At 66.7% G+C, this 224,822-nt stretch carries 216 protein-coding genes and 4 tRNA genes (1 of these 220 running past the window's edge); 148 read left to right on the top strand and 72 right to left on the bottom strand.

The genetic code is table 11. The features are described 5' to 3' along the window. Both WDC82_RS10175 and WDC82_RS10170 read right to left on the bottom strand, forming a co-directional pair. Positions 1–177, bottom strand: partial view of a fused MFS/spermidine synthase gene (locus WDC82_RS10175; RefSeq protein ID WP_340117190.1) — the 5' portion only. Its footprint begins 1,374 nt before the window's first position; only the first 177 of its 1,551 coding nucleotides appear in the window; its start codon is at positions 175–177; the stop codon falls past the left edge of the window. A gap of 94 nt (positions 178–271) precedes the next feature. After that, on the bottom strand, positions 272–1,978 hold the full coding sequence (locus WDC82_RS10170; protein ID WP_340117189.1) for a DUF427 domain-containing protein: 1,707 nt from the start codon (positions 1,976–1,978) through the stop codon (positions 272–274). Positions 1,979–2,307: 329 nt separating this feature from the next. On the opposite strand from WDC82_RS10170, the gene WDC82_RS10165 reads away from it, so the two are divergent. The 8 genes from WDC82_RS10165 (at position 2,308) to WDC82_RS10130 (ending at position 10,927) form a co-directional block, all read left to right on the top strand. Next, a complete protein-coding gene (locus tag WDC82_RS10165) occupies positions 2,308–3,132 on the top strand; it encodes a DeoR/GlpR family transcriptional regulator (protein WP_340117188.1) in 825 nt (274 codons plus the stop codon). Positions 3,133–3,438: 306 nt separating this feature from the next. Further along, positions 3,439–4,962, top strand: coding sequence for a glycerol-3-phosphate dehydrogenase (gene glpD / locus WDC82_RS10160; RefSeq protein ID WP_340117187.1), 1,524 nt, complete (start codon positions 3,439–3,441; stop codon positions 4,960–4,962). Next, positions 4,962–6,062: an ABC transporter ATP-binding protein gene (locus WDC82_RS10155; protein WP_340117186.1), complete on the top strand. Its 1,101-nt coding sequence runs from the start codon at positions 4,962–4,964 to the stop codon at positions 6,060–6,062. The genes glpD and WDC82_RS10155 overlap by 1 nt, the downstream gene beginning before the upstream one ends. Positions 6,063–6,064: 2 nt before the next feature. Beyond that, entirely contained in the window at positions 6,065–7,150 is a 1,086-nt protein-coding gene (locus WDC82_RS10150) for an ABC transporter ATP-binding protein (protein WP_340117185.1), read from the top strand. Positions 7,151–7,153: 3 nt separating this feature from the next. After that, positions 7,154–8,017 carry a sugar ABC transporter permease gene (locus WDC82_RS10145; RefSeq protein WP_340117184.1) on the top strand — a complete coding sequence of 288 codons (864 nt, stop codon included), beginning with the start codon at positions 7,154–7,156 and terminating at the stop codon, positions 8,015–8,017. Continuing rightward, entirely contained in the window at positions 8,014–8,814 is an 801-nt protein-coding gene (locus WDC82_RS10140; protein WP_340117183.1) for a carbohydrate ABC transporter permease, read from the top strand. Before WDC82_RS10145 ends, WDC82_RS10140 begins: the two co-directional genes overlap by 4 nt. 3 nt (positions 8,815–8,817) lie before the next feature. Continuing rightward, positions 8,818–9,099: a DUF2160 domain-containing protein gene (locus WDC82_RS10135; protein ID WP_340117182.1), complete on the top strand. Its 282-nt coding sequence runs from the start codon at positions 8,818–8,820 to the stop codon at positions 9,097–9,099. Positions 9,100–9,193: 94 nt separating this feature from the next. Beyond that, positions 9,194–10,927 (top strand): ABC transporter substrate-binding protein, encoded by a 1,734-nt coding sequence (locus WDC82_RS10130; RefSeq protein ID WP_340117181.1) that lies wholly within the window; start codon positions 9,194–9,196, stop codon positions 10,925–10,927. A 193-nt stretch (positions 10,928–11,120) separates the two neighbouring features. Here the strand turns inward: WDC82_RS10130 and WDC82_RS10125 are convergent, their stop codons facing one another. Continuing rightward, entirely contained in the window at positions 11,121–12,134 is a 1,014-nt protein-coding gene (locus tag WDC82_RS10125) for a trypsin-like serine protease (protein ID WP_340117180.1), read from the bottom strand. A 221-nt stretch (positions 12,135–12,355) separates the two neighbouring features. Here WDC82_RS10125 and WDC82_RS10120 point away from each other — a divergent pair, with 221 nt between their 5' ends. From WDC82_RS10120 to WDC82_RS10110, 3 genes are all read left to right on the top strand, one after another. Further along, the gene (locus tag WDC82_RS10120) at positions 12,356–12,886 is read left to right on the top strand and encodes a hypothetical protein (protein WP_340117179.1); all 531 of its coding nucleotides are present in this window, start codon (positions 12,356–12,358) and stop codon (positions 12,884–12,886) included. A gap of 299 nt (positions 12,887–13,185) precedes the next feature. Continuing rightward, positions 13,186–14,082: an LOG family protein gene (locus tag WDC82_RS10115; RefSeq protein ID WP_340117178.1), complete on the top strand. Its 897-nt coding sequence runs from the start codon at positions 13,186–13,188 to the stop codon at positions 14,080–14,082. A gap of 10 nt (positions 14,083–14,092) precedes the next feature. Further along, entirely contained in the window at positions 14,093–14,665 is a 573-nt protein-coding gene (locus WDC82_RS10110; protein ID WP_340117177.1) for a DinB family protein, read from the top strand. A gap of 4 nt (positions 14,666–14,669) precedes the next feature. Here the strand turns inward: WDC82_RS10110 and WDC82_RS10105 are convergent, their stop codons facing one another. Further along, positions 14,670–16,112, bottom strand: a complete 1,443-nt coding sequence (locus tag WDC82_RS10105; RefSeq protein WP_340117176.1) for a deoxyribodipyrimidine photo-lyase — start codon at positions 16,110–16,112, stop codon at positions 14,670–14,672. A gap of 241 nt (positions 16,113–16,353) precedes the next feature. Between WDC82_RS10105 and WDC82_RS10100 the strand changes: the two genes are divergently transcribed. After that, positions 16,354–16,842, top strand: coding sequence for a fasciclin domain-containing protein (locus WDC82_RS10100; protein ID WP_340117175.1), 489 nt, complete (start codon positions 16,354–16,356; stop codon positions 16,840–16,842). A 361-nt stretch (positions 16,843–17,203) separates the two neighbouring features. Next, positions 17,204–17,674, top strand: coding sequence for a fasciclin domain-containing protein (locus WDC82_RS10095; RefSeq protein ID WP_367576130.1), 471 nt, complete (start codon positions 17,204–17,206; stop codon positions 17,672–17,674). Positions 17,675–17,746: 72 nt separating this feature from the next. Here the strand turns inward: WDC82_RS10095 and pdeM are convergent, their stop codons facing one another. Further along, positions 17,747–18,436, bottom strand: coding sequence for a ligase-associated DNA damage response endonuclease PdeM (gene pdeM, locus WDC82_RS10090; protein ID WP_340117173.1), 690 nt, complete (start codon positions 18,434–18,436; stop codon positions 17,747–17,749). Next, complete coding sequence (locus WDC82_RS10085) at positions 18,433–20,802, bottom strand: ligase-associated DNA damage response DEXH box helicase (protein ID WP_340117768.1); 2,370 nt, start codon at positions 20,800–20,802, stop codon at positions 18,433–18,435. Before WDC82_RS10085 ends, pdeM begins: the two co-directional genes overlap by 4 nt. A gap of 385 nt (positions 20,803–21,187) precedes the next feature. On the opposite strand from WDC82_RS10085, the gene WDC82_RS10080 reads away from it, so the two are divergent. The 3 genes from WDC82_RS10080 (at position 21,188) to WDC82_RS10070 (ending at position 24,838) form a co-directional block, all read left to right on the top strand. Continuing rightward, positions 21,188–22,564: a pilus assembly protein gene (locus WDC82_RS10080; protein ID WP_340117172.1), complete on the top strand. Its 1,377-nt coding sequence runs from the start codon at positions 21,188–21,190 to the stop codon at positions 22,562–22,564. 84 nt (positions 22,565–22,648) lie between these two features. Next, the gene (locus WDC82_RS10075) at positions 22,649–24,271 is read left to right on the top strand and encodes a thiamine pyrophosphate-binding protein (RefSeq protein WP_340117171.1); all 1,623 of its coding nucleotides are present in this window, start codon (positions 22,649–22,651) and stop codon (positions 24,269–24,271) included. Positions 24,272–24,403: 132 nt separating this feature from the next. Further along, on the top strand, positions 24,404–24,838 hold the full coding sequence (locus WDC82_RS10070) for a CBS domain-containing protein (RefSeq protein WP_340117170.1): 435 nt from the start codon (positions 24,404–24,406) through the stop codon (positions 24,836–24,838). A 157-nt stretch (positions 24,839–24,995) separates the two neighbouring features. On the opposite strand, the gene WDC82_RS10065 is transcribed toward WDC82_RS10070, so the two are convergent. Then, complete coding sequence (locus tag WDC82_RS10065) at positions 24,996–25,700, bottom strand: DUF1194 domain-containing protein (RefSeq protein ID WP_340117169.1); 705 nt, start codon at positions 25,698–25,700, stop codon at positions 24,996–24,998. A gap of 124 nt (positions 25,701–25,824) precedes the next feature. On the opposite strand from WDC82_RS10065, the gene WDC82_RS10060 reads away from it, so the two are divergent. After that, positions 25,825–26,703: a PfkB family carbohydrate kinase gene (locus WDC82_RS10060; protein ID WP_340117767.1), complete on the top strand. Its 879-nt coding sequence runs from the start codon at positions 25,825–25,827 to the stop codon at positions 26,701–26,703. A 175-nt stretch (positions 26,704–26,878) separates the two neighbouring features. Here WDC82_RS10060 and WDC82_RS10055 read toward each other — a convergent pair whose 3' ends face one another. The 3 genes from WDC82_RS10055 to WDC82_RS10045 form a co-directional block, all read right to left on the bottom strand. Continuing rightward, the gene (locus tag WDC82_RS10055; protein ID WP_340117766.1) at positions 26,879–27,202 is read right to left on the bottom strand and encodes an antibiotic biosynthesis monooxygenase; all 324 of its coding nucleotides are present in this window, start codon (positions 27,200–27,202) and stop codon (positions 26,879–26,881) included. A gap of 102 nt (positions 27,203–27,304) precedes the next feature. Then, positions 27,305–27,751: a hypothetical protein gene (locus tag WDC82_RS10050; protein WP_340117168.1), complete on the bottom strand. Its 447-nt coding sequence runs from the start codon at positions 27,749–27,751 to the stop codon at positions 27,305–27,307. Beyond that, positions 27,751–28,161: an HIT family protein gene (locus WDC82_RS10045; protein WP_340117167.1), complete on the bottom strand. Its 411-nt coding sequence runs from the start codon at positions 28,159–28,161 to the stop codon at positions 27,751–27,753. Before WDC82_RS10045 ends, WDC82_RS10050 begins: the two co-directional genes overlap by 1 nt. A 4-nt stretch (positions 28,162–28,165) precedes the next feature. On the opposite strand from WDC82_RS10045, the gene WDC82_RS10040 reads away from it, so the two are divergent. The 4 genes from WDC82_RS10040 (at position 28,166) to WDC82_RS10025 (ending at position 32,999) form a co-directional block, all read left to right on the top strand. Further along, positions 28,166–29,266, top strand: a complete 1,101-nt coding sequence (locus WDC82_RS10040; protein WP_340117166.1) for a dienelactone hydrolase family protein — start codon at positions 28,166–28,168, stop codon at positions 29,264–29,266. 4 nt (positions 29,267–29,270) lie between these two features. After that, positions 29,271–30,323, top strand: a complete 1,053-nt coding sequence (locus WDC82_RS10035; protein WP_340117165.1) for a ligase-associated DNA damage response exonuclease — start codon at positions 29,271–29,273, stop codon at positions 30,321–30,323. After that, on the top strand, positions 30,320–31,912 hold the full coding sequence (locus tag WDC82_RS10030; RefSeq protein WP_340117164.1) for a cisplatin damage response ATP-dependent DNA ligase: 1,593 nt from the start codon (positions 30,320–30,322) through the stop codon (positions 31,910–31,912). Before WDC82_RS10035 ends, WDC82_RS10030 begins: the two co-directional genes overlap by 4 nt. Positions 31,913–32,204: 292 nt before the next feature. After that, complete coding sequence (locus WDC82_RS10025) at positions 32,205–32,999, top strand: ferredoxin--NADP reductase (RefSeq protein WP_340117163.1); 795 nt, start codon at positions 32,205–32,207, stop codon at positions 32,997–32,999. Between the two features lie 225 nt (positions 33,000–33,224). Here WDC82_RS10025 and betA read toward each other — a convergent pair whose 3' ends face one another. From betA to betI, 3 genes are read right to left on the bottom strand one after another with little or no spacing between them, the layout of a single operon-like run. Beyond that, positions 33,225–34,883, bottom strand: a complete 1,659-nt coding sequence (gene betA, locus WDC82_RS10020) for a choline dehydrogenase (protein ID WP_340117162.1) — start codon at positions 34,881–34,883, stop codon at positions 33,225–33,227. A 29-nt stretch (positions 34,884–34,912) separates the two neighbouring features. Continuing rightward, positions 34,913–36,391: a betaine-aldehyde dehydrogenase gene (gene betB, locus WDC82_RS10015; protein WP_340117161.1), complete on the bottom strand. Its 1,479-nt coding sequence runs from the start codon at positions 36,389–36,391 to the stop codon at positions 34,913–34,915. 9 nt (positions 36,392–36,400) lie between these two features. After that, positions 36,401–36,982, bottom strand: coding sequence for a transcriptional regulator BetI (gene betI, locus WDC82_RS10010; protein WP_340117160.1), 582 nt, complete (start codon positions 36,980–36,982; stop codon positions 36,401–36,403). Positions 36,983–37,257: 275 nt separating this feature from the next. On the opposite strand from betI, the gene WDC82_RS10005 reads away from it, so the two are divergent. The 4 genes from WDC82_RS10005 (at position 37,258) to WDC82_RS09990 (ending at position 41,144) form a co-directional block, all read left to right on the top strand. Continuing rightward, positions 37,258–38,217: a choline ABC transporter substrate-binding protein gene (locus WDC82_RS10005; protein WP_340117159.1), complete on the top strand. Its 960-nt coding sequence runs from the start codon at positions 37,258–37,260 to the stop codon at positions 38,215–38,217. Positions 38,218–38,307: 90 nt separating this feature from the next. Next, positions 38,308–39,156 carry a choline ABC transporter permease subunit gene (gene choW, locus WDC82_RS10000; RefSeq protein WP_340117158.1) on the top strand — a complete coding sequence of 283 codons (849 nt, stop codon included), beginning with the start codon at positions 38,308–38,310 and terminating at the stop codon, positions 39,154–39,156. Between the two features lie 3 nt (positions 39,157–39,159). Then, positions 39,160–40,416, top strand: a complete 1,257-nt coding sequence (gene choV, locus WDC82_RS09995; RefSeq protein WP_340117157.1) for a choline ABC transporter ATP-binding protein — start codon at positions 39,160–39,162, stop codon at positions 40,414–40,416. Further along, complete coding sequence (locus tag WDC82_RS09990) at positions 40,413–41,144, top strand: HAD family hydrolase (protein ID WP_340117156.1); 732 nt, start codon at positions 40,413–40,415, stop codon at positions 41,142–41,144. The genes choV and WDC82_RS09990 overlap by 4 nt, the downstream gene beginning before the upstream one ends. Before the next feature lie 191 nt (positions 41,145–41,335). On the opposite strand, the gene WDC82_RS09985 is transcribed toward WDC82_RS09990, so the two are convergent. The 3 genes from WDC82_RS09985 to WDC82_RS09975 all read right to left on the bottom strand — a co-directional run bounded on the left by WDC82_RS09985 (position 41,336) and on the right by WDC82_RS09975 (position 46,218). Continuing rightward, positions 41,336–42,346, bottom strand: coding sequence for a 2-oxoglutarate and iron-dependent oxygenase domain-containing protein (locus WDC82_RS09985; RefSeq protein ID WP_340117155.1), 1,011 nt, complete (start codon positions 42,344–42,346; stop codon positions 41,336–41,338). Positions 42,347–42,351: 5 nt separating this feature from the next. Further along, on the bottom strand, positions 42,352–43,401 hold the full coding sequence (bmt, locus tag WDC82_RS09980; protein WP_340117154.1) for a betaine--homocysteine S-methyltransferase: 1,050 nt from the start codon (positions 43,399–43,401) through the stop codon (positions 42,352–42,354). Between the two features lie 249 nt (positions 43,402–43,650). After that, positions 43,651–46,218, bottom strand: coding sequence for an FAD-dependent oxidoreductase (locus WDC82_RS09975; protein ID WP_340117153.1), 2,568 nt, complete (start codon positions 46,216–46,218; stop codon positions 43,651–43,653). Positions 46,219–46,642: 424 nt separating this feature from the next. On the opposite strand from WDC82_RS09975, the gene WDC82_RS09970 reads away from it, so the two are divergent. Further along, positions 46,643–48,256: a trimethylamine methyltransferase family protein gene (locus tag WDC82_RS09970; protein WP_340117152.1), complete on the top strand. Its 1,614-nt coding sequence runs from the start codon at positions 46,643–46,645 to the stop codon at positions 48,254–48,256. A gap of 72 nt (positions 48,257–48,328) precedes the next feature. Here WDC82_RS09970 and WDC82_RS09965 read toward each other — a convergent pair whose 3' ends face one another. The 5 genes from WDC82_RS09965 to WDC82_RS09945 all read right to left on the bottom strand — a co-directional run bounded on the left by WDC82_RS09965 (position 48,329) and on the right by WDC82_RS09945 (position 54,965). Then, positions 48,329–49,546 (bottom strand): cytochrome P450, encoded by a 1,218-nt coding sequence (locus WDC82_RS09965; RefSeq protein ID WP_340117151.1) that lies wholly within the window; start codon positions 49,544–49,546, stop codon positions 48,329–48,331. A 191-nt stretch (positions 49,547–49,737) separates the two neighbouring features. Further along, positions 49,738–50,373 carry a sarcosine oxidase subunit gamma family protein gene (locus WDC82_RS09960; protein WP_340117150.1) on the bottom strand — a complete coding sequence of 212 codons (636 nt, stop codon included), beginning with the start codon at positions 50,371–50,373 and terminating at the stop codon, positions 49,738–49,740. Further along, positions 50,370–53,384, bottom strand: a complete 3,015-nt coding sequence (locus tag WDC82_RS09955; protein ID WP_340117149.1) for a sarcosine oxidase subunit alpha family protein — start codon at positions 53,382–53,384, stop codon at positions 50,370–50,372. Before WDC82_RS09955 ends, WDC82_RS09960 begins: the two co-directional genes overlap by 4 nt. A 13-nt stretch (positions 53,385–53,397) precedes the next feature. Then, complete coding sequence (locus WDC82_RS09950) at positions 53,398–53,691, bottom strand: sarcosine oxidase subunit delta (protein ID WP_340117148.1); 294 nt, start codon at positions 53,689–53,691, stop codon at positions 53,398–53,400. Positions 53,692–53,711: 20 nt separating this feature from the next. Then, positions 53,712–54,965 carry a sarcosine oxidase subunit beta family protein gene (locus WDC82_RS09945; RefSeq protein WP_340117147.1) on the bottom strand — a complete coding sequence of 418 codons (1,254 nt, stop codon included), beginning with the start codon at positions 54,963–54,965 and terminating at the stop codon, positions 53,712–53,714. Positions 54,966–55,257: 292 nt separating this feature from the next. On the opposite strand from WDC82_RS09945, the gene WDC82_RS09940 reads away from it, so the two are divergent. The 3 genes from WDC82_RS09940 to WDC82_RS09930 all read left to right on the top strand — a co-directional run bounded on the left by WDC82_RS09940 (position 55,258) and on the right by WDC82_RS09930 (position 59,169). Further along, positions 55,258–56,265, top strand: a complete 1,008-nt coding sequence (locus WDC82_RS09940) for a GlxA family transcriptional regulator (RefSeq protein ID WP_340117146.1) — start codon at positions 55,258–55,260, stop codon at positions 56,263–56,265. Positions 56,266–56,325: 60 nt separating this feature from the next. After that, on the top strand, positions 56,326–57,594 hold the full coding sequence (locus tag WDC82_RS09935) for a D-amino acid dehydrogenase (RefSeq protein WP_340117145.1): 1,269 nt from the start codon (positions 56,326–56,328) through the stop codon (positions 57,592–57,594). Positions 57,595–57,795: 201 nt separating this feature from the next. Beyond that, positions 57,796–59,169, top strand: a complete 1,374-nt coding sequence (locus WDC82_RS09930; protein ID WP_340117144.1) for an acetamidase/formamidase family protein — start codon at positions 57,796–57,798, stop codon at positions 59,167–59,169. 66 nt (positions 59,170–59,235) lie between these two features. Here the strand turns inward: WDC82_RS09930 and WDC82_RS09925 are convergent, their stop codons facing one another. The 6 genes from WDC82_RS09925 to WDC82_RS09900 form a co-directional block, all read right to left on the bottom strand. After that, positions 59,236–61,275, bottom strand: coding sequence for an ASKHA domain-containing protein (locus tag WDC82_RS09925; protein WP_340117143.1), 2,040 nt, complete (start codon positions 61,273–61,275; stop codon positions 59,236–59,238). A gap of 12 nt (positions 61,276–61,287) precedes the next feature. Further along, positions 61,288–62,196 (bottom strand): methyltetrahydrofolate cobalamin methyltransferase, encoded by a 909-nt coding sequence (locus tag WDC82_RS09920; protein ID WP_340117142.1) that lies wholly within the window; start codon positions 62,194–62,196, stop codon positions 61,288–61,290. A gap of 134 nt (positions 62,197–62,330) precedes the next feature. Continuing rightward, positions 62,331–63,278 (bottom strand): methylenetetrahydrofolate reductase, encoded by a 948-nt coding sequence (locus WDC82_RS09915; protein WP_340117141.1) that lies wholly within the window; start codon positions 63,276–63,278, stop codon positions 62,331–62,333. Positions 63,279–63,318: 40 nt separating this feature from the next. Continuing rightward, positions 63,319–63,618, bottom strand: coding sequence for a virulence factor (locus WDC82_RS09910; protein ID WP_340117140.1), 300 nt, complete (start codon positions 63,616–63,618; stop codon positions 63,319–63,321). After that, positions 63,606–64,256 carry a DUF1638 domain-containing protein gene (locus WDC82_RS09905; protein WP_340117139.1) on the bottom strand — a complete coding sequence of 217 codons (651 nt, stop codon included), beginning with the start codon at positions 64,254–64,256 and terminating at the stop codon, positions 63,606–63,608. The genes WDC82_RS09910 and WDC82_RS09905 overlap by 13 nt, the downstream gene beginning before the upstream one ends. 30 nt (positions 64,257–64,286) lie before the next feature. Beyond that, positions 64,287–64,988, bottom strand: a complete 702-nt coding sequence (locus WDC82_RS09900; protein WP_340117138.1) for a B12-binding domain-containing protein — start codon at positions 64,986–64,988, stop codon at positions 64,287–64,289. A 447-nt stretch (positions 64,989–65,435) separates the two neighbouring features. On the opposite strand from WDC82_RS09900, the gene WDC82_RS09895 reads away from it, so the two are divergent. The 4 genes from WDC82_RS09895 (at position 65,436) to WDC82_RS09880 (ending at position 70,381) form a co-directional block, all read left to right on the top strand. Then, complete coding sequence (locus tag WDC82_RS09895) at positions 65,436–67,319, top strand: 2-oxoacid:acceptor oxidoreductase subunit alpha (protein ID WP_340117137.1); 1,884 nt, start codon at positions 65,436–65,438, stop codon at positions 67,317–67,319. A gap of 1 nt (position 67,320) precedes the next feature. Then, on the top strand, positions 67,321–68,331 hold the full coding sequence (locus tag WDC82_RS09890; RefSeq protein WP_340117136.1) for a 2-oxoacid:ferredoxin oxidoreductase subunit beta: 1,011 nt from the start codon (positions 67,321–67,323) through the stop codon (positions 68,329–68,331). A 308-nt stretch (positions 68,332–68,639) separates the two neighbouring features. Beyond that, positions 68,640–69,209, top strand: a complete 570-nt coding sequence (locus tag WDC82_RS09885) for a methanogen output domain 1-containing protein (protein WP_340117135.1) — start codon at positions 68,640–68,642, stop codon at positions 69,207–69,209. Beyond that, positions 69,206–70,381: a HAMP domain-containing sensor histidine kinase gene (locus tag WDC82_RS09880; RefSeq protein ID WP_340117134.1), complete on the top strand. Its 1,176-nt coding sequence runs from the start codon at positions 69,206–69,208 to the stop codon at positions 70,379–70,381. Before WDC82_RS09885 ends, WDC82_RS09880 begins: the two co-directional genes overlap by 4 nt. Positions 70,382–70,522: 141 nt before the next feature. Here WDC82_RS09880 and WDC82_RS09875 read toward each other — a convergent pair whose 3' ends face one another. After that, entirely contained in the window at positions 70,523–71,005 is a 483-nt protein-coding gene (locus WDC82_RS09875; protein WP_340117133.1) for a MarR family transcriptional regulator, read from the bottom strand. A gap of 139 nt (positions 71,006–71,144) precedes the next feature. Next, on the bottom strand, positions 71,145–72,698 hold the full coding sequence (hutH, locus tag WDC82_RS09870) for a histidine ammonia-lyase (RefSeq protein WP_340117132.1): 1,554 nt from the start codon (positions 72,696–72,698) through the stop codon (positions 71,145–71,147). 277 nt (positions 72,699–72,975) lie between these two features. Here hutH and WDC82_RS09865 point away from each other — a divergent pair, with 277 nt between their 5' ends. The 5 genes from WDC82_RS09865 (at position 72,976) to WDC82_RS09845 (ending at position 78,500) form a co-directional block, all read left to right on the top strand. Continuing rightward, positions 72,976–74,673, top strand: a complete 1,698-nt coding sequence (locus WDC82_RS09865; protein ID WP_340117131.1) for a cache domain-containing protein — start codon at positions 72,976–72,978, stop codon at positions 74,671–74,673. Positions 74,674–74,930: 257 nt separating this feature from the next. Beyond that, the gene (locus tag WDC82_RS09860; RefSeq protein ID WP_340117130.1) at positions 74,931–76,457 is read left to right on the top strand and encodes a trimethylamine methyltransferase family protein; all 1,527 of its coding nucleotides are present in this window, start codon (positions 74,931–74,933) and stop codon (positions 76,455–76,457) included. Positions 76,458–76,525: 68 nt separating this feature from the next. Beyond that, positions 76,526–77,062, top strand: a complete 537-nt coding sequence (locus WDC82_RS09855) for a YcgN family cysteine cluster protein (RefSeq protein WP_340117129.1) — start codon at positions 76,526–76,528, stop codon at positions 77,060–77,062. Continuing rightward, positions 77,059–77,763, top strand: a complete 705-nt coding sequence (locus tag WDC82_RS09850; RefSeq protein WP_340117128.1) for a ferredoxin — start codon at positions 77,059–77,061, stop codon at positions 77,761–77,763. Before WDC82_RS09855 ends, WDC82_RS09850 begins: the two co-directional genes overlap by 4 nt. A gap of 44 nt (positions 77,764–77,807) precedes the next feature. After that, positions 77,808–78,500 carry a gamma-glutamyl-gamma-aminobutyrate hydrolase family protein gene (locus WDC82_RS09845; RefSeq protein WP_340117127.1) on the top strand — a complete coding sequence of 231 codons (693 nt, stop codon included), beginning with the start codon at positions 77,808–77,810 and terminating at the stop codon, positions 78,498–78,500. A 112-nt stretch (positions 78,501–78,612) separates the two neighbouring features. Here WDC82_RS09845 and WDC82_RS09840 read toward each other — a convergent pair whose 3' ends face one another. Continuing rightward, a complete protein-coding gene (locus WDC82_RS09840) occupies positions 78,613–78,834 on the bottom strand; it encodes a DUF1127 domain-containing protein (protein ID WP_340117126.1) in 222 nt (73 codons plus the stop codon). A gap of 4 nt (positions 78,835–78,838) precedes the next feature. Then, positions 78,839–79,099 (bottom strand): hypothetical protein, encoded by a 261-nt coding sequence (locus tag WDC82_RS09835; RefSeq protein WP_340117125.1) that lies wholly within the window; start codon positions 79,097–79,099, stop codon positions 78,839–78,841. Positions 79,100–79,227: 128 nt separating this feature from the next. On the opposite strand from WDC82_RS09835, the gene WDC82_RS09830 reads away from it, so the two are divergent. Further along, complete coding sequence (locus WDC82_RS09830) at positions 79,228–80,121, top strand: transcriptional regulator GcvA (RefSeq protein WP_340117124.1); 894 nt, start codon at positions 79,228–79,230, stop codon at positions 80,119–80,121. Between the two features lie 6 nt (positions 80,122–80,127). On the opposite strand, the gene WDC82_RS09825 is transcribed toward WDC82_RS09830, so the two are convergent. The 8 genes from WDC82_RS09825 to hutU form a co-directional block, all read right to left on the bottom strand. Continuing rightward, positions 80,128–80,880 (bottom strand): DUF1194 domain-containing protein, encoded by a 753-nt coding sequence (locus WDC82_RS09825; RefSeq protein WP_340117123.1) that lies wholly within the window; start codon positions 80,878–80,880, stop codon positions 80,128–80,130. A gap of 130 nt (positions 80,881–81,010) precedes the next feature. Next, the gene (locus WDC82_RS09820) at positions 81,011–81,526 is read right to left on the bottom strand and encodes a hypothetical protein (protein WP_340117122.1); all 516 of its coding nucleotides are present in this window, start codon (positions 81,524–81,526) and stop codon (positions 81,011–81,013) included. A gap of 126 nt (positions 81,527–81,652) precedes the next feature. Further along, positions 81,653–81,958: a hypothetical protein gene (locus WDC82_RS09815; protein WP_340117121.1), complete on the bottom strand. Its 306-nt coding sequence runs from the start codon at positions 81,956–81,958 to the stop codon at positions 81,653–81,655. A 285-nt stretch (positions 81,959–82,243) separates the two neighbouring features. Then, on the bottom strand, positions 82,244–82,468 hold the full coding sequence (locus tag WDC82_RS09810; RefSeq protein ID WP_340117120.1) for a hypothetical protein: 225 nt from the start codon (positions 82,466–82,468) through the stop codon (positions 82,244–82,246). A 148-nt stretch (positions 82,469–82,616) separates the two neighbouring features. Further along, positions 82,617–84,179 (bottom strand): TRAP transporter large permease subunit, encoded by a 1,563-nt coding sequence (locus tag WDC82_RS09805; protein WP_340117119.1) that lies wholly within the window; start codon positions 84,177–84,179, stop codon positions 82,617–82,619. Beyond that, on the bottom strand, positions 84,176–84,697 hold the full coding sequence (locus tag WDC82_RS09800) for a TRAP transporter small permease subunit (RefSeq protein WP_340117118.1): 522 nt from the start codon (positions 84,695–84,697) through the stop codon (positions 84,176–84,178). The genes WDC82_RS09805 and WDC82_RS09800 overlap by 4 nt, the downstream gene beginning before the upstream one ends. A gap of 150 nt (positions 84,698–84,847) precedes the next feature. Beyond that, positions 84,848–85,954, bottom strand: coding sequence for a TRAP transporter substrate-binding protein (locus WDC82_RS09795; protein WP_340117117.1), 1,107 nt, complete (start codon positions 85,952–85,954; stop codon positions 84,848–84,850). Between the two features lie 51 nt (positions 85,955–86,005). Then, positions 86,006–87,688, bottom strand: a complete 1,683-nt coding sequence (hutU, locus tag WDC82_RS09790) for a urocanate hydratase (protein WP_340117116.1) — start codon at positions 87,686–87,688, stop codon at positions 86,006–86,008. 174 nt (positions 87,689–87,862) lie between these two features. Here hutU and WDC82_RS09785 point away from each other — a divergent pair, with 174 nt between their 5' ends. Further along, positions 87,863–88,450, top strand: coding sequence for a hypothetical protein (locus WDC82_RS09785; protein WP_340117115.1), 588 nt, complete (start codon positions 87,863–87,865; stop codon positions 88,448–88,450). A gap of 21 nt (positions 88,451–88,471) precedes the next feature. Here WDC82_RS09785 and WDC82_RS09780 read toward each other — a convergent pair whose 3' ends face one another. After that, positions 88,472–89,032 carry a hypothetical protein gene (locus tag WDC82_RS09780; RefSeq protein WP_340117114.1) on the bottom strand — a complete coding sequence of 187 codons (561 nt, stop codon included), beginning with the start codon at positions 89,030–89,032 and terminating at the stop codon, positions 88,472–88,474. Positions 89,033–89,381: 349 nt separating this feature from the next. Between WDC82_RS09780 and WDC82_RS09775 the strand changes: the two genes are divergently transcribed. Genes WDC82_RS09775 through WDC82_RS09760 form a run of 4 tightly spaced genes read left to right on the top strand, consistent with a single transcriptional unit; the run spans position 89,382 to position 93,773 of the window. Beyond that, complete coding sequence (locus tag WDC82_RS09775) at positions 89,382–90,506, top strand: molybdopterin-guanine dinucleotide biosynthesis protein MobB (protein ID WP_340117113.1); 1,125 nt, start codon at positions 89,382–89,384, stop codon at positions 90,504–90,506. Positions 90,507–90,521: 15 nt separating this feature from the next. After that, positions 90,522–92,228, top strand: coding sequence for an ABC transporter ATP-binding protein (locus WDC82_RS09770; protein ID WP_340117112.1), 1,707 nt, complete (start codon positions 90,522–90,524; stop codon positions 92,226–92,228). Beyond that, entirely contained in the window at positions 92,225–93,082 is an 858-nt protein-coding gene (locus tag WDC82_RS09765; protein WP_340117111.1) for an alpha/beta hydrolase, read from the top strand. Before WDC82_RS09770 ends, WDC82_RS09765 begins: the two co-directional genes overlap by 4 nt. Before the next feature lie 55 nt (positions 93,083–93,137). Then, the gene (locus WDC82_RS09760) at positions 93,138–93,773 is read left to right on the top strand and encodes a hypothetical protein (protein WP_340117110.1); all 636 of its coding nucleotides are present in this window, start codon (positions 93,138–93,140) and stop codon (positions 93,771–93,773) included. A gap of 12 nt (positions 93,774–93,785) precedes the next feature. On the opposite strand, the gene hutC is transcribed toward WDC82_RS09760, so the two are convergent. Beyond that, positions 93,786–94,526, bottom strand: coding sequence for a histidine utilization repressor (gene hutC, locus WDC82_RS09755; protein ID WP_340117109.1), 741 nt, complete (start codon positions 94,524–94,526; stop codon positions 93,786–93,788). A 124-nt stretch (positions 94,527–94,650) separates the two neighbouring features. On the opposite strand from hutC, the gene hutG reads away from it, so the two are divergent. Beyond that, positions 94,651–95,460, top strand: a complete 810-nt coding sequence (hutG, locus tag WDC82_RS09750; protein WP_340117108.1) for an N-formylglutamate deformylase — start codon at positions 94,651–94,653, stop codon at positions 95,458–95,460. 179 nt (positions 95,461–95,639) lie between these two features. On the opposite strand, the gene hutI is transcribed toward hutG, so the two are convergent. Next, positions 95,640–96,872: an imidazolonepropionase gene (gene hutI, locus WDC82_RS09745; protein ID WP_340117107.1), complete on the bottom strand. Its 1,233-nt coding sequence runs from the start codon at positions 96,870–96,872 to the stop codon at positions 95,640–95,642. A gap of 115 nt (positions 96,873–96,987) precedes the next feature. On the opposite strand from hutI, the gene WDC82_RS09740 reads away from it, so the two are divergent. Then, positions 96,988–98,394, top strand: a complete 1,407-nt coding sequence (locus WDC82_RS09740) for a formimidoylglutamate deiminase (protein ID WP_340117106.1) — start codon at positions 96,988–96,990, stop codon at positions 98,392–98,394. 19 nt (positions 98,395–98,413) lie between these two features. Then, on the top strand, positions 98,414–99,433 hold the full coding sequence (locus tag WDC82_RS09735; protein ID WP_340117105.1) for an ornithine cyclodeaminase family protein: 1,020 nt from the start codon (positions 98,414–98,416) through the stop codon (positions 99,431–99,433). On the opposite strand, the gene WDC82_RS09730 is transcribed toward WDC82_RS09735, so the two are convergent. Next, positions 99,424–100,962 (bottom strand): aromatic amino acid ammonia-lyase, encoded by a 1,539-nt coding sequence (locus WDC82_RS09730; protein ID WP_340117104.1) that lies wholly within the window; start codon positions 100,960–100,962, stop codon positions 99,424–99,426. The genes WDC82_RS09735 and WDC82_RS09730 overlap by 10 nt on opposite strands. A gap of 198 nt (positions 100,963–101,160) precedes the next feature. Here WDC82_RS09730 and WDC82_RS09725 point away from each other — a divergent pair, with 198 nt between their 5' ends. From WDC82_RS09725 to WDC82_RS09700, 6 genes are all read left to right on the top strand, one after another. After that, positions 101,161–101,511: a metalloregulator ArsR/SmtB family transcription factor gene (locus tag WDC82_RS09725; protein WP_340117103.1), complete on the top strand. Its 351-nt coding sequence runs from the start codon at positions 101,161–101,163 to the stop codon at positions 101,509–101,511. Then, a complete protein-coding gene (locus WDC82_RS09720) occupies positions 101,495–101,974 on the top strand; it encodes an SRPBCC domain-containing protein (RefSeq protein ID WP_340117102.1) in 480 nt (159 codons plus the stop codon). Before WDC82_RS09725 ends, WDC82_RS09720 begins: the two co-directional genes overlap by 17 nt. Positions 101,975–101,993: 19 nt before the next feature. Continuing rightward, entirely contained in the window at positions 101,994–102,473 is a 480-nt protein-coding gene (locus WDC82_RS09715) for an SRPBCC domain-containing protein (protein WP_340117101.1), read from the top strand. A gap of 40 nt (positions 102,474–102,513) precedes the next feature. Beyond that, positions 102,514–103,245, top strand: a complete 732-nt coding sequence (locus WDC82_RS09710) for a thioredoxin family protein (RefSeq protein ID WP_340117100.1) — start codon at positions 102,514–102,516, stop codon at positions 103,243–103,245. Positions 103,246–103,321: 76 nt separating this feature from the next. Beyond that, positions 103,322–103,978: a glutathione S-transferase family protein gene (locus WDC82_RS09705; protein ID WP_340117099.1), complete on the top strand. Its 657-nt coding sequence runs from the start codon at positions 103,322–103,324 to the stop codon at positions 103,976–103,978. 101 nt (positions 103,979–104,079) lie between these two features. Further along, positions 104,080–104,568: an SRPBCC family protein gene (locus tag WDC82_RS09700; RefSeq protein WP_340117098.1), complete on the top strand. Its 489-nt coding sequence runs from the start codon at positions 104,080–104,082 to the stop codon at positions 104,566–104,568. Here WDC82_RS09700 and WDC82_RS09695 read toward each other — a convergent pair. From WDC82_RS09695 to WDC82_RS09685, 3 genes are read right to left on the bottom strand one after another with little or no spacing between them, the layout of a single operon-like run. Further along, on the bottom strand, positions 104,563–106,269 hold the full coding sequence (locus WDC82_RS09695; protein WP_340117097.1) for a CHASE2 domain-containing protein: 1,707 nt from the start codon (positions 106,267–106,269) through the stop codon (positions 104,563–104,565). The genes WDC82_RS09700 and WDC82_RS09695 overlap by 6 nt on opposite strands. Positions 106,270–106,282: 13 nt before the next feature. After that, positions 106,283–107,812, bottom strand: coding sequence for a M48 family metallopeptidase (locus WDC82_RS09690; protein WP_340117096.1), 1,530 nt, complete (start codon positions 107,810–107,812; stop codon positions 106,283–106,285). After that, positions 107,797–108,258, bottom strand: coding sequence for a hypothetical protein (locus WDC82_RS09685; RefSeq protein ID WP_340117095.1), 462 nt, complete (start codon positions 108,256–108,258; stop codon positions 107,797–107,799). Before WDC82_RS09685 ends, WDC82_RS09690 begins: the two co-directional genes overlap by 16 nt. A gap of 461 nt (positions 108,259–108,719) precedes the next feature. Here WDC82_RS09685 and WDC82_RS09680 point away from each other — a divergent pair, with 461 nt between their 5' ends. From WDC82_RS09680 to WDC82_RS09670, 3 genes are read left to right on the top strand one after another with little or no spacing between them, the layout of a single operon-like run. After that, positions 108,720–110,276 (top strand): trimethylamine methyltransferase family protein, encoded by a 1,557-nt coding sequence (locus tag WDC82_RS09680; RefSeq protein WP_340117094.1) that lies wholly within the window; start codon positions 108,720–108,722, stop codon positions 110,274–110,276. 36 nt (positions 110,277–110,312) lie between these two features. Continuing rightward, a complete protein-coding gene (locus tag WDC82_RS09675; protein WP_340117093.1) occupies positions 110,313–111,221 on the top strand; it encodes a DMT family transporter in 909 nt (302 codons plus the stop codon). A gap of 38 nt (positions 111,222–111,259) precedes the next feature. After that, positions 111,260–112,177, top strand: a complete 918-nt coding sequence (locus WDC82_RS09670) for a DMT family transporter (RefSeq protein ID WP_340117092.1) — start codon at positions 111,260–111,262, stop codon at positions 112,175–112,177. A gap of 6 nt (positions 112,178–112,183) precedes the next feature. Here the strand turns inward: WDC82_RS09670 and WDC82_RS09665 are convergent, their stop codons facing one another. Then, positions 112,184–113,452: an aminotransferase class V-fold PLP-dependent enzyme gene (locus WDC82_RS09665; RefSeq protein ID WP_340117091.1), complete on the bottom strand. Its 1,269-nt coding sequence runs from the start codon at positions 113,450–113,452 to the stop codon at positions 112,184–112,186. Between the two features lie 220 nt (positions 113,453–113,672). Here WDC82_RS09665 and lepB point away from each other — a divergent pair, with 220 nt between their 5' ends. Next, on the top strand, positions 113,673–114,560 hold the full coding sequence (gene lepB / locus WDC82_RS09660) for a signal peptidase I (protein WP_340117090.1): 888 nt from the start codon (positions 113,673–113,675) through the stop codon (positions 114,558–114,560). Positions 114,561–114,681: 121 nt separating this feature from the next. After that, a complete protein-coding gene (locus WDC82_RS09655; protein WP_340117089.1) occupies positions 114,682–116,265 on the top strand; it encodes an adenylate/guanylate cyclase domain-containing protein in 1,584 nt (527 codons plus the stop codon). Between the two features lie 141 nt (positions 116,266–116,406). On the opposite strand, the gene WDC82_RS09650 is transcribed toward WDC82_RS09655, so the two are convergent. Together WDC82_RS09650 and WDC82_RS09645 are read right to left on the bottom strand one after the other, a co-directional pair. Continuing rightward, a complete protein-coding gene (locus WDC82_RS09650; protein ID WP_340117088.1) occupies positions 116,407–116,694 on the bottom strand; it encodes a GIY-YIG nuclease family protein in 288 nt (95 codons plus the stop codon). A gap of 200 nt (positions 116,695–116,894) precedes the next feature. Beyond that, positions 116,895–117,839 carry a fatty acid desaturase gene (locus tag WDC82_RS09645; RefSeq protein ID WP_340117087.1) on the bottom strand — a complete coding sequence of 315 codons (945 nt, stop codon included), beginning with the start codon at positions 117,837–117,839 and terminating at the stop codon, positions 116,895–116,897. Positions 117,840–118,118: 279 nt separating this feature from the next. Between WDC82_RS09645 and WDC82_RS09640 the strand changes: the two genes are divergently transcribed. Genes WDC82_RS09640 through WDC82_RS09625 form a run of 4 tightly spaced genes read left to right on the top strand, consistent with a single transcriptional unit; the run spans position 118,119 to position 121,722 of the window. Then, a complete protein-coding gene (locus WDC82_RS09640; RefSeq protein WP_340117086.1) occupies positions 118,119–119,012 on the top strand; it encodes a helix-turn-helix transcriptional regulator in 894 nt (297 codons plus the stop codon). Next, positions 119,009–119,449, top strand: coding sequence for a GFA family protein (locus WDC82_RS09635; RefSeq protein WP_340117085.1), 441 nt, complete (start codon positions 119,009–119,011; stop codon positions 119,447–119,449). The genes WDC82_RS09640 and WDC82_RS09635 overlap by 4 nt, the downstream gene beginning before the upstream one ends. Next, complete coding sequence (locus WDC82_RS09630; protein ID WP_340117084.1) at positions 119,440–120,255, top strand: PhnD/SsuA/transferrin family substrate-binding protein; 816 nt, start codon at positions 119,440–119,442, stop codon at positions 120,253–120,255. Before WDC82_RS09635 ends, WDC82_RS09630 begins: the two co-directional genes overlap by 10 nt. Positions 120,256–120,279: 24 nt before the next feature. Then, on the top strand, positions 120,280–121,722 hold the full coding sequence (locus WDC82_RS09625) for an amidase family protein (RefSeq protein ID WP_340117083.1): 1,443 nt from the start codon (positions 120,280–120,282) through the stop codon (positions 121,720–121,722). A 349-nt stretch (positions 121,723–122,071) separates the two neighbouring features. Here the strand turns inward: WDC82_RS09625 and WDC82_RS09620 are convergent, their stop codons facing one another. Together WDC82_RS09620 and WDC82_RS09615 are read right to left on the bottom strand one after the other, a co-directional pair. Beyond that, positions 122,072–122,896, bottom strand: coding sequence for a VOC family protein (locus WDC82_RS09620; RefSeq protein ID WP_340117082.1), 825 nt, complete (start codon positions 122,894–122,896; stop codon positions 122,072–122,074). Between the two features lie 30 nt (positions 122,897–122,926). After that, positions 122,927–123,400, bottom strand: a complete 474-nt coding sequence (locus tag WDC82_RS09615; protein ID WP_340117081.1) for a thermonuclease family protein — start codon at positions 123,398–123,400, stop codon at positions 122,927–122,929. 161 nt (positions 123,401–123,561) lie between these two features. On the opposite strand from WDC82_RS09615, the gene WDC82_RS09610 reads away from it, so the two are divergent. Beyond that, on the top strand, positions 123,562–124,008 hold the full coding sequence (locus WDC82_RS09610; RefSeq protein WP_340117080.1) for a FliM/FliN family flagellar motor switch protein: 447 nt from the start codon (positions 123,562–123,564) through the stop codon (positions 124,006–124,008). Positions 124,009–124,071: 63 nt separating this feature from the next. Here the strand turns inward: WDC82_RS09610 and WDC82_RS09605 are convergent, their stop codons facing one another. Further along, positions 124,072–124,419, bottom strand: a complete 348-nt coding sequence (locus WDC82_RS09605) for a PilZ domain-containing protein (RefSeq protein WP_340117079.1) — start codon at positions 124,417–124,419, stop codon at positions 124,072–124,074. 314 nt (positions 124,420–124,733) lie between these two features. Here WDC82_RS09605 and WDC82_RS09600 point away from each other — a divergent pair, with 314 nt between their 5' ends. From WDC82_RS09600 to WDC82_RS09590, 3 genes are all read left to right on the top strand, one after another. Continuing rightward, positions 124,734–125,219 (top strand): YajQ family cyclic di-GMP-binding protein, encoded by a 486-nt coding sequence (locus tag WDC82_RS09600; RefSeq protein WP_340117078.1) that lies wholly within the window; start codon positions 124,734–124,736, stop codon positions 125,217–125,219. Positions 125,220–125,385: 166 nt separating this feature from the next. Next, the gene (locus WDC82_RS09595; RefSeq protein WP_340117077.1) at positions 125,386–125,706 is read left to right on the top strand and encodes a hypothetical protein; all 321 of its coding nucleotides are present in this window, start codon (positions 125,386–125,388) and stop codon (positions 125,704–125,706) included. 59 nt (positions 125,707–125,765) lie between these two features. Continuing rightward, positions 125,766–126,518 carry an SEL1-like repeat protein gene (locus WDC82_RS09590; protein ID WP_340117075.1) on the top strand — a complete coding sequence of 251 codons (753 nt, stop codon included), beginning with the start codon at positions 125,766–125,768 and terminating at the stop codon, positions 126,516–126,518. A gap of 317 nt (positions 126,519–126,835) precedes the next feature. Here the strand turns inward: WDC82_RS09590 and WDC82_RS09585 are convergent, their stop codons facing one another. Continuing rightward, entirely contained in the window at positions 126,836–127,843 is a 1,008-nt protein-coding gene (locus WDC82_RS09585) for an alpha/beta hydrolase-fold protein (protein WP_340117074.1), read from the bottom strand. 173 nt (positions 127,844–128,016) lie between these two features. On the opposite strand from WDC82_RS09585, the gene WDC82_RS09580 reads away from it, so the two are divergent. From WDC82_RS09580 to WDC82_RS09560, 5 genes are all read left to right on the top strand, one after another. Continuing rightward, the gene (locus tag WDC82_RS09580; protein WP_340117073.1) at positions 128,017–129,141 is read left to right on the top strand and encodes a TauD/TfdA family dioxygenase; all 1,125 of its coding nucleotides are present in this window, start codon (positions 128,017–128,019) and stop codon (positions 129,139–129,141) included. 62 nt (positions 129,142–129,203) lie between these two features. Next, positions 129,204–130,034 carry a transporter substrate-binding domain-containing protein gene (locus tag WDC82_RS09575; protein ID WP_340117072.1) on the top strand — a complete coding sequence of 277 codons (831 nt, stop codon included), beginning with the start codon at positions 129,204–129,206 and terminating at the stop codon, positions 130,032–130,034. A gap of 14 nt (positions 130,035–130,048) precedes the next feature. Continuing rightward, complete coding sequence (locus WDC82_RS09570; RefSeq protein ID WP_340117071.1) at positions 130,049–131,050, top strand: amino acid ABC transporter permease; 1,002 nt, start codon at positions 130,049–130,051, stop codon at positions 131,048–131,050. A 35-nt stretch (positions 131,051–131,085) separates the two neighbouring features. Then, a complete protein-coding gene (locus WDC82_RS09565) occupies positions 131,086–133,173 on the top strand; it encodes an NAD(P)-binding protein (RefSeq protein WP_340117070.1) in 2,088 nt (695 codons plus the stop codon). Between the two features lie 10 nt (positions 133,174–133,183). Next, positions 133,184–133,417, top strand: a complete 234-nt coding sequence (locus WDC82_RS09560; RefSeq protein WP_340117069.1) for a hypothetical protein — start codon at positions 133,184–133,186, stop codon at positions 133,415–133,417. A 67-nt stretch (positions 133,418–133,484) separates the two neighbouring features. On the opposite strand, the gene WDC82_RS09555 is transcribed toward WDC82_RS09560, so the two are convergent. Then, positions 133,485–134,342, bottom strand: coding sequence for a DUF3108 domain-containing protein (locus tag WDC82_RS09555; RefSeq protein WP_340117068.1), 858 nt, complete (start codon positions 134,340–134,342; stop codon positions 133,485–133,487). A gap of 205 nt (positions 134,343–134,547) precedes the next feature. On the opposite strand from WDC82_RS09555, the gene WDC82_RS09550 reads away from it, so the two are divergent. After that, positions 134,548–135,153 (top strand): hypothetical protein, encoded by a 606-nt coding sequence (locus WDC82_RS09550; RefSeq protein WP_340117067.1) that lies wholly within the window; start codon positions 134,548–134,550, stop codon positions 135,151–135,153. 45 nt (positions 135,154–135,198) lie between these two features. On the opposite strand, the gene WDC82_RS09545 is transcribed toward WDC82_RS09550, so the two are convergent. Continuing rightward, positions 135,199–135,274: transfer RNA gene (locus WDC82_RS09545), tRNA-Thr, on the bottom strand. 308 nt (positions 135,275–135,582) lie between these two features. Here WDC82_RS09545 and WDC82_RS09540 point away from each other — a divergent pair. Both WDC82_RS09540 and WDC82_RS09535 read left to right on the top strand, forming a co-directional pair. Further along, positions 135,583–137,082: an aldehyde dehydrogenase gene (locus tag WDC82_RS09540; protein WP_340117066.1), complete on the top strand. Its 1,500-nt coding sequence runs from the start codon at positions 135,583–135,585 to the stop codon at positions 137,080–137,082. A gap of 204 nt (positions 137,083–137,286) precedes the next feature. Next, positions 137,287–137,463 (top strand): hypothetical protein, encoded by a 177-nt coding sequence (locus WDC82_RS09535; protein ID WP_340117065.1) that lies wholly within the window; start codon positions 137,287–137,289, stop codon positions 137,461–137,463. A gap of 4 nt (positions 137,464–137,467) precedes the next feature. Here WDC82_RS09535 and WDC82_RS09530 read toward each other — a convergent pair whose 3' ends face one another. The 6 genes from WDC82_RS09530 to rlmB form a co-directional block, all read right to left on the bottom strand. Then, positions 137,468–137,920 carry a GNAT family N-acetyltransferase gene (locus WDC82_RS09530; protein ID WP_340117064.1) on the bottom strand — a complete coding sequence of 151 codons (453 nt, stop codon included), beginning with the start codon at positions 137,918–137,920 and terminating at the stop codon, positions 137,468–137,470. Continuing rightward, complete coding sequence (locus WDC82_RS09525; RefSeq protein ID WP_340117063.1) at positions 137,917–138,444, bottom strand: hypothetical protein; 528 nt, start codon at positions 138,442–138,444, stop codon at positions 137,917–137,919. The genes WDC82_RS09530 and WDC82_RS09525 overlap by 4 nt, the downstream gene beginning before the upstream one ends. A 190-nt stretch (positions 138,445–138,634) precedes the next feature. Next, complete coding sequence (gene aguB / locus WDC82_RS09520; protein WP_340117062.1) at positions 138,635–139,510, bottom strand: N-carbamoylputrescine amidase; 876 nt, start codon at positions 139,508–139,510, stop codon at positions 138,635–138,637. Positions 139,511–139,532: 22 nt separating this feature from the next. Next, positions 139,533–140,927 carry an aspartate aminotransferase family protein gene (locus WDC82_RS09515; protein WP_340117061.1) on the bottom strand — a complete coding sequence of 465 codons (1,395 nt, stop codon included), beginning with the start codon at positions 140,925–140,927 and terminating at the stop codon, positions 139,533–139,535. 214 nt (positions 140,928–141,141) lie between these two features. Further along, complete coding sequence (locus WDC82_RS09510) at positions 141,142–142,488, bottom strand: glutamine synthetase family protein (RefSeq protein WP_340117060.1); 1,347 nt, start codon at positions 142,486–142,488, stop codon at positions 141,142–141,144. Positions 142,489–142,671: 183 nt separating this feature from the next. Next, positions 142,672–143,583, bottom strand: a complete 912-nt coding sequence (gene rlmB, locus WDC82_RS09505) for a 23S rRNA (guanosine(2251)-2'-O)-methyltransferase RlmB (protein WP_340117059.1) — start codon at positions 143,581–143,583, stop codon at positions 142,672–142,674. 167 nt (positions 143,584–143,750) lie between these two features. Here rlmB and WDC82_RS09500 point away from each other — a divergent pair. From WDC82_RS09500 to WDC82_RS09260, 49 genes are all read left to right on the top strand, one after another. Continuing rightward, positions 143,751–143,835 (top strand) — tRNA-Tyr (locus WDC82_RS09500). A gap of 70 nt (positions 143,836–143,905) precedes the next feature. Beyond that, positions 143,906–143,979: transfer RNA gene (locus WDC82_RS09495), tRNA-Gly, on the top strand. A 127-nt stretch (positions 143,980–144,106) separates the two neighbouring features. Continuing rightward, the gene (gene tuf, locus WDC82_RS09490) at positions 144,107–145,297 is read left to right on the top strand and encodes an elongation factor Tu (RefSeq protein WP_340117048.1); all 1,191 of its coding nucleotides are present in this window, start codon (positions 144,107–144,109) and stop codon (positions 145,295–145,297) included. A gap of 100 nt (positions 145,298–145,397) precedes the next feature. Beyond that, positions 145,398–145,473 (top strand) — tRNA-Trp (locus WDC82_RS09485). Positions 145,474–145,592: 119 nt separating this feature from the next. After that, the gene (secE, locus tag WDC82_RS09480; RefSeq protein ID WP_340117058.1) at positions 145,593–145,790 is read left to right on the top strand and encodes a preprotein translocase subunit SecE; all 198 of its coding nucleotides are present in this window, start codon (positions 145,593–145,595) and stop codon (positions 145,788–145,790) included. A 4-nt stretch (positions 145,791–145,794) separates the two neighbouring features. After that, complete coding sequence (nusG, locus tag WDC82_RS09475; protein WP_340117057.1) at positions 145,795–146,322, top strand: transcription termination/antitermination protein NusG; 528 nt, start codon at positions 145,795–145,797, stop codon at positions 146,320–146,322. Positions 146,323–146,436: 114 nt separating this feature from the next. After that, positions 146,437–146,865 (top strand): 50S ribosomal protein L11, encoded by a 429-nt coding sequence (gene rplK / locus WDC82_RS09470; protein ID WP_340117056.1) that lies wholly within the window; start codon positions 146,437–146,439, stop codon positions 146,863–146,865. Between the two features lie 4 nt (positions 146,866–146,869). Beyond that, positions 146,870–147,565: a 50S ribosomal protein L1 gene (gene rplA / locus WDC82_RS09465; protein WP_340117055.1), complete on the top strand. Its 696-nt coding sequence runs from the start codon at positions 146,870–146,872 to the stop codon at positions 147,563–147,565. A 323-nt stretch (positions 147,566–147,888) separates the two neighbouring features. Beyond that, complete coding sequence (gene rplJ / locus WDC82_RS09460; protein WP_340117054.1) at positions 147,889–148,407, top strand: 50S ribosomal protein L10; 519 nt, start codon at positions 147,889–147,891, stop codon at positions 148,405–148,407. A 43-nt stretch (positions 148,408–148,450) separates the two neighbouring features. Next, positions 148,451–148,828 (top strand): 50S ribosomal protein L7/L12, encoded by a 378-nt coding sequence (gene rplL, locus WDC82_RS09455; RefSeq protein ID WP_340117053.1) that lies wholly within the window; start codon positions 148,451–148,453, stop codon positions 148,826–148,828. 308 nt (positions 148,829–149,136) lie between these two features. Then, positions 149,137–153,303: a DNA-directed RNA polymerase subunit beta gene (gene rpoB / locus WDC82_RS09450; RefSeq protein ID WP_340117052.1), complete on the top strand. Its 4,167-nt coding sequence runs from the start codon at positions 149,137–149,139 to the stop codon at positions 153,301–153,303. Between the two features lie 81 nt (positions 153,304–153,384). Then, entirely contained in the window at positions 153,385–157,563 is a 4,179-nt protein-coding gene (rpoC, locus tag WDC82_RS09445) for a DNA-directed RNA polymerase subunit beta' (protein ID WP_340117051.1), read from the top strand. 327 nt (positions 157,564–157,890) lie between these two features. Continuing rightward, positions 157,891–158,262, top strand: a complete 372-nt coding sequence (gene rpsL / locus WDC82_RS09440; protein WP_193368124.1) for a 30S ribosomal protein S12 — start codon at positions 157,891–157,893, stop codon at positions 158,260–158,262. Positions 158,263–158,279: 17 nt separating this feature from the next. Beyond that, positions 158,280–158,750 (top strand): 30S ribosomal protein S7, encoded by a 471-nt coding sequence (rpsG, locus tag WDC82_RS09435; RefSeq protein WP_340117050.1) that lies wholly within the window; start codon positions 158,280–158,282, stop codon positions 158,748–158,750. 20 nt (positions 158,751–158,770) lie between these two features. After that, positions 158,771–160,846, top strand: a complete 2,076-nt coding sequence (fusA, locus tag WDC82_RS09430; RefSeq protein ID WP_340117049.1) for an elongation factor G — start codon at positions 158,771–158,773, stop codon at positions 160,844–160,846. Between the two features lie 39 nt (positions 160,847–160,885). Then, positions 160,886–162,076 (top strand): elongation factor Tu, encoded by a 1,191-nt coding sequence (tuf, locus tag WDC82_RS09425; RefSeq protein ID WP_340117048.1) that lies wholly within the window; start codon positions 160,886–160,888, stop codon positions 162,074–162,076. 61 nt (positions 162,077–162,137) lie between these two features. Next, on the top strand, positions 162,138–162,452 hold the full coding sequence (rpsJ, locus tag WDC82_RS09420) for a 30S ribosomal protein S10 (RefSeq protein ID WP_193368120.1): 315 nt from the start codon (positions 162,138–162,140) through the stop codon (positions 162,450–162,452). 5 nt (positions 162,453–162,457) lie between these two features. Then, positions 162,458–163,219, top strand: coding sequence for a 50S ribosomal protein L3 (gene rplC, locus WDC82_RS09415; RefSeq protein WP_340117047.1), 762 nt, complete (start codon positions 162,458–162,460; stop codon positions 163,217–163,219). 2 nt (positions 163,220–163,221) lie between these two features. Beyond that, positions 163,222–163,842: a 50S ribosomal protein L4 gene (gene rplD / locus WDC82_RS09410; protein ID WP_340117046.1), complete on the top strand. Its 621-nt coding sequence runs from the start codon at positions 163,222–163,224 to the stop codon at positions 163,840–163,842. Next, entirely contained in the window at positions 163,839–164,171 is a 333-nt protein-coding gene (locus WDC82_RS09405) for a 50S ribosomal protein L23 (RefSeq protein WP_340117045.1), read from the top strand. Before rplD ends, WDC82_RS09405 begins: the two co-directional genes overlap by 4 nt. A 3-nt stretch (positions 164,172–164,174) precedes the next feature. Further along, the gene (gene rplB, locus WDC82_RS09400; RefSeq protein ID WP_340117044.1) at positions 164,175–165,005 is read left to right on the top strand and encodes a 50S ribosomal protein L2; all 831 of its coding nucleotides are present in this window, start codon (positions 164,175–164,177) and stop codon (positions 165,003–165,005) included. Positions 165,006–165,018: 13 nt separating this feature from the next. Beyond that, on the top strand, positions 165,019–165,297 hold the full coding sequence (rpsS, locus tag WDC82_RS09395) for a 30S ribosomal protein S19 (RefSeq protein WP_340117043.1): 279 nt from the start codon (positions 165,019–165,021) through the stop codon (positions 165,295–165,297). 3 nt (positions 165,298–165,300) lie between these two features. Further along, positions 165,301–165,681 carry a 50S ribosomal protein L22 gene (rplV, locus tag WDC82_RS09390; RefSeq protein WP_340117042.1) on the top strand — a complete coding sequence of 127 codons (381 nt, stop codon included), beginning with the start codon at positions 165,301–165,303 and terminating at the stop codon, positions 165,679–165,681. Next, positions 165,681–166,358, top strand: a complete 678-nt coding sequence (gene rpsC, locus WDC82_RS09385) for a 30S ribosomal protein S3 (protein WP_340117041.1) — start codon at positions 165,681–165,683, stop codon at positions 166,356–166,358. The genes rplV and rpsC overlap by 1 nt, the downstream gene beginning before the upstream one ends. A gap of 38 nt (positions 166,359–166,396) precedes the next feature. Then, a complete protein-coding gene (gene rplP, locus WDC82_RS09380) occupies positions 166,397–166,819 on the top strand; it encodes a 50S ribosomal protein L16 (protein ID WP_340117040.1) in 423 nt (140 codons plus the stop codon). A gap of 3 nt (positions 166,820–166,822) precedes the next feature. Beyond that, positions 166,823–167,020: a 50S ribosomal protein L29 gene (gene rpmC, locus WDC82_RS09375; RefSeq protein ID WP_340117039.1), complete on the top strand. Its 198-nt coding sequence runs from the start codon at positions 166,823–166,825 to the stop codon at positions 167,018–167,020. 13 nt (positions 167,021–167,033) lie between these two features. After that, the gene (rpsQ, locus tag WDC82_RS09370; protein ID WP_340117038.1) at positions 167,034–167,276 is read left to right on the top strand and encodes a 30S ribosomal protein S17; all 243 of its coding nucleotides are present in this window, start codon (positions 167,034–167,036) and stop codon (positions 167,274–167,276) included. A 21-nt stretch (positions 167,277–167,297) separates the two neighbouring features. Further along, complete coding sequence (rplN, locus tag WDC82_RS09365) at positions 167,298–167,666, top strand: 50S ribosomal protein L14 (RefSeq protein WP_340117037.1); 369 nt, start codon at positions 167,298–167,300, stop codon at positions 167,664–167,666. Continuing rightward, positions 167,666–167,989: a 50S ribosomal protein L24 gene (rplX, locus tag WDC82_RS09360; RefSeq protein ID WP_340117036.1), complete on the top strand. Its 324-nt coding sequence runs from the start codon at positions 167,666–167,668 to the stop codon at positions 167,987–167,989. Before rplN ends, rplX begins: the two co-directional genes overlap by 1 nt. Positions 167,990–168,004: 15 nt before the next feature. Further along, complete coding sequence (rplE, locus tag WDC82_RS09355; protein WP_340117035.1) at positions 168,005–168,547, top strand: 50S ribosomal protein L5; 543 nt, start codon at positions 168,005–168,007, stop codon at positions 168,545–168,547. Between the two features lie 21 nt (positions 168,548–168,568). After that, positions 168,569–168,874, top strand: coding sequence for a 30S ribosomal protein S14 (rpsN, locus tag WDC82_RS09350; protein WP_340117034.1), 306 nt, complete (start codon positions 168,569–168,571; stop codon positions 168,872–168,874). 14 nt (positions 168,875–168,888) lie between these two features. Then, positions 168,889–169,287, top strand: coding sequence for a 30S ribosomal protein S8 (rpsH, locus tag WDC82_RS09345; protein ID WP_340117033.1), 399 nt, complete (start codon positions 168,889–168,891; stop codon positions 169,285–169,287). Between the two features lie 25 nt (positions 169,288–169,312). Next, complete coding sequence (gene rplF, locus WDC82_RS09340; RefSeq protein WP_340117032.1) at positions 169,313–169,846, top strand: 50S ribosomal protein L6; 534 nt, start codon at positions 169,313–169,315, stop codon at positions 169,844–169,846. A 5-nt stretch (positions 169,847–169,851) separates the two neighbouring features. Then, positions 169,852–170,214: a 50S ribosomal protein L18 gene (gene rplR / locus WDC82_RS09335; protein ID WP_340117030.1), complete on the top strand. Its 363-nt coding sequence runs from the start codon at positions 169,852–169,854 to the stop codon at positions 170,212–170,214. A 14-nt stretch (positions 170,215–170,228) separates the two neighbouring features. Continuing rightward, complete coding sequence (gene rpsE, locus WDC82_RS09330; RefSeq protein WP_340117029.1) at positions 170,229–170,804, top strand: 30S ribosomal protein S5; 576 nt, start codon at positions 170,229–170,231, stop codon at positions 170,802–170,804. Positions 170,805–170,810: 6 nt separating this feature from the next. After that, entirely contained in the window at positions 170,811–171,005 is a 195-nt protein-coding gene (rpmD, locus tag WDC82_RS09325; protein ID WP_340117028.1) for a 50S ribosomal protein L30, read from the top strand. 154 nt (positions 171,006–171,159) lie between these two features. After that, a complete protein-coding gene (gene rplO, locus WDC82_RS09320) occupies positions 171,160–171,660 on the top strand; it encodes a 50S ribosomal protein L15 (protein ID WP_340117027.1) in 501 nt (166 codons plus the stop codon). Between the two features lie 43 nt (positions 171,661–171,703). Further along, entirely contained in the window at positions 171,704–173,050 is a 1,347-nt protein-coding gene (gene secY, locus WDC82_RS09315; RefSeq protein WP_340117026.1) for a preprotein translocase subunit SecY, read from the top strand. Next, complete coding sequence (locus tag WDC82_RS09310) at positions 173,047–173,697, top strand: adenylate kinase (protein WP_340117025.1); 651 nt, start codon at positions 173,047–173,049, stop codon at positions 173,695–173,697. The genes secY and WDC82_RS09310 overlap by 4 nt, the downstream gene beginning before the upstream one ends. Before the next feature lie 134 nt (positions 173,698–173,831). Further along, on the top strand, positions 173,832–174,209 hold the full coding sequence (gene rpsM, locus WDC82_RS09305; protein ID WP_340117024.1) for a 30S ribosomal protein S13: 378 nt from the start codon (positions 173,832–173,834) through the stop codon (positions 174,207–174,209). A 33-nt stretch (positions 174,210–174,242) separates the two neighbouring features. Continuing rightward, on the top strand, positions 174,243–174,632 hold the full coding sequence (rpsK, locus tag WDC82_RS09300; protein ID WP_340117022.1) for a 30S ribosomal protein S11: 390 nt from the start codon (positions 174,243–174,245) through the stop codon (positions 174,630–174,632). Positions 174,633–174,819: 187 nt separating this feature from the next. Beyond that, on the top strand, positions 174,820–175,836 hold the full coding sequence (locus WDC82_RS09295; RefSeq protein ID WP_340117021.1) for a DNA-directed RNA polymerase subunit alpha: 1,017 nt from the start codon (positions 174,820–174,822) through the stop codon (positions 175,834–175,836). Positions 175,837–175,973: 137 nt separating this feature from the next. After that, positions 175,974–176,396: a 50S ribosomal protein L17 gene (gene rplQ / locus WDC82_RS09290; protein ID WP_340117020.1), complete on the top strand. Its 423-nt coding sequence runs from the start codon at positions 175,974–175,976 to the stop codon at positions 176,394–176,396. Positions 176,397–176,541: 145 nt separating this feature from the next. After that, entirely contained in the window at positions 176,542–178,011 is a 1,470-nt protein-coding gene (locus tag WDC82_RS09285; protein ID WP_340117019.1) for a DegQ family serine endoprotease, read from the top strand. Between the two features lie 13 nt (positions 178,012–178,024). Next, positions 178,025–179,365 carry a replication-associated recombination protein A gene (locus tag WDC82_RS09280; RefSeq protein WP_340117018.1) on the top strand — a complete coding sequence of 447 codons (1,341 nt, stop codon included), beginning with the start codon at positions 178,025–178,027 and terminating at the stop codon, positions 179,363–179,365. A 132-nt stretch (positions 179,366–179,497) separates the two neighbouring features. Continuing rightward, positions 179,498–180,166 (top strand): isochorismatase family cysteine hydrolase, encoded by a 669-nt coding sequence (locus WDC82_RS09275; RefSeq protein WP_340117017.1) that lies wholly within the window; start codon positions 179,498–179,500, stop codon positions 180,164–180,166. 112 nt (positions 180,167–180,278) lie between these two features. Continuing rightward, on the top strand, positions 180,279–180,665 hold the full coding sequence (gene crcB, locus WDC82_RS09270) for a fluoride efflux transporter CrcB (RefSeq protein ID WP_340117016.1): 387 nt from the start codon (positions 180,279–180,281) through the stop codon (positions 180,663–180,665). A 10-nt stretch (positions 180,666–180,675) separates the two neighbouring features. Next, a complete protein-coding gene (locus WDC82_RS09265) occupies positions 180,676–181,749 on the top strand; it encodes an RluA family pseudouridine synthase (RefSeq protein WP_340117015.1) in 1,074 nt (357 codons plus the stop codon). Positions 181,750–181,939: 190 nt separating this feature from the next. Then, positions 181,940–182,704, top strand: coding sequence for a type 1 glutamine amidotransferase domain-containing protein (locus WDC82_RS09260; protein ID WP_340117014.1), 765 nt, complete (start codon positions 181,940–181,942; stop codon positions 182,702–182,704). Between the two features lie 141 nt (positions 182,705–182,845). Here WDC82_RS09260 and WDC82_RS09255 read toward each other — a convergent pair whose 3' ends face one another. Genes WDC82_RS09255 through WDC82_RS09215 form a run of 9 tightly spaced genes read right to left on the bottom strand, consistent with a single transcriptional unit; the run spans position 182,846 to position 192,017 of the window. Beyond that, entirely contained in the window at positions 182,846–184,264 is a 1,419-nt protein-coding gene (locus WDC82_RS09255) for an MmgE/PrpD family protein (RefSeq protein ID WP_340117013.1), read from the bottom strand. Continuing rightward, positions 184,261–185,250 carry an oligopeptide/dipeptide ABC transporter ATP-binding protein gene (locus WDC82_RS09250; RefSeq protein ID WP_340117012.1) on the bottom strand — a complete coding sequence of 330 codons (990 nt, stop codon included), beginning with the start codon at positions 185,248–185,250 and terminating at the stop codon, positions 184,261–184,263. The genes WDC82_RS09255 and WDC82_RS09250 overlap by 4 nt, the downstream gene beginning before the upstream one ends. Next, positions 185,247–186,236: an ABC transporter ATP-binding protein gene (locus WDC82_RS09245; RefSeq protein WP_340117011.1), complete on the bottom strand. Its 990-nt coding sequence runs from the start codon at positions 186,234–186,236 to the stop codon at positions 185,247–185,249. Before WDC82_RS09245 ends, WDC82_RS09250 begins: the two co-directional genes overlap by 4 nt. Then, entirely contained in the window at positions 186,233–187,117 is an 885-nt protein-coding gene (locus WDC82_RS09240; RefSeq protein WP_340117010.1) for an ABC transporter permease, read from the bottom strand. Before WDC82_RS09240 ends, WDC82_RS09245 begins: the two co-directional genes overlap by 4 nt. Before the next feature lie 15 nt (positions 187,118–187,132). After that, complete coding sequence (locus WDC82_RS09235; protein ID WP_340117009.1) at positions 187,133–188,071, bottom strand: ABC transporter permease; 939 nt, start codon at positions 188,069–188,071, stop codon at positions 187,133–187,135. Further along, on the bottom strand, positions 188,068–189,210 hold the full coding sequence (locus tag WDC82_RS09230; RefSeq protein ID WP_340117008.1) for an FAD-dependent oxidoreductase: 1,143 nt from the start codon (positions 189,208–189,210) through the stop codon (positions 188,068–188,070). Before WDC82_RS09230 ends, WDC82_RS09235 begins: the two co-directional genes overlap by 4 nt. Further along, positions 189,207–190,616 carry an FAD-dependent oxidoreductase gene (locus WDC82_RS09225; RefSeq protein ID WP_340117007.1) on the bottom strand — a complete coding sequence of 470 codons (1,410 nt, stop codon included), beginning with the start codon at positions 190,614–190,616 and terminating at the stop codon, positions 189,207–189,209. Before WDC82_RS09225 ends, WDC82_RS09230 begins: the two co-directional genes overlap by 4 nt. Next, complete coding sequence (locus tag WDC82_RS09220) at positions 190,613–190,873, bottom strand: (2Fe-2S)-binding protein (RefSeq protein WP_340117006.1); 261 nt, start codon at positions 190,871–190,873, stop codon at positions 190,613–190,615. Before WDC82_RS09220 ends, WDC82_RS09225 begins: the two co-directional genes overlap by 4 nt. A gap of 16 nt (positions 190,874–190,889) precedes the next feature. After that, entirely contained in the window at positions 190,890–192,017 is a 1,128-nt protein-coding gene (locus tag WDC82_RS09215) for an FAD-dependent oxidoreductase (protein ID WP_340117005.1), read from the bottom strand. 100 nt (positions 192,018–192,117) lie between these two features. Here WDC82_RS09215 and WDC82_RS09210 point away from each other — a divergent pair, with 100 nt between their 5' ends. After that, the gene (locus WDC82_RS09210; RefSeq protein ID WP_340117004.1) at positions 192,118–193,029 is read left to right on the top strand and encodes a LysR substrate-binding domain-containing protein; all 912 of its coding nucleotides are present in this window, start codon (positions 192,118–192,120) and stop codon (positions 193,027–193,029) included. A 4-nt stretch (positions 193,030–193,033) separates the two neighbouring features. Here WDC82_RS09210 and WDC82_RS09205 read toward each other — a convergent pair whose 3' ends face one another. Both WDC82_RS09205 and WDC82_RS09200 read right to left on the bottom strand, forming a co-directional pair. Then, positions 193,034–194,590 carry an ABC transporter substrate-binding protein gene (locus WDC82_RS09205; protein WP_340117003.1) on the bottom strand — a complete coding sequence of 519 codons (1,557 nt, stop codon included), beginning with the start codon at positions 194,588–194,590 and terminating at the stop codon, positions 193,034–193,036. Positions 194,591–194,987: 397 nt separating this feature from the next. Further along, positions 194,988–195,452, bottom strand: a complete 465-nt coding sequence (locus WDC82_RS09200; RefSeq protein WP_340117002.1) for an Lrp/AsnC family transcriptional regulator — start codon at positions 195,450–195,452, stop codon at positions 194,988–194,990. Positions 195,453–195,624: 172 nt separating this feature from the next. Here WDC82_RS09200 and WDC82_RS09195 point away from each other — a divergent pair, with 172 nt between their 5' ends. The 24 genes from WDC82_RS09195 to WDC82_RS09080 form a co-directional block, all read left to right on the top strand. Continuing rightward, entirely contained in the window at positions 195,625–197,076 is a 1,452-nt protein-coding gene (locus WDC82_RS09195; protein ID WP_340117001.1) for an aminotransferase class V-fold PLP-dependent enzyme, read from the top strand. A 118-nt stretch (positions 197,077–197,194) separates the two neighbouring features. After that, positions 197,195–198,565: an MFS transporter gene (locus WDC82_RS09190; RefSeq protein WP_340117000.1), complete on the top strand. Its 1,371-nt coding sequence runs from the start codon at positions 197,195–197,197 to the stop codon at positions 198,563–198,565. A gap of 99 nt (positions 198,566–198,664) precedes the next feature. Further along, a complete protein-coding gene (locus WDC82_RS09185; protein ID WP_340116999.1) occupies positions 198,665–200,161 on the top strand; it encodes an NAD(P)/FAD-dependent oxidoreductase in 1,497 nt (498 codons plus the stop codon). Between the two features lie 2 nt (positions 200,162–200,163). Further along, positions 200,164–200,673, top strand: a complete 510-nt coding sequence (locus tag WDC82_RS09180; RefSeq protein WP_340116998.1) for a carboxymuconolactone decarboxylase family protein — start codon at positions 200,164–200,166, stop codon at positions 200,671–200,673. Then, entirely contained in the window at positions 200,670–201,257 is a 588-nt protein-coding gene (locus tag WDC82_RS09175; protein ID WP_340116997.1) for a peroxidase-related enzyme, read from the top strand. The genes WDC82_RS09180 and WDC82_RS09175 overlap by 4 nt, the downstream gene beginning before the upstream one ends. Beyond that, entirely contained in the window at positions 201,254–202,405 is a 1,152-nt protein-coding gene (locus WDC82_RS09170) for an NAD/NADP octopine/nopaline dehydrogenase family protein (protein ID WP_340116996.1), read from the top strand. Before WDC82_RS09175 ends, WDC82_RS09170 begins: the two co-directional genes overlap by 4 nt. Positions 202,406–202,453: 48 nt before the next feature. Then, positions 202,454–203,560, top strand: coding sequence for an extracellular solute-binding protein (locus WDC82_RS09165; protein ID WP_340116995.1), 1,107 nt, complete (start codon positions 202,454–202,456; stop codon positions 203,558–203,560). A gap of 101 nt (positions 203,561–203,661) precedes the next feature. Then, positions 203,662–204,666, top strand: coding sequence for an ABC transporter permease (locus tag WDC82_RS09160; RefSeq protein ID WP_340116994.1), 1,005 nt, complete (start codon positions 203,662–203,664; stop codon positions 204,664–204,666). Continuing rightward, positions 204,663–205,451, top strand: a complete 789-nt coding sequence (locus tag WDC82_RS09155; RefSeq protein WP_340116993.1) for an ABC transporter permease — start codon at positions 204,663–204,665, stop codon at positions 205,449–205,451. Before WDC82_RS09160 ends, WDC82_RS09155 begins: the two co-directional genes overlap by 4 nt. Position 205,452: 1 nt before the next feature. Beyond that, positions 205,453–206,553 (top strand): ABC transporter ATP-binding protein, encoded by a 1,101-nt coding sequence (locus WDC82_RS09150; protein WP_340116992.1) that lies wholly within the window; start codon positions 205,453–205,455, stop codon positions 206,551–206,553. A gap of 353 nt (positions 206,554–206,906) precedes the next feature. Continuing rightward, positions 206,907–207,656: an A24 family peptidase gene (locus tag WDC82_RS09145; RefSeq protein WP_340116991.1), complete on the top strand. Its 750-nt coding sequence runs from the start codon at positions 206,907–206,909 to the stop codon at positions 207,654–207,656. Between the two features lie 165 nt (positions 207,657–207,821). After that, positions 207,822–209,411 carry an alkaline phosphatase PhoX gene (locus WDC82_RS09140; protein ID WP_340116990.1) on the top strand — a complete coding sequence of 530 codons (1,590 nt, stop codon included), beginning with the start codon at positions 207,822–207,824 and terminating at the stop codon, positions 209,409–209,411. Positions 209,412–209,624: 213 nt separating this feature from the next. Then, a complete protein-coding gene (gspE, locus tag WDC82_RS09135) occupies positions 209,625–211,325 on the top strand; it encodes a type II secretion system ATPase GspE (protein ID WP_340116989.1) in 1,701 nt (566 codons plus the stop codon). Then, positions 211,322–212,542 carry a type II secretion system F family protein gene (locus WDC82_RS09130; protein ID WP_340116988.1) on the top strand — a complete coding sequence of 407 codons (1,221 nt, stop codon included), beginning with the start codon at positions 211,322–211,324 and terminating at the stop codon, positions 212,540–212,542. Before gspE ends, WDC82_RS09130 begins: the two co-directional genes overlap by 4 nt. A gap of 5 nt (positions 212,543–212,547) precedes the next feature. After that, complete coding sequence (gene gspG / locus WDC82_RS09125; RefSeq protein WP_340116987.1) at positions 212,548–213,033, top strand: type II secretion system major pseudopilin GspG; 486 nt, start codon at positions 212,548–212,550, stop codon at positions 213,031–213,033. After that, a complete protein-coding gene (locus tag WDC82_RS09120) occupies positions 213,027–213,518 on the top strand; it encodes a GspH/FimT family pseudopilin (RefSeq protein WP_340116986.1) in 492 nt (163 codons plus the stop codon). The genes gspG and WDC82_RS09120 overlap by 7 nt, the downstream gene beginning before the upstream one ends. After that, the gene (locus tag WDC82_RS09115; RefSeq protein ID WP_340116985.1) at positions 213,508–213,921 is read left to right on the top strand and encodes a prepilin-type N-terminal cleavage/methylation domain-containing protein; all 414 of its coding nucleotides are present in this window, start codon (positions 213,508–213,510) and stop codon (positions 213,919–213,921) included. Before WDC82_RS09120 ends, WDC82_RS09115 begins: the two co-directional genes overlap by 11 nt. Continuing rightward, positions 213,918–214,541 (top strand): prepilin-type N-terminal cleavage/methylation domain-containing protein, encoded by a 624-nt coding sequence (locus WDC82_RS09110; RefSeq protein WP_340116984.1) that lies wholly within the window; start codon positions 213,918–213,920, stop codon positions 214,539–214,541. Before WDC82_RS09115 ends, WDC82_RS09110 begins: the two co-directional genes overlap by 4 nt. 8 nt (positions 214,542–214,549) lie before the next feature. Next, complete coding sequence (locus tag WDC82_RS09105) at positions 214,550–215,602, top strand: PilN domain-containing protein (protein ID WP_340116983.1); 1,053 nt, start codon at positions 214,550–214,552, stop codon at positions 215,600–215,602. Continuing rightward, entirely contained in the window at positions 215,599–216,180 is a 582-nt protein-coding gene (gspM, locus tag WDC82_RS09100; protein ID WP_340116982.1) for a type II secretion system protein GspM, read from the top strand. The genes WDC82_RS09105 and gspM overlap by 4 nt, the downstream gene beginning before the upstream one ends. Continuing rightward, a complete protein-coding gene (locus tag WDC82_RS09095; RefSeq protein WP_340116981.1) occupies positions 216,177–216,788 on the top strand; it encodes a hypothetical protein in 612 nt (203 codons plus the stop codon). The genes gspM and WDC82_RS09095 overlap by 4 nt, the downstream gene beginning before the upstream one ends. Before the next feature lie 106 nt (positions 216,789–216,894). After that, on the top strand, positions 216,895–219,123 hold the full coding sequence (gene gspD, locus WDC82_RS09090) for a type II secretion system secretin GspD (RefSeq protein WP_340116980.1): 2,229 nt from the start codon (positions 216,895–216,897) through the stop codon (positions 219,121–219,123). A 43-nt stretch (positions 219,124–219,166) separates the two neighbouring features. Beyond that, complete coding sequence (locus WDC82_RS09085; RefSeq protein ID WP_340116979.1) at positions 219,167–219,994, top strand: hypothetical protein; 828 nt, start codon at positions 219,167–219,169, stop codon at positions 219,992–219,994. 173 nt (positions 219,995–220,167) lie between these two features. Continuing rightward, positions 220,168–224,822: metallophosphoesterase (locus WDC82_RS09080; protein ID WP_340116978.1), on the top strand; the 4,655-nt coding region annotated here is incomplete at its 3' end.

Below are 224,822 nucleotides of genomic sequence, written 5' to 3'. Positions count from 1 at the left end.
GGCAATCACCGCGGTCCAGGTGTAGAGCGACATGCCGAGGTAGGGCGCCAGCATGCGCCCGGCGACGATCTCCACCACCAGGCTGGCGGCGGCGACGGCGGCCTGCATAACCACCAGCAGGAAAACCGGCGGCAGTGGCTTGGCCGCAGTCTCGGCATGAGGATCGGGAGCAGGCACGCGTTGTTCTACCGAATGGGGGCCGCCGAAGGAGGTTGCGGACCCATTTACCGCCGCCTCCAAGGCGGCGGCAAGCGGTTAGAACGCCGCGGCGCTATTCCGCGGCCCTCTTCGCCAGTTCCGGCAGGGTGAAGATCTCGCGCTCCAGGGCCACGCCACGCAAGCGGTGGCGGCCGACCGAGACCAGGGTGCCCGGCACGAAGCGCTCGAAATCCTCGGAGACCAGCACGCCGATGCCGAGCTCCTTGGTGAGCGCGTCCATGCGCGCGGCCTCGTTGGTCGCCGGGCCGATGACGGTGAAGTCGAGCCGGCTGGCGGCGCCGATGTTGCCGTAGGTGACGTCGCCCAGGTGCAGCGAGAGTCCGAAGCGCAGCGGCTCGCGGCCGGTCTCTGCCAGCGCCGCATTCACCTCCACCATGCGCTGCAGCGCGTCGCGCGCCGCCTCGATGGCGCTGTTGCAGGAAGACTTGCCGCAGTAGGTCGCCGCCGCGCCCTGCTCGATGCCCGACTTCGCGCAGTAGAGTTCGTCCTCGGCGTCGCAGGCCGCCATCTTCTCCATCGGGAAGATGGCGAGCAGGCCGTCGCCGATGAACTTCAGCACTTCGCCGCCGTGCTCCAGCACCGCGCCGGCGACCGCCTCGAAGTAGCGGTTCAGCAGGTCCAGGTACTCGGTGCGCGGCAGGCTGTCGGCCAGCGCGGTGGAGCCGCGCAGGTCGCAGTACCAGATGACGGCGGGGATGTCGTCGCCGTCGCCGCGCTTGACCAAGCCGTTCAGCACGCGCTGGCCGGTGTAGGCGCCGAGATAGGTTTCCAGCAGCGAGCGCGCCGTGCGGTGCATCGCCTGCACCTCCAGGAGGCGGCTGAGAATCGGCAGGGCCTCGTGGATCCAGCCGAGCTCCTGGGTGGTGAAGCCGCCGGGCCGGTCACAGGCGATGGTCATCACGTTGATCTTGCCGTTGGAAAAACGCATCGGCATGGCGACGTAGTCGGTCGCACCCTCGGCGAGCAGATCGTCGAGGATGGGGAAGTCGCGCGGCGGATTTGCCCCCTCCAGGCGCCGGCGGATACCGCCTTCGCCGCTGAAGATGCGGATGATCGGGCTTTTCAGGTAGGCCTCCGACTGCAGGCCGTAGTGGGGCAGGTCGCGCTCGTCGACGACGCTTTCGCCGCGGCGCCAGACGAAAGCGTTGCTGGCGAGCTGCGGGTGCAGGGTCGGGATGATGACGCTGAGCCGCAGCACGCAAAAGTCGGCCTCGACCAGCTGGCGCGCGAAGCGGTCGACCAGCTCGGCGGAGGAGGCCGCTTCCCAGGCCTCGCGCAGCAGCCAGCCGGCCAGCGGGTTGGCCCCCTCGATGGCGGAGTCCGTTGCGTCGATCTCCACCGGCTGGTCCTTGGCGAACCAGGCCTCCACCTTGTTCCAATAGAACGCGATGTGGCCGCGGATGCCGAGCGCCTCTTCGATCGGGTCCTCGTAGCTCCAGGCGACGTTTTCCACCGTCTTGTCGCCGACCGTGAGGTTCCAGTAGGTGGCGGTGCCCTTGAAAGGGCAATAGGTGCGGTGCGCGCTGGGGGCCAAGTACTCCATGGCGATGTCCTCGCGCGGCAGGTAGTAGACCGGCGGCAGGCGGGTTTCCTTCAGCACCAGGGCACGGCTGGTGCTGGCGATGACCTTGCCGTTGAACACCACCTTCACCCGCTTGCGGGCGGGCTCCACCGTCACGCGGTAGTCGTCCGGCGTGAGAGATTCCGGCTGCTTGAGGATTTCCGGCTGCTGGGGGGCTAGTGGCACTGCCTCTGCCATGTCCGATCCTATTCTCGAAGCCAAAGGGGGGCACCGGCGCGGCGCCGCCCTGGGATTATAACCTGGGAACCTTGATCCGTTGAGCCGGCCGTTCCTGATCCCCGCCGCTGCCTCTTTCCGCAGATGCAGTGGAGGCGCCGGCGGTCCCGCTCTGTCGGGGGACCCTCTATATAGGATGGCCGGGCCCGCAGAGAACTGCTCTTACGGTTGCAACCGTAAGATTGCTGACAGCATGACGCCAGCAGCCGGGAAGCCTCAAGGAATGTTCGTTGTTTTCAATTTCGAAAATGACGGAGCTATCCTATACTGAAACGGTCAGGGAGGCGATCATGAACAGTATCGGCAGGGTGGCGCCGGGGGTGGCCAACCCGGTGGAAACCGGCGCGCGCAGCGAGTTGAACCAGCGCCAGGAGCAGATCATCGCCCTGGTGCGCGAGCGCGGCTTCGTCGCCATCGAGGCGCTGGCCGAGCACTTCGACGTGACGCCGCAGACCATCCGGCGCGACATCAACCAGCTTTGCGAACTCGGCCTGCTGCGGCGTTACCACGGCGGGGCCGGGCTGCCGTCCAGCGTGGAGAACCTCGCCTACCAGACCCGCCAGGTGCTGCACCAGGAGGAAAAGGCGCGCATCGCCCGCGTGCTGGCCGCCGAGATCCCCGACAACGCGTCCCTCTTCATCAACATCGGCACCACGACGGAGGAGGTGGCCAAGGCCCTGGTCGACCACAACGGGCTCCGGGTCATCACCAATAACCTCAATGTTGCCAACATCTTGGCAGGAAAGCCGGATTTCGAGGTGATCGTCACCGGCGGCGTCGTGCGCAGCCGCGACCGCGGTATCGTCGGCGAAGCCAGCATCGACATCATCCAGCAGTTCAAGGTCGACTTCGGCATCATTGGCATCTCCGGCATCGATGACGACGGTACCCTGCTGGACTTCGACTATCGCGAGGTGCGCGCCGCCCAGGCCATCATCAAGAACTCGCGCCAGGTGTTCCTTGCCACCGACCACACCAAGTTCGGCCGCAACGCCATGGTCCGCCTCGGTCACGTCGACGAGATCGACGCCCTCTTCACCGACCGGGTGCCGCCCCAGGCGATGACGGACATCCTCGCCGCCGCCGAGGTGGAACTCCACGTCGCGCCCTCCTGATGCGCCGGGCGGCTCCCGGTTCCACGGCCGGATTGGTCGAGTCCCCCACGCTTCTGTAAGAGCCGGCTGCCGCGAGAATGTTCGTTTTCTGCCGTCCGAATTTCACCGAAACGGCTGATTGCCGTCACTTTATCGGGGTCAAAGGCTTCAGAATCCAACGGCTTGTTCAAAAATGTTCGGAAATGAAAAATTCCGATTGTCACTGTACGTAAGCCTCCCTTATGCTTCCCGGCAGATGAGAAACCCGGCCTGGCGGCCGGAACGACCCGGAAACCGGGCGGAGATTGGGGAGGCGGGCTGTCGGACATGGCCGAAGTTCTCGACATCGTCGTGGTTGGGGGCGGCATCAATGGTGCCGGAATCGCCCGCGATGCCGCCGGCCGCGGCCTCTCCGTGTTGCTTTGCGAAAAGAACGATCTTGCCAGTGCCACGTCGTCGGCCAGCACCAAGCTGATCCACGGCGGCCTGCGCTACCTCGAGTACTACGAGTTCCGCCTGGTGCGCGAGGCCCTGATCGAGCGCGAGGTGCTGTTGCGCGCAGCACCGCACATCATCTGGCCGCTGCGCTTCGTACTGCCGCACAACAAGGGCCTGAGGCCGGCCTGGATGATCCGCCTCGGCCTTTTCCTCTACGACCACCTGGGCGGGCGCAAGCTGCTGCCGGCCTCTGAGGGCATCGACCTCACGCGGCACCCGGCCGGCGAACCGCTGGAGGCCGGGCTGCGCAAGGCCTTCGTCTACTCCGACTGCTGGGTGCAGGATTCGCGTCTGGTGGTGCTGAACGCGATGGACGCGGCCGAGCGCGGCGCCGAGGTTCTGACCCGCACCGAGTGCCTCTCGGCCCGCCGCGAGGGCGCGCACTGGCGGGTGGTGTTGCGCGACCGGCATGACGGCAGCCAGCGCGAGGTCGAGGCGCGCGCCCTGGTGAACGCCGCCGGGCCCTGGACCGCCGAATTCATCGAGCGGCGCGTCGGGCTCAACAAGGCAAAGTCGCTGCGCCTGGTGAAGGGGTCGCACATTGTGGTGCCGAAGCTCTTCGACCACGGCTTCCCCTACATCTTCCAGAACCCCGACGGGCGCATCGTCTTTGCGATTCCCTACGAGGACGACTTCACGCTGATCGGCACCACCGACGTCGACTTCACCGGCGATGCCGCGGCGGTGACGATTTCGGAGGAAGAGACGCGCTATCTCTGCAACGCGGTCAACGCCTACTTCAAGCGCCAGATCTCTGCCGCCGACGTGGTGTGGACCTACTCGGGCGTGCGCCCGCTCTACGACGACGCGGCGGAGAGCGCCGCGGCGGCGACCCGCGACTACGTGCTGGAACTCGATGCCGGCCCGGGACGCGCGCCGCTGCTGAGCGTCTTCGGCGGCAAGATCACCACCTTCCGCAAGCTGGCCGAGCATGCCATCGAGAAGCTCGCGGAGTCGCTCGGCCCCCTGGGCGCGCCCTGGACCGCCGGTGCCGCGCTGCCGGGCGGCGACATGCCGAACGCGGATTTCGAGGGCTGCCTGCGGCGCTTCCAACAGGATCACGCCTGGCTGCCGGCCGATCTCGCCCGGCGCTACCTGCGTAACTACGGCACCCGTGCCGAGCGGCTGCTCGCTGGCGCGCACGATCTGGCCGGGCTCGGCGAGCATTTCGGCGACGGCCTCTATGCCGTAGAGATCGATTATCTGATGCGCTACGAGTGGGCCGAGACAGCCGAGGATGTGCTGTGGCGCCGCTCCAAGCTGGGACTGCACGTGAGCGACGGGCTCAAGCAGAACCTGGACGATGCCTTCAAGCGCCGGCGCCTGGCCAACGATCGGCAGGAGACGGCCTGATGACGCTGGAACTGCGTAATGTCAGCAAGCAGGTCGGTGCCGAGACGCACATCCGCGATGTCAGCCTGACCCTGGAGAAGGGCTCGCTGAACGTTCTGCTCGGCCCCACGCTGTCGGGCAAGACGTCGCTGATGCGCCTCATGGCCGGGCTCGACCGGCCGACCGCCGGCGACATCCTGGTCGACGGCAAGAGCGTCGTCGGGCTGCCGGTGCAGAAGCGCCGCGTCGCCATGGTCTACCAGCAGTTCATCAACTACCCCACCCTCAGCGTCTATGAGAACATCGCCTCGCCGATGCGGGTCTCCGGCGCCGACAAGGCGACGATCGACCGCAAGGTGCGCGAAGCGGCGGAGCTGCTGAAGCTGACCCCCTTCCTGGACCGTGTGCCGCTCAACCTTTCCGGCGGCCAGCAGCAGCGCACCGCCATCGCCCGCGCGCTGGTGAAAAAGGCTGACCTGGTGCTGCTGGACGAGCCCCTGGCGAATCTCGACTACAAGCTGCGCGAGGAACTGCGGGTCGAGCTGCCGCGCCTCTTCGGCGAGAGCGGTGCGATCTTCGTCTACGCGACGACGGAGCCGCACGAGGCCCTGCTGCTGGGCGGCAGGACGGCCACCCTCAGCGAAGGCCGGATGACGCAGTTCGGATCGACCATCGACGTCTACGGCCGGCCGGCCGACCTGATCACCGCGCAGACCTTCTCCGACCCGCCGCTGAACGTGGTGCCGATGCACAAGAGCGGCGGCCATCTCAGCTACGACGGCAAGTCGATCGCGGTGCCGGCGGGGATCGAGGGCCTTGCCGACGGCACCTATAAGGTGGCAATCCGCCCGCACCACCTGCTGCTGCATCCGCCCGCGGGCGCGGCCATCGAGGTGGAGGCATCTGTCTCCACCACGGAGATCACCGGGTCCGAAAGCTTCGTCCATGTCGAGCACGGCGGTTCGCGCTGGGTGGCGCTGACCCACGGCATCCACCGGGTCGAGATCGGCGACAAGGTACCGGTCTATCTGGATCCGGCCGGCTTCCTGGTGTTCGATGCCGAGGAGCGCCTGGTGGCGGCGCCGGCGGCCGGCAGCTGGCGTGCGTCGGAGAGGAGCTGACGATGGCACGGATCACCCTCGACAAGCTCGCTCATTCCTATCTCCCGAACCCCAAGCGCGAGGCCGACTTCGCGCTGAAGGAGATCGACCACGTGTGGAATGACGGCGGCGCCTATGCGCTGCTCGGCCCGTCGGGCTGCGGCAAGACCACGCTGTTGAACATCATCTCCGGCCTGCTGGTGCCCTCGCGCGGCCAGATCCGTTTCGACGACCAGGACGTGACCCACCTGGCGCCGGAACAGCGCAACATCGCCCAGGTGTTCCAGTTCCCGGTGATCTACGACACCATGACGGTGGCGCAGAACCTCGCTTTCCCGCTGGCCAACCGCGGGGTTGCGAAGGATGAGATCAAGAAGCGCGTCGCCGAGGCGCTCGAGATGCTTGATCTCGCCGGCAAGGCCAACCGCAAGGCGCAGGGCCTGACCGCCGACGAGAAGCAGAAGATCTCGCTGGGCCGCGGGCTGGTGCGCTACGACGTCAACGCGATCCTCTTCGACGAGCCGCTGACGGTCATCGACCCGCACATGAAGTGGCAGCTGCGCACCAAGCTGAAAGAGCTGCACCGCCGCTTCGGCCACACCATGATCTACGTGACCCACGACCAGACCGAGGCGCTGACCTTCGCCGACAAGGTGGTGGTGATGTACGAGGGCGAGGTGGTGCAGATCGGCACGCCGGAGGAGCTGTTCGACCAGCCGGCGCACACCTTCGTCGGCTACTTCATCGGCTCGCCGGGGATGAACGTCCTGCCTTGCGAGGTTGCCGGCGACCGCCTGCGCCTCGGCGGCAGGGAGATCGTCCTGGACCGCCGCTACCCGCCGCTCGCCGGCAGGACCGAGATCGGCGTGCGTCCCGAGTTCGTGCGCCTGGCGCCGGCCGGGCAGGGGCTGCCGATCTCCATCACCCGGGTGGAGGACATCGGCCGCTTCAAGATCGTGCGCGCGGCGCTGGAAGGTCATGCCTTCGATGCCGTCCTCTCCGAGGGCAGCGAGGTGCCTGAGGGCGCCAGCGCGGTGGTCGATCCGGCGCGGATCAACGTTTACCAGGACTCCCACCTGGTGCGGCCCGAGGCGGGAGGGAAAGGCTGAGCCATGGAAAAGACGCTCAACAACAAGGCGTGGTTCATGGTGCTGCCGGTGCTACTCATCGTGGCGCTGAACGCCATCGTCCCGCTGATGACGGTAGTGAACTATTCGGTCCAGGATACCTTCGGCAACAACCTGTTCTTCTTCGAGGGCACGCGCTGGTTCCGCGAAGTGCTGGCCTCGGATCGCTTCCACGATTCGCTGCTGCGCCAGTTTTTCTTTACCTTCACCATCCTGATCATCGAGATCCCGCTGGGCGTCGCCATCGCTTTGACCATGCCGCGGCGCGGCTTCTGGTCCTCTGTCTGCCTGGTGCTGATGGCGCTGCCGCTGCTGATCCCCTGGAACGTTGTCGGCGCCATGTGGAACATCTATGCGCTGCCCGACATCGGCCTGCTGGGCTACGGCCTCAACTGGTTGGGTATTCCCTTCGATTACACCCAGCAGCCCGTCGCCGCCTGGTTCACCGTCATCCTCATGGACGTCTGGCACTGGACCTCGCTGGTGGTGCTGCTGGCCTACGCCGGCCTGCGCTCGATCGACGACAACTATTACCGGGCGGCGCAGATCGACGGCGCCTCGCGCTGGGCGGTGTTCCGCTACATTCAGTTGCCGAAGATGAAGCACGTGCTGACCATCGCCGTGCTGCTGCGCTTCATGGACAGCTTCATGATCTACACCGAGCCCTTCGTGCTGACCGGCGGCGGACCCGGCAACTCCACGACCGTGCTGTCGATCGACCTGGTGAAGGCGGCGCTCGGCGAGTTCAACCTCGGCGTCGCGGCGGCCATGAGTATCATCTACTTCCTGATGACGCTGCTGGTCTGCTGGCTCTTCTATACGATCATCATGCAGGGAGAGAAGAAATGAAGCATCGCCGCTGGCTGGTGCCGACCCTCTATATCCTCTTCCTCATGCTGCCGATCTATTGGCTCCTGAACATGTCGTTCAAGACCACCAACGAGATCCTCGGCGGCTTTTCCTGGTTTCCGGCGGAGTTCACCGTCGCCAGCTACGTGAAGATCCTGACCGATCCGACCTGGTACATGGGCTACGTGAACTCCATCATCTACGTGGCGCTGAACACGGTGATATCGGTCGCCTTCGCGCTGCCGGCGGCCTATGCCTTCTCGCGCTACCGCTTCCTCGGCGACAAGCACCTGTTCTTCTGGCTGCTGACCAACCGCATGGCCCCGCCAGCGGTCTTCGCGCTGCCCTTCCTGCAGCTCTACTCGGCACTGGGCCTCTTCGATACCCATTTCGCCGTGGCGCTGGCGCACTGCCTGTTCAACATTCCGCTGGCGGTGTGGATTCTGGAGGGCTTCATCTCCGGCGTGCCGCGGGAGATCGACGAGACGGCCTACCTGGACGGCTATTCCTTCCCGCGCTTCTTCACCAAGATCTTCATGCCGCTGATCGGCAGCGGTATCGGCGTCACCGCCTTCTTCTGCTTCATGTTCTCCTGGGTCGAGCTGCTGCTGGCCAAGACGTTGACCTCGGTGGAGGCGAAGCCCATCGCCGCGGTGATGACGCGCACCGCCAGCACGTCGGGCTACGAGCTGGGCCTGCTGGCGGCGGCCGGCGTGCTGACCATCATCCCGGGCGCGATCGTCATCTACTTCGTGCGCAACTACATCGCCAAGGGCTTTGCGATGGGGAGGGTGTGACCCATGAACCTGTCTTGGATGGCCTGGACCTGGCAGACCGGTACTTTCTTCGGCGTGATCGCGCTGCTGCTGATCGGGATGACCGTCTGGGAGCTCGCGCGGCCCGGCGGCGCGCCGCGCCACGGCGTCTTGGGCCTCGATACGACCCGCGGCGACCGGCTGTTCATTTCGCTGCTGGGCAGCGCCTTCATCCACCTCGGCTGGCTGGCTCTGCTGCCGTTTCCGCTGTGGTGGGCGCTGGTACTGTCGGTGGTCTACGCGTTTTTCGTGTTTCGGTACGTGTAAGTGGTTTTTGGGTAAGTGGCTTTAGGGAAGGTGCGATGCCGAGGCATCGCACTGACAGTGTCGTCAACAAGAACACGCAAAGGGAGGATATCCTATGAGAAGATATCTACTAACGACGGCGACGGTGCTTGCCATGGTGGCAAGCGCGGGCGCCGCCAGGGCGGACATGGCCGCCGCAGAGAAGTGGGTGGACAGCGAATTCCAGCCTTCGGCACTTTCCAAGGCCGAGCAAATGGCCGAGATGGAGTGGTTCATCAAGGCGGCCGAGCCCTTCCGGGGCATGGAGATCAACGTCCTGTCGGAAACCATTCCGACACACAGCTATGAGTCCGAGACCCTCACCAAGGCGTTTCAGGAAATCACAGGCATCAAGGTGAACCATCAGCTGCTCGGTGAGGGCGAAGTGGTCCAGGCGGTGCAGACGCAGATGCAGACGCAGCGCAACCTCTACGACGCCTACATCAACGATTCGGACCTGATCGGTACCCACTCGCGCCTGCAGCTGGCGGTGAACCTTACCGACTTCATGGCCGGCGAGGGCAAGGACGTCACCAACCCGGGTCTCGACATCGACGACTTCATGGGCAAGTCCTTCACCACCGGCCCGGACGGCAAGCTCTACCAGCTGCCGGACCAGCAGTTCGCGAATCTCTACTGGTTCCGCAAGGACTGGTTCGATCGCCCGGACCTGAAGGAGCAGTTCAAGGCCAAGTACGGCTACGACCTGGGCGTGCCGGTGAACTGGTCGGCCTACGAGGATATCGCCGAGTTCTTCTCCGAGGACGTGAAGGAGATCGACGGCGTGCGCGTCTACGGCCACATGGACTACGGCAAGCGTGCGCCGGACCTGGGCTGGCGCATGACCGACGCCTGGCTCTCCATGGCCGGCGCCGGCTCCAAGGGCCTACCGAACGGCGTGCCGATCGACGAGTGGGGCATCCGCATGGAGGAAGGCTCCTGCAACCCGCAGGGCGCTTCCGTCTCGCGCGGCGGCGGCACCAACGGCCCGGCCGCGGTCTACGCGATCCGCAAGTGGGACGAGTGGCTGCGCAAATACGCCCCTCCGGGTGCGGCCAGCTACGACTTCTACCAGTCGCTGCCGGCGCTCAGCCAGGGCAACGTCGCCCAGCAGATCTTCTGGTACACGGCCTTCACCGCGTCGATGGTGGCGCCGAAGTCGGAAGGCAACAACACCGTCGACGACAGCGGCAAGCCGCTGTGGCGGATGGCGCCGAGCCCGCACGGCCCCTATTGGGTGGAAGGCCAGAAGCTCGGCTATCAGGACGCCGGGTCCTGGACGATCCTGAAGTCGACGCCGACGGAGCGTGCCAAGGCGGCCTGGCTCTACGCCCAGTTCGTCACCTCCAAGACGGTGGACGTGAAGAAGAGCCATGTCGGCCTCACCTTCATCCGCGACTCCTCCGTGCGGCATGAGAGCTTCACCGAGCGCGCGCCGAACCTCGGCGGCCTGGTCGAGTTCTACCGTTCGCCCGACCGTGTGATGTGGTCGCCGACCGGCATCAACGTGCCCGACTATCCGAAGCTGGCGCAGCTGTGGTGGCAGCAGATCGGTGACGTGAACTCCGGCGCCTTCACCCCGCAGGAGGCCATGGACCGTCTCGCCGGCGAGATGGACCAGGTGATGTCCCGCATGCAGGCGGCCGACGAGCAGGCCAACGTCTACGGCGGCTGCGGCCCGCGCCTCAACGAGCCGAAGGATCCCTCGGAGTGGCTCGGCAAGGAAGACGGCCCCAAGGCCAAGCTCGACAACGAGAAGCCGAAGGGCGAGACCATCGCCTACGAAGAGATCATCAAGCGCTGGCAGTAAGTCAGGGCATGATTTCCGCGCCGGGGGCCAGGCAGGCTCCCGGCGCGCCTCTGATCAGCCACGGCTGATGGGCCCGGACCTCTCGTCAGGGCCCGCCGCTTGGATACGTCGATGAACGGCCAAGCAGCATTTTCCTCCAGAGAACTCGTGAAGGGGGCGGTCGTTCGGCCGCCCCTCCTTTTTTGCCTCGGGCCTAGCGCAGCTGATGCTGGACTGCGTGCAGCAGCGCCGTCATCAGGGCGATGTCGCTTGTGCCGCGCGGCAGGCCGTTGTCGCGGCGGAAGGCATCCGCCGCCGCCGCGATGTCGCCGCCGGTGACGTCGTAGCCGAGTGCCTCCAGCAGCTGTGACACCGTCGCCGTTGGCTGCCGGCCGATCGTGCCGCCAGCGGCGGGCAGCTTCGTGCCGCCCAGGCGGTTGTCGCTGATCGGCTGGGCGGCGAGCGTGGCGAGGGCGCGTCCCTGGTCCGGCGTGGCCACGAAGAAGTCGGCCAGCACGCGCAGCTCGCCGCCGGCGGCGACGAAGCTGGGCAGGCTGCGCTCCGTCGGCGTCGCCTCGCAGAGCGCCACGGTGCCGGCCCTCTCGGCGCAGCCGAAGTGCAGGCTGACGGCATGCGGCCAGTCGCTGCGATAGCCGGCGCGCAGATAGGCGGCGCGGCCACGCCGGGCGGCGGCCTGCAGATCGCTGTTGTCCCATTGCAGCCCGAGCCAGCCGGTCTCGTGCCCGATGGGCTGCTGCAGCGTGACCACGGCCCAGTTATTGGTCAGGTTGGCGAGGCTGACGCCGCCCTGCGGATTGAAGCCCGGCGCGACGGTGAACTCGGCGATCTTGGAGTCGGCGAGATAGCTGTCCTTCTGGTAGGCGGCGATGAAGTGCAGTTCCTGCGGGCGGAACCAGCGGCCTTCGCGGCCGGCATAGAGGCAGCGCGCCTGGGTCAAGACCTGAGCGGGGCCGATCAGGATGCCGGTACAAAAACCCTGGCCGGCGAGGTTCACCCGGCCGAGCGCGCTCCAGGGGTATTCCTGGGCATCCACGGTCATCCGCCCGGCGAGCGAGGGGCGCGCCTCGGGCGCGCTGGCCGCCGGCGTCACCGGCGCCGTCTCGCGGAGCGATTGCGGCGTGCCGCAGGCCTGGAGCAGGAGCAACAGACCCGCGCCGGCCGCCAGCTTGAGCGCAGAGGCGGTCGTTCTTTCGGGGCACTGCCGCATTGTCGATTCCTTCCTGCCGGAGTCTCCGTGGCGCGGGCCCCCACGCTACCCGCTTTCGGCGGCCACGTCCTCTTTCGCGCCGGTTCCTCTTTCGCGCCACATCGCGGCTTGTCGCCTCGTCTTTGCGGCGACTTTTGAATCCAAGCGATGGAGGGCCCGTGGCATACTCCGCCGCGGCCGTTCCTCGACGGAACGAGCCAAAAAACAGTAAGGAGCATCAGATGAAGCCGTTGTTCAGCCGTCTTGCCGCGACCGTTCTGCTCGCGGCGGCGGTCGTTGCCGCCCCGATCGAAGCGACTGGAATCCGGGCCACCGCGGCGCAGACCACGGCGCCGGCGCGGGTGATCGGCGGGCCGCTGGCGGCCGTCAACGTCGTGCAGATGAGCGTGGCGCCCCTCAGCGACCAGAGCCGGGGCTGCGGCCTCGAGTCCGACCTCATCCTCGACGCTTTCCAGCAGCCGGTGACCGAGCAGGGGATCGTCATCCAGCAGTCGGCGCATGTCTGGATCCAGCTGCAGGCCACGACCCTGCGCTATGAGGGCGACATCTGCATCACCTACCTCGAGGCGCGCGCGATCCAGAACACCCGCTATTTCGACCGCAAGACGGAGACCGAGCGCAGCGGCCGGGTGCTGCTGTGGAACGACGGCGGCCTGTTCGTCACCGGCGCGTCCAACCATGGCGTCAGCACCAACATCGGCTGGCGCGACCTGGCCCGCAGCTTCATGCGCAAGTGGCAGATGGACCAGTAGAAGCCGGCCGAGCCGTTGCGGAAACTGGGCTGAAACACGCCTCTTGCAATGCTCAGATCATAAGTTTACGAATTAATTAATCGGGAGATGCCGGAACCGTTCTCCGGCGCCCCGGCTTCAAGAAGTGACCCCTAGAGCGCCCCCGCCCCCGTCCTCCCTGGCGGGGGCGTTTGCTTTCGCCCCGTTTGCAATCGCCGGGGCGCTGCCTAGAGTGCCTTTGACGTCGGGGACAGGCTTTAAGGAACGATTCATCAAGAATTGTGCGGTTAAGATGCGGCCGAATGAGTGAGTAGGGAACCATGACGAAACGAGAGAACGACAAGCAGAGGGACCCGGCAGAAGAATTGCCGGAGGCCGCGCCGGCTACCGACCGCGAAGCAACGCCGGTCGGTCACCCCGGTCCGCAGAAGGCGTACCGCAACCTCGATTTCCTGGAGAGCTCCTCGGCGCGTTCGCTGCGCATCCTCTCCGAGTACGTGGAGCCCAACGCGCGCTTCAAGCACTACAAGATCGATGACACCATCATTTTCTTCGGCTCGGCGCGCATCCTGTCGCGCGAGGAGGCCGAGAAGCGCCTGGAAGTCGCGCGCGCCGAGGATGGCGACTTGAAGATCGCGCAACGCAATCTCGACATGTCGCGCTACTACGAGGCGACGCGCGAACTGGCCCACCGGCTGACCGTGTGGTCGAAGAGCCTGCCGGAGGACGACCGCCGCTTCGTGGTGTGCTCGGGGGGCGGCCCCGGGATCATGGAGGCGGCCAACCGGGGCGCCTCCGAGGCGCGCGGCCTGAACATCGGGCTCAACATTTCGCTGCCGATGGAGCAGATCGACAACCCTTATGTCAGCCGCGAACTGAACTTCGAGTTCCACTATTTCTTCATGCGCAAGTTCTGGTTCGCCTATCTGGCCAAAGCGGTCGTCGTGATGCCGGGCGGCTTCGGCACCCTCGACGAGTTCTTCGAGCTGCTGACGCTGGTGCAGACCGGCAAGATCCGCAAGCAGATGCCGGTGGTCCTGTTCGGCAGCAAGTACTGGTCCGAGGTGATCAATCTGGAAGCGCTGGAGCGGTACGGCACCATCAACGCCGAGGATCTGGAGCTGTTCTTCCGCACCGACTCGGTGGACGAGGCCTTCGACTTCATCACCGACCAGCTGACCTCCTACGCCCTCGACATTCCGGGCCCGCGCCTCTAGCTTTTTCGCCATGAAGCCCGAGAACTACCTGCTGGCGCAGGCGCAGAACAACGCCTGGGCGAACCATCGCCTGCTGCAGGCCTGCAGCGCGCTGCCGCAGGCGGAACTCGATGCGCCGCGCGTCGGTTTCTTTCCCTCGCTGCTGGCGACCTTGAACCACATCCTCATCGTCGACTGGTTCTACGTCGACGCGCTGGAGGGCGGCAGCCTGGGCCTTGCGGCCTTCACCGACGAGGTGCCCTGCAAGACCATGACCGATCTTCGGCGGGAGCAGGCGGCAGTCGACCAGCGACTCGTCGCCTTCTGCGCCGCGCTCGATGAGGCTGCGCTCGGCAAGGCGGTACGCCTCATCCGCGGCGACCACGACCAGATCGAGCGCTGCGACCGGGTGCTGCTGCATCTTTTCGAGCATCAGATCCACCACCGCGGCCAGGCGCACGGCATGCTGTCGGGCACGGCGGTGGCGCCGCCGCAGCTCGACGAATTCTTCATGGCGGAAGAGGCGGCATTGCGGCGCGGCGATCTCGCGGCGCTGGGCTGGAACGAGGACGCGCTGTGGCGCGATTGGCCGGCCCCAAAGTAGCGCGCTACGTCGCTTTCTTCACATCTTCATAGGCGGCGAGCGCGCGGGCGCGCGCGGCCTTGTGGTCGACCATGGGCGCCGGATAGGTCTCGCCGAGGGTCACCTTGGCTTTCTTCAGGACCTCCTGCGATGCTTCCCACGGCCGGTGGATTACGTCGTCCGGCAGCGCCGCGATTTCCGGAACCCAGCGGCGGATATAGTCACCCTTGGGGTCGAACTTCTCGCCCTGGCTCACTGGATTGAAGATGCGGAAGTAGGGCGCGGCGTCGGCGCCGCAGCCGGCGACCCACTGCCAGCCGGCGGCGTTATTGGCGAGGTCGGCGTCGACCAGCGTGTCCCAGAACCAGGCCTCGCCGCGCTGCCAGGGAATCAGCAGGTCTTTGATGAGGAAGGAGGCGGCGATCATGCGCACGCGGTTGTGCATCCAGCCGGTCGCCCACAGCTGGCGCAGCCCCGCATCGACAAGGGGAAAGCCGGTGCGCCCCTTGCACCAGACGGTGAAGGCGTCGTCATCGTCCTGCCAGGCAAAGGCGGCGAAGGCCTCGCGCCACGGCTTCTCCGGAAAGTCGGGCCAGTGGAACAGCAGGTTGTGCGAGAAGTCGCGCCAACCGAGCTGACGCAGGAAGGCCTCGGCGGCACCGTCGTTCAACGCACCGGCCGCGACCGCATGACGCGTCGCCTGCCAGACCTGGCGCGGCGAGATCTCGCCCCAGTGCAGGTGCGGCGAAAGGCACGATGTGCCTTCGTGGTCCGGCCGGTCGCGATCGTTCTTGTAGGTCTTCGCCGCGGTGTCCAGAAACGTCCCGAGCCTTTGGCCAGCGCCTTTTTCCCCGGGCGTCCAGCGCTCCCGCAGGCCGCCGGCCCAGTCGGGCCTGGTCGGCAGCAGGGTCCAATCCTCGAGGGCCTCGCTGTCGATGCCGTCGAAGCCCTTCAGCTTCTTCGGAGGTGCGAGCGGCGCAGGCGGCGCGCCGCCTGCAAGCAGCGCCTTCCAGAACGGCGTGAAGACCTTGTAGGGCTCGCCCTGGCCCGTCTTCAGCTCCCAGGGCTCCACCAGCAGCGCGCCGTTGAAGGAAGCGACCTCGATACCGTCGCTCTTCAACAGTTCTTTGAGTTTGCTGTCGCGCGCGACGGCGTGGGGCTCGTAACAGCGGTTCCAGAACACGGCGCCGGCATCCGTCTCCTTCGCCAGTCGCGGCAGGACGTCCTCGGCCTTGCCGCTTCTCAGGCAGAGCGGCGCGCCGAGTTTTTCCAGGTCCCGCGAGAGCGCTGCCAGGCTGTGATGCAGCCACCAGCGCGCGGCACCGCCGGGAGCCCAGTCGCCGCTGTCGTCGAGAATGAACAGCGCCAGCACCGGCGCACCGCGCTCTGCAGCGGCAGCAAGCGCAGGGTTGTCGGCAAGCCGCAGATCCTGGCGAAACCAGATGATGACGGGCGAGTGGAGAGGCATGGAAGGGGGCGCGTGCTGTTGTGTCGGGGTGGCTACATCCCCGGGGCGACGTTCTGCGGTCCTTCATCTATACGCAGGGCACCGCCTAGCCGATCACCGGAAACAACTAAGTTTCCGTTCTACCCCCGATACCTTGTGGGTTGTGACATTTTTTGTAAAATGCAACTCATGCGGACGGCCGAGGGGCGCGGCAATCCCTTCCGCTGTGTCCGGCACACACTGTGATCGAGGAGGCACTTCCATGAAGACCGTTTCCCGTGTGCTCATTGCTGCTGCCCTTGCGGCACCCCTGGCGCTCTCGTCCGTCGCGATCAAGGCACAGGATCTCGCCGAAACTGCGGCCGCTAGAGGACAGTTCGAAACCATGATGGCGGCGGTGAAGGGCGCCGGCATGGGCGACATCCTGAAGGGCGAGGGGCCCTACACGATCTTCGCGCCGACAGACGCGGCCTTCGCCGAGCTGCCGGCAGGCACGATCGAGGACCTGATGCGGCCGGAGAACAAGGAGAAGCTGGCCAGGTTCGTCAGCTATTACATGGTCCCGGGCAAGGTGACTTCCGACGACATGCGCAACAAACAAATGACCGCCAAGACGCTCGGTCGGAACCAACTGGACATCAATTCCCTAAATGGCGGCGTGCGCGTCGACAAAGCCATGGTCGTCGAGAGCGACATCGAGGCGTCGAACGGCGTGATCCACGCCGTCGACACGGTCGTCATTCCGGAATAGGCGCCTGAAGCTGATTGCGATGGCGGCTCGGGTTTCCCGCTGTCCGCCATCGCCGGCTGCCACGGCCGCCCCGAGATTTCGGGGCGGCCTTTTCTCTCTCACGCCGGTGCCGTCCGGTGAAAGGCTAAGCGACCGTCGCTGCCGAGCAGGGGGCCGAAAGGGGGTTATACGCGGGAGGCGCCACAGCCGATCACCGCAAAACGAATATTTTTTCTTTTTATTGCCAATGGCTTGACGCCTGCATTGGGGGCCTTAGTTGGGCGCTCAGTCGGTTGCGCCGCTGCGCTCAGTTGGTTGCCGGCCGAGATCCGACGTCCGTTCAACTCAATGGAGGCTCCCCCCAATGAAGTCCCTTTCCCGCATGCTCTGCGCCGCCGCGATCGCCGCGCCGCTCGCTTTGTCCGCCACCCTTGCGAAGGCCGCCGACATCGTCGACACCGCGGTGTCCGCCGGCCAGTTCGAGACCCTGGTCGCCGCGGTGAAGGCCGCCGGCCTGGTCGACACCCTGAAGGGCGACGGTCCCTTCACCGTCTTCGCGCCGACCGATGCGGCCTTCGCCAAGCTGCCGGCCGGCACCGTCGAGGATCTGCTGAAGCCGGAGAACAAGGACCGGCTGGTCGCGATCCTCACCTACCACGTGGTGCCCGGCAAGGTGATGTCCTCCGACATCGCCGGCAAGATGACCGAGGCGACCACCGTCGAGGGTGACGCGCTGACCATCGACGCCATGAAGGACGGCGTCACCGTCGACGACGCCAAGGTCATCCAGGCCGACATCGAGGCCTCGAACGGCGTCATCCACGTCATCGACACCGTGGTGCTGCCGCAGTAACGCCCCTTCCTCCCATCCGTTACTGCACAAGGTTGCGGCCGCTCCTCCCCCGGAGCGGCCGCAACGCCTTTGTCAGACCAGCGCATGCTTAGGGAAGGCGAAGAGGCCGTTGCGGCCGAGCAGGGTGGCGCGGAAGCCCTTTTTGAACAGCGCGGCGATGGCGGGATCGAGCACGCTCAGGCCGCCGGTGAAGGCGCCGAAGGCGGGCAGAATGAGGCGCCGACCGTCGGTCACGAAACAGGGCGCCGAGATGCGCCGCCCGCGCACCACCACCGCCGCCTTGGGATGATAGTGGCCGGAGATTTCCCCGCCGCGCGATTCGGCCACGGCCTCGTGGCGGAAGGTGAGGGCGCCGAGAGTGATTTCCTCGGCCACGGCGCCGCCCCAGTCCGCTGGCGGCGCCGGGTCGTGGTTGCCGGCGATCCAGGTCCAGGCGAGGCGCGCCGTCAGGCCGCGGATGCGCGCGGCCTGGGCCGGGTCGAGGCGCCCGGCGGCCTCGCCGTCGTGGAAGGAATCGCCGAGGCAGATGACCTGCTCCACCCCGTGGCGAGCGATGACCGTCTCCAGCTTGTCGAGGGTCGCCGCGGTGTCGTAGGGCGGCAGGAACTGGCCCCGCTGGGCGAAGGCGGTTGCCTTCTCGAAGTGCAGATCGGCGACCACGGCAAGGCGCCGGTCGTGCCAGATCAGCGCGCCGGAGACGTCCGCCTGCAGTGCGACGCCATTCACCAGCAAGCGTCCTTGCCGCTCCGCCGTGTCGCTCATAGCGGCAGCTCCGCCTGGCCGCGGCCCGGCTCCATGCCGCCGGTGGCCTCCTCGATGAGGGCCTGGGCGCCTTCGTCCAGCAGCTCGTCTAGGCCCGCGCCATAGACCTGTTCCTTGCCGATCTCCAGCAGCACCGGGACGGCCAGCGGCGAGATCTTGTCCAGCCGGCGGGTGCGGATGCGCCCCTTCACCCGCTTCAGCATCTCGGCCAGGCGCCCGATGTCGGTAAGGCCGCCGGCGGCGTCGGCCCGGGTCGCCTGCAGCAGGATGTGATCGGGTTCGTGCTTTCTCAGCACGTCGTAGATGAGGTCGGCGTTGAAGGTGACCTGGCGGCCGGATTTCTCCTGGCCCGGCATGCGCGCCTCGATCAGGCCGGCGATCACCGCCACGTTGCGGAAGGTCCGCCGCAGCATGGAGGATTCGGCCATCCACTCCTCCAGGTCGTCGCCCAGCATGTCCTCGGCGAAGAGGGCGTCGACATCGCGGACGGCCTTCAGGCTCCACACCGCGATGACGTAATCGGTCGCGACGAAGCCCAGGGGGGAGAGGCCCGCGCGCTCCATGCGGCGGGTCAGCAGCATGCCCAGGGTCTGGTGGGCATTGCGGCCCTCGAAGCAGTAGGCGACCAGGAACTCCTTGTCGGCGCGCGGGAAGCATTCGACCAGGAGGCCGTCGGCCGGCGGCAGCTGGGAGCGCCAGCGCTGGATCCGCAGCCACTCGGTAACGGCCGGCGGCAGGTCGTGGCCGGCCTCCGGGTCGGCCAGGATGCCGCGCACCCGCTCGGCCAGGTGGGTCGAGAGCGGCAGGCGGCCGCCGGCATAAGCGGGGACCTTGGGCTCACCGCCGGTGGCGCGGCTGACCACCACGGTGTTCTCCCGCATCCCCTCGAAGGCCAGCAGCTGGCCGGCGAAAATGAAGCTGTCGCCGGGCAAGAGCCCGTTCACGAAATACTCTTCCACCTCACCCAGAACGCGGCCGTTCTTGAGGCGCACCTTTAAGACTGGGGCCTCGACGATGGTGCCGACGTTCAGGCGGTAGCGCTTCACATGATCGAGGTGGGCAACACGATAAAAGCCTTCTTTATCAAGCACCAGGCGGCGATAGCGCTGATAACTCTTCAGCGCGTAGCCGCCGCTGGCCACGAAATCTAGCGTGCGGTCAAAGATATTTTTATCCAATGACTTATAGGGGAAAGCTGAAGTGATTTCCCGGTAGAGAACGTCGGCCGAGAAGGGGCCGGCGCAGGCGGTGCCGAGGATATGTTGAGCCAGCACATCAAGGCCGCCGGGGCGCGGCGCGTCGCCGTCCAGGGAGCGGGCGCGCACGGCCTCCAGGGCGGCGCGGCACTCCAGCACCTCGAAGCGGTTGGCCGGCACCAGCAGGGCGCGGCTCGGCTGGTCGAGCCGGTGGTTGGCGCGGCCGATCCTCTGCAGCAGGCGGGCCGAGCCCTTGGGGGCGCCGATCTGGACCACCAGGTCGACGGCGGCCCAGTCGATGCCGAGGTCGAGCGAGGAGGTGGCGACCACCGCGCGCAGCTTGCCCGCTGCCATGGCGGCCTCGACCTTGCGGCGCTGCTCGACGGCCAGGCTGCCGTGGTGGAGCGCGATGGGCAGGGCGTCCTCGTTCAGGTGCCAGAGTTCCTGGAACACGATCTCGGCCTGGGCGCGGGTGTTCACGAAGACCAGGGTGGTGCCGGCCCGGCGGATGCGCTGGTAGACCTCGGCCAGGGCGTGGACGGCCATGTGGCCGGACCACGGCAGGTGCTCCCGCGTGGTCAGGATTTCGACCACCGCCTCAGCGCCGTCGCGGCCGATGACCCGGCGCACGTCCAGGGGGCTGGCGGTGGGCGACAGCCAGGCGGCCAGCCAGTCGGGATCGTGGACCGTGGCCGAGAGGCCGACCCGTCGCAGGCCGGGCGCGAGGGTCTGCAGGCGGGCGAGACCCAGGGCCAGCAGGTCGCCGCGCTTGGTCCCGGCGAAGGCATGCAACTCGTCGATCACCACGCACTTGAGGGTCCCGAAGACCTCCGGGGCGTCGTAGTAGCTAAGCAGCAGGGCGAGGGACTCGGGGGTGGTCATCAGGATGCCCGGCGGCTTGCGGCGCTGGCGCTGGCGCTTCGACTGCGGGGTGTCGCCGGTGCGCGTCTCGCAGGCGACGGCAAGGTCCATCTCCTCGATCGGCTGGGTCAGGTTGCGGTGGATATCCACCGCCAGCGCCTTCAGCGGCGAGATGTAGAGGGTGTGCAGGCCCTCGTGAGGGGCTCCGGCTAGGTCGACCAGGGAGGGCAGGAAGCCGGCGAGCGTCTTGCCGCCGCCGGTGGGGGCGATCAGCAGGGCCGACTGCCCGGCCCAGGCGGCGTCCAGCATCGCCAACTGGTGGGCGTGCGGCGCCCAGCCGCGCGCGCGGAACCAGGCCGCAAAGCGCGGCGGCAGGCTTTCCAAAGGCGTCTCGGGCAAGAGGGCGGGCTGGCTCACAGGGCCTAAGATAGACCCCCACCCCCGGCGGGTGAAGCGGCCGGTGAGCGGCGCCGATGCCGCCCTGCCATCTCCTGACACCGCGCTAAAGTTTGCACAGTTTCGCGGGGTATGCCGCGCATCTGTGTCAACTGGGTGCTTGCCGGGCCAACGCGGGCCCGAAACCTACCGTTTCCGCGGCTTTTTGCGCCGTGCGGCGGCGCCACCTTAACGCTCTGTTTACGGCGCTCCCGTACCGTCCGCGGTTGCGATGTGGAAATTTTCGGGGAGACTCCCCGTGCTTATCAGAACGTTGAAAAGCGCGCAGCGGAACCTGGCGCGATGCTGGCGCGACAGGCGCGGCAATGTCAGCCTCATGTTCGGCTTCTTCGCCATCGCCCTGGCGGGCGGCGTGGGTCTCGCGATCGATACCTCCGTCGCCTACAGCGTGCGATCCCAGCTCTCCGCGGCGGTCGACGCGGCGGCGCTGGCCGGCGCGCGCGCCTTTTCCCATCCGGATCGCGACGACGACATCCGGAACTTCTTCGCCGCCAACTTCGAGGACGGCTACATGGGCGCGGTGCTCGAGCCGCTGCAGATCGTTCCCAACGAGGAGGAGCGCACCATCAGGGTGACGGCACGGGCGAACATCCCGACCTTCTTCATGCGCATCCTCGGCACCGATTTCACCGACATCGCCGCCACCGGCCAGGCGACCCTGTCGTCCCGCGACGTCGAGGTCTCGCTGGTGCTGGACGTCACCGGCTCGATGGCCGGTACCAAGATCGTAGATCTGAAGGCGGCCGCGAAGGAACTGATCGGCATCGTCGTGCAGGATCAGCAGGAACCTTTCTACACAAAGGTCGCACTGGTCCCCTATTCCTCGGCGGTCAACGTCGGCAGCTACGCTGACGACATCCGCGGCGAGCTGACACCGGGTACCTGTGTCTATCCGAACGAACCCACCTGCACTCGGTTCCGCTACCGGCGGGCGTCGAACAACGACTGGGTCGAGTACAACGCAACCACCTGCGTGACCGAGCGTCCGGGCGCCCAGATTGCCACGGACGCGGCCCCCAGCATGGCGCTGCTCGGGCCGCATTTCGAAGGCGGTAACGCTTGTCTCGACGCGGAGATCATGCCGCTGTCGAGCGACAAGGTCGCGCTCGAATTGGCTATTGATGCGCTTTCGACAGGTGGTTTTACTGCCGGGCACCTCGGCACAGCCTGGGGCTGGTACATGATTTCGCCAAATTTCGATTACCTCTGGCCAGCCGAGAGCCGTCCGATGAACTACGGCGAGCTTCATCTTGGCCGCAAGGTGCTGAAGGTGGTGGTGCTGATGACCGACGGCGAGTTCAACACCTTTTACTACGACGGGGTTGTCGCCAGGAATGCTTACGACAGCATCGGTCCAAACTACCGCATCAATCAGAATGCAACGCACGGAAACTCTTTCGCCCAGGCAGAAAGTCTTTGCGACGGTATGAAGGCTGAGGGGGTGGAGGTTTATACCGTGGGCTTTGCCGTCGGTTCCAACAGTTTGGAGGCGAACTTCTTGAGAGACTGCGCGACCGACGCGGATCATTTCTATCTTCCGAGCAGCGGCACAGACCTGAAGCAAGCCTTCCGCGACATCGCGACGCAGATTTCAAACCTCCGCCTCTCCATGTAGCGGTCGCCCGCGCGACCCGCGACAACTGCTGGCGTCAGGGATAAACTGGCCCAGCAGAGTAACGGCGGGGAAGCGGAGCATTTCATGACGGGACACAAGCTGCGCGCGGCCGACCTGGTGGCGCGGCGGTTGTACGAGGCGGGCTGCCGCTTTGCCTTTGGGATGCCGGGCGGCGAGGTGCTGACCCTGGTCGACGCGCTGGAGGCCGCCGGCATCCGTTTCATCCTGGCCAAGCACGAGAACGCCGCCGGCTTCATGGCCGAGGGGGTGTGGCAGCGTACCGGCGCACCGGGCATCCTGGTGGCGACCGTGGGGCCGGGGGTGGTCAACGGCGTCAACGTCATCGCCAATGCCGAGCAGGACCGGGTGCCGCTCATCGTGCTGACCGGCTGCGTCGACGCCACCGAGGTGCTGACCTATACCCACCAGATCCTCGACCATCAGCAGGTGCTGCGACCGGTGACCAAGGCGAGCTTCCGCCTGACCGCCGAAGGCGCCGACGTCATCGCCGACAAGGCGGTCGCCATTGCCACCGAGAGCCGCGCCGGGCCGGTCCACATCGACGTGCCGATCTCTGTCGCCGACCAGGCGGCGGTGCCGCAGCGGCTGCGTCGCCGCCCGCCCGCGAGCCCGGCGGCGCCGGCGCCCGGCCACGACCTGGAGCGCGCGCGGCGCTGGCTGGAGGAGGCCAGGCGGCCGGTGATGATCGTCGGCCTCGACGCCCTGGCCGACGAAGCAGGCGAGGCGATCGAGCGCTTCTGCGAGACCTACTCCGTGCCCTTCCTCACCACCTACAAGGCCAAGGGGATCGTCTCCGAGGAGCATCCATTGTGTCTCGGCGCGGCGGGACTCTCGCCCAAGGCGGACGCCCTGCTGCTGCCCTTCGTGCAGCAGGCGGACCTGGTTCTCTGCGTCGGCTACGACCCCATCGAGATGCGCAGCGGCTGGCGCGAGGTCTGGGATCCGGCCGCGGTGCACGTCATCGACATCGCCGCGGTGTCCAATCGCCACTACGTGCACCAGGCCGGCCTCAATTTCGTCACCCACAGCGGCAAGACGCTGGAGGCGCTGGCCGCGGAGGTCGCGCCGCAGACCACCTGGGCCGGCGGCGAGGTCGAGGCGCTGAAGCAGGCGCTGGCCGCGGCCTTCCCGCGCGATGAGGCCTGGGGGCCGGCCGCCGTCATCGACACCTGCCGACGTGTCTTGCCGAAGGAGACGGTGGCGACCTGCGACACAGGCGCCCACCGCATCCTCCTGGCGCAGATGTGGCCCGCCTACGAGCCACGCACGCTGCTGCAGTCGACAGGGCTCTGCACCATGGGCTGCGCCCTGCCGCTGGCCCTGGGCGCGCAAATCGCCGAGCCGGACCGCCCGGTGGTCGCCTTCACCGGCGACGGCGGCCTGCTGATGGTGGCCGGAGAACTCTCCACTGCAGCGGAGTTGGGCTCGCGGATCATCGTCGTGGTCTTCGTCGATGCGAGCCTCGCGCTCATCGAGTTGAAGCAGCGCCAGCGCCAGATGGCGAATGCGGGCGTGGACTTCGGGCACCACGACTTCGCCGCCATCGGCCGCGCCTTCGGCGGCCTCGGCCACAGGGTCACCAGCCGCGCCGAGCTGGAGGAGGCCCTGGACGACGCCCTGGGCGCCGAGACCTTCACCGTCATCGCCGCGGTCATCGACCGCGGCAGCTATGACGGGCGGATTTGAGGGCCCAGGGATCCCGCCGGACCGCCGGTCCTTCCGATGCTCGGCGGTTCGTGTTAGCGTTCCTACAGGTGTCCGGATCGACAGCGGGCGCCGACATGGGGGGCCAGGTCACCGACTTGCGGGAAATGTGCCATGACAACGATACAGCAGGTGCTCGATTCTAAAGGGCACGATGTCCTGACCGTCCAGCCGGACGATACCGTCTTCCACGCCCTCGAGCTGATGGCGAGCAAGAACGTCGGCGCCGTGATCGTGACGGAGAACGGTGCGCCGATCGGCATCTTCACCGAGCGCGACTACGCGCGGAACGTCATTCTGAAAGGCCGGTCTTCGGCGAACACGCCGGTGCGCGACATCATGAGCGCCGACGTCATCTTCGTGCGGCCGGAGCAGACCGTGGACGAGTGCATGGCCATCATGACCGACAAGCGGTTCCGCCACATGCCGGTGCTGCACGAGGGGAAGCTGACGGGCATCGTCTCCATCGGCGACCTGGTGAAGACCATCATCGACCAGCAGAAGTTTACGATCGAACAGCTCCAGGGCTACATCGGCGGCAACGCCTGAGAATCTCTGGATTGACCTCGTGCTTCGAGACGCCCGCTCGCGCGGGCTCCTCAGCATGAGGTCAATGAATCCCTGCACCGACTTCATCCTGAGGAAGCGCGTCAGCGCTGTCTCGAAGGATGGGCCACAGGTTGGGTGCCTTTTCAGCAGCCGGCTATCACTCCGCGCTGGCGATCTCCAGGATCAGCTTGCGGATGAGGGCGTCGGCGAACTCCTCCTCCTTCTCCACGGCAATGGCGAAGGCGCCGGTGCCGCCGATGACGTCCTGGCGGAAGTGCTCGACCAGCGGCATGCCGCCCGGGCCGGTGAGGCCGCCGCTGCGGTAGTGCAGGGCGAGGCCGTTGATGACGATACCGGCATCCACCGCCAGGTCGCGCGCGAAGGGCAGCGGCAGGCCGCCGCGCTGTCCCGCGTCGCCGGAGACGTCGATCACCTTGCGAAAGCCGTCGAAGCCGTTGCCCGCCATCCACTGCTGGCAGAAGGCGATGGCGTTGCTGATGGAGTTCCAGCCGAAGGCGCGGCGCGGGGCCGCCACCACCGCATCGGCGAAGGCCTGGGCGTCTTCCGGCTTCTCGATCAGGGTCCAGTCGACGATGGGGTGCATGGAGTCCGGCCCGCCCCATTCCATGAGGGCAATGGCGATACTGCCCTCGTAGCCGCCGGTCATGATATCGACCACCTGCGGGTTGCTGACCGCCTGGGCATAGGCCAGGCGCTGGAAGGCGAACTCGTCCTCCTGGATCGAGCCGGAGCCGTCGACGGCGAGGCAGAGTTCCAGATCCGCTTTCTTGCCGGTCTGCTCCTGCGCGGCGGCGGGCGCGGCGAGGCAGGCGGCAAGGGCAAGCAGGCAAACAAGACGCATCGCCGTTTCTCCCTGTCGCTGGAAGAAGAGCATGGCATCGATTGCCGCCGCGCGGCAACTCGGCTAGAACCGGCGAAGTTTAGGGATCGCTGAAACACGCAGGGAAAGTCACGACGTGGGCGGCATGCACGACATCCTCGTCGTCGGTAACGTGAATGCCGACTGGGTCTTCCGCCTGGACGCGCCGATCCGCACGGGCCTGGAAACCACCGGCGAGGACCTCGGCCTGCGCGCCGGCGGTGCGGCGGCCAATGCGGCGAGTGCGCTGGCGGTGGCGGACAACCGGGTGCGGCTGGTCGGCTTCATCGGCAGCGACGAGACCGGCGACCGCCTGCTGGATCTGATGGCCGCGGACGGACGCCCCTGGGACACCTCGGGCATCGTGCGCCTGCCGGGCCCGACACCGGCCTGCCTCATCCTCATCGATCCGAACGGCGAGCGCGTCATCATCGGCACCCACCGCAACGCCACGCCGCCGCGCTGGCCAGCGGTGTCCGTCGAAGGCATCGCCTGTGCCTACGTCGCCTCGCGCTGGGGCGCGCCGGACGAACTCGTTGCGCCGCTGAAGGCCGCCGGGGTTCCCATCGTCAGCCAGTGGCGCCCCGGCTACACCGTACGCGATGCCGAGGTGCTGGTCGTTTCAGAGGATGAGGTGCCGCGCGATGCCGTCGCCGATCCCTGGCGCGCCCTGCAGGGGGCAGGGCTTGCGGCCGAGTGGCTGGTGGTGACCCGGGGCGCGCGCGGCGCCACCGCGACGGACGGCAGCGTGCGGCTCCACTGCCCGGCGGTGCCGGCGGCGGTGGTGGATACGACAGGCGCGGGCGATGCTTTTGCGGCGGGGCTCGTGCACGGCCTCGCGAGGCGCTGGCCGATGGCAGCCTGCCTCAGGCTGGGAACCGAGTGGGGTGCCCGCGCCGTCGCGCACCTCGGCTCGACTTTTCCGAAGACGGGCGAAGACATCGGGCGCTATCCCGATATTGCCCCGGTGACGCAGGAAGGCTAGCAGGCTGCTGAAAAAGGCCTAGCGACCTGATCGACCTCGTGCTTCGAGACGCTCGCTGCCGCTCGCTCCTCAGCATGAGGTCAATCTTTTCAAACTCCACCCTCATCCTGAGGCAGGCGCGTCAGCGCCGTCTCGAAGGATGGGCCGCAGGCCGAGCGCCTTTTTCAGCAGCCTGCTAGGCGTTTTCCGGGGTCAGTTCCTGCACCACCTCGAAGCCCTCGAACTCCGGGTGGGAGAGATAGAGGCCGCTGTTGTCGCCGGCGTTGCGGTGCGCCGCGCGGAAGGCCTCCGACTTCGTCCAGGCCTCGAAGGCGCCCTGTGAGGCCCAGATCGTGTGCGAGGAATAGAGCGTGTGGTCATCGCGCTTCGGGCCCTTCAGCAGCGCGAAGGACTGGAAGCCGGGGACCTCGCGCAGATGCGTGTCGCGGCTCTTCCACACGGTCTCGAAGGCGGCTTCCTGGCCGTGCTTCACCTTGAAGCGGTTCATGGCGATGAACATCGGGCTTCCTCTATCGGCATGGATGGGACGGGCAGCGCTCATGATGGCGGGCCCCCTGCGCCGGCGCAAGGAAATTGCGAACGATTCGCAGATTGACCGCTGTCAGGCTCCGGAGATGGCCTCAAGATGGAACTCGACTTGGCTCACCGGTAAATCTCTGACGTCCCGGCCGTTGGGCAACCTCAGCGATACGTAGTCGAAAGGGGCATCAATGCAGACTGTGTCGTGTCGGCGGGTGACAAAGCAGAGGAACCTGTAGCTACGCTTGACGGTCTCCAGCTTGTCGAAGCAGATAATCCGATGGGTAACGGCAGAGTCCGTATTGGTATGGCGGAGGCCCGGGTCCTCTTTGGCGTACCCATAAGGCGGCAGGAATTGCTGTCCACTGAGAATTTTCTGTTCCACCAAGAGCTCCCAATTGGCCTGCTGCCAACGGTCGAGAAAGTAAGGGTCGTCATCCCATCCTGCATCATTTGCAAATGCGAGCAGGATGGGCCACGAGTCCGTCAAAAAGAGGCGAAACTTGATAAGTGCCGACTCTAGGGTCATCAGCCGAACGCCGCCTTCAGCGTTTCAATACGCTCCTGCAGTTCTCCTGACTCGTAGGGCTCTGCCGGTCGTGCGCCCCAGACAGGGCCGGGCCAGGCGGGGTCGTTGCGGAAGCGGGCGATGACGTGGATGTGCAGCTGCGGCACCATGTTGCCGAGCGCGCCGATGTTGATCTTGTCCGGGGCGAACCTAGATTGAAGGGTGCGGGAGGCGCGGCAGATCTCCGCCGTCGCCAGCGCGAGGTCGGCCTCCGCCATGTCGTGAAACTCCTTGAGGCCCGGGCGGCGCGGCACCAGGATGAGCCAGGGATAGCCGGCATCCTTCATCAGCAGTACCCGGCAGAGCGGCCAGTCGGCGAGTGCAACGGTATCGGCCGCCAGGCGTTCATGCAGGGTGAAGACTTCGGTCATAGATATGCTGTCTTTCGATAGAGGGTCGCGGCCCAACCTAGCCGCTTGGGGCGCGAAAGCGAAGCCCGGCGCGCTGGCTTTGCTGGCCGCGCTGCTGCTGGCCTGCGCGCCGGCAGCGGCGATCGCCAATCCGGATCTCGTGCTGCCCTGGCCGGCGCAGGAGACGGCGGCTCTTCCGCAGGGCGAGCGCATCACCTTCGCCAGCGCCAGTCCTTTCACCCTCTCCAATGTCGGCAACGGCGCGGAAGAGGCGCCGCCCACCGAGGCGCAGGGCACGCTCTACCTGCCGCCCGAGGCCTCCGCCGCGGCGCCGGTGCCGGCGGTGGTGATCCTGCACGGCGCTTCCGGCGTGCAGTCGGTGCGCGAGCTGACCTATGCGCGCCAGTTCGCGGCCCAGGGCACGGCCGCGCTGGTGATCGACGTCTTCGCCGCGCGCCGCGACCGCGCCAGCAGCTTCATCAACCGCCTGCTGGAAATCACCGAGGCGATGTTCCTGGCCGATGCCTATGCCGGACTCGAGTATCTCGCCGCATTGCCGCAGGTCGACGGCGACCGCGTCGCCCTCATCGGCTTTTCCTACGGCGGCATGGTGACGACCTACGCGGCCTACGCCCAGGTCGCGGAACGCTACGCACCGGAGGGACCGCGATTTGCCGCCCATGTCGCCTTCTATGCGCCCTGCATCGCCGAGTTCCAGGACAGCCGCGCGACCGGCGCGCCGCTGCTGATGCTCTACGGCGGGCGCGACGCCATCGTCGACCCGGAGCGTTGCGCGCGTATCGCCGAGCAGATCGAGGCCGGCGGCGGCGACGTCGAGACCGTGGTCTATCCCGACGCGGTGCACCAGTGGGACGGCCGCTTCGCGCAGGAGCGCGAGATCGGCCGCAACCTCGCCGACTGCCGCTTCGTGGTGGAAGCCGACGGCACGGTGCGCGACAAGTGGCTTTGGCTGCCGATGTCCAGCGTGTTCTCCCGCAAGATCATCCTCGGCCTCTGTGCCGGCGACGAAGGCTACCTGATCGGGCGCAACGACGCGGTGCGCGCGCAGTCCAACCGTGTGATGGGCGCGTTCCTCGAACGCGCGCTGGCCGGCGGCAAGAGCTGAGACAATGGCAGCGCTGAAACCGGAATCGTGGCTGAAGGTGACGGCGCGCGGACTCTACTGCGCGCCCGGCGACTTCTACATCGACCCGCACCGCCCGGTCGGCCGCGCCGTCGTCACCCACGGCCATGGCGACCACGCGCGCCCCGGCAACCGCGCCGTGCTGGCGACGCCGGAGACCCTCGCCATCATGCGCAAGCGCTTCGGCCAGGACGCCGGCGGCGCGCTCGACCCTTTGATTTACGGCGAGCGGCGCGAGATCGGCGGCGTCGGCGTGACCTTCCGCCCGGCGGGCCACGTGCTGGGCAGCGCCCAGGCGGTGCTGGAGTGGCAGGGCTGCCGCATCGTCGTCTCCGGCGACTACAAGCGGCGGCCCGATCCCACCTGCGCGCCTTTCGAGGTGGTGCCCTGCGATGTCTTCGTCACCGAGGCGACCTTCGGCCTGCCGGTCTTCCGACATCCGCCGGACAGCGAAGAGATCGCCAAGCTCTTGACCGCCCGCGCGCAGTTTCCCGAGCGCGCCATCCTGGTCGGCGCCTATGCCCTGGGCAAGGCGCAGCGGGTCATCGCACTGCTGCGCCAGGCGGGCTACGACCGCCCGATCTGGATCCACGGCGCGCTGCAGGGGCTCTGCGATCTCTACCGCGACTTCGGCGTCGAGCTGGGCGAGCTGAGGCCGGCGACCGGTGCCGCCAAGAAGGAGCTCGCGGGGGAGATCGTGCTGGCGCCGCCGGGCTCGCTCACCGACCGCTGGTCGCGCCGCCTGCCGGACCCGCTGACCGCCATGGCCTCCGGCTGGATGCGGGTGCGTGCCCGCGCGCGCCAGCGCGGCGCCGAGCTGCCGCTGATCCTCTCCGACCACGCCGACTGGGACGAACTGACCCAGACCATCCGCGAGGTCGGCGCGCCGGAGGTCTGGGTGACCCACGGCAACGAGGAGGCCCTGGTCCACTACGCCAACTCGATCGGCCTGCGCGGGCGCGCCCTCGCTCTGATCGGGCGTGGCGAAGAGGAACAGGAAGCGACGGCGGCAGAGGAGACGGAAGAGGCGCGGGCATGAAGCATTTCGCCGAGCTGCTCGACCGCCTGTCCTACACCCCGGCACGCAATGCCAAGCTGCGCCTGCTCGCCGATTACTTCCGCGCGGCGCCGGACCCGGATCGCGGCTGGGCGCTGGCGGCGCTCACCGGGCGGCTCGACTTTCCCGCCGCCAAGCCGGCGATGATCCGCGGCCTCATCGAGCAGCGCGTGGACCCGGAACTGTTCCGCTGGTCCTACGACTACGTCGGCGACATGGCGGAGACGGTGGCGCTCATCTGGCCTGCCGAAGCCGGGGCGAACCGCGCACCGGAACTCTCGGAAGTCGTCGACCGGCTCACGCGCGCTGGGCGCGTCGAGGCGCCGAGGCTCGTCGGGGAATGGCTCGACGCGCTCGATGCCACCGGGCGCTGGGCGCTCTTGAAGCTCATCACCGGCGGGCTGCGCGTCGGCGTCTCGGCGCGCCTGGCCAAGACCGCGCTGGCCGAGATGGGCGACGCCTCGCTCACCGAGATCGAGGAACTCTGGCACGGCCTCACGCCCCCCTTTCTGCCGCTCTTTGCCTGGCTGCAAGGCGAGGGAACGGCGCCCGCCATCGACCTGCGCCGAGCCTTCCGCCCGCTGATGCTGGCCAACCCGCTGGACGAAGCGGAACTCGCAAAGCTCGACCCTGCCGACTTCCGCGCCGAGTGGAAGTGGGACGGCATTCGCGTGCAGCTTACCGCCGGCGGGGGCGAGGCGCGGCTCTTCTCGCGCTCGGGCGACGAGATCGGCGCGGCCTTTCCCGACCTCATGGATGCGGTGGATTTCGACGCCGTGCTGGACGGCGAGCTGCTGGTCGCGCGCGACGGCGAGATCGCCCCTTTCAATGACCTGCAGCAGCGCCTCAACCGCAAGCGGGTGACGGCCAAGATGCTGCAGGATTATCCGGCGCATCTCAGGGTCTACGACATCCTCCTCCACGGTGAGGACGACCTGCGGGCACTGCCTTTCGACGAACGCCGCGCGCGGCTGGAAGCCTGGCATGCGCAGACGGCGCCCGCGCGCATCGACCTCTCGCCGCTGCTGGCGTTCACCGCCTGGGACGAACTGCAGGCGCTGCGCGGCGCGGCGCGCGAGAAGTCCATCGAGGGGCTGATGCTCAAGCGCGCCGACAGCGCCTACGTGGCCGGCCGCCCCAAGGGGCCCTGGTTCAAGTGGAAGCGCGACGCGCTGACCCTCGATACCGTGCTGATGTATGCCCAGCGTGGCCACGGCAAGCGCTCCTCGCTCTACTCCGATTACACCTTCGGCGCCTGGCGGCCCAGAGACGACGGGGGAGAGGAGGGGGAGGAACTGGTGCCGGTCGGCAAGGCCTACTTCGGCTTCACCGACGCGGAGCTGCTGGAGCTCGACCGGTGGATCCGCGCCAACACGACGGAGCGCTTCGGCCCGGTGCGGGCGGTGAAGCCGGGCCTGGTCTTCGAGGTCGCCTTCGATGCCGTGCAGCGCTCGACCCGCCACAAGTCGGGCGTCGCCCTGCGGTTTCCCCGCATCCACCGCATCCGCTGGGACAAGCCGGCCGCGGAGGCCGACCGCGTGGCAACCTTGGAAAAGCTCATCGAGGGGTAGAAACGCCGCCGCAATTGCCTATAAAGCACATAGAAAAAATGTTAATGACATATATTCGCCCTGCGTTTAGTGTATAACTGTGCTGCGAAAAAACCCCTGGCGATTTGCGCCCTGATGCGCAAAATATGGGGCAGGCGCCAAGATGCGATTGATTATCACTTGCTTAGAATCTGAAAATCAAAACAGAGGCTTGGCACCGCAGGGTTTGGAGGAAAGGCACTTGGGGGCGGCACGCCCGCAGGCGCCTTTTTCTTGTCCGGTGTTGGTGAAGCAGTTGATAGGAGTCGGGTTGATGCCGTCTGATAGTCTCGTCCTGCCGAAGTCGGTCACCGAGGAAGACGTCCTCGAGGTGCGCCACTGGACGGACGAATTGTTCTCCTTCCGCCTCACCCGCCCGGCGGCTTTCCGCTTCCGCTCCGGCGAGTTCGTCATGCTCGGCCTGATGGTCGACGGCAAGCCGCTGCTGCGCGCCTATTCGATCGCCAGCCCGGCCTGGGACGACGGTCTCGACTTCTTTTCCATCAAGGTGCAGGACGGCCCGCTGACCTCGCGGCTGCAGCACCTGAAGCCCGGCGACCGCGTGCTGCTGGGCAAGAAGCCGACCGGCACCCTGGTGCTCGACGCTCTGCTGCCCGGCAAGCGCCTCTACATGCTGTCGACCGGCACCGGCATCGCCCCCTTCGCCAGCCTGATCCGCGAGCCGGAGACCTACGAGAAGTTCGACCAGATCATCCTGACCCACACCTGCCGCAACGTCGCGGATCTCGCCTACGGCGCCGAACTGGTCGACTCCCTGGTGGAAGATCCGCTGATCGGCGAGATGGTCGGGCCGAAGCTGACCTACTACGCCAGCACGACGCGCGAGGACTTCGTCCACAAGGGGCGCATCACGACCCTCATCGAGAACGGGCAGCTGTTCAAGGACCTCGACGTGCCGGCCTTCGACCCGGCGGTCGACCGCGTGATGATCTGTGGCTCCATGGCGATGCTGCAGGACACCAAGAAACTGGTCGAGGGCTTCGGCTTCACCGAAGGCTCCAACGCCAACCCCGGCGACTTCGTCGTCGAGAAGGCGTTCGCGGAGTAGTCTGCTCACCACCCTCGGTCTTGCCACCCCTCGGCTGTCGTCCCGGCACTTGATGCCGGGACCCATTGCCTTGACCGCTTGAACAAACGCGCAGAGTTCGCTGAGCGGCGGAAGCCTGCCCTTCTCAACGGTTCAGAGAATCACCGCTTGCAGATGCCAATGGGTCCCGGGGTCAAGCCCCGGGACGACAGTGGTGTATGAAGCCGGGGAACGATTTCTGCCGCGCTACCGCTGCTGCGTGTCCCAGTGGGGGGCGATCCACACCGGGGCGTCGGAGGCGGGCAGGGGGTCGCGGGCGCGGATGGTGTCGGCCAGCTTCTCCGCCAGCATGATGGTCGGCGCGTTGAGGTTGCCGCTGACGATCGACGGCATGATGGAGGCGTCGACGACGCGCAGGGACTCCAGCCCGTGCACCTTCGCTTCGCCGTCGACCACCGCCATGGTGTCGGAGCCCATGCGGCAGGAGCACGACGGATGGTAGGCGCTCTCCACGTGTTCGCGCACGAAAGCATCGATCTCCGCGTCGCTCTGCACCTCGGGGCCGGGCGCCAGCTCGGGGCCGCGGAAGGGATCGAAGGCCTGCTGGGCGAAGACCTCGCGGGTGAGGCGCACCGCCGCGCGGAACTCCTGGCGGTCGGCCTCTTGCGAGAAGTAATTGAAGAAGATGCGCGGCGGCTGCTTTGGATCGGCGGACTTCAGGGTGATGGCGCCGCGGCTCTGCGAGCGCATGGGGCCGACGTGGGCCTGAAAGCCGTGACCGCCCGCCGGGTGGCTGCCGTCGTAGTTCATCGCGATCGGCAGGAAGTGGTACTGCAGGTCGGGATGCTCGACGCCCGCGCGTGAGCGGATGAAGCCGCCCGCCTCGAAATGGCTTGTCGCCCCCAGCCCCTTCTTGAAGAACAGCCAATCAAAACCGATCTTCGGCTGATTCCAGATCTTTAGCGCCGGGTAGAGCGTGATCGGCTGGGTGCAGGCGTGCTGCACGTAGACCTCAAGGTGGTCCTGCAGGTTCTTGCCGACGCCGGGCAGGTCGTGCTGCACGTCGATGCCGAGCTGCTTCAGCTCGTCGGCCGGGCCGACGCCCGAGAGCAGCAGCACCTGCGGCGAGTTGATGGCGCCGCCGGAGAGAATGACCTCGCGTTCGGCGCGCACCTCGATGCGCTCGCTGCCCTTGGCCAGCTCGACGCCGACCGCGCGGCGGCCCTGGAAAAGCACGCGGGTGGTCAGCGCGCGGGTCCAGACGGTGAGGTTGGGCCGCGTCATCGCCGGCTTCAGGTAAGCGACGGCGGCGCTCCAGCGGCGGCCCTGGTGGACGGTCATGTCCATGTGGGCGAAGCCTTCCTGCTGGAAGCCGTTCATGTCCTGGGTGACGGGATAGCCGGCCTGACGGCCCGCCTCGATCCACGCCTTGAAGAGCGGGTTCTTGCAGGCGCCCGCCGAGACGTTGAGGGGACCGTCGCCGCCGCGGTAGTCGTCGGCGCCGCGCCCGTAGGTCTCCGCCTTGCGGAAGTAGGGCAGCACGTGGCTGTAGTCCCAGCCGGCAAGCCCGCCCTGGGCCCAGCGGTCGTAGTCGCGCGCGTGGCCGCGCACATAGGCCATGCCGTTGATCGAGGAGGAGCCGCCGATGACGCGTCCGCGCGGGCAGTACATGCGGCGGTTGTTCAGGTGCGGCTCCGGCTCCGAGTGGTAGAACCAGTTGTACTTGTCGTTGGCCAGGGGCTTGGCCAGCGCCGCCGGCATGTGGATGAAGATCGAGTTGTCGCGCCCGCCGGCTTCCAGCAGCAGGACGCGCATGTCGGCATCCTCGGTCAGGCGGCTGGCCAGTACGCAGCCGGCCGAGCCGGCGCCGACGATGATGTAGTCGAAGCTTTGAATCGCGGACATTTCTAACGGAACTCTGGGCTAACGGAACTCTAGTAGGGCGAGTCGACGCCGTTCATGGCGACGTAGACGCTCTTGACCTGGGTGTAGTGTTCGATCGCGGCGCGGCCGTTCTCGCGGCCGATGCCGGACTGCTTCACGCCACCGAAGGGCATGGCGATCGGCGTCACGTTGTAGGTGTTGATCCAGCAGGTGCCGGCCTCCAGGCGCGCCACCACGCGGTGACCGCGCGCGAGGTCGCGGGTGAAGACGCCGGCGGCAAGCCCGAAGGGCGTCGCGTTGGCGCGCTGGATCACCTCGTCCTCGTCCTTGAACGGCAGCACGGTCATCACCGGACCGAAGATCTCCTCGCGCACCACCGCCATGTCGTCGCGGCAGCCGGCGAAGACCGTCGGCTCGACGAAGTTGCCTCTTGCGAGTGCCGGGTCCTTGGGGCGTCCGCCGCCGACGGCGACCTCGGCACCTTCCTTCCGGCCGAGGTCGATGTAGTTCAGCACCTTCTCGCAGTGCTCGGCGGAGATGAGCGCGCCGACCTGGGTCGCCGGGTCCATCGGGTCGCCGATCTTCAGGCTCTTCGTCTTTTCGACCAGGCGCTTCAGGAAGGCGGCGTAGAGACCTTCCTGCACGAAGACGCGGGTCCCGTTGGAGCAGACCTCGCCCTGCGTATAGAAGTTTGCCAGCAGCGCGCCGTTCACCGCGTTCTCGACGTCGGCGTCGTCGAAGAGGATCAGCGGCGACTTGCCGCCCAACTCCAGGGTCACGTGCTTCAGGCTGGCGGCGGCGTCGGCCATCACCTTCTTGCCGGTGCCGACCTCGCCGGTCAGCGACACCTTGGCGATGCCGGGATGGCGCGTCAGGCCCTGGCCGGTGGCGGCGAAACCCTGCACGACGTTGAAGACGCCGTCGGGCAGCCCGGCCTCGGTATAGATCTCGGCCAGCTTCAGCGCGGAAAGCGGCGTCAGCTCGGCCGGCTTGAAGATCATCGCGTTGCCGCAGGCCAGCGCCGGCGCCGACTTCCAGCAGGCGATCTGCATCGGATAGTTCCAGGCGCCGATGCCCGCGCAGATGCCGAGCGGCTCGCGCCGGGTATAGAAGAAGTCGCCGCCGAGATCCAGGTGCTCGCCGTGCAGCGAGGCCGCGAGACCGGCGTAGTATTCGATGCAGTCGGCGCCGGAGATCACGTCGACGACTTCGGCCTCCTGGATCGGTTTGCCGCAGTCGAGCACTTCCAGTTCGGCCAGCTCGCGGTTGCGCGCCCGCAGGATGCGCTGCGCCTCGTGCAGAATGCGCCCGCGCTGGGTGCCGCCCATGGCCGACCACACGGCAAAGCCCTCGCGGGCCGAGACGACGGCGGCCTCGATGTCCTCGGTGCCGGCCTGCTGCACGCGGCAGATCACCTCGCCGGTCGCCGGGTTCACGGTCTCGAAGCTCTGGCCGCTGAGGGCGTCCTGGTAGCGGCCGTGGATGTAGAGTTTCTGTTCGGGCAGGTTGGCCTGGGCTTTGGCGGTCACGTCGAAGGATTACTCCTTATCGAGAAGGCGGGAGACGTAGTCGCGCGCGATCATGCGCGCCTGGTCGATGGTGAGCGGGCCGTTGGAGAGCGCGCAGCGCAGCCACAGCCCCTCGATCATGGCGGCGAGGCCGGCGGCCGCGGTGGTTGCGTCTTCCTTCGGCAGCAGCTGCTTGAAGGCATGGCGCAGATTGCTGAGCAGGCGCCGTTCGTTGATCTTCTGGATGCGCCACAGCGCCGGCGAGGTGCGTGCCTCCGCCCAGAAGGCGAGCCAGGCGGAGACCGCTTCCGGCGCGTTCTGTTCCGGCGCGAAGTTCGCCCGGATGATGGCGTCGATGCGCTGTTCCGGCGTTTCCGCGGCCTTCAGGCACTTCAGCGTCTCCGCCAGAAGATCTTGCGCCAGCGAGCGCATGGTGGCGGCCAGCAGGCCGGCCTTGTCGTCGAAATAGTGGGCGACGATGCCGCCGGACATGCCGGCGGTCTTGGAGATGCGCGCGATGGTGGCGTTGGCGAATCCCTGCTCGTGGATCGAGGTGATGGTTGCCGCGATCAACTGCCGCCGCCGCAGATCTTCCATTCCGACCTTAGGCATCCCGCGCGCGCGGCCTCCGTTCGCTGGGTGAAGGGAAACGCCGCGCAGAGGCGCGGACACTAGGGAGAGATTGGTATTTTATTTTGATTGAACGTTCAATCAAAAAAAATTACGCTCGCCGCATCGGTTCCATAACAGCCATCGACGCTGTTTATAGCAATCAGCGAGCCCGGCACCGGCAGGCGACTCAGTCCAACCGCCGGCAGGCGGGGCCGGCCGCCCGGCGCAAGTCCGGGCCGGCATCGAACAGTTGGGGAAAGAGGAGGCAACAAGAGATGACCAAGACTATTTTTGCGCGCGCTGCAGGCGCGACCGTGGCGGCGCTTGGTTTCGCGGCCGCGCTCGGCACTGCACAGGCTGCCGATCCGGCGGCCTGCAAGGAAGTGAGCTTCGCCGACGTCGGCTGGACCGACATCACCGCCACCACGGCGGCGACCTCGGTGGTGCTGGAAGGCCTCGGCTACGCGCCGGAGGCGGAGGTGCTCTCCGTGCCGGTGACCTACGCCAGCCTGAAGAATGGCGACATCGACATCTTCCTCGGCAACTGGATGCCGACCATGGAAGGTGACATCGCCAAGTACCGCGACGAGGGCTCGGTCGAGGTGCTGCGCGCCAACCTGGAAGGCGCCAAGTATACCCTGGCGGTGCCGAAGTACACGGCGGATGCCGGCCTGAAGGACTTCGCCGACATCGCCAAGTTCAAGGACCAGTTGGACGGCAAGATCTACGGCATCGAGCCGGGCAACGACGGCAACCGCCTGATCCTCGACATGATCGACCAGGATGCTTTCGGGATGAAGGGCTTCGAGGTGGTGGAGTCCTCCGAGCAGGGCATGCTGTCGCAGGTTGCCCGTGCGGTGAGGGGCAAGGAGGACATCGTCTTCCTCGGTTGGGCCCCGCACCCCATGAACAATAATTTCGACCTGGTCTACCTCTCGGGCGGCGACGATTTCTTCGGCCCGGACTACGGTGGCGCCACGGTGTTCACCAACGTGCGCAAGGGCTACACGGCCGAGTGCCCGAACGTCGGCAAGCTGCTGGAGAACCTCTCCTTCACCCTGCCGATGGAGGGCGCGATCATGGGCGCCATCCTGAACGACGGCAAGAACGAGAAGGTCGCGGCCACCGAGTGGCTGAAGGCCAACCCGGGCGTGCTGGACGGCTGGCTGGACGGTGTCACCACCCTGGACGGCAAGCCGGGACTGCCCGCGGTTAAGGCCCATCTCGGCCTGTAATCGGCGCCGGTTAGGACGTAAGCTACAGGACGGTCAGGCTCTTCCCGGGCCTGACCGTTCCGCTTTGGGGGCAGAAGAAGAGGGGCGGCCATGGACTTCCTCGAGAGATATAAGATCCCGCTGGGCAACTGGATCAGCAATTTCGTCGACTTTCTGAACGAGCACGCCGCCTGGTTCTTCAATTTCATCTCGGACGTGCTGGGCTTCCTCATCGAGGGCCTCATCGACGTCCTGCAAGCGGTGCCGGGACTGCTGCTCATCGCCCTCTTGGCCGCCTTCGCCTACTGGCTGCACCGCTCGATCTGGCTGGTGGTCGGCATCGTGCTCTCCCTGCTGTTGATCGTAAACATCGGCTACTGGGAAGAGACCATCGAGACTTTGGCTCTGGTGGTCTTCGCCACCGCCATCTGCATGGTCATCGGCGTGCCGGTCGGCATCGCCGCCGCGCATCGCCCCTGGCTCTACACGGCGATCCGGCCGGTGCTCGACCTCATGCAGACCATCCCCACCTTCGTCTACCTGATCCCGACCCTCATCCTCTTCGGCCTCGGCGTGGTGCCGGGTCTCATTTCCACGGTGATCTTCGCCATCCCGGCGCCGATCCGGCTGACCTATCTCGGCATATCCTCAGTGCCGAAGAACCTGGTTGAGGCCGGCGAGTCCTTCGGCGCCACCCGCAGCCAGCTGCTGTGGAAGGTTGAGCTGCCGCACGCCCTGCCGACCATCATGGCGGGCCTCACCCAGTGCATCATGCTGTCGCTCTCGATGGTGGTCATCGCCGCTCTGGTCGGCGCCGATGGCCTCGGCAAGCCCGTGGTGCGCGCGCTGAACACGGTGAACATCGCACGCGGCTTCGAGGCTGGCCTCGCAATCGTCATTGTCGCCATCCTGCTGGACCGCCTGTGCAAGCAGCGCGAAGCCAAGCAGAAGGGGCGCTGAGCCATGAGCGCTGGAAACCCAACCACCGTCGAGTTCCAGAAGGTCGACATCATCTTCGGTAAGGAGCCGCAGAAAGCTCTCGCGCTGCTTGACAGCGGCGCCACCCGCGATGAGATCCTGGCCCAGACCAACAACGTCGTCGGCGTCGCCGATGCCTCTCTCACCATCGAGGAGGGCGAGATCTGCGTCCTCATGGGGCTTTCCGGCTCAGGCAAGTCGACGCTGCTCCGCGCCGTCAACGGCCTCAACAAGGTGACCCGCGGCAAGGTCATGGTGCGTGACGGCGACACGCAGGGGGCGGGGCTGGTCGACGTCGCTTCCTGCGATCCGGCGACCCTGCGGCACTTGCGCATGAACCGCGTCGCCATGGTGTTCCAGCAGTTCGCCCTCTTGCCCTGGCGGACGGTCGCGGAGAACGTCGGCTTCGGGCTGGAGCTGCGCGGCATGAGCAAGGCCGAGCGCGAGGCCATCGTCGAGGAGAAGCTGGAGCTGGTCAGCCTGTCGCAGTGGAAGGACAAGTTCGCCCACGAACTCTCCGGCGGCATGCAGCAGCGCGTTGGCCTCGCGCGCGCCTTCGCCACCGATGCCGATATCCTGCTGATGGACGAGCCGTTCTCCGCTCTCGATCCTTTGATCCGCGATCACCTGCAGGACGAGCTTCTGGCGTTGCAGCAGCGCCTGAAGAAGACGATCATCTTCGTCAGCCACGACCTCGACGAAGCCCTCAAGCTGGGCAGTCACATCGCCATCATGGAGGGCGGCCGCATCGTGCAGTACGGCAAGCCGGAAGCCATCGTGCTGAACCCGGCCAATGAATACGTGGCGGAGTTCGTCGCCCACATGAACCCGCTGAACGTGCTGCGCGGCGGCTCGCTGATGACCCCGGTCGACCAGTTGAAGCGGGAGGACGATGCCGTGCTGCTGGACCGCGCCGGCCGCGTGCGCCTGCGCCTCGACGATGCCGGGGCACCCATCGCCGTTTCTCTCGACGGCTTCCTCGGCCGCCTGCTGCCCTACACGCCGGACATGGACATCGCCGGGCTGCCGTCGACCGCCCTCATCACCGCGCCCTGCGACATGTCCATGCGCGTCGCCATCGAGCTGCGCCAGGCCACCGGCCACCCGGTGGCGCTGGTCGAGGACGGCAAGCTCGTCGGCGTCTGCGGCGACGAGGAGATCTACGCCGGCATCCTGCGCCAGACCACCGCCGACGAGCGTCGCGGCCAGGAAGGTGGCAAGCAAACGGAGACCGCGCTGTGAGCTCTGCCGCGTCCGCCATCCAGGGCATTCTCTTCGACAAGGACGGCACGCTGCTGGACTACGACGCCACCTGGAGCCCGCTGAACAAGCGGGCGGCTTTGGAGGCGGCGGGCGGCGATGCGGCGCTGGCCCAGCAGCTGCTGGTCGCCGGCGGCTATGACCCGGCGACGGAGAGCCACCTGCCCAACTCTTTGCTGGTGAGCGCCAGCAACGCGGAGATCGCCGGCTCCTGGGCGGCGCTGCTGGGTTCCGATCCGGTGCAGCTCACCGACCGCATCACCGGTATCTTCGAGGCCAACAGCGCCGAGACCGCCGTTGCCGTGGCCGGCATGGAAAGCGTCGTTGCGGCCCTCAAGGCGCGCGGGCTCGCCCTCGGCGTCGCCACCAACGACAGCGAGGACAGCGCCTACGCCAGCCTCGCGCCCTTCGGCGTGGTGGACCATTTTGACTTCGTCGCCGGTTTCGACTCCGGCCATGGCGCCAAGCCCGGCCCCGGCATGGTTCAGGCCTTCTGCGCGGCGACGGGGCTCGCGCCGGAAACGGTGGCCGTGGTCGGCGATAGCCTGCACGACATGGAGATGGGCCGCCAGGCCGGCGCCGGGCTGTTGGTTGCGGTGCTCACCGGTACCGGCGGGCGGGACGATCTGGCGCTGCATGCGCACCACGTGCTGGACAGCATCGCGGAGCTGGAAGCGCTGTTGGATGCAGTGGCGCGCAAGAGCGCCTGAGCAGCGTCGCCGTCGTCGCGCCGTTCTTGCCACCGACCACATTGTCATCCCGCACTTGATGCGGGATCCATTTCAGAGGTCGGGCGCCGGCCCCGCCGTGGATCCCGGCTCGCGCTCGCAAGCTCGCTTGGCCGGGATGACAGGCTGAGAAGTGGCGGCGCAGCGCGAAGCGATGTGGCTGGTCCGACCGCCTACAGCACCTTGCCGCCCAGTTCCGGAAACACTTTCGAGACCTTGGAGAGCAGGTAGTCGCCGTAGGTGCCGGTGAAGGCCTGCAGGTCGGCGTTGTCCCAGCGGGGTACGCTGGTTCCGTGACCTTTCGCCGCCTCGGGCGGCAGAGGCACCATCTCGGCGGCGAAGTCGGGGTCGAAGAAGAGGGGGAAGGAGAGGCGCTCCTGCCCGCTGTCGTTGCGCACGCGGTGCGGCGTCGAGAGGTACCAGCCGCCGGTCAGGCGGTCCAGCATGTCGCCGATGTTGCAGACCAGGGTGCCGGGGATCGGCGGCGCGGCCACCCAGCCTTCAGGCGTCTTCACCTGCAGGCCGCCGTGTTCGTCCTGGGCCAGCAAGGTGAGCAGGCCGTAGTCGCTGTGCTCGCCGACGCCCCAGTTCTCCTGACCGTCGCGCGCGGGCGGCGTCGGCGGATAGTGGAAGATGCGGAACAGGATCGTGGGATCGGCGGTGTAGTGGGTCTCGAAGTAGTCGGCGTCGAGACCCAGCGACAGCGCGACGCCTTCCAGCAGGTGGTGCGCGGCGCGCGTCGTCGCCGCCATGTAGGCTTCGACGGCGGGACGCAGTTCCGGCACCTCGGAGGGCCAGAGGTTGGCGCCGTGCAGCGGCCAGCCGTCTTTGACGCGTGGATGGTCAGTTGGGAGCTCGGTGCCGAAGTAGAGGCCCTCCTTGCCGTCGGGCCGCCCGGAGGTGAGCTCGCCGCCCAAGGGGAAGAAGCCGCGCCAGGCGCGCCCGCCCTTGGACATCGGAATGCGCAGCTTTACGTTTTCAGGCAGGTCGAAGAATCGCCGCGCCGCGGCATCGAGGTTCTGCAGAATCGCGTCGGTTACGCCGTGACCGGTCACGTAGAAGAAGCCGCTGGCCCGGCAGGCCGCCTCGATCTCTCTGGCCACCCTCGCTCTTCCTCGCGCCCGCCCCGCCGCATCGCCGCGCCGGAAGAGCGGCGCCATGTCGATGACGGGGAGGGCGGACATGGGGGTCAGCTCTCCGCGCGGCCGCGGCGTCCCTCGCGGCGCCGGCCGCGGCCCTCCGGCAGGGCGCCGAGGGGGGCGCCATGGCTCTGCTGGACGGCGCCCTTGGAGATCTCGCCCAGCTTGGCGACGACCGTCGCCATGTCCGGCGCGCTGCCCTTCTCGTGCGCTTCCAGCGCGTCGCGCATGGCCCGCACGTGCTCGGGCGTGGTGCCGCAGCAGCCTCCGATGATGCGCACACCGGCGTCGAGGGCGAGGCGCGCGTAGTCGGCCATCAGCTCGGGCGTGCCGGAGTATTCGATCTCGCCCTCGACGTACTGCGGAATGCCGCAGTTGGACTTGGCAACCAGAACGTCGGCCTCGGCCTTGGCGCTCTGCAGGTTGAGCAGGGCGGCCATCAGCTCCGAGGCGCCGGTGCCGCAGTTGCCGCCGAAGGCGATGGGCCTAGGCTCCAGCTCGTGCGCCAGCTGGGCGAGCTGCGCCGGCGTCACGCCCATCATGGTGCGCCCGTTGGTGTCGAAGGAGAGGGTCACCACGTAGGGCAGGCCGGCGGCGGTGGCGCCCATGACGGCGGCCTTCACCTCGTCAATCGAGGACATGGTCTCGATCCAGGCGAGGTCGGCCCCGCCGGCGGCAAGGCCGCGCGCCTGCGCCTCGAAGGCCTTGGTGCCCTCTTCGATGGTGAGCGGCCCCAGGGGCACGAAGAGGTCGCCGGTCGGGCCGATGGAGCCGGCGACGATGACGTCGTCGCGTCCGGCTTCTTTCGCGGCGCGGTGGGCCAGCTCGGCGGCCGCCTTGTTCAGCTCGAAGACTTTGTCCTCGGCCTTGTGCAGCTTCAGCCGGTTGGCGGTGCCGCCGAAGGTGTTGGTGAGCACGATGTCCGAGCCCGCGTCGATGAAGCTGCGGTAGTGGCGCACCACGTCGTCCGGCCGCTCCAGGTTCCACAGCTCCGGCGCGTCGCCGTGCTGCAGGCCCATGGCGAAAAAGTTGGTGCCGGTGGCGCCGTCGGCCAGCAGCCAGGGGCGGGTTTCGAGCAGGGCGGTCAGGCGGTCGGACATGGGCGGGAAAGGATCCTTGTTGAAGGTCGGAGGCGGACGATAGGGCTTACGCAGAGCAGCGGCAAGAACCCCTCACCCTCCCGCTTCGCGGGCCCCTCCCTCTCCTGCAAGGGGAGAGGGATTTCATCTGCCGTCTCAGTGGCTTAACTCTCTCCCCCTCGTGGGAGAGGTTGCGAAGTCTTAGCGAGCGAAGCGAGCTTAGACGAAGCTGGGTGAGGGGGACTTCACATCCGCAGTCCACGCTCCGTTTTACGACTTCATCCGCTCGTTGGTGGGGTCGTAGAGGGCCTTCATGCCGACGGCGGCGACCTCGACCGGGAACTTCTGATTGAAGTACTCGATCTCCAGCTTGCGGCCTTCCTCGCACCAGTCGTGCGGCAGGTAGCCGAGGGCGATGTTCTTCCCGACAGACGGGCCGTAGGCGAGGCTGGTGGTGAAGGAACGCCGCCCGAGCGAGTCGATCAGCACTTCGTTGGACTTGGGATCGACGATGGGGCAGTTGCCCATCATGTAGCGCGCCACACCGTCCTTGTCGGTGTTGTCGGTCACCACCAGGGTGCAGAGCGTTGCCGGCTGGTGCTTGCGCTCGCGCTGCTCGAGATAGGCGACCTTGCCGTGGAAGTCGGCGGCCTTCACCTTGGGGCGGGCGAGGCCGGCTTCGATGAGGTTGTAGTCGGTCAGCAGGTCGGCGTTCTGCAGGCGCAGGCTCTTTTCCAGACGGCGGCTGTTGGCGTAGGTCTCGACCCCGATCGGCGTGATGCCGATTTCGAGGAACATGTCGTACAGCGCCAAGCCGTAGCTGAGCGGGAAGTGCAGTTCCCAGCCCTGCTCGCCGACGTAGGAGATGCGGAAGCCCTTCACCGGAATGCCGCGCAGGGTGAAGTCCTTGCTGGCCGCGAAGGGGAAGTTCTGCGGGTCAAGGCCGGCCGGATCGTCGGCCAGCTTCTTCAGGTTCGCGCGCGCGTTCGGCCCCCAGACGCCGATGCAGCCGTAGTGGTCGGTGCGGTCCTCGACGAAGACCGACCATTCCTTGTCCTGCGTCATGCGGCGCAGGTAGGTGGCGTCCCGGTTGCCGGCGTCGCCGCCGTCGATGACGCGGAAGCGGTCCTCGGCGAGGCGCAGGACGGTGAGGTCCGCCTGCACGCCGCCGGCGGAGTCGAGGAAGTTGGTGTAGACGCCCTTGCCGACCGGCGTGTCGCCCGCAACCTTCGAGGAGGAGACGTACTCCATCAGCCGTTCTGCATCGCGGCCCGAGACGTCGTAGATCGCGAAGTGGGAGAGGTTCACCATGCCCACGTTCTCGGAGAGCTCCAGATGCTCGGCGTTGGAAACCCGCCAGAAGTGGCGGTTGTCCCACTCGTTCAGGCGCTCCGGCACGCGGTCGGCATACTTAGCCAGCAGCGTCGCCTCGTTGGAGGCATAGCCGTGCGCCCGCTCCCAACCGGCGATCTCCATGAAATAGCCGCCCAGCTCCTTTTCCCGCAGATAGAAGGGGGCGCAGCGCAGATTGCGGCCCTTGGAGTAGGGCTCGCGGTTGTGGACGGGCGGATTGTAGATCTTGAACGCCGTCTCGTAGCAGCGGTCGGCAATGAACTTTTCCGACTTCTGAATCGGATAGTAGCGGGCGTAGTCGATGGCGTGATGGTCGATTTCGGTGCGGCCGTCGGTCATCCAGTCCGCGATCAGCTTGCCGGTACCTGGGCCGTCCTTGATCCAGACGGAGACGCCGTACCACAGGCCGCGCACGTCCGGCGACTCGCCGATGGAGGGCCCGCCGTCGGCGGTCACCTGCAGCAGCCCGTTGAAGGAATGCTTCTCGTTGTAGCCGAGTTCGCCGAGGATCGGGGTCAGCTCCATCGCGCGCTCCATCGGCTCGATGACCTGCTCCATCTCGAGGTCGCGCTGGGAGGGCGAGAGGCGCGCCTGCTCCTTCTCCAAGAGGTCGCGCGGATGGACGAGGCGGGGTTCCTTCTCTTCGTAGTAGCCCCATTCGATCTGGCCGCCCTCGGTCGACTTCGGATCGCCGGTATCGCGCAGATAGGCGGAGTTGCCCTGGTCGCGCAGCAGCGGATAGCCGATCTCCTTGCCGGTGCCCGCGAATTCCGTGAAGGGACCGAAGAAGGTCAGCGGATGGTCGACCGGCATGACCGGCAGGTCCTCGCCCGCCATCTCGGCGATCAGGCGCCCCCAGAGGCCGGCGCAGACGACGACCCGCGGCGTCTCGATATAGCCGCGCGTGGTGTGGACGCCCTTGATGCGGCCGTTCTGAATGTCGAGGCCGGTGCATGGCGTGTTGGCGATGGTCTGCAGCTTGCCGGTTTCTTCGGCCTCGCGGATCATCTCGCCGGCGACGACCTGGGAGCGCGGGATCACCAGGCCCGCGTCCGGGTCCCACAGCGCGCCTTGGATCATGTCCTCTTCGACCAGCGGCATCAGCTCCTTCACCCTTTTGGGCGTGATCAGCTCGACCCGGTTGCCGAAGGCGCGGCCGGAGCTGACCCGGCGTTCCAGTTCGCGCATGCGTTCGTCGTCGCCCTTGCGGGCGACCTCGATGCCGCCGATGCGCGCGTAGCGGCCGCGCTTTTCGAAGAAATCGATGCTGTATTTCGTCGTGAAGATGGTGATCTGGTCGTGCATCGTGTTGAAGCAGAAATCCGACGCATGACCGGTCGAGCCGATGTCGGTCGGGATGCCCGACTTGTCGATCCCGATGATGTTGTCCCAGCCCCGCTCGATCAGGTGATGGGCGACGGAGGCGCCGACGATACCGCCCTGTCCGATGATCACGACGTTCGCGCTCTTGTGGAACTGCGCCATTAAGTCCGTCTCCATTGAAGGCCTCGCGGCCTTTGCTCCGTCCAATGCCCCTGGGCCTCTGGCCCGCCGCGGGCCCGGCCGTCAATAACGCGGGACATACCTCCCCCGCGGGGCGGCAAGGCCGCCCCCTTCACAAGCGACAACCGGGGCGGCCCTGCCACCCCGGCGAGGTGCCCATTCTTTCCCGAAGCGCCCCCCGGCGCTCCCAGTGCCCGCGACGGCATTTGTCGAATCTCCGACACCGGAGCCGGCTTCCCAGCGATGGCCGAAAAGCCTTGGAAAACCGAGGGTTTTGGGCAGGCCTGCCGGCGTCCCGCACGCGCCGCAGATTCACCGGTCGCGGTCGCCGTTGCGACAGAGGGGCGGCGGCGCGGGCACCGATAATTCCGGCAAGCTTTCACGCATGAAACCTGGGGACCACGACATGCCCACGACGATTGAAGCCCAAGGCGCCACGCCTGCCGCCGGCCCCGGTGAGGGGGCAGGCGAGGGAGAGGGACGGCGCGGGCGCCGCGGCCGTGGCAGCGGCGGTGGTGCCGAAGCGCGGCGAGCCCTGCGCGGCAGCGGCACGGTGGTGAAGAACCGTTACATCGAACGCCAGATCCCGCCCTACGAGCTGCTCTCGGACGAAGGCCTGGCGCTGGTCGAGCACAACGCCGAAACGGTCCTGGAGGAAATCGGCATCGAGTTCCGCGAGGACCCCGAAGCCCTGGCCCTGTTCAAGGAAGCCGGCGCCGACGTGGACGGCGAGCGCGTGCGCTTTCCGCGCGGCCTCGCCCGCGAGCTGTGCAAGACCATCCCGTCGCAGTTCACCCAGCACGCCCGCAACCCGGAGCGCTCGGTGGTCATCGGCGGCAACACGACGGTCTTCGCGCCGGTCTACGGTCCGCCCTTCGTGCGCGACCTGGAAGGCGGGCGGCGCTACGCGACCATCGAGGACTTCCAGAACTTCGTGAAGCTGGCCTACATGAGCCCGGCCTTGCACCACTCTGGTGGCACGGTCTGCGAGCCGGTCGACATCCCGGTGAACAAGCGCCACCTCGACATGGTCTACGCCCACCTGCGCTTTTCCGACATGCCCTTCATGGGATCGGTGACGGCGCCGGAGCGCGCGGAGGATTCCGTCGAGATGGCGAAGCTGGTCTTCGGCGACGACTTCGTCGAGAACAACACGGTGATGATCAACCTGATCAACGCCAACTCGCCGATGACCTTCGACGCCACCATGCTGGGCGCGCTCAAGGTCTACGCAAAGCACAACCAGGCCTGCATCGTCACCCCCTTCATCCTGGCCGGCGCCATGTCGCCGGTGACGCCGGTCGCGGTGATGACCCAGACCCTGGCCGAGTCCCTGGCCGGCCTCGCCCTGACCCAGCTCGTGCGGCCGGGCGCACCGGCCGTGCTCGGCAGCTTCGCCTCCTCGATGTCCATGCAGTCCGGCGCGCCGACCTTCGGCACGCCGGAGCCGGCTTTGGTGCTCTACGGCATGGCGGCACTGGCGCGCCGTCTCGGCGTGCCTTTCCGTTCCGGCGGCTCGCTCTGCGGCTCCAAGCTGCCCGATGCCCAGGCGGCGCACGAGAGCTCCCAGACCCTGCTGCCGACGGTACTGGGCGGCGTGAACTTCGTCCTGCACGCGGCCGGCTGGCTGGAAGGCGGTCTGGTGTCGTCCTACGAGAAGTTCATGATCGACGCCGACCAGCTGGGCATGATGCAGACCTTCTGCGGCGGCTACGATCTCAGCGAGAACGGCCAGGCCATGGACGCCATGCGCGAGGTCGGGCCGGGCACCCACTTCCTCGGCTGCGCCCACACCCGCGCCAACTTCGAGACGGCCTTCTTCCGCTCGTCCATCGCCGACAACAACTCCTTCGAGCAGTGGGAAGCGGAAGGCGGCCGCGACGCCTACCAGCGCGCCAACGCTCTGTGGAAGAAGTCGCTGAAGAACTACGAGGAACCGGCCCTCGATCCCGGCATCGACGAGGCCCTGAAGGCTTTCATCGCCGAGCGCAAGGGCTCCATGCCTGACGCTTTCTCCTGAGGCTCGCCCGATCGGGTGCAATGACGAACGGCCGCTCCCCTGGGAGCGGCCGTTCTGGTCTGGGAAAGACGGTCAGGCCCAGCGTACCGGCATGGGCCCGATGCGGCGGATGCCGGCATGGCCACTGACCCTCGGCAGGCCCTCGATCAGTCTCAGCCGGGGGAAACGCTCCAGCAGCGCGGTGAGGCCCTCCTCAAGTTCCGCCAGCGCCAGCGCCTCGCCCAGGCAGCGGTGCGACCCCGCTCCGAAAACAGGATGAAGCCGCGGGTGATCGCGGCGCCGGATATCGAATCTGTCCGGCTTCTCATAGACGGCCTCATCACGCATCGCCGACATGACCGAGAAAGTGACATAGCGGCCAGCCGGCAGCAGATAGTCTCCCACCGCAACATCCTCGGTCGTCATGCGTGACACCGAGCCGACGCTGGGCTCGAAGCGCAGAGCCTCTTTCACCGCACCCTGAACCAGTCTGCGGTCCTGCAAGACTGCTTCCCACTGCTCTGGATGTTCCAGCAACATTCCGACGAGCATGGCCATGGCTACACGGGTGGTATCGGTGCCCCCGATGATCACCGTCATGACCTGGATGACGGAATCCAGCGGGGAAAGATCGCCGGCCGCTTTCACGTCGGTCAGAAAGTTGGAGAGGAAATCGCCTGAGGGCCTGCGCCGTTTAGTCTCAAGGACATGCGTGACGTAGCTGTAAAGATCCTGGGCCGCTCGCTCGATGGCGGGCAGGTCTTCGGGGCCGAATGTGAAGCTCAGGGCGCGGCTGACCTCATAAACACACTGGGTGAAGTGCGGGATGTCCTCCTTGGCGAGGCCGAGCATCTCGCTGATGAGGTGGGCGGGCAGCAGCGCCGCATAGCGGTCGACGAAATCCACCTCCTCGCCAGCCCAATCGTCGAGCAGATTGTGCGCGGCCTGGCGGATGCTGGGGCGCAGGGCGACGATCATGCGCAGGGCGAAAGCCCGGGTGAAGGGCGAGCGTCGCCTGCGGTGCATCGTGCCGTTGGAGGTCAGCATCGTCTGATCGAAAAGAGCAAGGAGCATGCCGTTGTTGATGCCGCGCAGCTTTGCGAAGGCCGCCCCCGGCTGGCAGAACCGCTTGTCCTTCAGCAGCTCTTCGCTCTCTCGGGCGCGCAGGACAAGGAAGCTGCCGTCGTCCCGCTGAATAACAGGCGCGATGGCCCGGTGATGGCGGAACACGCCGTGCGGGTCCGCTTCTAGTTCATGGACCGTTACGACGGCGGGCTGGGCCGCACCATTGGCGTCGGCGACCTGAGGCATCGATACGTCTCCCTACAACGAAAGCAGGAATGACCTGAGAGCATTCCTGCGGGTTCGGCTGACTCTGTCGACGGCCTCGCGCTCGAGGCGTCAACCCGTTCAGACGTCGTTATATACGGGCCGTATTTCCATCGGGGTTCAGGAGCCGATCGTTTCGTTACTCGCGTAACGCGCGCTGTCTCGCCCAGGCTTTAGGGCGCCACTACCGCCAGGCCGTACTCGCGCGCCGCGCTTTCCAGCCAATGCCAGAGATAGTCCGAGAAGGAGCGACGGACGTAGAGGTCGTAGGCCGCGCCGTCCGCGCCGCGATCGTCGACTTGGTGGAGGATGATCGAGGCCTTGGAAAGATGGCTCTGGGCACAGTGTCCGGTTCCACCGAAGACTCGCGGGTGCAGGTCCAGTGGGCAACCTTTGGCGATGACGTCGCGGGCGTGATTGCCGGCGATGTGGATGCAGGCATATTGCTCGCCGACCTCCGTCACTGCCGCGTGCAGATCCCCGAGAGCGTTGCGCAGCTTCGAAGCCAGCCGCATCTCCGCCTCCGGCGTTGCCGCATGCTCGACCGCCAGCCACTCGTCGGGGCCGAGCCACAGCAGCGTGACGCTGCCGCCCGTCGCCGTGGTGTTCGGCGCCGTCGGCGGCTCGACGCCGAGGGCGTCGCGGAGTGCCGCGACGAAGGCGGGATCGCCGGCATCACCGCGCAGGTTTACGGCGGCCGGCAGCGGCTTTTCGGCAAGACGCACGGCGATGTCGCCCGCTGCGTCGATGGTTCGCCCGGCGAGGCCGAGGTGGTCGAGGGCGCTCTGGCGCAGATAGGGCTCGATCATTTCAGGCGCTCCCCTTCAGGGTCGAAGAACACGGGCGAGTCGGCGACGATGCAGGCGATGGTGCGTCCGTCGCTGAGCGGCGCGAAGAGCGTCTCGCCCTTGCGCGCGAGGCCGCCTTTCACCAGGGCCATGGCGATGGAGCGCCCGCAGTTCGGCGACCAGTAGCTGGAGGTGACGTGCCCCAGCATCGGCATCGGCGGCTTCGGCAGCACCTCCGCGACCAGCTGGGCGCCTTCCGGCAGCACCTCTTTGGGATCCTTGGTCAGCAGGCCGACGAGCTGCTTGCGATCGGGTTTGGCCATGTCCGCGCGGGTCAGCGAGCGCTTGCCGACGAAGTCCTTGGTCTTGGAGACGATCCAGTCCATGCCGAGGTCGAGCGGCGTCACCGATCCGTCGGTTTCCTGGCCGACGATGATGTAGCCCTTCTCGGCGCGCAGTACGTGCATCGCTTCGGTGCCGTAGGGGGTGATGCCGTAGCGTTCGCCCGCGGTCATCAGGGTCTGCCACACCGCCATGCCGAAGGAGGCCGGCACGTTGATCTCGTAGGAGCACTCGCCGGTGAAGGAGATGCGGAAAATGCGCGCCGGCACACCGGCCACCTTGCCGGGCGTGTAGGCCATGTGCGGCAGGGCCTCCGGCGAGAGGTCGGCGTCGCTCAGCTCGGCCAGCAGCCGGCGCGCGTTGGGGCCGGAGATCGTCATGGTCGCGAACTGCTCGGTCACCGAGGTCAGGTAGACCTTGAGGTGCGGCCACTCGGTCTGCAGGTAGTCGTCCAGGTGACCCATTACCGCCGCGGCGTTGCCTGACGTCGTGGTCATCAGGTAGTGCTGCTCGCCCAGGCGCGTGGTGACGCCGTCGTCCATCACCATGCCGTCTTCCTTCAGCATCAGGCCGTAGCGGCAGCGCCCGATGCCGAGCTTCAGCCAGGCGTTGGTGTAGACGCGATTGAGGAACTCTGCAGCGTCCGGGCCCTGGATGTCGATCTTGCCGAGGGTCGTCGCATCGAGGATGCCGAGGGAGTCGCGTACCGCCTTCACCTCGCGGTTCACCGCGGCGTGCATGTCCTCGCCGTGGCGCGGGTAGTACCAGGCGCGGCGCCACTGGCCGACGTCCTCGAAGAGGGCGCCGTTGCGCTCGTGCCAGGCGTGCATCGGCGTGCGGCGGACGGGGTCCAGCAGGTCGTCGACGTCGCGGCCCGCGAAGGCACCGAAGGTGACCGGGGTGTAGGGCGGCCGGAAGGTGGTGACGCCGACGTCGGGCAGATGGCCGCCGAGCTCGTCGGCGACAATGCCGATGGCGTTCACGTTGCCCATCTTGCCCTGGTCGGTGGCCATGCCCGTGGTGGTGTAGCGCTTCACGTGCTCGATGGAGCGGTAGCCCTCGCGCAGCGCCAGCTTCAGGTCGGCGGCGGTAACGTCGTTCTGCTGGTCGACGAAGTGCTTGGCTTTGCGCCCCAGCGGCTGCTCGCCCGGCACCAGCCACAGCCAGCGGCCGGGCAGGAAGTCGTGGTCCTCGGCCCGCGGGGCGGTGCCCTCGGCGGCGGTAAAGTCGCGCGCGGCGGCGGTGGCGGCGCCGACGCCGGTGTCGTGACCTTCCCGCAGGCAGGCGCCCAATCCGAAACTGCCGTTGGCGGCGCCTACGGTGTGCTGGCCCGCCTGCATGGCCTCGTCCGGTACGAAGCAGGCGTGGGCGTCGTCCCAGCGCAACTTGCCCTTGGCCTGGCAGAACAGGTGCACCGTGGGATTCCAGCCGCCGGAGTTGGCGACCAGGTCGCAGGCGATGGCCTCCGGCGTGCCGGTCGCGTGCTTGCCGTCGGAGCTGAGCTCGGCGATGCGCACGCCCTTCACCCGCTTGGTGCCTTCCACGGCGACGATGGCGGAGTCAGGCATGATGCGCAGGCCCTGCGCCTCGGCGCGCTCGGTCAGCGTCCCGGCGGGGGAGGGGCGGGCGTCGACCACGGCGGCCACCTCGATGCCGGCGGCCACCATGTCGAGCGCGGCGCCGTAGCCGCTGTCGTTGTTGGTGAAGACCACCGCGCGGGTGCCGGGCTTCACCGCGAAGCGGTTCAGGTATGTCTGCACGGCGGAGGCGGTCATCACGCCGGGGCGGTCGTTGTCGGCGAAGACCAGCGGCCGCTCGATGGCGCCGGTGGCGTAGATGACCTGCTTGGTGCGCAATTTCCACAACCGCTTGCGCGGAAGACTCTCCGCCGGGTGCGGCAGGTGGTCGGTGACGCTCTCCACCAGGCCGAAGAAGTTGTGGTCGAAGGCGGCGTAGCAGATGGTGCGCTTCAGGATGCGCACCTCCGGCATGGCGTGCAGCTCCGCTTCCGCTTCGGCGACCCAGGCCAGCGCCGGCTGGCCGTTGATCACCTCGCCCTGCTGGCTGAGCAGGGCGCCGCCCAGCATAGGGTCCTGTTCGGCCAGCACCACGCGGGCGCCGCTGCGCCCGGCGGCCAGGGCGGCGGCGATGCCGGCCGGGCCGCCACCGACGACCAGCACGTCGCAATGGGCAAAGGTCTTGTCGTAGTGGTCGGGGTCGCGCTCGCGCGGCGAACGGCCGAGGCCGGCGGCGGCGCGGATGAAATGCTCGTAGGTCTTCCAGGCCGACGCAGGCCACATGAAGGTCTTGTAGTAGAAGCCCGACGGCAGGAAACGCGACATCAGGCTGTTCACCGCGCCGACGTCGAAGTCGAGCGACGGCCAGGCGTTCTGCGAGCGCGCCTTCAGGCCGTCCACCAGCTCTACCTGCGGGGCCTTCAGGTTCGGTTCGGTGCGGGGGTCGTCGCCGACCTGCATCAAAGCGTTGGGTTCCTCCGCCCCGGCGCTGACGATGCCGCGCGGGCGGTGGTACTTGAAGCTGCGCCCGACCAGGTGGACGCCGTTGGCGAGCAGGGCGGAGGCGAGGGTGTCGCCGGCCAGGCCCTGGTAGCTCCTGCCGTCGAAGGTGAAGGTCAGGCGACGGTCGCGCTCGACGAGACCGCCCTGGGGCAAACGCATCTTTCCGGCCACTGGCGCCTACTCCTCAGACGTAGCGCCGTGGGTCGAGCGCCGGCGGCTGCGAACCCATGGGATAGATGGCGAGGATCTCGTAGGTCACGGTATCGCGCGCGGCGTTGAACCAGCGCCGGCAGCCCTGCGAATGGTGCCAGCGCTCCAGCAGCAGGCCCTTGGGGTTGTTGCGCAGGAAGACGAACTCCGCCCACTCGGCGTCGGAGAGGTTGTCGGGCTGCTCGGGGCGCTCGATGTGCGCCTCGCCGCCGCAGTGGAACTCGGTCTCGGCGCGCGGGCCGCAGTGGGGGCAGGAAATCAACAGCATCTTTTGCGTTCTCTGAAGCTCTAGTGCGCCACGGCCGCCGCGCCGTGCTCGTCGATGAGGAAGCCGCTGCGGAAGCGGTCGAGAGAGAAGGCCGCGTTCAGCTCGTGCGGCGCGTCGTGGGCGATGGTGTGGGCGAAGGCCCAGCCGGAGCCGGGGGTCGCCTTGAAGCCGCCGGTGCCCCAGCCGCAGTTGAGGTAGAGGTTTCCGACCGGCGTCTTGGAGAGGATCGGGCTGGCGTCCGGGCAGACGTCGACGATGCCGCCCCACTGGCGCAGCATGCGCATGCGGCGGAACAGCGGGAACAGCTCGCAGATCGCGGCCAGGGTTTCCTCGGTCACCTGCATGGAGCCGCGCTGGCCGTAGCCGATATAGCCGTCGACGCCGGCGCCGATCACCAGCTCGCCCTTGTCGGACTGGCTGATGTAGGCGTGCACCGCCCCGGACATCACCACGGTGTCGATGACCGGCTTCACCGGTTCCGACACCAGGGCCTGCAGCGGCACGGACTGCACCGGCAGACGGAAGCCGGCCATGTTGGCCATGACGCTGGAGTGGCCGGCGGTGACGATGCCGACCTTGCCGGCCTCGATGTAGCCCTTGGCGGTCTCGACGCCCTTCACCTTGCCGTTTTCGATACGGAAGCCGTTCACCGGGCATTCCTGGATGATGTCGACACCCAGCGCGTTGGCCGCGCGCGCGTAACCCCAGGCGACGGCATCGTGGCGCGCGGTGCCGCCGCGGCGCTGCAGGCTGGCGCCCAGCACCGGGTAGCGCCCGCCGGCGCGCAGGTCGATAACCGGCACCATTTCCTTTACCTGCTGGGCATTGAGGAACTCGGAGTCGATGCCGTTCAGCAGGTTGGCGTTCACCCGCCTCAGGGTTTCCCGCAAGTCGTGCTGGTTGTGCGCCAGGTTGAGCACCCCGCGCTGGGAGAACATGACGTTGTAGTTGAGGTCCTGGGAGAGGCCTTCCCACAGCTTCAGGGCATGCTCGTAGAGCGCCGCCGACTGGTCCCACAGGTAGTTGGAGCGCACGATGGTGGTATTGCGCCCGGTGTTGCCGCCGCCCAGCCAGCCGCGCTCGATCACGGCGATGGACTTCACGCCGTGCAGCTTGGCCAGGTAGTAGGCGGTCGCCAGGCCGTGGCCGCCGCCGCCGACGATGACCACGTCGTAGCGCGGCTTGGGTGCGGCGCTCTGCCAGGCCTGCTGCCAGTTCTCGTGGTAGCTGAAGGCGTTGCGCAGCAGACTGAAAACTGAATAGCGCGGCTTCATGCGCGTCGTGCTTCCCCGTGGTTCGCCCGGCCGCCGGGCTGCGGTCCCGCCGGGCTGTTTGAGCCTCGGTTAACCATGCTGGCACCCCATGTCCGGAATGGCAACGACGCCCCAGGATCCCCTGCGATTCCGGCCGCGCCCCGCCCCATTGCATCAGGCGTCAGGGCACTCGATCGGCCGTTCCGGGGCTCGCGATTCCCCGGCGGAAAATTCTCTGTTCGCGACACACCCAGTTATGTCAAAGTCGCGAAATCGGTATTCCAGACGGCGCATTAAAGCCAAACTCGGCCCCATGTTCGGAAACGTACCCAGAGAGCTGCCCCAGCGCATCGCCCTCGTCCTGTTGCCCCGGTTTTCCTTCCTGCCGTTCTCCGGTCTGGTCGAATCCTTCCGCCTTGCCAACCGCATGAGCGGGCAGGAGCTCTACCGCTGGACGCTGGTTTCGATGGACGGCCGGCCGGTGGCGGCGTCCAACGCGGTGGAACTTAACGTGGCCGGCGACCTTGCCGCGGCGGAGAACTGCGACACCGTGGTGGTGTGCAGCGGCATCGATGTGCACACCCTCAGTACCAAGGGGCTGACCGCGTGGCTGCGCAAGGCCGACCGCCGGGGCGCCGACCTGGGCGCCATCTGCACCGGCAGCCACGTGCTGGCCAAGGCCGGCCTGCTGGATGGGCATCGCTGCACCATCCACTGGGAGAACCTCGCCGGCTTCTGCGAGGACTTCCCGGATATCGAGGTGACCAGCGAACTGTTCGAGATCGACCGCAACCGTTTCACCTGCTCCGGCGGCACGGCGGCCATCGACATGATGCTGAACGTCATCGCCCGTCAGCATGGCCACGAGCTGGCCGCCAGCGTCGCCGACCAGTTCATGCACGAGCGCATCCGCGACCAGCACGACCGCCAGCGCATCTCGCTGCCGGCGCGCCTGGGTGTGCGCCACCCCAAGCTGCTGGCCGTCATCGGCACCATGGAGCAGAACCTGGAAGAGCCGCTGAGCCGCAGCGAGCTGGCGCGCGGCGCCGACCTTTCCACCCGGCAGCTGGAGCGTCTGTTCCGCAAGTATCTCAACCGCTCGCCGGCGCGCTATTACCTGGAGCTGCGCCTCAACAAGGCGCGCCTGCTGCTGCTGCAGACCAACATGTCGGTCATCGACGTGGCGCTGGCCTGCGGCTTCGTTTCGGCCTCGCACTTCTCCAAGTGCTACCGCGACTTCTTCGGCCGTACGCCGCGCAAGGAGCGCGGCCTGCCCCTGAAGGGCGAGGCGAGCGAAGAAGCCGCCGAGATTCTGCGTTAAACTCCGAACAATTCTGAAGGCAAGCGCGGCATCCGACCGCGGGAGAGGGCTGGTGCGCTCATGAAGGTCGTCGTACTGGGCAGCGGGGTGATCGGCGTTTCCACCGCCTATTACCTGGCCAAGGCCGGGCACGAGGTGGTCGTCATCGACCGCCAGCCGGAAGCGGCCATGGAAACCAGCTTCGCCAACGCCGGCGAGGTCTCGCCCGGCTACTCGGCCCCCTGGGCCGGTCCCGGCATGCCGGTGAAGGCGGTGAAGTGGATGCTGCACAAGCATTCCCCTCTGGTCATCCGCCCGCGCATCGACATCTACATGTTCCGCTGGCTCTACCGCATGCTGAAGAACTGCAACCTGTCCTCCTATCGCGAGAACAAGGCGCGCATGCTGCGGGTCGCCACCTACAGCCGCGACTGCCTGGAGGACCTGCGCCGCGACACCGGCATCGCCTACGACGAGCGCTGCCGCGGCACCCTGCAGATGTTCCGCGACCAGAAAGGCCTGGACGACGCCGCCAAGGACGTCGAGATCCTGAAGGAATTCGGCATCGATCATGCCGTCCTCGACCGCGCCGGCTGCATCGGGCGCGAGCCGGCGCTGAAGCACGTGGCGGAAAAGGTCGCCGGCGGGCTGCTGCTGCCGGGCGACGAGACCGGCGACTGCTTCCTCTTCACCCAGCGCCTGGCCGAACTGGCCACCGGCCTGGGGGTCACCTTCAAGCACGAGACCACCGTCAAGCGCCTGGTGGTCGAGGCGGGCAGGGTGAAGCATGTCGAGACGAGTGGCGGCCTGGAGACCGGCGAGGCCTACGTGGCGGCGCTGGGCAGCTACACCCCGCTGCTGGTGCGCCCGCACGGCATCCGCACCCAGGTCTACCCGGTGAAGGGCTACTCGGTCACCGTCCCGATCGTTGACGAGGACGGCGCCCCGGTCTCCACCATGATGGACGAAAAGTCCAAGGTGGCGATCACCCGGCTGGGCGACCGCATCCGCGCCGCGGGCACGGCGGAGCTCACCGGCTACAACATGCGGCTGTCGCACGGCCGCTGCGCCATGCTGTTCCACATCGTGCAGGATCTCTTCCCCAAGGGCGGCGACCTGACCGAGGTGAAGTTCTGGACCGGCCTCCGGCCGATGATCCCCGACGGCGGCCCGCTGATCGGGCCGACGCGCCTTGCCAATCTCTATCTGAATACAGGCCACGGCACCCTCGGCTGGACCATGGGCCCGGGCTCCGGAAAGCTGCTGGCCGACCTGCTGTCGGGCCGCGAGACCGACATCCCGCTCGACGGCCTCACCATCGACCGCTTCCCGCAGGGCCAGGGGATCTAGCAGACTCCTCCGCGCTGGCGCAAATAGCGCCACCTGCGTACGAATCGCGCAGCCGTGGCCGCCTGCCATAAATGATCCCGCAAGCCGGCGGCACAGGCGTCTGGTGCTTTGGCGGCATTGCCGGCTCGCGCGCTTCGGCACGAGGCATGGCACGTTTGTTGCTGAACGGTTGTCTGTGTCATCCGTTAGCAGGGGGCTTCCATGAAAAGAATGACAAGAGTTCGTTTGCATACGCTAGCCGCTGTTTCGTTCGGTATCGCCTCGGGTGTGGTGGGGCTGCAGACAGCGGCACAGGCGCAGGCGGGGTGTGAGAGCCGGCCCGGCGCGCAATTGCACCACTATCTGCCAGCAAACAACGAAACCGTTCATTGGGGCTATTTCAGCAAGGGGCGCACGCCACAGGTCTTCGCTCACTCCGGTGATTTCGTGACCCTGGAGACCTTGACCCACCACGCCAATGACGACGCCTCCCTAATGGTCACCGGCGATCCGGGCGCGGAGAGCGTCTTCAAGTGGGAACCGAATGACAAGGGAGTGGACCGCCGCGGCGCGGGGCCGATGGATGCTTCGGTCTACGGGCGCGGCGCAGGGGAAGGCTTCGGCGTCCATGTCCTGACGGGACCTGTCTTTGTCTGCGGGGCGGAGCCGGGCGATGTTCTGGAGGTGCGGATTTTGGATATGTATCCGCGGCCGAGTGCCAACCCCGAACACAAGGGCAAGACCTTCGGCAGCAATGCGGCTGCCTGGTGGGGTTTCCACTACAACGACATGATCGAGGAGCCGAAACCCCGCGAAGTCATCACCATCTACGAGATCGATTCCACCGGCGAGCGGGACTGGGCCAAGGCCGTCTACAACTACCGCTGGGTTCCGCAGACCGATCCCAACGGCGTGCGCCACGAGATGATCGACTATCCCGGTGTTCCCGTGGATCACAGCACGATTACGAAGAACACCGGCGTGCTGGAAGGTGTGCGTATCCCCATCCGACCGCACTTCGGTACCATGGGCGTGGCGCCGGCCGAGGCGGACTTCGTCGACTCCATTCCGCCGGGCTACTTCGGCGGCAATATCGACAACTGGCGGATCGGCAAGGGCGGGACGATGTACTATCCCGTCGCGGTGCCGGGTGCCCTGCTCAGCGCCGGCGATCCCCACGCCGCCCAGGGTGATTCCGAACTGGCGGGCACGGCGATCGAGACCTCGCTGACGGGCGTGGTTCAGGTCATCCTGCACAAGCAAGGCGATCTGGCCGGGACGTACCTCGAAGAGCTCGACTACCCGCTGCTGGAGACCGACACGGAATGGGTCGTGCACGGTTTCAGCTACGCCAACTATCTGAAAGAGCTAGGCGACTCTGCGCAGAGCGACATCTATTCCAAGTCGTCCATTGATAACGCGATGCGGGACGCTTTCCGCAAGATGCGCCACTTCCTGATGACCGCCAAAGGACTGAGTGAAGACGAGGCCATCTCCCTGATGTCGGTGGCCGCCGACTTTGGGGTCACCCAGGTGGTGGACGGCAACTGGGGCGTCCACGGCATCGTTCAAAAGCGTGTCTTCGCCGGACAGTAGCCGTCTGGAAAGGCCGTCCTCTGTGGCCGCAGCGTTGTGGGTCTTCGGAGCCGCAACGCTGCGTGGCTAGTTTCGCCGCCGCCGCCGCCTTCCGCCGGCGTCGCCGCCGTCGTTGGCGGGCCGGCGCGGGCCGCGGGCGGGCAGGGTCAGCACCTTGGAGAGGCAGGGGAAGTCGGCGGTGGTATGGGGGATGCCCATGGCCGCGACGAAGTGGGCCTGGAACATCGGCTCCACGGCGGTCTCGATCTTCTCGACCTTGCGGATCACCGTCTCGATCTCGTCGCGCGCCACCTGGTTCAGGAGGGCGATGCGCGCGCCGGTGCCGGCGGCGTTGCCGGCCGAATAGACATGCTCCAGCGGGCAGTCCGGGATCATGCCCAGCACCATGGCGTATTTGGTGTCGATATGGCTGCCGAAGGCGCCGGCTAGCATGATCTGGTCGACCTGCTCGACCCCGAGACGGTCCATCAGCAGGCGGATGCCGGCATAGAGCGCCGCCTTGGCGAGCTGGATGGCGCGGATGTCGTTCTGCACGATGCGCAGTTCCTGCTCACCGGCATGCAGCAGGTAGGAGAAAGTGCGCCCGTCGGCCTCGACGCGTGGGCTGCGTGCCGCGGCGGCCCCGTCGATGGTGCCGTCCTGCGCCAGGATGCCGGTGAGGAACATCTCCGCCAGCACCTCGATGATGCCGGAGCCGCAGACGCCGGTGACGCCGACCTTCCGGGTCTGCTCGGCGAAGCCTTCCTCGTTGGACCAGAGATCGCAGCCGATCACCTTGAAGCGCGGCTCCAGGGTCACCGGGTCGATGCGCACGCGCTCGATGGCGCCGGGCGCCGCGCGCTGGCCGCAGGAGATCTGCGCGCCCTCGAAGGCCGGGCCGGTGGGCGAGGAGCAAGCGAGCAGGCGCTCCCGGTTGCCCAGCACGATCTCGGCATTGGTGCCGACGTCAACCACCAGGGTCATCTTGTCGGACTTGTGCGGCGACTCCGAGAGGATCACGCCGGCGGTGTCGGCACCGACGTGACCGGCGATGCAGGGCAGCACGTAGACCCGCGCGTTGGGATGGAAGCTGAGGTCGAGCTGGCTGGCCCAGAGGGTGATGCCGGAGTTGGCGGCCAGCGCGAAGGGCGCGCCGCCCAGCTCGATCGGGTCGATGCCCAACAGCAGGTGGTGCATCACCGGGTTGCCGACGAAGGTGGCGTTGAGGATTTCCTCGCGGTCGATGCCGGCCTCGCTGCAGACCTCGGTGGTCAGCTCGTTGATGGCGCGGCGCACGGCGTCGGTCATCTCGGTATCGCCGCCCGGGTTCATCATCACGTAGGAGACCCGGCTCATGAGATCTTCGCCGAAACGGATCTGCGGGTTCATCAGCCCCGACGACGCGATCACCTCGCCGCTGGCGAGGTCGCAGAGATGCGCGGCGATGGTGGTGGAGCCGACGTCGACGGCCAGCCCGAAGCTGCGGTCGTGGAAGCCGGGCCAGATCGCGGTGACGACCTGGCCGCGGTGAACCGCGACAGTGACCTGCCAGTTGCCCGCACGCAGGGTCTTCTGCAACGACTGCAGGATGCGCAGGTCGGTTTCCAGGCCGGTGAGGCCCCACTGGTCTTCCAGCGCCGCCAGCAGCCGCTCCAGATCGCCGGTCGGATTATGCATGTCCGGCTCCTGCACCACGACGTAGTGCAGGCGGATGGCAGGGTCCAGTTCGATGGCGCGCGCCTCGGCGCGCTTGCGCACGACCTGCTTGTGGACCTGGCTTTCGGCCGGCACGTCGACCACCACGTCCTGCGCCAGCAGGGTCTGGCAGGACAGCCGGCGGCTCGCGGCCATGCCGCGCTTTTCCTTGTAGCGCTCCTCGGTGGCGTTCCACGGCGAGACGTGGGCCGGACGGCTGGTGATGCCGTGCTTGGCGAACTCGCCGTTGCCGATCTCCACCTGGCAGCGCCCGCACAGGCCGCGGCCGCCGCAGACGGAATCGATGTCCACGCCCAGGCTGCGCGCGGCCTTCAGAATCGGCGTGCCAACGGGGAAACGCCCGCGCCGCCCCGAGGGCGTGAAGACGACGAGGGCGTCCTTGGGCGTGTTTCTGGCGACGTCGTCGGGCAAGGGGGCTTTCTCCTATCCCCGGCGGCGGCGGCGTTCGCGGCGGCCGCCTTCACCCTCGCCGGCGGCATCCGCCGGGGTCGGTTCGCGGAACTTGCGGATCCAGGCGCGGCAGTTCTTGTCGGCGTTCAGCAGCACGTCGGCCGCCATGATGCCGGTCAGCTCTTCCTCGTGCAGCGGGTTCATGATCGCCGAGGTCATGCCGGCGCCGGCGGCCATGGCCAGGAAATAGGAGTTCATGGCGTGGCGGTTGGGCAGGCCGAAGGAGATGTTGGAGGCGCCGCAGGTGGTGTTGACGCCCAGCTCCTCGCGCAGCTTGCGGATGATCGAAAAGGCCTGGCGCCCGGCGGTGCCCATGGCCCCGATCGGCATGACCAGCGGATCGACGACGATGTCTTCCTTGGGGATGCCGTAGTCGGCGGCACGCTCGACGATCTTCTTGGCGACGGCGTAGCGCACCGCCGGGTCCTCGGAGATGCCGGTCTCGTCGTTGGAGATGGCGACCACGGCGGCACCGTGCTTCTTCACCAGCGGCAGCACGCGCTCCATCTGCTCGTCCTCGCCCGTCACCGAGTTCACCAGCGCCTTGCCCTGGTAGACGGACAGGCCGGCTTCCAGCGCCTCGACGATCGAGGAATCGATCGACAGCGGCAGGTCGGTCAGCGACTGCACCAGCTGGATGGTCTTGGCCAGGATCGCCGGCTCGTCCGCCAGCGGGATGCCCGCGTTCACGTCCAGCATGTGGGCGCCGGCGGCGACCTGGGCCAGGCAGTCCGCCTCGACGCGGCTGAAGTCGCCGGCCGCCATCTCGGCGGCCAGCAATTTGCGCCCCGTCGGATTGATGCGCTCGCCGATGATGCAGAAGGGCTGATCGAAGCCGATCACCAGTTCCTTCGAGTGCGAGCTGACGACGGTGCGTGACATGGTCCCGTTACTCCTTTTTTCCCCGTCCGCCGCGGTTCTCCGCGCGGCCGGTGCGCCCAAATCGATGGGCGGCATTTGTCCTCTTTATCGCCCCGGCGGCTGGCGCAGGGACGACCCGCAGTGGCCGAAACGCGCTACGCGATCTCGCGCGTTACCTTGAAGCCGTCGCCCTTGGGATTGACCACGAAGTCGCCGTCGGCCACCGCGTAGGTCCAGGCCGCCGACCGCTTGAGGCCGCCCAGGGGATAGATGTGCAGGCGGGCGATGCCGCACTCTGGGTCGTGCGCCTTGTAGCGCGCGAGGTCGAGCAACAGGCGGTCCGGTGCATTCACCGTCATCAGCTTGGCGACGTTGCGCGCCTGGCGCGTCAGGAAGCGCATGGACGGACCGACGCCGCAGGCCTTGGCATGGTTGATCAACGTCTTGATGGTGGCGAGGCCGGGCACGCCGATATGGATCGGCAGGCGGTTGCCTGCGGCCTGCATGGCCTTGTCCCAGGCGATGATCGGCGCCGCCTCGAAGCAGAACTGGGTGGCGATGTAGAAGTCGGCATCGCTGCGTTCGGCGAAGGCGTTCTTCCAGGTCAGCGCTTCGTTCAGCGCGGCGGGCGCGATGTCCGGGCTGCCCTCCGGGTGGCCGGCGACGCCGACGGTCTTGACGCCGTACTTGTCGAACAGGCCGGTCTCGAGGATCGCCATGGAGCTCTCGAAGGGGCCGAGCGGGTTGTCGACGGCACCGGCCAGCGCCACAACGTGCTTCAGTTCGGTGACGTCGGCGAGCGCCTGCAGGTAATCCTCCAACGCCTGGCGGCTGGGGATCGAGCGCGCCGCGAAGTGCGGCATCGGCTCGAAGCCCTCTTCCTGCAGGCGCTTGGCCGTCGCTACCGTGTCGGCGAAGTCGGAGCCCGGCAGGAAGGTCACGGCGACCCGGGTGCCCGGTCGCAGGTGCTCGCGGTAGTCCGGGGTCTTGGCGGACGAACCCGGCGTGGTCTCCACGGTGAAGCCCTCGACCAGATCGAGGATCTGCTGCTTGGTCTGCTCGGCGCTGGCATCGAGCGGCATGGCCTTGCTCACGGCATACATCCCAGGGTTCCTTCTGCGCGCGTCCTCACGCGGATTGTCGTCAGCTCTCGGCGCCGCCGGCGGCCACCAGTTCGGCGAGGCGGGCGTCGTCGTAGTCACTTTCCAGGCGCTGGGCCGCCGCAGCGGCCTCGGCTTCCATATCGTCGCCGCATTCGCCGCCGGCGCCGCGGCGCCAGTGTTCCAGATAGGCGTCGGTGCCGGTCAGCTTGGCGCGCATGGCGGCGCGGTCGATCGCCTTCTCGAAGCGCTCGCTGAGCTGCACCTTGGCGCTCTTGCGGCCGGCCTTCACGATCACCTGGGCCGGGATGTCGCGCCAGTAGACGATGGTCAGTTGCGGCATGCGACGGGCTCCTGTGTCGCGGGCGCGATGAAGTCGCCGAGCCCGCCGTAGCCGGTGAAGTGGTAGTGGTAGGCGAGGCCGAGGCGCTCGGCCGCTGCCGCGGCGCGCTGCTGGAGTTCCTTGTCTTCGGTCTGCGCCAGGTAGACGAGGCGCGTGTAGTTGCCGAAGTAGATGCTCAGCAGCTCCGGATGGCGGTCGAGGCCGAGGCCCTGGATGATCAGCCGCTCGAAGTGACGCACCAGATAGTCGGTGAGGTAGAAGCTGCCGATCTCGGCCTCGGCCAGGGCGTCGAACACCGCCTCGCCGGCGTAGAACGAATAGCAGTGCGGTCCGCCAATGCGCTCGGCGCCTTCCTCGGCCAGCACGCGGTCGAGCTCGCCGCCGGTGCCGCAATCGCCGTAGAGCACCAGCACCTTGTCGTGGCCGGCGCGCTGGGCGTGGATGCGCTGGCGCACGCCTTCGGGGATCTTGTCCGGGGTATTGTGCCAGGACGCGGGCAGGCAGGTCACCGTCAGGTGATCCCAGCCGTTCACGCGGATAAGCTCCACCACCTCACGGGCCAGCGCGCCGCAGGCGACGAGCAGGGTCCGTGAAGGGGCGCGCTCGGTTGCGCTGTGGGCGGTCTGGGCGGCCGGCATGGCCTTGCTCCTGGCGCTCCCGCGGGTGCCTCAGGCGGCGCCCTGCCGGTTGTGGCGGCGCTTCATGAAGTCCTTGGCGGTTTCCACCGCCACGGCGGCATCGCGGCAGTAGGCATCGGCACCGACGGCCTCGGCGAAGGCCTCGTTCAGCGGTGCGCCGCCGACCAGCACCACGTAGTCGTCGCGGATGCCTTTTTCCTTCAGCGTGTCGATGACCACTTTCATGTAGGGCATGGTGGTGGTGAGCAGCGCAGACATGCCGAGGATGTCGGGCTTGTGCTCTTCCAGCGCGGCCAGATACTTCTCGACCGGGTTGTTGATGCCCAGGTCGATGACCTCGAAGCCGGCGCCTTCCATCATCATGGAGACGAGGTTCTTGCCGATGTCGTGGATGTCGCCCTTCACCGTGCCGATCACCATGGTGCCCAGCTTCGGCGCGCCGGTCTCGGCGAGCAGCGGGCGCAGGATGAACATGCCGCCCTTCATGGCATTGGCCGCCAGCAGCACTTCCGGCACGAAGAGGATGCCGTCGCGGAAGTCGACGCCGACGATGCGCATGCCCTCCACCAGGGCCTCGGTCAGAACGCGGTAGGGCTGCCAGCCGCGATTCAGCAGGATGTGGACCGACTCCTCGATCTCTTCCTTGAGACCGTCGTAAAGATCGTCGTGCATCTGCTTGACGAGCTCATCGTCGTCAAGGCTGTTGAGGTCGAGATCGTCGTCTTCCGCCATTTCATTCCTCACGGCAAAACGCCCCGGAGCGCCTGCGGCATCGCGGGGTCCGGGTGGTAGTGGTCCCCGCGATCATTTCCCTTGAGCGGGCCTGCCTGGGCTTCACCTGCGGCGACGGATCGTGTCTGAAACGCGACAAAGGCGAAAACGCCGGAAACGCAAGCTTTTGCAGGCCTGTCGGCGGCGTCGGCGGGGGGCGCGGAATGGTCGCATTCCGACATTCGAGGCCGCCATGCCGGGATCGGCTGCAGGCCAGTTTGCGCCTCGAGGCATTCCGCTCCGTCAACGCCGCCGTCCTCCCGACCAATCAACATTTTCTGTTTGTGATTAGGGTAAATTGTACAGGAGTTTTTGATGTTTTGATCTGGCTCATTGGCAAGCCTACGGAGGAGGACCATAGTCGGAACCAGCAAGGCATTGCCGTCATTCAGCGAGAGGCTTCGAGGAATGGAAGGTTCGACGACCCTTTCGGCCGACCCCGCCGGCCGCCGGGTGATCGAATCTGCGGTCGTCCGCTTTGCCGGCGATTCCGGCGACGGCATGCAACTGACCGGCAGCCAGTTCACGCTCTCCACGGCGCTGGCGGGCAACGACCTTGCGACCTTCCCGGATTTCCCGGCGGAGATCCGTGCCCCGGTCGGCACAACCTTCGGCGTCTCCGCCTTCCAGATCAATTTCGGCGCCCGCGTGATCAAGACCTCGGGCGACGAACTGGACGTGCTGGTGGCGATGAACCCGGCCGCGTTGAAGGTGAACCTCGTCGACGTGAAGCCGCACGGGCTGCTGATCCTCGATTCCGGCGCCTTCAACGAGCGCAACTTCGCCAAGGCCGGCTACCGCAGCGACCCGCGCAGCGATGGCAGCCTGGAGGCCTATCGCGTCATCGAAGTCGACATGTCGCAGCTGACGCAGGACGCTCTCAAAGACGCCGGCCTGACCAAGAAGGAAGCCCTGCGCTGCAAGAACATGTGGGCCCTAGGGCTGGTCTACTGGATGTTCGGCCGGCCGCGCCAGTCGACCATCGACTGGCTGACCGGCAAGTTCGCCAAGCGCCCGGAGATCGCTGCCGCGAATATCGCGGCGTTGAACGCGGGCCATGCCTTCGGCGAAACAGCCGAACTGGGCGAGGACGCCGCGGCGTTCTCCGTGCCGCCGGCCGAGATTGCGCCGGGGCTCTACCGCAACGTCACCGGCGCCGAGGCGCTGTCCTGGGGCTTGGTCGCCGGTGCGGCGGGGGCGGCGCTGAAGCTGGTGTTCTGTTCCTACCCGATCACCCCGGCGTCGTCGGTGCTGCACACGCTGGCGGCCTTGAAGGACTACGGTGTGGTGACCTTCCAGGCCGAGGACGAGATCGCCGCGGTCTGCGCCGCCATCGGCGCCTCCTATGCCGGCGGCATCGGCGTCACCTCCAGCTCCGGCCCCGGCGTGGCGTTGAAGATGGAGGCGGTTGGCCTCGCGATCTCCGCCGAACTGCCGCTGGTCATCGTGAACTCGCAGCGCGCCGGCCCGTCGACCGGCATGCCGACCAAGACCGAGCAGTCCGACCTCTACCAGGCCGTCTTCGGGCGCAACGGCGATGCGCCGCTGGTGGTGCTGGCCGCGCGCTCACCGGCAGACTGTTTCGACGTCGCCATCGAGGCGGTGCGTATCGCGACCAAATTCATGACGCCGGTCATCCTGCTGAGCGACGGCTACATCGCCAACGCTGCCGAGCCCTGGCGGCTGCCCGATGCCGAGGGCCTGCCGCAGTTTCCGGCGCGCTTCGAGACCGACCCGGAGGGCTTCCATCCCTTCAAACGCGATCCGGAGACGCTTGCCCGTGTCTGGGCGGTGCCGGGAACGCCGGGTCTCGAGCACCGCATCGGCGGCATCGAAAAGGCGAGCGAAAGCGGTAACATCTCCTACGATCCGGCCAACCATCAGGAGATGACCAACCTGCGCCGGGACAAGGTGCTGGGCGTGGCCAGGGATCTGCCGCCACAGGGTCTTGAAGCGGGCGAGACCGGCGATCGCCTGGTGGTGGTCGGCTGGGGCTCGACCTACGGACCGATCAGCCGCGCGGTCGACAACCTGCGCGGCGCGGGCCTGCCGGTGGCGCATTTGCATCTGCGCCATATCTGGCCCCTGCCGCTGAACCTCGGCGCGCTGCTCGCCGGCTTCGACAAGATCCTGGTGCCGGAGATGAACGGCGGCCAACTGGTGACGCTGCTGCGCAGCGAGTACCTGGTGCCGGCCGAAAGCTTCAGCAAGGTGACCGGCAAGCCCTTCAAGATTTCCGAGATCGAGGCGGCGGTCCGCGCCCGCCTAGAGACAGGAGAGGGGAAGGCTTGAGATGAACGTCGTCGCCAAGACCGCCAAAGAGTACGCCTCCGACCAGGAAGTGCGCTGGTGCCCGGGCTGCGGCGACTATGCCATCGTGAAGGCGGTGCAGAAGACGCTGGCCGACCTGCAGGCCGACACCGCCAAGACGGTGTTCATCTCCGGCATCGGCTGCGCCGCGCGCTTTCCCTATTACATGGCGACCTACGGCTTCCACACCATCCACGGCCGCGCGCCGGCCTTCGCGACCGGCGTGAAGCTGACCAATCCCGAACTCGACGTCTGGGTGGTCTCGGGCGACGGCGACGCACTGTCGATCGGCGGCAACCATCTGCTGCACGTCCTGCGCCGCAACGTCGACCTGCAGATACTGCTGTTCAACAACGAGATCTACGGTCTGACCAAGGGGCAGTACTCGCCGACCTCGCGGGTCGGTACGCGCACGCCCTCGACGCCGGGCGGCTCCCTCGACACGCCGGTCTCCGCCGGCGCCTTCGCGCTGGGTGCCGGGGCGCGCTTCTTCGCGCGCTCGGTCGACACCTTGCAGAAGCATCTGCCGGAGGTGCTGAAACGGGCCAGGGCGCACCACGGCGCCTCGCTGGTGGAGATCTTCCAGAACTGCATCGTCTACAACGACGGCGCCTTCGATGCCTTCACCGCGCGCGACGTCGCCGCCGACCGCCAGCTGCTGCTGGAGCACGGCAAGCCGATGCTGTTCGGCAAGACCCTCGACAAGGGTCTTCGCCTCGCAGATCGCAAGCTGATGCTGGAGGTGGTGACGCTGGGCGAGAACGGCATCACCGAGGCCGACGTCCTGGTCCACGACGAAGCCAACCGCGCCATGGCCGGTCTTCTGGCGGCGATGCAGCCTCCGGCGATGCCGGTGGCGCTCGGCGTGCTCTACTGCGATCCGGCCCACAGCTACGAAGGCGACGTGGCGGCCGAGGTGGAGACTGCGCGGCAGCGGCATCGGGCGACTATCGCCGAGCTACTGCACAGAGGACCGACCTGGACGGTCACCTGAGGCCGGGCCCGGCGAGGCGTCCTTCAAGGGATTGGCTCAACGCATCAGTCAATTCATGCGCCAAATCCGCTACCTTTGCGCGCTTTTGGCATGTGAATGATTTATTCTGCGTGTGTTATTGCCTTGCATAGGCGGCAAATCATCGGACAGGATACCTAGTCTTCCCATCGAGCAACGCCGATGGCGGCGTGGTTCCTGGGCTGTTGCCTGCCAGTACCGGCGGGCGTTGCAAGACGCTGGCCTCCGCATTGCGGCCGAGTGGCTCGGTCCGTCGGATCGCAGAGGCCACGCAGGCATAGGGTTGGGCCATGCGAAAGAATCGGTTCGACGACGCCGACATCCCTTTCGACGATGTGACCTTCACGCGCCGTCTGCTGTTTGAACTGACGGATGTCCTGCAGGACGTTGTCGGCCATCAGGAAGCACGCGGTTTCATTGCCATCGTCGGCGCGCGCATGGGCGACGCGTTCAACGGTGCTTACCGCAGGGCGGCCGGCCGCCCGGTGCTGACGCATGAAGACGTCGCCGATGCCCTGGTCGACCTGAAGCGGCGCATCGGCGGCGACTTCTACGTCATGGAACACAACAACGAAGAGATCGTCTTCGGCAACCGACGCTGTCCTTTCGGTGCCGCCGTCGAAGGCCGTCCTGCGCTCTGCATGATGACGTCCAACGTCTTCGGACGTATCGCGGCGGAGAACCTCGGCTATGCAAGGGTGGCGGTGGAGGAGGCTTTCGCGACGGGCGACAACCGCTGCGTCGTCCGCGTCATGCTGCAGGCTTCGCGACGGCGCGAAGGAAATACCGGGCGTGAGTACTTCCACGTTGGCGCCGACTCCGATCCGCTGCCGGCAAGAGAGAGCGAGACGGAGCAATGAACGCCCGCGTGACGGCGGACTGCCTCGATGCCTTTCCCGAAGCCATGCTGGCGGTGGGAATCCGTGGAGAGCTCTACGCTGCCAACGGGGCCGCGGCCGAATTGCTGCATCTGACCAAGGGCGGGCGTCCCGAGGTCACCTTGCGGGAGCTGACGGACCTTTCAAAAGATGAACTGATCGACCTTCTGCGCTGGTGCTTTGCGACCAGTGCGCCGGTGCCGCTGCGGATCGCCTTCTGCCCGGCCGGCGGGCGTTTCATCAGCCTGCGTTGCGAGGGATGGCGCAGCGAGCTGAAGAACATGCCGATCGCCCTCATCCGCGTCTACAGAGAGCAGGAGAGCGGCTCGCGGTTCAGCGAGCTGACACGGCTGGTTGAGGAATTGAACCAGGAATGCCTCGCGCGCCGTTACTCGGAGCGCAGGCTGAGCGAAGCGCTCGGTCAGTTGCGCGACATCAACAGCATCAGGGACCACATGCTGGCGCAGGTCAGTCATGATCTGCGCACGCCGCTCAACGCCATTCTCGGCATGACCGAGTTCATGCGGACCGAACCCTACGGTCGGCTCAACGCGAAGTACGCCGAGTATGTCGAGGACATCCATCACAGCGGGGACCTGTTGCTGCAATTGGTCGACCGCGTGCTGCATCTCGCCGCGGACGACTCTCCGGGACGCGAGGACACAGTCTCGGCTCTGGCGGATCTCAGCGAGTGCCTGGAGAAATGCCGCAAGGTGGTCGAGCCGATCGCGCGCCTGCGGGAGTTGGAGATCATGCTGCCGGCCGACATGACCTTGCCGAAGCTGCGCGCCGATCAGCTGCTGGTGAAGCAGATTCTGATGAATCTACTGGGCAATGCGGCAAAGTATGCCTCCCGTGGCGGGCGGATCGAAGTGGCGGTCCAGTGGCGCAAGGGGGACCCACTGTTCATCCAGGTGAGAGACGACGGCCCCGGGATCTCCGCCGAGAGGATTGCCGCGTTGAACCGCGGCGGCATGAGGACGAGCGCCTACATCGCCGACGAGGGCGGGGGCGGGTTCGGACTCGCCCTCAGCCGCCGGACAGCCAAGGCAATCGGCGGCGAGTTGGACATCCGCTCGGAGTTGGGGCAGGGAACGGTGGCGTCCCTGGTGCTGCCCCCGCACCTGATCGAGGCGGTCAACGATGCCAAGTAGCCGGGATACGGAATAGCTGGTTCCTGAACTGAAAGGGCCGGCCCTTGGCGGGGCCGGCCCTTGTCGTTCCCTGGTTTTTTCCAGGGTCAACGTCTTCCCAGACGAAGCCCGTTTATCGGGCGAAGCGGTTTCCGCGCGGCCTCAGACCAGCCGCTTCAGCAGGCCGAGGAACAGGCGCTGCTCTTCGGGCTGCAGGGGCGCCAGGATCTCGTCGCCGATGCGGTTGGCGTCCTTCAGCAGGCGCACCACCGTCTCCTGGCCCAGCGGCGACAGGCTCAGCACCATGCGCCGGCGGTCGGTCGGGTCGGCCAGCCGTTCGATGAAGCCGCGCTCGTGCAGGCGCCGGATTACGCCCTGGATGGTGGCGGGATCCATGGCGGCCAGGCGACCGAGGCGGTTCTGCGACAGCTTGCCCATCTCGTGCAGGCGAGCCATCGCGAAGAACTGGGTCGGCGTCAGCTGTGCATCCGCCAGCACCGTCAGGAACAGGGCCGAGGCGCGCTGATGGGCCCGGCGCAGCAGGTGCGCCACTTGATCGTCGAGGACGAAGCCTTCGGCTTCCGGCGCTGCGCCGGACGCAGGAAGGGCGGAAATTTGGTTGGGAATGCTGGACAAGTTGGTCACCTCAAGGTGTTCAAAAACATCGTTGAATCAACCCTCTGACCGTCTTATGCGGTACGTATGAGGGCCAACCAGTCCTCTGCCGGAAGGCACTATATCCCAGGCGTGATCCCGGCGTCCAGCGGTCCTATGTTGCACCTGCTCACAAATCTTTGCCGAGCCAGTCCAGGGTGAGGAATTCCGCGGAAAACCAGCCGCTTTGGACCAATTCGGCGAGGGCCTCGATATCGCCGGCCAGCAACCGGTCGTTGTCAAGGAAGGCCGCGCGCTCGCGAATCGCGGTCATTGCCCGCTGCAGGCGGGGCGAGGTTTCCAGCGGCCGGCGCAGATCGACGCCCTGAGCGGCGGCCAATAGCTCTATGGCAACGATATAGGCGGTGTTGGCGGCGATATCGGTGAGGCGCCGGGCGCCGTGGGTCGCCATCGAGACGTGGTCTTCCTGGTTGGCCGAGGTCGGCAGGCTGTCGACGCTCGCCGGATGGCTCAGCAGCTTGTTCTCGGCGGCGAGGGCCGCGGCGGTCACGTGGGCGATCATGAAGCCGGAGTTGAGCCCCGGTTCGGCGACGAGGAACGGCGGCAGGGCGCTCATGTTGGCGTCGGTCAGCATCGCCATGCGCCGCTCCGACAGGGCGCCGATCTCGCAGAGCGCCATGGCGATCATGTCGGCGGCGAAGGCGACCGGCTCGGCATGGAAGTTGCCGCCGGAGAGCACTTCCGCCTTTTCCGCGCCGTTCCCTGGGAAGACCAGGGGATTGTCGGAAACGGCATTGGCCTCGCGCACCAGGGTGCCGGCGGCGGTGCGGAAGACGTCGGCGATCGCGCCCATCACCTGGGGCTGGCAGCGCAGCGAGTAGGGGTCCTGCACCCGGTCGCAGTCGAGATGCGACTGGCGGATTCCGCTGCCGGCCAGCAGTCCGCGCAGCCAGGCCGCCACGTCGATCTGGCCGGGGTGGCCGCGCAGGTCGTGAATGCGCGCGTCGAAGGGGGTGTCGCTGCCCAGCGCCGCGTCGACGCAGAGGGCGCCGGCGGTGATCGCCGCGGCGAAGCAGTCGCCGGCGGCGAACAGGCCGTGCAGCGCGAGGGCCGTGGAGACCTGGGTGCCGTTCAGCAGCGCCAGGCCCTCCTTGGCCGCCAGCTGGATGGGCGCGATACCGTGCTCTTCCAGCACCGCCGCGGCGGGGCGGCGCTGGCCGCGGTGATTGATCTCGCCGTGGCCCAGCAGCACGGCCGAGAGGTGGGCCAGCGGGGCCAGGTCGCCGGATGCGCCGACGGACCCCTTGCTCGGCACGACCGGGTAGAGCTCCTCGTTCAGCAGCTGGACCAGGCGGTCGATCACCTCGCCGCGGATGCCGGAATGGCCGCGCGAGAGGGCATTGATCTTCAGCAGCAGAATCAGCCGGACGACGCGGTCGTCGAGCGGCGCGCCGACGCCGCAGCTGTGCGACAGCACCAGGCGGGTCTGCAACTCCGCCACCTGGTCGGCGGAGATCGTCTGCCGCGCCAGGCTGCCGAAGCCGGTGTTGATCCCGTAGACGCGGCGCCCCTCGGCAACCACGGCGGCCACGGTGCGGGCCGAGCGCTCCAGCGCGTCGTAGCAGGCGGGATCAAGCGCGATTCGGCGCGGACGCCGCCAGAAATCCTGCAGGTCCTGCAGGGTCAGCCGTCCTGCTTTCAGAATGAAGATGTCTTCGGACAAGGGCGCCCTCCCGCGACAAGTTGTATATACAACTTCAGCCTCTGTGTAACACCCTTTGCCGCGCTTCGGAAGGGTTGTCGCGGGGGGTGTCTGACCGGGCGGCGGCCACCCGGACAGCAAGTCGAGAAAATTGAGCAGAAAGATAAAAATCTACCATAGCGATAACGTGTTGGTTTCCAAACAATTACGGGTAAAGAGATAATTAAGTGATTCGTCGTATTCATAGTCATGAAGACTATGCCGGAGTGTATGCCGGTACTGATAAGAGGGAAGCCCTATGTCGTTCAAGAAGCTCACGTCTTTTGGGATCGCGCACCGCGTCTTTGCGCTCATTCTGCTGATGGCCGCGAGCATGGTCGTCGTGACCGGCATCCGGCTCTACCAGCTGGATGTCGAACTCGTGGACCACAAGCGCGCGGAGCTGCGCCAGCTGGTCGAGAGCGCCGTTGCCATTGCAGGCGACTATCACAAGCGCGCGGAAGCCGGCGAGATGACCATGGAGGAAGCGCAGCGGGCGACGCTCTCGGCGATCGGCGCCATGCGTTACAACGGCTCGGAGTACTTCTGGGTCAACGACATGGGTCCGGTGATGGTCATGCATCCGATCAAGCCGGAACTGAACGGCAAGGACCTCTCCGGCTTCAAGGATCCCTCGGGCTTTCACCTCTTCAACGCCTTCGTGAAGACCGTGCAGGCACAGCAGGCCGGCTTCGTCGGCTACCTCTGGCCGAAGCCGGGCCAGGAACAGCCGGTTCCCAAGGAATCCTTCGTGCAGGGCTTCGCGCCCTGGGGCTGGGTGATCGGCACCGGCGTCTACATCGACAACCTCGATGCCATCTTCTGGGAGAAGGCGATCCTCGAGGCCGGCATGATCGCGCTGATCCTGGTGGTCATGGGCATCATCTCGCTGTTCATGGCGCGCAGCATCACCAAGCCGATCAACGGCATGAGCAATGCGATGCGGTCGCTGGCCGGCGGCAATCTGCAGATCGCGGTGCCCGGTGTCGGGCGTCACGACGAGATCGGCGAGATGGCTGAGGCGGTCGAGGTGTTCAAGAAGAACGGCATCGAGCAGAAGCGCCTGGAGGAAGAGAGCCGCGCCGCCGGGAAGCGCGCGGAAGAGGAGAAGCGGCGCGCCATGCAGAAAGTGGCCGACGACTTCGAGGCCAAGGTGAAGTCTGTGGTCGAGACGGTCTCCCAGACGGCCGCGCAGATGCAGACGACGGCGAAGTCGATGACGACGGCGGCCGGCGAGACCGAGGAGCAGGCGGCCTCGGCGGCCTCGGCGTCGGAAGAGGCGTCGTCCAACGTGCAGACGGTGGCGGCGGCGACGGAAGAGCTGTCGTCCTCCATCGAGGAGATCAGCCGCCAGGTGAGTCGCTCGCTGGAGACGGCGAACATGGCCGTGGCCAATGCGCAGACCACGAACGGCAAGGTCGAGGGCCTGGTCGAGGCCGCACAGAAGATCGGCGACGTGGTGAAGCTGATCCAGGACATCGCCGAGCAGACCAATCTGCTGGCCCTCAACGCCACCATCGAGGCGGCGCGCGCGGGCGAGGCCGGCAAGGGCTTCGCCGTGGTCGCCAACGAGGTGAAGTCGCTGGCGACGCAGACCGCCAAGGCGACAGAGGAGATCTCCCAGCAGATCAGCGACATCCAGGGGGCGACGACCGACGCGGCCTCGGCGATCCGCTCGATCGGTCAGACGGTGGAGCAGATCAACGAGATCGCCGGCAGCATCTCGGCGGCGGTGGAGGAACAGGGTGCCGCGACGCAGGAGATCGCGCGCAACGTCCAGCAGGCCTCGCACGGCACCAAGCAGGTGGCCGGCAACGTCTCGGCGGTGTCGAAGACGGCGGCGGAAACCGGCGGTTCGGCCAATCTGGTGCTGCAGGCCGCCGGGGACCTGGCCGACCAGTCCGATACCCTGCGCCGCGAGGTCGACAGCTTCATCGCCCAGATCCGCGCGGCTTAAGCCGATCGCCGGGGCGCGCCGCGCCCCAACGACCCCCAAAGAGGGCCCCCGAATCCTCGCCTGAGGCGAGACGTTTCCGGGGCCCTTCTCGTTTCCTGGGCCAATGGCCCCGCCTGAAAGATATACGGGCGGCGACAGTTTTCGTCGGATGCTGAACAGCCCGCCAGGGGCGCTCGCGCAAGCTTGAAGCGCAACTTAGCGGTGGGCCCGCCCCCCAGCAGGGGTGGTGGCCGATCATCTGAAGAAGGCCAATTTCCATGACACGCATCCGGCGCGGGCGCGACCAGCGTGCCGCCCAACGCCCCAAGTCCCCGGTTGCCCCGGCGGGGCTTTCCGGCGGCAGCTACCGGCCCCTGCGGGAGGCTGACCTGCCGCGCATCGTCGGCGCCGCCATGGAGGTGCTGGCGCGCACCGGCATCGAGGTGGCGGCGAGCCCCTGCCGCGAGGTCTTTCGCGCTGCCGGCTGCCGCATCGACGAGGACCGCAACCGCGTCTATATCGATGCGAAGCTGATCGAATCCTGCATGCGCATGGCGGCCCGCGAGGTGTTGCTCGCAGGCCGCAGCGCGCAGCATGACCTGCAGCTCGGCGGCAAGCGGGTCTACATGGGCACCGGCGGCCAGGCGGTGAAGATCCTCGACCTCGACGGCAAGGTGCGCGAGACGCGGCTTTCCGACAACTACGACATCGGCCGGCTCTGCGACACGCTTGAGCACATCCACTTCTACATGCGGCCGGTGGTGGCGCGCGATCTCAGCAACGACCAGATCGACGTCAACCAGTTCTATGCCTGCCTGGCGGCGACCGAGAAGCACGTCATGGCCAACGCCTACTTGCCGGAGAAGGTCGCCGAGCAGCGCGCCCTGGCGGAGATCCTGGCCGGCGGTGCCGAGTCTCTCGACCGCCGCCCGCTGATCTCCTATACCGCCTGCTGGACCGTCAGCCCGCTGCGCTACGCCACCGAGACGGTGGAGATTCTCGACCGCATCGTCGAACACCGCCTGCCGGTGGTGATCTCCTCGGCGCCCCAGGCCGGTGCGACCGCGCCGGCGGCCTTGGCGGGCACGCTGGTGCAGATCACCGCCGAGCAGCTCTCCGGCTTCGTCTACGTGAACCTGCTGAACCCCGGCCACCCGCTCATCATGGGCTGCGTGCCGGCCCAAGCCGATCTGCGCAGCGGCGCCTTCGTCGGCGGCTCGGCGGAGTTCGCCCTGTTGAACGCCGCCTGCGCGCAGATCGCGCAGTACCTTGAGGTGCCGCTCTACAATTCCTCCGGCATTTCCGATTCCAAGGTGCCGGACGCCCAGGCGGGGGCGGAGAAGGGCATCACCGGGCTCGCCGCCGCGTTGGCCGGCTCCAACTACATCCACCACTCTGCCGGTTTTCTGGAGAGCCTGCTGACCGTCGCCTACGAGCAGTACGTCATCGACAACGACGTGAACGGCGAGATCATGCGCATGCTGAAGGGCATCGAGGTGACCGAGGAATCCCTATCGCTCGACGTCATCGACGAGGTCTGCAAGGGGCCGGGCCACTTCCTCGGCCATGCCCAGACCCTGGCGCTGATGAACAGCGAGTACCTCTATCCCAGCCTGCTGGACCGCGACAGCCGCGACGACTGGGAGCGCAAGGGCTCGCGCGACATCCGCGATGCCGCCCGCGACCACGCCCGCAAGGTGCTGGCCGAACACTGGCCGGAGGCGATCCCCGAAGACCTCGACGCGGAGATCCGCCGCCGCTTCGACATCCTGCTGCCGCGCCAGGCCATGCGCCCGGCAGCCTGAACATACCCCCGCAGCGCCCCTGGAGCGGGGTCTTGGAGTAAGGCCCCGGGCGGGCTAGTCTCCCGGCCATGAAGAAACCCCAAGCCAAGCCAGGCCCCTTCTGGCAGACCAAAACCCTGGCCGAGATGACGCCCGTGGAGTGGGAATCCCTCTGCGACGGCTGCGGGCGCTGCTGCCTGATCAAGCTGGAGGACCCGGACGACGGTACGCTGGCGCATACCAACGTCACCTGCCACCTGCTCGACCTCGGGACATGCCGCTGCGGCAACTACGCCAAGCGCACGGTCTTCGTGCCGGACTGCGTGCAGCTCTCGCCCGAGAACATCGGCGAGCTTACCTTCATGCCGACCACCTGTGCCTACCGCCGCCTCGCCGAAGGGCGCGGCCTCGCCTGGTGGCACCCGCTGGTCTCCGGCGATCCGGAGAGCGTGCACCGCGCGGGCATCTCCGTACAGGGCCGCGTGGTGTCGGAAGCCGGCGTGGCGGACGAGGACCTGGAAGATCACATCGTCGACTGGCCCAACAGCGAAGAGACCTGCTGGGATGCCGGTGCGGATCATGAAGAGGACCTCGACGAAGACTGCGAAGACGGGGTCGACGCTTGAACGCTGTCACGCCGGCCGCGATCGCGGCGGCGCTGGAGGCCGAGGGGCTGCTTCTGCTCGGCGCCTTCCACCCCGCCGAAGACGACGCCGTGCCGCCGCTGGCCGACGGCCGCCGCTGCGGGACCCTGGTGCTGGCCGGCAATGTCGGCGGCAGCCTGTGGCCGGTCTTCAGCGCATCGCCGGAAGCCGGTGACGGCAAGCCCGATGCGCTCGACCGCTGGAGCGCCAGGGTGCTCGGCGGGCTGGCGGCTTCCTTCGGCGGCGAGCCGCTGTATCCCTTCGGCGGACCGCCCTACCGGCCGTTCCAGCGCTGGGCAAGGCGTGGAGCGCCGCTCACCCCGTCGCCGCTCGGCATGCTGATTCATCCGGACTACGGCCTGTGGCACGCCTATCGGGGCGCGATCGCGCTGCCCCAGAGACTGCCCGGCCCGCTGCCGCTGGAAGCCGCCGAGGCCCGCCCGGCGCCCTGCGAAACCTGCTTCGACAAGCCCTGTCTCACCACCTGCCCGGTCGGCGCCTTTACAGCCGAAGGCTATGACGTTACCGCTTGTGCCGGCCACGTTGCCGCGCCGGCGGGGGCCGACTGCCTGAGCCTGGGCTGCCGCGCGCGGCGGGCCTGCCCGGTCGGGCGGCAGCATCACTATCCCGCTGCCCAGGCGCGCTTTCACATGGCGGCCTTCATCGCCGCCCACGGTTTCTAAAGAAGAGTGGGGCGATCATCCCGCTTTCTGTTTGTGGAGTTGTCATGAAGCCGACAGTCCTGTTGATCGATCACCCGGTGAGCAAGCGCGACGACCGCGCCTCGGCGCAGCTTGTCGAGATGGGCTACCGGATCGAGTGGTGCTCACCGGGCCGCGGCGACACCCTGCCGCCGCCGGTCGACAACGACTACGCGGCGGTGGTGGTCTACGGTGGCGCCGAGAGCGTGAACGACGCCGCCTCCGCGCCCTACATCCGCGACGAGATCGACTGGATCGGGCGCTGGGTCGACAGCGGCCGGCCCTATCTCGGCATCTGCCTTGGCAGCCAGCTGCTGGCCAGCGCGTTGGGCGGGCGGGTCGGCCGCCACCAGGACGGGCTGCACGAGATCGGCTACGTGAAGATTGATCCGACGCCCGCTGCCAACGGCTTTCTCGACCAGTCGCTGCACGTCTACCACTGGCACAATGAAGGCTTCGAGGTGCCGGCGTCGGCCGAACTGCTGGCCTCCGGCCCGGTGTTTCCCAATCAGGCCTTCCGCTACGGCGACAAGGCCTACGGCATCCAGTTCCATCCCGAGGTCGGCCGTCCGGTGATCGAGCGCTGGATGCAAGAGGCCGCTCACATGCTGGCCGAGCCGGGCGCCCAGCCCTGCGATCGGCAGCTTGCGGACTGTGAGCGCCATGACGCCGCTATGGCCGCCTGGCTGCGGCGGTTCCTGAACGACTGGCTGGCCTGACGGCATTTCCGGGAAAAAAGGAAGGGCCGGCGTTTTCCGGGGGGCGGAGTCTGCCGGCCCTTCAGGGCGCAGGGCGGGAAGTCGCTGGCGGTCGGGGATATCCGGCCGGGAGTCAGGGCCGCCAGAACGGCTTTTCCGTCTCTTCCATGACGTCTTCGGCGCTGAGGCCGATGTCCTGCAGCAGGTAGGCCGGCATGGCGCGCAGGTGCGAGCGGTGCTCGTGGCGCGCCTGCCAGTCCGCCAGGATCTGCGTGATGGCCCGGATCGGCCGCAGGCGCGGCCGGGGGTGCACGGCTGCGCTTTCGCGCAGCATCAGGTTGGAGAGCGTCGTCATGGCGTCACCTCACGGTCTGGAGGGCGGGAGAGCCGCTGCCTGCCGGCGGCGGGGCCCAGCGGCGGCCCCAGACGGTCAGCGCCGCGCCGAGGGCGATGAGCGCCCGCCCGCTGCCGCGCCGCAGCCTGGCCAGCCGCTTCCTCGGGTGGCGCCGGCGCAGCCGGTGGCTGGGTTCTTGGACGAAGGATTCCGTGTTCAGGAGCAGATCGATGCCGCCGGCACGGGCGATTGAGCTGTAGAGGATATATGACATAATCTGGCTCATCCTCTCTTGGAGGGGTTGGGGCGGGCACGTCTTGAATGCGCCTTTGATATGAACAAAATTATGCATTTAAGGGCTTCGGACAAACGATGCTTTCTCATCTCATGGATTAGCTGAATTAGGGCATAAGGATGCAGAAAAAACTCCCGCCTTTGAACGCCTTACGCGCATTCGAGGCCGGCGCGCGCCATCTCAGTTTCACCCGGGCAGCCGAGGAACTGCATGTCACCCAGGCCGCCGTCAGCCACCAGGTGAAGGCCCTGGAGGAGCACCTGGGCTACGCCCTGTTCAAGCGCATGACCCGCAAGCTGGGGCTAACGGAGCAGGGGCGGGCGCTGTTCCCGGTGGTCAGCGAGGCCTTCATGCGGATTGCCGAGGCCGCCGAGAATCTGCGCGATGCCGGCGACTCGCGCACGCTAACCGTGTCCGTCACCCCGGCTTTCGGCGCCAAGTGGCTGGTCTACCGCCTGCCCAAGTTCTGGCAGAAGCACCCGGAGATCGACCTTCGGGTCCACCACTCGATCCAATGTGCCGACCTGCGCTACGACGACGTCGATGTCGCCATCCGCTTCGGGGCGGGAAGCTGGGACGGCCTGGAATGCGAGTTCATGCTGCGCGTCGACTACACGCCGGTGTGCAGTCCGGCCCTGCTGAAGGGCAAGCATCCCCTGAAGCGGCCCGACGACCTGCGCCACCACACGCTGCTGCACGAAGACGACTACGACGGCTGGACGCAATGGCTGGCGGTCGCCGGGGTGAACGACGTCAATCCGCGCCGCGGCCCGATCATGGACGACTGGACGGTGCTGGTGCAGACCGCCGTCGACGGTGTCGGCATCGCGCTGGGCAAGCCGAGCATGCTGGCGCGCGACCTTGCGGACGGGACCCTGGTGGCGCCCTTCGACATCACCATGCTGACCGATCTCGGCTACCACATGGTCTATCTGCCGGGGGCGCTGGAGCGCGAGAAGGTGCGTGTCTTCCGCGACTTCATTATGGAAGAGATCGGTGCCGAGGCCGTCTGAGCCATCCTACCGCCGGTGCGGCGCGGCGATCTGCTGCGCGGTGGCGGCGGTCCCGCCCGGCGCTGCGGCGATCGGCGGGCCGACGATCTCGAAGTAGAGCTTGCGCCGCATCGCCACGGCGAAGTCGTCGAAGTCGTCGGCCGTGAGCAGGAATGCCCCCGGCCCGCCGACCACACCCGCCAGGTAGTAGCGTGCGAGGCGCGGTTCCTCGTTGAGGATCGCCAGGCCGTTGATGGTGATGCCGAGGCTGTTGGCTGCCGCCCGCGCGAAGGCCGGCGAGCCGCCTTCATTGGAGCGGCCGTCGCCGGACACGTCGATCACCTGGCGTTCGCCCTGGAAGCCGTTGGTCTGGGTCCACAGCACCGCAGCGTCGATGGCGTTGCCCAGCGCGGTGGCGCCGCCCGTCACCATGCGCCCGGTGGTGCGCACCGTGTTGGCGAAGGCAAGGGCATCGCCGCGGCCGGCGATCCGCGTCCAGCCGACGGCGCGGGTCTGCGCCGCAGCGCTCGACCACTGCAGCAGGCTGACGGCGATGCCCCTGCTGCCCGCCTGTTCCAGCGCGGCCAGCACGGCGGGATCCTCGAAGGCGGCTGCAATGCCTTCCATCTGCAATTCGAACTCATGAAGATTGACGCTGGAGGAGCAATCGACGGCGAGCACCAGTTCTAGGTGCACCAGCTGCGCCGCCGGGGCCGGCGCGGCGGCGAAACCGCTGGCGGCAAGCCACAAGACGAGTCCCGCCGGCAGCGCTCTGCCCACCGAAAACGTCCTGAAGGACCGCGAGAGAGCTGCGCGCAGGCCTGCCATGCGGCAAGTCTAACGGGCTTTCAGAGCGGCCGGTAGCGACGCGAAACGACCGCAGGCGAACGATTGCGGCGCCGGCGCGGCTTCAGAACCTGGGAGCGATGGGTACCTGGCGCAGCTTCTCGGCGGTCTCGCGACGCCAGGCGACGGCGTCATTCACCTGCTTCAGTGTCAGGGGGGCGCCGGTTTGCGCATTGATCATCCTGCCGCTGTCGTCTCCCTCTTCGGCACTGAGATAGGCCGTCGCGCTGTCCGGCGCTTCGGGAGAACTGGCGGCGGGGATCTGCACGGGGATGCCGCCGAAGGTCGCGGCGTGCGCGGGCGGCGCGTCCGGCAGAAGGACTTGGCCGGCCGGCATCACGACGGTGTCGGGAACGCTCGGCTGCGGCGGAGCGAGGCGACGACCGTTCTGGACGGCCGAATCAGGCGCCTCGATGATCACGGTTGCGGGCATGGTAGGCGGCGCCGACACCCCGGGAGCCGCCGGCTGCGGAACCGCCAGCTTGTAGACGACCAGGGGGCCGTGTTCGCCCTGTTGAACCGAAAACACCATCGCCAGCGCGCCAACGGCGCAGGCAGTCAACGCTTTGCGTGAGCGCAAGCCGCATTCCCCCCAAGGTTTGGCCGCAGATCGCCAGGGGAAAATTAGAGCCATGCGGACTCATCGGATGAGTCATTTCTGTGGCCTGGGCTGGGCCTGCAGAAGGCGGCTGGCGCTCGAGAAGCGTCAGCGCGGCGCCTCGGAGGTGGTGTCCTGTTTCAACTCGACGGCGGTCTGCTCGCGCCAGGCAACGTCGTTCTGCACCATCTCCACGGTAATGGTCTTGCCGTTCTTGCGATTGACCAGGCTTTCGTCGGCCGGCGTCTCGTCGGTGACGCGTATTGCCGGGCGACAGTTGCTGGTGGGATTGTTTTGGCGAACCGCCTCCATGGCGCAGGTCAGCGAGAGCGGTTCCGCGCTGGCAGTGGGGAGGGAAAGGCCGAGGCCGAGCGGAAAGCTCAGCGCGGCCAGTATCGTCGCCGTGCGCACCATGGGTTGCCTCCTTTGACTCGACTGACTGCGGAAACGCCCGCGGGCGCGCCCTTTCGTGTTCGAGGAGCCAACGGGGCCGCGGTGGGTTGGTTCCCCTTCTGCGCGATTTGACCGGGCCAAAGTGAAACGCCCCCTCGAAGGGCCGCCGGGGGAGCGGTTTCGAGGAGGCGTTTCTGGAGCTTCGGTTCTGCTTTCGGCTCGGTGCCCGGGGCTTGGGGGAAGGGGCACTGTCACCTGTACTGCGCGGGCGCGGCTGGAACCTCGGGGGCTAGGGGAGGTAGAGGCCTAGTCGAGTTCACGCAGCTTGCGTGCGGTGTCGCGATGCCATTTCACGTCCTTCTGCACCATTTCCAGTGTCAGCGGCTGGCCGGTGGTGGTGCTTACCATCACCTTGGAGCGGTCGCTGTCCGGCTCCAGTCCGGCGACGGCATCGCCACCGCCATTCAGGCTGGTCAGCAGCGCCGCGGCCACCAGGGCACACACGGAAAGGGCGGCAAGAATACGCAGCATCGTTTTATTCCACTTCACGCGGTCTAAGGAACCTGGGCCTGTCGGGGGAGCGATTGGGCCCCGGTTCGGATTGAGAACCCCGTTAACACGGAAAGGTTCCCGCCCGCCAGCGTGCCAAAGCAGTGTTTTTCGGCGCACCGAAGAAATCCTAGAAAAGCCAGGCCGGCAGGGCCGTCGCCAGCGGCTGCCACAGCCACAGCACCGCCATGCCGAGAATCTGCAGGCCGATGAAGGGAACCACGCCGGCATAAATTTGTCCGGTGGTGATTTCCTTCGGCGCCGCGCCGCGCAGGTAGAAGAGGGAAAAGCCGAAAGGCGGGGTGAGGAAACTGGTCTGCAGGTTGATGGCGATGAGGATCGATAGCCACACCGGGTCATGGCCCATGACGATCAGCACCGGCGCCACCAGCGGCAGCAGGATCACCGAGATCTCGACGAAGTCGAGGAAGAAGCCGAGGACGAAGATCAGCGCCATGACGAACAGCAGGGCCCCTTCGGGCCCGCCGGGCATGGCCTCGATGATCGCCTCGATATGGGCGTCCCCCCCGAGGCCGCGGAACACCAGGGAGAACACGCTGGCGGTCAGGATGGTGGCGAAGATCATGGCGGTGATGGTGAGGGTCGCGGTCATCACCGGCTTCAGCAGGCCGCCGCGCCAAGCGCGCCGCAGAGCGACGGCGATGGCGAAGGCGGCGACCGCCATCAACAGCACCGCAACGGCGCCCAGCAGCCAATCGGCCGTGCCGGAGTCGCCGCGCTGGAGGCGCACCGGAGCGAAACGGGCAAGCAGGGCGAGGGCGAGAAGGGCGCCGCCGCCCAGGTAGATCGCGCGCGGCGAGCCGCTCCCTGATGCCTGGGGCCGCGCCGCGGCCAGCAGCAGGGCGCCGATGGCGCCGACCGAGGCCGCTTCGCTGGGCGTCGCCACACCGCCGAGGATGGAGCCGAGCACCGCGACGATAAGCAGCAGCGGCGGGATCAGGGCATGCAGCACTTCCCGCGTGGCGGGGCGCGCCGTCGGTATCGCCAGTGCCGGCGCCGCCTTGGGCGAGGTCCAGGCCTTCACCAGCATGTAGACGACATAGATGGCGACCAGCATGAGTCCCGGCACCAATGCGGCGGCGAAGGTCTGGCCGACCGAGATGGTGTCGATGGTGAAGAGGCCCTGGCGGAACTGCGCCTGCTGGTAGGCATTCGACATGACGTCGGAAAGAATGATCAGCAGTGTCGAGGGCGGGATGATCTGGCCCAGGGTGCCCGCGGTGCAGACCAGGCCCGAGGCGAGCTTGGGGCTGTAGCCGTTGCGCAGCATGGTGGGCAGGGCGATCATGCCCATGGCGACCACAGTGGCGCCGACGATGCCGGTGGAGGCGGCCAGCAGGGCGCCGACCAGGATGACAGAGACGCCGAGCCCGCCGCGCAGGCTGCCGAAGAGGCGCCCCATGGTCTCCAGCAGTTCCTCGGCAATGCGGCTCTGCTGCAGCACCACGCCCATGAAGACGAAGAGCGGGATGGCGATCAGCACGTCGTTGGTCATGGTGCCGAAGAGGCGCTGGCCGAGAGCGCCCAGCAGCGAGACGTCGAACATGCCGAAGGCCCAGCCCAGCGCGGCGAAGGCCACGGCGACGCCGGTCAGCGTGAAGGAGACCGGATAGCCGAGCAGGATGGCGCCGATCAGCGCGGCGAACATCAGGAGGTCGAGGTACTCGGTCATGCCCCGGAGCTGCCTTCCATCTTGCCTTCTTTCAGGCGCAGCAGGTCGCGCAGGGTGCAGGCGAGACCCTGGACGATAAGCAGGAGGCAGAAAGCCGGGATGAGCGACTTCAGCAGGAAGGAGGCCGGAATGCCGCCGACCGAGATGGGTCCCTCCAGCACCGCCCAGGAATTGCGCACCGAGGGCCAGGTGAACCAGGCGAGCATCAGCATGGAGGGCAGCAGGAAGCCCAGCGCGCCGGCGAGGTCGATGACGGCACGCCCGCGCGGGGCGAGCCGGCTGTAGAAGATGTCAACCCGCACATGGCCGTCGACCAGCAGGGTGTAGCCGGCGCCCAGCATGAACAGGGCGGCGTGCATGTAGAGCACGCTCTCATTGAGGAAGATGTAGCTGATCCCGAAGACGTAGCGCAGCACCACCACGGCAAACTGCAGCAGCACCATGAACAGCGCCAGCCAGCGCACCGTCGCGCCGACGGCGTGGTTCACGGCGTCGATCCGGGCAATCCACTGCTGCATATCGTTTACCCCCGATGGGAATGCACGCTGCCATTCCCTCCGTTTGTCGCCCCGGTGTTTGATGCAAACAAAGCTGTCGTCCCGGGGTCAAGCCCCGGGACGACAGTGATGTGTGGAGCGCGCACAGGTGCGCTCTCGGTACTCGCTGCCTCACCCCTTGGCGTAGGTGTAGTCCAGCGCGCGGGCGTTCATCTGACCGTTGTCCGCATAGACCATGTAGTCGGCAACCGAGGCCCGGTAGGTGATGAAGCTCTCGGTGATGCGCTTGACCAGCTCGTCGCTGTCTTCGCGCAGTTCGGCGACTACCTCGCCGGCGGCGTTGCCCATGGCGACCATGACGTCGTCCGGCAGCTTCTTCACCATGACGCCCTGTTCGGCCACCAGCTTCTGCAGCGCCTGGGCGTGCTTGGTGGTGTACTCGGTCCACACGTCGTTGTAGAGCGACGAGCAGGCGTAGCTGACGGCCTGCTTCAGGTCGTCGGGCAGCGCTTCGTAGGCCTGCATATTGATGGCGCACTCTTCGGCGGACGAGGGCTCGCCGACACCCGGCCAGTAGTAGTTCTTGGCGACCTGGTAGAAGCCCAGTGCCGAGTCCGACCACGGGCCGATGAACTCGCCGGCATCCAGCGCGCCGGATTGCAGCGCCTGGAACATGTCGCGCCCGCCCATGGCCTGCACCGCCATGCCGAGCCTCGCACACATCTCGGAAGCAAGGCCCGTGGTGCGGAAGCGCAGGCCCTTGAGGTCGTCGACCGAGTTGATCTCGTTGCGGAACCAGCCGGCCCACTGCGGACCGGAGTTGCCGCAGAGGAAGGGCTTCAGGCCGAAGCGGGCGTAGATCTCGTCGTAGAGCGCCTGGCCGCCGCCGTGGGCCAGCCAGCCGACCTGCTCGTCGGCGCGCAGGCCGAAGGGCTGCGAGCCGAACAGCAGAATGCCCTTCGACTTGGACCCCCAGTAGGCCGGCACGGCGTGGTAGATCTCGGCGGTGCCTTCGGAGACGGCGTCGAACACGCCCGGCCCCGGCACCAGTTCGCCGGCGGCGAAGAGAGTCACCTCGATGCGGCCGCCGGAAAGCGCGGTAATGCGGTCGGCCAGCTGCTGGGCGGCGACGCCCGGCCCCGGCAGGTTCTTCGGCCAGGCGGTGACCATCTTCCACTGCAGCTTGCCCTGGGCGATGGCCGGCGCGGCAAGCGTGCCGGCCGCGGCGGCGCCGACGGCGGCCCCGGTGCCGGTTTTCAGGAACTCACGTCTTTTCATTGCAACTCTCCCAGTTGGATACCCCGTCTAGTTTGAAGCCAAGCGCGTTCCTCAGTCCAGCATCGGCAGGTTGAGTCCCTGCTCGTGTGCGCAGTCGATGGCGATGTCGTAGCCGGCGTCGGCGTGGCGCATGACGCCGGTCGCCGGATCGTTCCACAGCACGCGTGCGATCCGCTTGGCGGCTGCCTCGCTGCCGTCGCAGCAGATCACCATGCCGGCGTGCTGCGAGAAGCCCATGCCGACGCCACCGCCGTGGTGCAGCGACACCCAGGTGGCGCCGCTCGCGGTGTTCAAGAGCGCGTTCAAGAGCGGCCAGTCGGAGACGGCGTCGGAGCCGTCCCGCATCGCCTCGGTCTCGCGGTTGGGGCTGGCGACCGAGCCGGAATCCAGGTGGTCGCGGCCGATGACGACCGGTGCCTTCAGCTCGCCCTTGGCCACCATCTCGTTGAAGGCGAGGCCCAGCCTGTCGCGCTGGCCGAGGCCGACCCAGCAGATGCGCGCCGGCAGACCCTGGAAGTGGATGCGCTCGCGCGCCATGTCGAGCCAGTTGTGCAGGTGCGGATCGTCGGGGATCAGCTCCTTCACCTTGGCGTCGGTCTTGTAGATGTCCTCGGGATCGCCCGAGAGCGCTGCCCAGCGGAAGGGGCCGACGCCGCGGCAGAAGAGGGGGCGGATGTATGCCGGCACGAAGCCCGGGAAGTCGAAGGCGTTGGTGACTCCCTCGTCCTTGGCGACCTGGCGGATGTTGTTGCCGTAGTCGAAGGTCGGGATGCCTTGCGCGTGGAAGTCCAGCATGGCGCGCACGTGCACCGCCATGGAGGCCTTGGCGGCCTTCACCACCGTTGCCGGATTGGCGCTCTTCTCGCGCTCCCACTGCTCCAGCGTCCAGCCGGCGGGGAGGTAGCCGTTCAGTGGGTCGTGCGCCGAGGTCTGATCGGTGACCGCGTCCGGCTTCACGCCGCGCTTTACCAGTTCGGGCAGGATTTCGGCACAGTTGCCGAGCAGGCCGACGGAGATCGCCTCGCCCTTCTTCGTCGCGGCGTTGATCGCGGCGAGGGCCTCGTCCAGCGTATCGCAGCGCCTGTCGAGGTAGCCGGTGCGCAGGCGCATCTCGATGCGCGAGGGCTGGCACTCGACCGCCAGCATGGAGGCGCCGGCCATGGTGGCGGCCAGCGGCTGCGCGCCGCCCATGCCGCCGAGACCCCCGGTCAGGATCCACTTGCCTTTGAGATCGCCCCCGAAGTGCTGGCGGCCCATCTCCACGAAGGTCTCGTAGGTGCCCTGCACGATGCCCTGGCTGCCGATGTAGATCCACGAGCCCGCGGTCATCTGGCCGTACATCATCAGGCCGGCCTTATCGAGCGTGTTGAAATGCTCCCAGGTCGCCCAGTGCGGCACCAGGTTGGAGTTGGCGATCAGTACCCGCGGGGCATCGGCATGGGTGCGGAACACGCCGACCGGCTTGCCGGACTGCACCAGCAGGGTCTCGTCGTCACCGAGATCCTTCAGGCAGGAGACGATGCGGTCGAAGCACTTCCAGTCGCGCGCGGCCCGGCCGATGCCGCCGTAGACCACCAGTTCCTCCGGCTTCTCGGCGACGTCGGGGTCCAGGTTGTTCATCAGCATGCGCAGCGGCGCCTCGGTCAGCCAGGACTTGGCCGAGAGCTCGGTCCCCTGGGGGCTGCGGATCACGCGGGCATTGTCCCGCCGCGGGTTGGCGCTGGTATCGGGCATGGCGGCAGTCCTCCGGAAGGCTTTCCAAGTTGTATATACAACTTTGACATAGGAGTCGAGGGAGCCCGGATTGGTGCGGCAGTTGCTTACCTGTGGTTAAGATTTCTCGGGTTTAACTGCAATCTCAGGATGAGCGGCCTCGGCTGCGCATCGGGAGGGAAGGGAGACAGCGGTATGGTTTCAGCAGCCGTGCAGCAGGCGAGCACCGAAATCGCAAACTGCCTTGTCGCGGGCTATCGCAACGAGCGCGGCATTCATGCGGAGACGGTGATCGGTGCCGCCGCGGCTTTGGCCGGAGAGTTCGCCCTCAGGTCAACCGCGTCGCAGCTGCCCGACAGTGGCTGGGTCTTCAGCCCCGAGGCGAGCGAATTGATCTTCGGCGATCCGGGCCTTTGCGACATGCTGCGGGAAACCGCCCTGGAGGCTGGCGCCGGCGAAGCCGACATGCCGAAGCCCGTTGAACTATCCAAGCGCATCGCCGGCTCGGTCGGCGGCAGCCCCTATCCGCCGCTCAGCGTTCCCCAGCATCACTACCCCCACGAATGGTCGCCCAATGCCTGCGTGAAGTTTCGTGTCGAGATCGAACGGATTGCTGCCGCTCACCAGTTGACCAAGCTGGAAGTCGTGGTGGCGATCGTCATGGCGACGCAGGCGCTGATCGTGCAGGCGAAGTCCGCCCTCTCTCCGGCCATTGGCGCTACGCTGGCGATGGAAATCATGGGCGGCGTCTCACACATGGCGCCGCTGAAGCAGCCGGTTTGAACGCCCCGCTGTCGACAGGCTCTATATCCGCCTGCAGGTCCGGTCCATGATGAGTTGCCAGCCGTCGCCGCTGTCGGCTTCCCAGAGGGCGCGGAATTCCTCGCTGCCGGTGAAGCGGAACTCCTCGCGCACCCGTGCGGTGGTGCCGAGAACGTGGTGCATCTCGCCTTCCAGCCTCACCCAGGTCGGCGCTTCCTCGACGACCTTCATGATGATGGTGGCATCGTAGGACACGATGCGGCGCAGCGAGAGCGGCGCTCTCATACCACCGGGGCCACCGTCCGCGCTGCCGTCCAGCCAGACGTCGAGCAGGGCGGCGCCGTTGTCCTCCTTGATCTCGCCGACCAGGAAGTCGTCGCTGCGGCGGTAGGTCAACGTCATCGCGACGTCTTGGGCACCTTCCTTGGCAGTGCAGGTCCAGGTGCCGACCAGGGTCTCGGCGACCGGTTCGGCGGTGGCAGGCAATGCATGCCCGCAGAGCGCAGTGGCGAGGGCGAGCGCGGCGAGGGCGGGTCGGCATCGGCTGGGTCGCATGGCGGAGTCCTCTTCATCGTCGTCATCTTCCAGGGCGCGGCGAACCATCGGAATCTTCTGCGCGCGATGGTAGACAGGGTCCAGCACGCGCGGGCACTCATCTGGTCAATGGGTGTCCGGAGGGATCGTTCCCGGGCGGCGGTCGGCCATTGCCGTCAATTTTCTGCTGATTTTACCCTTAAGGCTTCTGTCAGGTAGCGCGCATAAGGTCGTCATGCTCGGGATGGGATGGGCGGCGCGAATGCGTTGCAGATGCAGCGGCGCTTTTTCGGGATGGTCTGTGCCGCCGGGGTGTTGTCAGTCGGGGGCCGGTTTCAGCGCAAGACGTCGCCAAGGGCGAGCGGCGGCATGCGGCCCGGTGGGCCGATGCTGGCGACGTAGAGGAGCGAGAGGTCAGATGCAGCAGATTCAGGACATCATTGCCGGAGCGGTGGACTCACTGAGCGCCGCCGACCAGGAATCGGCTGCCCCCCGCTTCCGTCCCCTCACCGGCGAGGAACTGCGGCGGGCCAAGCGCGCCTACGTCACCACGCGCATCGACCTGACGCAGGCGGCCCGGCTGATGACCGCTGGCGCGCAGCCGCGGGCCGGCGACCTGCTGCTCGCGCGTGTCGTGAAACTCGGCCATCACCGCAAGCTGGAGAGCCCGGCGGGCCGCCGGCAAATCCTCTTCACCGACGACCTTATTCTCGTCTGCTATGGCGCGCGCTACGCCAGCGACCAGTTCGAGGCGCTGGTGCCTGATAGCCTGGCGCCCTGTCATCTCGCCGCCGCCGGCGGCATCGCTGGCCTGTGCAACGCCCGGCACGCGACGGCGCGCAAGCCGACGGAAATCGAACCGCTGGGGCTCATCGCCGATGCCGAGGGCCGCGTGCTCAATCTTGCCGACTTTGCGGAGCGTCGCGCGAAGGGTACGGCGCTGCAACCCTATGTCCTGGCCGTTGTCGGCAGCTCCATGAATGCTGGCAAGACCACCACCGTCGCGTCTATGGTTCGCGGCCTGGCGAAGTCCGGCCTCAGCGTCGGCGCGGCGAAGGTTACCGGCACCGGTGCCGGGTGCGACCGCTGGGCGATGGTCGATGCCGGCGCCGAGGTGGTGCTGGACTTCACCGATTTCGGCTATGCCTCGACCTATCAGGTGCCGGTGGAGCGGACGGCGGCTGTGCTGGATGCGGCGGTTGCCGCCCTCGGCCGTGAAGGCTGCGACGTCGTGGTGGTAGAACTGGCTGACGGCCTGCTGTTCCCAGAGACAGCGGCGCTGGCCGAGCATGCGAGCTTCCGCGCGCAGGTTGACGGCGTGGTGCTGGCAGCCTCGGACTCCATGAGCGCCGGCTTTGGCGCCGACTGGCTGCTGCAGCGCCGCCTGCCGCTCATCGGGCTTGCCGGTAAGCTGAGCTCCAGCCCGCTGATGATCCGCGAGGTCGAGGCGTCCTGCAGCGTCCCCGTGCTGGGCCTAGACGCGCTTGAATCCGGGGAGTGGACTCAGAAGGTCGGGCCCTCCAGCAAGCGCGTTGCGGCCTGACGGAACGAATCATAGATGAAGCTACCCCGCCTCTTCGCCGGATCGCGCCGCCGGGACTTCGCCCTGCTGGTGGTGAACGGCGGCGTGCAGGCGGCCGGCGCGGTCGCCACCGCGCTGCTGGTGCACGCCGGCTTCGATCGCCTGATCGCCGGCGAGGGCGCCGATGGAGGCGGCATGGGGCAGTCCGCCTGGATCGTCGGCATTCTCATCGGCATCGCCGTTGTCAATGCCTGGCTGCGCTACCGTGAGCACGTCGACGCCGAGCGCGTCGGCCAGTCCTATGTCCATGCCCTACGCATGCGGCTCTACCGCCATCTCATGCGTGTCGGCCCCGGTATCGCCGGCAAGATGAGTCGCGGCGCGCTCACGCTGCGCTTCGTCGGCGACCTCACGGCGTTGCGCCGCTGGGTCAGCCTGGGTCTCGCGCGGCTGTTGGTGGGCAGCGTGGTGATCGTCACCGCCCTTGCCGTCCTGGCGGCGATCGAGCCGACGATCGCGCTCTCTGTCGGCACCGGTGTGGCGATGGCCGGACTGCTGGGCCTCGGCCTGGGTGCCCGTTTGCAATCGGCGACACGCGAGGTGCGCCGGCGCCGCGGGCGCTTGGCGGCTGCCTTGACCGACCGTCTTGCGCATCTCCACTTGGTGCAGGTCTTTGGTCAAGAGCGCCGTGAGACGGCGCGCTTCAAGACGTTGAGCCGTCGTCTCAAGGCCGCGTTCCTGCAGCGGGCCGGCGCCATCGGGTTGCTGCGTGCCCTGGCCGACGCCGGCGCCGCCACCGCCAGCCTCTGCGCCCTGCTGGTCGGCGCGCAACTCGTAGCCTTGGGGGTGGCGAGCCCCGGTGCCGTGGTGGCGGCGATGCTGGTGGCAGGCCTGCTGGCACCGCGCCTGCAGGAGCTCGGCCGCATCTACGAATACTGGACTGCAGCGCACATCGCCCGCGAGAAGCTGCACTACCTGCTGCGCATCCGCCCGCCGCGCGCCGGCGCGCTGGCGCGCGGCGGTCTCGATTTGCCGCAGGGGCGCGGCGCGCTGGCGTTGCGCGGTATCGCTCTCGACGGCCTGCTGCCACCGCTCGATCTCGCCATCGCGCCGGGCGAACGTCTCTGCATTGTCGGCGAGAACGGGGCGGGCAAGTCCTCGCTGCTGCAGGTGATAGCCGGCTTGCGCCGCCCCGACGGCGGCAGCGTCGAGCTGAACGGTCAGGATCTGGCCGTTACCGACGCGCGTCAGGTGCGCCGTGCGATCGGCCTGGTTTCCTGCGATCTGCCGCTGCTGCGCGGCAGCCTGCGTTTCAACCTGACCTATGGTCTTGGCGGGCCCGACAAGGCGGCGGAAAGTGCCCTGGACGAGATCGTCGCGCGCTGCGATCTCGCGGGTCTGCTGGAACGGCTGCCGCAGGGGCTCGATACCCAGCTCAGCGAGCAGCAGTCACGGCTCTCCACCGGCGAGCGCCTGCGCATTGCACTGGCGCGCAGCCTACTGCTGCGCCCGCAGGTGCTGCTGCTTGACGAGATGGACGCCCATCTCGACGGCGAGGGTGTCGCCGCGCTGGATAAGGTCATCCGCGAATTCGAAGGGTCGCTGGTTTTCGTCACCCACCGCCGCGAGCGCACGGCCTTGGCAACGCGCACCCTCACGCTGCGCGCCGGCCAGCCTGCTGTGCAGACGGACGGGGCAGCACCGCTGCCGCTCCCGCTCCCGCACCTGAAGGTGGTGACATGACCGCGCGTCCACTGAGCCCGGCCAAACTGTGCCGGGAGAACGCAAACTGCAATGCCGCCGCGGTGTCGCGGCCGGAGGCGCTGCTCGGCCAGCTATCCTTGCGCGCGGCGGACGGCGCCGAGCGCCCGAACTATTTCTACTTCATGCCGAAAGACACCGACCCGACACGGCCTCCGCTGGTATCGGTGCACGGCATCTCCCGAAACGTCGAGGAACATGCGCGTGCCTTCGCGCCGCTGGCGGCAGCACAGCGCCGCCTGCTGATCGCGCCACACTTCGATGCCGCTCGCTTCGACGGCTTCCAGCGCCTGGCGCGCGATACGGAGTCAGTGGTAGAGAACCTGTGGGAGGACATCGAGTCTTTCACCGGCGTGCCGCAGGGGCCGGTCGACATGGTCGGCTTCTCCGCTGGTGCGCAGTTCACCCATCGCTACGCCATGCTGAACCCGCAGCGTATCCGCTCGCAGGTGCTGGTCGCCGCCGGCTGGTTCACGCTGCCCAGCGAGCGCGACAGCTATCCCTACGGTGTAAAGCGCGACAGCCGGCGCGGCCGGCGGGCGGCGGAGAACCTGACACGTTTCCTGGCGCTGCCGACCCTCGTGCTGGTGGGCGCACGCGACGACCTGCGCGACGCCGCGCTGCGCCGCAGCCCGGACATCGACATCAAGCAAGGCATCAACCGCATCGAGCGCGCCAGCCGCTGGAGCTGCAACTTCCTGCAGGCGGCGACCCGCGCGGGTGTCGCACCCTGCCTTCAGTTTGCCGTCATGCCGGATTGCGGCCATGCCTTCGAGGACTGTGTCTCCAGAGGTGGGCTGGTCGAGCAGGTCGGCCACTGGCTGCGGCTCGGGTAGGGCGGGTCGCTTCGCTCGCAAGAACATCGATATGGGAAGATTGAGGAGAGACCTTATGCATGCCATTCCTGGACGTTCGTTTTCCACATTTCGGCTGTTGTTGGTGCTGCCACTGCTGACCGTTCTCGCGGCCTGCGCAGCGGCACCGAAGGAGCCGGACACGCGGACGATCGGCCTGGATCTCTGGTCCGGCGAGGCGAGCGGCGCCGGGCAGGCGCTGCCGGCGCTCAACGTCGTGCATGGCTCTCGCACGATCTCCGGTCCCACTGCGTGGACGCATGACAAGACCGGGCAGGTGCTGCAGGTCTACGAACGCCGCAACGTCGAAAGCGACGGCGTGAAGTCGCAGCTCTTCACCGTCCGCCCGGACGGCCAGGCGCTGGGCCGTGTCTTCGACACACGCCCCGGGCGCGCCGACCGCAGCTTCGAGAACGATGCCTTCTTTCCGCTCGGCACCTGGTCGCGCGGCGAGAGCCGGGATTTCCAGGTGGTCGAGTACACCGAGCAGGGACCGCAGACGCGCATCGCCACCATGAAGATCCGCCGTCTCGACTTCACCTTCCGGGACGTGCCGCACTCGCTGCGCTACGACTGGATCCTGAAGGACGCCAATGGGACGGTGCTGTACAACGAGCGCTACGTTTACAGCCCAGGCGTCGGCTTCGCCGCCTTCGACAACCGGCTGAAGTAGCCAGCCGCCAAGCTAGCGGCCCTGGGCGGTGAAGCGCCCGCCCAGGCGGTAGCGCTCGCCCGGGTGCAGCAGGCGCGCCCAGGTGACCGGCACGCCGGCAGACCAGGTCTGGCGGCGCAGCAGCAGGCAGGGCTCGCCGGGCTTCATCCCCAGCAGCTTGCGCTCCTCCGCCGAGGGCATCACCGCCATCACCACGTGCTCGGCCTCGCTGAGCGGCGCGGTGTCCTGCAGGTACTTGTGGGGCGTGATGGCGGCGAAATCCTGCGCCAGGTAGTCGGGGGCCGCCGCCGGATTCACATAGCGGTCCTCCAGCTGCACCGGCTGGCCGTTCTCACGATGCACGATGACCGAGTGAAAGACCGTGTCGCCGCGCGCCAGCCCCAGCAGCCTAGCATCGAGCGCGCGCGCCTTCTCGCGCCGCAGCAGATGCAGTTCGGCGCTGTGCGCGTGGCCGCGCGCGCGGATCTCCTCGGCGATGTTGCGGATGGCCAGCACTTCCGACTGCGGCTTGGGCGGGGCGACGTAGGTGCCGGCGCCCTGCACCCGCTCCAGCCAGCCCTCCGTGGTCAGCTCGCGCAGCGCCCGGTGCACCGTCATGCGGCTGACCGAGAGTTCCACCGTCAGCTCGTTCTCCGAGGGCACGCGGTTGCCCTCCGGCCAGTCGCCGGCCAGGATACGCCCGACGATGTAGTCCTTCACCTGCTGGTAGAGCGGCGGGTCGGACTCGGCGGTGCCGGCGGTGGCGCGGGGCATGGGAAAACCGGTTCCTCTTGCGGCGGGCTGTGGTCCCGCCGCCAAAAAATCTGTATGAACTTGTATATACAACGGCGCGGCGGCTTGCCAGCCCGCCGCGTCAGCCAGCCCGAGGGACGATCGCGTGGATCTCTACAACTTCAAACAAGGCAGCCTGCCGCTGCTGGTCTCCATGCCGCACAGCGGCACCCATATCCCGGACGCGATGGCGGCGCGGATGACGGATGTGGCGCGCACGGTGCCGGACACCGACTGGCACCTGCCCGGGCTCTACGACTTCCTGGCGGGGCTCGACGTCTCGGTGATCTCGGCGACCCACTCGCGCTACGTCATCGACCTGAACCGCGCGCCGGACAGCCGCGCGCTCTATCCCGGTGCCAGCAACACCGAACTCTGCCCGCTGCAGACCTTCGACATGGAGGAAATCTATCTGGAAGGCCGGCGGCCCGACGAGACCGAGGTGGCCGAGCGGCGCGAGACCTACTGGCGGCCCTACCACCAGCGCATCGACGAAGAACTGGCGGCGATCAAGGCGCGCCACGGCCTTGCCCTGCTGTGGGACGCCCATTCGATCCGCAGCGTACTGCCGCGCTTCTTCGACGGCCGGCTGACCGACCTCAACCTCGGCACCGGCGACGGCACGGCCGCGGCGGCGAGCCTGCTCGATATCCTGGGGGCGGTGGCCCGCGACGCCGGGAACCTGGGCTACACCCATGCGGTGAACGGGCGCTTCAAGGGCGGCTACATCACCCGCAGCCATGGGGATCCGGCGAACGGCATCCACGCCGTGCAGCTGGAGCTCACCCAGTCGACCTACATGGACGAGACACCGCCTTTCGGCTTCCGCGAGGACCTCGCCGAGCAGGTCCGCCCGGTGCTCTCCGGCCTCATCCACGCCATGCTGGCCTGGGCGGAGCTGGAACAGCAGGGCTGAGCGGGCTCCCCTCACCCAGCTTCGTCTAAGTTCGCTCCGCTCACGAAGACTTCGCAACCCTCTCCCGCCAGGGGAGAGGGTTCGAGTTATTACCCTCTCCCCTTCGTGGGAGAGGGTTGCGCAGCGTTAGCGAGATCGAAGATCGAGCTTACGCAAAGCTGGGTGAGGGGGACGCAGCCTCAGCCCTTTACCACCGTGCCGTCCTTCACCACCTGGCGGCAGGGGTTGTGGCCGATGCGGTAGGCCAGTTCGGCCGGCGAGCTGATGTCCCACAGGACGAAGTCGGCGACCTTGCCGGCCTCCAGGGTGCCGTGGGTCTCTTGCATCCCCAGGGCGCGGGCGCCGTTGCGGGTGATGCCGGCCAGCGCCTCCTCCGGGGTCAGCCGGAACAGGGTGCAGCCCATGTTGAGGATCAGCAGGATCGAGGTGACCGGCGAGGAGCCCGGGTTGCAGTCCGTCGCCAGCGCGATCGGCACGCCGGCTTTGCGCAGCGCCTCGACCGGCGGCAGCTTGGTCTCGCGCAGGAAGTAGAAGGCGCCCGGCAGCAGCACCGCGACCGAGCCCTTCAGCGCCATCGCTCTGATGCCGTCCTCGCAGGTGTATTCCAGGTGGTCGGCGGAGAGGCCGCCGAAGCGGGCGACCAGGTTGGCGCCCTTGAGATCCGAGAGCTGGTCGGCGTGCAGCTTAATCGGAAGGCCCAGCGCCTGGGCCGCCTCGAACACGCGGGCGACCTGCTCCGGATAGAAGGCGATGCGCTCGCAGAAGGCGTCGACGGCATCGGCCAGGCCGGACTCCGCCACCCGCGGCAGCATGGCGAGCACCGTGTCGATGTAGGCCTCCGGCCGGCGGTCGAACTCCGGCGGGATGGCGTGGGCGCCGAGGAAGGTAGTCTTTACCGTGACCGGGGCGGTCTCGCCCAGGCGCCGCGCGACGCGCAGCATCTTCAACTCGTCGTCCAGGGTCAGGCCATAGCCCGACTTGATCTCGACGGTGGTGACGCCCTCGGCCAGCAGGTCGTCGAGGCGGGGCCGGGCGCCGGCGTAGAGCTGCTCCTCGCTGGCCGCGCGGGTCTGCTCCACGGTGTAGCGGATGCCGCCGCCGGCCCGCGCGATCTCCTCGTAGGAGGCGCCGGTCAGGCGCAGTTCGAACTCGCGCGCGCGGTCGCCGCCGTAGACCAGGTGGGTGTGGCAGTCGATGAGGCCCGGCGTGATCCAGGCGCCGCCGGCGTCATGCACCCGCCGGGCCAGCGCGTCCGGCGCGCCGGGCAACTCGGCCTGGGGGCCGATCCAGGCGATGCGGCCGTCCTCGACAGCCAGGGCGCCGTCCGCGATGGCGCCGTAGGGCGCGCCATTCGACACCCCGCCGGCCACCATCGTGGCCAGGTGCGCCCCTGTCCAGAGATCGTCCCACATACCTACCGACCCACCCAATTCGCGGCCCCGAGTTGTATATACAACCCGCATGCCGTACCCTCGCGGCTCTTCTGGTGTCAAGGCCGCTTGCCCGTTCTTCTCATAGCAGGACTCCATGACGATCCATAAGCTTTTTGCCCAGCGGGCATTTCTTCCCGGCGGTTGGGCCGAAGCTGTCCTTTTCGACGTCGACGGCGCCGGAAACATCGTTGGTGTCACGGCGAATGCCGCGCCGGGCGATGCCGAACGGGCGAAGGGCCCGGTGCTGCCGGGCATGCCGAACCTGCACAGCCACGCTTTCCAGCGCGCCATGGCGGGCCTCGCTGAGCATGCCGCGCCGGGTATTGAACGAGGGGGCGGCCGGCGCGACGATTCCTTCTGGACCTGGCGCGAGGTGATGTACCGCTTTGTCGCGACCCTGACGCCGGATCAGGTCGAGGCCATCGCGGCGCAGCTCTACGTCGAGATGCTGGAGAGCGGCTACACGGCGGTCGGCGAGTTCCACTACCTGCATCACGCGCCCGACGGGCAGCCCTATGCCGATGTCGCGGAGATGTCGCGGCGGACCATCGCCGCCGCCCAGGCCACCGGCATCGGCATTTCCCAGCTGCCGGTGCTCTATGGCTACGGCGGTTTCGGGGCTCAGAAAGCGGGCGAGGGGCAGCGGCGTTTCCTGAATGATCCCAGCCGCTTGCTGCGCATCGTTGAGACGCTTAAAGCGTCGCACAAAGCCGATCCGCAGGTGCGCGTCGGCGTCGCGCCGCACTCCCTGCGCGCGGTCACTCCTGAGACTTTGGATGAAGTGGTGACGGGCCTGACGGCGCTCGACGCCACCGCGCCGCTCCACATCCACATCGCCGAGCAGGTGAAGGAAGTGGACGACTGCGTGGCCTGGTGCGGCCGGCGTCCCGTCGAGCAGTTGTTCGAGATCCAGGCGCCGGACGCGCGCTGGTGCCTGGTCCATGCCACTCACATGACCGACGCGGAGACTTCGGCCCTGGCGGCCTCCGGCGCCGTCGCCGGGCTGTGCCCCACCACCGAGGCCAATCTCGGCGACGGGCTCTTTCCGGCGGAACAATACCTCGACGCCGGCGGGCGCTGGGGCATCGGCTCCGACAGCCACATCTCGGTCAGTCCCATCGAGGACCTGCGCCTCTTCGAGTACGGCCAGCGCCTCGCGACGCGCCGCCGCAACGTGCTGGCTGGTGAGGGGGACGCGGCTTCCGTCGGGCATCGTCTCTACCAACAGGCTCTCGCCGGCGGCGCCCAGGCCCTCGGCCGCCCCATCGGTGCGCTGGAGGTCGGCAGGCGCGCCGACCTCGTCGTGCTCGACCCCGATCATCCCGCCGTCGCCACGCTTCCGCCCGAGCGCCTGCTCGACGCCGTGGTCTTCGCCGGCAACCGCAACCCCGTCCGCGACGTCATGGTCGGCGGCCGGTGGGTGGTGACCGAGGGACGGCACCGGGATGCCGAGGCCGTGCAGGCGGCTTACACGACCGCCGTCTCGCAGTTGCTTGCCTAGTATTCAGGAGATCAATGGTTTGACATCCATTTCCTTCACCTATCTCTCCGGTCCCGACATCGAGGCGCTGGAGATGACCGACGACGAGATCCTGACTGCCGTGGAGCGCGGGCTGACCGCCCAGGGCCTCGGCCAGAGCGTCATCGAGCCGCGGGTGCACCTGGAGCCGGACCCGGCCTTCAAGGGTCACTTCAACGTGCTGCGCGGTTACATCGGCAAGGCGGCGGGCTTTGCCACGGGCGGCCTCGCGGGCGTGAAGATCGTCGGCGACTATGTGGACAACTACACGAAGGGCCTGCCGTCGGAGATGGCGCTGCTGAACCTCTTCGATCCCGAGACCGGCATGCCGCTGGCGCTGCTGGACGCCACGGCGATCACAGAAATGCGTACAGGCGCCATCACAGCTTTGGGCGCCAAGTATTTGGCACAAAAGGATTCCAAGGTGCTCGGCCACATCGGCGCCAGGGGCACCGCCTACTGGAACGTGCGCCTGCTGAACCACCTGTTTCCGCTCGAGGAGATCCGCGTCCATTCGCGCCGGCCGGAGAGCCGCGAGCCCTTCGCCGCGCGGCTGACCCGCGACCTCGGCCGCGAAGTGAAGGCGGTGGACAGCTGGGAAGCCTGCCTCGAGGGCGCCGACATCCAGGTCGAGGCCTCGCGCCTCATGGAGCCGACGCCGCACTTCAAGACGGCCTGGGTGAAGCCCGGCAACTTCGTCGTGCCCTACGGCACCATGAGCGCGGTGGAACTGTCGCTGACCGACGTGATGGACAAGATGGTGGTGGACGACTGGGGCCAGTGCAAAGGCGGCAAGCTCGGCTCGCTGCGGGCCCACGTCGAAAGCGGCAAGCTCTCCGAGCAGACCCTCCACGCCGAGCTTTGCGAGATCGTCACCGGCAGGAAGCCCGGCCGGCAGCGCGACGACGAGACCATCCTGTTCTGGCACCGCGGCCTGTCGCTCTCCGACATTGCGCTGGGCGCCGCCATGCTGGAGAAGGCCGCCGCCCGCGGCCTGGGGCAGAGCCTGCGCTACGCGTGATCGGGTAGCGGCGGCACGCCGGCGCGGGTGAGCAGCGCGCCGTTCTCCAGCAGGTCCGCATCCAGCCGTTCCAGTTCCGCGCCGAAAGGGCGGTCCTCGTCGAGTGGGGCGATGATCTCGCGCAGGGCCGCGAGGGCGGCGGCGACGGTGGGCGCCGGCTTGGCCTCGCGCAGCTCCATCGCCTGGGCCGCCACGGTCAGCTCGATGCCCAGCACCAGGCGGACGCGCCACAGCGCCTCCAGCAGCTTCTTGGCCGCCTGCGGCGCGGTGGTGAGTTCATCCTCCACGCCGTCGGCCGGCGGGCGCAGGTCGCCCGGCACCGGCTGGGCCAGGTGGCGGATCTCCTGCAGCAGGGACTGGGCGATCTTCAGGATCGGCGTCAGGCCGGAGTTGCCGGGGCCGCGCGGCGAGAGACCCAGCGGCAGGCCGCTGAGGGCGGGCGCCAGGATCTTGCCGCAGCGCGCCACCGAGCCGGCCGCCGTGTGCGCGAGGGCCTGGCCCAGAGTCTCCAGGGCGAGCGCCAGCGCCGTGGTCTGGAAGTTGGCGGTAGAGATGAGGCGCTCCTCTTCGACCACCACCAGGGGATTGTCGCCGGCGCCGTTCACCTCGGCCAGCACCGCCGGCTCAAGGAAGCGCAGGGCCGCGAGGAGGCTGCCGTGCAGCGGCCCGACGGTGCGCAGTGACAGGGGGTCCTGCAGGCGCCGCGCCTCGGCCGTGTCGGTGAGGGCGCTGCCGGCGAGGATCCGCAGCAGGTGGGCCGAGGCCTCCGGCTGGCCCGGCGCGGGACGCGCCGCCGTTGCCCTGGGGTCGTGCGGTGTCAGGTTGCCGCGGAAGGCCTCCAGCGACGCCGCGGCGGCGAGCTGGGCGAGGCGCCACAGCTCTCCGGCATCGTGCAAGGCGAGGGCGCCGAGCCCCGCCGAGAGCGACGAGGCGCTGCAGAGCGCGATGCCGTCCTTGGGCCCGAGCGTGGCCGGTTCCAGGCCGGCGCCGCGCAGCGCCTCGGCGGCCGGGCGCACTCTGTCGCCGACGGCGATCTCACCTTCACCCACCAGCACTAGGCCGAGTTGCGCGAGCACGCAGAGGTCACTGGCCCCGATCGACCCGATGGAGGGAAGCTGCGGCAGCAGGTTGCGGTTCAGCACCTCGGCCAGCAACGCGGCGATCACCGGGGTGATGCCGGCGCCACCCTGCAGCAGCCCGTTGAGCCGTACCGCCATCACCGCGCGGACCTGGTCGCGCGGCAGGCGCGGCCCCACGGCATGGGCGCGGCCCCGCAGGGTGCGCAGCGAGAAGGCGGCCATGTCGTCGTGGCTGAGGGTGTGGCCGACCTGTGGGCCGAGACCGCGCGTCAGCCCGTAGACCGGCTCGTCGCGCGCGATGACCGCCTCGACCACGCGGCGCCCGGCGTCCAGGCGCGCGCGGGCCTGAGGCGCGATCGCCACCAGGCGGCCATGGCGGGCGACGGCGGCGAGGTCGGCGGCGGTCAGGCTGTCGCCGGTGAGCAGGAGTGGGCCGGTGGTGTCGTGCAACGGAAAGGTCCGATCGGAAGGAGGGGTGCCGCCATCCTACGGTAGGGCCGCGCGGTCGAGTCAATCTTCGAAGGGTTCTGGCTTCCAAGTCCCGCGCTCCTAAGGCCCCGGCTTCGACCTGCTTTCAAAGACCCTTGACGGCGGCGTCGGTCTTCTGTATTTAACCATCAGGTTATTTAACAAGGTGGTTTAATTCGAATGCAGACGGACTCCCTCAGCCAGACCTTTGCGGCGCTTGCCGACCCGACGCGGCGCGCGATTCTGGCGCGCCTCACCCAGGGCGAGGCGACGGTGGGAGAACTGGCCGAGCCTTTCGATATGAGCCTGCCGGCGGTCTCCAAGCACCTGAAGGTGCTGGAGCGGGCCGGGCTGGTGTCGCGGGGGCGCGAGGCGCAGTGGCGGCCTTGCCGCCTGGAGGCAGGGCCGCTGGAGGCCGCCAACGACTGGCTGGAGGTCTACCGCCGCTTCTGGGAGCAGAGCCTCGACCGCCTGGAAAGCTACCTCGACGAGTTGCAGATGAAAGGCAAGCCGCATGGCCGCAAGTCCTGAACTGGTGATCGAGCCGCAAGACCGGGTGCTGGTGATCACCCGCGTGCTCGACGCGCCCCGCGCCCTGGTCTTCAAGGTGTGGAGCCAACCCGAGCACCTGGTGCGCTGGTGGGGCCCGCAGGGCTTTACCCTGCCGGACTGCACCCTGGAGTTCCATCCGGGCGGCGCCTTCCGCTGCCTCATGCGCTCGCCGGAAGGCAGCGAGCACCGCATGCACGGCGTCTACAAGGACATCGTCGAGCCGGAGAAGATCTCCTTCAGCTGGACCTGGATCGACGCGGAGGGCCAGCCGGGTCACGAGACCCTGGTAACGGTCCTTCTGGAAGAGGCGGGCGAGGGCGGCGCCAAGACGAAGCTCACCCTGCACCAGGCCCTCTTCGAATCCGTTACCGCGCGCGACGCGCACAACGGCGGCTGGACGGGGAGCTTCGAGCGTCTCGCTGCCTACGTGGCGCGTCTTTAAACCCTTTCAGGAGATACCGATGGACAGCATTGCCAAGGCCGCCCCGCGGGTCGGCGACAAGGTCACTTTCATCCGCAGTTTCGCCGCGCCACGCGACCTGGTCTTCAAGCTGTGGACCGATCCGGTGCATCTGGCGCGCTGGTGGGGGCCGCAGGGCTTCACCAACCCGGTCTGCGAATTCGATCCACGCCCCGACGGGCGAATCTACATCGAAATGACCGGCCCCGACGGCACCGCCTATCCCATGACCGGAGTGGTGCGCGAGATCGTCGCGCCGGAGCGCCTCGTGATGACGAACTGGTGCTGCCATGACAAGAGCGGGAAGCCCGGTATCGAGGTGCTTACCACGGCGAACTTCGTCGAGGTCGGCAAGCGCACCAAGCTGTTCCTGGAAGCGCGGGTCGTGAAAGCCGATCCGGAAATGCTGGCCGCCCTCGACGGTATGGAGCAGGGCTGGAACGAGAGCCTCGACCGTCTGGCAGAGGCGGTGTCGGAGTAACCCCAACTCGGCACGATCCGAGAAACGAAGGAGTGGAACGATGGACCATCCGGTTGTATCCCGCGAGGAATGGCTGAAGGCGCGCAGCGTGCACCTGGAAGCCGAAAAGGCCCTGACACGTCAGCGCGACAAGCTGTTCCAGGCCCGCCGGGCGTTGCCCTGGGTGAGGGTGGAGAAGGATTACGTCTTCGAAGGACCCGACGGCCCCGTCAGTCTCGGCGACCTCTTCGAGGGCCGCAGCCAGCTTTTCGTGCAGCACTTCATGCTGGGCCCGGACTGGAAGGAAGGCTGCCCCGGCTGCTCCTTCCAGGCCGACCACGTCGACGCCGCGCGCCAGCACTTCGAGCACGCGGACCTCTCCTTCGCTGCCGTGGCGCGCGCGCCCTACGAGAAGATCGCCGCCTTCAAGCGGCGCATGGGCTGGACCTTCCCCTGGGTGTCGTCCTTCGGCAACGATTTCAACTACGACTACCACGTCTCGTTCCGCGCGGACGAACTCGAGCGCGGCGAGGCTCTCTACAACTACCGCACCATCGATCCCGGCATCGACGAGCTGCCGGGCGTGAGCGTCTTCTACCGGGACGACGGCGGCACGATCTATCACACCTATTCCTCCTATGCCCGCGGCGGCGAGGAATTGACCGGCGCCTTCAACTTCCTCGACATGGTGCCCAAGGGTCGCAACGAGCCCGACAGCATCATGCAGTGGGTGCGCCACCACGACCGCTATGACGAGCGGGCGCCGTCGGCCTGCCATTCGGCGGCCGAGTAGGCCCCGGGCGCGCTGAAAGTCCGCCTCGGTCACTCAGCAGAAGTTTTGAACCAGAGATTTCGCAGGGAGAAACGTCATGACCAGTCAAGTCGCCGCCTTTCAATGGGTGCCGGACTTCGCCCAGGGCTTTGTGCGCGACCTTCGCGTCCGCTGGGCGCTGGAGGAAGCCGGCCAGCCTTACGAGACCGTGCTGATCAAGGGCGAGGAGAAGGATGCCGTGGCCTACCGTGCTTGGCAGCCCTTCGGCCAGGTGCCCGCCTTCCGTGACGGGAACATCGAGATGTTCGAGTCCGGCGCCATCGTCCTTCACCTGGCGGAACAGTCCGAGGCGCTGTCGCCCAGGGACGCGGCCGGCCGGGCCAGGGTGATGACCTGGGTCATCGCCGCACTGAACTCCGTCGAGCCCTACAGCTGGAACTTCATTCACTTCAATGGCGAGGGGGCGGGGGAGGCCTGGGCGGAGAAGCGCCGGGCCGAACTCGAAGCGGCCCTCGACCGCCGTCTCGCCCCGCTGGAGCAGCGGCTGAGCGGCCGCGACTACCTCGAAGACCGCTTCACCGCCGGCGATATCATCATGTCGACGGCGCTGCGTGAACTCATGAGTTTCGGCCGCGGTGCCCTGGCGCGTTATCCCGCGCTGACCGCCTACGTCGAGCGCTGCACCGCAAGGCCGGCCTTCATCCGCGCCCTCGAAGCGCAGATGAAGCCGTTCCGCGAGAGCGCGGCGGCCTGATCCCGAAGGCGAGCGTTCGGCAGCCTTCGAACTCACTTGGAAAGGCAGTCGGATGGAGTGGCGGTGCGTCGCCGCTCCATCCATCTACTCTGGAGATCTCCATGACCGCTTCCGCCAAAGCCGCGCCCGCCGCCGGCCCCAAGCATGAACTCGTGCTCACCCGGCTGATCGACGTGCCGCGCGAAAAGCTCTTCCGCTGCTGGACCGAGCCCCAGCTGATGAAACAGTGGTTCGCGCCGCTGCCCTATACGGTTCCGCATGCGGAGGTCGACCTGCGCCCCGGCGGCGGCAGCACCATCGTCATGCGCAGTCCCGAGGGCGAGGACATGCCGATGCACGGTGTCTACCTGGAGGTGGTGCCGAATGAGCGTATCGTCTTTACCGATGCCTATACCGCAGGCTGGGAGCCTTCCGAAAAGCCCTTCTTCACCGCGATCGTCACCTTCGAGAACGAGAACGGCAAGACGCGCTATACCGCCAAGGCCCGCCACTGGACCGCGGAGGATTGCGCGGCCCATGAGAAGATGGGCTTCCACGAAGGCTGGGGACAGTGCGCCGATCAGCTGGCCGCTCTGGCGGCTAAACTATAGACGCTGCTCGTCGCTGTCCGACGCGGCGGCGTGTTCCGTCTCGTCGGCAGGCTCATCCCGCGTCGAGAAGGCCGTCGCCACCACGGACAGGCGCGAGAACACCGCTACCGGCACCAGCAACTGCGACGCCAGATAGATCGAGAGGATGTTCAGCACGTTCACCGGCGGAATGAGGAACACGTGGAGGTCGACGTAGTAGACCGCCAGCATGGTCACAGCCAGCAGGCAGAGGCGGCCGGGCAAGGTGAAGACCAGCAGCGCGCCCAGCAGCTTCAGGGACCATAAGACTTCCTGCTGTTCTCTTTCCCGGTGACTCCCGGCGCCCAGACGGCGTTCATGCAGGTCGGACTGCAGTCTGGTCCAGACGTCCCGGCAGTCGAGCCAGACGTTGCGGCAGGCATGAATGCCCGCCAGGACAAGCGTCCCAGGGCCGCGGATGGCGCGCTCGTGGCCGGTTGGTGGATCCGCCGGCCCGTAGCGTAGCAGGAACACCAAAAGCACGGCGAATATGATGCTGTCATAGAAGGTCCGTATGGCGTCCAGGTTGATTTTCCGGCGCAGGCAATCCAGGTGCAAGAGGGAACAGCTCTCGCCCGCGGAGGCTCGCGTCTCCGGTTCGGTGGTCCCCAGGTAGCGGGCGCCGCGGGTCAGCAGGTTGTCCAGCGCCATGGCGTGCAGGTGTACGCCGGCGATCGGCCGCATGGTGGGCGGGTTGACGATGTCGGGAACACCCGGGTGGTCGAGCCCATAGAACACGATCTTATCGCGCAGCGCCGCTTCCAGTTCCTGATCTCCCAGGCGGTGGAGGACGTCCAGCGGGATGACCGGATGGTAGGCGCAGTTCTGCCGTGGCTCGTTTTCCTGATAGCGGAGCATCCGCCACAGCATCTCGAGTGGCCCCGCGTTATCGTCGACGCAGTTGAACAGCTGGTCCGCGATCTCAAACTTGTCCTGGAACAGGGCGCCGTAGTCGGGAGTCTTGCGGCCCCAGGTGATCAGCATTTCACGATGAAACCGGTCGTCGTCGACGCCCTCCCTTGGGCAATGCGGAGCAAAGTTCTCTGGGACTTCCCCGTAAGCGTGAGCTTTCCGCCACGCCGGGTCGCAGAGCGCCTTGAACATCGCGTAGGCGAGGGGGTAGGCCCCATCGGCGCGCCTGTCGCTTGCGAGGCGATAACCCATATCGGGCCAATCGGTCTTCACCGTGATGTCGCCTTTGAGGAACGGCAACGGCACACCCGCTTCGTTCTCGACAATGCTGCCCAAGGGGGAGCCTGGTGGTGGCGCCGCGCCGAATGTGGGTACGCGTGATCTTGCCTCGTGGAGGGAGTCCCATAGAAAGTCGATCGGATCAGCCCGATTGTTGTCGAGGAAGAACAGGTCCATGGCGATCATCGCCGGCTGCTGCGCCATGATTCTGTCGATGTAGTACGCGTGGTCGCCGTAGCCCATCGGCCAGGAAAGGTTCAGTTCCATCAGCGAAATGGGGTCGATGACGACCACGACGATCTGGTTCTGCAGTTCGTTGCTGTAGGGCGTAATGCCGACGAAGTTCACCAGCCTCACCAGCAGCCGGTCTATCGCCTTGGAATCGCCCGCCGGGTCGTAGTTGAGCAGCAGCAGGAAAAAGGCCCAAGCCAGCAGGAAGCGCCCGACCGGCGTCAGCACGTAGTGGACGCGTCGCGGCCGGTCCCCGCTCATGCCGGTGCCGCGCCTAGCGGGCGGAACGGCAGGCGTACTGGCTTTGCGGATACGCGAAGGCGCAGTCGATCACCAGCTTGCCGCGCCGGTCACCTTCGCCGGCGGCATCGGCAAGGCGTATCATCATGATATAGGCCTGAAAGGGCCATTCGTAGGTCTCGGCGCTCTGATCCAGCAGCTCGAAGGCCGCCTTTCTCTCCCCCCGGTTCGCCAAGACGTCCGCTTTGGCCCGCACCACCTGGAAGGACGGCGCGGGATCGGAATCCAGGGCGATGTCCAGGTTGCGCTCGGCCAACTGCAGGCGGTTCTGGGCCTTGCGCAACGAAAAGAATGCCAGGCGGGTGTATGAATCGCCCTCGGTTGGGCCGCTCACGGCCTGGCGGGCCTTGGGCTCAAGGCGGGCGATGTCGCTCGCGGTGACTTCCTGGCTTTCCAGCGTGGCGATCACTTCGGCGGCTGCGGTGTAAGCCGCGCGTGTCTCCGTTGAGTTCGCAAGGGCCGCGGCCCAATCGCCGCCGGGACGGTCGCGGAACGATTCATCCTCGTAGTCACGTTCGATGTAGGTAACGACCGCGGCGGCGCGCTCGACTGCCGCCGCGTGACGGGCGGCGACTTCGTTCTGCATCTCCTGCAGGGCGCTCAGGCCGTTTTTCACGAGGAAGCCGACGGGATCGACGGCGCCGGTCGCGGGGTCGACGGGCGCCTCGGGCGCTTCCCCGCCGTGCTCGCCGTAGACCTCCTGCTCCAGCTTGTTGAGCTGGATCTCGGCACGGCGGCCGACCTGTTCCTCGTAAGCGGCGAGGGTTTCCAGATACTCCTGTCCGCCCGCCGGGTTGTAGCCGGCGCGCACCATCAGGTCCACGCCCAGGCGGTCGGCTTCGTCTTCCTTGCGGCGTGCCCAGGACGGATAGATCAGGTCGCGCATCAGGATGTCGGAGCCGTAGACCTGCAGCATGCGGCGCAACTCTTCGTCGTTGCCGCTGGCCTCCAGCATCATCGCGGTCTCCGCCGCGGTGAGGACATAGGCGCGGGCGCGATCGAAGAGGCTGAAGTGGTCCAACAGATAGTGGCTGTATTCGTGGCTGAGGATGAAAGCCAACTGCTCTTCGTTCTTCAGGTACTCGAAGAGCGAGTGATGGATGACGATGAGGCCGCCCGGCAGGGACTGGGCGTTCAGCGAGGCATTGGCCGCGATGGCAAGGCGTGGGCGGGCGCTCGGCACCGGTCCCGCGGCGACGATACGGTCCAGTACGCCCTGGGCATAGCTCTGCAGCGGGTCGTGGCGATACATGCCCTTGTTGACCGAGCGCACGAGCCGCAGGTTCTCGTTCTGAAGTTCCGGTTCCGGCTCGAAGTCGGCGGCATCGAACGTCAGGTGGTCGATGTAGCGCCCTTCTTCCTGGCTGGCACAGTAGGAGGTGGTGCAGATGACCTCGTCGGCCAGTTGCTGCACGCCGCAGCCGCCAAGCGGCAGCAGGGCCGCGAGAAGAAAGCCGAAGCGAAAGGGAAGTAACGGCATGGTCTTCATTACGGCTGCTCGCATGCTTCGTTGCCGGCCGCACCGCCGGCAGACCGGGTCTTCACTTGGTTCCGCTCGCAGATGAACTTCTGCAACTCGGCCTGGGAGCCTTGTGTGAAGCGGACCTGGGTGTCGCGCACCCAGTAAATGTTGTCGTTTGGCGCCGCCTTGCCAGCCTCGAACTGGACCGCAGTGCCCGGCGGCAGCTGGATCGGGTTCACCTTACCGACCTTTCCGGCGCACAGCGTGACGACGCTCACGATCTGTTGTGGCATGACGGTGCCGAGGCGGCCGCCTTTGTCGGATTCATAAAGCTTGATGTCGGCTTGATCGCCTTGGGGAAACTCGACGGCATAGCCGCTGTCAGCGGGGTCGCCGCAATCCGCGCCCACGGCGCCGCGGAACGAAGCCGCGACGACGACAAAAGCAATCGCGGCAACCGGCAGCAGCCGCTTGTACCCTTCTCCCATCGTTCCAACCTCCCCCGGGATTGGATCGCTACCGGGTCGCTTTCCGTTACATCTTTTCAGCGAAAGACCGGCTCCCTGCGTCCAGCCTAACACAGCCGGCATCCTGGCTTTCAACGAAAAACGTCCGACAAGGCCGCCGAAGATGTCCGTTGGCCCACCCTCAATTTGCGCGTCGTACGTTATGTCCCGCTATGGATGTACAAGCCAAGCAACAGTTTTTTTCTTTACTTGCTGGCGCGCCCGTCTGTCCCTAGCGCGCGAGTAGAAGCCGATCGAACCGGGGCACCGCTTAGAGCGACGGCGGGTTGTCACAATTCTGCCGTGTATCGGCTCTGTGGGGCCGCTCGCGCCGCCGAAGGATTTCTTGAACGGCAGCGACACCCGGCTGTCGTATACGCAGCAGACTCCGCACGCGCCTGCGGCGAAGCTGAAAACGCAATCATGAAGAAGCGGGGACAGCCATGGTAAGGGACATCACGCGTCGGCGGGCGCGCCAGGGCGCGGGGGCACGCGAGGGCCTGCGGGGCGTCAGCGGCGGCCTGAGACAGTTGCCCTGGACCATCCCGCAGAGCCCCTACCAGCCGCTGGAAGTGCTGACGCCCGAGCAGGTCGAGGCGGTCAGCGACACCGCCTTTCGCATTCTCGAGGAAGTCGGCATGGACTTCCTGCACCCCGAGGCGCTGGAAATCCTGGACAAGGCCGGGGCCGCGGTGGAGCCCGGCAGCCAGCGCGTGCGCTTCGACCGCGGGCTGGTGCGCGAGGCGCTGGCCAGCGCGCCGGCGCAGTTCACCTTGCACGCGCGCAATCCGGCGCACGATCTGCCGGTCGGCGGGCGCCATATCGTCTTCGGCTCGGTCGCCTCGGCGCCCAACGCCTCCGACCTGGAAGGCGGGCGCCGCCCGGGCAACCAGGCTGACTACCAGAACTTCCTGCGCCTCATCCAGACCTTCAACATCGTACACTTCACCGCCGGCTATCCGGTCGAGCCGGTCGACCTGCATCCGGCGACCCGCCACCTCGACTGCCTGCGCGATTGCCTCACCTTCACCGACAAGGCCTTCCATGCCTATGCCCTGGGGCGCACGCGCATCCTCGACGCGCTGGAACTGGTGCGCCTGGGCTTCGGCATCAGCGAGGAAGAGCTGACGCAGGCGCCGCGCCTTTTCACCATCGTCAACACCTCCTCGCCGCTGCGCCTGGACGGGCCGATGATCGAGGGGCTGATCGAGATGGCCCGCCACAACCAGGTGGTCGTGCTGACGCCCTTCACGCTGTCCGGCGCCATGAGCCCGGCGACCCTGGCCGGCGCGCTCGCCCAGCAGCATGCCGAGGCCATGGCGGGCCTGGTGCTCACCCAGTTGGTGCGGCCCGGCGCGCCGGTGGTCTACGGCGGCTTCACCTCCAACGTCGACATGAAGTCGGGCGCCCCCGCTTTCGGCACCCCGGAGTACACCCGCGCGGCCATCGCCGGCGGCCAGCTGGCGCGTCACCTGGGCGTGCCCTACCGCTCGTCCAACGCCAACGCGGCCAACTGCGTCGATGCCCAATCGGCCTATGAGTCGCAGATGTCGATCTGGGGCGCGCTCATGGGCCACGCGAATTTCCTGATGCACGGCGCCGGCTGGCTGGAGGGCGGGCTCTGCGCCTCCTTCGAGAAGTTCGTGCTGGACGCCGAGATGCTGCAGATGATGAGCGAGGTGATGACCCCGCTGGAGGTCACCGAGGATTCGCTGGGCCTCGAGGCCATCCGCGAGGTCGGCCCCGGCGGCCATTTCTTCGGGGCGGCGCACACCCTGGCGCGCTATGAACGGGCCTTCTACAGCCCGATGCTCTCCGACTGGCGCAATTTCGAGACCTGGGAGGAGGCCGGCGGCGAGTCCGCCACCCAGCGCGCCAACCGGCTCTACAAGTCGGTCCTGGCCGAGTTCACGCCGCCGCCGCTGGATCCGGCGATCCGCGAGGCGCTCGACGACTTCGTGGCCCGGCGAACGAGGGAGGGGGGTGCCGAAGCTGCATAACTCTCCGCCGGGCAACTCGGATATGTTCGCACAATAATGAGCGGACTATCCGACAACTCCCGCGGCGCCCTCTTCATGGCGATCTGCATGGCCGGCTTCGTGCTGAACGACGCCATGATCAAGTTGGCAACCCAGGAGATCAGCCTGTTCCAGGCCATCTTCCTGCGCGGCATCCTGGCCAGCCTGCTGATCGGCACCCTGGCGTGGCTGCGCGGCCAGCTGTTCTACCGGGTCTCCCGCGGCGACGGGAAAATGTTGACCCTGCGCGTCATCGGCGAACTGGGCGGCACGATTTGCTACCTGACCGCTCTGATGCACATCCCCATCGCGAATGCCACGGCGATCCTGCAGGCCCTGCCGCTGGCTGTGACCCTCGGCGCGGCGGTCTTCCTCAACGAGCCGGTGGGCTGGCGGCGCTACGCGGCGATCGCCATCGGTTTCGCCGGCGTCCTCATCATCGTGCGGCCCGGTGCCGAGGGTTTCGACGCCTTCGCGCTGCTTGCCGTCGTGGCGGTCGGCTTCGTGACGCTGCGCGATCTCGCCACGCGCCAGCTTTCCGGCCCGGTGCCGTCGCTCTTCGTCGCCTTCTGCACGGCCGTGACCATCATGCTGTTCGGCGCGGTCATGTTGCCCTTTACGGAATGGCAGCCGGTAGAGACTGCGCACCTGCTGACGCTGACGGTGGCCGCCTGCGCGCTGTTCTTCGGCTATGTCTTCAGCGTGTCCTCGATGCGGGTCGGCGAGGTCGCCTTCGTCGCGCCTTTCCGCTATACCATCCTGATCTGGGCGATCCTGCTGGGGATCTTCATCTTCGGCGACGTTCCCGACTTCTGGACGCTGATCGGGGCCGGCGTTATCGTCGCCACCGGCATCTTTACCTTCTACCGTGAGCGCCGCCTGTCACATCGCACGGTGGCGGCGGCTGTGGTGCAGACGGCCGAGTAGTCGGTCGGCGCCGGCAGTCGCAGTCTCAGGAGCTTAGCTTGGTATTCAGCGACAATCTTCGCGGCGCGTTCTTCATGGCGGTCGCCATGGCGGGATTCTGCCTCAACGACACCATGATGAAACTGGTCTTCGCCGACCTCGACCTGTTTCAGGCGATCTTCATGCGGGGACTGCTGCTGACCATCCTGACAGCGGCGCTGGCGATGAAGCGCGGCGAGCTGGCCTACCGCTTCTCGCGCAAGGACTCCCGCATCCTGATCCAGCGCGTGGCGGGGGAGATCGGCAGCGCCGTCTGCTTTCTCACCGCGCTCTATCACATGCCCATCGCCAACGCGACGGCGATCATCCAGGCAATCCCGCTGGCGATCACCCTGGCGGCGGCGCTGTTCTGCGGCGAGCGGGTCGGCTGGCGGCGCTACAGCGCCATCGCAGTCGGCTTCGCCGGCGTGCTGATCATCGTGCGGCCGGGCGGCGAGGGCTTCACGCTCTACTCGTTCTGGGCGATGGCGGCGGTCGGCTTCATGGTGCTGCGCGATCTTTCGACCCGCTACTTTTCGCCGGGCGTTCCCTCGGTGCTGGTCGCCTGCGCCACGGCGCTGGGCACGGCGCTCTTTGCCGGATCGGTGACGTTGACCCGCGAGTGGCAGCCGATGGAGCCGCATCACCTCGGCCTGCTCGTCGCCTCGGCAAGCTTCCTCTTCGTCGGCTATGTGTTTTCGATCATGGCGATGCGCATCGGCGACGTCGCCGTGGTCTCGCCCTTCCGCTACACCATCATGATCTGGGCCATCATCATGGGCATCGTCGTGTTCGGCGAGTTCCCCGACGAATGGACCCTGATCGGCGCCGCGGTCGTCATCGGTATGGGCATCTACACCTTCTACCGCGAGCGCGCGCTCATGAAGCGCGCGCAGGCCCACGCCATCGCCGCGGCAGCGCGACCCACCGCGGAATAGGCCGCCTCAGTCCTTCTTGCCGTCGCCGGTGATCTCGGCCATCGCCGCCAGGAACTGCGCCACTTCCTCAACGGTGTTGTAGTGACACAGGGAAACGCGCACGCAGGAGGTCAACCCCAGCGGGTTCAGCACGTTGCCGGAGTAGTGGTCGGCCTTGCGGGTGTGGGTGCGGATGCCCTGTTCGTTCAGCGCCGCGACGACCGCCGCCGACTCCTGCCCGTCGACCGTCAGCGACACCAGTCCTTCGCGCGCCGGGTTGTCGGCGCCGCCGATGATGCCGACTCCGGGCATCTCCGTCAGGCCTTTGAGGTTGCCGGTGCCGTAGAGCATGGCATCGGTCAGGACCTTTTCGTGCGCATGGATGGCCTCTGCCGCGGCGTCGATGCGCGTGCGCAGGTCGGCGCTGTCGGTGAACCGGCCGCCCAGCCAGGCGAAGTAGTCGACCACGTCGGAGAAGGTGGCATAGGCGCCGGTGTCGCGGGTGCCGAGTTCCCAGTTCTCTTTCGGCCCGCCGACCAGCTGCTCCTTGGGCAGCGCGCTCAGCCGGTCCGAGGCCCAGCCGATGCCGTAGCCATGGCGCGAGAAAACCTTGTAGGGAGAGATGGCATAGCCGTCGATGCCGTAGCTTGCGATATCGATATGGCCGTGGCTGGCGTGCTGAATGCCGTCGACGACGATGAGGCACTCCGGTGCCGCCTTGCGGATGGCGGCGGCGATCCCGGCCACGTCGACCGCCATGCCGGTCACCGGCGAGGTGTGCAGGATGGTGGCAACGCGCAGGTCCGGCGTCAGGTGCGGCGCATAGGCGTCCACCCCGACGGTGCCGGTGGCATTGTCGTGGGCGACGAGGATGTGCTGGCGCCCGGTCTGCCCGGACCAGTAGGCGAGGGCGCTGCGCGAGGCCGGGTGCTCCAGCGTGCTACCGATGGTCTTGCCGCCTGCCGCGGCCGCGTTGACGGCGTTGCGGATCAGGCGGAACAGCACCTCGGTGCCGCTCTCGCCGACGAAAATCTGCCCGCCGGGCGCGTTGAAGAAGCTGCGCGCGTCGGCCTTGGCCTTGTCGATGGTGGCCATCAGCGCCTTGGAGGCCGGGTTGTCGCGCCCCTGGTTGTCCGGGATGGCGGCGAACTTCGCCGAGGTCTCGACCACCGACTTCAGGGTGAGGGCGCCGCCGGCGTTCTCGAAAAAGATGCGCGCTCCGGTGAAGGGGCAGGTATCGACATGGGCGAAACGGCCGCGGATCTCGTCCATCAGGCCGGGTTTCTCGGTGATCATGGGGAAGGGGCTCCAGGCGGGCAGAGACGGAATGGGGGATAAGACAAGCTCTTCCCGTGAGATAGCCCAAGCCGCCCCGCTTGCCAACTGCGAGCTCGGCGGGCCTGGCATGCGTCACCGGGAAACCGTTGCGCGAGTTTGCGGCGCTACGCTATCGATTTGCGCGAGGGAGGAGTGTTAGGGTCGGATCGGAGTTGCTGTCGATCCGGTTGGGGGGAGTATGTTTTCCGCTTTCGTGCACAGGCGTCCCTGGTTTGCCGGGCTGGTCGGGCTGCTGCTGGGCCCGTTCATCGGCATGCTCTACTTGGGCAAGGGCAGAAAGGCCATCCAATACTTGGCGCTGGGCCTGTCAGTTTACGGCTTGCCGCCTGTCCTGGCGCACCTGGGGCTGCTGCCGGTGAAGGCGGAAACCGTTATCCTGGTGCTGTTGATCGCCTATCGCCTGTGGGGCGCCTTAGACTGCCACCGCATCGCCCGGCTGTGCGACGGCGCGGTGCCCATGGCGTGGTTCGCCCGCTGGTATGTCGTTGCCGCGCTGGGCATCGTCCTGCCGCTGGCCGTGCGGGGGCTGGTTTGGGAACCCTACAACTTGCCGTCGGCCAGCATGGAACCCAGCCTGCGGCTGGGCGACTATTTCATCGTCACCAAGCTGCCCTACATCCTGGATCAGCCGCAGCGCGGCGATCTCGTCGTTTTCATCTCCTCCCCGGACGAGACGCCTTACGTGAAACGCCTGGCCGGCCTGCCTGGCGACAGAGTGCAGATGCAGGCGGGGTCGCTATACCTGAACGGAGAGCGTCTCCTCCGTGAGGAAGTCGACATGTTTCAGGAAAATTTTGATCCCGGACGAGGCGAGGTTTATGCGGAGTTCCTACCGAGTGGGCGCAGCTATCTAATCCGCGAGAGGTCCGATCAGGGGCCCTTCGACAATACCGACGTCTACGAGGTGCCGCCCGGCCAGTACTTCTTCCTCGGCGACAACCGGGATAATAGTCTCGACAGCCGCATGGCGATGGGATTCGTGCTTCACGAGAATTTCGTCGGACGCGTCACGGTGATCCTGTGGAACAGCGAGGCGCAGGAGCTGCGTTTCGTGTTCCCGGACTGACGCACCAACGGCTCACCCGAAAGGGGTATCTCGGAAGGTTCGTCGCCCGGATGCTTTGGCATGCTGCCATTGGGCGCCGGATTTGGCATACTCCCCCCGCCGCAGGCCTGGGAGGGATGCCATGGCACGGGCTGCCCGTATACAAGTGATCAAGCCGCACCTGCTGGCCATCGCCGTGGTCCTCGGGCTGGTGATGCTGCCGGTGGCGGTGTGGCTGGACCTGCGCAACCTCTCCGACCAGGTTCTGCAGACCCAGGCAAGCAGCCTCAGCGCGGTCATCAACGATATCCGCGGCTACTACGCCAGGAATGTCGTCGGCCGCGTGCTGGAGGCGCCCGGAACGACCCAGCCCCTGCACAACTACCACGATGTGCCGGGGGCGATTCCCATTCCGGCGACGCTCTCGATCGAACTCGGCGAGGTGATCGGCACCAGACAGGGCATTGCCGGCTACCGCTTCGTCTCCGACTACCCCTTCGCCAACCGGGCCGCGCACGCCCTCGATGCCTTCGAGATCCGGGCGCTCGATGTGTTCCGCCAGGCGCGGCGGGCCGATGCCTCCTTGTGGGAGGCGACGGGGTCGCTGTTCGACCGGCGGATCAGGATCGCCACCCCGGTGATGCTGGGCGGCGCCTGCGTGAACTGCCACAACACCCATCCCGAAAGCCCCAAGCGCGACTGGCAGGCCGGCGACGTGCGCGGCATCCAGTCGATCACCGTCGAGCAGCCGATCGCCGCCAACATCCTGTCCTTCAAGTACCTGCTGGCTTACCTGATCGCCGCGGGTGGGGCGGGCGTGGCCTTCGTCGTGCTGCAGGCCCGCCAGGCGCGCGCCATGCGGCGCATGAACGCGGAGCTGGAAACCGCCAACTCCTTCCTCGCCTCGGTCTCCATGAAGATCGCCAAGTACCTCTCGCCGCAGATCTACAAGAGCATCTTCAGCGGCGAAAAGGACGTCGCCATCTCGACCGAGCGCAAGAAGCTGACCATCTTCTTCTCCGACATCCAGAACTTCACGTCGATGTCGGAGCGTCTGCAGCCGGAAGAGCTGACCGACCTGCTGAACGAGTACTTCACCGAGATGTCGACCATCGCCTCGGCGCACGGCGCAACGCTCGACAAGTTCATCGGCGATGCCATCCTCGCGTTCTTCGGCGACCCGGAAACCAAAGGCGTGCAGGAGGACGCGCGCGCCTGCCTCAGCATGGCCATGGAGATGCAGCACCGCCTGGTGGAGCTGAACGCCGAGTGGCGCCGCCGCCACGGGCTGCAGGAACCCTTCATGGTGCGCATGGGCATCAACACCGGCTACTGCAACGTCGGCAACTTCGGCAGCAGCGACCGCATGGACTACACCATCATCGGCGCCGAGGCGAACCTCGCCGCGCGGCTGCAGTCGATCGCCGAGCCGGGCAGCATCGTGATCTCCTACGAGACCTTCACCCTGGTGGAGGACATGGTGCGCACCCGCAAACTTGAGCCGGTGCGCGTGAAGGGAATCAACCGCGACGTGGTGCCCTACGTCGTGGAAGGCGAACTGGAAGCCGCCACCGGCAGCGTGTTCAGCGAGAGCGGCAACGGCATGAATGTCTTCATCGACGTCGAGCGCCTGGACGAAGCCGACGCTCGCCGCCTCAGCGGCACCCTGCAGAACGCCATGGCCGCGCTGGCCCGGCGCGGCGGTCCGGCGCCGCAGGCGGAGTAGGCGGCGGCGCTCCTGACCTTTCATTCTTTGTCACCCTCGGGCTCGGCCCAACGGTCCAGGGTCGTCGACGAGGGAGCGGTGGCTCTGGATGCTCGGCTCAAGGCCGAGCATGACAGCGGGGGTGAGGGCTGGCGCTGAGGTTTACTGGCAGATGTCTTCCCACAAGTCGCGCCAGGTGGGGTTGTCGCGCTCGACCAATGCGAGCTTCCACCGCCGATCCCAGCGCTTCAGCGATTTCTCCCGCTGGATGGCCGCTTCGATGCTTTCGTGTACCTCAAAAAACACGAGAATCTTCACATCATGTCGTTTCGTGAAGCCAGCGACGGCACCGCTCCGATGTTCGTAGATGCGCCGCACAAGATCATTCGTCACACCGATGTACATCGTACCGTTCCGCTGACTTGCCAAGATGTAGACGTAGTACGACATGAGTCGATGGTAGCATGCGTTTGCCATGGCGCGAGTAGGAGGCGCACGTCCTTAGCCTCTTCTCTACGCGTCACCCTCGGGCTTGACCCGAGGGTCCAGGGGAAGCGACGGAGCGGTCGCCCTGGATGCTCGGCTCAAGGCCGAGCATGACGGTTTGTGTTGCGGTAAGTGGCGTCTGCCCGTCCGGTGAAACCGGACGCCTAAGCCGTCGCGCTCGGATGCAGCGGCTGTTCCTTGGCGCGCAGGAAGTAGCGGCGGAAGACCTCGCTGTAGCCCTTGTAGTAGTAGCCGCCGTTGGAGGCGAGAAAGAGGGCGCGGCGCTGCCGGTAGAAAGCCGGGATGCGGTACCACGGCAGGCCCGGCTTGTCGTGGTGGACCAGGTGCAGGTTGTTGTTGAGGAACAGCAGGCTCATCAGCGGCCCGGCCTCGATGATGACCGAGCGCTCGCTGACCTCCGGGCGCGCCTGGTGTTCCAGGAAGGAGCGCACCAGCGACAGCGAGATGCCCGGATAGACGAACAGCACGAGGTACTGCCACAGCGGCATCTGGCAGATGCCCATCACCCAGGCCAGCACCAGGGTGACGCCCAGGGCATGGATCGCCCAGGCCCTGGCGTGGCTCAGGTCGCCGCCGAAGGCGCGCGCGATCTCGCCCCTGTAGAAGAGCATGAGGCAGCGCAGCGGCCCGAGGACTATGCGCCCGGCCAGGGTGTTGTGGGCCCGCAGCAAGGCGCGGGTCAGCGGGCCTGTTTTGGCCCAGGAAGCGGCATCCAGGTAGTAGCTCTCGGGGTCGGCCAGCGGATCGGTGAGCTGGGCGTCGTTGTGGTGGGCCAGGTGGGTCTCGCGGTAGAGCCGGAAGGGGATCCACAGCCACAGGCTCGGCAGCACCAGCAGTTCGTTGGCCAGCGCCGAGGGCGTCGGATGGCCGTGCGTCACCTCGTGCTGCAGCGAGCCGTGCCAGGCGACCAGATAGGCGCCGATCGGCAGCATGACCCACCAGGGCAGGATCTCATGGAACCACGTAAGGGCGCCGAAACCGGCATAGATCGCCGCGGCAACCACCAGAGTCAGTCCCTCGATGCGGCGCGGCAGCGGGCCGCGCGGCGGGACCGCCGGATGCTGACCCGGCCGGTCCTCGGCCGGCATCTGAAACGACGTGGTTCCCTCAGTGAAAGCGGACGAAACGAGCCCCTGGTTACGCACGAAAAACCTCAAAACCCCCGAATAAACCCCCGAAATGGTCAGCAGACCAACGCTGTCAGGTGACTGACATTTGTCAGGAGGGTGTCAGAAGGAGGTGGGTGCCAACAATGAGACACTGCGCACATTCCGCAGTTTCTTATCACCAAAGTTTACAGATGACGCATATTCGTACTAATATGTGATTTAAATCACCATCTGACGCTATAAATCACAAGTAAGCCAATGGACCGCCGCCGCACCGTCGAGACCTTCCGCGAGCGCCTCAGCGAAGTGATCGAGCGCTCCGGCCTCAGCCGCGCGCGCTTCGCCGCCAAGGCGGGGCTCGACCGCTCGACCCTGTCGCAGCTGCTCTCCGGCGCCAACGACCGTCTGCCGCGCGCCGAGACCATCGCCGCCATCGCCGAGCAGGAGCAGGTCTCCACCGACTGGCTGCTGGGCCTGGTGCAGGAAGAAAAGATCGGCACCAACATCCTGAGCGAGGCCCCGGAGATCGCCCGCGGCGCCTCGTCCTATTCCGACGAGCGCCTGGCGCGCTGGCGCGCGGAGGCGGTCGGCTACAAGATTCGCTATGTGCCGGCCTCCCTGCCGGACCTGCTGAAGAGCGAGGAGATCATCCGCTTCGAGTACCGCCAGCAGGGCAGCAACATGCCGGCCATTCGCCTGGAGCAGGCCGAGGCGCGCCTCGCCTACAGCCGGCGGCCCGAGACGGACCTCGAGGTCTGCTCCTCGCTGCAATCGATCGAGGGCTTCGCGCGGGGGCAAGGGATGTGGGAGAAGCTGCCGGTGGCCGAACGTAAGCTGCAGCTCAGCTGGATGATCGCCCTGGTCGACGAGCTCTACCCCACCCTGCGATGGTTCCTCTACGACGGCCTGGAACATTACTCGGCGCCTGTCACGATCTTCGGGCCGACCCGTGCGGCGGTCTATATCGGCAACATGTACTTCGTGTTCAATTCCACCGAACACATCCGCGCCCTGACGCAGCACTTCGACAATCTCATCCGCGGCGCTATCGTACAGCCGCCCGATGTGCCGCAGCTTCTGAAGCGGCTGTTGAAGGAACTGGAGGAGAAAGAGGTCATGGCGACGTTACAGGGCGGAAGGGGACAACGGTGAGTCCTGCGCGCGATGAACACGAAGGCGGCTGTGCCTGCGGCGCCGTGCGCTACCGCGTCAGCGGCGCGCTGCGGCCGGTGGTGGCCTGCCATTGCAGCCAGTGCCGCAAGGCTTTTACCAACTACGGCGCCTTTACCGCCGCCCAGCGCGACGGCCTGACGATCGACGGCGAGCACGCCGTGACCTGGTTCGATTCCTCGCCGGGCGTGCGGCGCGGCTTCTGCAGCCGCTGCGGCTCGGCGCTGTTCTTTCAGCGCGCCGGAAAGCCCTACACATCCATCGCCGCCGGCACGCTGGACCAGCCCTCGGGGCTGCGTCAGGTGCGCCACATCTTCGTCGCCGACAAGGCCGACTTCTACGAGATCGCCGACGGACTGGAGCAGTTGCCGGAAGGCCAGGGCGCCACTGTCTGGCCGAACAGCGAGCAGTGGTCCTGAAGCCGCAAGCCAGCCTGCCGATGTACGACCTGCCGGAGCTGCGCGCGGCCGGCGACGCGCTGTGGGCGGGCTTCGCGCGCGCCTTCCGCGCCGAGGGACTTGAGGATGTACCGGCGCGGCTGACGCGCGATGACGACGTCATGGCGCTATGGTCGGCGCCGGACCTGTTCTTCAGCCAGACCTGCGGTTACCCGCTGACCCATGACCTTGTCGGTCGGGTGACCCTGGTGGCGACGCCGATCTACGACATTCCGGGGTGTGAGGGCGGGCGGTATCGCAGCGAGATCCTGGTGCGCGCCGACGATCGTGCCGCGGGTCTCGCCGATCTGCGCGGCTGCCGCGCCGCGGCGAATGGCGCCGACTCCCAAAGCGGCTACAGCGCCCTGCGCCACGCGGTCGCCGAACTGGCGGAGGACGGTCGCTTCTTCACTTCCACCGCCTTCACGGGCAGCCACCGGGCATCAATGCGCGAGGTCGCGCAGGGCGCGGCCGATGTCTGTGCCGTCGACATCGTCACCTACCGGCTGCTGTGCCGTGTCGATCCCGGCCTGACCGGCGCGCTGCGCGTTCTCGCCCACAGCGCCGAGGCCCCGGCGCTGCCTTACGTTACCCGCCGCGGCATCGCGGCCGACGACCTGCGGCGCCTGCAGGAGGGGCTGATGCGGGCCATCGGCGATTCGGCCTTGCAGGACGTGCGGGCGGAGCTGCTGCTGGCGGGTGTTGTGGTGCTGCCGCTTTCCGCCTATGACCGCATCCTGGAACTGGAACGCGCCGCGCGCGCCGCCGGCTATCCCGAACTCGCCTGAACGCCCCGTCCGGCCGGAGACATCATGACCGACACCGACAGCCTCTGCGACCTCTCCGCCGTCGAGCTGCGCCGCCGCATCGCCGGCAGGGAGATCTCGCCGGTCGAACTGCTGGCCGACTGTCATCGCCGCATCGACGCCGTCGACCCGGCGCTGAACGCCGTGGTGGCGGAGGACCGTGCGGCGTCTTTGGCGGAGGCGAAGCGGGCCGAGCAGGCGGTGATGCAGGGCGCCGCCCTGGGGCCGCTGCATGGCCTCCCGGTCGGCATCAAGGATCTCAATGATACCGCAGGGCTGCGCACGACCTACGGCTCGCCGCTCTATGCCGAGCACGTGCCTGCCAAAGATGACGGCTTCGTCGCGATGGTGCGCGCGGCCGGTGCGGTGATCGCCGCCAAGACCAACACGCCGGAGTTCGGCGCCGGCGCCAACACCACCAACGCGGTCTACGGCACCACCGGCAATCCCTTCCAGACAGCGCGCACCTGCGGCGGTTCTTCCGGCGGCTCGGCGGTCGCCCTGGCGACCGGCATGCTGCCCTTGGCCGCCGGCTCCGATCTCGGGGGCTCGCTGCGCACGCCCGCGGGCTACTGCGGCGTCGTCGGTATGCGCCCGACGCCCGGCCTGGTGCCGACGGTGCGCAAGGAGATGGCGTGGTCGCCGCTGTGGACCGAGGGGCCGATGGCGCGCAGCGTGGGCGACCTGGCGCTGTTTCTCGAGGCCATCGCCGGCGGCGATCCGCGCGATCCCTTGAGCGGCTTCGCGCAGGGTGCGGACTTCGCCGGGCTGCGGCCTCGCGCACTGCAGGGCCTGCGCCTTGCGGTGTCCGAGGATCTCGGTTTCGCGCCGGTCAGCGCGCAGGTGAGGGCGCTGTTCGGCGCGCGCGTCGAGCGGCTCGGCCGGCTCGTCGACTGCGAGGCCGTCGATCCGCCCCTGACGGCGATCGACGCCAACCGCTGCTTCGAGGTACTGCGCGCGGTTGGCTTCCTCGGCAAGAGTCGGCAACTGGTCGAGAGCGATCCCGGCAAGGTCGGCCCCAACGTCACGGCCAACGTGAAGCTCGGCCTCACCTTCAGCGCCGCCGATGTGGCCGAGGCCGAGGCCGCACAGACGCTGCTCTATCACGCCTTTCTCGACTTCATGGCCGACTATGACGCTCTGGTCTGCCCCGTCGCCTCGGTGCAGCCCTTCGACAAGACCGAGCTCTTTCCGCGCGAGATCGACGGCAAGCCGCTGCCGACTTACATCTCGTGGATCGCCATCACCTACGGCCTCACCCTGGTCGGGCATCCGGTGCTGGTGCTGCCGTGCGGCGCCGATGACGACGGCTTGCCGTTCGGCCTGCAGATCGTCGGCCGGCGCGGGCGGGACGCCGAGCTGCTGCGTCTTGGCCTCGCCCTCGAAGCGGCCTTCGCCGAAGACGGGCTGCTCGCCCGCCCGCGCCCGAACCTCGCCGCGCTGGCCTAGGCCGGCTGACGCCTTCCCCTGCTTCGAAATGAAAAGCGGCCCCGGAGGAAGCCTCCGGGGCCGTGTAGGATATTCGTGGCTTTAAGGTAGGTCACATGGTGTCGTCGCTTGAACACCGATTTGTGCCTAGTACTGGCATAGCAGCGAGAACAAGATAGCGTATTGGCGGCGGGAAATCAATCGAAATGCAATTTATTAACCATATTTGTCAATAAACGGCGAAAGTATCGATTCGATTTTTATTTAATTTTTCGAGTTAATCATTAACAGCGGCGTGCTGCGTAAAGTTTTTGGCCTGCGAATTCTCAAGTTTACGGCTAACGATCTTTAACGTTAACCGGCGGGAACGCTAACCGGCTGGTCGTGCAGTGGCGCAGCGGGCGAACAGCGGGTTGCCGTCGGGGTCGGCGAGACCGGCCGAAAAGCCCTGCGGCTGGCCTGCCCGGCTGAGCGCGTCGGCGCGGACGCCCGGTTCGGCCAGCGTCTGCCCTCCGTGGTCCAGGCCCGCAAGATGGAAGGCCTCGACAGCGGCGCGGTTGGCGGCCGAGAGGACCGGGATACTGCCGTGCGGCGGCTTCGCCGGGCGGCCGTCGAAGGCATTCTGGGGGAAGATGACCGGCAGCGCGCAGCCGGGATGGCCGAAGGCGACGTCTTCCGCTTCGCTTTCTTCCTCCGGCAGGCGGGCGAGGCCGAAGGGTGCCAGAACCGCCCGGTAGAAGGCGGCAGCGCGAGTCAGGTCGTCGCTGCCCAGGGTAAGGTGAGAGATCTCGGTGCCGCCGGGGCCCGCCTTGCGGCCCTTCGGATAGGTCACCGCCTGCAGCTTGTTGCCGTCGGGATCGCGCACATAGGCGGCATAGTAGTCTTCGGCGTAGTGCGGGCGCAGGCCCGGCCCGCCTTCGTCGCGACCGCCGGCGGCCAGCGCCGCCTTGTGAAACGCCTGCACGGTTTTCTCATCGGACGCATGGAAGGCGAGGTGGTAGCCGTTGCCGGGCTCGGCCGGGCGGCCGTCGTTGGGGCGTGCCACGACGATCCACGGCAGGCCGCTCCTGTGAGCGTAGGCGAGTTCCGCCGGATCGCCCGGCTGCCGGGCGTAGCCGAGCAGCGGCAGAACCGCGTCGTAGAAGGCGGCCCGGTCGGCCGGGTCGTTGCTGGCGATCACGAAGTGGCTGAACATCTTCAAGGCCTCATGGGAAGCGGGCGGCGGTCATTGGTCACGCCACAGACCGTGGCCGGCGGCGCGTGCGCGGTCCTCGGCGGCGGTGTAGTCTTCAGCGTAATCGCGCGCCGCCCTGGCCCAGCCTTCCTCGACCAGCCAGGCGTTCAGCTCCGGTCCGCCGACGCCGCCCAGATAGCACACCGCAAAGATCTCCCCGCCGGCGCCGCGCGCGCGTTCGACGCAGTCGACCCAGTGGTTGGCAATGCGGTTGGCTGTGGCCCAGCGTGCTTCCCGTCCGCAGTCCCAGCTTCCATCGCCCAGCGCGCAGGTCTGGTCCGCCCGCAGGCCGCGCAGGCCGTAGAGGTAAACCGGCTGACCGGCGAAATCGAGGAGTCCCGAGTCGGTCACCTGCGGCGCGCGCCCGCGAATCTCCCCGCTGCCCAGCTGGGCCAGGGCGGCGGTGTCGGCGGCGCAGAGCGCGGCCAGGGCAAGGAGAACCGCAGCGAGAACGGGTTTTGGCATGAAGCAACCTTGCCATAGCGGGAGGCCCAAGTTAAGGCGCTGCAGGATCGCTTTGCGTGGAGGGCGCCGCTCTCCTATCATCGGGCCGAGATCGCCGCCAGGCGTCCCCCGAGTCGAAGGGGAGACCGCAGGGCGTGCCGCAGATTGGGCGGGGTCGGAACATGCCGGAAGAAGACGACAAGAAAGCCGAGACTCCAGCCGGAGCCGCGGAGAACGAAGCCGCCGAGAATACCGAGTCGGAAGAGGGCGGCGACGCGGACCAGGACGCCATGATGGCCGAGTGGGCGGCGATGGCGGCCGAGGGCGAGGAAGAGGAAGCTGCCGGCGAAGCCCCGCCGGCCGCCGCGCCGGTGTTGAAGCCGGGGGTCAAGATGCCCGCCATCCACGAGGTGTCGCTGGAAGCCTATGCGATCCTCGGCACCGCCTCGATGCCGGTCAGCCAGTTGCTGCGCATGGGTCGCGGCGCGGTTGTCGAACTCGATACCGGGCTCGGCGACGAGATCGAGATGCGCATCAACGATCAGCTCGTCGCAAAGGGCGAGGTGGTGGTGGTGGAGGACCGCATCGCCATCGAGATCACCGAGATCGTCAAGCGCGAAAGCAGCTGAGCGCCCGGCGCGGCCGCGGGGGCAGGCAGATCATCGACATGAGGTAAAGGGCAGGGACGCGGATCAGGCCGCGTTGGTGCTGCTCGGCACGCCCTGGCGCAGGCAGAGCGAGATCAGCGTCAGCGCCGGGTCGGTGAGCGGAAAGGACACGCCGACGCACTGGCCGTCGTGCCACATGCAGGTGCCCTCGATGACGCCGGCGGTCTCGTGTTCCAGGCGGAACGTGCCAGAGGCCGGCAGGTCGCCGGTCAGGCGCAGCTTGGCGCCGCCAATGGAGACGTCCTCCAGCTTGCCGTTGTACTGCGTGCCCTCGGCGAAGAGGACGATGTCCTCCTGACGCGGCAGGACGAAGCGCAGCGAACGGCGGCGCTCGAAGTCTCGCAGATGCTCAGGGCCAACTTTGGAACGCATGGATACTCCACAAAAGGGCGATTCGAACCCGGGTAGACAATAGAGGCGACAGGTTAATAACTCCCTAATCGTCAAGGCATTATTCAAAGTATGGGAAGTCATAAAATTGCCACGACCTTTCGGAAGTTGAAATTGTCTTGTAATCCTTTCCCGTTGTCTTGAACGATCACTTGCGCTGGCGGGGAGTCGCGACGGCGGCGTCCGGTGCTGCCTCGCCGCACCGAAGGGCGTAAAATCCTCCTTCCGGCGATTCGCGGCAGCTGCGGACGCCGCTGCACAACCGTCATGTGACCAAAGAGTTGGGGAATTCCGCCATGCCGTCTTTCGACATCGTCTCCGAAACCGATCTCAACGAAGTCGACAACGCCGTCGCCGGCATCCAGCGCGAGATCGGGACACGCTACGACTTCAAAGGCGCGCACTGCTCGATCGAGCGCAAGGAGGCGGTGCTCACCATCCTGGCCGACGACGATCTGAAGCTGAAGCAGATGCACGAGCTGCTGAGCACCTACCTGACCCGGCGCAAGATCGATCCCAAGGTCTGCGATCTCGGCAAGCCGGAGAAGGCGTCGGGCAACGCCGTGCGCCAGCTGGTGACCATCAAGCAGGGCATCGCCCAGGACCTTGCCAAGAAGATCGTCAAGGAGCTGAAGGGCAGCAAGCTGAAGGTTCAGGCGGCGATCCAGGGCGACAGTCTGCGCATCACGGGAAAAAAGCGCGACGACCTGCAGGAGGCCATCGCCTTCGTCAAAGGCCTCAAGATCGACCAGCCGCTGCAGTACGAGAACTTCCGCGACTGAAGGCCGGCGCCCGCCAGGGGCGCCAGGGCGCGGCAAATAAATCCTCTGTTAACCCCTATCTTCTGGTGGAAATGCTGGGGCTTGCGAATAGCAAGCCCGCGTTTACCACATCGTTACGTTTGGAGACGAATGTAGCAGGCAATAACCGTCAACCATGGAGTACTCCATGTCGGTATTGCCCATTGGTCACCTTGAGTTCACCCGTGCGGACATTCATGTCCTGCTCAATCGCGGCTGCGAACTCGTCGACCGCGGCCTCGCCGGTGCCTGTGTGCCGGTGGAGACCGAAGCGGGCGAACTGGTCATCGCCCTGCTCGATTATGACCACCAATGCCTGATCTGCGCCATCGGCAAGGCGCAGGGCTGGTACTATGCGCTGGATGCGGCCTGGCAGCCGCTCGCTCAGGGCAAGTTTATCGATGACGTGCTGGCAGTCCTGCCCGGCGCGCTGGAGGCCCACCGCCCCGCCGCGGCAAACGCCTGTTGAGCCGCCCGCCCGCTTTCGCGGGCCGGCCGGCGCCGCCTGGCGACAGCAGAACCCCGCCCATGCGACGCACTCTTCTATCTCTTCTGTTCGTGATCCTTGCGGCGGCGACGGCCGATGTCCGCGCGGCCGACAGCCATGGCGCGGCGCCTGCCGGATCTCAGGCTTCCGCCGCGGCACCGGCGGGACCCGCCCCCGACCAGGATGATGCGCCACCGGGCGACGCGGCGCCTTCGCCCTGGGAGCACCCGCTGTGGCACAACGCCACAACGATGATGCGGGTCTACGTCTGCGAGCACGCGCGCCGTCGCCCGAGCTGGTGCGACGGGCCGCGCGAGCTGCCCGCCAATGCGGCGCTGCCCGAACCGCAGGGCCCGCCGCTGGCGGAGGAGGATGCCCGCTGGCTGGCTTTTCTCGACCAGGCCGACCCGGCCGACCTCGACGCCGAAGAGATCGCCCTGGTGCGCCAGCGCGCAAGCGTCCGGCGCGACCCGCAGGCGATGGAGATCCTCGCCTACCTCTACGCGGAAGGCCTTTCGCTGCCGCGCGACTATGCCGAGGCCTATCGCTGGTACGGTCTGGCGTTCCTTTCCGGCGAGAAACGGGTTCGCCCCAACATGGACGTCGTGTGGCAACAACTGCAGCGCCACGACCTGGAAGCGGCAATGGCGCTGACGCGGGAATTCGACGCCGTGGCCGCCGGCGAGGTGCCGGCCAGTATGCTGCCCCCGGCCGAGGAGCCTGTGGAAAAGTCAGCGGAAACGCCCGGCGCGTCCGCTGCGGCCGACTCCGGCGCAAAGCCGCCGGCCCCATAAGTCGCCCGGTTTTCGGGCGATTCTTTCCTTCCTTGGCATCTGCTCAATGCTGACACCGGCCTGCCGCGCGGCGGAAACCTTGCGGCTTCTCGCCGCGGCGACTGTTGCAGATTGAGCGCAGCGTAATGCCCAAATAAAACCCATTTGCTTAATTTATAGCCATTCGCAGATTTCCCTTCCTTTTCTGCTGAAGAAATGATCATATCAAGTCTGGTCGGCGCTTGGCGCTGGCCAGACGTCCATAGGGCGTTTCCTCCCTAAACTTGGGCCACCGCTTGCGGTGGCCTTTTTTCTTTGGGAAGAGTCCTCGGCAGGTGTCAGGTCAGGGCCTTGGCAAGGAACGGCAGGCTACGGTCCATGCGGTAGTCGACCGAGGAATGATCATCGGGGAACTCCTCATAGACGTGATCGACGCCCTGCGCATTCAGTGTCCGGTGCAGCCGGCGCGCGCCGTAGACCAGGTTGTATTGGTCCCGGCTGCCGCAGTCGATCCACAGCGCTTTCAGCTTTTTCAGCTCGGCCCCGGCGGACTCGGCCAGGACCACGGGATCCCACTTCAGCCAGTTGGCCCAGCGTTCCGGGATCACTTCGCAGGTCTGGCTGTCGACCGGCAGGCGCACGCCGCAGAAGGCGGCGGGGTCGGGATCGTAGCTGGCGCACATGGCGAGCGACATCAGGATGTGCAGGTCGCCGCCCGACCACTTCGGCCCGGCCTCGAAGTCGGTAATGAACTTCTCGATGGAGCCGTCCTTCTTGTCGATGGCCCGCAGGGTCGCCGGCATCTCCGGCAGGTAGCAGAGCTCGAAGGCCATGTCGCCGGAATGGCAGGCGGCGGCGGCCCAGAAGTCGGCATGCTTCAGGGCGTGGAGGATCGAGCCGTAGCCGCCCGACGACTTGCCGAAGACGCCGCGCCGCCCGGCGCCGCCGCAGCCGAAGCGGTTTTCCACCAGCGGCACCACCTCCCGGATCAGCACGTCCTCCCAGGGCCCCAGTGCGGCCGAGTTCACATACTGATTGCCGCCCAGGCGGGTGAAGCAGTCGGGGAAGGCGACCGCCGTCGGCGGCATCGAGCCGGCGGCGATGAGGCGATCGAGGCGCTCGGGCACGTTCTCGCCGAAGTTTTTCCAGTTGAGGTGGGCCGGACCGCCGGCGGTGAAGCCGACGAGATCGACCAGCAGCGGCAGGCCCTCCCCGCTGTGCCCGTGGGGCAGGTAGACCGGCACGTCGCGCCGCTGCGGGTCGCCCAGCAGGTTGCCGCGCAGCAGCGCGGAATCGAGTTCCAGGGTGTGGATCATGCCCCGGGGGGCGTCGCGGTCGCTGCGCATGCGGGTGATCGTCCTTTGGGAAAGGGGGGCTTGCGGCATCCTGTCTATTGCCTTTGCGGCCGGCGATCAACAGAGCGCGGGAAACGGCAATTGCCGGCCCTTTTGCTCCGGCGCGCGGCTGTGGCTAGACTAGCCGCCGGGAGATAACCAGGATGACGACAGGAGGGGTGCATATGCCGAGGATCACGGCCGCGGAAGGGCAGGCGGAGACGTTGGTCTTGCGCTGGGACAGCGGGGCGGAAAGCCGCTTTCCCTGGTTCTGGCTGCGCGACCACGGTCAGGACCCGGACAGCCTCGACCCCGCTACCCTGCAGCGGCGCGTCGACACCTTCGCGCTCGACGAGGCGATCCGCGGCGAGGACTGCACGATCCTGGAGGATGGGCACGCCTTGGCAGTGGTGTGGCCTGGGGCGGCGGAGCCGCAGAGCCGCTACAGCGCCGACTTCCTCGCCACCATGGCCGGCCTGCTGCCCGAGGCGATCGCCGCCCAGCCCGGCCGCCAGCCACGCCTGTGGTCGGCCGCCGGCGGCCTGCCGGACCTTGAGACGGTCCCCTACGGCGAGGTCGGTGAGGGAAAGCCCGGCCTGCGCCGCTGCCTGGAGCAGCTGCAGCGCGACGGCTTCGTGGTGATCGAGGGGGCGCCGACGGACGAGGCGTCCGCGCGCGCGCTGTTCAACCACTTCGGATACATCCGCGAGACCATCTTCGGCGGCCTGTGGTCGCTCTCGGCCGAGATGACGGAGCACGACGACACCGCCTACTCGACCCAGTACCTGGAGCCGCATACGGATTCCACCTATAGCCATGACGCGCCGGGCCTGCAGTGCTTCCTGTGCCAGGAGTTCGACGGCAAGGGCGGCGAGTCCATCCTGGTCGACGGCTTCGCCCTGGCCGAGGAAATGCGCCGGGAGCAGCCCGAGAATTTTCAAGTGCTCTGCGAGGTCTCGGTGCCCGGCCGTTATATCGAGCCCGGCGTCCACCTGCGCACCGAACGTCCGGCGATCCGCCTCGACGGCGCCCGACGCCTGCAGCAGGTGAGCTTCAACAACTACGACCGCGCGCCCTTTCTGCTGGAGCCGGCGCGCATGAAGGCCTTCTACCGCGCCTACAAGGATTTCCACGCCCGCATCGTCGAGCGTGGTAACTGGCTGACCATTCCGCTGCGCCCCGGCATGGCGCTGGTGTTCGACAACTGGCGCCTGCTGCACGGCCGCCTCGGCTACACCGGCAAGCGCGTGTTCTGCGGCTGCTACCACAATCACGAGGACTTCGAATCCGCCCTGCGCACCGTCGCTTGAACAAATCACAAGAACGCAGGGACTCGAACAGAACAGGCTTCACAACAGGGAGAACTAGAAAAATGAAATCCATCGGTAAATTTGCCACGGCGTCGCTGCTGGCGTCGCTGCTCGCCGTGCCGGCTGCTTACGCCGGCGAAACGCTGGACCGCGTGATGAGCACGAAGACGCTCACCATGTCCTCGGATCCGGAGTATCCGCCGCAGTCCTTCCTCAACGACAACAACCAGATGGACGGTTTCGACGTCGACGTCGGCAAGGAGATCGCCAAGCGCATGGGCGTCGAGCTGAAGATCGTCACGCCGTCGTGGGACATCATCACCGCCGGGAACTGGGGCGGGCGCTGGGACATGTCGGTCGGCTCGATGACGCCGACCGCCAAGCGCGCCGAGGTGCTGGATTTCCCGGCCGTCTATTACTACACGCCGGCTGCCTTTGCCGTGCACAAGGACTCCGCGGTGGATTCGCTGGACGACCTCAACGGCAAGACCATCGGCTCCTGCGGCGGCTGCACCTACGACGCCTACCTGATGAAGGACCTGGAGATCGATGCCGAGGGGGCGCCCGCTTTCAGCTATGACGTGACCGCCGGCGAGATCAAGACCTACGAGACCGATACCCACGCCTTCGACGATCTGAAGCTCGGCGACGGCACGCGCCTCGATGCGGCCTTCTCGGCGCTGCCGACCATCCAGGAGGCGATCAAGAACGGCTACCCGCTGAAGGTGGTCGGCAAGCCGGCGTTCTACGAGCCGCTGTCGGTGGCGACCGACAAGGGCGATCCCGAGTTCGACGCCAAGATCGCTGAGATCGTCGCCGCGATGAAGGCGGACGGCACGCTGAAGCAGCTGTCGGAGAAGTGGTACGGCGTCGACCTGACGTCGCTCCAGTAAGCGGAAATTTTCCCGTGACCCTGGAAAGCGCCCGCGAGAGCCCCTGGTTCTCGCGGGCCACCCTCTTCGTGGTCGCCGCGGCCGTGCTGACGGCGCTCGGCCTCGGCGGCACCGCCGTCGGCGACCTCTTTTCGCCGCTTCTGGGGCTTCGGGCCCCTGACGCCCCCGTGAGTTTCTGGGCGGGCTTCGGGCGCGACCTGCTGGTCGGGCTGGTGCTGGGCGTCGCCTTCGTCGCCAACCTGGAATTCATCCGCCTGTTGCTGTTCCGCCATCAGGTGCTGGTGGTCTGGGCCGAACTGCTGGCGCTGTTCTACGGTTTCGTGCTGACCTTCGACCGCGACTTCGGCGTCATCTTCGAGGTCGGCCGTTCCGGCGTCTCCAATCTCTACTTCCTCATCACCACCGGGGCCTTCACGACGCTCTATGTCTCGCTGATCGCCATCGTCATCGCCTGCGTGCTGGCGCTGGCCGGCGCGCTCGGCAAGCTGTCGTCGAACGGCGCCGCCTATGCCGTCGCCACCTTCTACATCTCCTTCTTCCGCGGTACGCCGCTGCTGCTGCAGGTCGTGCTGATCTACACCGGCCTCGCCCAGCTCGGCTTCGTGATGGAGGCGGTGCCGGCGGGCATCACGGCCTTGTCGCTCTGCTACGGCGCCTACATGGCCGAGATCTTCCGCGCCGGCATTCAAGGCGTCCCCGGCGGGCAGCGCGAAGCCGCCAAGGCGCTCGGCGTGCCCGAGGGCCTGATCTTTCGCAAGGTGGTGTTCCCCCAGGCCATGCGCCTCATCGTGCCGCCGACGGGCAACCAGTTTATCGCCATGCTGAAAGACTCCTCGCTGGTCTCCGTGGTCGGCGTGTGGGAGCTCACCAGGACAGCCCAGATACTCGGCAAACGCGATTTCCAGGTCTTCGAGTTTCTCATCGCCGCGGCGGTGATCTACTGGGTCATGTCGGTGGTCTTCGAGATACTCCAGTCGCGCCTGGAGGCGTACTATGGCAAGGGGCAGCGGCGCTAAGCCCCTCGTTCTTCACTTTCCCTTTCAGAGTTCTCATGCGCGACCCCCGTTACGACATCCTCTTCGAGCCGGTGCGGATCGGCCCCGTTACCGCCCGCAACCGCTTCTACCAGGTGCCGCACTGCTGCGGCATGGGCTACCGCTATCCCCGTTCCAACGCCGCCATGCGCGGGGTGAAGGCGGAAGGCGGCTGGGCGGTGGTCTGCACGGAGGAGGCGGAGATCCATGCCTCCGCCGAGATCACGCCTTACCTGGAAAACCGTATCTGGGACGACCAGGACCTGCCGCACCTCAAAGCGATGACGGAGGCGGTGCACGAGCACGGCGGCCTCGCCGGCATCGAGCTGGTATACAACGGCCTCCATGCCGCCAACCACTACAGCCGCGAGGTGCCGATGGCGCCGTCCTGCCGCGCCGTCGACAACGGCGCGCCGCTGCAGGCGCGCGCCATGGACAAGACCGACATCGCCAACCTCAGGCGCTGGCACCGCAACGCGGCATTGCGCGCGCGCGAGGCGGGCTTCGACATCGTCTACGTCTACGCCGGCCACGACATGGCGCTGCTGCAGCACTTCCTCTCGCGCCGCCACAACGCGCGCACGGACGAGTACGGCGGCAGCCTGGAAAACCGCGTCCGCCTGATCAAGGAAGTTCTGATCGACACCAAGGAGGCCGTCGGCGATCGCTGCGGCGTCGCCTTCCGCTTCGCAGTCGACGAGCTGCTGGGCGACGAGGGCATCACGGCGGAGGGCGAGGGGCACGACGTGGTCGCCATGCTTGCCGAGCTGCCCGACCTCTGGGACGTGAACGTCTCGACCTGGATGAACGACAGCCAGACCGCGCGCTTTGCCGAGGAAGGCTACCAGGAGCGCTACACGCGTTTTGTAAAGACGCTTACCACCAAGCCGGTGGTCGGCGTCGGCCGCTACACCTCGCCGGACGCCATGGTGCGGGTGGTGAAGCAGGGCATCATGGACATGATCGGCGCGGCACGGCCCTCTATTGCCGATCCCTTTCTGCCGAAGAAGATCGAGGAAGGCCGCATCGACGATATCCGCGAATGCATCGGCTGCAACATCTGCGTCACGGGCGATGACCTCTCGGCGCCGATCCGCTGCACCCAGAACCCGACCATGGGCGAGGAATGGCGGCGCGGCTGGCATCCGGAGGTGATCCCCGCGGCAAGGGAGCGCTCGCGTGTGCTCATCGTCGGCGGCGGGCCCGCGGGCCTGGAAGCCGCCCGGGCCTGCGGTGCGCGCGGGCTGGAGGTGGTGCTGGCCGAGGCCGGCGAGGCCTGGGGCGGCCGCGCGCTGAAAGAATCGCGCCTGCCGGGCCTTGCCTCCTACGGCCGCGTGAAGGACTGGCGCCTTGGACAGCTGCACAAGCTGCCCAACGTCGAGATGTATCTCGCCAGCGCGCTGACCGCCGAGGACATCCTCAGCTACGGCATTGCCCATGTGGCACTGGCGACCGGGGCGACGTGGCGGCGCGACGGCATCGGTCTCACCCGCCACAAGCCGCTGGAGGGTAGCGATGCTCTTGCGATGTTCACGCCGGACGATTTCCTCGGCGACGCTTCCGGCATGGGGAGCGGCCTCGAACGCCTGCCGGCGGGACCGGTGGTGGTCTACGACGACGACGGCTATCTGATGGGCGGCGTGCTGGCCGAACTCATCGCCCGGCGTGGCCACGACGTGACGCTGGTGACGCCGCTGGAACTGGTGTCGTACTGGACCGTCCACGCCCTGGACCAGCCCTTCATCCATAAGCGCCTCGCCGAGAACGGCGTCGCCATCCGCCTCAACGCCCGGCTCGTCGCTTGCCGCGAGGGCCGGCTGGATCTCGCCTGTGCCTTCACCGAGGCGCCGTCGCAGATCGACTGCGCGGCCCTGGTGCTGGTGACATCACGGCTGCCGAATGACGAACTGACCCGCGACCTGAAGGCGCGCCAACGCGACTGGGCCGATGCGGGCATCACCGGCGTGAAGACCCTCGGCGATTGCCTCGCCCCTTCCACCGTCGCCGCCGCCGTTTATGCCGGTCATCGTTACGCCCGCGAGTTCGGCGAGACCATCGACCCCGACGTCACGCCGTTCAAGCGCGAGGCGATCATGACGCTGTGAGGGAAGCGGCATGGCGCGCTCGAAACCCGAAGACTTCGTGAAGAACCACAAGGACGGCACCCTCTGGGCCAGGGGGCAGACTCTCGACGGCCTGCCGACGGGCTACTGGGAGTGGTTCAGGAAGGACGGCACGAAATTGCGTTCGGGCCACTTTGACAAGGGCGAGCAGGTCGGCGAGTGGACGACCTACGACCGCAAGGGCGAGGTCTATAAGGTGACCACGATGAAGGCGAAGCCTAAGTAACGCCTGCGCTTCGCCCGGGAACCAGGGATCAGCCTCATTGTCGTTGCCGGGATTGCAGCGCCTGGCGCTACTCCGCCAGCTTGGCTTCCGCCTGCAGGCCCTGGGCGAAGCCCGTCAGGTGGCCCATGAGGGTGCCGTAGGCGGTTTCGATTTCCAGCCGCACCGGGATCAGCGGGGCGTTCTCGGCGGGACGGGCGACCCAGACGATGCGTTCGCGCGCCGTCTCGACGTACTTGTTGCGCTCCATGCGGTGGCCGCCCAGCATCTCGTAGTCCAACCGGCAGCCGTGCGCCGGCCCGGCGTAGATCGAATAGTCGGTCGGCTCCAGCTCCCGCTCGCCGGCGTCGCTGACGGTGAGGTCGTAGCGCTTGCGCCCGTCGAAGACGGCGAAGCTTCCCTCGCAACGCCCGCCCTTCTGCAGCAATTCCGACAGGCCGGCAATGACGCTGAGCGGATCGAGAGTGCCACGCCCGGCGTCGGCGGGCAGGGGGTGACGGTCTTCCCAATCCTGCTCCGGCTGCACCAAGCTTTCGGTGATGTCGCCGGCCCTGTCGTAGCTGAGGGCGACGATGCGTTCTTCGCCCTCGTCGGTGGCGCTGCCCCAGTTCACGTGGCGCTGCGGGATCACCTTGCCGCCGGCGATGCGGCCGTTGCTCTCGGTGGTGCCCTTCCAGGGGTTGAGCCAGCCGACGAAGCCGCGGGTCTCGGCCTCGGCGAGCAGGCGATAATCGCTGCTGCCGCGCACCCAGAGCGCCTCGGCGTTCAGCACGTGGAAACCGCCGAAGTAGACCTCGTAGGTGGCACTGACGGGTTCGGCCCGGGCAGAAGAGATGGCGGGAAGGGCGGCGAGAAAAGCACCGCAAAACAGCCCGGCCAGAGCCAGCGACTTGGACGTTACCGGGAGAACTGAAGGTCGTAAGCGCACCGACATTCCCTCCGTGAGACAGTGAGTACCTAAAGAAGTAGCACAGCTTGCCGCAAAAACCAGGGGCTGTTTGCCGCCACGTGGCAAATGCCGGTGGGACCACTGGGGCCCGTGGGATTTGCCGCAGCGGGGGCATGGAACATGGGCGCCGCGGCCCCGTTGACAGGGGAAGAAGACGACGAAGCCAACCGAAAGGAGGACGCCGATGGCACCATATCTGAACGCGAAACTGCTCGGGAGCTGTGCCCTGGCGGTTGCCATGGCGACGGCTTCGCCGGTGGTATCCCAGGAGTTTGGCAATTGGGACACTGACGACGAAGCGGGCATCAGCCAGCCGGAATGGAACAGCGGCCTCGACCAGAACGGCCTATACGACGACCTGGATACCGACAACGACAGCCAGCTGTCGGAGGACGAATTCAACGCGGGCGCTTCCGATGCCTTTGAATCCGATCCGGGCAGCCGTCAGCAGGCGACGATTGGCGATGGCAGCGCCTACGACCGCTGGGACACCGACGGTGACGGGCACCTGTCCGAGAACGAGTTCAGGGCCGGTACCTACCAAAGCTTTGACGGCAATGGCGACGGCCTGATCGACAACCGGGAGTTTCCCCGTTTCGGCGCCGGCGGCGGCAGCGGAGCCGGCCTGGACGTGCCAAGCCTGCAGGGCGAGCGCGGCGGCGGGGGTGTCGGCGGCGGCAGCGACATCGGCGGCGCGACGGACTTCGGTGGCGACAACGACACCGGCGTCGGCAGCGGTCATGGTGGAGCCACCGGCGGCGGCGGGACCTCGATCGGCGGCGGCATTTAGACCGCCCTGCGGGAACGAAACGCCCTGGCGTGAGCCGAGCGGTGGTGGTGCCGGCTGCAGGATTTGAACCCGCGACCCCCTGATTACAAATCAGGTGCTCTACCAGCTGAGCTAAGCCGGCCCGCGTGACGGACGGGGCAAGATAGGGCGGCTTGCGAGGCGCCGCAAGTCCGCGAGGATCGGCTTGGGGTGGGGGTGCCGGCAAGCCCCAGAAATCCTTTCTGCGTCCGGCCCAGCTCCTGCCGTGTAGACTGGCCGCGCGGCCCTTCCCCGAGGGAAAGCGCCTCTTGCCACGCCCCGTTTGGCGGGCTTAAGGTCCCGGGAAAGTTCTTGGGCGCCGGGTCGGTGCCCCCGATTTCGGGCGCCTCGCGGGGCCTGGAAACCGACGAGAAATCGCACTGTAGAGACGTTCCAGGGAGCATCAGCATCATGGCTGCCGCGTTATCCATCGAATCCGTGAAATCGCAGGCCAAGGGCCTCGCCTACCGCAACCAGGCCTTCATCGGCGGCAAGTTCGTCGACGCCGCCTCCGGCAAGACCTTCGACTGTACCTCGCCGATCGACGGCAAGGTGCTGACCCAGGTCGCCGCGGGCGACAAGGAGGACGTCGACCGCGCCGTGAAGGCGGCGCGCGCCGCCTTCGAGGACGGCCGCTGGTCGCGCCAGGCGCCGGCCAAGCGCAAACAGGTCCTGCTGCGCTGGGCCGATCTCTTGGAGAAGCACGCGGCCGAACTGGCGCTGCTGGAAACCCTCGACATGGGCAAGCCGATCGGCGATTCCGCCCGCATCGACATCCCGGCGGTCGTCAACTGCATCCGCTGGAACGCCGAGGCCGTCGACAAGATCTATGATGAGGTGGCCCCGACCGGCGACGACGCCGTCGCCATGCTGGTGCGTGAGCCGATGGGCGTCATCGCCGCGGTGGTGCCATGGAACTTTCCCTTGCTAATGGCGGCCTGGAAGATGGGCCCGGCGCTGGCGACCGGCAACTCGATGATCATCAAGCCGGCCGAGCAGTCGCCGCTGACCATGATCCGCGCCGCCGAGCTGGCCGCCGAGGCGGGCATCCCCGACGGCGTGCTGAACGTGGTGCCGGGCTTCGGCGAGACCGCCGGCCAGGCGCTGGGCCGCCACATGGACGTCGACTGCATCGCCTTCACCGGCTCGGGCGAGGTCGGCAAGCTGTTCATGAAATACTCCGGCGAGTCCAACATGAAGCGGGTGACGCTGGAATGCGGCGGCAAGACCCCGAACATCATCATGGCCGACGCGCCGGATCTCGACGCCGCGGCGACCGCTGCCGCCTGGGGCATCTTCTTCAACCAGGGAGAGGTCTGCAACGCCGGCTCCCGCCTGCTGGTCGAAGACAAGGTGAAGGACCAGGTGGTCGAGAAGGTGATGCAGGTTGCCAAGACGCTACGCGTCGGCGATCCGCTGGACCCGGCGACACAGATGGGCGCCATGGTCGACGACACCCAGATGAACCGTGTGCTCAGCTACATCGAGAAGGGCCAGTCCGAAGGCGCCAAGATGAAGATGGGCGGCAAGCGCATCCTCGGCGAGACCGGCGGCTACTACATCGAGCCGACGGTGTTCGACGGCGTGAAGAACGACATGACCATCGCCCAGGAAGAAATCTTCGGGCCGGTGCTGTCGACCATCACCTTCGGCGACGCCGACGAGGCGATCAAGATCGGCAATGACACCATCTATGGCCTGGCCGCGGCGGTGTGGACCAGCGACATCAAGAAGGCGCACCGCGCCGCCAAGTCGCTGCGCGCCGGCAGCGTCTGGGTGAACTGCTTCGACGCCGGCGACATGACGACGCCCTTCGGCGGCTACAAGCAGTCCGGCTTCGGCCGCGACAAGTCGCTGCACGCGATGGAAAAGTACACCGAGCTGAAGACGATCTGGATCGATCTCAGCTGAGCGGCGGTCAATCGCGATGAAAAACGGCGGGGCGGCACGGCTGTCCCGCCGTTTTCCTTTAGGGATACTTTCTTTCGCCTGCGAATGTCCCAGCGATGCCTCAGCCAAAGGTGTTGTGCCTCCCTATATCTTATAGGTGAGCGTGTGGCGCGGCATTCGTGAGGAGCCCGTGGCGCCGGGGCATGGCAGACGGGGCAGAAGCAAATGAGCTTGTTCGAGACATCAGCTGCGCAGGACTTTCGGCCCGATCGCCGCTGGCCGCCGCTGGAGAATGACAGCCTCGACATCGACGAGGTCATGTCGCGCAGCCGCGACGACTTCGGCATCGATATCGATGCCGACGACTTCCTCGTGCTGATCGAAGGCGCCGACGACTTCTAGCCGGTCATAGGTTCTTGCGCAGATAGACGCGGTCATAGCCGGCGACCTGCTCGCGCTTGATCTCGGCGTAGCCGAGATGCAGGTAGAGCGCGATGTTCTCCACCATCACCTCGTTGGTATAGAGCTCGATGACGCGGTAACCGCGCCGCCGGGCCTCTTCTTCCGTGAACGTCATCAGACGCTTGCCCAGGCCCCGGCCGTGATACGCGGGATCGACGGCGATGTTGTCGAGCAGCAGGTAGCCCCCGTGATCGTCTGGATGGTCTTCCAGCACGAGGATGCCGGCCACGGCGCCGTCCGCTTCCAGCACAAGTGTCTGGCCGTCGGCGATGCGCCTGGCGTAGTCATCGACCATCGGCGCCGGCTTGCGGTTCATGCGGGCGAGGTAGGGCCGGTAGGCGGTTTCGACGATCGCCTCGATACGCGCCCTGTCCTCGGGCCGGGCAGTGCGGATCATGGTGTCGTCCATGAAGAATCGGCCAGGAAATCTAGCCCCCGTGCATAAAAATCACCATCCACGCAGCAGATCGAGAACCTGGACTTTCTCTCATCTGGGTCGTCGCTTAGCATGAATGCGAACTCATCCTCGCTTTGAAGGGCGACGTTTATCACCTCTCCGTTTTTTAGCGTGATTGTAACGCAAGCTGTATCCTTCGAGACGCAAACGACGTCGGTGTCATCGATCCAGCACAGCCGTGCGAGTTCGTACGCTTTGACCGGGACGGTTGGTTCAACCACAGAAGAGGGAACGTCAGAAACCTTCTGGTCCCACTCCTTTTTATGGTTGATCCAAAGCTCGCTGACGCAGACGGCTACCTCGACAGGAGGGGACGGGCGCTCAGGGCCGCCCCCAAAATTTCCGAAGTAAAGCGTGAAAAAATGGCCGACGTGAAAATGCGCGAGGCGTTTGCCAAAGAGCAGCTTGGTCAATGCTTCCACTGCGTCATTCGGCGGCACTTTCTTCGCTTGGCCCAAGCGCATTCACAACTCTCCATCGTGATCGCACGAGTGGTGCCACCAACTCCCCTCGTCACCCTCGCACTTGTTGCGAGGGTCCATGGCATGACCGGGTTCCGGGCCGTCGATGGCCCCCGGCTCGCGCTCGCTGACGCTCGCTTGGCCGGGGTGACAGCCTGAGTGGCTGATGGATGCGTCAAGCCACATCGAACTGCTACGGCCGCTGCCGTCCGTCCGCCGTCAGCAGCGGACTGTAGAGATCCGGGCGGCGGTCGCGGAACAGGCCCCAGGAGGCGCGCGCGGCCTTTATGGCATCGAGGTCGAAGGTCGCGGTCAGCACGGCGCGGTCGCTGCCGTTGGCCTCGGCCACCTTGGCGCCCAGTTCGTCGGCGATGAAGGAATGGCCGAAGAAGGTGAGCTGCGCCGCCGTGCCGTCTTCCCGGCCGATGCGGTTGGAAGAGACCAGGGGGACCATGTTGGCGGCGGCGTGACCCTGCATGGTGCGCTGCCAGTGGTCCTTAGCGGAGATCGTCGCGTCCTGCGGCTCGTTGCCAATGGCGGTCGGGTAGAACAGGATCTCCGCGCCCATCAGCGCCATGGCGCGTGCGCACTCGGGGAACCACTGGTCCCAGCAGATGCCGCAGCCGAGGGTGCCGTAGCGCGTCTGCCACACGCGAAAGCCGGTGTCGCCGGGATTGAAGTAGTACTTTTCCTGGTAGCCCGGCCCGTCGGGGATGTGCGACTTGCGGTAGATGCCCAGCACGCTGCCGTCCGCATCCACGATGGCGATGGAATTGTAGTAGGCGTTGTTGGCGCTCTCGAAGAAGCTGACCGGCAGCACGACCTTCAGCGCCTTGGCCAGTTCGGCCATGCGGGCGATAAGTGGGTTGCCCTCGGCCGGCGCGGCGAGGGTGAAGTACTCCTGCTTCTGGTCGCAGCAGAAGTAGGGCGTTTCGAAGAGCTCCTGGATCAGCACGATCTGCGCGCCTTCAGCGGCGGCCTCGCGCACCAGCGCCTCGGCCCCGGCGATGTTGGCCTCGCGGTCCCAGCTGCAGGCCATCTGGGTGGTGGCGACGGTCACCTCGCGCATCGAAACGCCCTTTCTTCTCGGATCAGCTCACGCCGAGATCCTTGGCGGTGAGGTCGATCGCCCGGCGCAGGCGGACGACCAGCTCGTCGATCTCGGCTTTGGTGATGATCAGCGGCGGCGAGATCACCATGGTGTCTCGCACCGCGCGGCTGACCAGGTTGCCCTTGAAGCAGTAATCGCGGCAGATCGTGCCGGCGCGGCCTTCGGGCTTGAAGCGGGCATGGCTCGCCTTGTCCGCGACCAGCTCGACGGCGCCCAGCAGGCCGACGCCGCGCACCTCGCCGACCAGCGGGTGATCGGCCAGGGTGGCAAGGCGCTCCTGCAGGTAGGGGCCGACCTCTTCGCGCACGCGCTCGACGAGTTTTTCCTCTTCCAGGATGGCGATGTTCTCCAGCGCCACCGCGCAGGCCACCGGGTGGCCGGAGTAGGTGAAGCCGTGCGCGAACTCGCCGCCCTTTTCCCACAGCACGTCGGCCACGCGCTTGCCGACCATGACGGCCGACAGCGGCAGGTAGCCGGAGGTGATGCCCTTGGCCAACGTCATGAGGTCCGGCTCGATGTCGAAGGTGTCGCTGCCGAACCACTGGCCGGTGCGCCCGAAGCCGCAGATCACTTCGTCGGCGATCAGCAGGATGCCGTACTGCTTGCAGATGCGCTGCACCTCCGGCCAGTAGCTGGCCGGCGGGACGATGACGCCGCCGGCGCCCTGCACCGGCTCGCCGATGAAGGCGGCGACGGTGTCGGGGCCCAGTTCCAGGATCTTGTCCTCGATCGCCTTGGCGGCGGCTTTGCCGAAGTCCTCCGGCGTGAGCCCGGCGCCTTCACCGTACCAATAAGGCTGGCGCACGTGGTGGAAGCCCGGCAGCGGCAGGCCATCGAGATCGTGCATCGGTTTCATGCCGCCCAGGCTGGCCGAAGCCATGGTCGAGCCGTGATAGCCGTTCACGCGGCTGATGATGTTCACGCGCGCCGGCTTGCCGGCCAGCTTCCAGTAGCGCCGCACGATGCGGGCGATGGTGTCGTTGGCCTCCGAGCCGGAGGAGGCGAAGAACACCTTGTCGAGACCCGCCGGCGTGAGCGCGGCGAGCTTCTCGGCCAATTCTATGGAGGTCGGCGTCGCCGTCTTGAAGAAGGTGTTGTAGAACGGCAGCTCAAGCATCTGGTCGTAGGCTGCCTTGGCCAGGCGCTCGCGGCCGTAGCCGGCGTTCACGCACCACAGGCCGGCCATGCCGTCGAGGATGCGCTCGCCCTCGGAATCCTCCAGCCAGACGCCGTTTGCCTTGGTGATGATGCGGCTGCCGCCCTCTTCGGCGAGGCCGCGGAAGTCGGTGAAGGGATGCAAGTGGTGCGCGGTGTCGGCAGCGCGCCAGGCGGCCGTGGAGTTGCGGGTCTGCTTCTGCGCGGGAAGGCTGGTCATCTGAGCTGTCCTTGATCTGGGAAACCGAAAAAAGGAAAAAACGTCCTCTTCGGCCCGCAGGCAGTTTCGTCGCCTGCGGGCGGTTCCCGCCGCTAAGGATTGTAGCCGATCCTGGCGCAGTTCAGCAGCAGCTCGGTATGCCGCGAACGCCGCGACACGCCGCCCAGGGCGGCGTGGTGGTAGGGCAGTCTGATCGCGGCGTTCGTCATGGCGGCTATACGTTTAGCAGAAGATGCTCACGCTCCCAAGACGAGATGACCTGCTGATAGGCGTCCAACTCGGCGCCCTTAACCAGGGTCACGGCTTCTATGAAGATGGGACCGAAGATCGGCTTCAGGGCTCGGGTGCCGTTGAAGCGCTCCAGTGCATCGTAGAGGGTGCGCGGCAGGGTGCGGGCCAGGCGATAGGCGCTGCCCTCGATCGGCTGGCGCGGCTTCAGCTTCTCCTTCATGCCCAAGTAACCGCAGGCCAGCGAGGCGGCGATCGCCAGGTAGGGGTTGGCATCGGCGCCGGCGAGGCGGTTCTCCACGCGGCGCTCCGAGGGTTCGGCGTAGGGCACGCGCAGGCCCACGGTACGGTTGTCGTAGCCCCAGTGGGTGTTGATCGGTGCATCGTAGTTCGGCATCAGCCGGCGGTAGCTGTTCACGTTGGGCGCCAGCAGCGGCATCACCGTCGGCAGGTAGCGCTGCAAGCCCGCGATATGGCTGCGGAACAATGCTGTGTCCTTACCGGTGCGGGTGGCGAAGAGGTTGCGCCCGGACTTGAGGTCCAGAAGGCTCTGGTGGATGTGCATGGAGCTGCCGGGTTCGCCCTGCATCGGCTTGGCCATGAAGGTGGCGTAAACCTTGTGGCGCATCGCCGCCTCGCGCACCGTGCGCTTGAACAGGAAGGCCTGGTCGGCCAGCAGCAGCGGGTCGCCGTGGTTGAAGTTCATCTCCATCTGCGCCGCGCCGCCCTCGTGGGTCAGGGTGTCGATGTCGATGCCCTGGGCCTCGCAGAAGTCGTAGACGTCCTCGAAGATCGGATCGAACTCATTCACCGCGTCGACGCCATAGGCCTGACGGCTGGTCTCGCGCCGGCCGGAGCGGCCGATCGGCGGGATCAGCGGGTAGTCCGGATCGGTGTTCACGTCGACCAGGAAGAACTCCAGCTCCGGCGCCACGATGGGCCGCCAGCCTTCTTCCTCGTAGAGCGCGAGGATGCGCTTCAGGATGTGGCGCGCGGCGATCTCCACCTCGCCGGCATCGAAGTGGTAGGCGTCGCAGATCACCTGCGCCGTCGGCTCGTCGTACCAGGGCACCAGGCGGATCGTGGTCTCGTCCGGGATGAGGTAGACGTCCTTGGTCGAGGCCGAAGTGACGTCGTCGGTGTCCTCCGGGTAGTCGCCGTTGACGGTTTGCACGAAGACGTCCTCGGGGATGCGCAGGCCGTTCTTGCGCATGCCATCGAGGAATTTCTGGGCCGGCAGGATCTTGCCGCGGGCGATGCCGGCCATGTCGGGAACCAGGCATTCGACTTCGTCGATGCGGTTTTCTTTCAGGAAGGTTTCAATGACTTGCATGGTGTCCTGCGCGTTGGAGCCGCGCAGCGGAAATGGCTCGAGGCGACCCCGCAGCGCTTACTGTGCTGAACCGCTAGCACGCCCCGCGCGAGGCTGGCAAGCTGAGGCCACGCCCCGCAAGCGGCCGCACAGGCGCCGGTAGGGCCGGTTTCAGGCCGGTTTCAGGCGATTTCCAACGACGGCTCAGGCGCGCCCGAGCAGCTCGTAGAGCGCCACCGCGGCGGCGTTGGAGACGTTGAGCGAGTCGATCGGCGGGCGGGTCGGCAGCTTCACCAGCAGGTCGCAGCGCTCCCGCGTCAGCCGCCTGAGGCCGGGGCCCTCGGCGCCCAGCACCAGGGCGACGGCCTCGCCGGGGCTGCTCTCGGCCAGGCTTTGCCGGGCTTCGCCGGCCAGGCCCAGGCACCAGAATCCGGCCTCCTTCAGGCTGTCCAGGGCGCGCGCCAGGTTGACCACACTTATATAGGGAATCACCTCGAAGGCGCCCGAAGCCGCCTTGGCGAGGGTCCCGCTCTCTTCAGGTGCGCCCTTGTCGAGGGCGACCACGGCCAGCGCTCCGAAGGCTGCGGCCGAGCGCAGCACCGCGCCGACGTTGTGCGGGTCGGTGACCTGGTCGAGCAGCACGACGACCCGGCGGTTGGGCTGCGGTGTTTGGGCCGAATCGGCGAGATTTCGGCCGAAAATGTCTTCCAGTGCCGGCTGGTGGAGCGGGGCGGTGGCGAGGGCGAGGCCTTGGTGGACGCTGCCCTCGGGCAGCAGGGCGTCGATGTCGCGGCGCTGGACCGTTTGGGTGGCGAGGCCGGCGTGGCGTGGGTCGCAGGCGTCGCGCAGCTGCTGGCCCCAGGTCTGCGCCGCCTCCGCGGTCATCATCAGCCGTTCGGGCCGGCGATTCGGATTGCCGAGGGCGGCCAGGACGGCATGGCCCCCGAACAGCCAGAGCGGCCGGCTGCTGCCGCGCGGGCGCGGACCAGGGCCACCGGACCTGCCGCCCGACCTGCTGGCCTCGGGCCGCGCGCCGGCCCTTTCGGCGCGCGCGCCGGAGCCGCTCTTGGCGCCGCGGGGGCCCCTGGAGCCGAGCTTATCCTTGCGTTTGGTCATAGCCAGACCTACTATGCCGCCAATAATTAACGAGTTCCACGCGCGTTCCTCCCGGCCGCTACGGCGAATCGGTCGGATAGAGGACGCTTTCGGCATGTTTAGAAGTTGACAGGCTGAATTAAATCAACATATTTCGCAACTCCATCGCACCGCCGGTTGCGACGGCTGGAGGGGTGCCCGAGTGGCTAAAGGGGACGGACTGTAAATCCGTTGGCTAAGCCTACGTTGGTTCGAATCCAACCCCCTCCACCATCGTCGCTCCCTGCTGATCAGGGGCTGGTCGGGGCCTGGACATCGCGGTCCAGCGGGATGGGTGAGCGTTGCGGGTGTAGCTCAATGGTAGAGCTCCAGCCTTCCAAGCTGGCTACGCGGGTTCGATTCCCGCCACCCGCTCCAACGTTGAGTTGAGCGGGGTCCGCGCCCAGGGTGCGGAGAGACGAGATCCGGCGGCGGACCGGGGCCAAAAACGGCCGAAACGCACGAGATTTTGGCGCGCCTGAGACGAATACAGGGACGATAGGTAATGGCGAAGGAAAAGTTTGCGCGGACGAAGCCGCACTGCAACGTTGGCACGATTGGTCACGTTGACCATGGCAAGACGACGCTGACGGCGGCGATCACGAAGGTGCTTGCCGAGACGGGCGGTGCGACGTTTTCGGCCTACGACCAGATCGACAAGGCTCCTGAGGAGCGGGCGCGCGGGATCACGATCTCGACGGCGCACGTTGAGTACGAGACGGCGAACCGGCACTACGCGCACGTTGACTGCCCGGGTCACGCGGACTACGTGAAGAACATGATCACGGGCGCGGCGCAGATGGACGGCGCGATCCTGGTGGTTTCGGCGGCCGACGGTCCGATGCCGCAGACGCGCGAGCACATTCTGCTGGCGCGCCAGGTTGGCGTTCCGGCGCTGGTTGTCTACATGAACAAGGTTGACCAGGTTGACGACGAGGAGCTGCTGGAGCTGGTGGAGATGGAGATCCGCGAGCTTCTGTCTTCGTACGACTTCCCGGGCGACGACATTCCGATCGTGAAGGGCTCTGCGCTGGCGGCGCTGGAAGACAAGACGCCGGACATCGGGCATGACTCGATCCTGCGCCTGATGGAGGCTGTCGACAGCTACATCCCGCAGCCGGACCGTCCGAAGGACAAGCCGTTCCTGATGCCGATCGAGGACGTTTTCTCGATCTCGGGCCGCGGCACGGTGGTTACGGGGCGCGTTGAGAGCGGCATCGTGAAGGTGGGCGACGAAGTCGAGATCGTCGGCATCCGTGCGACGCAGAAGACGACCTGCACGGGCGTTGAGATGTTCCGCAAGCTGCTGGATTCGGGCGAGGCGGGCGACAACATCGGCGCGCTGCTGCGCGGTGTGGGACGTGAGGACGTGGAGCGCGGCCAGGTTCTGGCCAAGCCGGGCTCGATCACGCCGCACACGAACTTCACGGCGGAGGCCTACATCCTGACGAAGGAAGAGGGCGGCCGTCACACGCCGTTCTTCACCAACTACCGCCCGCAGTTTTACTTCCGCACGACGGACGTGACGGGCGTGGTGACGCTGCCGGAAGGCACGGAGATGGTGATGCCGGGCGACAACGTGACGATGTCGGTCGAGCTGATCGCGCCGATCGCGATGGACGAGGGCCTGCGCTTCGCCATTCGCGAAGGCGGCCGTACCGTCGGTGCCGGCGTCGTCGCCAGCATTCAGAAGTAAGCCGGGTTCGGCTCTTCCGCGGGAACCTTCGGGGCCCGGCGGAAGGGCCGACTTGGGCGGCACGGCCGGCCGCCGGAAGCGTTAAGGCCAGAAGGCGTCAAGGAGTGTAGCTCAACTGGTAGAGCACCGGTCTCCAAAACCGGGGGTTGGGGGTTCGAGCCCCTCCACTCCTGCCAGCTAAGGCGGCAGGCGGCATTACCCCGGCAGGCGTACCGGGCATGCCGGACAGAAACGGGCAAATTCAACGACCGCGCTTCGGCGCGGTTTAGGCGTAGTTAGGAAGCAGTTCAACCCGATGGCAACGATCAACCCGGCCCAGTACGTGCGTGAGGTGATCGGCGAGGTCAAGAAAGTGACCTTTCCGACCAGGAAGGAGACCACGGTGACCACCATCATGGTGTTCATCATGGTGACGCTTGCGGCGATTTTCTTCCTGGTGGTGGACCTGATCCTGTCCTGGGGCGTGAAGTTGATTCTCGGGCTGGGGGGCTGAGGCCATGGCGATGCATTGGTATGTGCTGCACGTCTACTCCGGCTTCGAGAAGAAGGTCTCCGAGGCGATTCGCGAGCAGGCCGAGCAGAAAGGCATGGAAGATCTCTTCGAGGAGATCCTGGTGCCGACCGAGGAAGTCGTCGAGATGCGCCGCGGCCAGAAGGTCGCCGCCGAGCGCAAGTTCTTCCCCGGCTATGTCCTGCTGCGCATGGAAATGACCGACGAGACCTGGCACCTGGTGAAGAACACGCCGAAGGTGACGGGCTTCCTGGGCAACCGCAAGCCGACCCCGATCTCCGCCAGGGAGGCCGAGCGCATCCTGAAGCAGGTGCAGGAAGGGGTCGAGCGGCCGAAGCCCTCGATCGTGTTCGAGATCGGCGAGCAGGTGCGGGTGGCCGACGGCCCCTTCACCTCGTTCAACGGGCTGGTCGAGGAAGTCGACGAGGAGCGCGCGCGGCTCAAGGTCGCGGTGTCGATCTTCGGGCGCTCCACGCCGGTCGAACTGGAGTACTCGCAGGTCGAGAAGCTGTAACGATTTTACCAAAGTCCGGGCCGTTGGGGCCCGGTGCTGCGGGAGGCGACCGCCATCGCCAAGTCCACTGGTGGCGCCGTACCGCAAACCCTATATACGGAAAGGGAATAGAGAGTGGCAAAGAAGATCAACGGCTACGTCAAGCTGGAGATCCCGGCCGGGCAGGCGAATCCTTCGCCGCCGGTGGGTCCCGCGCTTGGTGCTCGTGGCCTCAACATCATGGAGTTCTGCAAGGCCTTCAACGCGGCCACGCAGAACATGGAGCAGGGAACCCCGACGCCGGTGATCATCACCGCCTATTCGGATCGTTCCTTCTCTTTCGAGACCAAGACGCCGCCGGCCAGCTGGTACCTCCGCAAGGCCGCCAAGGTGGCCAAGGGGTCCAAAGTGCCGAACCGCGACAAGGTCGGCAAGGTCACCATGGATCAGGTTCGCGAGATCGCTGAAGCGAAGATGAAGGACCTGAACGCCAACGATATCGATGCCGCCGCCAAGATCATCATGGGCTCGGCGCGCTCGATGGGCATCGAGGTCACGGAGTAAAGCCATGGGATCGCAGAGCAAGCGGCTGAAGGCCGCCTACGAGAACGTCGATCGCAAGGCCGTCTACGAGCTGGTCGAAGCGGTCAAGAAGATCAAGGCCGCCGCCGGCGTGAAGTTCGACGAGACCGTCGAGATCGCCATGAACCTGGGCGTCGACCCGCGTCACGCCGACCAGAACGTGCGCGGCGTGGTTTCGCTGCCGAACGGTACCGGCAAGTCGGTGCGCGTGGCTGTCTTCGCCAAGGGCGCGAAGGCCGAGGAGGCCCAGAAGGCCGGTGCCGACCTGGTCGGCGCCGAAGACTTGGCGGAGAAGATCCAGGCCGGCGAGATGAACTTCGACCGCTGCATCGCCACCCCGGACATGATGCCGGTGGTTGGCCGCCTCGGTAAGGTGCTGGGCCCGCGCGGCCTGATGCCGAACCCGAAGCTTGGCACGGTGACCACCGACGTCGCCGGCGCCATCAAGGCGGTCAAGGGCGGCCAGGTGGAGTTCCGCGTCGAGAAGGCGGGCATCGTCCATGCCGGCGTCGGCAAGACGAGCTTCGGCGAGGATGCGCTGGTGGAGAACATCCGCGCCTTTGTCGATGCCATCTCGCGCGCCAAGCCGAGCGGCGCGAAGGGTACGTATATCAAGCGCATTTCCCTGTCCTCCACGATGGGGCCGGGCGTGCGCGTCGAGGTGGGCAGCATCCACGGCTAAAGGCCGCGGCTGTCTACCAAGGGTTTTTCGGCCGCTTTCCCGCGAGGGGCGCGGCCGGGAAGGGCGGCGGTGAAAATCGCCGTCCGACCTGTCCGAGACTGCAGGTGCCGGGTCCGCCCGGTTTAAGCCTCCTAAGGGCCTGCATAGACGGGAGCAACGGGTTTCAAGGTGTCCGCCCCGCGCGGGTGCCGCGAGGCTTGAACTTCCGGGACAGGCGAGCCGGACCACCGGCCGTTTGCCTGTGGTCCTCGTTAAAACCGGACGGTTCGTCCCAGGGAAGAGTTGCCTGGGGGCGGGCTGGCCAACTAGAGCGGAAGTGACTCGTGGACCGATCTCAAAAGGAAGAGCTGGTCGCCAGTTTGCATCAGACTTTCGCAGAGACGAACCTTGTCATCGTGACCCAGCAGTCGGGTATGACGGTGGCGGAGGTTTCTGACCTGCGGCGGAAGATGCGCGACGCTGGTGCCAGCTACAAGGTGACGAAGAATCGGCTCACGCGTCTTGCCCTCGAGGGTACCAAGTTCGAGGCGCTGAAAGAGCTGTTCACCGGACCGACGGCGGTTGCCGTCTCGGCGGATCCGGTGGCGGCCGCGAAGGTCTGCGTATCGTTTGCCAAGGGCAACGAGAAGCTGATCATCGTGGGTGGTGCGATGGGAGAGACCAAGCTGGACGCGCAGGCGATCCAGGCGCTGGCCACTCTGCCGTCGCTCGACCAGTTGCGCGGCAAGCTGATCGGTGTTCTGCAGGCCCCGGCCACCAAGGTGGCGGGTGTGGTGCAGGCCCCGGCGGCTCAGCTGGCGCGTGTTTTCAGTGCTTATGGCTCTCAGGGAGAGGCCGCGTAAGCCTCGTCATTGACGAGAGTTCAAGCCTAGAAGGAAGTTAGAAATGGCTGATCTGGATAAGTTGGTTGATGAGCTGTCCAAGCTCACCGTGATTGAGGCCGCCGAGCTGGCCAAGAAGCTGGAAGAAACCTGGGGCGTCTCCGCGGCGGCCCCGGTTGCCGTGGCAGCTGCCGCGGCTCCGGCCGATGGCGGCGCGGCTGCTGCTGAGCAGACTGAGTTCGACGTCATCCTGACGGCTGCCGGCGAAAAGAAGATCAACGTCATCAAGGAAGTCCGCGCCATTACCGGCCTGGGCCTCAAAGAGGCGAAGGATCTGGTCGAAGGTGCGCCGAAGCCGGTCAAGGAAGGCGTTGGCAAGGACGAGGCCGCAGAGCTCAAGAAGAAGCTCGAAGAGGCTGGTGCGACGGTCGAGCTCAAGTAGCTTGAACGTCTGCAAATGCAGTGTGGTACCGGCCGGCGGGCGCCCGAAGGGGCGCCTGCCGCGCCGGCTATCTGCGTCTCCGCGATCTGAAGCCGCCGGCAGGCGGTCGGCTGGCTCGGGTTCGACGGCGCAGTAAAGACGCAGGTTTGACAGGGGGCCTTGGAGATCGGGCCGAAAAAACGAGATCTCCGTTGCCGGGCCAAGGCTGGGGGCCCGGTGCAAAGGACGAACGACGGCAGGCCCTCCTGGGGCCGAGGCTGAAGGCCGCACCGTTCGCCCCAGCGACGTGAACGAGGACACGACGAGACATGGCGAATTCCCTGATTGCTCGCAAGCGCATCCGCAAGAACTTCGGCAAGATTGCCGAAGTGGCGAAAATGCCCAATCTGATCGAGGTCCAGAAGACCTCTTACGACCAGTTTCTTCAGTTGGGCATTCCCGTTTCGCAGCGGAGCAACACGGGCCTGCAGGAGGTCTTTACCTCCGTCTTCCCGATCCGCGACTTCTCGGAGCGGGCGGAGTTGCAGTTCGTGCGCTACGAGCTGGAAGAGCCGAAGTACGACGTTGAAGAGTGCCAGCAGCGCGGCATGACCTTCGCCGCGCCGCTGAAGGTGACCCTGCGCCTGGTGGTGTGGGACGTCGACGAGGACACCGGCGCGCGTTCGATCCGCGACATCAAGGAGCAGGACGTCTACATGGGCGACATGCCCCTGATGACGCGCCACGGCACCTTCGTGATCAACGGTACCGAGCGCGTGATCGTCTCGCAGATGCATCGCAGCCCGGGCGTGTTCTTCGACCATGACCGCGGCAAGACGCATTCCTCGGGCAAGTATCTCTTCGCCGCCCGCGTCATTCCCTATCGCGGCTCCTGGCTCGACTTCGAATTCGACGCCAAGGACCTCGTCTACGTGCGCATCGACCGCCGCCGCAAGCTGCCGGCGACGACGCTGCTGCTGGCGCTCGATTCCGCCGAGACCGAGAAGCTGCGCGCCGAGCGTGCCAAGGAAGGCAAGGCCCTGGAGCCGCACGAGGCTCAGGGCATGACGCCGGAAGACGTCCTCGACTTCTTCTACAAGCGCGTCGTCTACAAGCGTTCCGGCAAGGGTTGGGCAACCCCGTTCGATACCGAGCGCATGCGTGCGGTGAAGCTGGCCGAAGACCTGATCGACGCCAAGACCGGCGAGGCGGTTGCCGAGGCCGGCGCCAAGATCACCCCGCGCCTGGCCAAGAAGCTGGTCGACGGCGGCCTGAAGAACATCTTCGTCACCGACGAGCAGCTGGTCGGCAGCTACATCTCCTCCGACTTCATCAACGAGGAGACCGGTGAGGTCATCGCCGAGGCCGGCGACGAGCTGACCGAGGCGCTGCTGAAGACCCTGGTCGAGGCCGGCGCCAAGGAACTCTCGGTGCTCGCCATCGACCACATCAACGTCGGCGCCTACATCCGCAATACCCTGGCGGTGGACAAGAACACCAGCCGCGAGGAAGCGCTGATCGACATCTACCGCGTCATGCGCCCGGGCGAGCCGCCGACGCTGGAGACGGCCGAGGCGATGTTCAACGGCCTGTTCTTCGATTCCGAGCGCTACGACCTCTCCGCGGTCGGCCGCGTGAAGATGAACGCGCGTCTCGGCTTCGAGACCGACGACCAGGTGCGTACGCTGCGCAAGGAAGACATGCTGGAGATCCTGAAGATCCTGGTGGATTTGAAGGATGGCCGCGGCGAGATTGACGACATCGACCACCTCGGCAACCGCCGGGTGCGCTCGGTCGGCGAGCTGATGGAGAACCAGTACCGCCTGGGCCTGCTGCGCATGGAGCGTGCGATCAAGGAGCGTATGTCCTCCGTCGAGATCGACTCGGTCATGCCGCATGACCTGATCAACGCCAAGCCGGCGGCTGCGGCGGTGCGCGAGTTCTTCGGTTCCTCGCAGCTCTCGCAGTTCATGGACCAGACCAACCCGCTGTCGGAGATCACCCACAAGCGGCGCCTCTCGGCCCTCGGGCCGGGCGGTCTGACCCGCGAGCGCGCCGGCTTCGAGGTGCGCGACGTGCACCCGACGCACTACGGCCGCATCTGCCCGATCGAGACGCCGGAAGGCCCGAACATCGGTCTGATCAACTCGCTGGCCACCTATGCGCGGGTCAACCAGTACGGCTTCATCGAGAGCCCCTACCGCAAGGTCGAGAACGCCAAGGTGACCGACGAGGTGCGCTACCTCTCCGCCATGGAAGAGGGACGCTACACCATCGCCCAGGCCAATGCCGAGATCGACAAGAACGGCAAGTTCGTGGACGACCTGATCTCCTGCCGTCAGGGCGGCGAGTACATCATGGCGATGAAGGATTCCATCGACTTCATCGACGTGTCGCCCAAGCAGCTGGTCTCCGTGGCCGCGGCGCTGATTCCCTTCCTGGAGAACGACGACGCCAACCGCGCGCTGATGGGCTCCAACATGCAGCGCCAGGCGGTGCCGCTGCTGCAGTCCGAGGCACCGCTGGTCGGCACCGGCATGGAAGGCACGGTGGCGCGAGACTCGGGTGTCGCCATCGGCGCTCGCCGCGCCGGCGTGGTCGACCAGGTCGACGCCACACGCATCGTGATTCGCGTCACCGAGGAGACCTCACACGGTGAGCAGGCGGTCGACATCTACAACCTGCTGAAGTTCCAGCGCTCGAACCAGAACACCTGCATCAACCAGCGTCCGCTGGTGAAAGTGGGTGACGTGGTGGCGGCCGGCGACATCATCGCCGACGGCCCCTCGACCAACCTGGGCGAGTTGGCGCTGGGCCGCAACGTGCTGGTCGCCTTCATGCCGTGGCAGGGCTACAACTTCGAGGACTCGATCCTGATCTCCGAGCGCATCGTGCGCGATGACGTCTTCACCTCGATCCACATCGAGGAATTCGAGGTCATGGCCCGCGATACCAAGCTGGGCCAGGAGGAGATCACCCGTGACATCCCGAACGTCGGCGAGGACGCGCTGCGCAACCTCGACGAGGCGGGCATGGTCTACATCGGCGCCGAGGTCAATCCGGGCGATATCCTGGTCGGCAAGGTGACGCCGAAGGGCGAATCCCCGATGACTCCGGAGGAGAAGCTGCTGCGTGCCATCTTCGGCGAGAAGGCCTCCGACGTACGCGACACCTCGCTGCGCGTGCCGCCGGGCGTCACGGGCACCGTCGTCGACGTGCGCGTGTTCTCGCGCCGCGGCGTCGACAAGGACGAGCGTGCCCTGGCCATCGAGCGGGCGGAGATCGAACGCCTGGCCAAGGACCGCGACGACGAGCGCATGATCCTGGAGCGCAGCTACTATGGCCGCCTCAGGGACCTGGTGCTCAACCAGACCGCGGTCTCCGGCCCCAAGGGCCTGAAGGCCGGCACCAAGATCACCGAGAAGGTGCTGAGCGACTTCACCCCGGGCCAGTGGCGCCAGATCGCCATCAAGGCCGACAAGCGCCAGCTCGACCTGGAAGCCCTCAACAAGCAGTTCGAGGGCTCCATCGACGAGCTCAACAAGCGCTTCGAGAACAAGGTCGACAAGCTGCAGCGCGGTGACGAGCTGCCGCCGGGCGTCATGAAGATGGCCAAGGTCTTCGTCGCGGTGAAGCGCAAGCTGCAGCCGGGCGACAAGATGGCCGGCCGGCACGGCAACAAGGGCGTCATCTCCAAGATCGTGCCGATCGAGGACATGCCCTACACCGAGGACGGCGTGTCGGTCGACATCGTGCTGAATCCGCTGGGCGTGCCGAGCCGCATGAACGTCGGTCAGATTCTGGAAACCCACCTGGGCTGGGCCTGTGCGGGCCTGGGCACTCAGATCGGCCAGATGCTCGATGAGGTCGAGCGCGGCGCCAAGCTGGAGCCCCTGAAGAAGAAGCTGAAGGAGGTCTACGGCGACAAAGCCTTCAAGGATGACGTGGCCGACCTCGACGACGACGAAGTGAAGGTGCTGAGCAACAACCTGCGCCGCGGCTTGCCGATCGCCACGCCGGTCTTCGACGGCGCGCGCGAGGAGGACATCTCCGACATGCTGCAGCAGGCCGGCCTCAATCGGTCGGGCCAGGTGACGCTCATCGACGGCCGCTCCGGCGAGATCTTCGACCGCCAGGTGACGGTGGGCTACATCTACATGCTGAAGCTGCACCACTTGGTCGACGACAAGATCCACGCCCGTTCCATCGGCCCCTACAGCCTGGTTACCCAGCAGCCGCTGGGCGGCAAGGCGCAGTTCGGTGGCCAGCGCTTCGGCGAGATGGAGGTCTGGGCCCTGGAGGCTTACGGCGCCGCCTACACCCTGCAGGAAATGCTGACGGTGAAGTCGGACGACGTCTCTGGCCGCACCAAGGTCTATGAGGCCATCGTGAAGGGCGACGATAACTTCGAAGCCGGCATTCCGGAATCCTTCAACGTTCTGGTGAAGGAACTCCGTTCGCTCGGCCTCAACGTGGACTTGAAGCAGACATCGTAGAAGCGCGGGAGCCCCGGAAGCGTCCGGGGCCGCCGCTGCCTACGCCTGCTGCTCCATCTGAATCCTAATCGGGAGAAACCGATGTCAGAGTTGATGAACATTTTCGGCCAGCCGACCGGTCCTCAGAGCTTCGATGAGATCCGCATTTCCATCGCCAGCCCCGAGCGTATCCGGTCCTGGTCATACGGCGAGATCAAGAAGCCGGAGACCATCAACTACCGGACCTTCAAGCCGGAGCGCGACGGCCTGTTCTGTGCGCGCATCTTTGGTCCGATCAAGGACTACGAGTGCCTCTGCGGCAAGTACAAGCGCATGAAATATCGCGGCATCATCTGCGAGAAGTGCGGCGTCGAGGTGACCCTGTCGAAGGTGCGCCGCGAGCGCATGGGCCACATCGAACTGGCCAGCCCGGTGGCGCACATCTGGTTCCTGAAGTCGCTGCCGAGCCGCATCGGCCTGCTGCTCGACATGACCCTGAAGGATCTCGAGCGGGTGCTCTATTTCGAGTACTTCGTGGTGGTCGAGCCGGGTCTCACGCCGCTGAAGATGCACCAGCTGCTGACCGAGGAGGAATTCCTCACCGCCCAGGAGGAGTACGGCGAAGACTCCTTCGAGGCGATGATCGGCGCCGAGGCGATGAAGAAGATGCTGGCCTCGCTCGATCTCGAGGAGGAGCGGGTCGAGGTGCGCGACGAGCTGCGCGAGACCGGTTCCGAGGCCAAGCGCAAGAAGCTGGTCAAGCGTCTGAAGCTGATCGAGGCCTTCATGGAGTCCGGCGCCCGTCCGGAGTGGATGATCCTCGACGTCGTGCCGGTGATTCCGCCCGAACTGCGGCCGCTCGTTCCTCTCGACGGTGGCCGCTTCGCGACCTCCGACCTGAACGATCTCTACCGCCGCGTCATCAATCGCAACAACCGACTGAAGCGCCTCATCGAGCTGCGCGCGCCGGACATCATCGTGCGCAACGAGAAGCGCATGCTGCAGGAGGCCGTCGACGCGCTGTTCGACAACGGCCGCCGTGGCCGCGTCATCACCGGCGCCAACAAGCGTCCGCTGAAGTCGCTCAGCGACATGCTGAAGGGCAAACAGGGCCGCTTCCGTCAGAACCTGCTGGGCAAGCGCGTCGACTACTCCGGCCGTTCGGTCATCGTGGTCGGGCCTGAGCTGAAGCTGCACCAGTGCGGCCTGCCGAAGAAGATGGCGCTCGAGCTGTTCAAGCCGTTCATCTACTCTAAGCTCGAACTCTACAACATGGCTTCCACCATCAAGGCGGCCAAGCGCATGGTGGAGAAGGAGCGTCCCGAGGTGTGGGACATCCTGGAAGAGGTGATCCGCGAGCATCCGGTGCTGCTGAACCGCGCGCCGACCCTGCACCGCCTCGGCATCCAGGCTTTTGAGCCGGTGCTGATCGAGGGTAAGGCGATCCAGTTGCACCCGCTGGTCTGCACCGCCTTCAACGCCGACTTCGACGGCGACCAGATGGCGGTTCACGTGCCGCTGTCGCTGGAAGCCCAGCTGGAAGCCCGCGTGCTGATGATGTCGACCAACAACATCCTCTCGCCCGCCAACGGCAAGCCCATCATCGTGCCGTCGCAGGACATCGTCCTCGGCATCTACTACCTCTCGATGGAAGCCGAGGGGGAGAAGGGCGAGGGCATGCTGTTCGGCGACCTGGGCGAGATCGAGCACGCGCTGGCGAGCGGCGCGGTGAGCCTGCACGCCAAGGTCAAGGCGCGCTATCACACCGTTGACGCCGACAACAAGCCGATCCGCCTGGTGGTCGACACCACCCCCGGCCGCATGATGCTGTCGGAGGTGCTGCCGCGTCATCCGAAGGTGCCGTTCAGCCTGCTCAACAAGGTGCTGACCAAGAAGGAAATCACCGAGCTGATCGACATCGTCTACCGCCACTGCGGTCAGAAGGACACGGTGATCTTCTGCGACCGCATCATGGCGCTGGGCTTCGGCTATGCGTGCAAGGCGGGCATCTCCTTCGGCAAGGACGACCTCATGATTCCGGCGGCCAAGCAGGGTCTGGTGGAAGAGGCGCAGGCCAAGGTGAAGGAGTTCGAGCAGCAGTACCTCGACGGCCTGATCACGCAGGGCGAGAAGTACAACAAGGTGGTCGACGTGTGGTCGCAGTGTACCGATCGCGTCGCCGACGAGATGATGAAGGTGATCTCCGGTCCGCGCGGACGCAACGTCAACGCTGTCTTCATGATGGCTGACTCCGGCGCCCGTGGCTCGGCCGCCCAGATCAAGCAGCTCGCCGGCATGCGCGGCCTGATGGCCAAGCCGTCGGGCGAGATCATCGAGACGCCGATCATCTCGAACTTCAAGGAAGGCCTCACCGTGCTGGAGTACTTCAACTCCACCCACGGCGCCCGCAAGGGCCTGGCCGACACCGCCCTGAAGACCGCCAACTCGGGCTACCTGACCCGCCGCCTTGTCGACGTGGCGCAGGACGCCATCATCATCGAGGACGACTGCGGCACCGAGAAGGGCCTGAAGGTCAGCGCGGTGGTCGATGGCGGCGAGGTCATCGCCTCGCTGGGCGAGCGCGTGCTGGGCCGCACGGTGCAGGAGGACATCGTCGATCCGCTGACCGGCGACGTGATCCTCAAGCGCGGCCAGTTGATCGCGGAAGATAAGATCGACAGCATCGAGCGTGCCGGCATCGACTCAATCTTCATCCGCTCCGCGCTGATGTGCGAATCGGTGGGCGGCATGTGCGGCGCCTGCTACGGCCGTGACCTGGCCCGCGGCACCAAGGTGAACGTCGGCGAGGCTGTCGGCGTCATCGCTGCCCAGTCGATCGGCGAGCCGGGCACCCAGCTGACCATGCGCACCTTCCACATCGGCGGTGCCGCTCAGCGTGGTGCCGAGCAGTCCTCGGTCGAGGCCGGCTCCGAAGCAAAGATCAAGATCTCCAACCGCAACATCGTCATGAACTCCGACGGCGTGCCGGTGGTCATGGGCCGCAACCTGGAAGTCGTCCTGCTGGACGAGAAGGGGCGCGACCGGGCCCGCTACCGGGTGCCTTACGGTGCCAAGCTGCTGGTCGACGACGGGGCAGAGGTCAAGATCGGCGACAAGCTGGCCGAGTGGGATCCCTACACCATTCCGATCATCACCGAGCGTGAGGGTGTCGCTAATTACGTCGATCTCATCGAGGGCACCTCGATGCGCGAGGTGATGGACGAGACCACCGGCATCTCCAACCGCGTGGTCATCGACTGGAAGCAGCAGCCCCGCGGCAACGACCTGAAGCCGCGCATCACCCTGCGCGACGAGAAGGGCGAGATCATCACCCTGGCCAACGGCATGGAGGCCCGCTACTTCATGTCGGTCGACGCGATCCTCTCGGTCGACAACGGCGCCAAGGTGCGTGCCGGCGACGTGCTGGCCCGTATCCCGCGGGAATCCTCCAAGACGCGCGACATCACCGGCGGTCTGCCGCGGGTGGCCGAGCTCTTCGAGGCCCGCAAGCCGAAGGACTACGCGATCATCAGCGAGATCGCCGGCCGGGTCGAATTCGGCAAGGACTACAAGACCAAGCGCCGCATCGTGGTGGTGCCGGAGGCCGAGGACCAGGAGCCGCGCGAATACCTGATCCCGAAGGGCAAGCACATCTCCGTCCAGGAAGGCGACTTCGTGGAAGTCGGCGATATGCTGCTGGACGGTAATCCGGTACCGCACGACATTCTCGAGGTGCTTGGCGTGGAAGCCCTGGCCGACTACCTGATCGACGAGATCCAGAGCGTCTACCGACTGCAGGGCGTGAAGATCAACGATAAGCATATCGAGGTGATCGTCCGCCAGATGCTGCAGAAGGTCGAGATCCACGACGGCGGCGAGTCGACCTTCCTGGTCGGCGAGCAGGTCGACCGTGACGAGTTCGAGGCGGTCAACAACAAGGTGATTGCCGACGGCGGCAAGCCGGCGATGGCCCGCCCGGTGCTCCAGGGCATCACCAAGGCCAGCCTGCAGACCCGCTCGTTCATTTCGGCGGCCTCCTTCCAGGAGACCACCCGGGTGCTGACCGAGGCGGCGACCCACGGCAAGGAAGATCGCCTGATCGGCCTGAAGGAGAACGTCATCGTCGGCCGCCTCATTCCGGCCGGTACCGGTTCGATCGTGAACCGCCTGAAGCGGGTGGCTGCCGATCGCGACCGGGAATTGCTGGATGCGCGCGAGCGGGCGGCCCTGGCCAGTGGGGCCGAGTCGGCCTCGGCGGAGGAGGAGAGCTCCGTCGCCTGACGGAACTCAGGGTAATTTTGTTACAAGATGCGCCGCGGCGGGGAATTTTAAATGCCCGCGACTCCCGCTGCGGCGTATCCTTGGAACCGCGCTGAAAAGTAAGGTTTCCAGGGTTTAACGTGCTTGACGGGGCATAGGCGCATCAATATATTGCGCCAACCTTTCGGGGGGCTGGTGGTAGGCCCATTGCGGTCTAGACGCAGCCTCTGGCGAACACGGTATTGAAATTTTAGGCAAGCTGTTTTCGACGGCACTTTAGCATCCGCATGGCCGAGCCTTTGGCCTATGCGGTGCTTTGTCTCGAAAACCGGGCGCATGGGAAAGCTAATGCCAACGATCAATCAGTTGATCCGTAAGCCGCGCAAACCTGAGGTTGCGCGCAACAAGGTGCCGGCTCTGGAAGCCTGCCCGCAGAAGCGCGGTGTTTGCACCCGCGTTTACACCACGACGCCGAAGAAGCCGAACTCGGCTCTTCGAAAGGTCGCACGCGTGCGCCTGACCAACGGCTTCGAAGTCACCAGCTACATTCCTGGCGAGGGGCATAACCTCCAGGAGCACTCGGTGGTGATGATCCGCGGCGGCCGCGTGAAGGACCTTCCGGGCGTTCGCTACCACATCATCCGTGGCACGCTGGACACCCAGGGTGTCAAGGATCGCCGCCAGCGCCGTTCGAAATACGGCGCCAAGCGGCCGAAGTAAGGTAGGAGAGAAGAGGCATGTCGCGCCGTCATAGCGCCGAAAAGCGGGAAGTTCTTCCCGACCCCAAGTTCGGCGATACCGTTCTCAGCAAGTTCATGAACTGCCTGATGTTCGACGGCAAGAAGTCCGTCGCCGAGGGCATCGTCTACGGTGCGCTCGACCGCATTCGCGAGCGCGGCGGCCAGGATCCGGTGCGGGTTTTCCACGAGGCCCTGGACAACGTTAAGCCGGAAATCGAAGTGCGCTCCCGCCGCGTCGGCGGCGCCACCTACCAGGTCCCCGTCGAAGTGCGTATGGAGCGCGGACAGGCGCTCGCCATCCGCTGGCTGATCAACGCCTCGCGGGCCCGCTCGGAACTGACTATGACCGAGCGCCTGGCCGGCGAGATGATGGACGCCTCCAACAACCGGGGGTCGGCGGTGAAGAAGCGGGAAGACACCCACCGGATGGCGGAGGCCAACAAGGCCTTCTCGCACTACCGCTGGTAATCCACGAAGAGTAGATCGTCATGGCACGTACGACCCCACTCAAAGACTACCGAAACATCGGCATCATGGCGCACATCGATGCCGGTAAGACGACGACGACCGAGCGCGTCCTCTATTACACCGGTGTTTCGCACAAGATCGGTGAGGTCCACGATGGCAATGCCACCATGGACTGGATGGAGCAGGAGCAGGAGCGGGGAATCACCATCACCTCCGCGGCGACGACCTGTTTCTGGAAGGACCACCGGATCAACATCATCGACACCCCGGGCCACGTCGACTTCACCATCGAGGTGGAGCGTTCGCTGCGCGTGCTGGACGGTGCCGTGGCGGTGTTCGACTCGGTGGCCGGCGTCGAGCCGCAGTCCGAGACCGTGTGGCGCCAGGCCGACAAGTACAAGGTTCCGCGGATCTGCTTCGTCAACAAGATGGATCGCACCGGCGCCGACTTCTATCGCTGCGTCGACATGATCGTCGATCGCCTGGGCGCGCAGCCGCTGGTGCTGCAGCTGCCGGTGGGCAGCGAGTCGGACTACGCCGGCGTCATCGACCTCCTGTCGATGAAGGCGGTCATCTGGGAAGACGAGTCGCTGGGTGCGAAGTTCAATTTGCAGGACATTCCGGCCGACATGGCCGACAAGGCCGCCGAATACCGCGAGAAGCTCATTGAGCTGGCCGTCGAGCAGGACGATGCCGCCATGGAGGCCTACCTCGAGGGCAACGAACCCGACGAGGCAACCCTCAAGAAATGCATCCGCAAGGGCACCTGCGGCCTGAAGTTCGTGCCGGTGCTGAACGGGTCCGCGTTCAAGAACAAGGGTGTGCAGCCGCTGCTCGACGCCGTGGTCGACTTCCTGCCGGCGCCGACCGAAGTGCCCGACGTCAAGGGCATTAAGCCGGAGTCCGAGGAGATCGTCAGCCGTCCGTCGAGCGACGACGCGCCGGCCGCCGGCCTGGCCTTCAAGATCATGACCGATCCCTTCGTGGGCTCGCTGACCTTCGTGCGGGTGTACTCCGGCGTGATCCAGACCGGCACCCAGATCATGAACCCGGTGAAGGGCCAGCGCGAGCGCGTCGGCCGCATGCTGCAGATGCATGCCAATCACCGCGAGGACGTCAAAGAGGCTCGCGCCGGCGACATCGTTGCCATTGCCGGCCTGAAGGACACCACCACCGGCGATACGCTGTGCGACCCGCAGCACCCGGTCATCCTGGAGCGCATGGAGTTTCCGGAGCCGGTCATCGAGGTGGCCGTCGAGCCGAAGACGAAGAGCGACCAGGAGAAGATGGGCATCGCCCTCAACCGCCTGGCGCAGGAGGATCCTTCCTTCCGCGTGGCGACCGATCCCGAGAGCGGCCAGACGGTCATCAAGGGGATGGGCGAACTGCACCTCGACATCATTGTCGACCGCATGCGCCGCGAGTTCAAAGTCGACGCCAACGTCGGCGCCCCGCAGGTGGCCTACCGCGAGACCATCACCCGCCGCGCCGAGATCGATTACACCCACAAGAAGCAGACCGGCGGTTCGGGCCAGTTCGCCCGCATCAAGCTGGTGTTCGAACCGCAGGAGGCGGGTGCCGGCTTCCTGTTCGAGAACGCCATCACCGGCGGTTCGGTGCCGCGCGAGTTCATCCCGGGCGTCGAGAAGGGCCTGAAGTCCGCGCTGGATACCGGCGTGCTCGCCGGCTTCCCGGTGATCGACTTCAAGGCGACCCTGATCGACGGCGCCAGCCACGATGTCGACTCCAGCGTGCTGGCGTTCGAAATCGCCGCGCGCGCGGCCTTCCGCGAAGGCATCCCGAAGGCGGGTGCCGTGCTGCTGGAGCCGATGATGAAGGTTGAGGTGGTGACGCCGGAAGAGTACATGGGCGATATCATCGGCGACCTGAACAGCCGCCGCGGCAGCGTGCAGGGCATGGACAGCCGCGGTAACGCCCAGGTCATCAATGCCATGGTGCCGCTGGCCAACATGTTTGGCTACGTGAACAACCTGCGCTCCATGAGCCAGGGTCGTGCCCAGTACACCATGTTCTTCGATCACTACGCGAAGGTGCCGCAGGCGGTTGCCGACGAAGTGGTTTCGAAGCTGGCCTAAGACGAAAAGAACGAGCCGAGTTACGGAGAAGTACGAGCGATGGCGAAGGAAAAGTTTGCGCGGACGAAGCCGCACTGCAACGTTGGCACGATTGGTCACGTTGACCATGGCAAGACGACGCTGACGGCGGCGATCACGAAGGTGCTTGCCGAGACGGGCGGTGCGACGTTTTCGGCCTACGACCAGATCGACAAGGCTCCTGAGGAGCGGGCGCGCGGGATCACGATCTCGACGGCGCACGTTGAGTACGAGACGGCGAACCGGCACTACGCGCACGTTGACTGCCCGGGTCACGCGGACTACGTGAAGAACATGATCACGGGCGCGGCGCAGATGGACGGCGCGATCCTGGTGGTTTCGGCGGCCGACGGTCCGATGCCGCAGACGCGCGAGCACATTCTGCTGGCGCGCCAGGTTGGCGTTCCGGCGCTGGTTGTCTACATGAACAAGGTTGACCAGGTTGACGACGAGGAGCTGCTGGAGCTGGTGGAGATGGAGATCCGCGAGCTTCTGTCTTCGTACGACTTCCCGGGCGACGACATTCCGATCGTGAAGGGCTCTGCGCTGGCGGCGCTGGAAGACAAGACGCCGGACATCGGGCATGACTCGATCCTGCGCCTGATGGAGGCTGTCGACAGCTACATCCCGCAGCCGGACCGTCCGAAGGACAAGCCGTTCCTGATGCCGATCGAGGACGTTTTCTCGATCTCGGGCCGCGGCACGGTGGTTACGGGGCGCGTTGAGAGCGGCATCGTGAAGGTGGGCGACGAAGTCGAGATCGTCGGCATCCGTGCGACGCAGAAGACGACCTGCACGGGCGTTGAGATGTTCCGCAAGCTGCTGGATTCGGGCGAGGCGGGCGACAACATCGGCGCGCTGCTGCGCGGTGTGGGACGTGAGGACGTGGAGCGCGGCCAGGTTCTGGCCAAGCCGGGCTCGATCACGCCGCACACGAACTTCACGGCGGAGGCCTACATCCTGACGAAGGAAGAGGGCGGCCGTCACACGCCGTTCTTCACCAACTACCGCCCGCAGTTTTACTTCCGCACGACGGACGTGACGGGCGTGGTGACGCTGCCGGAAGGCACGGAGATGGTGATGCCGGGCGACAACGTGACGATGTCGGTCGAGCTGATCGCGCCGATCGCGATGGACGAGGGCCTGCGCTTCGCCATTCGCGAAGGCGGCCGTACCGTCGGTGCCGGCGTCGTCGCCAGCATTCAGAAGTAAGCTTTGAAGAAAGCACCGGCCCAATTCCGGGCCGGTGCTGAATTTTTGGATGGCGCTGAACATGGACAGCCAAGACATTCGCATTCGCCTCAAGGCCTTCGATCACCGAGTGCTCGACCAGTCGACCTCGGAGATCGTGGGTACGGCGAAGCGTACCGGGGCCCAGGTGCGGGGACCGATCCCGCTGCCGACCCGGATCGAGAAGTTCACCGTGCTGCGGTCGCCGCACATCGACAAGAAGAGCCGTGAGCAGTTCGAAATTCGGACCCACAAGCGGCTCCTCGACATCGTCGATCCGACCCCGCAGACGGTCGACGCGCTGATGAAGCTCGACCTTGCCGCCGGCGTTGACGTCGAGATCAAGCTGAAGGGCTAGGGACGATGCGTACTGGTCTGATTGCGCAGAAGATGGGCATGACCCGGGTGTTCACGCCGGAAGGCGAGAACGTGCCGGTCACCGTTCTGCAGATGAAGGATTGCCAGGTGGTGGCGGTTCGCACCTCGGAGAAGGACGGCTACGACGCCGTTCAGCTGGGGGCGTTCAAGGCCAAGCCGAGCCGGGTGACCAAGCCGCTGCGCGGCCACTTCGCCAAGGCGAAGGTGGAGCCGAAGCGCCGCGTTGTCGAATTCCGCGTCTCCGGAGACGCGCTGCTCGAGGTCGGGCAGGAACTGTCTGCCGCGCATTTCGTGCCGGGCCAGATGGTCGACATCACGGGCACCTCGATCGGTAAGGGCTTCGCCGGTGCCATGAAGCGGCACAATTTCGGCGGCCTGCGCGCCAGCCACGGCGTATCGGTCTCGCACCGTTCGCACGGCTCGACTGGTAACAACCAGGACCCGGGCCGCGTGTTCAAGGGCAAGAAGATGGCCGGCCACATGGGCGACCGTCGCGTCACCACCCAGAACCTGCAGATCGTTTCGATCGACGAGGATCGCGGGCTCATTCTGGTGAAGGGCGCGGTGCCGGGCGCCGAGGGTGGCTGGGTCATGGTGCGCGACGCCGTGAAGCGCAGCACGCCGGAAGGCATCCCCTTCCCGGCGGGCCTGAAGAGCAAGCCTGAGGCGGCGCAGCCGGCCGAGGCGGTTGAGGCGGCTCCTGCCGCCGATGCCCCGGATGCGGCTGAGGACAAGAAGGATCAGTAGCCATGAAGTGTCCGGTTACGACACTCGATAATAAGAAGGCCGGCGAGATCGATCTCGACGACTCCGTCTTCGGGCTTCCGGCGCGCAAGGACATCCTGGCGCGTGTGGTGAACTGGCAGCTGGCCAAGCGCCGCGCCGGTACCCACAAGGTGAAGACCCGCGGCGAGGTTTCGGGTTCGACCCGCAAGCTCTTCCGCCAGAAGGGCACCGGTAACGCCCGCATGGGCTCGGCCCGCACCACGCAGCGTCGTGGCGGCGGCACCGTGTTCGGCCCGGTGGTGCGCGACCACGGTCACGAGCTGAACAAGAAGATCCGCAAGCTCGGCCTCAAGACGGCGCTCTCCGCCAAGGCGGCAGAGGGCAAGCTGATCGTCGTCGACGACGTCGCGATGAAGGAGCCCAAGACGGCCGAACTGGCGAAGAAGTTCGCCGCCCTCGGCTGGTCGTCGGTGCTGATCATCGACGGCGCGCAGGTCGACGGCGGTTTCGTCCGCGCGACGAAGAACCTGCCGCTGGTCGACGTACTGCCGCAGCAGGGTGCCAATGTGTACGACATTCTGCGCCGCGATACCCTGGTGCTGACCAAGGGCGCGGTGGAAGCGTTGGAGGCGCGACTGAAATGAGCCGGGCACGCGCAATCAATACTCAGCCGACCAAGGTTTCTTCGGAGCGGATGTACGAAGTGATCCGCCGCCCGGTGGTGACCGAGAAGTCGACGCTGGCTTCGGAGCACAACCAGGTGACCTTCGAAGTGCCGCTGGACGCGACCAAGCCGGAGATCAAGGTCGCCGTCGAGACGATCTTCAAAGTGAAGGTCAAGGCCATCAACACCCTGCGCCACAAGGGCAAGGTGAAGCGGTTCCGCGGCCAGATCGGCAAGCGCTCCGACCGGAAGAAGGCATTTGTGACCCTGCAGGAAGGTCACAGCATCGACGTGACCACGGGGATCTAGGCGATGGCGCTTAAGAATTACAATCCGACGACTCCCGGCCGCCGCGGCCTGGTTTCGATCGACCGCGGGGATCTGTGGAAGGGCGATCCGGTCAAGAAGCTGACCGAGGGCCTGACCAAGAACGGCGGCCGCAACAATCTTGGCCGTCTGACCGCGCGCCGCCGTGGCGGTGGCCACAAGCGGCTGTACCGCATGGTCGACTTCAAGCGCCGCAAGTTCGACGTGCCTGCCAAGGTCGCGCGCCTGGAGTACGATCCGAACCGCAGCGCCTTCATCGCGCTGATCGAGTACGAGGACGGCGAGCAGAGCTACATCCTGGCGCCGCAGCGCCTGGCCGTCGGCGACATGGTCGTTTCGGGCCAGCGCGCTGACATCAAGCCGGGCAACGCGATGCCGCTGTCGTCCATTCCGGTCGGCACCATCGTCCACAATGTGGAGATGAAGCCGGGCAAGGGCGGCCAGATCGCCCGCGCCGCCGGCACCTATGTGCAGCTGGTCGGTCGCGACTCCGGTTACGCGCTGCTGCGCCTCGGCTCCGGCGAGGTGCGCATGGTGCGCGCCGAGTGCATGGCTTCGATCGGTGCGGTGTCCAACCCGGACCAGGCTAACACAAAGCTGGGCAAGGCCGGCCGCAAGCGTTGGCTGGGCAAGCGCCCGGCCGTGCGCGGCGTGGCGATGAACCCGGTCGACCATCCGCACGGCGGTGGTGAGGGCCGTACCTCGGGCGGCCGCCATCCGGTTACCCCGTGGGGCAAGCCGACCAAGGGTGCCAAGACCCGACGCAACAAGAAGACGAACGCGCTGATCGTGCGTCGTCGCCACAAGAAACGTTAAGGGAGCGACGGCAATGTCACGCTCTGTTTGGAAGGGTCCGTTCGTCGATAGCTATCTGCTGAAGAAGGCAGAGGTGTCGCGCGGTTCGGGTCGCAACGAGATCATCAAGACCTGGTCTCGCCGCTCGACCATCATGCCGCAGTTCGTCGGTCTGACGTTCGGTGTTTACAACGGCAAGAAGTTTCTGCCGGTCCTGGTGACTGAGAATATGGTGGGCCACAAGTTCGGCGAGTTCGCGCCGACGCGCACCTTCTTCGGTCACGCGGCGGACAAGAAGGCCAAGAGGGGCTAGTCCATGGGTAAGCCGAAGCATTCCGGAAACCTGTCCGAGGTGGAAGCGCGCTCCGTCGTGCGCAACCTGCGCACCAGCCCGCAGAAGCTGAACCTGGTGGCGCAGTCGATTCGCGGCAAGAGCGCGGAGGCGGCCCTGGCCGAGCTGACGTTCTCCAAACGCCGCATCGCTAACGACGTCAGGAAGGCTCTGCAGTCGGCGATCGCCAATGCGGAGAACAATCACCAGCTCGACGTCGATCGCCTCTACGTCTCCGAGGCGAGCGTCGGCAAGAGCTTCGTGATGAAGCGCTTCCGCGCCCGTGCGCGCGGTCGGGCGGGTAAGATTGTGAAGCCATGGAGCCGCCTGACGGTGGTGGTGCGCGAGCGCGAGGAAACGGCGTAATGGGTCAAAAAGTCAATCCGATCGGCCTGCGGCTGGGGATCAACCGTACGTGGGATTCCCGCTGGTTTGCTGACGACAACTATGCGGAGCTGCTGCACGAGGATCTTGCCATCCGCAAGTACCTCCGCAAGCGCCTGCAGCAGGCCGGCGTGTCGCGCATCGTGATCGAGCGGCCGGCCAAGAAGGCACGCATCACGATCCACACCGCGCGTCCCGGCGTCGTCATCGGCAAGAAGGGCGCGGACATCGAGAAGCTGCGCTCGGCGCTGCAGTCGATGACCGGCAGCGAAGTGCACCTGAACATCGTCGAGATCCGCAAGCCGGAGATCGACGCGGCACTGGTGGCCGAGAACATCGCCAGCCAGCTGGAGCGCCGTGTCGCTTTCCGCCGCGCCATGAAGCGTGCCGTGCAGTCGGCCATGCGCCTCGGCGCCAACGGAATCCGCATCAACTGCGGCGGCCGCCTGGGTGGCGCTGAGATCGCGCGCACCGAGTGGTATCGCGAGGGCCGCGTGCCGCTGCACACCCTGCGTGCCGACGTCGACTATGGCGAGGCCACGGCGAAGACCACCTACGGCACCTGCGGTGTCAAGGTCTGGGTCTTCAAGGGCGAGATCATGGCGCACGATCCGATGGCCCAGGACAAGCGGGCACAGGAAGCCCAGACGGCGCGCTGAAGCCGGACGGGTGACGAGAAGTTTGAGGAACAACGGTTATGTTGCAGCCGAAGCGAACTAAGTACCGGAAAGCCCACAAGGGGCGCATCCACGGCAAGGCCAAGGGCGGCACGCAGCTGAACTTTGGCGCCTACGGCCTGAAGGCCCTGACCCCGGGCCGTCTGTCGGCGCGCCAGATCGAGGCCGCCCGCCGTGCCATCACGCGCCACATGAAGCGCGTCGGCAAGCTGTGGATCCGCGTTTTCCCGGACGTGCCGGTGTCCTCCAAGCCGGCGGAAGTCCGCCAGGGCAAGGGTAAGGGCTCGCCGGAATGGTGGGCGGCGCGGGTGAAGCCGGGCCGCGTGCTGTTCGAACTGGAGGGCGTGCCCCACGACCTGGCCCGCGAGGCTTTTACCCTGGCCGCCGCGAAGCTGCCGGTGCAAACCAAGTTCATCACCCGCATTGGCGGTGAGGAGCATTAAGTCATGAAGGCTGAAGATCTGCGGACCAAGTCCGCTGACGAGTTGAAGGAATCGCTGGTGGGTCTGCGGAAGGAGCAGTTGAATCTGCGCTTCCGGCAGGCGAGCGGTCAGCTCGAAGACACTGCGCAAGTGCGGCAGGTCCGCCGCGACATTGCGCGAATTAAAACGATCCTGCGCGATAAGCAGCAGGCGGCGTCTTAGGAGTTTAACGGCTATGCCGCGTCGGATCTTGCAAGGTGTGGTGGTGAGCGATAAGGGCGACAAGACGATTACCGTCTTGGTCGAGCGTCGCGTCATGCACCCGGTCTACAAGAAATTCATCAAGCTGTCGAAGAAGTACCGTGCGCACGACGAGGCGAATGCCTGTCATGTCGGCGATACGGTCCGCATCCGCGAGTGCCGCCCCCTTTCCAAGACGAAGACTTGGGAAGTGGTCGGCGACGAGCAGGCGGCTTAGGGCTAGGAAAGGGCAAGTCCGATGATCCAGATGCAGACGCAGCTCGACGTCGCAGACAACTCGGGTGCCCGCCGCGTGCAGTGCATCAAGGTGCTCGGCGGTTCGAAGCGCAAGACGGCCAGTGTTGGTGACGTCATCGTCGTTTCGGTGAAGGAAGCCATTCCTCGCGGCCGCGTGAAGAAGGGCGACGTGCACCAGGCGGTGATCGTCCGCACGGCGAAGGAAATCCGCCGCAATGACGGCAGCACCATCCGTTTCGACAGCAACGCGGCGGTGCTGATCAACAAGCAGGGCGAGCCGATCGGGACCCGCATCTTCGGCCCGGTCACCCGTGAGCTTCGTGCGAAGAATTTCATGAAGATCATCTCGCTCGCGCCAGAGGTGCTGTGATGGCTACGAAGTTCAAGATCAAGAAAGGCGACAAGGTCGTCGTCACTACCGGTCGCGACAAGGGCAAGCAGGGCGAAGTCCTGCGTGTGCTGCGCGAGGATGAGCGCGTCCTGGTCCAGGGCGTCAACATGGTGAAGCGCCATACCGCGCCGTCGCAGATGTCGCCGGGCGGTATCGTGGAGAAGGAAGCGCCGCTGCACATTTCCAACGTGGCGCACATCGATCCCAAGTCGAACAAGGCGACTCGGGTCGGCTATAAAATTGACAAGGACGGTCGCAAGACCCGGATCGCCAAGCGCTCCGGCGAAGCAATCGACCTCTAAGCGAAGGTCAGAAAGATGAAACCGCGCTTGAAAGAGCACTACGATACCCAGCTGAAAGCTTCCATGATGGAGCAGTTCGGCTACAAGAATTCGATGGAAGTCCCGCGCCTCGAGAAGATCGTGGTGAACATGGGCGTCGGCGAAGCCGTGTCGGATACCAAGAAGATCAAGTCCGCCGTCAGCGAAATGGCGCTGATCACCGGCCAGCAGCCGGTGGTCACCAAGGCCAAGAAGTCGGTGGCGACCTTCAAGCTTCGCGAAGGCATGCCGGTTGGCTGCAAGGTCACCCTGCGCCGCGAGCGGATGTATGAGTTCCTCGATCGCCTGGTCAACATCGCCCTGCCGCGCGTGCGCGACTTCCGCGGTGTTTCCGGCAAGAGCTTCGACGGCCGCGGCAACTATGCCATGGGCCTGAAGGAGCAGATCGTGTTCCCGGAGATCGATTACGACACCGTCGACGAGATCCGCGGCATGGACATCATCATCTGCACCACCGCGAAGTCCGACGAAGAAGCCCGTGCCCTGCTCAAGGGCTTTGACATGCCGTTTCGGGCCTAAGAGGGGCGGAAGGAAAGAGTTATGGCAAAGACGAGTGCCGTCGAGAAGAACAAGGCCCGCAAGAAGTTGGTGGACCGCTATGCAGCCAAGCGGGCTGCGCTCAAGGCCGTCGCGGGCGACCGCACGCTGCCGCCGGAAGAGCGCTTCCAGGCCTATCTGAAGCTTGCAGAGCTACCGCGCAATTCGGCGAAGGTCCGTTTGCGCAACCGCTGCCAGGTGACCGGGCGCCCGCGTGGCGTCTACCGCAAGTTCAAGCTGTGCCGCATCACGATGCGCGAGCTGGCTTCGGTCGGTCAGATTCCTGGCATGGTTAAGTCGAGCTGGTAGGAGGAAGTCGGGCGATGGCTATGAGCGATCCCCTCGGTGATATGCTGACGCGTATCCGCAATGGACAGCGGACCGGGAAGTCGAAGGTCCGCGCGCCGGCTTCGAAGCTGCGTGCGAATGTCCTGGATGTGCTGAAGCGTGAGGGTTACATCCGGGATTACCGGACGGAAGAGGTCAGCCGCGGCTTGGCGGAAGTCGAGATCGAGCTGAAGTACAACGAGGGCGCGCCCGTGATCCAGGAGATCTCGCGGGTGTCGCGTCCGGGCCGTCGGGTCTACTCGAAGATCAAGGAGCTGCCGCGGGTCTACAACGGCCTCGGCATCACCATCCTGTCGACGCCGCGCGGGGTCATGTCCGACCAGGAAGCGCGTGCGGCCAACGTGGGTGGCGAAGTGCTCTGCCGCGTCTTCTAAGGACCCAGGGACGAGGAACTGACAGATGTCGCGTGTAGGAAAAAACCCCGTCGAAGTGCCGTCCGGCGTTGAGATCGCCATCAAGGGCGGTCTGGTGTCGGCCAAGGGCAAGTTGGGCAGTCTTGAGTTCAAGGCGACTAATGACGTGGAGATCACCCAGGAAGACGGCAAGGTCTGGGTGAAGCCGGTGAACGATAGCAAGAAGGCGCGTGCCATGTGGGGCACGGCGCGGGCGCGCATCCAGAACATGGTGATCGGCGTCTCCGAGGGCTTCAAGAAGGACCTGGAGATCAACGGCGTCGGTTATCGTGCCGCGGTGCAGGGGCAGGCGCTGAACCTGCAGCTGGGCTTCAGCCACGATGTCGCCTATCCGATCCCCGAAGGCATCTCGGTCAAGTGCGAGAAGCCGACGTCGATCTCGATCTCCGGCGCGGACAAGCAGAAGGTTGGCCAGGTGGCGGCGGAGATCCGCTCCTATCGTCCGCCAGAGCCCTACAAGGGCAAAGGCGTCAAGTACGCGGACGAAGTCATCCTGCGCAAAGAAGGCAAGAAGAAGTAAGAGCCATGCAGACTTCAAAGCAGCTACATACCCGGCGTCAGCAGCGTGTGCGGAGCATGCTCCGCCGCCAGGCGACCGGCCGGCCGCGCCTGTCGGTGTTCCGCTCAGGCAAGCACATCTACGCGCAGATCATCGACGACGCCGGGGGCCGTACCCTGGCCGCGGCGTCCAGCGTCGATGCCACGCTGAGGAGCAAGCTGAAGAGCGGTGCGGACAAAGCCGCGGCTGCCGAGGTCGGCAAGCTCGTGGCCGAGCGCGCCGTAGCGGCCGGTATCAAGGAGGTCGTTTTCGACCGCGGTGGTTACATCTTTCACGGGCGGGTTAAGGCTTTGGCCGATGCCGCGCGTGAAGGTGGCCTGACGTTTTAAGGGAATATTGATCCATGGCACGAGCTCCCCGCGAAGGGCGGTCCCGCGAAGATCGCCGCCCGCGTGACAACGACGAGCCGGAACTGATTGAGAAGCTGGTCGGCATCAACCGCGTCGCCAAGGTCGTCAAGGGCGGCCGACGCTTCGGTTTTGCCGCTCTGGTGGTGGTCGGTGACGGCCGCGGCCGGGTCGGCCACGGCCACGGCAAGGCCCGCGAGGTGCCGGAGGCGATCCGCAAGGCGACCGACCAGGCCAAGAAGCAGATGATCCGCGTGCCGCTGCGCGAGGGCCGCACCCTGCATCACGACATCAAGGGGCACTTCGGCGCCGGTCGTGTGCTGATGCGCGCCGCCGAGGCCGGTACCGGCATCATCGCCGGCGGCCCGATGCGCGCGGTCTTCGAGGCGCTCGGCGTACAGGACGTGGTGGCCAAGTCGGTCGGCACCTCCAATCCCCACAACATGATCCGGGCGACCTTCGAGGCCCTGGGGCGCAGCGTCAGCCCCCGCATGGTGGCTCAGCGCCGCGGCAAGAAGGTCGCGGACGTTCTCGGCAAGCGCGACACGGCGGCTGCCGAGGCGCGGGAGTAAGCATCCATGTCTGCAGCGAAGAAGACCCTGAAGGTCACCCAGATCGGCAGCCCGATCGGCCGCCGCAAGGACCAGCGGGCCACGCTCGTCGGTCTCGGCCTCAACAAGCTCCACCGTTCGCGGGAGCTGGAGGACACCCCCTCGGTGCGCGGCATGATCGACAAGGTGAAGCACCTCGTGCGTGTCGAGGGCGAGGCCTAAGGGCGACAGGCGTTCGAAGCCGCGGCGTTCGAAGCCCAGGCGTTAGAAGGAAGGACCGGCCGGGAAGAGGCCGGTCGGAATCATACCGGGCAGGGGCGCCCACGCGATGATCTCGTGGCGCCCTTCTGGCGCCGGTGGTGAAGGGTAAAGTGCTATGAAACTGCATGAGCTGAGCGACAATCCGGGCGCCAACAAGGCGCGCAAGCGGATCGGCCGCGGTATCGGTTCCGGCAAGGGCAAGACCTCGGGCCAGGGCCACAAGGGTCAGAAGGCGCGCTCCGGCGTGGCCGTGAAGGGCTTCGAGGGCGGCCAGATGCCGCTGCATCGCCGCCTGCCGAAGCGCGGCTTCAACAACATCTTCGCGCTGAAGTTCAAGGTGGTGAATGTTGGCCGCCTGCAGGGCGCGATCGACGAGGGGCGCCTCGACGCCGGCAAGCCGGTCGATGCAGCGGCGCTGAAGGCCGCCGGCATCGTGAAGTCGGCACCGGACGGCATCCGCCTCCTTGCAAAGGGCGAGTTGAAGTCCAAGATCAACATTACCGTCGCGGGAGCGTCCAAGGCGGCGGTCGAGGCGGTGGAGAAGGCGGGCGGTTCCGTTACCGTGGTGGCCCCGAAGGCCTCTGCTGCCGGCGAAAGCGCGTCCGCTTCCGAGTAATCGGGCGCCTCCCGCCAACCACCAGCCGCGAGACACCAAGACAATGGCATCAGCCGCCGAGCAACTTGCCGCCAACATCAACTTCAGCGCCTTTGCCAAGGCACCGGAGCTGAAGAAGCGTCTGTGGTTCACGCTCGGTGCCCTGATCATCTACCGCCTGGGGACCTACATCCCGATCCCCGGCGTCGACCCGCAGATCCTGGAAGAGATTTTCTCCCAGCAGGCGGGCGGCATGCTCGGCGTGTTCGACATGTTCGCCGGCGGCGCGCTGAGCCGCATGACGATCTTCGCCCTCAACATCATGCCGTACATCTCCGCGGCGATCATCATGCAGCTTCTGACGGCGGTGTCGCCGACGTTGGAAGCGCTGAAGAAAGAGGGCGAGGCGGGCCGCAAGAAGATCAACCAGTACACCCGCTACGGCACCGTGCTGCTGGCCGCCTTCCAGTCCTACGGTATTGCCGTCGGGCTGGAGAGCACCACGGGCAGCGCTGGCTCGGCAGTCATCGATCCCGGCATGTTCTTCCGCATCACCACGGTCATCACCCTGACCGGCGGCACCATCTTCCTGATGTGGCTGGGCGAGCAGATCACCCAGCGCGGCGTCGGCAACGGCATCTCGCTGATCATCTTCGCCGGCATCGTGGCCAACCTGCCGCTGGCCCTGGTGCAGGTGCTGGAGCTTGGCCGCACCGGCGTGCTGGGTCCGCTGCTCATCATCGCCCTCCTGATCGGCGTCGTCGCGGTCATCGCCTTCATCGTCTACATTGAGCGCGCCCAGCGCCGCATCGTGGTGCAGTACCCGAAGCGCCAGGTCGGCAACAAGATGTTCGGTGGCGAGGCGTCCCACCTGCCCCTGAAGCTCAATCCCTCGGGCGTGATCCCGGTGATTTTCGCCTCCTCGCTGCTGCTGTTGCCGGCGACCGTGGGCGGATTCTCGGGCGGCGGCGGGCCGGAGTGGCTGAACTGGGTGAATATCTACCTGGCCCACGGCACCCCTCTGTTCATGGTGCTCTACGCGGCCCTGATCATCTTCTTCGCCTTCTTCTACAGCGGCATTGTGTTCAATCCGGACGACACGGCCGATAACCTGAAGAAGCACGGCGGTTTCGTCCCCGGCATCCGCCCCGGCAAGAACACGGCCGATTATCTGCGGCATATCATCGTCCGTCTCGGCGCCGTCGGCGCGCTTTACCTGGCGCTGGTGGCCTTGTTGCCGGAAGTTCTGCGCGCGCAATATTCTGCGCTGCCTTTCTACTTCGGCGGCACCTCCCTGCTTATCGTGGTCACCGTGACCATGGATACCGTCGGGCAGATCCACGCACATCTCCTGGCGCACCAGTACGAGGGACTCATTAAGAAGTCCAAGCTCAAGGGACGGCGGGGATGAATGTCATTCTGTTGGGACCACCGGGGGCCGGCAAGGGCACCCAGGCCAAGCGCTTGGAAAAGCGCCATAATCTGATCCAGCTCTCGACCGGAGACATGCTGCGGGCGGCGGTAGCCTCGGGCAGCGAACTCGGCAAGAAGGCCAAGTCCCTGATGGATGCCGGCCACCTGGTGCCGGATGACCTGATGATCTCCCTGATCGCCGACCGCATCGACCAGCCGGACTGCGCCGATGGCTTCATCCTCGACGGCTTTCCGCGCACCACGGCCCAGGCCGAGGCGCTGGACGAGATGCTGGCCGAGAAGGGGATGAAGCTCCACTCGGTCATCGAGATGAAGGTGGAAGACGAGATCCTGGTGGACCGCATCACCGGGCGCTACACCTGCGCCAACTGCGGCGCCGGCTACCACGACAGCTTCCAGCGGCCCAAGGTGGCCGGGGTCTGCGACGCCTGCGGCGGCACCGAGTTCAAGCGGCGCGCCGATGACACCGCCGAGACCGTGCGCACCCGCCTGGCGACCTACCACGCCCAGACGGCGCCGATTCTGCCCTACTACCAGGGCAAGGGGATCCTGAAGGCGGTCGACGGCATGGCCGGGATCGACCAGGTGACCGATCAAATCGAACGGGTTTTGGGGGCTGCATGACGGTTGACTCACAGCTTTGCAACCCTATAATCCAGCGGTTCCGGCGCCCTCGGCGACCGGACGCTTTTGCTTGTCCAGACATGGTTTTCGGGCCGAATCGGGCCCGAGTCCGCGGCGTTTAAGGAGTTCGCGAAGTGGCACGTATTGCTGGCGTCAACATTCCGACGCAGAAACGGGTCGAGATTGCCCTGACCTACATCCACGGCATCGGCCGGACGAAGGCGTCCACCATCTGTCAGCACGTCGGTATCCCGCGCGAGCGCCGGGTCAACGAGCTGACCGACGATGAGGTGGCGCGCGTCCGCGAGGCCATCGATCGCGATTACGTCGTCGAGGGCGACCTGCGCCGCGAAGTCGCGATGAACATCAAGCGCCTGATGGACCTGGGCTGCTACCGCGGCCTGCGTCACCGCAAGGGCCTGCCGGTCCGCGGCCAGGGCACCAAGACCAACGCGCGGACCCGCAAGGGCCCGGCGCGGCCGATCGCCGGCAAGAAAAAAGCCACCAAGTAACAACGTCAGCACCAGGACACGGGCAGCAAGGCAATGGCCAAACCTCAAGCGCGTCTGCGCCGCCGCGAGAAGAAGAACATCTCTTCCGGCATTGCGCATGTGAACGCCACTTTCAACAACACCATGATCACCATCACCGACGTGCAGGGGAACACCATCTCCTGGTCGTCCGCCGGCGGTCAGGGCTTCAAGGGCTCGCGCAAGTCGACCCCCTACGCGGCGCAGATCGCCGCCGAGGATGCCGGCAAGAAGGCGCAGGAACACGGCGTGCGGACCCTCGAGGTCAACGTCAAGGGCCCCGGGTCGGGCCGCGAGTCGGCGCTGCGCGCCCTGCAGGCGGTTGGCTTCACGATCACCGCGATTCGCGACGTGACGCCGATCCCGCACAACGGCTGCCGTCCGCCGAAGCGCCGCCGCGTCTAACGGACTCCCCCAGGGAAATCCTGGGGCGTTCCGGGGGGATCCGATCCCCCCAAACCCCGGCCGATATGCCGGGCAAGAAGCAGGCAACGGCGGGAGGCTGCCGGCCAAGTTGCCTCAAAGGCCGGCGGCAAAGCCGTTACCGCTGGAGCCGACATCGAACCAGCCTAGAAGTCGTGAGGGCACAAGCGTGCTGCAAAAGAACTGGACCGAACTGATTAAGCCGACGAAGCTGGATATCCAACCTGGACCGGACGCGCACCGGGTCGCCAAGGTTGTCGCCGAGCCGCTGGAGCGTGGTTTCGGCCTGACCCTGGGCAATGCGATTCGCCGCGTGCTGCTGTCGTCGCTGCAGGGTGCTGCGGTGACTTCCATCCAGGTCGATGGCGTCCTGCACGAATTCTCTTCGATCCCCGGCGTGCGTGAGGACGTCACCGACGTCGTCCTGAACGTCAAGGCGATCGCCCTGCGCATGGGCGGCGAAGGCCCCAAGCGCATGCGTCTGCGGGCCGAAGGCCCGGGCGAGGTGACCGCCGGCCAGATCGAGACCGGGCATGACATCGAGATCATGAACCCGAACCTCGTGCTCTGCACGCTGGACGACGGTGCACGGATCGACATGGAGCTGACGGTCAACACCGGCAAGGGCTATGTCGCGGCGACCCAGAACCGTCCGGAAGACGCGCCGATCGGCCTGGTGCCGGTGGACTCGATCTTCTCGCCGGTGCGCAAGGTCTCCTACAAGGTGGAGAACACCCGCGTCGGCCAGGTCACCGACTACGACAAGCTGACCATGGAACTGGAGACCAACGGCGCGGTGACGCCCGAGGACGCCGTGGCCCTGGCTGCGCGCATCCTGCAGGACCAGCTCCAGCTCTTCATCAACTTCGAAGAGCCGCAGCAGCGTCACGAGGAAGAGGCCACCTCCGAGCCGCCGTTCAACCGCAATCTGCTGCGCAAGGTCGACGAGCTCGAGCTGTCGGTCCGTTCGGCGAACTGCCTGAAGAACGACAACATCGTCTACATTGGCGATCTGGTGCAGAAGACCGAAGGCGAGATGCTGCGGACCCCGAACTTCGGCCGCAAGTCCTTGAACGAGATCAAGGAAGTGCTCTCCACCATGGGCCTGCACCTGGGCATGGAAATTCCGAACTGGCCGCCCGAGAACATCGAGGAACTGGCCAAGCGCCTGGAGGAACCCTACTAAGGGTTCCTTCCGGCTCATTTAGATACGGAGCAGCCGGCTCCCCCCGTCCGTACAGGGCCCCGCCTCGCAGAGGCAGCCCTGGCTGGCGGCAATACAATCGGTCTCGTGCGCGAGGCCAGGGATGAAGGGACTAAAAGATGCGTCACGGTTTCCAAGGCCGCCGTCTGAATCGGTCGGTCAGCCACCGCAAGGCAATGTTCGCCAACATGGCGGCCTCGCTGATCAAGCACGAGCAGATCAAGACCACCTTGCCGAAGGCCAAGGACATGCGGCGCGTCATCGACCGTCTCATCACCCTGGGCAAGCGCGGCGACCTGCACGCCCGCCGTCAGGCGCTGTCGGTGTTGCGCGACACCGAGATCACCGCGAAGCTGTTCGGCGATCTGGCCGAGCGTTACAAGGAGCGCAACGGTGGTTACTGCCGCGTGCTGAAGGCCGGTTTCCGCTACGGCGACATGGCCCCGATGGCCGTCATCGAGCTGGTTGACCGCGACCCGGACGCCAAGGGCCAGGATTCGGGGCCGACCCAGGAAGCCGGTGATGAAGAGGACGAGGACTGAGGTCCCCGGCTTTTCCGCCACCGTTTCTGGCGACAGACATTCCGGAAAGGCAGCCCGAAAGGCTGCCTTTTCCTGTTTGACGGCCCCGCTGGCGACCCCAAATATGGGTAACGGCGCCGGAGCGCCGCAGGAGAGAGGCTATTTCATGACGCAGGCGCGCAACGCGTTGAGGAGACTGTGCCGGGCGGCGGCTGCCGGCCTGGCCGCGTTCGCTTGTGCCGCCGTCCTGGCGGCGGCCCCGGCAGGCGCCCAGGACGCCCCCGGAGAAACGGCCCGCGCGGTGCCGTCAAGCCGCGGCGAGGTGATGCTGTCCTTCGCGCCGGTGGTGAAGAAAGCAGCGCCGGCGGTGGTGAACATCTTCGCCAAGCGCAAGGTGGAGCAGCGCAGGCCCGTTTCCTCGCTGCTCGACGATCCCTTCTTCCGCCGCTTCTTCGGCGACAACCTCGCCGACCGTCAGCGCCGCGAGCGCGAGCAGTCGTCGCTCGGCTCCGGCGTCATCGTCGCGGCGGAAGGCTTCATCGTCACCAACGAGCACGTCATCAAGGGCGCCACCGAGATCAAGGTGGTGCTGACGGACCGCCGCGAGTTCGACGCCGAGCTTGTGCTGACCGACGAGCGCACCGACCTCGCCGTGCTGCAGGTCGATCCCGGCGGCGCGCAGCTGCCGTCGATCGATCTTCGCGATTCCGACGACGTGGAGGTCGGCGACCTGGTGCTGGCGTTGGGCAATCCCTTCGGCGTCGGGCAGACGGTGACCAGCGGCATCGTCTCGGCACTGGCGCGCACCCAGGTGGGCATCACCGACTTCAGCTTCTTCATCCAGACCGACGCGGCGATCAACCCGGGCAATTCGGGCGGCGCGCTGGTCACCATGGACGGCCGCCTCATCGGCATCAACACGGCGATCTACTCGCGCTCCGGCGGCTCGGTCGGCATCGGCTTTGCCATTCCGGCCAACATGGTGCGCACGGTGGTGGAGAGCGCCCGCAGCGGCAGCGCCCTGGTGCGTGCCTGGTCGGGCATCGCCGGCCAGGATCTGACCGCCGAGTTGGCCGAGGGCCTGCGTCTCGATCGCCCCGGCGGCGTGGTCATCAGCGACGTCTACCCCGGCGGCCCGGCCGACCGCGCCGGCATCGATCCGGGCGACGTCATTGTGGCGGTGAACGACCAGCCGGTGATCGACCTGCAGTCGCTGCGCTACCGCGTTGCCACCGGCAGCCTGGGCGAAGCCCTGGACGTCGAGGTGGTGCGCAAGGGGCAGACCATCCAGACCAGGTTGCCGCTGGAAGCGCCGCCGGAGACTCCGTCGCGCAGCGAGGTGCGGCTGCTCGGCCACCACCCCATGGGCGGCGCCTACGTCGCCAGCCTGTCGCCGGCGCTGGCCGAGGAACTGGACATGCCGGACAACTGGGCCGGCGTGGTCGTCACCCGGGTCCAGCGCGGCACTCCGGCCGACCGGGTCGGCTTCCGCCCGCGCGACATCATCCTCTCGCTGAACGGCGAGAGTTACCAGAGCTCGGTCGATCTTGCCGAGGCGCTCGACCGCAGCCATGACAAGTGGCAGATCACCTTCAAGCGTGACGGCAAGGTGCGTCGGGTCGAGTTCAACTCCTGAGGCGGCTCCAGCGATGACCGGACTGTTCGAAAGCCAGGCACCGCGGCCGCTGGCTGACCGGCTGCGCCCGCAGGCGCTGGACGAGGTGGTCGGCCAGAACCACCTGCTGGGGCCGGAGGGGCCGATCGGGCGCATGGTGCGCAGCGGGCGACTCGCCTCGCTGGTCCTCTGGGGACCGCCTGGCTGCGGCAAGACCACTATCGCCCGCCTGCTGGCGGCGGAGACCGACCTGGAGTTCGAACCGTTGTCGGCCGTGTTCTCCGGCGTCGCCGATCTGCGCAAGGTGTTCGAGCGCGCGCGCCAACGCCGCCTCGCCGGGCGCGGCACCCTGCTGTTCGTCGACGAGATCCACCGCTTCAACCGCGCCCAGCAGGACGGCTTCCTGCCTTACGTCGAGGACGGCACCGTGGTGCTGGTGGGCGCAACCACCGAGAATCCCTCCTTCGAGCTCAATCCCGCGCTGCTGTCGCGCTGCCAGGTGATGGTGCTGAAGCGCCTGGAGGAGGCGGCGCTGCGCGAGCTGCTGGCGCGCGCCGAGGCGGCCGAGGGCCGCGACCTGCCGCTGACGCCGGAGGCGCGCCAGGCGCTCATGGCCATGGCCGACGGCGACGGCCGCTATCTGCTGAACCTCGCCGAGGAGGTCTTCGCGCTCGGCAGCGGCGAGTGGAAGGCGGGCGACAAGCTGGACAGCGCCGGTCTGGCCCAGGTGGTGCAGAAGCGCGCGCCGCTCTACGACAAGGGCCAGGAGAGCCACTACAACCTCATCAGCGCCCTGCACAAGTCGCTGCGCGGCTCCGACTGCGACGCGGCGCTCTACTGGTTCGCGCGGATGCTGGCCGGCGGCGAGGACCCGCACTTCATCGCCCGCCGCCTGGTGCGCTTCGCGGTGGAGGACATCGGCATGGCCGACCCGGCGGCGCTGACCCAGAGCATCGCCGCCTGGCAGGCCTTCGAGCGCATCGGCAGCCCGGAGGGCGAACTGGCCCTGGCCCAGGCGGTCATCTACCTGGCAACGGCGCCGAAGTCGAACGCCGCCTACAAGGCTTTCGGAGCGGCCCAGCGCGCCGCCAGGGACAGCGGCTCCCTGGCGCCGCCGGCGCACATACTGAATGCGCCGACCAAGCTGATGAAGACCCTTGGCTACGGCAAAGGCTACGCCTACGACCACGACACCGCCGAGGGGTTCTCAGGCCAGGATTATTTTCCGGACGGACTGGGGCGCCAGACCTTCTACCGGCCGGTTCAACGCGGCTTCGAAAGAGACGTACGCAAACGGTTGGAATACTGGGAGAAGCTGCGCAGCCAGGCCCAGGGCGGCGGCGGGAAGGGCCCCGGCGAGCCGCAAGAGGGGTAGCCTTGCACCTTACGCGAATCTGCCATTCGACCTTGCCGGTTGTCCGGCCGGGCAAAGACCGTACTTTGTCACCCATACAATAATCACCGGCTGCGCAAGCGCACCGGCTGGCAGGTTATACGAGGGGTCGAAATGGCGAACTACTGCGTGCCCGAGAAGGGTAAGGCAGCTCTCCTTTGCATCTCAGCTCAGCGTGACTTCGTGTCGCCCGGCTCGCCTGTGCGGGCCTGCGGCTGGCCTTCCGCGCTGCCCAACATCGGCCGCCTGGTCGATTGCTTCCGCGCCCAGCACGCGCCCGTTTACCATTCCGTCCGGCTCTACAAGCCCGATGGATCCAATGTGGATGCCTGCCGCCGCCAGGCGGTGGAAGAGGGCCTCAGGATCCTCATGCCGGGCACCCTCGGCGCCGAGCTGATCGACGACCTGAAACCCAACAAGGACGTGCGCCTGGACCCGGAACTGCTGTTCAACGGCGAGTTCCAGGAGATCGGCCCCCAGGAATACGTCCACTACCGCCCGCGCTGGGGCGCCTTCCACAACACCGACCTCGAGGACAAGCTGCGCGCCCAGCACATCACGACCCTGGTGATCTGCGGCTTCAGCTTCTCCACCGGCGGGCGCGCCTCGGTCTACGAGGCCAGCGCCCGCGACTTCCGCATCGTGCTGGTGCCCGATGCCCTCTGCAACGCGACGGAAGAGGCGGTGCAGGAACTGGGCCGCATGGGCATCTACCTGATGGACACGGTGAACTGCCTGGCCTGGATGGCCGGTGCCGGTCCCGGCTCCGTCGCGGCGGCCTGACCGGCCGACCCTTCTCCGCCAAACCCCGGTTTGCACCCGGCGCCGCGCTTTGCTAGCTAGAGGCGGCGGCCGATAGCGCGCCGCCGCCAGCCGGGAAGGGGTTCCGCACGTCATGCAGCTTCAGCTCATCGCCGCCGTCGCCGCAGGCGGGGCGCTTGGTGCCGTCGGGCGCTACCTGGCGGTGGGCCAAGTCGCCCAGTGGCTCGGCCACGGCTGGCCCTACGGCACCCTGGCGGTGAACGTCGCCGGCTCCTTCGCCATGGGCCTGCTGATCGAGCTGGGTGCGCTCGCCTGGTCGCCGTCGCCGGAACTGCGCGCCTTCCTGGCCGTCGGCTTCCTCGGTGCCTTCACCACCTTCTCGACCTTCTCAATGGAAACCGTGCTGCTGTACGAGCGCGGCGCGCTCCTGGCCTGCGCCGCCTACGTGGCTGCCTCCGTGGTGCTCTCGGTCGGCGCCTTCTTTGCCGCGCTGGTCCTCGTGCGGGCGCTGACCACATGAGGAGGGGGGCATGAGCGGCGTGCAGCAGGTCGCCGTGACGGCGGACGGCAGCGGCCAGCGCCTGGACCGCTGGTTCAAGCAGCACTACCCGCAGGTCACCCACGGGCGCCTGGAGAAGATGCTGCGCAAGGGCGAGATCCGCGTCGACGGCAAGCGGGTGAAGGCCTCGCAGCGGCTGGAAGAGGGCCAGATGGTCCGCGTGCCGCCGCTGCCACCGGTCGAGGCGGCCGCCGCGGAAGCTCCGGCGCCGCTGCCGGCGGTCTCGGCAAAGGACGCCGCGGCCCTGCGCGCGGCGGTGCTGTATCGCGACGACAACGTTATTGCCATCGACAAGCCCGCCGGTCTGGCGGTGCAGGGCGGCAGCGGCCAGCGCCGTCACCTGGACGGCATGCTGGATGCCCTGCGCTTCGGCGCCGACGATCGGCCGCGCCTGGTGCACCGCCTCGACCGCGATACCGCCGGGGTGCTGCTGCTGGCGCGCAACGCGCCGACGGCGCGCGCCTTGACGGCGGCCTTCCGCGGCAAGGAAACCCAGAAGATCTACTGGGCCCTGGTCGCCGGGGTGCCGCAGGAACGCCGCGGCGTGATCGACCTGCCGCTCGCCAAGCAAGCCCGGGATCTGTCCGGGACGCCCGGCGACAAGGGTGAGGCGATGGGCGCCGCGGAAGAAGGCGGCAAGCCCGCGCGCACGCTCTATCAGGTCGTCCAGAGCTACCGCCACTCGGCGAGCTGGCTGGTGCTGCTGCCGCTGACCGGGCGCACCCACCAGCTGCGCGTCCACTGCGCGGCGCTCGGCACGCCGATCGTCGGCGACGGCAAGTACGGCGGCAAGGAGGCCTTCCCGGAGGCTCTGGCGAGGGCCGGGGCGCCGGCCAAGATCCTGCACCTGCTGGCCCGCGAGCTGGCGCTACCGGACCCCGAGGACGGCACCACCCTGCGCGTCACCGCGCCGCTGCCGCCGCACATGGCTGCGACCTGGCAGGCCCTGAGCTTCGACGTGGATAAAGGCGAGAAGGCGCTGCAGGCCCTGCTGGCCTACGCCGAAGGGATCAGCCACTCCCCCAAAGGCCAGCAGCCGCTATAGCAGAGAAGCGGTGCCTGGTTACGGCACGCTGCGATCAGCGATCCCGCATCTCGATGAAGGTTGATGCGACGTCTCTTCCTGGCGCGACCCTGACCTTGAGGAGAAGGCAAAGCTCTCAATTTTGGGATGGCCAAAGTGACCATGGTTGCGCAACCATTGCTCACGAACAATTTCTTGGAGAGCATGAACGATGAGTCAATCTGTCCAGGCAGCCGCCTTCAATCGTATGCAGCAGCTGATCTCGTCCTCGCCGGTTCCTACCATTTCCACCGAGCTGCTGGCCACGGCCGACGGTGAGCTGAACCGGGAGCTCAACAGCTTCTTGTTCGATCCGCCATCCGATCCGAACCTGCTCAAGGGTAAGCGCATCGCCATCTGCTGCACCAATGGTGTGGAGGAGGTGGAGATCCTCGGCGCACATCGTTGGCTCACCGAGCACGGGGCGACGGTTCACATCGTGTCGCCGCGCATCGGGGAGTTTCACCCGACACTTGGCCTGCGCTTTCCGCCGCAATGCGCCACCCATGTCCTGGCTATCCGCCTCATGGAGAACGCAGGCTGGCTGAAGATCGACCGTTACACGGACGAGGTGAAAGCAACGGACTACGATGCCATCCTCCTGCCGGGCGGCTGCTGGAATCCCGATGCCTTACGCATGGACCAGCATGCATGCAGCTTCGTGCGTGCCATGTATGAGGCCGGAAAGCCGACCTGCGCCATTTGCCACGGCCAATGGGTCATGGTGAGCGCGAAGATCCTCAAGGGCAAGCACGCCACCGCAGTGTGGAATATTCAGATCGATCTCGAGAATGCCGGCGCAACGGTTCACGACGAACCATGCGTGGTAGACGGCAATCTCATCACGGCCCGCTTTCCCTATGATCTGCCACGTCTGGTCCACGCCATGGTGGAGCAGCTGGTGCCCGCGAAAGAAGCGGCCTCGGCCGCACAGTGAGCGCTGCGGTCAATCGAGGATCGCTTGAACGGCAGGGCGGACTCCGCCGGGCGCGTCTGTTGGCGCAGGATTCGCGGACCGGCTAGGAGACCGCAGACCGCATGATCGCGGCGCCGGCGGCCCGAAGCGGCGGTACTGACGCTACGTTCGCGCCTGTGCATTGCCATCGCCAGAGCGGCGCGGAGCACTCCCGGTCCTATCCCGATTGTCGGTCGGGAAGGCTGCTCGGGCCAGGACGCTGTACAGAGGCGCGACTTGCCCGATCTTGAGCCTCGCCAGCGCCTCGATAACGCGCTGCTGGGTCGCCCGATCCAGCGATCTGCCTGAGGCACGCGAGAACTTCTGCTCCAGTGCCTGCCGAGTTGGCGGATCGAAGGCCTCGCCGTGCGGATGGGTAAGCCGCGACTCGTAGCGCCGTTCGCCGGCAACCACCACCACGCGCGCCAGCGACTCTGCCGGAAAGCGCCGGTCGATCTCGGGATCGAGGTGCAGGCTCACCTTGCCCGCGAAGGCGATGGCATCGGCGCGGTCCAGGGCGCTTTCTTCCAGCGGCAGGAGGGTATCGGGCCCGTGCAGGGCGACAAGACCCAGGCAGTAGGGAATGCTGTACTGCAGGTCGACAAGGTTCGCCGGATTGACGCGGTTGGAGAGGTTGAAAGCGCCGCGGTAGATGTGGACTTCTACCGCGTCGATGGCATCGGGCGCCAGCGCGTACTCGGCCATGACCGCCAGCAGGGCGTCGATCGGCGCGTGCAGGTGGCGGCAGCAGCAGTAGAACTTGAAGTAGGTCTGGTTGATGGCGGGCGGGCCGGCCAGCCGTGCGGCGATGCTCTCCGCCCGGTGATGCGGCGCGTGATCGAGCATGTCGAGCGGGCCGGTCATGCCGGCTTCAGCCAGCGGCAGGGCGGCCAGCGCCGTGGCGGTGGCCCAGGGGATCCCCTCCTTCACGTCGTTGCCCAGCGACGGCGGATAGGGTGTGCCGTCAGCGACGCCTTGCAGGTTGGGCGCGGTCATGCCGTAGATGGCCATCGCCTGCGCGACCTGGTCTTCCGGGGTCCGGCGCAGAAAGGCGGCGGCAGCAATGGCGCCGAAGCCGCACCACATGCCGGAGCGCGCGTAGAAGCCGCGCTCGGCGCCCACAGCGACGGCTACGTCGTAGCCAGTTGCGATGGCGGCCAGCAGTGCGTCTGCATCGGCGTTCGTTTCTTCAACGACCGCGAGCGCCGCCGGAATCACCGAGGCGCCGGGATGCCCGCGCGCCGCGCGGTTGCCGTCGTCCAGGTCCAGCGCGCTGGCCGCCGCGGCATTGCAGAAGGCGGCGCCGGACGCCGACAGTCTTTCGCCGGTGAACCAGACGCTGGCGCTGCCGTCGCGGAACAGCAGCGGCGCCGCGCGGCGTGCCGCGACGACGGCCGTCACCGACAGACCGGCGGCGGTTGCCGCCAGCAGATCCAGCAGGCAGCGCTGCGCCCCGTCGCGGGCTTCGGCGCTGAGCGCGCGGGACTGCGCTGCAGTGACGTGTGCGGCCAGACGCTGGGTGATATGCGGGCCGATGCTCATTCGAACAGGTGGCAGGCGGCGCTGCGCCCGGGTGCAATTTCCTTCAGGGGGGGCAGCCGATCCGTGCAGACCGGCAGTTTGTGCGGGCAGCGGGTGTGGAAGGGGCAGCCCGCCGGCGGGTTGGCCGGAGAGGGGATCTCGCCGTCGTGCTTGGCAAGCGTCAGGCGGTGACCCGGGTCGGGCACCGGCGAGGAATCTCGCAGCAGCTGCGTGTAGGGATGTGCCGGCTTGTCCAGCACGTCGCGGGTCGGCCCGGTTTCGACGATGCGGCCCAGATACATGACGCAGACGCGGCTGCAGAAGTGGCGCACGACGCCCAGGTCGTGCGAGACGAAGAGAAACGACAGACGATGTTTCTCGCGCAGCCGGTCGAGCAGCGTCAGGATCTGGGCCTGCACCGAGACGTCCAGGGCGGAGACCGGCTCGTCGGCGATCACCAGTTCCGGGTTCAGCACCAGGGCGCGGGCGATGCCGATGCGCTGGCGCTGGCCGCCGGAAAATTCGTGCGGGTAGCGCTGCAGGGACTCCGGCGGCAGGCCGACCTCGGCCAGCACCTGTTCGGCCTTGTCGCGGATCTCCGCCTTGCTGCCCAGCCGGTGGACGCGCAGCGGCTCTTCCAGTGTCTGCCGGATGGTGCGCCGTGTATTCAGCGAGGAATAGGGATCCTGAAAGATGAACTGCAGGCGCTGGCGGAGCTTGCGCATCGCCGTGCGGGAGGCCCGGCGCAAGTCGATGCCGTCGAACACGACCTCGCCGGAATCCGGCTCCACCAGGCGCAGGATCGCGCGCGATACCGTCGACTTGCCGCAGCCGGATTCACCGACCAGGCCGATGCTGTGTCCGGCCGGCACCTCGAAGGAGACCTCGGTGACGGCGCGGATGAGCTGGCGCTTGCCGCTCAACAGGCCGCCCAGCTTGAAGTGCTTGGTGAGGTCGCGGACGACCAGCGCTCCGCTGCCCTGTCTGTCCATGGGCCGGTCGCTCATGCGGCGCTCTCCTGCGGCGCGCGCACGCGGCAGCGCAGGTGGTGGGTGGCGGAGGGGCCGAGCGGCAGCAGTTCCGGGTGCCGTTCGCATTGCGGCGCGCGCAGCGGGCAGCGCGGCGCGAAGGCGCAGCCGGCGGGCATGCGTGTGATCGCCGGGACCTGACCCGGGATCGGCTCCAATGCCTCGGTGTCGCGGTCGACCCGCGGCATCGCCTTCAGCAGCGCCTCGGTGTAGGGATGGGTCGGGCGGGCGAAGATCTCGTCGACCGGCGCGCACTCCACGATCTCGCCGGCGTACATCACCGCCACGCGGTCGGCGGTCTGCGCGACCACGCCGAGATTGTGGGTGATGAACAGCACCGACATGCCGTAGCTTTCCTTCAGTTCGTTCAGCAGCGCCAGCACCTGCGCCTGGATGGTGACGTCCAGCGCGGTGGTCGGTTCGTCGGCCAGCAGCAGCTTGGGCCGGCAGGCCAGCGCCATGGCGATCATGACGCGCTGGCGCATGCCGCCGGAGAACTGGTGCGGATAGTCGTGCAGTCGCTGGCGCGCGGCAGGAATGCGCACTTCCTCCAACAGGCGCAGCGCCTCGGCGAGGGCGGCCGTCCGGGTGGCGCCGCGGTGGATCTGGATCACCTCCGCGATCTGGTCGCCAACGGTCATCGTCGGGTTCAGCGAAGTCATCGGCTCCTGGAAGATCATCGCAATGGAATCGCCGCGCAGGCGCGCCAGGGCCTTTTCCGGCAGCCCGACTAGGTCCTCTCCGCCGAAGCGCACGGAACCCTTGGCGATACGCGCGCCAACCGCCGGCAGCAGGTTCAGGATGGACAGAGCCGTCACGCTCTTGCCGCTGCCGGACTCGCCGACCAGCGCGACGGTCTCGTTGGCGGCGACCGCCAGGGAGAAGTCGCGCACCGCCGGATACCACCTGCCGCCGATGCGGAATTCGCTCTGCAGCCCGCGCACGTCGAGGATCGTCTCGCTCATGCCGCGTTCTCCGAGCGCAGCTTCGGATCGATGGCGTCGCGCAGCGCGTCGCCCAGGATGTTGAGGGCCAGCACCGTCACCAGGATGGCGAGGCTGGGGAAGATCGCCAGCCACCAGGCGGTCAGGATGTTCTCGAAGCCCTCGCGGATCATCCCGCCCCACGTTGCCGTTGGCGGCTGCACGCCCAGGCCGATGAAGCTCAGTGAGGCCTCGGTGCGGATCGCGCTGGCCATCCACAGCGAGCCGAGCACGACAACGTCGGAGGCCATGTTGGGCAGGATATGGACGCCCATGATGCGCAGCGGGCCGAAGCCGAGGGCGCGCCCGGCGGCGACGAACTCGCGCTCCTTCAGGCTGATGGTCGGCGCACGGGCGACGCGCGCGAAGGGCGCCATCTCGGTGATCGCGATGGCGATGATCAGGTTTTCCAGGCTGGCGCCCAGCATGGCGGCGATCAAGAGGCCCAGCAGCAGGGTCGGGAAGGCCAGCATGACGTCGACGACGCCCATGACGACCTGGTCGAACAGGCCGCCGATGTAGCCGGCCAGGATGCCGATCGCCGAACCGACGCTCATGGCGATGACCACGGCGACGAAACCGACCATCAGCGAGATGCGGGTGCCGTAGATCAGCCGGGAGAGCACGTCCCGCCCGTAGGTGTCGGTGCCGAGCAGGAAGTCCGCCGAAGGCGCCTCCAGGCGATGGATGATGTTCTGCTTCAGCGGGTCGTAGGGCGCCAGCAGCGGGGCGAAGACGGCGACCGCCACGATAAGGACGATCAGCGCGATGCCCAGCCAGGAAAGCTTGTTGCGGCGCAGGGTGGCGAGGATTGCCATGCCCGGCCGGGCCGCCGTCATCGGGGAGGTCACGGTTGCACTCATTGCTCGCGGGTCCCGTCAGTCATAGGTCACGCGGGGGTCGATCAGGCCATAGGCCAGGTCGGTCAGGGTGTTGACGAGGATGATGAAGGCGGCGAAGACCACCATCAGCCCCTGCAGCAGGGCGTAGTCGCGCGAGGTCAGCGCGCCGAGGATCAGCTTGCCGAGGCCGGGGCGGGTGAAGACGATCTCCGTCAGCACCGAATTGCCGATCAGTGTGCCGAAATACAGCCCGACGACGGTGACGACGGGGATCAGCGCATTGCGCACCGCGTGGCGCATCACCAGGCGGCCTGGACCAACGCCCTTGGCGCGCGCGGTGCGGATGTAGTCCTCGCTGAGCACGCTCAGCATCGACGAGCGGGTCACGCGGGTGATGTAGGCGGCCATGATGATACCCAGGTTGAAGGCCGGCAGCACCAGGTTCTCCAGGTGGCGGATGGGGTCATCGGTGGCGGTGCTCATGACCGGCAGCCAGCGCAGCTGCACGGAAAAGGCGAGCAGCAGCAGGATGGCGGAAACGAAGCCGGGGAAGGAGAGGCCGGTCAGCGAGATGATGCGGCCCAGGTAGTCGGGCCAGGCGTTGCGCCTGATCGCCGCCCAGGTGCCCAGCGGAAGGCCGAAGGCCGTACCGATCAGCAGCGCTGCGGCGGTCAACTCCAGGGTATAGGGCAGCACCTGCCAGACTTCTTGCAGCACGGTGCGGCCGCTGGTCATCGAGCTGCCGAGGTCGCCGCTCAGCACCTGGGTCAGGAAGTCGACGTATTGCACGGCAATCGGCTTGTCGAGGCCGAGCTGACTGCGCAGCGCCTGCAGGGATTCCTCAGTCGCCTGGTCACCCAGGATAGCGATGGCGGGATCGCCCGGCACCAGGCGGACCAGCACGAAGATGACGGTCAGCATGGCCAGCAGGGTGGGAATCGCCAGCAGCAGGCGTTTGATGATGTAGCGGATCACGCTGCGGCCTCCTTGACGGTCAGGCGTTCCAGCGCGAAGGGTGCGATCTGGCGCGTCGTGCTGCCGCTTGCCGCCAGCTCTGCGATGATCGCGCCGACCACCGGCACCAGCTGGAAGCCATGCCCGGAAAAGCCGAAAGCGTGCAGCAGGCCCGGCGCCGACGGCGAAGGTCCGATGACCGGCAGCAGGTCCTCCGTCTTCGCCTCCAGGCCGGCCCACACCCGCGTCATGGCGACCCCGACCACCGAGGGGAACAGCGCGATGGCCGCCTGGGCCGCGCGCCGCAGCGCGACGAAGTCGACGGTGGTCTTTTCCGCTTGCAGGTCGAAACGGCCCTGCACGCCGCCGCCGATCAGCAGGGTGCCGCGGTCGGTCTGCTTGAACGAGAGCGCGCGCCCGGCGCAGCTCACCACAGGGGCGATGTAAGGTGCCACGCGTTCGGTGACGATCATCATCGACGCCTTGGTGCCCAGCGGCACGCCGTCGCCGAACAGCGCGGCAAGACGGCCGGCCCAGGCGCCGGCGGCGTTCACCACGACGGGCGCCTCGACGGTCGCGCGGCTGCCGCACAGACGCCAGCGCTCGGCGACGGACTCCACCCGTTCGACGCCGCAGCCCTCGTAGATCGCGACGCCCGCCGCCTCGGCGCTGCGGCGGAACGCCTGCAGGGTGCGGTGCGGGTCGGCAGCGCCATTGTCGCGCGCCACGGCCGCGCCGACGCAGTGCGGCGCAATCGGCGGCAGCAGGCGGCGCAATTCCTGCGCGTCGACGATTTCCTCATGACGATAGCCCAGCGCGCGCAACTGTTCGTCCCGCTGGCGCAGGCCGGCGAGTTCGCTGGCGTTCTCCGCCACCTTGATCTGGCCGTGCATGTGAAAACCGCAGTCGTCATCCACCAGCCCGCGGATGTCGTGCCACATCGCCATGGCTTCCAGGGAGATGGGCAGCTCCGCGATGGGGCGTCCCAGGGTGCGTACGCCGGCGGCCGAGGCGCCCGAGGCATGGCGGCCGATCCAGGCGCGCTCCAGCAGACCGACGCGGGCGCCGCCGCGCGCCAGGTGCAGCGCGGCGGACAGCCCGTGCAGGCCGCCGCCGACCACGACGACGTCATACAGCGTAGTTGGATTGCCGCCGGTCACGGCGTTGCTTCCTCGATTTCCAGGGTGGCCAGTTCGCCGAGAGTAACCGGTTTCAGCGGCGGGCGAACATGGAAGAAGCCGACCTCGGCGGCGCTGCTGTTCAGGCTGTGGGCCAGCAGGTGCGAGACCGTGTAGCCGCACTGGCGGCCCTGGCAGGGGCCCATGCCGGCGCGGGTAAAGGCCTTCAGCTGGTTCGGTCCGCCCTTGCCGGCGGCGCGGCGGATCTGACCGGCCGTCACCTCCTCGCAGCGGCAGACGACGGTTTCCTCGGCGGGTGCGAAGACTTCGGGGCGCGGGCGGTAGAGCGCGTCGAGGAAGCGCCGCGGCGCCAGCGCCCGGTCCAGCGCCCGGCGCAGCGGCGCCGCGAGCTGCCGCGCCTCCGCCTCGCTCAGCTTGCCGAGCTTGCAGGCGATGCCGAGGGCCGCGATCTCGCCGCGTAGTCGGGCCGCCTCGGCGCCGCCGATGCCGGCTCCATCACCGGCCACGTAGAGGCCGGCCCGGCTGGTCTCGCCCCAGCCATCCAGCCGCGGTGCGAAGCAGACCTGGTCGTCGCGCCAGTCGTGCGCGCAGCCCATCGCCATGGTGACGTGGATGCCGGGCACCACGCCTTCGTGCACCAGCAGCAGACGGGCGGGAACCGTTACCGCCTTGCTGCCGCGCGGGCGGTACGTCAGGCTCTCCAGCCGGTCGTTGCCGGCTGCCGCGATCTCGGCGACGTCCTTCACGACGGGAACGCCCGAACGCCGCAGGGTCTGCAGCCAGCCGAGGCCTTTGCGCAGGTCCTTCCAGGCGGCCAGCGCGCGCGGCAAGTGGGGCAGGGCGGCGGCGAGGTTGCCGCGCGGCGAGGTGTCGAGGTAGCCGGCGATTTTGCCGCCGAGGGCGAGCAGCTGCGTCATGTAGAGCAGCGGCAGCGGTCCGGATCCGGCGATCCACACGGGTTCCTCCGGAATCTGCCCGGCGGTCTTCATCAGGATCTGCGCGGCGCCGACGGACACCACGCCGGGCAGGGTCCAGCCGGGGAAGGGATTGGGGCGCTCCTGCGCGCCGCCGGCCAGCAGCACCGCGGATGCCGGCAGCATGTCGAGACCCCCGCCGGCTTTGACGAAGACGCGCCACTTCGCTTCGGGCTGAGCGTCCTCCAGTTGCCAGAGCTGGTTGCCGAAGCGCAGGACGCAGCCGCTCTCGTTCAGGGCGGCGGCCGCGGCGGCGCCGGCTGCGTAGTCGCTGCCCAGGGCCTTGCCGACCGCGGTGTTCTCGTTGCCCTCGACGTTGCGCCAGATCTGGCCGCCCGGTGCGGGCTGCTCGTCGATCAGGGCGACCGGAACGCCCAGCGCGCGGAGGCGCACCGCGGCGGCCATGCCGGCGGGACCGGCGCCCAGCACGGCGACGTCTTGCAGTTTGCTCATTTCGTGAGCTCCCGGAGGCCGGCCTGGCGCTCCACCCGCATGCCGTCGCGCACCGGTGTCAGGCAGGTCTGCACCGAGGCGATGCCGTCGACGGTGGCCAGGCAGTCGAAGCAGACACCCATCAGGCAATAGGGCGCGCGCGGGCTGTCGCTGACCGGCGTCCGGCGCGCGTAGAACGGAGGGGTACGCAACAGCACGGCGGCGAGCATCTCGCCGTCGGAGGCCGCGACGGTCTCGCCGTCGATGACGACCGACACTGCGCGCGCGTCTGACTTAAATGGCCTGACGAACATCTTTTCGAAAACGCCTGTGGTGAAAGGGGGTGAGATCTTCCGGCAGGCTGCCGGCATCGATCGCCGCCGCCAGCGTGTCCGCATGAGCCGCGGCCAGGGTGACGCCGGAGTGGCACAGCAGCACGAAGGCGCCGGGATGGCTGTCGGACTGCACGTAGACCGGATAGCTGTCGGGCGTCATGACGCGCAGGCCCGACCATTGCCGCACCAGGCGGGCGTCGGCCAGATGCGGAACGACCTGCAAGGCTTTGCGCGCGAGAAAGCCGGCCCGCTCCACCGTGGTGCCGGTGTCGAAGCCGACTTCCTCCTGGGTCGCGCCGATCATGATGGTCCCCTCGGCGGTTTGCCGCAGGCCGCTGCCCGGCAGCGGCAGCAAGGGCGCGAGGCGTTCGGTCACCAGGATCTGGCCGCGCTGCGGGCGGACCGGCACGTCCAGGCCGACCTGTCGCGCCAGGTCGCCGCTGGCGACCCCGGCGGTGATGGCGACGCGGTCGCCGCCGAAGGTGCCCTTGGCAGTGGTGACCTGAAAGCCCTGCGCGCCGCGCTGGATCCGCGTCACCGCATGGCCGGCAAGGACCTGGCCGCCCAGGCGTTCGGTGGCCCTGTGCAGGGCCTGCAGAAGCTGCAGGGGATTCACGTGGCCGTCGCGCCGGCAATAGCTGGCTCCGGTCACCTTGGGGCCGAAGGGCACGCCGGGCATCAGCCCCTCCAGCTGCGGCCGCTCCAGCATCTCGCAGTCCGCGGCGGCGGCGGCGGGCTGGTTGTGCAGCCGGTGCAGCGCCAGGCGCCGCGCCTCGAAAGCGTCCTCGCCGACGCAGTAGTACAGGCCGCCCTTGCGGTCGTAGTCGACCGCGGTGCCGGCTGTCTCGGTCAGTTCGGCGTGGAAGGCCGGCCAGAGGTCCGAGCTGTCGCGGGTGAGGTGCTGATAGGCGGGCATGCCGGGGCCTTTGCCCTGGACCCAGACCAGCCCGAAGTTGGCCCGCGCGGCGCGGAAGTCGAGATCCTCGCCGTCCAGCACCAGGACCCGGCGGCCCGTCCGGGCCAGCCCGAAGGCGAGGGCCGATCCGACGATGCCGGCTCCGACAATGATCACGTCAGCGTGCTGCAAGGTGTAACCGTCCCGTCATGTGCGTTGCCATGCTAGCCACGGGCTGGGTAGAATTTCAAAATCGTAATTCGGCAGGCGGTATTCCCAGAGGTTATATCTCATGCGCACCCCCAACCTCCGCCAGATCGAGGCCTTCAAGGCGGTCATCGAGACCGGCACCGTCAGCCGCGCCGCGGAATTGCTGAGCATTTCACAGCCGGCGGCCAGCAAGCTGCTGACGCACCTGGAACAGGATGTCGGTCTGGAGCTGTTCGACCGCCGCCGGGGCCGCCTCGTTCCGACGGAGCGCGGCATGCGGCTGTACGAGGAGATCGACCGCATCTTCACCGGGGTGAACCAGATCAACCGCGCCATCGAATCGATCCGCCGCGAGGAGCACGACCGTTTGCTGGTCGGGGTGATGCCGGGTCTCGCGGGACCGTTCATCGGCCGGGCGACGGTCGGGTTCCTGAAGCGCCACCCCAAGGCTTTCGTGTCGATCTCCGCGCGCTCGTCGCAGTTCATCGCCGACTGGCTGATGGCCCGCCAGCTCGATGTCGGACTGATCACCATGGAGGTCGATCACAGCCATCTCGCGGTCGAGCCGCTGCTGAGCCTGCCGCTGGTCTGCGTGATGCCGCAGGGGCATCCGCTGGAGCGCAAGAGCCGGGTGACGGCGCAGGACCTTGCGAAGGAGCCCTTCGTCTCTTTCCGCGAGGGCAGCCGCACGCGCTCTCAGGTCGATGCGGTGTTCAGGAAGCAAGGCCTGGCGCCGAACACGGTGCTGGACGCCTCCCTGGCGACGACGGTCTGCGAACTGGTCGCCCAGGGACTGGGCGTCACGCTGGAACACCCGCTGCTGCTGGAATCGGTGCGCGGGCGCGTCTCGGTGCGCCCGTTCGATCCGCCGTCGCCTCTCGACTTTCTCCTCTGTCGCCCGCGCGAGGCCCGCAACGTGGGGCTGGTCGACGCGTTCATCGAGGAGGCTCGAAAGACGGCGGCGGAAATCTCAACCGAACTCTTGAACAGCTGATCTGCTAGCGTTCCAGGGTCGTTGATTCGGTGATCGGCGGGGCGAGGTTCATCGCGCCCTTCAGATCGTAGCCGTAGTCCAGCGCCTTGGTGCGCTCCCAGACCTGCATCAGGCTGAACAGCGGGACGGCGCAGACCGCGTCGTGGATCTTCTGCTGCGCTTCCGCCCACAGCTTCAGCCGCTTGGCCTCGTCGGCGGCCTTGCGGGCCGCCTCGATTTCGGCGTCGGCGACGTCGCAGTGGGAGAAGTTGGTGATCGCCGTCTCGGTGCCGACGGTCGCCGCAGAATGATAGAACTGCGTCAGGTAGCTGTCGGCTACCGGGAAGCGCGCGGCGCCGTAGAAGGTGATGGCGCTGGCGTCCTGGCGGATCTGCTGGTGATAGGTCGGGTGGTCGACCACGTTCATCTTCATGGTGATGCCGGCCTCGGAGAGCTGGGCCTGGATGATCTCCATGATCGGCAGCTGAGAGGCGTTGCTCGACACCACCGCGGTGATCTCGATGCCGTCCGGATGGCCTGCCTCGGCCAGCAGCGCCTTTGCCTTGGCGACGTCATGTTCGTAGGACCATGAGCAGTCTTCGCCCAGATAGCCGGTCGGTACCACGGAGCAGCCTTTCGGGCCGACGTCCTTGCCGACGTAGGTGACGATGTCGTCGACGTTGATGGCGTGGGCGATGGCCTTGCGCACGCGGATGTCGTCCAGCGGCTTGATCGACTGGTTGAGGTGAATAGTACGGAACTCGCCGGGCTGGAAGATGTCGACGACGGCGTCGGGGTTCTGCCGGGCTGTGTCGACCCAGCGCTGCTCGCGCTTGCCGTAGATCAGGTCGAGTTCGCCTGAGGAGAAGGCCAGGTCGCGGCTGGAGTCCGAGGGGATGAAGCGGTACATGATCTCGTCGATCTTCGGCGCGCCGCGGAAGTAGTTCTTGTTGGCTTCCAGACGGACGTACTGCTGCGTCACGCGCTCGGCCAGCATGAAGGGGCCGGTGCCGACGGGCTTGCTGTTGAAGTCGGCGCCCAGTTCTTCGGCGGCCTTCTTGCTGACGATGTTGCCGCCGTGATAGTTGGCGACCAGGCCCAGGAAGCCCGGAACCGGGTAGGACAGCTCAATGCGCACGGTCATCGGATCGACGGCCGAGACATCCTTGAAGCCGTCGTAGGTGCCGGCGAAGGAGGAACGCTCCTTGTCGGCCGCGCGCTTCAGGGAATAGACCACGTCCTCGGCGGTCAGTGTGCCCCAGTCGCCATGGAACTTCACGTCCGGACGCAGCTTGAAGGTCCACACCAGCCCGTCGTCCGAGACGGACCAGCTCTCCGCGAGATCCGGCTCGATCGTCGCCGGGTCGGCGCTGCCCGGTGGAAAGCGCACGAGGCCGTTGAACATCCAGCCGATCAGCGTCTTGTCGGCGGTGGAACTGGCCCGGTGCGGGTCCAGGTTGGCGACATCCGACGCGTTGATGGCGACCCGCAGCGTGGTGGCGGCGGCGGTCGTTACCTGGGTTGCGGTCAGCATGGCGACTGCCAGGCCCATGGCCGCGAAAGTTCTGATCCCTGACTTCATTGAGTGCCTCCCATTGGTTGCCTGCGAGGCTAGGGAAGTGGCAATGTATATGTCAAAGTCGTAAAATTAGAAGTCGTATTCTAAAAAGTTATATACGGGTATGTTGGCGAAACCGCGATCTCCGGGTTGCGGCGGTCCCGCAGCTGGGCCCGCATCCTGTCGAAACTGTCGAGCAGCGACGTTGCTTAGGCGCCTGTTGTCCTTTGCGTAGGGCAACCGCGCCAAAGTGACCTGTCGCCGAAGCTAAGACTGACAACCTGTGCGCAGACGCGGGTGCCGAGTTAATCGTTGGAAGCGGACAAACTGGAGACGGCGGAATGTGCTTCGCGACCACCATGCGGGCCATCCGTTTGCCCCAGGAACCGGACTTCCGCCTGCTCGGCATTGGCGAGGGCTGTCATAGGGGCAGCGGGCGCTGTTCCTCGATGGCTTCCATGGCGAAGTAAGAGGTCACCGACTCCAGCTCCACCTTCTGAATCAGACGCTGATAGACGGCGTCGTAGCTCGCCATGTCCGCAGTGACGATTTTCAGCAGGTAGTCGTAGTCTCCGCCGATGCGGAAGAAATCGATGATATCGGGGATGCTCGATACATGGGCCCGGAAGGTCTGCAGCCAGTTCGCCGAATGATGGCGGGTCTTGATCATGACGAAGACCACGAGCCCCAGGCCCAGTTTGTCCCGATTCAGCCGCAGTGTGCGGCCGGTGATGATGCCGTCTTCCTCCAGCAGGCGCAGCCGGCGCCAACAGGCGTTCTGCGACAGCCCCACCCGCTCGGCAATGTCGCGCTGGGATAGGCCCGCGTCCCGCTGCAGCTCCAGCAGGATTTTGGCGTCCGTCTGATCGATTTTTCTGCCCTTCATTCGATCAAGTGAACGGAAAAATCGTAATTTGACAAGAGAATTTGTGAAAATGATTGCGAAGCCATGTGCAATTCTTTTGTCGCCTGAAGCGGTGAGGCCACAAGCGGCACCGAAAAGAACAAGCTCAAACAAACACAAGCAATCGGGCATGGGGACTGGGGCGGTCGGCAGTATGCTGGAATCCTTTATTGAATCTCTGCGCGTCCGGGACTTGCCGGCATTTCTACGCGATGGGCTGATCGGCGAGGGGGTGCCGCTGACCGGACCCTTCGGTGTGCGCCCGTTGCTGTATGCCGACTACGTCGCCTCCGGCCGCGCGCTGCGCCAGGTCGAGGACTTCATCCTCGACAAGGTGCTGCCCTATTACGCCAACAGCCATACCGAGGCTTCCTACTGCGGGGCTTTCTGCACCCGGCTGCGCGAGGAGGCAAGGCGTGCCATCGCCCGCATCGTCGGCGCGGGAGCAGGAATCTCGGTCGTCTTCGCCGGTTCCGGCGCCACGGCGGGATTGAACAAGATCGTGTGCCTGCTGGACATTCCCGGCGCTATCGCCCGTGGCGAGAAGGTTGCGGTTTTCATCGGCCCCTACGAGCACCACTCCAACATCCTGCCGTGGCGCGAGAGCGGTGCCTTGCTGGTGGAAATTCCGGAGAGCGAAGCCGGCGGGCCGGACCTTGCCGCCCTGGAGGCCGCCTTGATCGACCATGCTGGCGCCGATCTGCGGGTCGGGGCCTTCTCGGCCGCGTCCAATGTCACCGGCATCCTGGCTGACAGCGAGGCGGTGACGCGGCTGCTGAAACGCCACGGCGCTCTCGCAGTCTGGGACTATGCCGGCGGCGCGCCCTATCTGCCGATGTCGATGGGCAGTGGCAGCGATGCCGCCAAGGATGCCATCGTGTTCTCGCCGCACAAGTTTCCAGGCGGGCCGGGTGCGACCGGCGTTCTGGTGATCCGTGAATCGGTGATCCGGGTGAACCGGCCGACGGCGCCCGGCGGAGGCTCGGTGACATTCGTGTCGCCCTGGGGCCACGCCTACTCCGGCAGAATCTCGGCACGCGAGGAAGCCGGCACGCCGAACGTGGTGGGCGATATCCGGGCCGCGCTGGTGCTTCTCATCAAACAGGCGCTGGGGCAGGACTTCATAGACAGCCGCGACGCTGCGCTGCGCGAGCGCGCGCTGACGGTGTGGCGCAACAATCCTCGCCTGGAACTGCTCGGACGTTTCGACGTGCGGCGTCTTCCAATCTTTTCCTTCCGTGTGCGCGACGGGGCGGGCGGCTACGTCCATCACCAGCTGTTCACCCGCCTGCTGAGTGATCTTTTCGGCATCCAGGCGCGCGGCGGTTGCGCCTGCGCCGGACCCTACGCACATCGACTACTCGATATAGACCGCGACAGGTCCGACGCGATCTTTGCGGCCATCGACGCCGGCGCGGAAATGGAGCGGCCCGGGTGGGTGCGCCTCAATTTCAGTTACCTGATGAGTGACGAGAATGCCGATCGCGTCATTGCCGCCGTCGACGAACTGGCACGCGCCGCGGGCGACTATATCGGGGAATATGTGTTCGATCCGCGTACCGCGCGGTTCAGGCACAAGGATGAGTTGCAGAGTCTCGAAGGATGAGGCGGGGCCCCGGAATTTTCTGCGCGCAAGCCGCTGACTCCGGGTTCGACTCGCGGCGCCTGTTGATGCACATAATGTCCGCTTCGCACAGCGCGGATGCGGAGAAGGCGGCAAGGCGATGATCGGGGTGCTTCGACATGTGATCTACCGGCGGCTGTTCGCCGCTCAGATCCTTTCCCTGATCGGCACCGGCCTGATGACCGTGGCGCTGGCGCTGCTCGCCTACAATCTGTCGGGTGACGCGGCCGGCGTCGTCGTCGGCACCATCCTGGCACTGAAGATGGTCGCTTATGTCGGCTTCGCGCCCTTCGCGGCCGCGCTGGCGCAACGCCTGCCGGTGAAGCCGCTGCTGGTTGGATTGGATCTCGCGCGCGTCGCGCTGGTCCTGCTGCTGCCCTTCGTCGATCAGGTATGGCAGGTCTATGCATTGGTGTTCGCCGTGCAGCTTTGCTCGGCGGCCTTTACGCCGGCCTTTCAAAGTCTGATTCCGGAGGTCTTGCCTCAAGAGGGCGACTATACCAAGGCGCTTTCCCTCTCGCGTCTTGCCTACGATACGGAATCGCTGGTCAGTCCGCTGCTTGCCGGGCTGCTGCTGACGGTGATCAGCGGCGACATGCTGTTCGCCGGCCCAGCGCTCGGCTTTGCGGCCTCGGCGATTCTCGTGGTTTCCGCCGCCCTGCCGGCGCGCTCCGCCATGCTGGCGCCGGAGCCCTTCCTGCGCCGCCTGACAAAGGGCTTCGCGCTCTATGCCAGGACGCCCCGGCTGCGCGCGCTATTCGCCCTCGGATTTGCCGTCTCCTGCGTCGGGGCCTGGGTGCTGGTCAACTCCGTGGTTTACGCACATGAGGCGCTGGGCGGCGGCGAGTACAGCTACACGATGCTTCTGATGGCCTACGGCGGCGGTTCCATGGCCGTGGCGCTGATCCTGCCGCGCCTGCTCCACCGCCTGCCGCCGCGTCTCGTCATGGTCGGCGGCGGCCTGCTGCTGGGCATATTGCCCTGGGCGACGCTGGCGCAGCCGGGGCCCCTGGGCGCCATCGCGTTGTGGCTGTTGCTGGGTGCGGCTTCCTCGCTCGTGATGACTCCCGGTGGCCTGCTGCTGAAGCGCTCATCACACTCGCAGGACCGCCCGGCGCTGTTCGCCGCGCAGTTTTCGCTGTCGCATGCCGGCTGGCTTGTCGCCTATCCGCTGGCCGGATGGCTGGGCTTTCATCTCGGCCTTGCCGAGTCCTTCGCTGTCATGGCCGGCGCGGGGCTGCTGGCCGCGATTGCCGGCTGGGCGATCTGGCCAGCCGATGACGCAACCGAGCGCTACCACGTGCATCCGGCGCTCGATCACGCGCATCTGCACGTACACGACGACCATCATCATCACGAGCACGAAGGCTGGGAGGGCCCGGAACCGCACAGCCATCCGCACCGGCACGCCAGCGGTGGTCACCGGCATGTGTTCGTCATCGACGACCATCATCCCATCTGGTCCATGTAGGCAAAGGCGGGAAGGCCGCAGTGAACGACAGGTCATTTCTTATCGGTAGGTTTGCGGCCGGCGGCACCGGAGGCCGGCGGTTTCTTGGAGGACAGGATTTTGCAGCAGCTTGAAGCGGGTCCGGCGCGCCTGGCAGCGCTGGAGGACCGGATCCGGCAGGATCAGGATTATCTCTGTCGTCCCGCGGCGAACTGGGTGTTGCCGCGCCGGCAGGGCGGCGAGACGGCGCACGATGTCGTCATCATCGGCGGCGGCATGTGCGGGATGCTGGCGTGGTTCGCCCTCAACAATGCCGGCGTGGCGAACATCCGGATCCTGGACCGCAGCGCCGCAGGCATCGAGGGACCCTGGCTCACCTATGCGCGCATGGAAACGCTGCGCTCACCCAAGCAGTTGGTCGGCCCCTGCTACGGCTACGCTTCGCTGACCTTCCGCGCCTGGTACACCGCGCTGAAGGGCGAAGCGGCCTGGGAGGAGCTCGACAAGATCCCACGCACCACCTGGATGGATTACCTGAAATGGTATCGCAAGGTGCTGTCGGTGCCGGTCGAGAACGAAGTCGAGGTAAAGCGCATCGTCCCGGAGGGCGATCTGCTGCGTCTGGAGCTTGCCGGCCGCAACGCGACGGCGGCATCGATCCTGGCCCGCAAGGTGGTGATGGCGACGGGGCGCGACGGTACCGGGCATCCCAGCATTCCCGGCTTCATGGACGCCCTGCCGCGTGACCGCTGGGCGCATTCCTCCGACGACATCGACTTTGACCGCCTGAAGGGTAAGCGTGTGGTGGTGATCGGCGCCGGCGCGTCGGCGGTGGAGAACGCCGCCGAAGCGCTGGAGCACGGCGCCAAGGAAGCCCGCCTGCTGGTGCGCCGCCAGGCCATGCCGACGGTCAACAAGATGATGGGCATCGGCAGCTTCGGCTTCACCGCCGGTTTCGCCGAGCTGCCCGATGAATGGCGCTGGCGCTTCATGCAGTATTCCTTCGTCACCCAGACGCCGGCACCGCGCGGTTCGACCCTGCGCGTCAGCCGCCATGACAACGCCTATTTCCACTTCGGCCAGGGTGTGAAGTCGGTGCGCCTGCTGGGGCCAAAGGGGAACGAGGAAATCGTCATCGAAACCAGCGGCAACGTCCGCCTGGCCACCGACTACATGATTCTCGGCACCGGTTTCACCGTCGATCCGCTGGCGCGCACCGAACTGGACGGCTATTCCGACCAGATCGAGCTGTGGTGTGACCGCTACACGCCGCCTAAGGGCGAGGAGAGCGAGGCGCTAGGCAATTTCCCCTATCTCAACGCCGACTTCAGTTTCCGCGAGCGCGAGCCGGGCAAAGCCCCCTGGCTTGCCAGCATCTACTGCTTCAACTACGGCGCCTCCGCGAGTCTCGGCAAGGTCAGCGGCGACATTCCCGGCATCAGCGAGGGAGCCGCGTGGCTGACGCGCGCCCTGGCGGCGAAGCTGTATGGCGAGGACGTGGCGGCCCATTTCCAGGGCATGGTGGACTACGACAAGCCAGAATTGCTGGGCGATGAGTGGGCGCCGAGCCTGCTGGAGCCGGAAGCGGTGGCGCCACTGCAGGACACTGGAGACTGACGATGGACGCGGTGATGAATGAAGAGGATCTGGTTGCTCGGCAGGCCGGGATCGCGCCGGTGGGTCCGGTGCGCGCGGCGCTGGAAGGCCGCGCCGACATTCTGGAGATGACGCGAAAGGCCGCTGAGGCGTCGTTGCGGCCCGCCGAACCCGGCGGTCTTTCCCACGCGGAGCGGGCGGCGATTGCCGTTCGCATCGCGCGCCTGAACGGCGACGACACCTTGGCGGCCCACTACGCCGCCCTGATGGAGCAGGCGGGCGTCTCCGGTTCCGCGGCCATCCTCGCGGATCCGGGTCTCGACGGTGCGGGCGATGCACGCCTGACGGCGCTGACGGGTTATGTCGACCTGGTTTCGGTCACGCCGAAGGACACCGTGGCCGGCGACATAGAGGCGCTGAAGGCGGCCGGTATCGGTGATGCCGATATTGTGCGTCTTGCCGAACTGACGGCCTTTCTCGCCTACCAGGTCCGCGTCATCGCCGGCCTCAAACTGATGCAGGCGACGGCATGAGCGACACCCTTCACGAATTCACCACCACGATTCCCGAATGGCGCCCGCGGGTGAAGCCGATCGATCTCGCCACGGCCAGCCAGGCTCAGCTGGATGCCCTGAAGGTGACGCCGTCCAATACCAAGGTCTCGGACTATGTTCTGGTACTGGCCAACGACGTCGAGACGCTGGCGGCACGCACGCCGCTGTTCAATGCCATCATGTACAACCGCGGCGGTATGGGGCGTGCCGAGCGCGAATTGGGTGCCATCGGCGCCTCGGTTATCAATCGCTGCGTCTACTGTGCCGCCGTGCACGCCAGCCGGTTCAACCAGCTGACCAAGTCCGAAGACGTAACGCAGAGGGTTTTCGACGACGGTGAGGCGGCCCAGCTCGAACCGCGCCAGGCGGCGATCTTCCGTTTCGCCGCGCGGCTTTCGAAAACCCCCAGCGAAGCGGACGAGAAGGATATGCTGGCGCTGCGCGAAGCCGGCCTGAAGGACGACGAGATTCTGGATCTCATCCTTTCCGCGGCGCTGTTCGGCTGGGCGAACCGTCTGATGCATACCCTGGGCGATCCGGTCGCGAAGGAGCCGGGAGCGTGACGGCGGCGAAGACGCCCATGAAGGTCGGCATCGCCGGCGCAGGGGCCATCGCCTACGGCGCGGCGGCCTTTCTGGAGGATGCCGGCCACAAGGCGACCCTGTGGTCGCCCTCGGGCAAGCGCACGACGCGCCTGGCCGCCGGCGAGCCGCTGAAGTCCAAAGGGGCCGTGGAGGGACATTTTCATCCCGGCGTCGCCGACAGCGCCCGGGCGCTTGTCGAAGACGCCCAGGTGCTGCTGGTCGCCTTGCCGGCCTACGGCCACAAGGCGGTCTTCGATGCCTTGGCGCCGCACATCCGCGCCGATCAGGTCGTGCTGATTTCCTCGCATGCCTCCTTCGGTGCCCTCTATCTGTCGAAGCTGCTGGCCGCGCGCGGTCTCGTCGTGCCCATCGTCGCCTGGGGCACGACGGTCACCTCCGGCCGCCAGCCGAGCCCGGTGGAGGCGCAGGTCAATACCGTGCGCAGCAAGGTGGACATCTGCACCCTGCCGGCGAGCCGCTCAGCGGAGGGGCTCGCCTGCTGTCAGGCCCTGTTCGGCGACCGCTTCGTCGAGCGCGAGGGTCTGCTGGCGATCGCGCTGTCGAACCTCAACCCGCAGAACCACATGGGCATCGCGCTCTGCAACATGACGCGCATGGAGCACGGCGAGGACTGGGCCCAGGGCTACAACGTGACGCCCAACGTCGGCCGCCTTCTGGAGGCGTTGGACCTGGAGCGCCTGGCCATCGCCGAGGCGCTGGGTCTGTCGGTGCGCACAATCTTCGAGCACTTCCACCTGTCTTTCCACGTGCCGGTGGGCAGCATCTCCGAGATGAACCAGCACATGCACGAGGAAGGCCGCGGCGGCACCGGCCCGGCGACGGCGGACAGCCGCTACGTCACCGAAGACGTGCCCTACGGCCTCGCCATGACGGTGCTGCTGGGCGACCTGACCGGGCGTCCGGCGACGCTGCACCGATCGGGCGTCGAGATTTTCTCGGCACTCTACGGGCGCGACTTCTTCGCCGAGAACACGCTGCTTGCGGCACTCGACATCGCGGCGCTGCCGCTGGCGGAACTGCGCCGGTTGGCGCGCGAGGGCTACGACCCTTCAACAGAGGCAAACAAGGCAGGGCGTGAAGATGCCCTGTCGGGCAGCGCGGGGTAGGGCATCCCGCAAGGTTTAACAGTGAGGCAAACTACAGGGGGTAGACAGATGAATAAGTTCAAGATCAACCGGCGTGGGCTCATGAAGTCGGCGGCTGCCGGTGCCACCATCCTGGCGGCTCCCTACGTGCTGCGGAGCAGCGCCCGAGCCGCCGGCGCAGTCAACGTGTGGACCTACACCAACTTCATTCCAGACGATTTCAAGAAGGAATTCGAGAAGGAAACCGGCATCGAGGTGAACATCCGCCTGGTCGACGACCAGGGCAAGCAGTTCAACCTACTCGCCGCCGAGGCGCCGAATCCGACGGTCGACATCCTGACAGTCGCCGGCCACCGCTTCCTGCAGTTCGTCGATTCCGAACTGCTGGCGCCGCTCGACACGGGCCGCCTGAAGAACTGGGGCACCATCAACCCGGTGTTCTCGGAAAGTGACTGGTCGACGGTGAAGGGCCACAAGTGGGGCACGCCGATCCTCTCCGGCTGTGAGTGCCTGGCCTACAACACCGAAATGGTGCCGGAAGCCGAGACCAGGAGTTGGGACGTGATGTTCGATCCCAAGTACGAGGGGCAGACCGCTTACACGATCCAGGACATGATGTCGATCGTGATGCTCTACAAAGGTTACGACGGTAACATGGTGGCCTACTTGGACGACCCGAATAAAGCTGCCGAGATCGTAAACGAAGCGCGCGATTTCCTGATCAAGCACAAGGGGCAGGTACGCAAGTACTATGATTCGGGTGCCGAGGTGCAGCAGATGTTCATCAACCAGGATATCACCATGGCCTGCGCATGGAATGGGCCGATCGCCAAGCTGATCACCGACGGCTTTCCGGTCGACATGACGATCCCCAAGGAAGGCACCTACGGCTTCGTCTACACGTACTCCATCGCCAACAATGCACCGAACGCAGACAACGCCTACAAGCTGATCGACGCGCTGCTGGCGTCGCCCGAAATCGGTGCGGCCATGACCAAGGCCTCGGGCTTCATCTCCACCTTCAAGGGGGCCGACCAGTATCTGACGGACCTGGAAAAGAAGGCGTCCTCCTTCACCGAGGAGGAACTGGAAGGTCTGAAGTTCTTCCGGGCCGAGGCCAATAAGATGAAGTACGACCTCGTCGACCCGGCGGTCGAGGAAGTCAAGGCGGCCTGATTGGTGTGTTGCCGCCCGGCGCAGGTAGCGCCGGGCGGCCGACACTACGACAACATCCAAACTCAGGGTGCATGCGGCGCCCGGACAGGAAGATCGACGGGATGGCGCATCTCGAAAGCAAGTATGTCGAAGCGCCCTGCGCGCCGGCCAAGCCGGCGCAAAGCGGCAAAGCCGCAAGGCGCAGCTTCTGGGGCAGCCTGCTGGCCAGCGATACCTATCAGGCTGTGGTCAACGTGCTGCTGAAGAACGAACGCCGGCAGTTCTGGGTACTGGCGGCCTTTCCCCTGGCCTGGGTTTTTTTCGCGCACCTGGGGCCGATCCTGCAGATGTTCTGGATCAGCTTTCTCGACTCCTACCCGCCGACGGCGGGACGGCAGCCGCAGTTCACGCTCAGCAACTGGATCGCTTTCTTTCAGGAAGCGATCTTCGTCATGCCGTTTCTCAGAACCCTTATCTATTCCGTCGTGTTCACGACTTGCACGCTGATACTGACCTATCCTGTCGCCTACTTCCTGGCCAAGCACGTGAAACGTCAGAACCAGCTGCTGTTTCTGCTGCTGCTGCTGATCCCTTTCTGGGTTGGTGAGATCGTGCGCACCTACGCCATCATGATCATGTTGGGCAACAACGGCGCGTTGAATCTGGCTCTCAAGTGGGTCGGTCTTATCGATCGGCCGATTCCCTTCATGTACACCGGCTTTTCCATGGGCGTCGGCATTGTCTACCTGACCTCGCTCTACATGCTGCTGCCGCTCTATTCGGCGCTAGAGAAGATTCCCAACAGCTATCTGGAAGCAGCCGCAGACCTCGGCGCGGGCTCCTGGCACCGTTTCCGCAAGGTGACGCTGCCGCTTTCGAAGGAGGGTGTCGCCTCCGGTTGTACCCTGGTTTTCCTGATATCCACCGGCTACTACGCAACACCTGTACTGCTTGGCGGGCCCAGCACCACGGTCTTCGCGGAGACCATCGCCGGTTTCTTCCACGTAGCCGGCGACAAATGGCCGATCGGCGCCGCTTTTTCGTCGCTGATGCTGATCACCACTCTTGGGGTCACCGGCATCTTTCTGAAGCTCATGGGGCGCAGTGGAAAGGGAATGATGAAATGACCCGGCATACCCGTATCCTGATGTCGGTCATCTATTGGGCCTTCATCGTCTATCTTTTCGTTCCGCTTGTGCTGATGGTCGTGATGGGCTTCAAGGATTCGAAGTTCATCGGCTTTCCGATCCGCGGCTGGACCATCGAATGGTATACCGGTGTTATGCAGGATGCCGAGGTGATGGGTGTCTTCGCCTATTCCATGGCGATCGCGCTCGCCAGCACCCTCCTGTCGCTGGTCATCGGTGTCTGGGTTGCCTGCTTCCTGGGCCCCTATAAGTTCCGCGGCAAGCTGATCGTCTTTGCGGTCACCTGTCTGCCGGCGGTGATCCCCGGCATCATCTCGGCCATCGCGCTACGCATCTTCGCCCGCGGCATCGACATCGAGCCCGGCATGCTGGCGATCATTCTGGGGCACACGGTGCACAACGTGCCCTTCGTCGCCCTGGTTGTCATGGCTCGCCTCTCGACCCTGCCGCGCAGCCATATCGAGGCGGCGCGCGACCTGGGAGCCGACGCCATCGTCGCCTTCTTCCGGGTGACTCTGCCCTATCTGCGACCGGCCCTGATCGGCGCCGGTATCTTCTGCATGCTGCTGAGCTTCGACGATTTCGTGCGCGCCTACTTCCTGGGCGGCTACGACCCGACCCTGCCGGTGCTCATCTTCGCCAAGCTGCGCTCCGGCATGTCGCCGGAAATCAACGCCATCGCCACAGTGGTCCTCGTGCTGACCGCGGTGCTCGGCCTTTGGGCCGAACGCTCCATGCGGCGCCTGAACAAGGGAGCTTCCTGACATGGGCTACTCTGCTAACGACCGTCAGGCTGTTGTCCGCCTGGACCGCATCACCAAGCGGTTTGGTGAGGTGACCGCCATCGACTGCCTGGATATGGAGATCATGTCGGGCGAGTTCATCACCTTCCTTGGCCCCTCCGGCTGCGGGAAGTCGACGACGCTGCGCATTCTCGGCGGCTTCGAACGGCCCGACGAAGGCCGCGTCGTCGTCGGCGGTCAGGACGTCACCCGGCTGCCGCCCAACAAACGCGACGTGAATATGGTGTTTCAGGACTACGCGCTGTTTCCTCACATGACGGTGGCGCAGAACATCGCTTTCGGCCTGGAGTTGAAGGGAAAGACCCGCGGCGAGATCGATAAGCGTATCGGCGAACTCGTGGACTTCCTCCATCTCTCGGCCCTCCGTGAACGCACGCCGGACCAGCTCTCGGGTGGCCAGCGCCAGCGCGTCGCCTTGGCCCGGGCATTGGCGCCCGATCCCAAACTGTTGCTGCTGGACGAGCCGCTGGGCGCCCTCGACGCCAAGCTGCGCGGCCAGGTGCAGGTGGAACTGAAGGATATCCAGAAGACCACCGGTAAAACGTTCTTCTTCGTCACCCACGACCAGGAAGAGGCGCTTACGATGTCCGACCGCATCGTGGTGATGAACGCCGGCAGGGTGGAACAGGACGGTACGCCGGAGGACCTCTATTTCCGCCCCAAGAGTCGCTTCGTCGCGGAGTTCATCGGTGAAACGAACCTGATCGAGGGCACGGTGCGCGGCAGCGACAACGGCGCTATCGTGATCGACTGGAACGGCTTGGAGGTGCGCGGCGCCGCCCAGCAGGGGCCGGTCCCCGCCGCAGGCCAGTCGGTGGCGGCCTCCCTGCGGCTGGAGAACGTGCAGTGCCATGCCGAAAGGCCGGAGCAGCCCAACGCGATCTCCGGGCGTGTGGTCCACCGCATTTTCAAGGGCAGCCGCATGGCACTCGACATCCGGGTGGGAGAGCCCGCGGACGCGGTGATCAAGGTCTACATGGATGCCAACGAAGCCGGTCGTTTCCCGCAAGAGCATCTCTGGATCAGCTGGGACCCGCAGCGCTTGTCCGTCCTGCACGGCTGAGCGACGGCTTCGCGGGATTTCAGGGTATTACTTGATGGATCGGCCTCCGGGCTTGCCGGACACTGGCCCCTTAGGCACGAGACTGCAGGTACAGATTTGGCTCCTGAACTCAGCCTGAGCCAAGCTCATCCAGGTATTGGAACAGGTTCACCGCCAGCTTTGCAGCGCGTAGCGGACATCATTCGTTAGCGTGGCGATTTCCGCTTCGTGACCCGGTGCGGCTATGGCGCTCTGGCTACGGCGCTATGCACCCTGACGTAAAAACGCCATCACGATGTCATACGGACGATCTATTGCTCACGGGAAGGGTTTCCTCAGTACCGTCCTTCCCCTGCAATCTCCGCAAAGAGTCAGTGGCCGCCTCGTTTCATCATATCGCCGCTCTCGTCGTTGCGCCCTTCATTGGCAGCTTTCTGTCAGTGCTGGTGGTTCGCCTGCCGGCGGCGGCACCCGTGGCGCTCAGCCGCTCGCGATGCCCCAGTTGTCATCACGTGCTCCGCGCGCTCGACCTGCTGCCGCTTGCCAGCCGGCTGCTGCTCGGCGGCCGCTGCCGGCATTGCCGCGGCGCCATTTCGCTCCTCTATCCAGCGCTTGAACTGGCTGCCCTAGCTGTGGCACTGGCGGCCGTCGCCATGACGGACGGTAGTGCGCTCTGGATGAGTTGTCTGCTGGGATGGACGCTGCTGGCCCTGGCGGCGATCGATCTGCGCGACTATCTGCTGCCCGATGTGTTGACGCTGCCGCTTTTGCTGGCGGGGTTGGCCGCTACGGCCGTGCTCGACGCGGGGGCACTGCAGGATCACCTGATCGGTGCCGTGCTCGGCTTCTCGTCCTTCTATGGCGTTAGCAGACTGTACCGGCTGCTGCGCGCGTGCGAGGGGCTTGGCCTGGGCGATGCCAAGCTGCTCGCGGCGGCGGGCGCCTGGCTAGGTTGGACCGCGCTGCCGTCGGTGCTGCTGATTGCCGCTGCCGCGGCTCTCGCTGTTGCCGCGGCGGCGCGGATCATGGGGCGGCCGATGCAATCAACGACACCGCTGCCTTTCGGCAGCTTTCTCGCCTTCTCGATTTGGTGGGTATGGCTTTATGGCGCCCTGGTAATCTGATGCGACTATTTGATCGATTACGTCACCCGGGCGACTCATTTCATTGTCCTTAACGTCACGCACCCGCCCCGACGGCTTCACATTCACTTGCTCTAAAGGGCTGGCAACCGGTCGGCTGCGAATCGACCGGGAGGAAGTCAATGCGAGCCAAACGGAGCACACACCATGACCGATCGCGTGAGCGAGCACGGGGCCGAGAGTCTCGACCCGAATTACCAACACGATTCTCAAACCATCAACCGCCGCAGCATGCTGAAGGGCGCCGCCGCCGCCGTTGCCGGTGTTTCGCTGCAGGCGGCGGCGTTCCAGGCGTTCCTGTCCAAGCCGGCCGAGGCCCGTTACAAGGCCAGCTCCGACTACGGACCTCTGGAAGAGGTATTGGACGACAACACCGGCCTGCCGCTGCTGAAACTGCCGAAGGGCTTTGAGTACACCACCTTCTCCATCACCGGCGAGACGATGTCCGACGGCTCGTCGGTTCCGCCTGGCCATGACGGCATGGCCTGCATCAGCGAACGCCGCGGCAAGATCACCATGGTGCGCAACCACGAGCTGGGCGGCGGCACTCCTTTCGGCCCCGAGGGGACGCCGACTTTCGATGCCACCCAGAGGGGCGGCACCACCAACCTGGTGTTCGACACGCGCCGCGGCGAGCTGGTGGAAGACTGGGCCAGCCTCACCGGCACCATCCGCAATTGCGCGGGCGGTTTCAATCCGCTGTTGACGTCCTGGATCAGCTGTGAGGAGACCACGAACACCGGCCATGGCTGGCTCTTCAATGTCCCGGCGCACGGTACCGCCACGGCCGAGCCCATCCGCGACGCCGGCCGCTTCTCTCACGAGGCCGTCGCCGTCGATCCGCGTACCGGCGTCATCTACGAGACCGAAGACAGCGGCATCTGCGGCTTCTACCGCTTCACGCCGAAGAACCCCTTCAACCTCGAGGCAGGCGGCAAGCTCGAAATGGCCCGGGTGAAGGGCTCCGAGGCGTCGCTGAGCGGTGCCGTGAACCTCAACGGCGGCAATGCCGGCCGCAACAATGAGGCCGCGTCCTATGGATTGGCGGCCGGTGAGGGCATCGCGATCGGGCAGAGCTTCAAGATCGACTGGGTCGAGATCTCCGAGCCGGAAGCCACCGGCACCTCCTGCGTCGAGCAGGGCATCCTCCAGGGCGGCTGCTTCTTCACCCGCGGCGAGGGTGCCTGGTACGACGACGGCAAGATCTTCTGGACCTCCACTGACGGCGGTGAGGCGCGCCAGGGCCAGGTCTGGGAGTTCGACATCCGCAGCTCGAAGCTGACCCTCATCTTCGAATCGGTGGATGCCTTCGCGCTGAACAACCCGGACAACATGACCATCGCGCCGTCGGGCGCCATCCTGCTGTGCGAAGACGGCGGCGGCGTCACCAACAGTGCGGGCGTGTTCCGCGGCGAGCAGATGGTCGGCCTCAGCCTGGACGGCGAGCTGTTCCCCTTCGCGGAGAATAACATCATCATCCCGGCCGGCCAGACGCTGGGCGGCCAGACCGGTGACCAGCGCACCCGGGAATGGTGCGGCGCCACCTTCTCCTTCGACGGTGACTGGCTGTTCGCCAACATCCAGACTCCGGGCATCACCTTCGCCATCACCGGTCCTTGGGAAAGGGGGCCGCTCGGCAACAGCAATCACAGCTACAACCATCACGGCATGCCGTTTTTCGCCCAGGCCGACGGCCCGCGGGGCCACCGGCGCAACCAGGGCCGCAGCTGGGCCTGAGGCCGGCTGCACGCTCTGTCATCATAGGACCTAAATGGCGGGGGCCGCGTGAGCGGTCCCCGTCGCGCCGTCCCGCGCCTGCAGTGCATTGCCGAACAGGCGGCGGCACGACTTCCGCGGGATGTCTTGCGATCGTCCTGTCCCTGTAACAAAGCGGACCTAAGATCGTCTCTCGCATAGGGGCGAACAGTCATTCAACAGAGACAGTGATCGATGGCCGAGCTCGCAGAACAAGCAGGCAGCGTCGAAGCGCGCCTGACCGACGCGCTTTTGGCGACCGGCAAGCTCGACCCGGTCAACGCCGAGCGCGCGCAGCGCAGCAGCCTGCGCAGTAACGAGCGCTATGACCGCATCCTGGTGCGCCTTGGCCTGGTATCGGAGCGCGATGTTGCCGCGACCTTCGCGAAGGTTCTCGGCCACCCGCTGGTCGAGCCGGAGAGTTATCCCCAGGCGCCGCTGTTCGAGGAGCGCATCAGCCCAGCCTTTCTGAAGGCGCACGGCGTGCTGCCGCTGAACGCCGACGGCAAGGTCCTGCGCCTGGCGATGGTGGACCCGCTGGACGACTACGCCATGCGAGCGATCGCCTTGAACACCGGGCTGCGAGTCGTGCCCTGCGTGGCGGTACCGGCCGAACTGGAGCAGCACCTGGAGCGGCTTTGCGGCGCCGGGCGCACGGCCATCACGGAGATCGCCGGTGCCGCTGCCGGCGACGAGGACAGCCTGGACGGCGACGTCGAGAAGCTGCGTGACCTGGCGAGCGAGGCGCCGGTCATCCGCCTGGTGAACCTGCTGATCGCCCGTGCGGTGGAGGCACGCGCGTCGGACATTCACATCGAGCCCTTTGAGAACCGCCTGCGCGTGCGCTTTCGCATCGACGGCGTGCTGCGCGAGGAGGAGGCGCCGCCGGCACGATTCCGCGCCGCCATCATCTCGCGGGTTAAGATCATGGCGAATCTGGACATTGCCGAACGGCGCCTGCCGCAGGACGGCCGCATCAAGCTGGCGGTACGCGGGCGGGAGATCGACCTGCGCGTCTCGACCACGCCGGTGATGCACGGCGAGAGCGTGGTCCTGCGCATCCTCGACCGTTCCGGCGTCACGCTCGATTTCGCGGCGCTGGGCTTCGACGGCGAGGGACTCGCGCAGCTGACCGGGCTGTTGCGCCGACCCAACGGGATCCTGCTGGTGACCGGCCCGACGGGCAGTGGCAAGACCACCACGCTCTACGCGGCCCTGCAGCTGCTCAACGAAATCGAACGCAAGATCCTGACGGTCGAGGACCCGGTCGAGTACCAGATGGAGGGCGTCAATCAGATCCAGGTGAAGCGTCAGATCGGCCTGACCTTCGCATCGGTGCTGCGTGCCATCCTGCGCCAGGACCCGGACGTCATCATGATCGGCGAGATCCGCGACCTGGAAACCGCGCAGATCGCCGTGCAGGCGGCTCTGACCGGCCATCTCGTGATTTCCACCCTGCACACCAACAGCGCGGCCTCCACCATGACGCGCCTGCTGGACATGGGCGTGGAGCGCTTCCTGGTGGCCTCGACGGTGATCGGCGTAGTGGCGCAGCGCCTGGTGCGCCGGCTCTGTCCGGCGTGCCGCGTGGCCTATCCCGCCGTCGAGGCGCTGGGCGATTCGGCCACCGTGCGCAGCGGTGTCCACACGCTGTACCGACCGGGCGGCTGCGCGCGCTGCAACGGCACGGGCTACCACGGTCGCAGCGTGGTGTTCGAGCTGCTGCCCATGGCACCGGGCGTGCGCCGGGCGGTGCTGGACGGCGCCGACGAGGACACCCTCCACGGCCAGGCGGCGGCGGAGGGTATGCGCAGCCTCTACAGTGACGCCCTGGTTAAGGCGGCAGCCGGGGTGACCTCGCTGGATGAGGTCCTGCGGGTGACGCGGGAGGCATGAGCGTGGCCAATTACAGCTATCGTGCGCTATCCAGGAGCGGTGCGGTCGTCACCGGCGAGACCGAAGTGGACAGCGCCCAGCTGCTGAAGCGCCAGCTGCAGACCGAGGGCTGTCTTCTGCTCAGCGTCGAGCGCAGCGGCGGACCCTTTGCCTTCCTGCAGCGTGATCTCTTCGGAAGGGCGGGTCCCAACGCCAAGGAGTTCGACCTGCTGATTCAGCAGCTCACCGCGCTGCTGGTGGCCGGTCTCAGCGCAGACCGCGCGCTGGAGGTGGCGCTCGCCGTCAACGGCAGCGGCCGCACGGCGGACACCCTGCGCGGGTTGCAGGCGGCGCTGCACGGCGGCAGCGGCCTCGCCGAGGCCATGGCCACCGCAGGGCCGCCGTTCGATGCTTCGCTGGTCGCCATGGTGCGCGCGGGTGAGGAAGCCGGGGCGCTGCCAACCGTCCTGACGCGCGTGTCGGAGGGCCTCAGCCGGCGCCGCGCGTTGAACGACCAACTGCGCTCGGCCATGATTTACCCGGCCGCCCTGGTGCTGCTGTCCGTGGCGTCGGTCATTGTGCTGGTGACCGCCGTGCTGCCTGAGTTCCGTCCGCTGTTTGAGATGTCGGGCCAGGACATGCCGTTGATGGCGAGAATCCTGCTCGGCGCCGGGGACCTCGTCTCCGCGTGGTGGTGGCTGGGCCTGACTTGCATCGCGACGGGCATTCTGCTGCTGGGTCAGGGTCTGCGCATGCGAGGTCCGCGTCTCGGCCTGCACCGGCTGGTCCTGCGAATGCCGGTCCTCGGTACGATCATCGCCAACGTGGAGACCGCCCGTCTCAGCCGCACGCTGGCGACCCTGCTGCACAACGGCGTGCCGTTGCTGCGCGCGCTCGGTATCGCGCGTGAAACGCTCGGCAATGCAGCCTATGCCGAGGCGGTGGCCGCCGCCGCGGCAGGGTTGAAACACGGCCGCGGCCTCGCCGATCCGCTGCAGACGAGCACCCTCGTGCCGCCGCTGCTGGCCCACATGGTGCGCGTGGGCGAGGAGACGGGAAAGCTGCCGGACATGCTTTCCAAGGTGGCCGACCTGTTCGAAGGGGAAGTGAAGACGGCCACCGAGCGGCTCGTCGCCCTTCTGGTGCCGACCGTCACCCTTGTCATGGGCATCGTTGTCGCCGGGATCATCACCACCATCCTGACGACGATGCTCAGTGTAAACGACCTGGCAGGATGAGTGCGATGAACCAACGTTTCCTTTCGGCCCAAACCTCTTTGCGCGGAACCGATTCCGGCCGATCGGCCGAGACCGCCGCGCGTGCTGCCGAGCGCGGCTTCACGCTGCTGGAGCTGCTGGTGGTGCTGGGCATCCTGGGTCTGCTGGCAGCGATCGCCGCGCCGCGCGTGATCGCCTACCTCGGATCGGCGCGCAGCGATACTGCACGGATTCAGATGAACAGCATCGCGACCGCGCTGGACCTTTACCGCCTGGAGAATGGGCGCTATCCGGCCGAGGCCGACGGGCTGAAGGCGCTGGTCGAGAATGCCGCCGGCAGTGCCGGCTGGAACGGCCCCTACCTGAAGGGACAGGACGGCATCGTCGATCCCTGGGGGCAGCCCTACCAGTACAAGCTGCCGGGTCTGCACGGCGAGTACGACCTCTTCACCCTGGGCGCCGACAACGCGCCGGGCGGTGAGGGCGAAGACAGCGACGTCACCTCTTGGTAGCGGCGGCACCACGGCCCAGCGCCAGTAGGGGCGCCAGTGAGAGCGCGGGCGACCAGCGGGGCTTCACGCTGCTGGAACTCATCGTCGTCCTGACGGTGGCCGGCCTGCTCCTCGCCATCGCGCTGCCGTCCTTCATGGGAATGCGTGGGCCGCTGGAAACGCGGCGCCTGGTCACGCTGCTGGAGAACGATCTGCGGGCGGCACGCCGCACCGCCTTGTCGAGGCACAGCGGCGTCGGCGTGCAGATCGACCTGGACCGCCGCGAACTGCGCAGCGGCGACGGCACGGTGCGGCCGCTGCCGCCGGCGCTCGAGGTCACCCTGGAAGCCGCACAGTCTCAGATGCGGGGACCGCGGAGCGGCGGCTTCTGGTTCTATCCGGACGGCAGTTCCACCGGCGGACGTCTTATCCTCTCCGACGGCCGCTACCGCTACCGAATAGACGTCGACTGGATCACCGGCCGTGTCTCCACCGTTGCGCTCTAGCCCCCGCTTCGCAGGCAAGGCGGCGGGCTTCACGCTGCTGGAAGTGCTGGTCGCCTTCGTGGTGCTCGGCTTTGCGCTGACCGCGCTCTACGGCCAGTTCTTCACCGGCCTGCGCAGCCTGCGCGGCAGCGACGGTCTTGCCGAGGCGACGCGTCTCGCGCGCAACCGGCTGGCGGTGACGGGCATTGAAACCGCGCTGGTGCCGGGCGAAGCCACCGGCGCCTTCGCCAATGGCTTCACCTGGCGTCAGACCGTCGTACCCTATCGGGGCGAACTCGCCCTGCCGCAGTATGGCGCCGTCAGACCCTTCGAGGTCACCGTCAGTGTGACCGTACCCGGGGCCGGCGCACCCGCGGTGGCGCTGACGGAGTTGCGCCTGTTGCCGGCAGGAGGGCCGCGGTGACCTCGGCGCCTCAGTTCCGCGAGCGCGGCTTCACCCTGCTGGAGCTCCTGGTCGCCATGGCTCTGCTTGGTCTCATCTCCACCATGCTCATGGGCGGGGTGCGTTTCGGCGCCCGCGTGTGGGAACGCGCGGCGCTGCAGGTGGAAAGCACGGGCGAGGCGGCGGCCCTGGACGACTTCCTGCGCCGCCGGCTCTCGCGCATCGACGCCCTGCGCGTTGAAACCCGCAGCGGGCGCCACGTGCTATTCAGCGGAACGCGGGCAACGCTGCGCTTCGCCGGTCCCGCGCCGACGGACTCGGCGGTCGCCGGCAGTTACGTCTACGAATTGAAGCGCGCCCCCGATGGCAGCGGGGCCCTGGTGCTGAGCTGGGCGCTTAGAGAGGGCGGGGGCTATCCCGGCCGGCTGGTCGTGGCGCCGGCGGTGCGCCGGGTGGAACTGGCGTACTTCGGTGCACCGCGCGCGGGCGTCGCGCCGGTCTGGCACGACTCCTGGCGCGAGCGCGACAGCCTGCCGCAGTTGATCCGCCTGCGCATTGTTTCCGAGGTGACGGACGAGGCCGGTGCCTACGAGATCACCGTCGCCCCCCGTCTCGCCAGCGCGCAGGAGCTGGGGGCGTGATGGTTGCCATGCCGGCAGGACCCCAGCGGCGCAGCCTGCGCCGCTTCCTCGCCTGGTGGGGCGCCGAGCTGCGTGCGCTGTTGCCCGCCGGCCTGCGGCCCCGTCCCCTGCCGCCGGATGCCGTGGTGCTGCAGGCCGGCGCCGAGGACGCCGGATCGCTGAGCGCGGCGCTGCGACGGCGGGGGAAGGAGTGGCCGTTGGGCACCCTGTCCAATATTGCGCTCCGGCCGCGCGACCGTGGCCTACCGGTGCACCTGCGGCTCACCGAGGGCAGCGTGCTGCACCGACGCCTGACCCTGCCGCTGGATGCCGAGGACAGCCTGCGCGAAGCCATCGCCTTTCAGATCGACGGGTTGACACCCTTCAAACGCGAGGAAATCTGCTTCGGCTTTCGCATCGTCGAGCGCGATGCGCCGTCGGGCATGTTGTCGCTCGTGCTGGCCGCCGTGCCCCGGCAGCAGCTTGCGCCGAGCCTGGAGGCGGCAAGGTCCCGCGGTCTTGCGATCGCCGCGGCGGAGACCGCGGGCGAGGGGCAGGCGATCATCATCCCCCTGAACGACGACAACGTCGCGGCCCGAAAGAACAAGGGGGCGCAGCGTCTCTTCGTGGTGCTGGCGTTGGCCGCCATCGTCCTGGCCGCTGTCGCAGTGGCGCTTCCCCTTCATCAACGCGAGCAGCGTCGCAGCCTGCTGGAGGAGCGTGTTGAGGCGGCGCGGGTGGAGGCGCTGGCCGCCCAGCGCCTGCGGGACCGCCTCGCGGCCCTCGCGGCAGGCGGACGTTTCTTCGCCGAACGCAAGCGGCCCGGCCACCTCGCCATCGATGCGCTGAAGGAGGTGACGCGCCTGCTGCCGGACGGTGCCTGGCTGACCGGCTTCATCCTGACGGAGACGGAAGTCACGCTGTCCGGTTACGCCACCAATGCTTCCGGCCTTGTCGTTCTGCTGGAGGACTCGCCGCTGTTCGAAAACGCGCGCTTCCGGTCCCCCGTCACGCGCGAAGGGCAGCAGGGTCTGGAGCGCTTCGAGCTGTCGAGCGACGTCGTCGCGGCGGATCTACCATGACTTTCGACCTGACAGCCGCGCTTCGGCGCATCGGCGCGGTCGCCCTGCTGCTGGCGGTTCCGCTGCTCTGCTACGCTGCCGTGGTGGCGCCGCTGGCCTCCCACCGCGCGAGCCTGGATGAGGATCTTGCCCGCCTGGAGGACAGTCTCGCCCGCTACAAGGCCTTCGCGGCCGAGCGGCCGCGTCTCGCCGAGGCGCTGGCCGCCGCCGAGGCTGCCGAGCCTGACACGGGCCTGTATCTCGAGGGGGCAAGCGATGCGCTGGCCGCCGCGCGGCTGCAGGATCTGCTCAACGCCATCGTGGAACGCAACGGTGGCCGACTCGATTCGGTGCGCGTGCTGCCTTCCGCAAGTGAGGCCGGCTATCGGCGTGTCGCAGTGGAGGTGTTTCTGGAAGGCCGGCTCGAAGCGCTGCGCGACATCCTCTACAGCGTCGAGACGGAAAAGCCGTTCCTCTTCGTGAGAAACCTGGACATAGCGGTGGGCGGTCGCTTCCAGACCGGAGCCGAGGCTCAAGCCGCGCAGGAGCTCGAGGTGCGGCTGGAGGTCTACGCCTATCGCAATGGGGATGCCTCGTGACCCTGCCGCAGTCGCCGCTCCGGATCGCCAATCTTCTGCTGCTGCTGGTCTGCCTCGCGCTGGGCTGGACTATCCACCGCCAGGTCGAAGAAGGGGCGATCGCAGACGCCCCGGGTGCCGTGCGGCCGAATGCCGGGCAACCGGCACCATCCGCGCCCCTGCCGCTCGATCCCTCGGATACCGAGTTCAGGGCTGTCGCGCCGGCGGCCTATGTGGAGATCGTAGCCCGGTCGCTGTTCCAGCGCAGCCGCCGGCCGTTGCCTGCCGCGGCGGCGCCTGCGCCCTCGCTCGAGAGGGTGGAGCACCTGCGTCTGTTTCTCTCGGGCATTGTCGAGGATGCCGGGCGCAAATGGGCCTTCGTGAAGGTCGGCGAGGATCCGTCGATGCATCGCGTGGCGGCGGGCGGCAGCGTCGCCGGATGGACGGTCGAGGCGATCGGCGCGGACAGCGTCACACTGATGAAAGAGGGGGAGACGGTGCGCCTGGCCATGAGGGCCGGTCACCGTGAGCGCGGTACGCTGCCGCCAGCGGGCACGGGGAGCTCTCTCGGCCTGCCGGCCGGCGAGCTGACGGGAATCGGGCGGGAACTGGATGACACTGGGGATTAGGTGGATGAGCCGGCAGGTATGCCGTTTGGTTGTTCAAATCGCGGCATCGGGTTTCAGCGATCTTCGCAACGCGCAGTGCCGGGGACCATCGGCGCAAGCCGCACTGGTGCTGGGTCTGTGCGCCGGACTGCTGGGCGCTTGTACCGAGCGGGAAACCTACGGCGAGCCCTACGATCCGCTGGCCGCCTACGACCGCCGCGTCGCCGCGGGCGACGACCTCGGCGAGGTCGCGGGGCCGCCGCGCAGCCCCGACGCGGGTACCGCTGCAGCCGAGCGAGTGGAGGACGGGCCGGTGGAAGGCGTGTTCCGCGGCAGCGGCCAGGTCGTGCGTCCGGTGCCGGCGTCGGGCGGCGTGATCTCCAATCCCGACGGCGCGGTGTCGCTGAATTTCGGCGTCACCGATCTGCGCGAGATTGTAGACGCGGTGCTGGGGCAGACGCTGGGGCTGAACTACACGCTGGACCAGGGCGTCGAAGGAGCGATGCAGCTGCGCACCAGCCGGCCGATCGCCCGGGCCGACGTGCTGCCGATGCTGGAGAATGCGCTGAACGCCGCCGGGGCGGCGCTGATCGAGGCCGACGGTGTCTACCACGTCGTCCCGTCCACGGCCGCCCGCGGGGCGGTCGCTCCGGCGCGCGGACGCGGCGGGCGCGCCGCCGGCATCGCGGTGCAGGTTATCCCACTGCGCTTTGCCTCGGCGAAGACCCTGGCCGAGACTCTGAAGGGCTTCGTGCCGGAGCGCGCCTCGCTCACCGCCAATGCAGGGCGCAACGTGCTGCTCGCCAGCGGCAGCGGTCAGGACGTGCGCAACCTTGCCGAGTTGATCGACCTCTTCGACGTGGACTACCTGGAGGGTATGTCCTACGCGCTGGCGAAGCTGGATTACGCGCCACCAAGCGACGTGGTGAAGGAACTGCAGGCAGTCTTCGGAGACCCCGAAGCAGGACCGACGGCCGGTGTCGTCGACTTCGTCCCCTTGGAACGACTGAGTTCCCTGCTGGTGATATCGCCACAGTCCGACTACATCGCAAAGGCCCTTCTGTGGATCGACCGCTTCGACCGCCAGGGCGACGGGGAGGGGCGGCAGGTCTTCGTCTATCGAGTGCAGAACCGCAAGGCCTCTGAGCTGGCGGCCATCCTGGACGGCGTGTTCGGCAGCGGCCGCACCACCGTCGGCGACGCCGCTCCCATCGCGCCGGGCCAGACCGTCGCCACCCTGACCGGCAGAGGCGCTTTGCCGGCGACGGCTGCGCAGAACGCCCTCGGCCGGGAGGGTGCCACGGCAGGTGCCGCCCAGAGCTCGGCACTGCTGACGCCGACCGTCGCACCCACGGTGGACGACGTGGTTACCGTGCGCGGCGAAGGCACGCTGCGCACCGAGGCGGGCGTGCGCGTGATCGCCGACGAGGCGAACAATGCACTGACCATCCTCGCGACCACGCAGGACTACCGGAAGGTCGAGCACGCACTGGCGCAGCTCGACGTCCTGCCGCTGCAGGTTCTCATCGAGGCAACCATCGCCGAGGTGACCCTGAACGACGAACTGCGCTACGGCGTGCAGTGGTTCCTCGAATCCGGTGACTTTTCGGCAACCCTCAGCAACGTGGCCTCAGGGGCGGTGGACTCGACCTTTCCCGGCTTTTCCGCCGTGTTCGGCGGCTTGGGCGACGATGCCCGCATCGTGCTGGACGCCCTGGACGAAATCACCAAAGTGCGCGTGCTGTCGTCGCCGCAGCTGATGGTGCTGAACAATCGCACCGCAGTGCTGCAGGTCGGCGACCAGGTGCCGATCCTGGTGCAGACGGCCGAAGATGTCGGCGACGACAACACCACGGTGGTGAACTCCATCGAATACCAGGACACTGGCGTGATCCTGCGTGTGACACCGCGGGTGAACGAGTCGGGTCTGGTCACCCTGGACGTGCAGCAGGAGGTCAGCGACGTGACGGAGACCATCAGCTCCGGCATCGATTCGCCGACCATTCAACAGCGCTTCTTCGAAAGTTCTGTCGCCGTAGAGAGCGGGACCACTATTGCGCTGGGCGGCCTTATAGAGGACCGCCGGGAGACCGGCGAGAGCGGTCTGCCGCTGCTGTCGCAGGTACCTGTCCTCGGCAATCTGTTCAAGACCACCACCAACGGCGTATCGCGGACCGAGCTGCTGGTGCTGCTGACGCCGCGGGTCGTACGCAACAACATCGAGGTGCGCGAACTGACGCAGGAGCTGCGCAAGCGGCTCACCGCCTTCGAGATCAAGGGCGCGCGCGAAGAGGAAGAGACGTTGGCCGAACCAGTGGGAGAGGAGACCTCCGGTGGGGCCGCGGCGTCACCCTGAAGGCCGACCGGTCCGAGGCGACCGATCCCGCGGCATCGCGCTGGTGACGGTGCTATGGTTTGTCGTCCTGCTTTCGCTCGCTGGGGCCGCCTTCCTGGGCGTGGCGCGCGACGGCATGGACGAGAGCACCATGTTGCGCCAGCGTGCCCGCGCCGAGAGCCTCGCCGAGACGGGCGTGAGTCTCGCCCTGCTGCTGCTGCTGGAGTCAGCCCACCGAGGGGCGCTGAGCCGGGATGGCAGCCCGCGCACGTTTGGCATCGGCGAGGACAGGGTGACGGTCCGCGTACAGGACGTAGCTGGCCGAATCGACTTGAACGATGCCGATGAAGCGCTGCTGCGCGGCCTTTTCCTCTCCGCCGGCCTCGAGCCCGGTCGTGCGGAAGCACTCGCCGCGGCGGTCCTCGATTGGCGCGACCGTGACGATGAGGGCCAGGCCGAAGCAGCGCTCTACCGGCGGGCAGGGCTGGCTCATGGGCCTGCGAACCGGCCCTTCGAGACCGTGAACGAGTTGCGCCAGGTCGTGGGCGTCGACACGGCGCTCTTTGCCCGCGTGGCACCCGCCCTCACGGTCTACGCCTGGCGGCCGGAGGTGGACGCCGCCTATGCGACGCCGGTTGTGCTGTCGGCGCTGCGTGCAGCCGGCGCGGCGGAGCCGCGGGGGAGCGGAGAGACGGTGACCGCGGCGGACGTCCGGCCGCGCTGGGGCATCGTTGGGGCGGATCTGCCGCCCTCCGACACAGATACCTACGCTATCGATGTCGACGCCGCCCTGGCCGACGGCACCCGCTTCCGCGCCGAAGCCGTGGTGATGCTGACTGGCGACGCAGCGCGCCCCTTCACGGTTCAGGCTTGGGCACCGGCGCTCGACTAGATCGGTTTCGGTGAAGCGGTCTTTCCCTAAACCGTCATGGTTATCGACAGTTAGCCGTCACCGAATCGCGCGTTAATCGCCGGCTCTTACCCAGCCATGGTCGCAGGGTCGCGCGGATCGTCTCCACGCGTTGCGTCCGGGCTTTCACATGTCACCAGATTGGGGGAATATCAGTGGGTACGACTTTCGGCAACGTTGCAGATTTTGGACTTCCGGCAATCGCGGCGAGCGAGGCGGACGGCCTCCTCGGCTTCCCGGCCGCCTCGCCCAGCGGCGGCTACCTGATGCAGCCGGGCGTCAACGAAGCGCTTACGAGCTACACGCTGATCTTCGACCTGCTGATCCCGTCCGCCGGGCAATCGGGCGCCTATGGCGCCCTCTTTCAGTCCGATCCCGCCAACGCCAGTGACTCCGACTTCTTCATGAAAGCGCTGACGCCGATCACCTTCGGGATTGGCATCAGCAGTCAGTACGATGGGGCGGCGGCGTTCGACAGCTGGCAGCGGATCGCCGTCACGGTCGAGGAGAACGGTGACGGCACGTCGTCGATGAAGAAGTTCATCGACGGCGCCAAGGTCGGCGAACAGACGGTGGAGACGGCGCGCTTCACGATCGACGGCGATAACGGCTTTCTTATCCTGACTGACGAGGACGGCGAGACCTTTTCTGGCTATCTCAACAGCTTCCTGTTCACCGATGAGGCAATGCCGCAAGAGCAGATAGAAGTGCTGGGCAGCGCCACGACGGGCGGCATTCTCCCCGAGGCCCCGGCGAGCAGCCGCGCCACGCAGTTCGACTTCGACGGCGAGACCCTGGCCCCGACCTTTGGTAGCGGGACCTTGTCGGACCGTGCTGATGACGGCCCCGGCGATGGCGAGGACTCGCCTGTCGCCCTGGCCAATGCCATCCGCGACATGCTGGTCACCCCCGACGACGCCAATACCGTAATCGATCTCAACAGCGTGTTCGAAGGCGAAGGCCTCACCTTCACGGTGGAGAACAGCGACGGTACGGTGCTGAGCGTCGAGCCGTCGCCCGAGGGGCTGTTGGAACTCGACTTCTCGGCGCTCGGCTTTTCCGACATCAAGGTCACGGCGACCGACGCCGAGGGCAACTCGGCCAGCGATTCCTTCCGGGTGCATGTTGCCGGGCCCAACGCCTTCACCATCGCGGTGCTGCCGGACACGCAGGATTACACCTCCAACGCGAACATCACCGACACCTTTGGCAAGATGACGCAGTGGCTGGCGGACAACGCGGAATCGAAGAACATCGAGTTCGCGCTGCATGTCGGCGACGTGACCCAGAACAACACCCACGCCCAGTGGCAGATCGCACAGGACGCCTATGCCAAGCTGGACGGCATCATCCCCTATTCGCTGCTGGCCGGTAACCACGACCAGGCGACGGGCGGCAGTGCCGCCGACTTCAGCAGCCTCATCACCCAGTACTTCCCGCCGGAGAAGTTCTCCGAGGCCAACGGCGGCACACTGGGCGGCACCTACAACGGTGAGATGCAGAATAACTACCATACCTTTGAGGCGCCCGATGGCACCAAGTGGATGGTGCTCTCGCTGGAGTTCGGCGCCCGCGAGGACGCCATCCGCTGGGCCGGCGAGGTGATCGAGGAGCACCTCGACCACCGGGTCATCCTGGCCAACCACTTCTACATGAACTTCTCCGACCGCGGAAACCCGCTTTCCGGCCCGCTGCTGGCTGAGGGCAGCGGTTACAACTACGGTATGGTGCGCAGCGCCGAAGGTGCGACTGACGGCGAGACCCTGTGGCGCGAGCTGGTCAGCAAGTATCCCAACATCACCTTTACCTTCAGTGGTCACGTCTTCGGTGATGGCGCCGAGACCCTGGTCAGCTACTCTGACTACGGCACGCCGGTCTATCAGATGGTGGTGAACTACCAGAACGGCGTTGCCGGCGAGGTGGTGGCCAACGGCGTGGACGGGCGCGGCGGCAACGGCGGCAATGGCGCCATCCGTCTGCTGACCATCGACCCGGACAACAACATGGTGTGGACCGACACCTATTTTGCCGAGTTCGACGAGTACCTGGAGGCCTCCCGCGGCTCCGAGGACTACGACCGCGACGGCCTGACCGGTGCCTACCGGGACCATCAGGAAGTAATCCAGGACATCGATCTGGGGGCGCCGCCGGTACTGGCCAAGGCTGACGCCGGGGCCGACCTTTTCGTCGAGGCGGAGAACGGCGCCGAGACCGCGATTGTGACGCTGGACGCCGGCCAGTCGCTCGATCCCAACGGGGAGATCGTCACCTACGAGTGGCTCGACGCCGAAGGTCGCGTGGTCGCCAGCGGGGAGTTGGCGGAGATCGAGCTGCCGAGCGGACGCCACGACCTGACGCTGGTCACCACCGACGTGAACGGCGTGAAGAACAGCGACGCGGTGAGGGTGGTGGTCACGACAGACAAGACCCTGCTGGTGGATACCTTCAACGACGGCGACTTCGCCGGCTGGAGCGATGCCAACCAGAACGACGAGACCCCGCTGGAAGAGCTCATCGCCGTCGGCAGCCCGGCGGACTTCGGCATTGCCGATCTGCCCGGCGGGACGGCCACGGTGGTCGGCTTCCCCCGCTCGACCGATACGCAGGGCTATCTGGTGAAGCCGGACTTCGCGCCTGACGGCGGCGGCGCATTCACGCAATACAGCCTTGTCTTCGATGTCTATTTCCCGAATCAGGAAGGCAGCTATGCCGCCTTCCTGCAGACGAATATCGCCAACACCGACGACGGCGAAGCCTTCCGCAACGCCAGCGGCGGCATCGGCATCTCCGGCAACTATCAGGGCAACCTGACCCTCGATGCCTGGCACCGCGTCGCCTTCACCTTCGAGGACCAGGGCGGCTCGCTGACCCTGCGCAAGTACATCGACGGCGTGAAGGTCGGCGAGCAGTCGGTGGATCCCGCGCGCTTCTCCATCGATCCGGAGGACGGCTTCCTCATCTTCACCGACGAGGACGGGGAGGTGTTCAGCGGTTATCTCGGCAGCTTCCTCTTCACCGCCGATCTGCTGAGCGACGCCGACCTCGCGGCCCTGGGCGGCGCCGACGCCGGCGGCATCCTCGATCCCGCAGCGGCTGGCGAGCGCGCCATCCAGTTCGACTTCAACGGCAGCTTCGAGCCTACGTTCGGGGCCGGCTCGCTGGCGGTCGTCGACCTGGGGAGCGGCGAGGCGCTGGCGACCTGGAAGGTGAAGGGTACCGTGGCCAGCCAGCCAGAAGAGGCGGGCGACCTGCCGCCGCCCGAGGGTGCGCTCTTCGAGTACTCCGATGGCGAGGCGGCGCTGATCTGGGACGACCCCGCCGCTCAGGGCTGGTCGGACTACGTCGCCGAGGTGACCATTCTCTCCCAGGACGACGACGAGGTCGGCCTCTTCGTCTACTACCAGGACGCCGAGAACCACTACAAAGTGACGCTGGACACCCAGAATAACGAACGTCTGCTGGTGAAGGTGCAGGACGGCGTCGAGACCGTGTTGGCGTCGGAGCAGCAGGGCTACCCCTTCAACGACGAGATGCAGCTGCGTGTCGCCGTGGTGGGTAACGCGATCTACGCCACTCTGGACGGTGCACTGCTGTTCGGCGGACCCGTCGTCGATGCCACGGAGCCGCTGACCGGCGGCAGCATCGGGCTGATCTCCGGCGGCCAGTACCAGTCCGTGTTCGACGACGTGATGGTCAACGAGGCGACGGTAACTGCGCATGCGGGCAGCGATCAGCAGTTGGTCGACCTCGACGGCGACCACCGGGAGACGGTGCTGCTGGACGCCGCTGGATCCTTTGCCCCGGAAGGGATCGTCTCCTATGTCTGGAAGTCGGGAGAGGCGGTGATCGCGACCGGCACTCAGGCCGAGGTCGCCCTGGGAACCGGCCATCACCAGCTGACCCTCGTCGTCACCGACGCTGCCGGCAAGACTCAAGAGGATCTCGTCAAGATCGACGTCTTCAACAAGGAGCAGGTGCTGCTGTCCGATGGCTTCGAGGACGGCAACAGCAACGGTTGGACCCTGGTCGACGAGGGCGAACTGGGCGAGGCGGCGGACTGGAACGTCGAGAACGGTGCGCTGACCCAGTCCTCAAACACCTATAGCCGCGAGCTGGCGCCCGACTCCGAGGCTGGTGGCGTGTGGCGCGAGTACTGGAGTCCGCTGGGCGACGGCTGGCACGTGCTGCGCAAGGGAACCTACGCGCTCTACGATGACGCGGCAGCCTACGACTGGGCCGACTACGCATTTGAAACGACCTTCCAGGCGAGCGACGCCGGCGGCCTCGGGGTGCTGTTCCACTACCAGGACCCGGACAACTACTACAAGCTGGAGCTCGACTCCGACGACCGCTTCGTGCAGCTGACCGTATTGGTGGACGGCATCGAGCAGTCGCTGATGTTGAGTCGCAACAGCTTCTCACTGGACAGCGAACACACGCTGAAAGTCGAGGTGCAAGACAACAGGATCCAGGCCTGGCTCGACGGCATGGCGCTGTTCGCCGAGCCGATCGAGGACCGCAGCATCTCCAAGGGCACGGTCGCGCTCTATTCATGGGGAACGGCGGGTGTCACCTTCGACGACGTCCTGGTGCGCGAACTCCAGCCAGTGGCGAGCACGCCGGCGGAGGAAGGCATCCTTGCCGAAGGCACCCGTGGAGCGGACCTGATGGAAGGTACGGCGGGCGACGATACCCTGATCGGCGACCGGGGCGACGATACACTGGACGGCGGCGACGGCGACGACAGGCTGGACGGCGGCCGCGACGACGACGTGATCCTGGCCGGCGACGGCTTCGACACGGTCTACGG

This window comes from Pelagibius sp. 7325 (genome assembly GCF_037652055.1).
In the GTDB taxonomy this organism is placed as follows: Bacteria; Pseudomonadota; Alphaproteobacteria; order Kiloniellales; family Kiloniellaceae; genus Pelagibius.
This window is presented reverse-complemented; position numbering and strand designations above follow the sequence as displayed.

Excerpts from the sequence above, each read along its gene's own strand:
- WDC82_RS09785 (WP_340117115.1), top strand. The coding sequence starts at position 87,863 with ATGGTTTCAGCAGCCGTGCAGCAGGCGAGCACCGAAATCGCAAACTGC.
- WDC82_RS09180 (WP_340116998.1), top strand. The coding sequence starts at position 200,164 with ATGGACGCGGTGATGAATGAAGAGGATCTGGTTGCTCGGCAGGCCGGG.
- bmt (WP_340117154.1), bottom strand. The coding sequence starts at position 43,401 with ATGTCCGACCGCCTGACCGCCCTGCTCGAAACCCGCCCCTGGCTGCTG.
- WDC82_RS09530 (WP_340117064.1), bottom strand. The coding sequence starts at position 137,920 with ATGATCCGCACTGCCCGGCCCGAGGACAGGGCGCGTATCGAGGCGATC.
- WDC82_RS09985 (WP_340117155.1), bottom strand. The coding sequence starts at position 42,346 with ATGTCCGCCCTCCCCGTCATCGACATGGCGCCGCTCTTCCGGCGCGGC.
- choV (WP_340117157.1), top strand. The coding sequence starts at position 39,160 with ATGAGCGCTGGAAACCCAACCACCGTCGAGTTCCAGAAGGTCGACATC.
- WDC82_RS09725 (WP_340117103.1), top strand. The coding sequence starts at position 101,161 with ATGCAGACGGACTCCCTCAGCCAGACCTTTGCGGCGCTTGCCGACCCG.
- WDC82_RS09525 (WP_340117063.1), bottom strand. The coding sequence starts at position 138,444 with ATGCGCTTGGGCCAAGCGAAGAAAGTGCCGCCGAATGACGCAGTGGAA.
- WDC82_RS10100 (WP_340117175.1), top strand. The coding sequence starts at position 16,354 with ATGAAGACCGTTTCCCGTGTGCTCATTGCTGCTGCCCTTGCGGCACCC.
- choW (WP_340117158.1), top strand. The coding sequence starts at position 38,308 with ATGGACTTCCTCGAGAGATATAAGATCCCGCTGGGCAACTGGATCAGC.
- WDC82_RS09195 (WP_340117001.1), top strand. The coding sequence starts at position 195,625 with ATGCTGGAATCCTTTATTGAATCTCTGCGCGTCCGGGACTTGCCGGCA.
- WDC82_RS09575 (WP_340117072.1), top strand. The coding sequence starts at position 129,204 with ATGAAATCCATCGGTAAATTTGCCACGGCGTCGCTGCTGGCGTCGCTG.
- WDC82_RS09210 (WP_340117004.1), top strand. The coding sequence starts at position 192,118 with ATGCGCACCCCCAACCTCCGCCAGATCGAGGCCTTCAAGGCGGTCATC.
- WDC82_RS09830 (WP_340117124.1), top strand. The coding sequence starts at position 79,228 with ATGCAGAAAAAACTCCCGCCTTTGAACGCCTTACGCGCATTCGAGGCC.
- WDC82_RS09280 (WP_340117018.1), top strand. The coding sequence starts at position 178,025 with ATGACCGGACTGTTCGAAAGCCAGGCACCGCGGCCGCTGGCTGACCGG.
- glpD (WP_340117187.1), top strand. The coding sequence starts at position 3,439 with ATGGCCGAAGTTCTCGACATCGTCGTGGTTGGGGGCGGCATCAATGGT.
- WDC82_RS10035 (WP_340117165.1), top strand. The coding sequence starts at position 29,271 with ATGGCAGCGCTGAAACCGGAATCGTGGCTGAAGGTGACGGCGCGCGGA.
- WDC82_RS10095 (WP_367576130.1), top strand. The coding sequence starts at position 17,204 with ATGCTCTGCGCCGCCGCGATCGCCGCGCCGCTCGCTTTGTCCGCCACC.
- WDC82_RS09720 (WP_340117102.1), top strand. The coding sequence starts at position 101,495 with ATGGCCGCAAGTCCTGAACTGGTGATCGAGCCGCAAGACCGGGTGCTG.
- WDC82_RS09625 (WP_340117083.1), top strand. The coding sequence starts at position 120,280 with ATGACCGACACCGACAGCCTCTGCGACCTCTCCGCCGTCGAGCTGCGC.
- WDC82_RS09265 (WP_340117015.1), top strand. The coding sequence starts at position 180,676 with ATGAGCGGCGTGCAGCAGGTCGCCGTGACGGCGGACGGCAGCGGCCAG.
- WDC82_RS09690 (WP_340117096.1), bottom strand. The coding sequence starts at position 107,812 with ATGCGAGCAGCCGTAATGAAGACCATGCCGTTACTTCCCTTTCGCTTC.
- fusA (WP_340117049.1), top strand. The coding sequence starts at position 158,771 with ATGGCACGTACGACCCCACTCAAAGACTACCGAAACATCGGCATCATG.
- WDC82_RS09560 (WP_340117069.1), top strand. The coding sequence starts at position 133,184 with ATGGCGCGCTCGAAACCCGAAGACTTCGTGAAGAACCACAAGGACGGC.
- WDC82_RS09260 (WP_340117014.1), top strand. The coding sequence starts at position 181,940 with ATGAGTCAATCTGTCCAGGCAGCCGCCTTCAATCGTATGCAGCAGCTG.
- WDC82_RS09880 (WP_340117134.1), top strand. The coding sequence starts at position 69,206 with ATGAACGCCCGCGTGACGGCGGACTGCCTCGATGCCTTTCCCGAAGCC.
- WDC82_RS09900 (WP_340117138.1), bottom strand. The coding sequence starts at position 64,988 with ATGGCGGAAGACGACGATCTCGACCTCAACAGCCTTGACGACGATGAG.
- rplQ (WP_340117020.1), top strand. The coding sequence starts at position 175,974 with ATGCGTCACGGTTTCCAAGGCCGCCGTCTGAATCGGTCGGTCAGCCAC.
- WDC82_RS09310 (WP_340117025.1), top strand. The coding sequence starts at position 173,047 with ATGAATGTCATTCTGTTGGGACCACCGGGGGCCGGCAAGGGCACCCAG.
- WDC82_RS09610 (WP_340117080.1), top strand. The coding sequence starts at position 123,562 with ATGCCGGAAGAAGACGACAAGAAAGCCGAGACTCCAGCCGGAGCCGCG.
- WDC82_RS09405 (WP_340117045.1), top strand. The coding sequence starts at position 163,839 with ATGAGCCGGGCACGCGCAATCAATACTCAGCCGACCAAGGTTTCTTCG.
- rplN (WP_340117037.1), top strand. The coding sequence starts at position 167,298 with ATGATCCAGATGCAGACGCAGCTCGACGTCGCAGACAACTCGGGTGCC.
- WDC82_RS09805 (WP_340117119.1), bottom strand. The coding sequence starts at position 84,179 with ATGACCGAGTACCTCGACCTCCTGATGTTCGCCGCGCTGATCGGCGCC.
- gspG (WP_340116987.1), top strand. The coding sequence starts at position 212,548 with ATGAACCAACGTTTCCTTTCGGCCCAAACCTCTTTGCGCGGAACCGAT.
- rpsJ (WP_193368120.1), top strand. The coding sequence starts at position 162,138 with ATGGACAGCCAAGACATTCGCATTCGCCTCAAGGCCTTCGATCACCGA.
- WDC82_RS10110 (WP_340117177.1), top strand. The coding sequence starts at position 14,093 with ATGAAGCCCGAGAACTACCTGCTGGCGCAGGCGCAGAACAACGCCTGG.
- rplA (WP_340117055.1), top strand. The coding sequence starts at position 146,870 with ATGGGATCGCAGAGCAAGCGGCTGAAGGCCGCCTACGAGAACGTCGAT.
- WDC82_RS09930 (WP_340117144.1), top strand. The coding sequence starts at position 57,796 with ATGAAAAGAATGACAAGAGTTCGTTTGCATACGCTAGCCGCTGTTTCG.
- betI (WP_340117160.1), bottom strand. The coding sequence starts at position 36,982 with ATGCCTAAGGTCGGAATGGAAGATCTGCGGCGGCGGCAGTTGATCGCG.
- WDC82_RS09935 (WP_340117145.1), top strand. The coding sequence starts at position 56,326 with ATGAAGGTCGTCGTACTGGGCAGCGGGGTGATCGGCGTTTCCACCGCC.
- WDC82_RS09960 (WP_340117150.1), bottom strand. The coding sequence starts at position 50,373 with ATGATCGAGCCCTATCTGCGCCAGAGCGCCCTCGACCACCTCGGCCTC.
- WDC82_RS09645 (WP_340117087.1), bottom strand. The coding sequence starts at position 117,839 with ATGCCGGCCGAGGACCGGCCGGGTCAGCATCCGGCGGTCCCGCCGCGC.
- rpoC (WP_340117051.1), top strand. The coding sequence starts at position 153,385 with ATGTCAGAGTTGATGAACATTTTCGGCCAGCCGACCGGTCCTCAGAGC.
- WDC82_RS09800 (WP_340117118.1), bottom strand. The coding sequence starts at position 84,697 with ATGCAGCAGTGGATTGCCCGGATCGACGCCGTGAACCACGCCGTCGGC.
- WDC82_RS09775 (WP_340117113.1), top strand. The coding sequence starts at position 89,382 with ATGCAGCAGATTCAGGACATCATTGCCGGAGCGGTGGACTCACTGAGC.
- rplB (WP_340117044.1), top strand. The coding sequence starts at position 164,175 with ATGGCGCTTAAGAATTACAATCCGACGACTCCCGGCCGCCGCGGCCTG.
- rpsL (WP_193368124.1), top strand. The coding sequence starts at position 157,891 with ATGCCAACGATCAATCAGTTGATCCGTAAGCCGCGCAAACCTGAGGTT.
- WDC82_RS10050 (WP_340117168.1), bottom strand. The coding sequence starts at position 27,751 with ATGACCCTAGAGTCGGCACTTATCAAGTTTCGCCTCTTTTTGACGGAC.
- WDC82_RS09600 (WP_340117078.1), top strand. The coding sequence starts at position 124,734 with ATGCCGTCTTTCGACATCGTCTCCGAAACCGATCTCAACGAAGTCGAC.
- WDC82_RS09640 (WP_340117086.1), top strand. The coding sequence starts at position 118,119 with ATGGACCGCCGCCGCACCGTCGAGACCTTCCGCGAGCGCCTCAGCGAA.
- WDC82_RS09150 (WP_340116992.1), top strand. The coding sequence starts at position 205,453 with ATGGGCTACTCTGCTAACGACCGTCAGGCTGTTGTCCGCCTGGACCGC.
- WDC82_RS10150 (WP_340117185.1), top strand. The coding sequence starts at position 6,065 with ATGGCACGGATCACCCTCGACAAGCTCGCTCATTCCTATCTCCCGAAC.
- pdeM (WP_340117173.1), bottom strand. The coding sequence starts at position 18,436 with ATGAGCGACACGGCGGAGCGGCAAGGACGCTTGCTGGTGAATGGCGTC.
- WDC82_RS10030 (WP_340117164.1), top strand. The coding sequence starts at position 30,320 with ATGAAGCATTTCGCCGAGCTGCTCGACCGCCTGTCCTACACCCCGGCA.
- tuf (WP_340117048.1), top strand. The coding sequence starts at position 144,107 with ATGGCGAAGGAAAAGTTTGCGCGGACGAAGCCGCACTGCAACGTTGGC.
- WDC82_RS09740 (WP_340117106.1), top strand. The coding sequence starts at position 96,988 with ATGACGATCCATAAGCTTTTTGCCCAGCGGGCATTTCTTCCCGGCGGT.
- rpmC (WP_340117039.1), top strand. The coding sequence starts at position 166,823 with ATGAAGGCTGAAGATCTGCGGACCAAGTCCGCTGACGAGTTGAAGGAA.
- WDC82_RS09160 (WP_340116994.1), top strand. The coding sequence starts at position 203,662 with ATGGCGCATCTCGAAAGCAAGTATGTCGAAGCGCCCTGCGCGCCGGCC.
- secE (WP_340117058.1), top strand. The coding sequence starts at position 145,593 with ATGGCAACGATCAACCCGGCCCAGTACGTGCGTGAGGTGATCGGCGAG.
- WDC82_RS10070 (WP_340117170.1), top strand. The coding sequence starts at position 24,404 with ATGACAACGATACAGCAGGTGCTCGATTCTAAAGGGCACGATGTCCTG.
- WDC82_RS10145 (WP_340117184.1), top strand. The coding sequence starts at position 7,154 with ATGGAAAAGACGCTCAACAACAAGGCGTGGTTCATGGTGCTGCCGGTG.
- WDC82_RS09155 (WP_340116993.1), top strand. The coding sequence starts at position 204,663 with ATGACCCGGCATACCCGTATCCTGATGTCGGTCATCTATTGGGCCTTC.
- WDC82_RS10105 (WP_340117176.1), bottom strand. The coding sequence starts at position 16,112 with ATGCCTCTCCACTCGCCCGTCATCATCTGGTTTCGCCAGGATCTGCGG.
- WDC82_RS09705 (WP_340117099.1), top strand. The coding sequence starts at position 103,322 with ATGACCAGTCAAGTCGCCGCCTTTCAATGGGTGCCGGACTTCGCCCAG.
- WDC82_RS09515 (WP_340117061.1), bottom strand. The coding sequence starts at position 140,927 with ATGACCAGCCTTCCCGCGCAGAAGCAGACCCGCAACTCCACGGCCGCC.
- rlmB (WP_340117059.1), bottom strand. The coding sequence starts at position 143,583 with ATGACCAAACGCAAGGATAAGCTCGGCTCCAGGGGCCCCCGCGGCGCC.
- aguB (WP_340117062.1), bottom strand. The coding sequence starts at position 139,510 with ATGCGCGAGGTGACCGTCGCCACCACCCAGATGGCCTGCAGCTGGGAC.
- rplD (WP_340117046.1), top strand. The coding sequence starts at position 163,222 with ATGAAGTGTCCGGTTACGACACTCGATAATAAGAAGGCCGGCGAGATC.
- WDC82_RS09580 (WP_340117073.1), top strand. The coding sequence starts at position 128,017 with ATGCCGAGGATCACGGCCGCGGAAGGGCAGGCGGAGACGTTGGTCTTG.
- WDC82_RS10055 (WP_340117766.1), bottom strand. The coding sequence starts at position 27,202 with ATGTTCATCGCCATGAACCGCTTCAAGGTGAAGCACGGCCAGGAAGCC.
- WDC82_RS10040 (WP_340117166.1), top strand. The coding sequence starts at position 28,166 with ATGCTGTCTTTCGATAGAGGGTCGCGGCCCAACCTAGCCGCTTGGGGC.
- WDC82_RS09245 (WP_340117011.1), bottom strand. The coding sequence starts at position 186,236 with ATGAGCGAGACGATCCTCGACGTGCGCGGGCTGCAGAGCGAATTCCGC.
- tuf (WP_340117048.1), top strand. The coding sequence starts at position 160,886 with ATGGCGAAGGAAAAGTTTGCGCGGACGAAGCCGCACTGCAACGTTGGC.
- WDC82_RS09605 (WP_340117079.1), bottom strand. The coding sequence starts at position 124,419 with ATGCGTTCCAAAGTTGGCCCTGAGCATCTGCGAGACTTCGAGCGCCGC.
- WDC82_RS09250 (WP_340117012.1), bottom strand. The coding sequence starts at position 185,250 with ATGAGCGACCGGCCCATGGACAGACAGGGCAGCGGAGCGCTGGTCGTC.
- rplP (WP_340117040.1), top strand. The coding sequence starts at position 166,397 with ATGTTGCAGCCGAAGCGAACTAAGTACCGGAAAGCCCACAAGGGGCGC.
- WDC82_RS09680 (WP_340117094.1), top strand. The coding sequence starts at position 108,720 with ATGGTAAGGGACATCACGCGTCGGCGGGCGCGCCAGGGCGCGGGGGCA.
- WDC82_RS10045 (WP_340117167.1), bottom strand. The coding sequence starts at position 28,161 with ATGACCGAAGTCTTCACCCTGCATGAACGCCTGGCGGCCGATACCGTT.
- WDC82_RS09915 (WP_340117141.1), bottom strand. The coding sequence starts at position 63,278 with ATGTATGCCGTGAGCAAGGCCATGCCGCTCGATGCCAGCGCCGAGCAG.
- WDC82_RS09890 (WP_340117136.1), top strand. The coding sequence starts at position 67,321 with ATGAACGTCGTCGCCAAGACCGCCAAAGAGTACGCCTCCGACCAGGAA.
- WDC82_RS09655 (WP_340117089.1), top strand. The coding sequence starts at position 114,682 with ATGGCACGGGCTGCCCGTATACAAGTGATCAAGCCGCACCTGCTGGCC.
- WDC82_RS09240 (WP_340117010.1), bottom strand. The coding sequence starts at position 187,117 with ATGAGTGCAACCGTGACCTCCCCGATGACGGCGGCCCGGCCGGGCATG.
- WDC82_RS09945 (WP_340117147.1), bottom strand. The coding sequence starts at position 54,965 with ATGAAGCCGCGCTATTCAGTTTTCAGTCTGCTGCGCAACGCCTTCAGC.
- rplR (WP_340117030.1), top strand. The coding sequence starts at position 169,852 with ATGCAGACTTCAAAGCAGCTACATACCCGGCGTCAGCAGCGTGTGCGG.
- WDC82_RS09510 (WP_340117060.1), bottom strand. The coding sequence starts at position 142,488 with ATGCAAGTCATTGAAACCTTCCTGAAAGAAAACCGCATCGACGAAGTC.
- WDC82_RS09765 (WP_340117111.1), top strand. The coding sequence starts at position 92,225 with ATGACCGCGCGTCCACTGAGCCCGGCCAAACTGTGCCGGGAGAACGCA.
- WDC82_RS09130 (WP_340116988.1), top strand. The coding sequence starts at position 211,322 with ATGAGCGTGGCCAATTACAGCTATCGTGCGCTATCCAGGAGCGGTGCG.
- WDC82_RS09595 (WP_340117077.1), top strand. The coding sequence starts at position 125,386 with ATGTCGGTATTGCCCATTGGTCACCTTGAGTTCACCCGTGCGGACATT.
- WDC82_RS09835 (WP_340117125.1), bottom strand. The coding sequence starts at position 79,099 with ATGAGCCAGATTATGTCATATATCCTCTACAGCTCAATCGCCCGTGCC.
- WDC82_RS09975 (WP_340117153.1), bottom strand. The coding sequence starts at position 46,218 with ATGGCGCAGTTCCACAAGAGCGCGAACGTCGTGATCATCGGACAGGGC.
- WDC82_RS10155 (WP_340117186.1), top strand. The coding sequence starts at position 4,962 with ATGACGCTGGAACTGCGTAATGTCAGCAAGCAGGTCGGTGCCGAGACG.
- rpsK (WP_340117022.1), top strand. The coding sequence starts at position 174,243 with ATGGCCAAACCTCAAGCGCGTCTGCGCCGCCGCGAGAAGAAGAACATC.
- WDC82_RS09910 (WP_340117140.1), bottom strand. The coding sequence starts at position 63,618 with ATGCCGCAACTGACCATCGTCTACTGGCGCGACATCCCGGCCCAGGTG.
- WDC82_RS10140 (WP_340117183.1), top strand. The coding sequence starts at position 8,014 with ATGAAGCATCGCCGCTGGCTGGTGCCGACCCTCTATATCCTCTTCCTC.
- WDC82_RS09190 (WP_340117000.1), top strand. The coding sequence starts at position 197,195 with ATGATCGGGGTGCTTCGACATGTGATCTACCGGCGGCTGTTCGCCGCT.
- rplV (WP_340117042.1), top strand. The coding sequence starts at position 165,301 with ATGGGTAAGCCGAAGCATTCCGGAAACCTGTCCGAGGTGGAAGCGCGC.
- WDC82_RS10130 (WP_340117181.1), top strand. The coding sequence starts at position 9,194 with ATGAGAAGATATCTACTAACGACGGCGACGGTGCTTGCCATGGTGGCA.
- WDC82_RS09950 (WP_340117148.1), bottom strand. The coding sequence starts at position 53,691 with ATGCTGTTGATTTCCTGCCCCCACTGCGGCCCGCGCGCCGAGACCGAG.
- WDC82_RS09815 (WP_340117121.1), bottom strand. The coding sequence starts at position 81,958 with ATGGTGCGCACGGCGACGATACTGGCCGCGCTGAGCTTTCCGCTCGGC.
- rplO (WP_340117027.1), top strand. The coding sequence starts at position 171,160 with ATGAAACTGCATGAGCTGAGCGACAATCCGGGCGCCAACAAGGCGCGC.
- lepB (WP_340117090.1), top strand. The coding sequence starts at position 113,673 with ATGTTTTCCGCTTTCGTGCACAGGCGTCCCTGGTTTGCCGGGCTGGTC.
- rpsQ (WP_340117038.1), top strand. The coding sequence starts at position 167,034 with ATGCCGCGTCGGATCTTGCAAGGTGTGGTGGTGAGCGATAAGGGCGAC.
- WDC82_RS10135 (WP_340117182.1), top strand. The coding sequence starts at position 8,818 with ATGAACCTGTCTTGGATGGCCTGGACCTGGCAGACCGGTACTTTCTTC.
- WDC82_RS09615 (WP_340117081.1), bottom strand. The coding sequence starts at position 123,400 with ATGCCAAAACCCGTTCTCGCTGCGGTTCTCCTTGCCCTGGCCGCGCTC.
- WDC82_RS10125 (WP_340117180.1), bottom strand. The coding sequence starts at position 12,134 with ATGCGGCAGTGCCCCGAAAGAACGACCGCCTCTGCGCTCAAGCTGGCG.
- WDC82_RS09585 (WP_340117074.1), bottom strand. The coding sequence starts at position 127,843 with ATGCGCAGCGACCGCGACGCCCCCCGGGGCATGATCCACACCCTGGAA.
- WDC82_RS10025 (WP_340117163.1), top strand. The coding sequence starts at position 32,205 with ATGCCGTCTGATAGTCTCGTCCTGCCGAAGTCGGTCACCGAGGAAGAC.
- rpsN (WP_340117034.1), top strand. The coding sequence starts at position 168,569 with ATGGCAAAGACGAGTGCCGTCGAGAAGAACAAGGCCCGCAAGAAGTTG.
- nusG (WP_340117057.1), top strand. The coding sequence starts at position 145,795 with ATGGCGATGCATTGGTATGTGCTGCACGTCTACTCCGGCTTCGAGAAG.
- WDC82_RS09550 (WP_340117067.1), top strand. The coding sequence starts at position 134,548 with ATGGCACCATATCTGAACGCGAAACTGCTCGGGAGCTGTGCCCTGGCG.
- WDC82_RS09865 (WP_340117131.1), top strand. The coding sequence starts at position 72,976 with ATGTCGTTCAAGAAGCTCACGTCTTTTGGGATCGCGCACCGCGTCTTT.
- WDC82_RS10005 (WP_340117159.1), top strand. The coding sequence starts at position 37,258 with ATGACCAAGACTATTTTTGCGCGCGCTGCAGGCGCGACCGTGGCGGCG.
- WDC82_RS10170 (WP_340117189.1), bottom strand. The coding sequence starts at position 1,978 with ATGGCAGAGGCAGTGCCACTAGCCCCCCAGCAGCCGGAAATCCTCAAG.
- WDC82_RS10165 (WP_340117188.1), top strand. The coding sequence starts at position 2,308 with ATGAACAGTATCGGCAGGGTGGCGCCGGGGGTGGCCAACCCGGTGGAA.
- WDC82_RS09540 (WP_340117066.1), top strand. The coding sequence starts at position 135,583 with ATGGCTGCCGCGTTATCCATCGAATCCGTGAAATCGCAGGCCAAGGGC.
- WDC82_RS09140 (WP_340116990.1), top strand. The coding sequence starts at position 207,822 with ATGACCGATCGCGTGAGCGAGCACGGGGCCGAGAGTCTCGACCCGAAT.
- rplF (WP_340117032.1), top strand. The coding sequence starts at position 169,313 with ATGTCGCGTGTAGGAAAAAACCCCGTCGAAGTGCCGTCCGGCGTTGAG.
- WDC82_RS09885 (WP_340117135.1), top strand. The coding sequence starts at position 68,640 with ATGCGAAAGAATCGGTTCGACGACGCCGACATCCCTTTCGACGATGTG.
- WDC82_RS09965 (WP_340117151.1), bottom strand. The coding sequence starts at position 49,546 with ATGCCTCAGGTCGCCGACGCCAATGGTGCGGCCCAGCCCGCCGTCGTA.
- WDC82_RS09855 (WP_340117129.1), top strand. The coding sequence starts at position 76,526 with ATGAAGAAACCCCAAGCCAAGCCAGGCCCCTTCTGGCAGACCAAAACC.
- WDC82_RS09590 (WP_340117075.1), top strand. The coding sequence starts at position 125,766 with ATGCGACGCACTCTTCTATCTCTTCTGTTCGTGATCCTTGCGGCGGCG.
- betA (WP_340117162.1), bottom strand. The coding sequence starts at position 34,883 with ATGTCCGCGATTCAAAGCTTCGACTACATCATCGTCGGCGCCGGCTCG.
- WDC82_RS09650 (WP_340117088.1), bottom strand. The coding sequence starts at position 116,694 with ATGTCGTACTACGTCTACATCTTGGCAAGTCAGCGGAACGGTACGATG.
- WDC82_RS09760 (WP_340117110.1), top strand. The coding sequence starts at position 93,138 with ATGCATGCCATTCCTGGACGTTCGTTTTCCACATTTCGGCTGTTGTTG.
- WDC82_RS09940 (WP_340117146.1), top strand. The coding sequence starts at position 55,258 with ATGTTCGGAAACGTACCCAGAGAGCTGCCCCAGCGCATCGCCCTCGTC.
- rpsS (WP_340117043.1), top strand. The coding sequence starts at position 165,019 with ATGTCACGCTCTGTTTGGAAGGGTCCGTTCGTCGATAGCTATCTGCTG.
- WDC82_RS09840 (WP_340117126.1), bottom strand. The coding sequence starts at position 78,834 with ATGACGACGCTCTCCAACCTGATGCTGCGCGAAAGCGCAGCCGTGCAC.
- WDC82_RS09795 (WP_340117117.1), bottom strand. The coding sequence starts at position 85,954 with ATGAAAAGACGTGAGTTCCTGAAAACCGGCACCGGGGCCGCCGTCGGC.
- WDC82_RS09675 (WP_340117093.1), top strand. The coding sequence starts at position 110,313 with ATGAGCGGACTATCCGACAACTCCCGCGGCGCCCTCTTCATGGCGATC.
- WDC82_RS09200 (WP_340117002.1), bottom strand. The coding sequence starts at position 195,452 with ATGAAGGGCAGAAAAATCGATCAGACGGACGCCAAAATCCTGCTGGAG.
- WDC82_RS09285 (WP_340117019.1), top strand. The coding sequence starts at position 176,542 with ATGACGCAGGCGCGCAACGCGTTGAGGAGACTGTGCCGGGCGGCGGCT.
- WDC82_RS09685 (WP_340117095.1), bottom strand. The coding sequence starts at position 108,258 with ATGGGAGAAGGGTACAAGCGGCTGCTGCCGGTTGCCGCGATTGCTTTT.
- WDC82_RS09845 (WP_340117127.1), top strand. The coding sequence starts at position 77,808 with ATGAAGCCGACAGTCCTGTTGATCGATCACCCGGTGAGCAAGCGCGAC.
- rplL (WP_340117053.1), top strand. The coding sequence starts at position 148,451 with ATGGCTGATCTGGATAAGTTGGTTGATGAGCTGTCCAAGCTCACCGTG.
- rplC (WP_340117047.1), top strand. The coding sequence starts at position 162,458 with ATGCGTACTGGTCTGATTGCGCAGAAGATGGGCATGACCCGGGTGTTC.
- WDC82_RS09715 (WP_340117101.1), top strand. The coding sequence starts at position 101,994 with ATGGACAGCATTGCCAAGGCCGCCCCGCGGGTCGGCGACAAGGTCACT.
- rpsC (WP_340117041.1), top strand. The coding sequence starts at position 165,681 with ATGGGTCAAAAAGTCAATCCGATCGGCCTGCGGCTGGGGATCAACCGT.
- WDC82_RS09255 (WP_340117013.1), bottom strand. The coding sequence starts at position 184,264 with ATGAGCATCGGCCCGCATATCACCCAGCGTCTGGCCGCACACGTCACT.
- WDC82_RS09710 (WP_340117100.1), top strand. The coding sequence starts at position 102,514 with ATGGACCATCCGGTTGTATCCCGCGAGGAATGGCTGAAGGCGCGCAGC.
- WDC82_RS09275 (WP_340117017.1), top strand. The coding sequence starts at position 179,498 with ATGGCGAACTACTGCGTGCCCGAGAAGGGTAAGGCAGCTCTCCTTTGC.
- WDC82_RS09225 (WP_340117007.1), bottom strand. The coding sequence starts at position 190,616 with ATGAGCAAACTGCAAGACGTCGCCGTGCTGGGCGCCGGTCCCGCCGGC.
- WDC82_RS10120 (WP_340117179.1), top strand. The coding sequence starts at position 12,356 with ATGAAGCCGTTGTTCAGCCGTCTTGCCGCGACCGTTCTGCTCGCGGCG.
- rpoB (WP_340117052.1), top strand. The coding sequence starts at position 149,137 with ATGGCGAATTCCCTGATTGCTCGCAAGCGCATCCGCAAGAACTTCGGC.
- WDC82_RS09810 (WP_340117120.1), bottom strand. The coding sequence starts at position 82,468 with ATGCTGCGTATTCTTGCCGCCCTTTCCGTGTGTGCCCTGGTGGCCGCG.
- WDC82_RS09895 (WP_340117137.1), top strand. The coding sequence starts at position 65,436 with ATGGAAGGTTCGACGACCCTTTCGGCCGACCCCGCCGGCCGCCGGGTG.
- WDC82_RS10060 (WP_340117767.1), top strand. The coding sequence starts at position 25,825 with ATGCACGACATCCTCGTCGTCGGTAACGTGAATGCCGACTGGGTCTTC.
- WDC82_RS09700 (WP_340117098.1), top strand. The coding sequence starts at position 104,080 with ATGACCGCTTCCGCCAAAGCCGCGCCCGCCGCCGGCCCCAAGCATGAA.
- crcB (WP_340117016.1), top strand. The coding sequence starts at position 180,279 with ATGCAGCTTCAGCTCATCGCCGCCGTCGCCGCAGGCGGGGCGCTTGGT.
- WDC82_RS10085 (WP_340117768.1), bottom strand. The coding sequence starts at position 20,802 with ATGCTGGACGCCGCCTGGGCCGGGCAGTCGGCCCTGCTGATCGCCCCC.
- WDC82_RS09905 (WP_340117139.1), bottom strand. The coding sequence starts at position 64,256 with ATGCCGGCCGCCCAGACCGCCCACAGCGCAACCGAGCGCGCCCCTTCA.
- rplE (WP_340117035.1), top strand. The coding sequence starts at position 168,005 with ATGAAACCGCGCTTGAAAGAGCACTACGATACCCAGCTGAAAGCTTCC.
- WDC82_RS09695 (WP_340117097.1), bottom strand. The coding sequence starts at position 106,269 with ATGAGCGGGGACCGGCCGCGACGCGTCCACTACGTGCTGACGCCGGTC.
- rpmD (WP_340117028.1), top strand. The coding sequence starts at position 170,811 with ATGTCTGCAGCGAAGAAGACCCTGAAGGTCACCCAGATCGGCAGCCCG.
- WDC82_RS09970 (WP_340117152.1), top strand. The coding sequence starts at position 46,643 with ATGCCCACGACGATTGAAGCCCAAGGCGCCACGCCTGCCGCCGGCCCC.
- rpsG (WP_340117050.1), top strand. The coding sequence starts at position 158,280 with ATGTCGCGCCGTCATAGCGCCGAAAAGCGGGAAGTTCTTCCCGACCCC.
- WDC82_RS10115 (WP_340117178.1), top strand. The coding sequence starts at position 13,186 with ATGACGAAACGAGAGAACGACAAGCAGAGGGACCCGGCAGAAGAATTG.
- WDC82_RS10075 (WP_340117171.1), top strand. The coding sequence starts at position 22,649 with ATGACGGGACACAAGCTGCGCGCGGCCGACCTGGTGGCGCGGCGGTTG.
- WDC82_RS09175 (WP_340116997.1), top strand. The coding sequence starts at position 200,670 with ATGAGCGACACCCTTCACGAATTCACCACCACGATTCCCGAATGGCGC.
- rplX (WP_340117036.1), top strand. The coding sequence starts at position 167,666 with ATGGCTACGAAGTTCAAGATCAAGAAAGGCGACAAGGTCGTCGTCACT.
- WDC82_RS09860 (WP_340117130.1), top strand. The coding sequence starts at position 74,931 with ATGACACGCATCCGGCGCGGGCGCGACCAGCGTGCCGCCCAACGCCCC.
- WDC82_RS10065 (WP_340117169.1), bottom strand. The coding sequence starts at position 25,700 with ATGCGTCTTGTTTGCCTGCTTGCCCTTGCCGCCTGCCTCGCCGCGCCC.
- WDC82_RS09105 (WP_340116983.1), top strand. The coding sequence starts at position 214,550 with ATGCCGGCAGGACCCCAGCGGCGCAGCCTGCGCCGCTTCCTCGCCTGG.
- hutI (WP_340117107.1), bottom strand. The coding sequence starts at position 96,872 with ATGTGGGACGATCTCTGGACAGGGGCGCACCTGGCCACGATGGTGGCC.
- WDC82_RS09535 (WP_340117065.1), top strand. The coding sequence starts at position 137,287 with ATGAGCTTGTTCGAGACATCAGCTGCGCAGGACTTTCGGCCCGATCGC.
- gspE (WP_340116989.1), top strand. The coding sequence starts at position 209,625 with ATGGCCGAGCTCGCAGAACAAGCAGGCAGCGTCGAAGCGCGCCTGACC.
- gspM (WP_340116982.1), top strand. The coding sequence starts at position 215,599 with ATGACTTTCGACCTGACAGCCGCGCTTCGGCGCATCGGCGCGGTCGCC.
- WDC82_RS09665 (WP_340117091.1), bottom strand. The coding sequence starts at position 113,452 with ATGATCACCGAGAAACCCGGCCTGATGGACGAGATCCGCGGCCGTTTC.
- WDC82_RS09920 (WP_340117142.1), bottom strand. The coding sequence starts at position 62,196 with ATGTCACGCACCGTCGTCAGCTCGCACTCGAAGGAACTGGTGATCGGC.
- WDC82_RS09165 (WP_340116995.1), top strand. The coding sequence starts at position 202,454 with ATGAATAAGTTCAAGATCAACCGGCGTGGGCTCATGAAGTCGGCGGCT.
- hutU (WP_340117116.1), bottom strand. The coding sequence starts at position 87,688 with ATGCCCGATACCAGCGCCAACCCGCGGCGGGACAATGCCCGCGTGATC.
- WDC82_RS09565 (WP_340117070.1), top strand. The coding sequence starts at position 131,086 with ATGCGCGACCCCCGTTACGACATCCTCTTCGAGCCGGTGCGGATCGGC.
- WDC82_RS09205 (WP_340117003.1), bottom strand. The coding sequence starts at position 194,590 with ATGAAGTCAGGGATCAGAACTTTCGCGGCCATGGGCCTGGCAGTCGCC.
- secY (WP_340117026.1), top strand. The coding sequence starts at position 171,704 with ATGGCATCAGCCGCCGAGCAACTTGCCGCCAACATCAACTTCAGCGCC.
- rpsH (WP_340117033.1), top strand. The coding sequence starts at position 168,889 with ATGGCTATGAGCGATCCCCTCGGTGATATGCTGACGCGTATCCGCAAT.
- WDC82_RS09620 (WP_340117082.1), bottom strand. The coding sequence starts at position 122,896 with ATGTTCAGCCACTTCGTGATCGCCAGCAACGACCCGGCCGACCGGGCC.
- WDC82_RS09770 (WP_340117112.1), top strand. The coding sequence starts at position 90,522 with ATGAAGCTACCCCGCCTCTTCGCCGGATCGCGCCGCCGGGACTTCGCC.
- WDC82_RS09780 (WP_340117114.1), bottom strand. The coding sequence starts at position 89,032 with ATGGTTCGCCGCGCCCTGGAAGATGACGACGATGAAGAGGACTCCGCC.
- rpsE (WP_340117029.1), top strand. The coding sequence starts at position 170,229 with ATGGCACGAGCTCCCCGCGAAGGGCGGTCCCGCGAAGATCGCCGCCCG.
- hutC (WP_340117109.1), bottom strand. The coding sequence starts at position 94,526 with ATGCCCCGCGCCACCGCCGGCACCGCCGAGTCCGACCCGCCGCTCTAC.